The 230,686-nt window shown below is 51.0% G+C and carries 201 protein-coding genes, 6 tRNA genes and 1 riboswitch (2 of these 208 running past the window's edge); of the genes, 29 read left to right on the top strand and 178 right to left on the bottom strand.

What is annotated here, in order from left to right:
* Window positions 1-954 carry the end of a 2-hydroxyacyl-CoA dehydratase gene (locus CGC65_RS05390; protein ID WP_002567948.1) on the top strand. It extends 3,378 nt beyond the left edge of the window, so only the last 954 of its 4,332 coding nucleotides appear in the window; the start codon falls outside the window, past its left edge; it ends in the stop codon at window positions 952-954.
* 158 nt (window positions 955-1,112) lie between these two features.
* Here the strand turns inward: CGC65_RS05390 and ade are convergent, their stop codons facing one another.
* The 3 genes from ade to CGC65_RS05375 are packed head-to-tail and all read right to left on the bottom strand — an operon-like array spanning window position 1,113 to window position 5,521.
* A complete protein-coding gene (ade, locus tag CGC65_RS05385; RefSeq protein ID WP_002567949.1) occupies window positions 1,113-2,891 on the bottom strand; it encodes an adenine deaminase in 1,779 nt (592 codons plus the stop codon).
* A gap of 45 nt (window positions 2,892-2,936) precedes the next feature.
* Window positions 2,937-4,268, bottom strand: a complete 1,332-nt coding sequence (locus tag CGC65_RS05380; RefSeq protein WP_002567950.1) for an NCS2 family permease — start codon at window positions 4,266-4,268, stop codon at window positions 2,937-2,939.
* A 14-nt stretch (window positions 4,269-4,282) separates the two neighbouring features.
* Entirely contained in the window at window positions 4,283-5,521 is a 1,239-nt protein-coding gene (locus tag CGC65_RS05375) for a Zn-dependent hydrolase (RefSeq protein ID WP_002567951.1), read from the bottom strand.
* Between the two features lie 250 nt (window positions 5,522-5,771).
* Between CGC65_RS05375 and CGC65_RS05370 the strand changes: the two genes are divergently transcribed.
* Window positions 5,772-7,115 (top strand): glycoside hydrolase family 3 protein, encoded by a 1,344-nt coding sequence (locus CGC65_RS05370; protein ID WP_002567952.1) that lies wholly within the window; start codon window positions 5,772-5,774, stop codon window positions 7,113-7,115.
* Window positions 7,116-7,255: 140 nt separating this feature from the next.
* On the opposite strand, the gene CGC65_RS05365 is transcribed toward CGC65_RS05370, so the two are convergent.
* The 14 genes from CGC65_RS05365 to CGC65_RS05300 all read right to left on the bottom strand — a co-directional run bounded on the left by CGC65_RS05365 (window position 7,256) and on the right by CGC65_RS05300 (window position 23,218).
* The gene (locus tag CGC65_RS05365) at window positions 7,256-7,897 is read right to left on the bottom strand and encodes an RpiB/LacA/LacB family sugar-phosphate isomerase (protein WP_002567953.1); all 642 of its coding nucleotides are present in this window, start codon (window positions 7,895-7,897) and stop codon (window positions 7,256-7,258) included.
* A gap of 93 nt (window positions 7,898-7,990) precedes the next feature.
* Window positions 7,991-9,892, bottom strand: coding sequence for a sigma 54-interacting transcriptional regulator (locus CGC65_RS05360; protein ID WP_002567954.1), 1,902 nt, complete (start codon window positions 9,890-9,892; stop codon window positions 7,991-7,993).
* A 143-nt stretch (window positions 9,893-10,035) separates the two neighbouring features.
* Window positions 10,036-10,995 (bottom strand): D-2-hydroxyacid dehydrogenase, encoded by a 960-nt coding sequence (locus CGC65_RS05355; RefSeq protein WP_002567955.1) that lies wholly within the window; start codon window positions 10,993-10,995, stop codon window positions 10,036-10,038.
* 94 nt (window positions 10,996-11,089) lie between these two features.
* Window positions 11,090-11,992 (bottom strand): sugar phosphate isomerase/epimerase family protein, encoded by a 903-nt coding sequence (locus CGC65_RS05350; RefSeq protein ID WP_002567956.1) that lies wholly within the window; start codon window positions 11,990-11,992, stop codon window positions 11,090-11,092.
* A 93-nt stretch (window positions 11,993-12,085) separates the two neighbouring features.
* Window positions 12,086-12,997 (bottom strand): sugar phosphate isomerase/epimerase family protein, encoded by a 912-nt coding sequence (locus CGC65_RS05345; protein WP_002567957.1) that lies wholly within the window; start codon window positions 12,995-12,997, stop codon window positions 12,086-12,088.
* 77 nt (window positions 12,998-13,074) lie between these two features.
* Window positions 13,075-14,025, bottom strand: a complete 951-nt coding sequence (locus tag CGC65_RS05340; protein WP_002567958.1) for a transketolase family protein — start codon at window positions 14,023-14,025, stop codon at window positions 13,075-13,077.
* The gene (locus CGC65_RS05335; RefSeq protein WP_002567959.1) at window positions 14,025-14,852 is read right to left on the bottom strand and encodes a transketolase; all 828 of its coding nucleotides are present in this window, start codon (window positions 14,850-14,852) and stop codon (window positions 14,025-14,027) included. Before CGC65_RS05335 ends, CGC65_RS05340 begins: the two co-directional genes overlap by 1 nt.
* A gap of 2 nt (window positions 14,853-14,854) precedes the next feature.
* On the bottom strand, window positions 14,855-15,514 hold the full coding sequence (locus CGC65_RS05330; RefSeq protein WP_002567960.1) for an aspartate/glutamate racemase family protein: 660 nt from the start codon (window positions 15,512-15,514) through the stop codon (window positions 14,855-14,857).
* 48 nt (window positions 15,515-15,562) lie between these two features.
* Window positions 15,563-16,399, bottom strand: coding sequence for a sugar phosphate isomerase/epimerase family protein (locus CGC65_RS05325; RefSeq protein ID WP_002567961.1), 837 nt, complete (start codon window positions 16,397-16,399; stop codon window positions 15,563-15,565).
* 332 nt (window positions 16,400-16,731) lie between these two features.
* Window positions 16,732-17,724 (bottom strand): Bug family tripartite tricarboxylate transporter substrate binding protein, encoded by a 993-nt coding sequence (locus CGC65_RS05320; protein ID WP_002567962.1) that lies wholly within the window; start codon window positions 17,722-17,724, stop codon window positions 16,732-16,734.
* Between the two features lie 117 nt (window positions 17,725-17,841).
* The gene (locus tag CGC65_RS05315) at window positions 17,842-19,347 is read right to left on the bottom strand and encodes a tripartite tricarboxylate transporter permease (RefSeq protein ID WP_002567963.1); all 1,506 of its coding nucleotides are present in this window, start codon (window positions 19,345-19,347) and stop codon (window positions 17,842-17,844) included.
* Window positions 19,348-19,362: 15 nt separating this feature from the next.
* A complete protein-coding gene (locus CGC65_RS05310) occupies window positions 19,363-19,812 on the bottom strand; it encodes a tripartite tricarboxylate transporter TctB family protein (RefSeq protein ID WP_002567964.1) in 450 nt (149 codons plus the stop codon).
* An 18-nt stretch (window positions 19,813-19,830) separates the two neighbouring features.
* Complete coding sequence (locus tag CGC65_RS05305) at window positions 19,831-20,835, bottom strand: PdxA family dehydrogenase (RefSeq protein WP_002567965.1); 1,005 nt, start codon at window positions 20,833-20,835, stop codon at window positions 19,831-19,833.
* Between the two features lie 310 nt (window positions 20,836-21,145).
* A complete protein-coding gene (locus CGC65_RS05300; RefSeq protein WP_002567966.1) occupies window positions 21,146-23,218 on the bottom strand; it encodes a sigma 54-interacting transcriptional regulator in 2,073 nt (690 codons plus the stop codon).
* Window positions 23,219-23,534: 316 nt separating this feature from the next.
* On the opposite strand from CGC65_RS05300, the gene CGC65_RS05295 reads away from it, so the two are divergent.
* Both CGC65_RS05295 and CGC65_RS05290 read left to right on the top strand, forming a co-directional pair.
* Window positions 23,535-24,557, top strand: a complete 1,023-nt coding sequence (locus CGC65_RS05295; RefSeq protein WP_002567967.1) for a 2-keto-3-deoxygluconate permease — start codon at window positions 23,535-23,537, stop codon at window positions 24,555-24,557.
* A gap of 41 nt (window positions 24,558-24,598) precedes the next feature.
* Entirely contained in the window at window positions 24,599-25,774 is a 1,176-nt protein-coding gene (locus CGC65_RS05290) for an amidohydrolase family protein (RefSeq protein WP_002567968.1), read from the top strand.
* A 291-nt stretch (window positions 25,775-26,065) separates the two neighbouring features.
* On the opposite strand, the gene CGC65_RS31525 is transcribed toward CGC65_RS05290, so the two are convergent.
* From CGC65_RS31525 to glyA, 5 genes are all read right to left on the bottom strand, one after another.
* Window positions 26,066-26,305 carry a hypothetical protein gene (locus CGC65_RS31525; RefSeq protein WP_002567969.1) on the bottom strand — a complete coding sequence of 80 codons (240 nt, stop codon included), beginning with the start codon at window positions 26,303-26,305 and terminating at the stop codon, window positions 26,066-26,068.
* A complete protein-coding gene (locus tag CGC65_RS32030; protein WP_002567970.1) occupies window positions 26,290-26,418 on the bottom strand; it encodes a hypothetical protein in 129 nt (42 codons plus the stop codon). The genes CGC65_RS31525 and CGC65_RS32030 overlap by 16 nt, the downstream gene beginning before the upstream one ends.
* 313 nt (window positions 26,419-26,731) lie before the next feature.
* Window positions 26,732-27,877: a glycerate kinase family protein gene (locus CGC65_RS05280; protein ID WP_002567971.1), complete on the bottom strand. Its 1,146-nt coding sequence runs from the start codon at window positions 27,875-27,877 to the stop codon at window positions 26,732-26,734.
* Between the two features lie 161 nt (window positions 27,878-28,038).
* Window positions 28,039-29,199 carry a CdaR family transcriptional regulator gene (locus CGC65_RS05275; RefSeq protein ID WP_002567972.1) on the bottom strand — a complete coding sequence of 387 codons (1,161 nt, stop codon included), beginning with the start codon at window positions 29,197-29,199 and terminating at the stop codon, window positions 28,039-28,041.
* Window positions 29,200-29,361: 162 nt separating this feature from the next.
* A complete protein-coding gene (gene glyA / locus CGC65_RS05270) occupies window positions 29,362-30,609 on the bottom strand; it encodes a serine hydroxymethyltransferase (protein ID WP_002567973.1) in 1,248 nt (415 codons plus the stop codon).
* A gap of 269 nt (window positions 30,610-30,878) precedes the next feature.
* Between glyA and CGC65_RS05265 the strand changes: the two genes are divergently transcribed.
* Window positions 30,879-31,250, top strand: a complete 372-nt coding sequence (locus tag CGC65_RS05265) for a hypothetical protein (RefSeq protein ID WP_002567974.1) — start codon at window positions 30,879-30,881, stop codon at window positions 31,248-31,250.
* A gap of 108 nt (window positions 31,251-31,358) precedes the next feature.
* Here CGC65_RS05265 and recJ read toward each other — a convergent pair whose 3' ends face one another.
* Window positions 31,359-33,089 carry a single-stranded-DNA-specific exonuclease RecJ gene (gene recJ, locus CGC65_RS05260; RefSeq protein WP_002567975.1) on the bottom strand — a complete coding sequence of 577 codons (1,731 nt, stop codon included), beginning with the start codon at window positions 33,087-33,089 and terminating at the stop codon, window positions 31,359-31,361.
* 35 nt (window positions 33,090-33,124) lie between these two features.
* Window positions 33,125-34,483, bottom strand: a complete 1,359-nt coding sequence (gene brnQ / locus CGC65_RS05255; protein WP_002567976.1) for a branched-chain amino acid transport system II carrier protein — start codon at window positions 34,481-34,483, stop codon at window positions 33,125-33,127.
* Between the two features lie 294 nt (window positions 34,484-34,777).
* Between brnQ and CGC65_RS05250 the strand changes: the two genes are divergently transcribed.
* Window positions 34,778-34,851 (top strand) — tRNA-Arg (locus CGC65_RS05250).
* A gap of 254 nt (window positions 34,852-35,105) precedes the next feature.
* Complete coding sequence (locus CGC65_RS05245) at window positions 35,106-35,687, top strand: DUF4489 domain-containing protein (protein WP_002567977.1); 582 nt, start codon at window positions 35,106-35,108, stop codon at window positions 35,685-35,687.
* 115 nt (window positions 35,688-35,802) lie between these two features.
* On the opposite strand, the gene CGC65_RS05240 is transcribed toward CGC65_RS05245, so the two are convergent.
* The 13 genes from CGC65_RS05240 to CGC65_RS05180 all read right to left on the bottom strand — a co-directional run bounded on the left by CGC65_RS05240 (window position 35,803) and on the right by CGC65_RS05180 (window position 48,590).
* A complete protein-coding gene (locus CGC65_RS05240) occupies window positions 35,803-36,114 on the bottom strand; it encodes a hypothetical protein (protein ID WP_002567978.1) in 312 nt (103 codons plus the stop codon).
* Between the two features lie 154 nt (window positions 36,115-36,268).
* Complete coding sequence (locus CGC65_RS05235; protein WP_002567979.1) at window positions 36,269-37,549, bottom strand: dicarboxylate/amino acid:cation symporter; 1,281 nt, start codon at window positions 37,547-37,549, stop codon at window positions 36,269-36,271.
* The gene (gene rfbD / locus CGC65_RS05230; protein ID WP_002567980.1) at window positions 37,539-38,432 is read right to left on the bottom strand and encodes a dTDP-4-dehydrorhamnose reductase; all 894 of its coding nucleotides are present in this window, start codon (window positions 38,430-38,432) and stop codon (window positions 37,539-37,541) included. The genes CGC65_RS05235 and rfbD overlap by 11 nt, the downstream gene beginning before the upstream one ends.
* A gap of 255 nt (window positions 38,433-38,687) precedes the next feature.
* Window positions 38,688-39,608: an acetamidase/formamidase family protein gene (locus CGC65_RS05225; protein ID WP_002567981.1), complete on the bottom strand. Its 921-nt coding sequence runs from the start codon at window positions 39,606-39,608 to the stop codon at window positions 38,688-38,690.
* Window positions 39,598-40,209, bottom strand: coding sequence for a GTP pyrophosphokinase (locus CGC65_RS05220; protein WP_002567982.1), 612 nt, complete (start codon window positions 40,207-40,209; stop codon window positions 39,598-39,600). The genes CGC65_RS05225 and CGC65_RS05220 overlap by 11 nt, the downstream gene beginning before the upstream one ends.
* Window positions 40,210-40,319: 110 nt before the next feature.
* Complete coding sequence (locus CGC65_RS05215; protein WP_002567983.1) at window positions 40,320-41,063, bottom strand: gamma-glutamyl-gamma-aminobutyrate hydrolase family protein; 744 nt, start codon at window positions 41,061-41,063, stop codon at window positions 40,320-40,322.
* Window positions 41,064-41,076: 13 nt separating this feature from the next.
* Window positions 41,077-42,165 (bottom strand): M42 family metallopeptidase, encoded by a 1,089-nt coding sequence (locus tag CGC65_RS05210; RefSeq protein ID WP_002567984.1) that lies wholly within the window; start codon window positions 42,163-42,165, stop codon window positions 41,077-41,079.
* A 28-nt stretch (window positions 42,166-42,193) separates the two neighbouring features.
* Window positions 42,194-42,994: a M55 family metallopeptidase gene (locus CGC65_RS05205; RefSeq protein WP_002567985.1), complete on the bottom strand. Its 801-nt coding sequence runs from the start codon at window positions 42,992-42,994 to the stop codon at window positions 42,194-42,196.
* On the bottom strand, window positions 42,991-43,983 hold the full coding sequence (locus CGC65_RS05200) for an ABC transporter ATP-binding protein (RefSeq protein WP_002567986.1): 993 nt from the start codon (window positions 43,981-43,983) through the stop codon (window positions 42,991-42,993). The genes CGC65_RS05205 and CGC65_RS05200 overlap by 4 nt, the downstream gene beginning before the upstream one ends.
* Window positions 43,983-44,978 (bottom strand): ABC transporter ATP-binding protein, encoded by a 996-nt coding sequence (locus CGC65_RS05195; RefSeq protein WP_002567987.1) that lies wholly within the window; start codon window positions 44,976-44,978, stop codon window positions 43,983-43,985. Before CGC65_RS05195 ends, CGC65_RS05200 begins: the two co-directional genes overlap by 1 nt.
* Before the next feature lie 11 nt (window positions 44,979-44,989).
* Complete coding sequence (locus CGC65_RS05190; protein WP_002567988.1) at window positions 44,990-45,868, bottom strand: ABC transporter permease subunit; 879 nt, start codon at window positions 45,866-45,868, stop codon at window positions 44,990-44,992.
* Between the two features lie 16 nt (window positions 45,869-45,884).
* The gene (locus tag CGC65_RS05185) at window positions 45,885-46,805 is read right to left on the bottom strand and encodes an ABC transporter permease subunit (RefSeq protein ID WP_002567989.1); all 921 of its coding nucleotides are present in this window, start codon (window positions 46,803-46,805) and stop codon (window positions 45,885-45,887) included.
* A 99-nt stretch (window positions 46,806-46,904) separates the two neighbouring features.
* Window positions 46,905-48,590 carry a glutathione ABC transporter substrate-binding protein gene (locus CGC65_RS05180; protein ID WP_002567990.1) on the bottom strand — a complete coding sequence of 562 codons (1,686 nt, stop codon included), beginning with the start codon at window positions 48,588-48,590 and terminating at the stop codon, window positions 46,905-46,907.
* Window positions 48,591-48,825: 235 nt separating this feature from the next.
* Here CGC65_RS05180 and CGC65_RS05175 point away from each other — a divergent pair, with 235 nt between their 5' ends.
* Window positions 48,826-50,937 (top strand): sigma 54-interacting transcriptional regulator, encoded by a 2,112-nt coding sequence (locus CGC65_RS05175; protein WP_002567991.1) that lies wholly within the window; start codon window positions 48,826-48,828, stop codon window positions 50,935-50,937.
* On the opposite strand, the gene CGC65_RS05170 is transcribed toward CGC65_RS05175, so the two are convergent.
* The 24 genes from CGC65_RS05170 to CGC65_RS05055 form a co-directional block, all read right to left on the bottom strand.
* A complete protein-coding gene (locus CGC65_RS05170) occupies window positions 50,934-52,001 on the bottom strand; it encodes a P1 family peptidase (RefSeq protein WP_002567992.1) in 1,068 nt (355 codons plus the stop codon). The genes CGC65_RS05175 and CGC65_RS05170 overlap by 4 nt on opposite strands.
* Window positions 52,002-52,141: 140 nt before the next feature.
* A tRNA-Gln gene (locus CGC65_RS05165) sits at window positions 52,142-52,213 on the bottom strand.
* Between the two features lie 104 nt (window positions 52,214-52,317).
* Window positions 52,318-53,691, bottom strand: a complete 1,374-nt coding sequence (locus CGC65_RS05160) for an MATE family efflux transporter (RefSeq protein ID WP_002567993.1) — start codon at window positions 53,689-53,691, stop codon at window positions 52,318-52,320.
* Window positions 53,692-53,702: 11 nt separating this feature from the next.
* The gene (gene pduL, locus CGC65_RS05155) at window positions 53,703-54,341 is read right to left on the bottom strand and encodes a phosphate propanoyltransferase (protein WP_002567994.1); all 639 of its coding nucleotides are present in this window, start codon (window positions 54,339-54,341) and stop codon (window positions 53,703-53,705) included.
* Window positions 54,342-54,361: 20 nt separating this feature from the next.
* A complete protein-coding gene (locus CGC65_RS05150; RefSeq protein ID WP_002567995.1) occupies window positions 54,362-55,123 on the bottom strand; it encodes an MBL fold metallo-hydrolase in 762 nt (253 codons plus the stop codon).
* On the bottom strand, window positions 55,123-55,470 hold the full coding sequence (locus CGC65_RS05145) for an antibiotic biosynthesis monooxygenase (protein ID WP_002567996.1): 348 nt from the start codon (window positions 55,468-55,470) through the stop codon (window positions 55,123-55,125). Before CGC65_RS05145 ends, CGC65_RS05150 begins: the two co-directional genes overlap by 1 nt.
* 21 nt (window positions 55,471-55,491) lie before the next feature.
* Window positions 55,492-56,910: a dihydrolipoyl dehydrogenase gene (gene lpdA, locus CGC65_RS05140; protein WP_002567997.1), complete on the bottom strand. Its 1,419-nt coding sequence runs from the start codon at window positions 56,908-56,910 to the stop codon at window positions 55,492-55,494.
* A gap of 17 nt (window positions 56,911-56,927) precedes the next feature.
* Complete coding sequence (locus CGC65_RS05135; RefSeq protein ID WP_002567998.1) at window positions 56,928-57,935, bottom strand: dihydrofolate reductase family protein; 1,008 nt, start codon at window positions 57,933-57,935, stop codon at window positions 56,928-56,930.
* 10 nt (window positions 57,936-57,945) lie between these two features.
* The gene (locus tag CGC65_RS05130) at window positions 57,946-59,346 is read right to left on the bottom strand and encodes an amidohydrolase family protein (protein WP_002567999.1); all 1,401 of its coding nucleotides are present in this window, start codon (window positions 59,344-59,346) and stop codon (window positions 57,946-57,948) included.
* Window positions 59,347-59,400: 54 nt separating this feature from the next.
* Complete coding sequence (locus CGC65_RS05125; protein ID WP_002568000.1) at window positions 59,401-60,753, bottom strand: dihydrolipoamide acetyltransferase family protein; 1,353 nt, start codon at window positions 60,751-60,753, stop codon at window positions 59,401-59,403.
* A 35-nt stretch (window positions 60,754-60,788) separates the two neighbouring features.
* A complete protein-coding gene (locus CGC65_RS05120; protein ID WP_002568001.1) occupies window positions 60,789-61,766 on the bottom strand; it encodes an alpha-ketoacid dehydrogenase subunit beta in 978 nt (325 codons plus the stop codon).
* Window positions 61,766-62,749, bottom strand: coding sequence for a thiamine pyrophosphate-dependent dehydrogenase E1 component subunit alpha (locus CGC65_RS05115; RefSeq protein WP_002568002.1), 984 nt, complete (start codon window positions 62,747-62,749; stop codon window positions 61,766-61,768). The genes CGC65_RS05120 and CGC65_RS05115 overlap by 1 nt, the downstream gene beginning before the upstream one ends.
* A gap of 43 nt (window positions 62,750-62,792) precedes the next feature.
* Window positions 62,793-63,752 (bottom strand): methenyltetrahydromethanopterin cyclohydrolase, encoded by a 960-nt coding sequence (gene mch / locus CGC65_RS05110; protein WP_002568003.1) that lies wholly within the window; start codon window positions 63,750-63,752, stop codon window positions 62,793-62,795.
* Window positions 63,753-63,815: 63 nt separating this feature from the next.
* Complete coding sequence (locus CGC65_RS05105) at window positions 63,816-64,544, bottom strand: SDR family NAD(P)-dependent oxidoreductase (protein ID WP_002568004.1); 729 nt, start codon at window positions 64,542-64,544, stop codon at window positions 63,816-63,818.
* On the bottom strand, window positions 64,541-66,823 hold the full coding sequence (locus CGC65_RS05100; RefSeq protein ID WP_002568005.1) for a xanthine dehydrogenase family protein molybdopterin-binding subunit: 2,283 nt from the start codon (window positions 66,821-66,823) through the stop codon (window positions 64,541-64,543). The genes CGC65_RS05105 and CGC65_RS05100 overlap by 4 nt, the downstream gene beginning before the upstream one ends.
* Window positions 66,824-67,324, bottom strand: coding sequence for a (2Fe-2S)-binding protein (locus tag CGC65_RS05095; protein WP_002568006.1), 501 nt, complete (start codon window positions 67,322-67,324; stop codon window positions 66,824-66,826).
* Window positions 67,325-67,342: 18 nt separating this feature from the next.
* On the bottom strand, window positions 67,343-68,341 hold the full coding sequence (locus CGC65_RS05090) for a lipoate--protein ligase (protein WP_002568007.1): 999 nt from the start codon (window positions 68,339-68,341) through the stop codon (window positions 67,343-67,345).
* 99 nt (window positions 68,342-68,440) lie between these two features.
* Window positions 68,441-69,775 (bottom strand): uracil-xanthine permease family protein, encoded by a 1,335-nt coding sequence (locus tag CGC65_RS05085; protein WP_039897691.1) that lies wholly within the window; start codon window positions 69,773-69,775, stop codon window positions 68,441-68,443.
* A gap of 228 nt (window positions 69,776-70,003) precedes the next feature.
* Complete coding sequence (locus CGC65_RS05080; protein WP_002568009.1) at window positions 70,004-70,618, bottom strand: flavodoxin family protein; 615 nt, start codon at window positions 70,616-70,618, stop codon at window positions 70,004-70,006.
* Window positions 70,619-70,850: 232 nt separating this feature from the next.
* Window positions 70,851-71,861, bottom strand: coding sequence for a LacI family DNA-binding transcriptional regulator (locus CGC65_RS05075; protein WP_002568010.1), 1,011 nt, complete (start codon window positions 71,859-71,861; stop codon window positions 70,851-70,853).
* 128 nt (window positions 71,862-71,989) lie between these two features.
* Window positions 71,990-73,282, bottom strand: coding sequence for a phosphopyruvate hydratase (gene eno / locus CGC65_RS05070; protein ID WP_002568011.1), 1,293 nt, complete (start codon window positions 73,280-73,282; stop codon window positions 71,990-71,992).
* A gap of 14 nt (window positions 73,283-73,296) precedes the next feature.
* Window positions 73,297-74,691: a glycerate kinase type-2 family protein gene (locus CGC65_RS05065; protein ID WP_002568012.1), complete on the bottom strand. Its 1,395-nt coding sequence runs from the start codon at window positions 74,689-74,691 to the stop codon at window positions 73,297-73,299.
* A complete protein-coding gene (locus CGC65_RS05060; RefSeq protein WP_002568013.1) occupies window positions 74,678-76,072 on the bottom strand; it encodes a Na+/H+ antiporter NhaC family protein in 1,395 nt (464 codons plus the stop codon). Before CGC65_RS05060 ends, CGC65_RS05065 begins: the two co-directional genes overlap by 14 nt.
* A 56-nt stretch (window positions 76,073-76,128) precedes the next feature.
* Window positions 76,129-76,980 carry a MurR/RpiR family transcriptional regulator gene (locus CGC65_RS05055; RefSeq protein WP_002568014.1) on the bottom strand — a complete coding sequence of 284 codons (852 nt, stop codon included), beginning with the start codon at window positions 76,978-76,980 and terminating at the stop codon, window positions 76,129-76,131.
* Window positions 76,981-77,380: 400 nt separating this feature from the next.
* Here CGC65_RS05055 and CGC65_RS05050 point away from each other — a divergent pair, with 400 nt between their 5' ends.
* On the top strand, window positions 77,381-78,562 hold the full coding sequence (locus tag CGC65_RS05050) for an ISL3 family transposase (protein WP_002578389.1): 1,182 nt from the start codon (window positions 77,381-77,383) through the stop codon (window positions 78,560-78,562).
* A 175-nt stretch (window positions 78,563-78,737) separates the two neighbouring features.
* Here the strand turns inward: CGC65_RS05050 and CGC65_RS05040 are convergent.
* From CGC65_RS05040 to CGC65_RS05005, 8 genes are all read right to left on the bottom strand, one after another.
* Window positions 78,738-78,811, bottom strand: a tRNA-His gene (locus CGC65_RS05040).
* 36 nt (window positions 78,812-78,847) lie between these two features.
* A tRNA-Arg gene (locus tag CGC65_RS05035) sits at window positions 78,848-78,921 on the bottom strand.
* Between the two features lie 250 nt (window positions 78,922-79,171).
* The gene (locus CGC65_RS05030; protein ID WP_002568015.1) at window positions 79,172-80,107 is read right to left on the bottom strand and encodes a S66 peptidase family protein; all 936 of its coding nucleotides are present in this window, start codon (window positions 80,105-80,107) and stop codon (window positions 79,172-79,174) included.
* A gap of 177 nt (window positions 80,108-80,284) precedes the next feature.
* Window positions 80,285-81,967, bottom strand: a complete 1,683-nt coding sequence (locus CGC65_RS05025) for a peptide ABC transporter substrate-binding protein (protein ID WP_002568016.1) — start codon at window positions 81,965-81,967, stop codon at window positions 80,285-80,287.
* A 197-nt stretch (window positions 81,968-82,164) separates the two neighbouring features.
* On the bottom strand, window positions 82,165-83,151 hold the full coding sequence (locus CGC65_RS05020; protein ID WP_002568017.1) for an ABC transporter ATP-binding protein: 987 nt from the start codon (window positions 83,149-83,151) through the stop codon (window positions 82,165-82,167).
* Window positions 83,151-84,149, bottom strand: coding sequence for an ABC transporter ATP-binding protein (locus tag CGC65_RS05015; RefSeq protein WP_002568018.1), 999 nt, complete (start codon window positions 84,147-84,149; stop codon window positions 83,151-83,153). Before CGC65_RS05015 ends, CGC65_RS05020 begins: the two co-directional genes overlap by 1 nt.
* Window positions 84,150-84,159: 10 nt before the next feature.
* Window positions 84,160-85,104, bottom strand: a complete 945-nt coding sequence (locus CGC65_RS05010; protein ID WP_002568019.1) for an ABC transporter permease — start codon at window positions 85,102-85,104, stop codon at window positions 84,160-84,162.
* Window positions 85,105-85,113: 9 nt separating this feature from the next.
* Complete coding sequence (locus CGC65_RS05005; protein WP_002568020.1) at window positions 85,114-86,040, bottom strand: ABC transporter permease; 927 nt, start codon at window positions 86,038-86,040, stop codon at window positions 85,114-85,116.
* A 283-nt stretch (window positions 86,041-86,323) separates the two neighbouring features.
* On the opposite strand from CGC65_RS05005, the gene alr reads away from it, so the two are divergent.
* The 3 genes from alr to CGC65_RS04990 are packed head-to-tail and all read left to right on the top strand — an operon-like array spanning window position 86,324 to window position 89,510.
* Window positions 86,324-87,499 carry an alanine racemase gene (alr, locus tag CGC65_RS05000; RefSeq protein ID WP_002568021.1) on the top strand — a complete coding sequence of 392 codons (1,176 nt, stop codon included), beginning with the start codon at window positions 86,324-86,326 and terminating at the stop codon, window positions 87,497-87,499.
* Window positions 87,496-88,686: a M20 metallopeptidase family protein gene (locus tag CGC65_RS04995; protein ID WP_002568022.1), complete on the top strand. Its 1,191-nt coding sequence runs from the start codon at window positions 87,496-87,498 to the stop codon at window positions 88,684-88,686. Before alr ends, CGC65_RS04995 begins: the two co-directional genes overlap by 4 nt.
* A gap of 29 nt (window positions 88,687-88,715) precedes the next feature.
* Window positions 88,716-89,510, top strand: a complete 795-nt coding sequence (locus CGC65_RS04990; protein WP_002568023.1) for a M55 family metallopeptidase — start codon at window positions 88,716-88,718, stop codon at window positions 89,508-89,510.
* Between the two features lie 80 nt (window positions 89,511-89,590).
* On the opposite strand, the gene pdxA is transcribed toward CGC65_RS04990, so the two are convergent.
* The 5 genes from pdxA to CGC65_RS04965 are packed head-to-tail and all read right to left on the bottom strand — an operon-like array spanning window position 89,591 to window position 95,251.
* Window positions 89,591-90,607: a 4-hydroxythreonine-4-phosphate dehydrogenase PdxA gene (gene pdxA, locus CGC65_RS04985; protein ID WP_002568024.1), complete on the bottom strand. Its 1,017-nt coding sequence runs from the start codon at window positions 90,605-90,607 to the stop codon at window positions 89,591-89,593.
* Window positions 90,608-90,626: 19 nt separating this feature from the next.
* Window positions 90,627-91,580, bottom strand: coding sequence for a 2-keto-3-deoxygluconate permease (locus CGC65_RS04980; protein WP_002568025.1), 954 nt, complete (start codon window positions 91,578-91,580; stop codon window positions 90,627-90,629).
* 2 nt (window positions 91,581-91,582) lie between these two features.
* Complete coding sequence (locus tag CGC65_RS04975) at window positions 91,583-92,725, bottom strand: glycerate kinase family protein (RefSeq protein ID WP_002568026.1); 1,143 nt, start codon at window positions 92,723-92,725, stop codon at window positions 91,583-91,585.
* A 15-nt stretch (window positions 92,726-92,740) separates the two neighbouring features.
* On the bottom strand, window positions 92,741-94,018 hold the full coding sequence (gene larA, locus CGC65_RS04970; RefSeq protein WP_002568027.1) for a nickel-dependent lactate racemase: 1,278 nt from the start codon (window positions 94,016-94,018) through the stop codon (window positions 92,741-92,743).
* A 3-nt stretch (window positions 94,019-94,021) separates the two neighbouring features.
* Window positions 94,022-95,251, bottom strand: coding sequence for a four-carbon acid sugar kinase family protein (locus CGC65_RS04965; RefSeq protein WP_002568028.1), 1,230 nt, complete (start codon window positions 95,249-95,251; stop codon window positions 94,022-94,024).
* 164 nt (window positions 95,252-95,415) lie between these two features.
* Between CGC65_RS04965 and CGC65_RS04960 the strand changes: the two genes are divergently transcribed.
* Entirely contained in the window at window positions 95,416-97,278 is a 1,863-nt protein-coding gene (locus CGC65_RS04960) for a sigma-54-dependent transcriptional regulator (RefSeq protein WP_002568029.1), read from the top strand.
* A 79-nt stretch (window positions 97,279-97,357) separates the two neighbouring features.
* Window positions 97,358-97,942 (top strand): sugar O-acetyltransferase, encoded by a 585-nt coding sequence (locus CGC65_RS32375; protein WP_002568030.1) that lies wholly within the window; start codon window positions 97,358-97,360, stop codon window positions 97,940-97,942.
* 130 nt (window positions 97,943-98,072) lie between these two features.
* On the opposite strand, the gene CGC65_RS04950 is transcribed toward CGC65_RS32375, so the two are convergent.
* The 14 genes from CGC65_RS04950 to CGC65_RS04880 all read right to left on the bottom strand — a co-directional run bounded on the left by CGC65_RS04950 (window position 98,073) and on the right by CGC65_RS04880 (window position 110,047).
* Entirely contained in the window at window positions 98,073-99,293 is a 1,221-nt protein-coding gene (locus tag CGC65_RS04950) for a M24 family metallopeptidase (RefSeq protein WP_002568031.1), read from the bottom strand.
* A 15-nt stretch (window positions 99,294-99,308) separates the two neighbouring features.
* Window positions 99,309-100,916: a PTS system mannose/fructose/sorbose family transporter subunit IID gene (locus tag CGC65_RS04945; protein ID WP_002568032.1), complete on the bottom strand. Its 1,608-nt coding sequence runs from the start codon at window positions 100,914-100,916 to the stop codon at window positions 99,309-99,311.
* Between the two features lie 37 nt (window positions 100,917-100,953).
* Window positions 100,954-101,430: a PTS sugar transporter subunit IIB gene (locus tag CGC65_RS04940; protein ID WP_002568033.1), complete on the bottom strand. Its 477-nt coding sequence runs from the start codon at window positions 101,428-101,430 to the stop codon at window positions 100,954-100,956.
* 80 nt (window positions 101,431-101,510) lie between these two features.
* On the bottom strand, window positions 101,511-101,915 hold the full coding sequence (locus CGC65_RS04935) for a PTS sugar transporter subunit IIA (RefSeq protein ID WP_002568034.1): 405 nt from the start codon (window positions 101,913-101,915) through the stop codon (window positions 101,511-101,513).
* Between the two features lies 1 nt (window position 101,916).
* Complete coding sequence (locus CGC65_RS04930; protein WP_002568035.1) at window positions 101,917-103,806, bottom strand: BglG family transcription antiterminator; 1,890 nt, start codon at window positions 103,804-103,806, stop codon at window positions 101,917-101,919.
* Window positions 103,807-104,337: 531 nt separating this feature from the next.
* Window positions 104,338-104,408, bottom strand: a tRNA-Gly gene (locus CGC65_RS04920).
* A gap of 32 nt (window positions 104,409-104,440) precedes the next feature.
* Window positions 104,441-104,515, bottom strand: a tRNA-Pro gene (locus tag CGC65_RS04915).
* Window positions 104,516-104,604: 89 nt separating this feature from the next.
* Window positions 104,605-105,105: a metallophosphoesterase family protein gene (locus tag CGC65_RS04910; protein ID WP_002568036.1), complete on the bottom strand. Its 501-nt coding sequence runs from the start codon at window positions 105,103-105,105 to the stop codon at window positions 104,605-104,607.
* Between the two features lie 19 nt (window positions 105,106-105,124).
* The gene (gene rdgB, locus CGC65_RS04905) at window positions 105,125-105,724 is read right to left on the bottom strand and encodes an RdgB/HAM1 family non-canonical purine NTP pyrophosphatase (RefSeq protein WP_002568037.1); all 600 of its coding nucleotides are present in this window, start codon (window positions 105,722-105,724) and stop codon (window positions 105,125-105,127) included.
* A gap of 41 nt (window positions 105,725-105,765) precedes the next feature.
* Complete coding sequence (locus tag CGC65_RS04900; RefSeq protein ID WP_002568038.1) at window positions 105,766-107,505, bottom strand: lectin like domain-containing protein; 1,740 nt, start codon at window positions 107,503-107,505, stop codon at window positions 105,766-105,768.
* Between the two features lie 10 nt (window positions 107,506-107,515).
* Window positions 107,516-108,679 (bottom strand): THUMP domain-containing class I SAM-dependent RNA methyltransferase, encoded by a 1,164-nt coding sequence (locus CGC65_RS04895; RefSeq protein ID WP_002568039.1) that lies wholly within the window; start codon window positions 108,677-108,679, stop codon window positions 107,516-107,518.
* 30 nt (window positions 108,680-108,709) lie between these two features.
* Window positions 108,710-109,267: a phosphodiesterase gene (yfcE, locus tag CGC65_RS04890; protein ID WP_002568040.1), complete on the bottom strand. Its 558-nt coding sequence runs from the start codon at window positions 109,265-109,267 to the stop codon at window positions 108,710-108,712.
* A 35-nt stretch (window positions 109,268-109,302) separates the two neighbouring features.
* Entirely contained in the window at window positions 109,303-109,635 is a 333-nt protein-coding gene (locus CGC65_RS04885) for a rhodanese-like domain-containing protein (protein WP_002568041.1), read from the bottom strand.
* 178 nt (window positions 109,636-109,813) lie between these two features.
* A complete protein-coding gene (locus CGC65_RS04880; protein ID WP_002568042.1) occupies window positions 109,814-110,047 on the bottom strand; it encodes a hypothetical protein in 234 nt (77 codons plus the stop codon).
* A gap of 441 nt (window positions 110,048-110,488) precedes the next feature.
* Between CGC65_RS04880 and CGC65_RS04875 the strand changes: the two genes are divergently transcribed.
* Complete coding sequence (locus CGC65_RS04875) at window positions 110,489-110,692, top strand: cold-shock protein (RefSeq protein WP_002568043.1); 204 nt, start codon at window positions 110,489-110,491, stop codon at window positions 110,690-110,692.
* Window positions 110,693-110,854: 162 nt separating this feature from the next.
* On the opposite strand, the gene CGC65_RS04870 is transcribed toward CGC65_RS04875, so the two are convergent.
* The 4 genes from CGC65_RS04870 to CGC65_RS04855 form a co-directional block, all read right to left on the bottom strand.
* The gene (locus CGC65_RS04870; protein WP_002568044.1) at window positions 110,855-111,577 is read right to left on the bottom strand and encodes an NlpC/P60 family protein; all 723 of its coding nucleotides are present in this window, start codon (window positions 111,575-111,577) and stop codon (window positions 110,855-110,857) included.
* 239 nt (window positions 111,578-111,816) lie between these two features.
* Window positions 111,817-112,557, bottom strand: coding sequence for a C40 family peptidase (locus tag CGC65_RS04865; protein WP_002568045.1), 741 nt, complete (start codon window positions 112,555-112,557; stop codon window positions 111,817-111,819).
* Between the two features lie 215 nt (window positions 112,558-112,772).
* Window positions 112,773-113,276 (bottom strand): HAAS signaling domain-containing protein, encoded by a 504-nt coding sequence (locus tag CGC65_RS04860; RefSeq protein ID WP_002568046.1) that lies wholly within the window; start codon window positions 113,274-113,276, stop codon window positions 112,773-112,775.
* Entirely contained in the window at window positions 113,276-115,216 is a 1,941-nt protein-coding gene (locus CGC65_RS04855) for a fructose-bisphosphatase class III (RefSeq protein WP_002568047.1), read from the bottom strand. Before CGC65_RS04855 ends, CGC65_RS04860 begins: the two co-directional genes overlap by 1 nt.
* Before the next feature lie 123 nt (window positions 115,217-115,339).
* Between CGC65_RS04855 and CGC65_RS04850 the strand changes: the two genes are divergently transcribed.
* Entirely contained in the window at window positions 115,340-116,149 is an 810-nt protein-coding gene (locus CGC65_RS04850; RefSeq protein ID WP_002568048.1) for an MBL fold metallo-hydrolase, read from the top strand.
* A 200-nt stretch (window positions 116,150-116,349) separates the two neighbouring features.
* Window positions 116,350-117,270: a helix-turn-helix domain-containing protein gene (locus CGC65_RS04845; RefSeq protein ID WP_002568049.1), complete on the top strand. Its 921-nt coding sequence runs from the start codon at window positions 116,350-116,352 to the stop codon at window positions 117,268-117,270.
* On the opposite strand, the gene CGC65_RS04840 is transcribed toward CGC65_RS04845, so the two are convergent.
* The 9 genes from CGC65_RS04840 to CGC65_RS04800 all read right to left on the bottom strand — a co-directional run bounded on the left by CGC65_RS04840 (window position 117,267) and on the right by CGC65_RS04800 (window position 127,063).
* Complete coding sequence (locus tag CGC65_RS04840) at window positions 117,267-117,893, bottom strand: ECF transporter S component (protein WP_002568050.1); 627 nt, start codon at window positions 117,891-117,893, stop codon at window positions 117,267-117,269. The genes CGC65_RS04845 and CGC65_RS04840 overlap by 4 nt on opposite strands.
* A gap of 232 nt (window positions 117,894-118,125) precedes the next feature.
* Window positions 118,126-118,244, bottom strand: a riboswitch (FMN riboswitch).
* Window positions 118,245-118,341: 97 nt separating this feature from the next.
* Window positions 118,342-118,932: a nitroreductase family protein gene (locus CGC65_RS04835; protein ID WP_002568051.1), complete on the bottom strand. Its 591-nt coding sequence runs from the start codon at window positions 118,930-118,932 to the stop codon at window positions 118,342-118,344.
* A gap of 130 nt (window positions 118,933-119,062) precedes the next feature.
* Complete coding sequence (locus CGC65_RS04830) at window positions 119,063-120,247, bottom strand: iron-containing alcohol dehydrogenase (protein WP_002568052.1); 1,185 nt, start codon at window positions 120,245-120,247, stop codon at window positions 119,063-119,065.
* A gap of 40 nt (window positions 120,248-120,287) precedes the next feature.
* A complete protein-coding gene (locus tag CGC65_RS30870) occupies window positions 120,288-120,449 on the bottom strand; it encodes a hypothetical protein (RefSeq protein WP_007036567.1) in 162 nt (53 codons plus the stop codon).
* A gap of 260 nt (window positions 120,450-120,709) precedes the next feature.
* Window positions 120,710-121,552 (bottom strand): HAD family hydrolase, encoded by an 843-nt coding sequence (locus CGC65_RS04820; RefSeq protein WP_002568053.1) that lies wholly within the window; start codon window positions 121,550-121,552, stop codon window positions 120,710-120,712.
* A 33-nt stretch (window positions 121,553-121,585) separates the two neighbouring features.
* Window positions 121,586-122,923 carry an ABC transporter substrate-binding protein gene (locus tag CGC65_RS04815; protein ID WP_002568054.1) on the bottom strand — a complete coding sequence of 446 codons (1,338 nt, stop codon included), beginning with the start codon at window positions 122,921-122,923 and terminating at the stop codon, window positions 121,586-121,588.
* A 16-nt stretch (window positions 122,924-122,939) separates the two neighbouring features.
* Window positions 122,940-124,094, bottom strand: coding sequence for an ABC transporter ATP-binding protein (locus tag CGC65_RS04810; RefSeq protein ID WP_002568055.1), 1,155 nt, complete (start codon window positions 124,092-124,094; stop codon window positions 122,940-122,942).
* A gap of 18 nt (window positions 124,095-124,112) precedes the next feature.
* Window positions 124,113-125,978, bottom strand: coding sequence for an ABC transporter permease (locus CGC65_RS04805; RefSeq protein WP_002568056.1), 1,866 nt, complete (start codon window positions 125,976-125,978; stop codon window positions 124,113-124,115).
* 74 nt (window positions 125,979-126,052) lie between these two features.
* Entirely contained in the window at window positions 126,053-127,063 is a 1,011-nt protein-coding gene (locus tag CGC65_RS04800; RefSeq protein WP_002568057.1) for a LacI family DNA-binding transcriptional regulator, read from the bottom strand.
* Window positions 127,064-127,383: 320 nt separating this feature from the next.
* Here CGC65_RS04800 and CGC65_RS04795 point away from each other — a divergent pair, with 320 nt between their 5' ends.
* A complete protein-coding gene (locus CGC65_RS04795; RefSeq protein ID WP_002568058.1) occupies window positions 127,384-128,715 on the top strand; it encodes a M23 family metallopeptidase in 1,332 nt (443 codons plus the stop codon).
* A gap of 41 nt (window positions 128,716-128,756) precedes the next feature.
* On the opposite strand, the gene CGC65_RS04790 is transcribed toward CGC65_RS04795, so the two are convergent.
* The 6 genes from CGC65_RS04790 to deoC all read right to left on the bottom strand — a co-directional run bounded on the left by CGC65_RS04790 (window position 128,757) and on the right by deoC (window position 136,082).
* Complete coding sequence (locus CGC65_RS04790; protein WP_002568059.1) at window positions 128,757-129,578, bottom strand: response regulator transcription factor; 822 nt, start codon at window positions 129,576-129,578, stop codon at window positions 128,757-128,759.
* A gap of 48 nt (window positions 129,579-129,626) precedes the next feature.
* Entirely contained in the window at window positions 129,627-131,324 is a 1,698-nt protein-coding gene (locus tag CGC65_RS04785; RefSeq protein WP_002568060.1) for a sensor histidine kinase, read from the bottom strand.
* 74 nt (window positions 131,325-131,398) lie between these two features.
* Window positions 131,399-133,051, bottom strand: coding sequence for an ABC transporter permease (locus CGC65_RS04780; protein WP_002568061.1), 1,653 nt, complete (start codon window positions 133,049-133,051; stop codon window positions 131,399-131,401).
* Window positions 133,041-134,162 (bottom strand): ABC transporter ATP-binding protein, encoded by a 1,122-nt coding sequence (locus CGC65_RS04775; protein ID WP_002568062.1) that lies wholly within the window; start codon window positions 134,160-134,162, stop codon window positions 133,041-133,043. Before CGC65_RS04775 ends, CGC65_RS04780 begins: the two co-directional genes overlap by 11 nt.
* 91 nt (window positions 134,163-134,253) lie before the next feature.
* A complete protein-coding gene (locus CGC65_RS04770) occupies window positions 134,254-135,369 on the bottom strand; it encodes an ABC transporter substrate-binding protein (RefSeq protein WP_002568063.1) in 1,116 nt (371 codons plus the stop codon).
* Between the two features lie 47 nt (window positions 135,370-135,416).
* Window positions 135,417-136,082 carry a deoxyribose-phosphate aldolase gene (gene deoC, locus CGC65_RS04765; RefSeq protein WP_002568064.1) on the bottom strand — a complete coding sequence of 222 codons (666 nt, stop codon included), beginning with the start codon at window positions 136,080-136,082 and terminating at the stop codon, window positions 135,417-135,419.
* Window positions 136,083-136,359: 277 nt separating this feature from the next.
* Here deoC and CGC65_RS04760 point away from each other — a divergent pair, with 277 nt between their 5' ends.
* On the top strand, window positions 136,360-136,629 hold the full coding sequence (locus CGC65_RS04760; RefSeq protein ID WP_039897072.1) for a hypothetical protein: 270 nt from the start codon (window positions 136,360-136,362) through the stop codon (window positions 136,627-136,629).
* A gap of 104 nt (window positions 136,630-136,733) precedes the next feature.
* Here CGC65_RS04760 and CGC65_RS04755 read toward each other — a convergent pair whose 3' ends face one another.
* The 17 genes from CGC65_RS04755 to CGC65_RS04675 form a co-directional block, all read right to left on the bottom strand.
* Entirely contained in the window at window positions 136,734-138,008 is a 1,275-nt protein-coding gene (locus CGC65_RS04755; protein WP_002568066.1) for an ester cyclase, read from the bottom strand.
* Between the two features lie 24 nt (window positions 138,009-138,032).
* Window positions 138,033-139,316 (bottom strand): TRAP transporter large permease, encoded by a 1,284-nt coding sequence (locus CGC65_RS04750; RefSeq protein WP_002568067.1) that lies wholly within the window; start codon window positions 139,314-139,316, stop codon window positions 138,033-138,035.
* Window positions 139,316-139,852: a TRAP transporter small permease gene (locus CGC65_RS04745; RefSeq protein WP_002568068.1), complete on the bottom strand. Its 537-nt coding sequence runs from the start codon at window positions 139,850-139,852 to the stop codon at window positions 139,316-139,318. The genes CGC65_RS04750 and CGC65_RS04745 overlap by 1 nt, the downstream gene beginning before the upstream one ends.
* 26 nt (window positions 139,853-139,878) lie before the next feature.
* The gene (locus CGC65_RS04740; RefSeq protein WP_002568069.1) at window positions 139,879-140,955 is read right to left on the bottom strand and encodes a TRAP transporter substrate-binding protein; all 1,077 of its coding nucleotides are present in this window, start codon (window positions 140,953-140,955) and stop codon (window positions 139,879-139,881) included.
* Between the two features lie 192 nt (window positions 140,956-141,147).
* A complete protein-coding gene (locus CGC65_RS04735) occupies window positions 141,148-142,170 on the bottom strand; it encodes a LacI family DNA-binding transcriptional regulator (protein ID WP_002568070.1) in 1,023 nt (340 codons plus the stop codon).
* A 208-nt stretch (window positions 142,171-142,378) separates the two neighbouring features.
* On the bottom strand, window positions 142,379-143,158 hold the full coding sequence (locus CGC65_RS04730) for a sugar phosphate isomerase/epimerase family protein (RefSeq protein ID WP_002568071.1): 780 nt from the start codon (window positions 143,156-143,158) through the stop codon (window positions 142,379-142,381).
* Complete coding sequence (locus CGC65_RS04725) at window positions 143,127-144,305, bottom strand: ABC transporter ATP-binding protein (protein ID WP_002568072.1); 1,179 nt, start codon at window positions 144,303-144,305, stop codon at window positions 143,127-143,129. The genes CGC65_RS04730 and CGC65_RS04725 overlap by 32 nt, the downstream gene beginning before the upstream one ends.
* Window positions 144,306-144,343: 38 nt before the next feature.
* Complete coding sequence (locus tag CGC65_RS04720; protein ID WP_002568073.1) at window positions 144,344-145,168, bottom strand: carbohydrate ABC transporter permease; 825 nt, start codon at window positions 145,166-145,168, stop codon at window positions 144,344-144,346.
* The gene (locus tag CGC65_RS04715) at window positions 145,158-146,048 is read right to left on the bottom strand and encodes a carbohydrate ABC transporter permease (protein ID WP_002568074.1); all 891 of its coding nucleotides are present in this window, start codon (window positions 146,046-146,048) and stop codon (window positions 145,158-145,160) included. Before CGC65_RS04715 ends, CGC65_RS04720 begins: the two co-directional genes overlap by 11 nt.
* A gap of 89 nt (window positions 146,049-146,137) precedes the next feature.
* Window positions 146,138-147,607 (bottom strand): ABC transporter substrate-binding protein, encoded by a 1,470-nt coding sequence (locus CGC65_RS04710; protein WP_002568075.1) that lies wholly within the window; start codon window positions 147,605-147,607, stop codon window positions 146,138-146,140.
* Window positions 147,608-147,829: 222 nt separating this feature from the next.
* A complete protein-coding gene (locus CGC65_RS04705) occupies window positions 147,830-149,314 on the bottom strand; it encodes a UxaA family hydrolase (protein WP_002568076.1) in 1,485 nt (494 codons plus the stop codon).
* Window positions 149,315-149,361: 47 nt separating this feature from the next.
* Window positions 149,362-150,702 (bottom strand): tagaturonate reductase, encoded by a 1,341-nt coding sequence (locus CGC65_RS04700; protein WP_002568077.1) that lies wholly within the window; start codon window positions 150,700-150,702, stop codon window positions 149,362-149,364.
* Between the two features lie 80 nt (window positions 150,703-150,782).
* On the bottom strand, window positions 150,783-152,066 hold the full coding sequence (locus CGC65_RS04695) for a nickel pincer cofactor-dependent isomerase, group 22 (protein WP_002568078.1): 1,284 nt from the start codon (window positions 152,064-152,066) through the stop codon (window positions 150,783-150,785).
* A gap of 25 nt (window positions 152,067-152,091) precedes the next feature.
* Entirely contained in the window at window positions 152,092-153,378 is a 1,287-nt protein-coding gene (locus tag CGC65_RS04690; protein ID WP_002568079.1) for a TRAP transporter large permease, read from the bottom strand.
* Window positions 153,371-153,883 (bottom strand): TRAP transporter small permease, encoded by a 513-nt coding sequence (locus CGC65_RS04685; protein WP_002568080.1) that lies wholly within the window; start codon window positions 153,881-153,883, stop codon window positions 153,371-153,373. The genes CGC65_RS04690 and CGC65_RS04685 overlap by 8 nt, the downstream gene beginning before the upstream one ends.
* Window positions 153,884-153,912: 29 nt before the next feature.
* Window positions 153,913-155,031 (bottom strand): C4-dicarboxylate TRAP transporter substrate-binding protein, encoded by a 1,119-nt coding sequence (locus tag CGC65_RS04680; RefSeq protein WP_002568081.1) that lies wholly within the window; start codon window positions 155,029-155,031, stop codon window positions 153,913-153,915.
* 51 nt (window positions 155,032-155,082) lie between these two features.
* Window positions 155,083-156,111 (bottom strand): zinc-binding dehydrogenase, encoded by a 1,029-nt coding sequence (locus CGC65_RS04675; RefSeq protein ID WP_002568082.1) that lies wholly within the window; start codon window positions 156,109-156,111, stop codon window positions 155,083-155,085.
* A gap of 235 nt (window positions 156,112-156,346) precedes the next feature.
* Here CGC65_RS04675 and CGC65_RS04670 point away from each other — a divergent pair, with 235 nt between their 5' ends.
* Window positions 156,347-157,030 (top strand): GntR family transcriptional regulator, encoded by a 684-nt coding sequence (locus tag CGC65_RS04670; RefSeq protein ID WP_002568083.1) that lies wholly within the window; start codon window positions 156,347-156,349, stop codon window positions 157,028-157,030.
* A gap of 837 nt (window positions 157,031-157,867) precedes the next feature.
* On the opposite strand, the gene CGC65_RS04660 is transcribed toward CGC65_RS04670, so the two are convergent.
* The 30 genes from CGC65_RS04660 to CGC65_RS04520 form a co-directional block, all read right to left on the bottom strand.
* Window positions 157,868-159,130 carry a DUF1015 domain-containing protein gene (locus CGC65_RS04660; protein ID WP_002568084.1) on the bottom strand — a complete coding sequence of 421 codons (1,263 nt, stop codon included), beginning with the start codon at window positions 159,128-159,130 and terminating at the stop codon, window positions 157,868-157,870.
* A 51-nt stretch (window positions 159,131-159,181) separates the two neighbouring features.
* The gene (locus tag CGC65_RS04655) at window positions 159,182-160,345 is read right to left on the bottom strand and encodes a phosphoglycerate dehydrogenase (protein ID WP_002568085.1); all 1,164 of its coding nucleotides are present in this window, start codon (window positions 160,343-160,345) and stop codon (window positions 159,182-159,184) included.
* 36 nt (window positions 160,346-160,381) lie between these two features.
* On the bottom strand, window positions 160,382-161,467 hold the full coding sequence (gene serC, locus CGC65_RS04650) for a 3-phosphoserine/phosphohydroxythreonine transaminase (RefSeq protein ID WP_002568086.1): 1,086 nt from the start codon (window positions 161,465-161,467) through the stop codon (window positions 160,382-160,384).
* Between the two features lie 239 nt (window positions 161,468-161,706).
* Window positions 161,707-163,389 carry a biosynthetic-type acetolactate synthase large subunit gene (gene ilvB / locus CGC65_RS04645; protein WP_002568087.1) on the bottom strand — a complete coding sequence of 561 codons (1,683 nt, stop codon included), beginning with the start codon at window positions 163,387-163,389 and terminating at the stop codon, window positions 161,707-161,709.
* A gap of 45 nt (window positions 163,390-163,434) precedes the next feature.
* Complete coding sequence (ilvD, locus tag CGC65_RS04640; protein ID WP_002568088.1) at window positions 163,435-165,099, bottom strand: dihydroxy-acid dehydratase; 1,665 nt, start codon at window positions 165,097-165,099, stop codon at window positions 163,435-163,437.
* Between the two features lie 56 nt (window positions 165,100-165,155).
* Window positions 165,156-166,241 carry a 3-isopropylmalate dehydrogenase gene (gene leuB / locus CGC65_RS04635; RefSeq protein ID WP_002568089.1) on the bottom strand — a complete coding sequence of 362 codons (1,086 nt, stop codon included), beginning with the start codon at window positions 166,239-166,241 and terminating at the stop codon, window positions 165,156-165,158.
* 269 nt (window positions 166,242-166,510) lie between these two features.
* Window positions 166,511-167,143: a GNAT family N-acetyltransferase gene (locus CGC65_RS04630; protein WP_002568090.1), complete on the bottom strand. Its 633-nt coding sequence runs from the start codon at window positions 167,141-167,143 to the stop codon at window positions 166,511-166,513.
* Window positions 167,144-167,150: 7 nt separating this feature from the next.
* Window positions 167,151-169,250, bottom strand: a complete 2,100-nt coding sequence (locus CGC65_RS04625; protein ID WP_002568091.1) for a M28 family peptidase — start codon at window positions 169,248-169,250, stop codon at window positions 167,151-167,153.
* A 78-nt stretch (window positions 169,251-169,328) separates the two neighbouring features.
* Window positions 169,329-170,300 carry an N-acetylmuramoyl-L-alanine amidase family protein gene (locus CGC65_RS04620; RefSeq protein WP_002568092.1) on the bottom strand — a complete coding sequence of 324 codons (972 nt, stop codon included), beginning with the start codon at window positions 170,298-170,300 and terminating at the stop codon, window positions 169,329-169,331.
* A 108-nt stretch (window positions 170,301-170,408) separates the two neighbouring features.
* A complete protein-coding gene (locus tag CGC65_RS04615) occupies window positions 170,409-171,740 on the bottom strand; it encodes an HD domain-containing phosphohydrolase (RefSeq protein ID WP_002568093.1) in 1,332 nt (443 codons plus the stop codon).
* Window positions 171,741-171,862: 122 nt separating this feature from the next.
* Window positions 171,863-172,606: an ABC transporter permease gene (locus CGC65_RS04610; RefSeq protein WP_002568094.1), complete on the bottom strand. Its 744-nt coding sequence runs from the start codon at window positions 172,604-172,606 to the stop codon at window positions 171,863-171,865.
* Window positions 172,603-173,388: an ABC transporter ATP-binding protein gene (locus tag CGC65_RS04605; protein ID WP_002568095.1), complete on the bottom strand. Its 786-nt coding sequence runs from the start codon at window positions 173,386-173,388 to the stop codon at window positions 172,603-172,605. Before CGC65_RS04605 ends, CGC65_RS04610 begins: the two co-directional genes overlap by 4 nt.
* 49 nt (window positions 173,389-173,437) lie before the next feature.
* Window positions 173,438-174,211, bottom strand: a complete 774-nt coding sequence (locus CGC65_RS04600; protein WP_002568096.1) for a MerR family transcriptional regulator — start codon at window positions 174,209-174,211, stop codon at window positions 173,438-173,440.
* Between the two features lie 161 nt (window positions 174,212-174,372).
* On the bottom strand, window positions 174,373-174,612 hold the full coding sequence (locus tag CGC65_RS04595; RefSeq protein WP_002568097.1) for a hypothetical protein: 240 nt from the start codon (window positions 174,610-174,612) through the stop codon (window positions 174,373-174,375).
* A 115-nt stretch (window positions 174,613-174,727) separates the two neighbouring features.
* Complete coding sequence (locus CGC65_RS04590) at window positions 174,728-175,642, bottom strand: AraC family transcriptional regulator (RefSeq protein WP_002568098.1); 915 nt, start codon at window positions 175,640-175,642, stop codon at window positions 174,728-174,730.
* A 22-nt stretch (window positions 175,643-175,664) separates the two neighbouring features.
* Complete coding sequence (locus tag CGC65_RS04585) at window positions 175,665-177,068, bottom strand: GntR family transcriptional regulator (protein ID WP_002568099.1); 1,404 nt, start codon at window positions 177,066-177,068, stop codon at window positions 175,665-175,667.
* 4 nt (window positions 177,069-177,072) lie between these two features.
* Window positions 177,073-180,411 carry a response regulator gene (locus tag CGC65_RS04580; RefSeq protein ID WP_002568100.1) on the bottom strand — a complete coding sequence of 1,113 codons (3,339 nt, stop codon included), beginning with the start codon at window positions 180,409-180,411 and terminating at the stop codon, window positions 177,073-177,075.
* Entirely contained in the window at window positions 180,411-181,685 is a 1,275-nt protein-coding gene (locus CGC65_RS04575) for an ABC transporter substrate-binding protein (protein ID WP_002568101.1), read from the bottom strand. Before CGC65_RS04575 ends, CGC65_RS04580 begins: the two co-directional genes overlap by 1 nt.
* A gap of 218 nt (window positions 181,686-181,903) precedes the next feature.
* Entirely contained in the window at window positions 181,904-182,626 is a 723-nt protein-coding gene (locus CGC65_RS04570) for a DUF5131 family protein (RefSeq protein WP_002568102.1), read from the bottom strand.
* An 80-nt stretch (window positions 182,627-182,706) separates the two neighbouring features.
* The gene (locus CGC65_RS04565; protein ID WP_002568103.1) at window positions 182,707-183,171 is read right to left on the bottom strand and encodes a VOC family protein; all 465 of its coding nucleotides are present in this window, start codon (window positions 183,169-183,171) and stop codon (window positions 182,707-182,709) included.
* A gap of 283 nt (window positions 183,172-183,454) precedes the next feature.
* Entirely contained in the window at window positions 183,455-185,005 is a 1,551-nt protein-coding gene (gene rny / locus CGC65_RS04560; RefSeq protein ID WP_002568104.1) for a ribonuclease Y, read from the bottom strand.
* Window positions 185,006-185,139: 134 nt separating this feature from the next.
* On the bottom strand, window positions 185,140-185,757 hold the full coding sequence (locus tag CGC65_RS04555) for a regulatory protein RecX (RefSeq protein ID WP_002568105.1): 618 nt from the start codon (window positions 185,755-185,757) through the stop codon (window positions 185,140-185,142).
* The gene (gene recA, locus CGC65_RS04550; protein WP_002568106.1) at window positions 185,754-186,890 is read right to left on the bottom strand and encodes a recombinase RecA; all 1,137 of its coding nucleotides are present in this window, start codon (window positions 186,888-186,890) and stop codon (window positions 185,754-185,756) included. The genes CGC65_RS04555 and recA overlap by 4 nt, the downstream gene beginning before the upstream one ends.
* 116 nt (window positions 186,891-187,006) lie before the next feature.
* A complete protein-coding gene (locus tag CGC65_RS30865; RefSeq protein ID WP_007036590.1) occupies window positions 187,007-187,144 on the bottom strand; it encodes a hypothetical protein in 138 nt (45 codons plus the stop codon).
* Between the two features lie 219 nt (window positions 187,145-187,363).
* Entirely contained in the window at window positions 187,364-188,413 is a 1,050-nt protein-coding gene (locus CGC65_RS04545) for an acyltransferase family protein (RefSeq protein WP_002568107.1), read from the bottom strand.
* Between the two features lie 136 nt (window positions 188,414-188,549).
* Window positions 188,550-189,719 carry a ribose-phosphate pyrophosphokinase gene (locus CGC65_RS04540; protein ID WP_002568108.1) on the bottom strand — a complete coding sequence of 390 codons (1,170 nt, stop codon included), beginning with the start codon at window positions 189,717-189,719 and terminating at the stop codon, window positions 188,550-188,552.
* A gap of 120 nt (window positions 189,720-189,839) precedes the next feature.
* The gene (locus tag CGC65_RS04535; protein ID WP_002568109.1) at window positions 189,840-190,820 is read right to left on the bottom strand and encodes an ATP-binding protein; all 981 of its coding nucleotides are present in this window, start codon (window positions 190,818-190,820) and stop codon (window positions 189,840-189,842) included.
* Window positions 190,821-190,841: 21 nt separating this feature from the next.
* Entirely contained in the window at window positions 190,842-192,068 is a 1,227-nt protein-coding gene (locus CGC65_RS04530; protein WP_002568110.1) for a DnaD domain protein, read from the bottom strand.
* A gap of 262 nt (window positions 192,069-192,330) precedes the next feature.
* Complete coding sequence (gene murC / locus CGC65_RS04525) at window positions 192,331-193,716, bottom strand: UDP-N-acetylmuramate--L-alanine ligase (RefSeq protein WP_002568111.1); 1,386 nt, start codon at window positions 193,714-193,716, stop codon at window positions 192,331-192,333.
* A 282-nt stretch (window positions 193,717-193,998) separates the two neighbouring features.
* On the bottom strand, window positions 193,999-194,496 hold the full coding sequence (locus CGC65_RS04520; RefSeq protein ID WP_002568112.1) for a QueT transporter family protein: 498 nt from the start codon (window positions 194,494-194,496) through the stop codon (window positions 193,999-194,001).
* Window positions 194,497-194,945: 449 nt separating this feature from the next.
* On the opposite strand from CGC65_RS04520, the gene CGC65_RS04515 reads away from it, so the two are divergent.
* Window positions 194,946-196,943, top strand: a complete 1,998-nt coding sequence (locus CGC65_RS04515; protein WP_007036597.1) for a cache domain-containing sensor histidine kinase — start codon at window positions 194,946-194,948, stop codon at window positions 196,941-196,943.
* A gap of 20 nt (window positions 196,944-196,963) precedes the next feature.
* Window positions 196,964-198,589: a response regulator transcription factor gene (locus CGC65_RS04510; RefSeq protein ID WP_002578390.1), complete on the top strand. Its 1,626-nt coding sequence runs from the start codon at window positions 196,964-196,966 to the stop codon at window positions 198,587-198,589.
* A 30-nt stretch (window positions 198,590-198,619) separates the two neighbouring features.
* Here CGC65_RS04510 and CGC65_RS04505 read toward each other — a convergent pair whose 3' ends face one another.
* From CGC65_RS04505 to CGC65_RS04465, 9 genes are all read right to left on the bottom strand, one after another.
* Window positions 198,620-199,393, bottom strand: coding sequence for a hypothetical protein (locus tag CGC65_RS04505; RefSeq protein ID WP_002568115.1), 774 nt, complete (start codon window positions 199,391-199,393; stop codon window positions 198,620-198,622).
* Between the two features lie 37 nt (window positions 199,394-199,430).
* The gene (locus tag CGC65_RS04500) at window positions 199,431-200,201 is read right to left on the bottom strand and encodes a hypothetical protein (RefSeq protein ID WP_002568116.1); all 771 of its coding nucleotides are present in this window, start codon (window positions 200,199-200,201) and stop codon (window positions 199,431-199,433) included.
* Between the two features lie 13 nt (window positions 200,202-200,214).
* Window positions 200,215-200,964 carry a cupin domain-containing protein gene (locus CGC65_RS04495; protein ID WP_007036598.1) on the bottom strand — a complete coding sequence of 250 codons (750 nt, stop codon included), beginning with the start codon at window positions 200,962-200,964 and terminating at the stop codon, window positions 200,215-200,217.
* Between the two features lie 18 nt (window positions 200,965-200,982).
* On the bottom strand, window positions 200,983-201,126 hold the full coding sequence (locus tag CGC65_RS30860) for a hypothetical protein (RefSeq protein ID WP_154656940.1): 144 nt from the start codon (window positions 201,124-201,126) through the stop codon (window positions 200,983-200,985).
* 159 nt (window positions 201,127-201,285) lie between these two features.
* Window positions 201,286-202,650: an ABC transporter substrate-binding protein gene (locus CGC65_RS04485; RefSeq protein ID WP_002568118.1), complete on the bottom strand. Its 1,365-nt coding sequence runs from the start codon at window positions 202,648-202,650 to the stop codon at window positions 201,286-201,288.
* Window positions 202,651-202,727: 77 nt separating this feature from the next.
* Complete coding sequence (locus tag CGC65_RS04480) at window positions 202,728-203,558, bottom strand: carbohydrate ABC transporter permease (RefSeq protein WP_002568119.1); 831 nt, start codon at window positions 203,556-203,558, stop codon at window positions 202,728-202,730.
* Window positions 203,558-204,454: a carbohydrate ABC transporter permease gene (locus tag CGC65_RS04475; RefSeq protein ID WP_002568120.1), complete on the bottom strand. Its 897-nt coding sequence runs from the start codon at window positions 204,452-204,454 to the stop codon at window positions 203,558-203,560. Before CGC65_RS04475 ends, CGC65_RS04480 begins: the two co-directional genes overlap by 1 nt.
* A gap of 154 nt (window positions 204,455-204,608) precedes the next feature.
* Window positions 204,609-205,424 carry a sugar phosphate isomerase/epimerase family protein gene (locus tag CGC65_RS04470; protein ID WP_002568121.1) on the bottom strand — a complete coding sequence of 272 codons (816 nt, stop codon included), beginning with the start codon at window positions 205,422-205,424 and terminating at the stop codon, window positions 204,609-204,611.
* A complete protein-coding gene (locus CGC65_RS04465; protein WP_002568122.1) occupies window positions 205,421-206,785 on the bottom strand; it encodes an MATE family efflux transporter in 1,365 nt (454 codons plus the stop codon). Before CGC65_RS04465 ends, CGC65_RS04470 begins: the two co-directional genes overlap by 4 nt.
* A gap of 181 nt (window positions 206,786-206,966) precedes the next feature.
* Here CGC65_RS04465 and CGC65_RS04460 point away from each other — a divergent pair, with 181 nt between their 5' ends.
* The 6 genes from CGC65_RS04460 (at window position 206,967) to CGC65_RS04435 (ending at window position 215,978) form a co-directional block, all read left to right on the top strand.
* On the top strand, window positions 206,967-208,898 hold the full coding sequence (locus tag CGC65_RS04460; protein ID WP_002568123.1) for a sensor histidine kinase: 1,932 nt from the start codon (window positions 206,967-206,969) through the stop codon (window positions 208,896-208,898).
* A gap of 17 nt (window positions 208,899-208,915) precedes the next feature.
* Window positions 208,916-210,484 (top strand): response regulator transcription factor, encoded by a 1,569-nt coding sequence (locus CGC65_RS04455; RefSeq protein WP_002568124.1) that lies wholly within the window; start codon window positions 208,916-208,918, stop codon window positions 210,482-210,484.
* A gap of 79 nt (window positions 210,485-210,563) precedes the next feature.
* Window positions 210,564-211,964 carry an ABC transporter substrate-binding protein gene (locus CGC65_RS04450; RefSeq protein WP_002568125.1) on the top strand — a complete coding sequence of 467 codons (1,401 nt, stop codon included), beginning with the start codon at window positions 210,564-210,566 and terminating at the stop codon, window positions 211,962-211,964.
* A gap of 10 nt (window positions 211,965-211,974) precedes the next feature.
* A complete protein-coding gene (locus tag CGC65_RS04445) occupies window positions 211,975-212,874 on the top strand; it encodes a carbohydrate ABC transporter permease (RefSeq protein ID WP_002568126.1) in 900 nt (299 codons plus the stop codon).
* Window positions 212,864-213,694: a carbohydrate ABC transporter permease gene (locus tag CGC65_RS04440; protein ID WP_002568127.1), complete on the top strand. Its 831-nt coding sequence runs from the start codon at window positions 212,864-212,866 to the stop codon at window positions 213,692-213,694. The genes CGC65_RS04445 and CGC65_RS04440 overlap by 11 nt, the downstream gene beginning before the upstream one ends.
* Before the next feature lie 13 nt (window positions 213,695-213,707).
* Window positions 213,708-215,978, top strand: a complete 2,271-nt coding sequence (locus CGC65_RS04435) for a glycoside hydrolase family 2 protein (RefSeq protein WP_002568128.1) — start codon at window positions 213,708-213,710, stop codon at window positions 215,976-215,978.
* A gap of 123 nt (window positions 215,979-216,101) precedes the next feature.
* Here the strand turns inward: CGC65_RS04435 and CGC65_RS04430 are convergent, their stop codons facing one another.
* From CGC65_RS04430 to CGC65_RS04360, 15 genes are all read right to left on the bottom strand, one after another.
* A complete protein-coding gene (locus CGC65_RS04430; protein ID WP_002568129.1) occupies window positions 216,102-216,494 on the bottom strand; it encodes a NifB/NifX family molybdenum-iron cluster-binding protein in 393 nt (130 codons plus the stop codon).
* A complete protein-coding gene (locus CGC65_RS04425) occupies window positions 216,472-216,867 on the bottom strand; it encodes a DUF134 domain-containing protein (RefSeq protein ID WP_002568130.1) in 396 nt (131 codons plus the stop codon). The genes CGC65_RS04430 and CGC65_RS04425 overlap by 23 nt, the downstream gene beginning before the upstream one ends.
* 207 nt (window positions 216,868-217,074) lie before the next feature.
* Window positions 217,075-217,503, bottom strand: coding sequence for a type II toxin-antitoxin system PemK/MazF family toxin (locus CGC65_RS04420; RefSeq protein WP_002568131.1), 429 nt, complete (start codon window positions 217,501-217,503; stop codon window positions 217,075-217,077).
* Between the two features lie 106 nt (window positions 217,504-217,609).
* Window positions 217,610-219,568, bottom strand: a complete 1,959-nt coding sequence (locus tag CGC65_RS04415) for a complex I subunit 5 family protein (RefSeq protein ID WP_002568132.1) — start codon at window positions 219,566-219,568, stop codon at window positions 217,610-217,612.
* Between the two features lie 30 nt (window positions 219,569-219,598).
* Entirely contained in the window at window positions 219,599-221,071 is a 1,473-nt protein-coding gene (locus CGC65_RS04410) for a complex I subunit 5 family protein (protein WP_002570186.1), read from the bottom strand.
* Window positions 221,072-221,085: 14 nt separating this feature from the next.
* Complete coding sequence (locus CGC65_RS04405; protein WP_002568134.1) at window positions 221,086-222,573, bottom strand: complex I subunit 5 family protein; 1,488 nt, start codon at window positions 222,571-222,573, stop codon at window positions 221,086-221,088.
* Window positions 222,574-222,616: 43 nt separating this feature from the next.
* Window positions 222,617-224,149 (bottom strand): complex I subunit 5 family protein, encoded by a 1,533-nt coding sequence (locus CGC65_RS04400; protein ID WP_002568135.1) that lies wholly within the window; start codon window positions 224,147-224,149, stop codon window positions 222,617-222,619.
* Complete coding sequence (locus CGC65_RS04395; RefSeq protein ID WP_002568136.1) at window positions 224,136-224,516, bottom strand: sodium:proton antiporter; 381 nt, start codon at window positions 224,514-224,516, stop codon at window positions 224,136-224,138. Before CGC65_RS04395 ends, CGC65_RS04400 begins: the two co-directional genes overlap by 14 nt.
* Window positions 224,517-224,518: 2 nt before the next feature.
* On the bottom strand, window positions 224,519-225,577 hold the full coding sequence (mbhE, locus tag CGC65_RS04390) for a hydrogen gas-evolving membrane-bound hydrogenase subunit E (protein ID WP_002568137.1): 1,059 nt from the start codon (window positions 225,575-225,577) through the stop codon (window positions 224,519-224,521).
* The gene (locus tag CGC65_RS04385) at window positions 225,570-225,821 is read right to left on the bottom strand and encodes a hydrogenase subunit MbhD domain-containing protein (protein ID WP_002568138.1); all 252 of its coding nucleotides are present in this window, start codon (window positions 225,819-225,821) and stop codon (window positions 225,570-225,572) included. Before CGC65_RS04385 ends, mbhE begins: the two co-directional genes overlap by 8 nt.
* A complete protein-coding gene (locus tag CGC65_RS04380) occupies window positions 225,808-226,128 on the bottom strand; it encodes a cation:proton antiporter (protein WP_002568139.1) in 321 nt (106 codons plus the stop codon). The genes CGC65_RS04385 and CGC65_RS04380 overlap by 14 nt, the downstream gene beginning before the upstream one ends.
* A complete protein-coding gene (locus CGC65_RS04375) occupies window positions 226,128-226,511 on the bottom strand; it encodes an MrpF/PhaF family protein (RefSeq protein ID WP_002568140.1) in 384 nt (127 codons plus the stop codon). Before CGC65_RS04375 ends, CGC65_RS04380 begins: the two co-directional genes overlap by 1 nt.
* An 11-nt stretch (window positions 226,512-226,522) precedes the next feature.
* Complete coding sequence (locus tag CGC65_RS04370) at window positions 226,523-227,023, bottom strand: Na+/H+ antiporter subunit E (protein WP_002568141.1); 501 nt, start codon at window positions 227,021-227,023, stop codon at window positions 226,523-226,525.
* Window positions 227,024-227,076: 53 nt separating this feature from the next.
* A complete protein-coding gene (locus CGC65_RS04365) occupies window positions 227,077-228,318 on the bottom strand; it encodes a metal-dependent hydrolase family protein (RefSeq protein WP_002568142.1) in 1,242 nt (413 codons plus the stop codon).
* Between the two features lie 50 nt (window positions 228,319-228,368).
* Complete coding sequence (locus tag CGC65_RS04360) at window positions 228,369-229,817, bottom strand: APC family permease (protein WP_002568143.1); 1,449 nt, start codon at window positions 229,815-229,817, stop codon at window positions 228,369-228,371.
* Between the two features lie 220 nt (window positions 229,818-230,037).
* On the opposite strand from CGC65_RS04360, the gene CGC65_RS04355 reads away from it, so the two are divergent.
* A protein-coding gene (locus CGC65_RS04355) for a LytR/AlgR family response regulator transcription factor (RefSeq protein ID WP_002568144.1) crosses the window boundary here: on the top strand, window positions 230,038-230,686 show its 5' portion. It continues 62 nt past the right edge of the window; only the first 649 of its 711 coding nucleotides appear in the window; its start codon is at window positions 230,038-230,040; its stop codon lies beyond the right edge, outside the window.

Raw genomic sequence — 230,686 nt, 5'->3', positions numbered from 1 at the left:
GTCAACGCCAACGGCATGGAGACAAATCCCGGCTTCACCTTCACCGTGCCTCTGCTGACAAAAGCCATGCAGGCCATTGTGTACGGGGATATCTTCATGCGGGTTCTCTATGCCACCCGGCCCTATGAGGCAGAACCAGGCAGTGCCAATGCCCTTCACATGAAATGGAAGGCCCGCTGCATTGCCTCCCTGTCCAAGAAAAACGCGGCCATGATAGAATTCGGACGCAATATAAAGGGGATTATCCGGGATTTTGACGCTCTCCCAAGGCTGGATGTAAAGAAGCCAAAGGTGGGCATTGTAGGGGAAATCCTGGTGAAATTCTCACCTCTGGCCAACAACCACATTGTGGAGCTGCTGGAATCCGAGGGTGCCGAGGCAGTGATGCCGGATTTGATGGATTTCCTGCTGTATTCCTTCTACAACAGCAACTTTAAGGCCGAGCACCTGGGCTCCAAAAAATCCACCGCCAGACTGTGCAACGCAGGCATTGCCTTGTTGGAGTATTTCCGCAGGACAGCCAGGAAGGAACTGACGGCCAGTATGCATTTTACGCCCCCATCAGCCATCAACGAGCTGGCCCAGATGGCCAAAGGCTTCGTATCCCTGGGCAACCAGACCGGCGAGGGATGGTTCCTGACCGGCGAAATGCTGGAGCTGATTCACAGCGGCGTAAACAACATCATCTGTACCCAGCCCTTCGGATGCCTGCCCAACCACATCGTCGGCAAAGGCGTCATCAAGGAACTGCGCCGGAATTACCCCCTGTCCAATATCATCGCCGTGGACTACGACCCTGGCGCCAGCGAAGTGAACCAGTTAAACAGAATCAAGCTCATGCTGGCCACAGCCCAGAAGAACCTGAAAACAGAGAGTTCCCGGGAGGACCGCGGAAACGGAAGGCGCCCCGTGGCTGCCTACAGCCCCTGCCTGGGAACCATGTCGCATACATAAAACGGTGTACGGAAACTACAAGCTGTATCCCGCCATTTACGGAATAATGTATATAATCAAACTATAACAAAACCCCTCCGTCCAATAAGGTTATCAACTGATTGATACTTATTGGCGGAGGGGTTTTGTTTATTGCTTTTTAATATATATCCTGCGTCTTACTCCGGAAACAGAGGCACAATCCGTTTTGCGGTCACCTGCACCAGCCCCATATCTGACATCTTGGCATCAGGTATAACCGGAAGGGCAAGGGTTACAATGCGGAGCAAAGGATTTTCCATATTGGTAAGGCCCAGGGCCCTGTTGGCATCCTTCATCACAGCGCTGTCCTCTGCCAGCTCCTCTGCGGGCTTAAGGGACATAAGGCCTGCCAGCGGCAAAGCCAATGTGTGAAGAATCTTTCCCTCCTTCACGGCGCACATACCGCCGCCTGTGCGCGCCAGCTCCTCTGCCGCCATAAGGGCTTCCTCCGGGTTGTCGTACACAATGGTAAGATTGTGACTGTCATGGGATACCGTGGATGCCAGGGCGCCTGTCTTTGTGCCAAAGCCCCTGACCAGACCCAGGGCTATGTTGTCATTGCCCTCATAGCGGTTGACCACTGCCACAAATTTCAGGTCCTGGTCCCCGCTTATATCTATTCTGCCGTCCTTTACCCAAACCTCCTCGCACACGATATCCGTGGTGGAGAGATTCATGTCATAGTATTTCATCAGATTGACCTTTACTTTTCCCTGGGATACAGGCGGATGGATGGTAAAGTCCTCCGCGGCCAGCTTCCTTACGTGGACTGAGTTGGCTGACTCCAGAGGATAGGATTTGTCCTCAATTTCTGCCAGCAGCCTGCCCTCCTGTGCCACCAGCTTACCTGCGTAGAACACATGGCTGGGCGTCAGCTCCCTCAAATCATCTACCAGAAGCATATCGGCCGCATATCCCGGCGCCACAGCGCCCAGGTTCTGCAATCCCGCCTCCCTGGCGGAATTCAGGGTGGCGCTCTTGATGGCTGCCACCGGCTCCATGCCGTATCTTATGGCTGCCCTGACCACATCATTGATGTGGCCGTTGTGAAGGATATCATCGGCCTCTCTGTCATCGGTGCAGAGACAGAAGTTGTCAAAGAAACGGAAATCCTTAACTCCGCTCCATATGGCCTCCACATTCTTGGTGATGGAGCTGTCCCTGGCATCCACCCGCATGCCGCTTCTCATCTTCTCCAGGGCTTCCTCCGCCGTCCTGGATTCGTGGCAGGTGTTAGGACCGCCGCACAGATAGGCGGACAGCATCCTTCCCTCCACAAAGGGGGCGTGGCCCTGGAGGTACAAGCCGTGCTCCTCGGCTGTTCTGATAATATCCATCATGCGGTCGCCGCCATGAATCACATCCAGATAATCCATGACTTCCGCCAGCCCCACCACCCGCTCCAGCTTAGCCAGCTCCTCTATCTGGGCCGGCCCAAACTCGGCGCCTGCATGCTCCAGTCCGGGCACAGCCGGCACGCAGCTGGGTATGTCAATCAGCTGGCGCATGGGAAGGCCCTCCGAAGCCTCATGCATATACCGCACTCCCTCAATGCCCCATACATTTCCAATCTCATGGGGATCTGTGATGACCGTGGTGGTTCCCTTGGGAATCACTGCCTTTGCAAAATTCCTGGGTGTCATCATGGAACTCTCAATATGCTCATGGGCGTCTATCAGACCCGGAATCAGGTATTTTCCCTGTCCGTCCACCACTTCTTTCGCAAACTGTTCCTCCCGGCCCGGCTCCTTATACTCCACATGGCTAATGAAGCCGTCATATACATAAACACTGGCCGGGTAAATTTCCCCGGTAATCACATTGACCAGCTGTACATTCTTTATGGCCAAATCACTTTTTATCTCTCCCAGAGCTGCCCTGAGAAGTGCTCTTTTATCTCTTGGCTGTATCTTCATCTCTATCTTTCCCTTCTTTCAACTATCATTTTGTCTGCAATTCTACTATTTAAACACAAAATACATGACCAGCGGAACAGCCAGCACGTACATGACCGGATGCAGCTCCTTAAACTTACCCGTGGCAGTCTTGATGATGATATATGCCAGAATGCCTGCCGCGATTCCCGCCGCAATGCTTCCGCAGAAAATAACAAACATAATCATGACAAAGGGGCCGAAGGCTTCCGTGAAATCGCTGAAATCAATGTTCCTGATGCCTGATACCATCAAAAATCCCACAAAGATAAGGGCAGGGCCAGTGGCTGCGTCCGGTATCATCAGAATCAGGGGCGAAAAGAACACCATGACAGCAAAGAGAACGGCTACCACAATACTGGTCAGGCCGGTTCTGCCGCCCGCCTCCACGCCTGATGTGGATTCCACAAAGGTGGTGATGGTGGTATTGCCGGTACAGGCTCCCACACAGGTGCCGATGGCATCTACCAGGAAGGGTTTCTGGATTCCCGGCATGTTTCCGTCCTCATCCAGCATGCCTGCCTTGCCGGCCACTCCCAGCACAGTTCCCAGCGTGGAGAAAAAGTCCCCGCAAAAGGCAATGAATACGTATATGATGGCCTGGAAGGACAACAGTCCTTTGAAATCAAAGCAGAATACAATATTTCCCCAGGATGAAACATCCGGTATCTTGGCAAAGGTATCCGGCAGGGTGGTCACACCCAAAGGAATTCCCATCACAGTGACAGCAACAATTCCGATGAGGATGGCCCCGTTTACCCTGTATGCCGTCAGAACGGCAATGATAACCAGACCCAGCAGGGCGATAAATACAGCCGGTTCCTTGAAATTCCCCATTCCGATTCCATTTGTAAAGGTTCCGATGCCCGAATTCTTAAAGCCCAGGTAGGCAATGTAGAAACCGATTGCCGACCCAATGGCCACCTTTATGTTTTTGGGTATGGCCTTGACAATCAAATCCCTTACCCCGAATATGGTCAGAACCACAAAAATCAGGCCGGAAATCAGGGTTATGGCCATGATGGCGCCAAAGGACAGGGTATTGGACTGGAGCAGGGCGCCGAACATGAAATTCGTTCCCATACCCGTTGCCAGCGCAAAGGGCAGGTTGGCGTAAAAGCCCATAAGCAGGGTAATAAGCGCGCTGATGACAGCACATGTAACCGCAATTGCCTCCTTGGTGATAACCAGCCCGTTTATATCTGTAAAGGATACCGCATCCCCGAAACCAATGATGGCGCCGGGCTGCACCACCAGCACATAGGCCATGGTCATGAACGTGGTAATACCTGCCAGGACCTCTATCTTGACACTGGTTCCCCTTTCTTTTAACTTAAAAAATTCTTCTAATTTTTCCATAGCAATCTCCTTTGTCAGTCAATCTTATCTGAAACGCCTGCCGTCTCAAGCAGAAGCCCCAGCAGCACCCCGGCCCCGCGGACGCAGTCCTCCCTGGAAGTAAACTCCTCCTTCCTGTGGGACACTCCTCCCTCTGACGGCACGAAAATCATGGCAGTGGGGCACACATCCTTAAAATTCATACAGTCATGGCCTGCCCCGCTCATCAGTTCCATAAAAGAATACCCCTCTGACCGGCAGATATTCTTTATGGCTTCCCGGAGAGGTTCATGACAGCGGCATGGTGGAAGCGCCTGGTCAGGCCTTAGGCTCACCTCCACGCCGTGGAGTGAGGACAGCTCTGCCCCGTACCGCTCCATCTCCTCCGCGATTTCCCTCAGGTCCTCCTGGCGGATAGAACGCAGATCCAGTGAAAACACCACACGCTCACAGATTACATTCCGCGCTCCTGGGTATGCTGTAATGGAGCCCACAGTGGCCACACATGACTCCCGTGCCCCTGCCAGCTCCGTTACCCTGTCAATCCACCGGCACATGGCTGGAACCGGATCCTTTCTGGCCTTCATGGGCGTGGCGCCTGCGTGTCCGCTTTCTCCCCGTATCTCCACCGTATACCGCACCAGCCCGGCTATGCCGCTTACAACGCCGATGGACGCCCCATGGTCCTCCAGCACCTTTCCCTGCTCGATGTGAAGCTCCAGATACGTCCCCACGTCCTCCATCTTACAGGAAGCCAGCTGGCCGGGCCTGCACCCGTAATCAGCCATGGCCTGTTCCAGGGAGATTCCATCCTTATCCACGGACGTAAGTCCCTCAGGGTCCAGTATGCCGCAGATAGATTTACTGCCCACCATCCCATATCCAAAGCGGCTTCCCTCCTCGTCCTTAAAGGCTGCCAGGCGTATGGTCCGCTCTGTGACGGTTCCCTGCTCCCGGATCCTTCGCACTGCCTCCAGGGCCGAGAGGATTCCAAGGGTCCCGTCAAACTGCCCGCCGCCCGGCACGGTGTCGTAATGGGATCCGCACATGACACATGGCTTTTCAGGCCGGCTGCCGCAGAGCTCCCCGATCAGATTGCCGGCCGCGTCCTCCCTTACGGCAAGTCCGGCGTCTCTCATCCTGGCTTCCAGCCAGTCCTGTGCCTGCCGGTCCTGGGGCGTAAAGGCCAGACGGGTAATGCCGCCGTCCGGGCTGCGCCCAATCCTTCCCAACTCCTGGATATCCGACCACAACCTGTCCTGGTTAATATCCATACTCACACCTCCTCTGCTGCGCAGTATGGGCCGTACCGGAATCTGTTTAAAAATTCAGTTTCTAGTATTCCACGATTTCGCCATACAATGCTATAATATCACTATTACTCATATTGTTATCTTTGTCAATACAGTTTTTCAGGATTCCCGGGCAGGCGCTCTGTCATAAACCGTATGGAGGAGCTGTCAGCGCATCAGGACGCGGAAGGCTGACACGCTGAGGCTGACACACATTTAAAGGAGGACGAACTTGACAACCAGAGGACATTCCAGAAAGAAAAGAAAACAAACAGGCATCAAATGGCTCTATATAACGGCGGCAGGACTGGTATGTGCCGTAATCCTTGCCGCCATCCTATTTAAAATCAGGGCCGGCAGCATGGATTCCCGGCGTCCGGCCGGGACAGACGCCTCACAGGAGACTGGGGCTGCCGGAGACAGGGCAGGTGACGGGACAGGTGATCCCCCAAATTCTGAGAACCAGCCGGATCCTTTAAGTCTATCGGATAAAACCAATGCAGACAACACAGATAACGCAGACATACGGGCCGTCATCAGACAGATGTCCCTGGAGCAGAAGGCGGCCCAGCTCTTTATCATTACCCCGGAAGCCCTTACCGGCTTTAAGACCGTAACCCAGGCAGGGGATGCCACATACAAGGCATTGCAGGAATACCCGGTGGGCGGGCTTATCTATTTTCCCCAAAACCTGCAAAACCCAGGCCAGCTTAAAACCATGACAGCCAAAACCCAGGAATTTGCGTCCGGCCTGAACCAGCCTCCACTGTTCCTCTCCATTGACGAGGAAGGCGGTAAAGTGGCCCGTATCGCAAACCACCAGGGCTTTGATCTGCCCAAGGTGGATACCATGGCTGAAATAGGAAAGACCGGGGATACTTCCAGGGCATACGAGGCAGGTTCTGTTATCGGAGGATATTTGGAAGAATTTGGAATTAATTTGGACTTTGCGCCGGATGCAGACGTACTGACCAACCCGGACAATACCGTTGTGCTGGACCGCTCCTTTGGTTCGGATCCGGTTCTGGTAACACAGATGGTAAAGGCCTACATGAAGGGGCTGGAAGAACACCATGTCTATGGGACTCCCAAACACTTTCCGGGCCACGGGGCCACAGAGGGGGACAGCCATAAGGGATTTGCTTATACCTATAAGACATGGGACGAACTGGAGCAGGCAGAGTTGGTTCCCTTTGCCGGCCTGATTCAGGACAACACGCCCTTCATTATGGCAGGCCATATCTCTCTGCCTCAGGTTACAGGAGACGACACCCCATCCTCCCTGTCCTCCCAAGTGCTCACAGATTACCTGCGGGAGACTATGGGGTATAATGGAATCATCATCACCGACGCCCTTAACATGGGAGCCATACAGGACAATTATCCCCCGGACCGGGCCGCTGTTATGGCCCTGCAGGCAGGCGCTGACCTGTTGCTCATGCCCGCTGACTTTAAGGAAGCTTATAACGGGGTACTGGATGCAGTAAAAACAGGAGAATTGACAGAGGAGCGCATCGACCAGTCTCTGACCCGCATTCTGGGCCTAAAACTGACCCTTCCCCGTCACAAACGCTGAGAGTCACACCTGAACATTTCCTCCCATCTATACAAGGGGACAGGTATAAATAGAACAAGTATAATAGAACAAGCCGCCCTGCCTTCGCAAAGCGGCTTGTCCTGCCTTCTTCTACAGATCGTTCTCTTCCAAAACGTTCCTTATCCAATCAGTTCCCTGATATAAGCGGCCAGCTTCTCATCTTTACATTTTCCAAAGAACAGTTCCCCGAACTTTTCTCCTGAAAACGCGCCTTTCACCAGTTCCTGGTCCAGTCCCTTAAAGATTTCCACCAGATCCTCCCTGAAGGAAGCCTTTCTCACATCATCCAGAATCCGCTTGTTTCTCTGCTCCGGAACAGCCCTCTCCCTGGGATATCCCTGGCCGGAAGGCTCGCAGAACAGCTTCTCAAATATATATTCCAGGTTCAGATCGCCGCCCCAGCCAAATCCCTTGGCAAATGGAATGGCAATGGCGTTCCCGTCGTTAATCTGGGCAAATGTATAGGCATCCAGCGCATCCTCCACATGGCCGCAAATCACGCCCGGGAATGAGTTGCAGGCCAGCATGGCTCCCTCGCCCGTGCCGCAGCCTGTAATCACATAATCCGCCGCCTTTGCGTTCAGCAGGGCTGCTGCCAGAATTCCCACCTGTACATAGGTAAGCTGCGCCTCATCCTCTGCTGTGTACATGCCGTAGTTGTCCACCTCAAAGCCGTACTGGTCAGCCACTTTCTTTAAAGAATTGTAGATCATGCCATTCTTGGCGCCCTGGCTGTTCTCATTAATCAGTGCTATCCTCATGTCTCCACCTCTCAACTTTATTCTTTTGGTTTTTCCTGATATTGTAAGCATATCTCCCAAAAGATTTTCTGTCAATAGATATATAACCAGGCATCATTGCTTCTTCTGTTCCCGCGCCATTTTCTCCATGCGCCACAGGGTCGTCCTGCTGACCCCCAGCTCCTTCGCTATATCCTGTTTTTTCTTCCTGGGCTTCAAATTGGCATACACAATCCCGGTTTCCGGCTGGTCCGTTTCCTTGTCCGGTGTCTGAGTGCCGGGCAGAGGGCCTTCCTTTTTCCTGAATATCTTCAGCATCTGGATTTCCCTGAGCCCGATTTCCGTGGTGTCGCTCAGCACAATCAGGCGCTCGCAGATATTGCGCAGCTCCCTGACATTGCCGGGCCAGCCGTAATGGGTCATCAAATCCACTGCCTCCTTTGACAGTCTGGGGATGGGCTTTCCCATCTCACAGGCAAAGCGGGTCAGGTAGAAATCCACCATTTCCCGGATATCGTCTCCCCTTTCCCTGAGCGGCGGTATAGTGATGTCCAACAGATTAAGACGGTAATACAGGTCGGCGCGGAACTGCCCTTCCTGGATTTTTTCTTCAATATTAATATTGGTAGCAGAAATAACGCGCACATCCACCGGCTGTACCCGGTTGCTGCCGATGCGGCGGATTTCCCGCTCCTGAAGCACCCTCAGAAGCTTTGCCTGGAGCGATATGGGAATCTCCCCGATTTCATCCAGGAAAATGGTCCCCTTATGGGCCAGTTCAAACAGGCCCGTCTTGCCGTTTTTAGACGCCCCGGAAAATGCTCCCGGCTCATATCCAAAAAGCTCGCTCTCCAGAAGGTTTTCCGGCAGGGCCGCACAGTTTAACGCCACAAAGGGCTCTGCGCTGCGCCTGCTCTCCCGGTGGATGCTGTGGGCAAAAAGCTCTTTTCCGGTTCCTGTCTCTCCCACAATCAGCACATTGGAATCCACCCGGCTGTAACGCTTTGCCATGAGAATATTCTCCCGGATGGCAGGGCTGCTTCCAATGATGTCGTCAAAGGAATACTTTGCCGTAAGACCCTGCTTCGCAAGGCTCTGCCGGATTTTAGTCTCTGCCTCTATAATCTGCTCGGTGTAGCGGGCAACAATGATGGCGCCCTTTCCCATCTTGTCCACCAGCACGGGCCTGTATTCCGTATACAGTTTCCTGTCCTTCCACTGGATAACCTCCTCCCGTTCCCGTCCGGTCTCCACCACATCCTTCCATTTAAGGGCAGGACAGACCTCCTCCACGGGACGGCCCGTGTAGTCAGCCTGGGAGGAGAGCTGAAAGGTACGGTACGCCTGGTTATTCAATGCCTGAATCAGCCCGCTGCCGCTGACGGCAATCAGGGCATCGGAACTGGTGTTGAGGATGGTGCTGGTCATCTTGGACCTGGCCCGCTCCATATTGATGGTCCTGGCCGCATCCATGGCCTGCTTCAGGGCCTGCTCTATGGCGATATCCTTTGTGTGGATGTGGACCCGGTTCAATGCCTCTTTATCGCACAGTCCGCACATGGTACCGGCTCCCACAAACACATCGGCGCCATTGGCCCTGGCACTGTGGATGGCTTCCAGGGTGGAGGCCTCGTCATGGACCGTATAATACGCAATCTCCGCCTGGCACAGCTTTTCCAGCTCGGACACAGCGCTCTCATCCATATACCGCACACAGAGGGCTATCTTCTTGGGATGGAACTCCTGTCTGGCGCAAATCAGGGCTTTCAGTATATCAAAGCTGGAGAGCTGTATCTCCACCACATGCTTTTCCGGAAACAGATACCTGAGGCGGTCATAAGTCATGCCCCTGGCCACTAATATGTCGGCGTCCCCGTACCGCGACAGGGATTCCGGTGTGCCGAATACGTGAAGCAGCTCCACCCTCACATCGTCCTGAGGCTCCAGACGGCTCACCGCCGCCTCGAACCTGCTTTTCATATTCATATATGGAATAAACATCCGCACTGTTACCATGAATTCACGCCCTCTTTCCCTCTGTGTCTGCCCCATTTGCGCCAATACGGAAATACGCCGGGAGGAATCAAAGCATTCTCATGCCCTCTTCTGCCGCCCGGCGTCTGTCATGGGCCTGCGCTGCAGGCTGTCTGATTTTCCTACTATTTATTTACCACATTCTGTGGTGCTCCGTCTACAAAATGTTTCAGATTATCCACTGCAATGTCCATAAGTCTCTGTCTGGATTCCCTGGGAGCCCAGGCAATATGGGGGGTAATAATCATATTCTTGGCGCCCAGAAGAGGATTGTCCTCGCGGATAGGCTCTGTGGATACCACGTCCACTGCTGCCCCGCTGACTTTTCCACTGTCCAGCGCTTCCCTTAAGTCTTTTTCCACAATCAGGGGACCTCTGGAGGTATTGATGATTTTTACTCCATCCTTCATCTTTGCAATGGAATCCCTGTTGATGATTCCCTCTGTGGATGGGAACAGCGGGCAGTGCAGGCTGATGACATCGGCCTGAGCCAGAAGCTGGTCCAGGGAAGCATATTTGCAGTTATCTGTCTCCAAAGCCTTGTTGGGATACTCGTCATACGCCAATACCTTCATGCCCAGAGCCTCCGCAATTTTGGCCGTACCCTGTCCAATCCTTCCAAAGCCGATGACGCCGAATGTCTTTCCGGCCAGCTCCACCAGGGGATGCTTCCAGAAGCACCAGTCAGCATTGTGGGTCCACTCCCCTGCCTTTACACAGTCAGAATGCTCCCCGATGTGGTGGCACAGCTCCAGCAAAAGGGCAATTGCATACTGGGCCACTGCGTCCGTACCATAGGTTGGGATGTTGGACACGATCACGCCTGCCGCCTTGGCTGCCGCTGTATCAATCACATTGTAGCCAGTGGCCAGCACTCCGATGAACTTTAAATTCGGGCACTGTCCGATGGTCTGCGCACTGATCGGGGTTTTATTGGTATAAACCGCCTCTGCGTCCCCAATCCGCTCTGCAATCTTGTCAGCAGGAGTCCTGTCATATACGGTTAACTCCCCTAATCTTTCAAGTCCCTCCCAGCTTAAATCACCTGGATTTTCTGTATATCCGTCTAACACTACGATTTTCATGACTTATTCCTCCTTTTTCCAATTATTCAATTCTATCCTATCTCATGCGCCACTGTCAAGCACACCTCCGGCACAATGATACTGCAGACGCTGTTTAATCCTCTACCAGCGCCCAGGCCCTGTTGATGACTCTCTTGGTGTTGGCCAGTATGATATCTCCGTCCTCGTCTGCCCACGGCTTTACCTCCAGGGACAATACATAGGGATTTTCCTTATTAAAGAAGCCCTCTTCCTTCAGGACAGTGAAGAAATCCACAAGCTGCTCTGTGTCGTTGGCGCTGTCAGGGAACCCGAACCTTGGGTGCTGGTCGCCGTACGCCTCAAAACCTTCCTTCACCACCGCATTACCGATGTGCAGGTGGGTGATATAGGGACGCAGCGTCTGAATCACGAACCTGGAAGTCTCATAGGTGGTGGGGAAATGGGAAAGGTCCACCAGCAGGCCGAAATTGTTGTGGGTGGTGCGCATATCCGCAGCAAACCTGGCCGCATAAGGAGCCGGCCCGATGAGGGCTGCCTTATCCATGTCAAAGTCAAACACTTCCAGCTCCACCATCATTCCCTTGGTTGCAGCATAGCTGCACACAGCCCTGGTGGTCTTAAGCAGCTGGGCATATGCCTGGTCCTTTGTCTCCGGTTCCCATTTTCCTGCCAGGAAGGCAATTCCCTTTGCACCCATGTACCGGGCCTCATCAATGGAATCCATCAGGACAGCCTCGGCCTTCTTCCTGCCTTCCTCGTCCAGATCATTGGGGTTAAGCTTTGGTCCCAGCAGGCGGGGCTGTGCGCCGTAGCACACCTTCATGTGGCTCTGGGCCAGCATATCCCTTACCTTGTCCTTTGTCTCCTGGTCCTCGATATGGGTTATCTCCAGGGCATTAAAGTATTCGTCGCAGCAGATGGTCTTAACGGAATCCAGTATGGGATAATTCACCGGAGGATGGGTCATCCACTGTATGGTTCCTACCTGAAAATATTTCTGAATTGGGTCTTTCATAATTAAATACCTCCTTATTTCTGTTTGCAAATCTTGTTTGATTCAATTGCATTTGCTCAATATGTATTTATATATATCAAATGCAGGTACTTGTCACACCAGCTCCCATGCCAGGTTCAACGTACGTTTTGCATTTGCTATAATCACTTCGGGGGATTCATCCTTCCAGGGCTTCACCTCAAAGCTTACAATAGGCCGTTTCTTCTCACCCAGAAATCCGATTTCCATAAGCGTCCTCAGATAATGGGCCAGCTCCTCCACATCATTTTCACTGTCCGGGAATCCGAATCTGGGATGGTTGTCCCCGTATGCCTCACAGTCCGGGCTTTTAATTACCGTGTTTCCCATATGGGCATGAATGATGTAATCCTTCACCGGCAAGATGCTTTCTTCGATGGTCTCATGAAGCATGGGGATATGGCTCAAATCCACCAGCAGGCCGAAATTCCCATAGTCCCTCCGGATTTCCCCTGCATAGCGGGCAGCCAGGGCTGCCGGACCGATGAGAGCCCTCTTGTCAATATCATAGTCAAAGACCTCGCAGCAGATGGGCATATTTCCCTTCTCCCCTGCATACCCGCACAGCTGCCTGGTAGATTTAAGAAGCTGTTCAAAGGCCTGTTCCTTTCGTCCCTCGTCATACCGGCCGCACAGGAAGGAAAAACCTGCGCAGCCCATCTCATAGGCTTCATCAATTCCTTCCTTCAGTGTGTCCACTGCCATGGCCCTTCTGGTTTCATCCAGGTCATTGATGTTGAGTCCCGCAGACAAGGTCCTGGACTGGCCGCCGTAAGCAGACACCATATGGGCCGCGCGGATCATCTCCGCCGCCTTTTTCCGGACCTGCCCGTCCTTCATTCTGGCCACCTCCACGGCTTCAAAATAATCATCCCCGCAGATCCGCTCCAGGCATTCCAGGATAGGTCCCTCGCCTCCTCCCAGCTGCGGGTAGGATACGTGGAGAATGATTCCCACCTTCATAAACCTTCTCATGGATTGTTCCATAGGCGCGCCTTCCCTCCTGACTTTTTATACTGGTTTTTAACTTTTTTGTACTGGTTTTCTGCACTGATTTTCCTGTATTACTTTTTCTGTACCTGCTTGCGCTTCATCACTTTTTCACATTTTTCTGCGATGGATTCCGGGCCATAGCCGTATTTCACCAAAAGCTGTTCATAATCCCCGGATTCTGCAAAGTCAGTGGCCCCGATGCGGGTCATGGGTACCGGCATATGCTCTGCCAGGACTTCCGCCACAGCGCTTCCCAGTCCGCCGCAGACAGAGTGTTCCTCCACGGTCACGATGGCGCCCGTCTCCCTGGCGCATTCTATAATCAGTTCCTCATCAATAGGTTTGATGGTATGCATATCCACCACTCTTGCCCGGATTCCCTTTGCTTCCAGAAGCTCTGCCGCTGCCAGGGCCTTGTGAAGCACGGTTCCCGTGGTGATAATGGTCACATCCCCGCCTTCCCTGACCGTAATGCCCCTGCCGATCTCAAATTTCATATCCTCAGGATAAAACACAGGAGCTGCCGCGCGGCTGAGCCTTAAATAGACAGGGCCCTGATGTTCTGCAATGGCAAATACCGCTTTTTTTGTCTCCACTGCGTCCGCCACTGTAATCACCGTCATATTGGGGATGGCTCTCACAAATGCCAGGTCGGTAATGGCCTGGTGGCTGGCTCCGTCATAGGAGTCCGAAAGCCCGCAGTAGGTTCCGCAGAGCTTCACGTTCAGCTTGTCATAGGCAATCAGGCTCTGTATAGGATCTGCCCCTCTGGTGGTCAGGAACACCGCGAATGTATTTACATAAGGAATCAGTCCCTCCCTGGCAAATCCGGCTGACATGGATACCATATCCAGCTCGCTGATGCCCACATTAAAGTAACGTTCCGGAAATGCCTTTCCAAAAATTCCGCTCTTTGTGGAGGAAGCCACATCCGCCTCCAGGCCCACGATCTTCTCATTCTGTTCTCCTAATTCCTTAAGCGCTGCGCCGTAGGCGTCACGGATTGCTATGTTTTCTCCCATTATCTGGCACCTCCTAATTCTGCTTTCGCTTGTGCGTATTCATTATCATTGATGGCCTTGCCGTGCCAGGTGTTCTTTCCTTCCATAAAGGAAACCCCCTTGCCCTTCACGGTGGCGGCAAGAATCAGGGAAGGACAGCCTTTGGTCTTCTTAGCCTCCTCCACGGCCCGGCAGAAATCCTCCACATCATGGCCGTCGCATGGTATCACATTCCACCCAAAAGCCTTCCATTTTGCCCCGATGTCTCCCATGGGCATGATTTCCTCCAGGGTGCCGTCCAGCTGTACTCCGTTGTTGTCCAGAATGCCGATGAGATGGTCAGCCCCGAATTTGGAGGCGGACATGGCAGCCTCCCAGATACAGCCCTCCTCAATCTCACCGTCGCCCATGACCACATAGGTATAGGAATCCAGTCCCTTAATTCTGTCTGCCATGGCCATGCCCAGGCCGGCGGAAAGTCCCAGCCCCAAAGGACCTGTGGACAGCTCCACACCCGGAGTTTTATGTACGCAGGGATGGCCCTGAAGCATGCTGTCCATCTGGCGCAGGGTCTTTAACTCCTCCTTGGGGAAAAAGCCTTTCTCCGCCAGCACCAGGTACAGCATGGGGGCCGCGTGGCCTTTTGACAGAATCAGGTGGTCCCTTCCCTCCATCTCCGGATCTTCAGGATTCACATTCATGATTTCAAAATAAAGGGACGTCAGTATCTCCGTGCATGACAGGGATCCGCCGGGATGGCCGGTCTGGATGCTGTAAAGCAGGTCAATCAGGTCGTTCCGGAATTTGCTGCATTGTCTCTGTAACTCCTCTTTTCTCTCATTCGTCATCTCTATATCTCCTCCAATTTTTTCTTGATTTCTTCCATACACAGCCTGGGACTGGTAAGGACAGGGCAGCCTGTAATGGAAGCTGTCTCGTCCTCCAGATGGGCCATGGACGCCTGGGCAAGGACAATGCAGTCATAGCCCTTCATTTTCCCGGCCTTTTCCCTGAGAATCATGTCGTGCTTCTTCATGTCCATGGCTTTCATGGCAAAGAATGCATCCATGCACACGCAGGTGGATATGTCTGCTTCCCTTCCCGCCTTATCCGCCTCAGCCTTAATCTTTGAGACAGTGGGCCCCACCGTGCTCTCTGCCGTGGCCATGACCATGATGCGCTTTCCGTAGAGAACGCTCCTTCTGGCCATGGCATCGTCGATGGCAATGACGGGAACCTGGATAAAAGGCCGGATCAGTTCCACCGCCGGGGTCAGGGTGGAGCAGGTGGTGACAATGATATCTGCTCCTGTCAGCTCCTGGGCCTTCATATCGCAGAACAGACGGTTTCGGTTCTGTATGGTAAACTCCCCAATCTCGTTGGGATTATTGGCCAGAAAATCGTCCCACAGGTTATGTATCTTCACTTCATATCCCAGATAGTTTCTCAGGCTGTCATCAAAGCCCGATGCCACGCTCTTTACCGTATGAATCAACGCAATGCTTTTCATTGTTTCCTCCCGTTTTCTTCCATGTGTGTTATTCACCTGTTTTCTGCATCAGACAGTCCGTCCGTAAACCCGGTCCGCGATGGGCCGCAAATGCCGGATGGCGCCCGCTGCCGCCTCCTCCATGGAAGGAATCTGGAAGATTTCGGTACAGAAATTGCCGTCATATCCGCATTCTTTAAAGGTGGTGAGAATCTTCTCAAAGTCCAGACCGCAGTGGCCCGGATACCGTCTGTTGTTATCTGCCAGGTGTACGTGGATATTGTAGGAGCTGTACCTGCGGATGGCCTCATAGATGTTCTTCTCCTCCAGATTCAGATGGAAAATATCCATCATCAGCCGGAAATTGGGGCGGTCCACACGGTCCACCATGGCAGCCCCCTCTGCCAGGGTATTGATGAAATTCGTCTGCATAATAGTCACTGTCTCCAGGGCAATGTTCACGTTCCTGGGTGCCCCGTAGTCAGCCAGCTCCCGGAAGGCCTCCACTGCCAGGTTTTCGGTTTCTTCTCTGGAAAGTTCTCCGCAGTACTGGCCTCTCACACGTCCGATGTTGATATTGGCTCCCAGAAAGCCTGCAAAATCAATGATTTCCCTGCTCCTGCGGATAGCCTCCTTCCGGATCTCCTCCCTGGGGTTTGTATAGCTTAATCCCAGCTGCCCGAAGATTTCCCCTGTACATACCAGTATAACAGACAATCCGTTCTTTTCAGCTGTTTCTTTCACTTCATTCCAGTCCAGTTTTTCCGGATTCAGGGTCATCAGCTCCACCCCGTCGTATCCCAGCCTTCCCAGGTCCCCGAAGCTTTTCTCCAGGCTTCCCTGGTATGCTGTCACTGAATCAGCGATTGCCACATCTGGTGTGGCCACCTGATAACATAGTTTCATCTCCAAACCTCCTTCAGTGCTTTGCCTTATTAATAAGCAAAAATCGTGCCAATTTCAAAACACGTTGAAACCGTTAAAATCCGTTCCATTTGTCCCAAATATTTGAAACATTCCTTACTGATTTGCCGCATTTGTTTCTTAATGTTTCAATTCGTTTTTTATGTTTCAAATTTTTCCGGCATCAGTGTTTCATTTTGTTGCGTTCCCTGTTTTCCCTGCCTGTTTCAGGGTGCAAAAAGGGAGAGGATGCGGCTCCGGTTCCCATATGTCCCGTTCCGGTCCTCTCCCGTGTTGATTGGTTTTCTAATGCTTCAGCCGTGTTTCAGCCGTGTTTACTGGATTCCGTTGGCAGCCATGAAGTCCTTTTCATAGGCTGTCACATATTCCGTTGCGCCGGCAGCATCCATATAGTTGCCAATCAGTTTGTTCTTTTCCAAATAATCATTCTTCCATGTATCGGTCTCAGCAACCTTGCCCAACTGTTCACTCCAGTAAGCGGCCGCCGCATCGCTCATGGCTGCAGGGGCTGCCACGCCGCGCCATACAGGGACTTCCACATTTTCATAGTCTCCAATTTCGCTCAGTGTGGGGGCGTCTGCCAGGTTGCCGGTGTAGCGTTCCGTGGACAGGGCCAGCACAGGAATCAGGGAACCGGCTGTCACATACTCAGAAGCAGCCGCAGGCTTGGAGATAACAAATTCCACATGGCCTCCCAGGGCTGCGGTGATGGCGTCACCGGTGGAGTCATAGGTGATATAGGACATCACGTCCTTGCTGATTCCGATTTCCTCCAGCATTGCATCATAGGTGGCGATATCATCTCCCTTGGAGCCGCCGATGACGATCTTTGTACCATTTTTGGCAGCCTCGATTGCCTCCTTGAAATCAGCATACTTGGTCTGCTCCCCCTTGAAAATAAGCTGTTTGTCAACTGCCATAATGGCCAGGATACGGAAATTGGACGAGCGGTTCTTTGTATTCTGGACCATGGGCATTAAATCGCCGCTGTTAAAGGTGAGAAGGGTATAGTCAGCCTTGCTCCCCTTGGTGGTAGCCACCTCGTTTCTGCCGATCTCACCGCTTCCGTCCGTCTTATTGGTAACAATGATAGGCTGTCCGTTGACCAGGTTTTCCTTGGTCATGATATCGGATATCATTCTTGTGTAGATGTCGCTGCCGCCGCCGGGACTGGATGTAACGGTCCAGTTAATGGTTTCCTTTGGTGTGAATGTGCCGTCGCTGCTGACGGCCTTGCTTGTACATCCGGTTACTGCTGATACCATCATAAGTGCTGCCATTGCCATTACAATACTTCTTTTCTTCATTATTAAATACCTCCTCAAACCATGTTCTTAAATATATGAACAAACCTGCAAGTTACCTTTGTTATGCTACTTTGGGAATATTACGTTTGTTGTACCAGCTGCCGAATCATTACAGCCCTATTTGGATGCCCTTGCCTTTTTAAGGACGGCCTTTACCACAGGTGTGCAGATAAATGCCAGGAAAATCAGCATCAGCACGCAGGTAATGGGTCTTGTAAAGAAAATGCCCAGGCTTCCCCCCGATATGATAAATGCCTTTCGCATATTGGACTCCAGCAGCTTAGCCAGCACAAAGGACAAAAGCATGGGAGCCGTGGGATAGTCGTTCTTGACCAGCAGATATCCCAGTATGCCTGACAGAAACATAATCAGCACGCCATACATGGAATAGCTGGAGCTGTAGGATCCCACCACGCACACAATGGTGATAATGGGAATCATGTACTTTACAGGCACGGACAATATCTGAATCAGGAACGGAATGACGCCGATTGCCACAACCAGCGCAAATATGTTGGAGAGGAACAGGGATGCAATCAGTCCCCATGTAAATTCCGGTTCATTGGTAAACAGAAGCGGTCCCGGATTGAGCCCCCACATCATCAGGCCTCCTAAAAGCACTGCGCCAGTGCCGCTTCCCGGTATGCCCAGGGCCAGAAGCGGCGCAAATGCACCTGCCGCGGCCGCATTGTTTGCAGCTTCGCTGGCCGCAATGCCCTCTATGGCGCCGGTTCCCAGTTCTTCCTCGTTCTTGAATTTCTTCTGGGCCGCGTATCCCATGAAAGCGCCGGTGGTTGCCCCTGCTCCCGGAAGCACGCCCACAAAGGTTCCCATGACGCCGGAGCGCAGGGCAGGCGGAAGCAGACGCTTGAAATCATGCTTTGTCAGGATACTTCCGCGGATGGTAAGCTTCATGTGGGGCTCTGATTTCACCTCATTGCTGCGCTCCATCACCAGTTTAATAACCTGTGAAAATCCCACTGTGCCGATAATGAAAGGCGTAAAGGGAATGCCTCCCAGCAGGTACATACTGCCAAAATCATATCTGGGAGAGCCTGAGAGAGTGTCCATGCCAATGCTTGCCAGCAGAATACCCAGCATGGTTATCACCACGCCCTTGATGGGATTCTCACCCACCAGCCAGCTGATGGACGTCATGGCGATAAGAAGCAGAGCCGTCATCTCGGACGGGCCGAACTTAAGACCGATATCCGCCAGGGCAGGTCCTGTAAAGGTCAGGATGATGATACCGATGGTTCCTCCGATAAAGGAGGCCATATTGGCTGTAAACAGCGCCTGTCCGGGACGCTTCTTTTTGGATGCCATTGGGTAGCCGTCCATGGCCGTGCAGATGGCCGGTGAGTCTCCCGGAATATTTAACAGGATTGCGCTGAAGGCGCCGCCGTACATATTGGAGTAATACAAAGCTCCCAGCATAATGATGGCAGTGGTGGGATTAAACTTGTAGGTCAGCGGAAGCAGCAGGGCCACACCGGCCAGACTTCCGATACCGGGCATTGCCCCCACCACAAGGCCCAGAACCGCTCCCAAAAGGGCGGCTCCCACATTGCTGAAGGTGAACAGCGTGGAGAAGCCATGCATTAACAGTTGTATATTTTCCATTTTGTTTACCCCCTTCTACAAGAATGCTTCAAAAAGCCCCATTGGAAAATGGACCCCCAGCCACATACGGAACACACCGATGGAAATGGCCATACAGACAGCAAGGACAATGAGAGTTTCCTTCCATCCGGTCTTCTCAAACACTTTCAGCCACAGTATCACAAACAAATAGCAGCTGGGCAGCAGACCTATAATAAAGGAACCCGCTATGATTCCAGCTCCCCCTGCTATGACCATCATCTCATCCCGCTCATACCTGGCAGCCTTCTCTTCCTTCAGGGACTGAAAGAAAGAAGCAATACTTGCCAGGAACATGACGATAGCCATGATGGCCGGGAAGAAACCAGGCTGAGGACCGTCCACATCCTCCCAGAACCCCAGCTGTGTAAAACCAACCACTGCAAATACCACTGCAAATACTGCTAACACCAAGGGTACAATCTGCTTTGTACCTATTTTTTTCATGTAAACCCCTCCCTTTTATCAGCAGCCTTTCAGATGGGCCGCCATCTTGGCAGCCATCTTGACCGCATTCTCAAATGCCGAAGTCTTAACAATTCCCTTTCCGGCAATATCGTAAGCCGTGCCATGGGCGCATGTGACGATTGGCGCCGGAAGTCCTCCCGCAATGGTGATGCCCTGGTCAAATCCCTTCAGCTTAAGGGCGATCTGGCCCTGGTCGTGATACATGGTCACCACTCCGTCAAAATCCCCGTTAAAGGCCTTGATGAACAGAATGTCGGATGGGAACGGTCCGTTGGCGTCAATCCCCATCTCCCTTGCCTTTTCAATGGCCGGCGCGATTACATCAATCTCTTCCCTGCCGCACTTTCCGCCCTCGCCGCAGTGAGGATTCAGGGCTGCCAGGGCAAGCCTGGGCTTCTCAATACCGGAATTCTTAAGGGAAACATTGGCCAGTCTTATGGCTCTCATGATGGTATCCACGGTCAGGCTGTCGCTGACCTTGCTAATGGGAATATGGCTGGTTGTCCTTGTGGTCCACAGATCTCCCAGCACATTGATTTCCCCAAACGGCTCCGTGTGTCCAAAGAGATGGGCCATGTAATGGTGCTCGCTCTCAAAAGGACACCCGGCCTGAATCATTGCCTGCTTATTTAACGGGGCAAAGCAGAATCCGTCAATCCTGCCGGCCTGGTAAAGCTCAATGGCTGTTTTCAGCATGTTCAGGCAGGCGCGTCCGCTTTCAATGCTGATGTTGGCAAACGGAACCTGCTCAGGGTCCACATCCCTTTGATCCAGGACAGGCATTCCCTTGGTCCAGTCTGCTTCCTCCACCTTGTCAATGACCTGCACCGGGATTTCCAGACCGCATATCCTGGCACCTCTCTCAAACACCCTGACGTCCCCTATTACCACGGGACGGCAGTATTCATCGTAAAATCTGGAAGCTGCCAGCTTGACAATAATTTCCGGCCCCACGCCGGCTGCATCTCCTAATAAGATTCCTAAAATCGGTTTACCGCTCATAAAAAAATCATCCTTCCTTCTATTTTGGTTTTTATTTCTGCTCTTGACTTATGCCTGTATTAAAAGCAAAAAGCATGCCAAACTTTTCAGGAAGAACGATTTTTTCTGTTTTGCCTCCGGGAACCCTTTATTTACGTTATGCATTTTGCATATATCACCATCATTTATCCCCCAATGTATTCATACTTTTCACGGCATAAATGTTTCATCATCCTTATTACGTTTTATTTTTGTTTCATAATGTATTTTTGTTTCATAATGTTTCCCCGTTTCAGCGCAACCCCTGTGCCCGGTGTTTCTTGTCAGCCGTCTAACCCTCAATGCCGTATTTTTTCATTTTTCTCCACAGAGTACTCTTATCAATTCCCAGATATGCGGCTGTCCTGCCCCTGTGATAACCGCACAGCTCCAGGGCGTCCTTCACGGCCTGCCTCTGGGCTTCCTCCAGACGGGGCCCGCGGCCCGCGGCCTCCGCCGGTACATGACTGCCGGACGCCGGAAAATCCGCGCTGCCGGAACCGCTGTCTGCATGCCGGCTTTCTGCATACCGACTTTCTGCATACCGACTTTCTGCATACCGGCTTTCTGCATGCCGGCTCTCTGCATACTGGCTGTCTGCATACTGGCTGTCTGCCCCCTCCCCGTGCTCCCATTCTCCCGGAAGGGCCTGGAGTACGTCCTCTGCCCCTGCCCTTGTTTTCTCGCAGAGAATACAGATACGCTCACAGAAATTGCGCATTTCCCTCACATTCCCCGGCCAGTTGTAACGCATCAGAAGTTCCCTGCCCTCCTGGGTTATTGCCTCCAGCCTGCTCCCTGTGCGCTCATGTTCAAACCGCACCATCCGGTCCGCCAGATAAAGGATGTCCTGCTTCCGTTTTCTGAGGGGCGGAAGATTGAGTTCAAGCACATCCAGACGATACAGCAGATCCTCCCTGAAATTCCCCCGGGATACCTCCTTCTTTAAATCCCTGTTGGTGGCGCAGATAACGCGGACATCAATGGGAATCACGGTGTCATTGCCCAGCCGGATGATTTCCCTTTCCTGTATGACCCTCAGGAGGCGGCTCTGCAGCTTTGGTGATATATCGCCTATCTCATCCAAAAAAATGGTCCCCTTGTGGGCAATCTCAAAAAATCCCATTTTCCCGCCCCTGGACGCTCCGGTAAAGGCCCCTTCCACATAGCCAAAGAGCTCGCTCTCCAGCAGGTTCTCCGGCAATGCCGCGCAGTTAATCGCCACGAAAGGCCCCTTCCTTCTGCGGCTGGAGTTGTGAATGCTCTGGGCAAACAGCTCCTTTCCCGTTCCCGTCTCCCCATGAATCAGTATATTGGAATCCGAATAGCTGAATTTCACGGCCTGGCTGATAACCGCCTCCATGCAGCTGTCCCTGTAAAGTATGTGGGAAAAGTCGTACCTGGCCGTAAAGCCGTCCGAATGCATACGCTTGCGCAGTTTGCCCTCCTCTGCCTGTATCTGTTCCGTTCCCTGGAAGGTGAGCACGCAGCCGAACTCCTCCGAGTCACCGGCCACAGGCACACAATTGACCAGCACCTGTTTTCCTCCGAACCTGCACACCTCCGACAGGATCTTTTGTTTGTCCCTGATCACACTGTCAAAATCAATATCCGGAAAGAAGTCCTTTATATGCTCTCCTGCCAGCGAAGTCTTTCTGTCCTTCATATACGTATGGCAGCATGTATTGGCCAGGGTTATGATTCCCTTCCTGTTGACGGAAATAATCCCCTGGAAGGAGTAGTTCATGATATTTGCTATCTCATCCCTTTTCTGCCTCTCATACCGGGTGAGATGGGCCACCGCTATGGCCTCTGAAATGGCATGGTTTACCGCCTCGATTCCTGAATGAATCATGGCAGCCGGCATACCCAGACGCTCCGCGATCTGGACCGTGGAATATCCCCCCACAATGGCCTGGTTCCCGTCCTTCATAGCCTGGTGCACCGCCATCTCCAGCTTGGTCTCATCGTCCTCCGCATAGCAGCCCAGCCCCAGGTTCGGATACAGGTGGCACATCTGCTCCGCCCCATACACCATATTGAAGGCGCCCACCACGGCAATCCTTTCAATATTCCCCTTCTGCATACATTCATTGACTGCCTTCATCACATCGTATCCCGTGGATTTAAGCTCTGCACACGGAATGTTTTTGCGCTTTAAGGTATGGGCCGTAAAGCCCCTGGCTATAACCACGTCCGCCTCCACCTGTTCCAGTCTGTTATTGTAGAAATCCTGGACAACCTCATACTGAATGGCTTCCGATTCAGGCCGTTCCCGGAACACCTGCTCAATGACAGGAAGAATGTCCGGATATGGTGCAAAAAATACAATTTTAATCACACTCTTCCACCTCCCATTGTCCATATTATCCTATGTATTGTATTTTTGCAATCATTAAATTGCATTTTATTGCTAAATAGCAATCTTTATGCAATTTTATATATTCCAACTTTTTATTTGTTTTTCCTTTTTTTATTGTGCAAATAGCACATATTTTCTCATGCAACTTTAGCTGTTTTAAATAAAATTTGAATCTGTTTCACCCTCAAATAGTTTTTTGGCACGACAATTGCTTTTTTAATCAGTCAGCAGCATTGCAATGGCATGTAAAATCAACCAGCGGCTGACGCATCTCACATGGCCGGTGAGCATGGAAGCCCACGTAAAGGAGAAGAGATTTATGAGGATATTAGCGACAATGAAGCGTTTTCCGGCAGGAGTGATGGTGATTCCCCTGCTCCTTGGATGTGCAATGAATACCTTTTTCCCCAACGCCCTCACCATCGGAGGTTTTACCTCAGGCCTGTTCAAGAACGGGGTCCCCACCCTGATTGGCCTGTTTCTGTTCTGCAGCGGCGCCACCATTGATGTAAAGATGGCCGGCAGCACGGTATGGAAAGGCGTTGTCCTCACCGCCCTTAAGTTCTTTATCGGTTTCGGCCTGGGGCTTCTGCTCAATGCACTGTTCGGCGAAGCAGGGTTCCTGGGACTGGCGCCCCTGGCTGTCATCGGAGCCGTAACCAATTCCAACGGCGTCATCTATGCCACCCTGGCAGGCGAATTTGGTGATGAAACAGATGTGGGAGCCACCTCTATCCTTGCCCTCAATGACGGGCCCTTTTTTACCATGATTGCATTGGGCGCCTCCGGCATGGGCAACTTCCCCATAACAGATATCATTGCCAGCATCATCCCCATGGTTATCGGGTTCATCATCGGCAATCTGGACCATGAGTGGAGAAAAATTCTGGCCACCGGCATGATTCTTCTCCCGCCCTTTAACGGCTTTGCCCTGGGTGCCGGCATGAACTTCAACAATATCCTGAGAGCGGGTATTTCCGGTATTGTGCTGGGCCTTCTTACCGTGCTGGCCACCGGACTTCTTACCTTTTTCCTCTACAGCGCCCTCCGCAGAAAGGCGGATCCCATGGGCGCTGCCATCGGAACCACGGCCGGGGTGGCCACCACCACGCCCACTGCCGTAGCCATGGCCGATCCTTCCTTCCAGCCTCAGGTGGAAACAGCCACTGCCCAGACAGCTGCCGCCGTGGTAATCACAGCCGTGCTTTGCCCGCTGCTGGTATCCTGGCTGTCCAAGGTATCCCGCAAATGGAATGAAGCTCACGGCATAGCGGCAGACATTCCTGTCCCTGAACAGGAGGGCTGCGAAACCCAGCCAGCGGCAACTGCTGATTTAGACTAAGCCGGACAAATGATATTGACAGACGGAGGAAACAGACAGACATGAAGCGAACCATATTAAATGCAGGAATGATTTTGTGCGGGGAACAGCTTACTCCTTTGGAGAACGGCTCCCTTATCATCGAAGACGGGATAATCCGGGAAATCCTGCCCCGGAAAGCCAGGGAGGCCTTGTACTTGGAAGATGCAAAAGAAATCAGCCTTCCGCACATGACCCTGATGCCGGGCATGATAGAGTGCCACAACCACCTGTGCATTGATGCAGCCCTTCCGGAACATCTGGAGCTGCTGGCCTGGAGCAACGAATGCCAGCTGACCCTGCTGGCATTAAAGGGACTTAAGGAAGACCTGATGAGCGGTGTAACCACAGCCCGGTGCATGGGGGATAAATTCTATATAGACGTGACCCTGAAGAAACTGATTGAGGACAAAAAAGTGGACGGCCCCCGTCTCCTGGCCGCAGGCATCGGCATGAAGGGAAGCCACGGAGCAGGCCACATCGGAATGCCCCACTGCGGAGCCGGAGAAATCCGCCATACCTGCCGCGAGAACCTGAAAAAAGGCGCAGACCTGCTGAAACTCTTCATAACCCCTGGTGTTCCGGATCCCGCCAGCACCTTTGTGCCCAGCTTCCTCAGCCTGGAAGAAATCTCCGCTGCGGTCAGCGAAGGCGCTCGCCTGGGCATCCCCACTGCTGCCCACTGTATTGGCGGCCAGGGCCTGAAAGACTGCATTGACGGCGGGGTGGATGTGATTGAGCACATGTATATGGCTTCGGAACAGGACGTGGAGCGTCTGGCCGCTTCCCGCTGTGTGGTGGATCTGACCTCCGGCATTTTCTTAGACCCCAGCCGGGAGGAATTCCTCTCGCCCGCCAATGCCCTGAAGGTTAGGCTGAACCGCAGCCGGGTCCGCGAAAATGTGGCCCGCATCATCAAGGCCCGTCTCCCCTTTGTCCTGGGAACAGATGCTTATCACGGCTTTCTGTACCGGGAGGTGGGATATGCCGTGGAGCTGGGAGCCGACCCCGTAACCGCCATCCAGGGCGTCACCTCCCGCGCGGCCAGGGTCTGCCGCCTGGAAGACAGAATCGGAAAGCTGGAAAACGGTATGGAAGCAGATATCATTGCCGTGGAGGGAAACCCGCTGGAGGATGTGTCCCGTCTTTCACAGGTAGGACTGGTGATGAAGGGCGGAGTGGTGTATAGACAGCCTTAGAGACGGCCCGGATATACAGAATGTATTGACTGCAGTTTTAGATGTACAGTATTGAATGTGCAGTACTGAATGTACAATATTGAATGCACCGTATTGGATACACAATTTCAAAAGCGCAGTTTCAAGTGATACTTTGCTGTCACAAAAACTGCGCTTTCCGTCATAATACACTTCACTATAAGACGGGATGAAAAAGGGCCGCCGCCCGGATATACGGCTCAGGGAGTCCCCTTATAGCGCTTCAGATACTCTCCGGCCGTGTCCCGGCTCAGAGAGAACATCCGCACCAGTTTATCCAATATCTGTCCTTCTGTTTTCCCTTCCTTCCGCCTTAGCATCCTGAAGCTGATACATCCGTTCTTCCCATTCCTGCATATATCTCACTCCAATCTCTTCACTGGCTTTAACCTGGCTGACCCGCCGGTGCAGTTCCTTAATCCTCGGACTGCTGCTTCCGGCCGCCTCTGTTTCAGAGGTGTGTTCTATGTAATGAAGCAGCTCTATCAGCTCCCCGCTTACTCCCTCCGGCACAGTTCCATGGTCCCGCGGTCCTCCATAACACATGCAAATAAAAAACGGTCCAGCAGGGTCAGCTCTGCCAGCGGCTTCATGACAGGCCCGCCAGGGTCATTCATTTTCTTCATCCAATTCTCCTTTTATTATACAAAAGCTTTGCCTCCGTTGCAAGAATATACACGAATCACCTATCCTGAATCACATATCCATAGAACCACCGCCTGACATTTTAAAAACATTCAACCACACAACCCAGGGATACAGGGGAGAAACTCCCTTACGAATATCTCGGACAGAACGCCCGCAAGATTTATATATACATTAATAATATAAAAAAGCTGCCCGAAATGAATCCATATGATAATGAATCCATCCCGGACAGCAGCACAAAGCCATGCCTGCTTCAGCCAATTTCACGCCATTTCCACTTTTCTTCCCGGCCTATTTCCGGCCCAGGCTCATTCCGGCCTTCAGCATCCTGAATGTACGGTCCGCGGCACTGATATACAGCTCTTCAGCCCGCTTAAGGGCCTCCTCGATATCCATGGCGCCATTTATCGTGGTTATAATACTGTCAATGCCGTAATCAAATATCGTCTCAGCCTTGTCGCCCATACCTCCCACAATCGCTGCCACCGGGATGCCTCTCTCCCTGCAGCGCTTTCCGATTCCGCTGGGCACCTTTCCAAAAGCAGACTGCCAGTCCATTCTTCCCTCTCCGGTAATTACCAGGTCCACCCCCTCCAGGAGGCTGTCAAAATGAACCAAATCCAGCACCGTGTCAATACCTGATTTAAGATTGGCCTTCAGGAACACGCAGAATGCCGCCCCTAATCCACCGGCAGCTCCTGCTCCGGGAATCTTATCCACATCCACGCCCAGCTTTTCCTTCAACAAGGCCGCATAACGAATCATTCCGCCCTCTAACACGTCCAGAATTTCCGGTGTGCCGCCCTTCTGCTTTCCAAATGTATAGGTCGCTCCATCCGGTCCTGTAAGGGGATTGGTCACATCGCACATGACAGTGAACCGGGACTGTGACACCGCAGGGTGAATCCGGCTCACGTCAATATCAGCCACCCTGGTTAAATCCCGGCCTCTGCCCTCCAGCTCATTTCCCTGGTCATCCAGGAATCTTACACCCAGAGCACGCATGGCCCCCATACCTCCGTCATTGGTAGCGCTGCCTCCAATGGCTATTGAAATCTTCCGGTATCCCCGGTCCAGGGCATCCTTTATCAATTCTCCTGTGCCATAGGTGGTGGTGTTCAGAGGATTGCGCCTGTCCGCCGGCACCATGGGAAGCCCGGAAGCAGCTGCCATCTCAATGATGGCGGAGTCCCCTTCAAATTCCCCGTAAAAAGACTGTGCCTCCTCCATCAGAGGTCCATGGACCGTCAGTCTGCGGTATGTGCCGTTCAGCGCCGAAATCACCGCGTCAATGGTTCCCTCCCCGCCGTCAGCCACAGGCACGCCAGCTGTCTCACAGCCAGGAAATGTCTGCTCCGCAGCCGCCTCCAGAAGCTGTGTGATGCGCTCTGACGACAGGGTCCCCTTAAATGAATCTGATGCAAATAAAAATTTCATGGTTCCGCCTCCCAAATGTGATTGAATTTCTTAAGTCTATTGTACTGTTTCCAGGCCCCTGCGTCAATGTTCCACAAAACACATATTCCGCATATTATTTATTCCTCAGCACAACAAACTTCACGGCCGGACGCGGCCCGTTCTGCTGCCCGCACATCCGCCTAATCCTGCATCATTTCCTTCACATCCCGGAAAAACACCATAGCCATGTAAAACACTGCCGACTGGCTCAGTACACGCACGTCATATCCCGTCAGCTCCTCCAGCTTCCTGAGCTTATAGGTCAATGTATTTTTATGGATGTGCATGGCATCCGAGGCAGCCTTCAGAGAACCTTCCGCACTGAAATATGCCTCCAGCAATCCCATCCACTGACAAAGCTCCTCATAACCGCAGTTCTTAAAGACCTTGCGCAGGTACTCCGCCTTCACGCTTTCAGCCACATCCTCCGTAAACAGCTCCAGGGTAACGCTGTCATACGTCATGACGTCCCGTTTAGACATGCTGGCAGAGCGCCATGCCTTGTTGGCCTGTCCATATGCCACATGGATGTCCCTGGCCCTGCCGCCGATTCCCATGACCAGCCCTATGCCGAATTTCTTTTTCACGCAGGAGCGGATGCGTCCGGCCAGCTGTTCCATATGGCGGTCGGACGCACCCTGAACCAGAAAAATCTGCCGGCCGGCATTACGAAACACCAGACATCCCGCTCCTGCTAAAGAAGCAGCTTCCCCTTCTGCCTGTTCCAGCAGTTTCTGGCCCGAAGCAGTGGATGCATATTCCTGGAAGTTCCTGACGCCGGACACCATGACCCTTCTGGGAACCGAAATGTCGATTCCCAGCGCAAAGCCTCTCTCCTCCAGTATTCTGGGCTGAAGGAGTCCGCTTCCAAGGACCCAGTCCTCCAGAAACCGATTCAGCACCCGCTGTCCCATACGGCGTTCATCCTGTTCCGCATTTTCGCGAATCAGTATTTCCACCATCTTCTTCACAATCTGGCCATAGCCAGCCACATCTTCATACCGTCCCGTAATACCGATTACGCCGGCAATACTTCCAGCCTGGTACACAGGCAGGTTCAGCCCCGGGCGTGAGGTAAGCGTCGCTTCCTCATCCCTCACATACAGCTCATCCAGATGCTCCCTGATGATTTTCCTGGCCCCCTCATGCAGCGTACCGATACGCTCCGGGTCCGTACTGGCTATGACATAGCCTTCCGGGTCCATCATATTGATATGCTGGCCCACAATGGCCCCCACTTCCTCCACAATGGCCTGGGCTCCCTGCCGCGAAAGCCTCAGCGCCTGACCTGTCAGTTCCATCCATTCCACCTGCCTCTATTCAGCGTGCGCCTCTATCCTGCCTGCGCCGCAGCCGGCTATATGCCAAAAGGGGGCTAAGGCGCCGGGGACACCCCCAGAGCCGCAGCTCCCCCATATTCATTCCTGTTCCCTCTTGCTTCTGTTTATTACATTTTCCCGGATTTACTGATAAATGGGGTATCTCTCACAGAGCTTTGTCACCTCGCTCCTGATATAATCCGCTTTATTCTCAAAATCCGTGGCAGCCAGCCAAATGCACCGGGCAATCTTGGGCATGTCCTCTTCCTTAAGGCCCCTGGTGGTAATGGCCGGTGTCCCGATGCGCACGCCTGAAGTGACAAAGGGGCTTCTGGGGTCATTGGGAACCGTGTTCTTGTTCAGGGTGATATAAACCTCATCACAGCGGTTCTGCAGTTCCTTGCCCGACACCTCCATGCCGCGCAGGTCAACCAGCATCAGATGGTTGTCCGTGCCGTCCGTAAGGAGCTTGAATCCCTCATCTTTAAGGGCCTGGGCAAGAGCCTTTGCATTGGCTGCCACCTGGTGCTGGTATGCCTTGAATTCAGGCTTTAATGCCTCTGCGAAGCACACTGCCTTTCCCGCAATCACATGCTCCAGCGGACCGCCCTGGGTTCCCGGGAAAATGGCCTTGTTGAAATTAAATTTCTCAGCCGCCTCCTTATTTGCCAGAATCATACCGCCCCTTGGGCCTCTCAATGTCTTGTGGGTGGTGGTGGTCACCACATCTGCATAAGGAATGGGACTGGGGTGTTCGCCCGCTGCCACCAGGCCGGCGATATGGGCCATATCAACCATGAGATAAGCGCCAACTTCGTCAGCGATTTCACGAAACCGCTTGAAATCAATGGTCCGGGCATAGGCGCTGGCCCCTGCTATGATAAGCTTTGGCCTGGCTTCCTTTGCAATCCGCTCCAGCTCATCGTAGTCGATGAACCCCTGGTCATTGACTCCATAAGGTACGATATTAAAGTAAAGACCGGAAAAATTCACAGGACTTCCGTGGGTCAGGTGGCCGCCATGGTCCAGGTTCATGCCCATGACCGTGTCCCCTGCTTTCAGCATGGCAACAAACACCGCCATATTGGCCTGGGCTCCTGAATGAGGCTGCACATTGGCATAATCACAGCCAAACAGCTTCTTAGCCCGCTCAATGGCAAGTGTTTCCACCACATCCACGCACTGGCATCCTCCGTAATAACGTTTTCCCGAATATCCTTCCGCATACTTATTGGTGAGAACTGTCCCCATAGCCATCATGACAGGCTCAGACACGATATTCTCTGATGCGATTAGTTCCAGGTTGCGTCTCTGGCGCGCGCATTCCGCCTGAATGGCCTCGCCCACTTCCTTGTCATATCCGGTAATAAAATCCATTACTTCATTAACCATTATCTTACCTCTTCCTTTCGCAATGACAGCCTTTTTCTGCTGATTATAACCTATATAATAGTAAATTGCAAGACATATGGCAGAGCTGCTTTCTCTTTATCTGTTAATTTTTTATCACTGTTTTTCTTAAGAATTTCATAATAATTGTAGTACTTTCTTTAAACTTTAGACACAATTCGGACACAATTATAGGATATTATCAAACTCGTTCCATAAAAATTTGTGTTTAGAAAGTCTCACTGGGAGGCTTTCAGAGGAGGAAAACTATTATGAAGAAGACAATCGCAAAATCCATGACAGCTATTATGGCAGCAGCTATGATCGCAGGAAGCCTGACCGCTTGCGGCGGCAGCGACAACAAGACCGAGTCCACTACTGCCGTAGAGACCACAGTAGAGGCTTCTGAGTCTGTTGAGGAGACCACTGCTGAGGCTGCTGACGCTGAGGAGACCACCGAGGCTGCTGATGCTGAGGAGTCCACCGAGGCTGCTGACACTGAGGAGTCCACTGAGGCTGCTGACGCTGAGGAATCTACCGAGGCTGCTGACGCTGAGGAGTCTACCGAGGCTTCCAAGGAAGAGGCTGCCAGCGAGGCTAATGCTGAGGTTGCAGAGGAGACAACTGAGGCTGCTCAGAACTAATCTTCTTTGCCAAAAAGGGTGCTGTCCGCTGCGGCAGCACCCTCTTTTTATTCCGGAGCAATGAAGCTTCTGTAAAAACTTTCTAACGAAACTTCCGACTTCCGATTTCTAATGAAACTTCCAATTCTTTACCACAATCTGCAGATTCCTGTTTCCGTTATACTCATTTATACCCGGATAGTAGATAATATCCATAACACGGCAATCACCCTTTTCCTCCATGAACAAATCCCCATCCGTAAAAATCACGCCGTCCATGGCTGTTCCCCTGTCATTTACAAGGCTTATGCGCACCACATTCCGATTACGCCCCATGACTCTGGCGCTGCGTACAAACAGTCCCTTCTGGGCAAACTGGGGCTTTTCATTTCCCTGTCCATATGGTTCCAGCAGCTCCAATTCCTCTATGAACGGCTCTGTTATGTATTCAAAGGGCATGGCCACATCGATCCACACCTTGGGTATGAAATCTTCTTCGGTCAGCCGCTCCCGTGCATTTTCATTGAGACGGCGCCGGAATTCGTCCACATCCTTTTCCTCCAGAGAAAATCCGGCCGCCATGGGATGGCCCCCAAACTTCAGCAGAAGGTCCTGCACCTCCACCAGGGACTGGAACATATGATATGCCTCTATGGAACGTCCCGACCCCTTGACGCAGCCCTCAGCCCGTGTAAGCACATAGGAGGGCTTATTGTACCGCTCCCTGAGCCGTCCTGCCACAATGCCGGCCAGGGATTCGTGGCAGTCCGGCAGAAACACCACCAGCACCTTATCCTCCCGGTACAGCTCATCCACCATGGCTGCCGCCTGTTCAATCCCCTCCTGGGTCATGTCCTTGCGCTGGTCATTGAGAGCCTTTAATTCCTCTGCCATCCTGTCCGCCTCACCCTCATCCTCACACAGAAGGAGCCCAAGGGCTATTTTGGCTGTCTGGAGCCGTCCGCTGGCATTGAGGCAAGGCCCAATAACAAAGCCGATATGATAGGCTGTGATGGTTCCGGCCTGAAGATTATTTTTCTCTATCAGTTTCCGAAGTCCCAGATTAGACGTATGTCCCAGTCTGGAAAGCCCTTCCTTTACAAGGATGCGGTTCTCTCCCTGAAGCTTCATCACATCCCCCACCGTTGCAATGGCTGCGATTTCCAGCAGGCTGAGCCATTCCTCCCGTGGAACCCTATGGACCTCATAGAGCACCTGCACCAGCTTATAGGCCACCATGCCTCCGCATATATCGGGAAACGGATACAGGCTGTCCCTGCGCTTGGGATTGACCACAGCGTCCGCAGGCGGCAGTATCTCCCTGCCCTCCGGCGTCTCCCCGGCCTCAGTCAGTATGTCGTGATGGTCCGTCACGACCACGGTCATGCCCAGCTCCTTCGCCCTTGCTATCTGGCTGATAGCGGCAATACCATTGTCGCAGGTAAGGATGGTGTCAATGCCGTCCTCTGCCGCTGCCTCTATAATCAACTCATTGATGCCATATCCGTCCTTAATACGGTCCGGAATCTCATAATCCACCTCAGCGCCAATCCTCTTTAACGCACGGTAGAGCAGATACGTGGAGCACACACCGTCTATATCGTAGTCCCCCACAATCCGTATACGCCTGCCTTCAGCCGCCTTCTCTCCCAGTATCTCCACTGCCCGGTCCATGTCCGGCAGCAGGTGGGGATCGTGAAGCTGCTCCACAGAGCCGTAGAGATACCGTCCTATATCCTCCATATCCTCCAGACCGCGGTTGCGTATGATTCTGGCCGTAACCGGGCTGATATGGTATTGTTCCGCAATTCTATCAAAATCTGCCTTCTTGGCGTATAACATCCATCTTGCTTCTGTCATTCTTTTGTCCTGTCCTTGTCTTGTCCTGTCCTTGTCTATTCTTCCTGGTCCCCCATGACCGAGGAGTAAATGATACCGGCCGCCATCCCCGCAAATGCCGGAACAATCCACCCCAATCCCGCCCCGTATCCAGGCAGGAACGTAGTTGCCTGTGTGAGGAAGGGAATCACGAATTTACTCTGTTCCAGAGCATATACCACACTGACCGCGCCTGTAAACAGGATAGCAGCGGGATACATGGCCGGCCACCTCTTTGTCAGCGGCCCTAAAAACGCCAGTACAATCAGCACAATGGCGATTGGATAAATGGCGTTCAGAACCGGCACTGACACGGCCAGTATCTTATTAAGGCCTGCGCTGGATATAATCAGGCTGATCAGGGCAAACAAAAACACCCAGACTCTGTAGCCGATTACAGGTATGATAGAATTGAAATACTGGCTGCAGCAGCTGAGAAGCCCAACACATGTATTAAAGCAGGCAATCAGGAAAATAAGCCCCAGTATCATCATACCGGCATTTCCAAATAGGTTTCCCGCAACGTAGGTGAGTATCCTTGCCCCATTGTCCATGCCGCGGGCCGCAGCTCCCGCAGGCGCACCGATGTGGGCCAGGGCCGCATAAATAAGGGCCAGCAAAATGCCTGCTATAATTCCCGCCTTGATGGTTTCCCTGACGATCGCACCCTCCTGCTCCACTCCCTTGGCCCGAATATTGATAGCAATGATAATTCCAAAATTCAGGGCCGCAATGGTATCCATGGTCTGATATCCTTCCAGGAAACCTGCCACAGCCGGGCCTGACTTATAGACAGACCCCGGATCTCCGTAATGCCCCATGGGCCACACCAGGCATCCAATAAAAATAACGCTGATAAGCACCAGCAAGGTGGGACACAGTATCTTTCCCAGTCTGTCCGTCAGCTTCTCCGGCCTGAATGCCACTGCCATGGCAGCCGTAAAAAACACCACCGAATACCCGAACTGCGCCATGGTCTGGACCGTAAAGCCAGTCCCACTAACTGTACTGTTCAGGGAAACGCCCATCTGCTCAAGAACCGGGAACACCGTCATCTCAAAGGAAGTGCTGGAGGTCCTGGGAATGGCCAGGCACGGGCCTATGGAGAGATAGATAAGAAGGGTAAACAGAAATGCAAAGGCAGGGTGCACCCTGCCTGCCAGCTTGCTGATGCCGCCTGAGAGGGCAACCGCAGCTACTCCCAGAACCGGAAGTCCCACCGCGCTGAGCAGAAAACCTGACATAGCCTTCCAGGTCATCACCCCTGCCTGAGCGCCAAGAAAAGGCGGGAAAATCAAGTTTCCCGCACCAAAAAACATGGAAAATAAAGTGAATCCAACAAGCAGAAGATTCTGCTTCGACAATTTCTGCTTCATATTTTTATCCCCGCTTAATACAAAATAAGAGATAAGAATCAAACTTTCCCCGCTCTTTCTTACCTCTGCTCGTAACATAATACCACAAATTACGACATCTTTCAAGAAGGTTACATATTTGTTGCAGCTATGCGGTCAGCACTGCGCGGTCAGCCATTCCAACTGTTTTCTTTCAATTGCCTTCTCTCTCCTTCCAATTAATTTTAATTATTTTTTTAAAAACCATTGACATTTCCATCCAGACAAGCTATAATAGCTCTTGCGCTGTTAGAGATACAAATCAGACAGCAGCATGCGTCAGTAGCTCAGCTGGATAGAGCATACGGCTACGGACCGTAGTGTCGGGAGTTCGAATCTTCTCTGGCGCATGTAGAAAACCTCGCAGGTGTAAGCCTTGCGGGGTTTTTTGTTATTCATAGAATTCCGTCAAAAGGTCATTTATGTACAATCTGCGGACTGCTTTCTTCTATTAAATTAATAGACAGGCTTGTTCAGATGTAGTATGACAGCCTAAACGAAAAAACAACTTGTCACATTCAATAAGAATCAAGAATACTATGTATTAAGGTGACTGTAGCAAAAGCTGAGCCTGAATAATTATAACGGAGGTTATTTGATCAATATGTATAAAGGTAATTTCGAAAATAATTTTAATTTTGAAAATAAGGATAATAACGATACGTTCGAACATAGAAATAATCTGGAAAATATAGAATGCCAGGAACCGCCCAGATACTGCTGCGAAGAAAAAAAGTGTGTGTTAAGGCCAAACCGCACTTTTATGAAATGCAGCGTACCTGTTACAACCAACATTCCTATGACCACAGCTTCAGGTACCACATTCAACCTGGCAAATTTAAACATTGATACGAGTAAATTCCACAAACCATGCATCAAATTCGAATTTACAAGTAATATCTTAACCGCAGCCGGGTCTCTTACCTTTAATTTCCAGATTAATAAACAGTGTAAATATCAGCCAACCTCTTTCCCAATTGGCCCCGTATGGACCTTTTCCAGGCTGGCTTCGTCTGTCGGAGAAAATGATACGTTTAACTTCTCGGTATGTGACTGCGATATCTGCGATGATGAGTGCTGCAACTTCAGCGTAGTGGTAACCATTGAAAGCCTTGAAACCCAGGGCGGCATCACAGTCAACAACGCTACCTTGTCGGCAATTGTTGTAGATAATCCTTTCTGCTGATTTTTTACAGTCAATGTGGGCCAAGCATAAAACGACGGTCTGTTTTTGGAACGTTTCAATTACATACCGTCGTTCTATCCAGCCCATCTTTTGCAGTCACTGGTCCAACTCCCCATTACTGATTGTCCTCCATCACCTCTCTCACTTTTTCCAGCATCACCGGCGTCAGCTTAAGAATCCGCTGCTTTTTAGACACCTTCCCCACGGCCTCCTCAAAGCTCATGCCATTACCAGCCGTCATCGCATCCTTCACCAGGATATAGTAAAGCATAACCGCCTTTTTATCTTCCTTTGGAAGCTTTTCCTTAAGCTGCTGCTCCACAGCCGCCTTCTGGGCTGTGCCTCCCGGAAAAATACGGTGCAGATATTCCCGCTCCTCCTGCTCCCGCTCCTCCTTGCTCTTAATCTCAAATCCGAATATATTCATATTCCCCTCCTGCTCCGGCACCAATAGCTAAATATAGTACAAGTATAAAATCCAGAGGGAAGTACGTCAAGAAGTTTCTCAGTGTTATCTGTCACCTATTATCCGTTACTTGTCATCCGCTGCCTGTCATCCGCTGCCTGTCATCCGCTGTCCGTCATCCACCCCGTCCCGCTTCCATATCATCAAACACGGCCTTATCCACTGCGCCGTCCTGAAATGCCACCACAGTGGTGCACACTGCGTCCCCGGTGATATTGACAGCCGTCCTGCTCATATCCAATATACGGTCAATTCCCATAATCAGGGCTATGGCCTCCACAGGCAGGCCCACTGAGGCAAATACCATGGAAAGGGTAATCAGCCCCACCCCCGGCACACCGGCTGTTCCCACGGAAGCCAGGGTGGCAGTCAGTATCACGGTCAGATAATCTGCTACGGACAGGTGGATTCCAAATGCCTGGGACGCGAACACCACCGCCACGCCCTGCATAATGGCTGTGCCGTCCATGTTGATCGTGGCCCCCAGGGGTATGGTAAAGGAAGAAATGCGCCGGGACACCCCCATCTTCCTGTGCAGGGTATCAATGGACATGGGAATGGTGGCATTGGAGGTTGCGGTGGAAAATGCAAAGCCCATCACAGGCAGGAATTTTTTCAGGAACCTGACAGGGCTCAGCCCTGTAAAACCCTTAAGTATGGCCATGTAGACCACCAGCCCCTGTATGGCCAGCGCGGTCATAACTCCAGCCATATACTTAAGAAGGGGCAGGAACGCGTCAAAACCAATGCCGGAAAATGTTCTGGCTGTCAGGCAGAACACGCCGTAAGGAGCCAGCTTCATGACCATAACCGTCATCTGCATCATCACATCATTAAACTGGCTGAATAAATTACCCACGGTCTGAACCGCTTCCCCCAGGCCGGCCAGAATGATTCCCACAATCAGCGCAAAGAGAATGATGGACAGCATATCCCCGTCTGCCAGCGCCCTCACCGGATTCACCGGAATGATGGCCAGAAGCGTGTCTGCCAGTCCCTCCTTCTCACCGATTTCAACCTGGGCTGTCTCTAAGGAAGAAAGGTCCAGTCCTGCCCCCGGGTTAATGACATGGGCAGTCAGTATGGCTGCGGTGATGGCCAGTGCAGTGGTTGCCAGATAAAAGCCCAGCGTCTTTATGCCTATTTTCCCAAGTTTTTTTGTATCCCCCATGGACATACTGCCGCACACCAGGGAACAGAATACCAAAGGTACCACTAACATCTGCATCAGCCGCAGAAATCCATTTCCAATCAGATAAAATAAACCGTCTATCAGCAGTTTATCCCGGATATCTCCCTCAGGAACAGCATAATGAAGAAGGATGCCCGCAGCGGCCCCCAGCGCAAGCCCGATAAAGATAGCGGTGGTAAGCCCCGGCCGTTTCCTATTTTCCATAGCCGATACCGTCCTTTCCCTCAGCCCGCCTGCGGCTTCCTGCCCGCCGCTCCTTCATGTATTCCTCCAGCATCACCTTCCAATGGGGCAGGAGACGCATATTAGATATGCGCAGCATCATATTGTCCAGCACGCTGTAGGAAGGCCTCATGGAGCTTAAGGTGTCCTCAGAGGCGTTCACAGGTTCCACCGGGACCTGATAGCCCGCCAGCCTGACAGCCTCCTTTGCCAGCTCATACCGGCTGCAGCAGCCCTGTCCCGTTACATGGTACAATCCGTCCTCACCGTGCTCCATCAGCTCTATGATCTTGGCGGCCAGTCCGTCAGCCCCTGTGGGAGATGCCATCTGGTCCGAGGCAGCCCTGATGGTCTTGCCCTGGCCCGCCATCTCCAGAATACGCTCCAGGTAAGGGCTGCCGTCCCCGAATATCCAGGAACTGCGCACAATAATATGGCGGTTGCAGAACTCCCTTACAAAATTTTCTCCTGCCATCTTGGACTTGCCGTACACAGTCCTAGGTGAGACCGGGTCAAATTCCGTGTAAGGAACCAGGCTCCTGCCGTCAAACACATCGTCTGTTGACATCTGGACCAGCCTGGACTTACCCATTCTGGCGGCAACGCTCAGATTCCTGGCCCCCAGGGCATTTACCCGGTATGCCTCCTCCGGACAGTCCTCGCAGGCAGCCGCATCAGTCAGCCCGGCGCAGTTTACAATATAATGGGGCCGGTTGATATGGGCATATTCCATCACAGCCTCCGAATCCGTGATATCCACCGAATCCGCATCCGTCAAAAGCAGCTCCACCGGCCTGGACGCCAGAATATCTGTCATCTTCCTGCCAACCCGTCCTCCAGCCCCGCATATCCATATTTTCAGCATCCTGCTCCATCCTTCCATATATAAATGAATTGCTCTTCTCTTTCCATAAATACATCAGGTAGTATCTGCAATTGCACGTTCTTCATACACCTCCAAAACAGAAGGCAGGAATGAAACACAGAAATGAAACACAGAAAGGGAATCCTGCACAGGAGAATTTTCCTTACAAACAAAAAAGCCCGGACAGTAAACGCCCGGACCTCTTCGCAGCCCAAATCAAAAAACCATATAAAAGGCCGGTATGGGCGGCCAATATCAAAATAACTTCTTAAGCACTGTCTTTTTCATCTCCATACGTACCGTGCGTTTTGGATCCACCACCTGGCAGAACTGGAGATTGCCCATGGCGGAGAGAAGCATACCGGCATCCTCCAGGCTCATGCCCAGTTCCCTCATGAGAATATCCGTCATGGCCTTAACCGCCGTATATACGGCAGTCTCCACGTTCTCATGGGACGCAATGGTATAGCAGGCTTCGCCGTCCTCCAGCATGGGGTTATCTATGGAAATGCCCTTTAAAACCTCCAGGGTCACGGTTACCTCTGCCGGAATCTCCAGCCCGGTCACCATGATTTCCCCATCCCCCATGCAGGCGTGGACATCTCCCATGGCCAGAAGAGCTCCCTCATGGAACACCGGCAGGTACAGGGTGGCGCCGGCCTTTATTTTGGTGTTGTCCATGTTTCCTCCATGGCTCCCCGGCTCCCCGCAGGGAATCTCCCCTTTCTCTGGAGCCACGCCAATCACTCCAATCATGGGAGCACATGGTATGCCGATGTCCTGGTTAAACCAGGCCACGCCGTCCCTGACGGGAATCCGCTTCACCGTTCCCCGGGATACGCAGTCCCCCAGGACCCCGTTGTCAGGTATGGCGGCCATGGTGCCCCAGGATGCCACCCGGATATCTTCAATCTTTACCTTCAGCACATCCCCGGGCATGGCGCCTTCCACATAGACCGGCCCGGTGGCAGGATTGATGCAGTCCCAGTTCAGGCTGTCCAGGACGTCTCCCTCCTCTGTGAACTGATTGTCAAAGCAATCCTTTGTGACAAAGGTGAGTGTCTCATAGCTGCCCGCCCTGCATACCGGAACAGCTGAGGAGGACATGGCGAATATGGTTTTTCCCTCAACCCGCTTCCCCTCTGTCCTTCTTGTCTCTGCCTGCTTAACCTCCATCTGACCCTCTCCTCTCATTATGTGTCTCAAATTCCCCTTCAATCTCCTCCAGTATCCTGGCATAGCGGCAGAAATCCTGTTCCAGCCGCTCCCGGTTTCTGGGTTGTTTCTTATAGCATACCCGGTGTTCCATGCTGGCCCAGAAATCCATGGCCATGGTCCGAAGCTGCACCTCCACCGGAAAATATTCCATGGTGTCCAGAAAATACACCGGTATACCCAGCACAATGTGATAGCTCCTGTATCCGTTGGGCTTGGCATTGCGGATATAATCCTTTTCCTTGATTATCACCAGGTCCGACTGTTTTTTCAGCGCCGCTGTCAGATTATAGATATCCTCCACAAAGTAACAAATAATCCGCAGCCCCGCTATGTCCTGCAGATGGTTCCTTGCATTGGTCACTCCCGCCGTAAATCCCAGCCGGACCAGTTTTGATTCCATGCTCTTCTTTTCCTTTATTCGGCCCTGGATATTATGGATGGGACCGGCGTCAGACCTGTCCCCGTAAAGACTATGGTTGAGGATTTCCAGCCGGGTACTAAGTACCCGGCTGGCATCCTCGTAGGGCTTTATCAATTCATAATACTGCTCATTTGTCATCACACGGACCCCCGCATTCTGTCTCAGTCAGACTGCCGCTTTGGGCAGCTTCCACTTCTATCCAGCATACCGATAAATTGTGAGCATTCTGTGATGGTTTTCTATAGAAATTATAAACTCCCTGCTTTTCTCTCCAAGGCCCTGCCGCACAGATCCGAAAACAGATGATTCATGGCCGGGGCTGACTCCAGAAGACTTTCGGGATGCCACTGTACGCCTACAATCATCCCCTCCTGGTCCTCGATGGCCTCTATGATCCCGTCATTTGCATATGCCGAGGCCCTGAGCCCCTTTCCCAGCTCCTTCACCGACTGGTGGTGCATGGAATTGGTCATGCAGACGCCGCTGCCTAAAAGTTTTGACAGCCTGGTTCCCTCCTCCACCCGTATCTGGTGGGTAAGGTAATCCCGCCTTCCAAGCTGCAGGTGCCTGATGCAGTCAGGCCCCTTAAGGGAAAGGTCCTGATACAGGGAACCACCCATGAGCACGTTGAGCAGCTGGTTTCCTTTGCAGATGCCCAGCATGGGCTTTTTGTGCTCCAGGGCATAACGGCCCGCCCTCATCAGGGCTTCGTCAATTTCAGGCTTGTATACCTGGATAGCGGGATGCGGGTCCTCCCCATAGTAGGAAGGAGTCATATCCTCCCCGCCGGGGAACAGGATTCCGTCGCAGATTCCCATGATTTCCTCTGTCTGCTCCATAACGGCAGATGCCGGTAAAATCACAGGGATACCCCCGTTTTTCATGACCGCATCCACATAATAGCTGTTCTGATATGCCCTTTCCATGCTGTCAAACATGCCTGGCTGGGTCATATATGTATTTCCCATAATGCCGATAACCGGACGTTCCATTTTCTCCACCTCCCTACAGTATATCCTGGCGCAGGATATGGCGGATGCGTTCTCCATCCAGCCCCTTGATTACCTGGGCTGCCAGCTCCGTAGCCGCCTCCAGGTCATCCTTTGCACAGAAATTATAATGGGAATGCACGTATCTGGAAGGCACGCCCAGCACAAGGACCGGAACCGCCTTTCCAATAAGGCTGATCCTGCCCGCATTGGTGCTGCCTCCCCGCCTTACCGCCTCCTGGTAGCGGATACCGAATTTGCCGGCCAGCTCCATGGCGTATTCCATGAACACCGGATTGGATATATAGCTCTTGTCCATGCGGCGGATCTGAACGCCGTTTTTCATTCTTCCCTGGGCCTGGGTGGCGGAAAAGAAGAAGTCATCCGAAGGGGAACCCTCAAACAGGATAGCCAGGTCCGGCTTCACCACCTGGGTGGTTACGGTGGCCCCTCTCATTCCCACTTCCTCCTGGGCCGCAAAAGCGCCCACCACATCCACGGCCAGCTCATTCCTGCTGTCATATACCTTATCCATGGTATCCACGATGCAGGCGCAGCCGGCCCTGTTGTCAAATGCCTTGCCGAAGCAGAGCCCGTGTTCCTCATCATAGGAAAAGGACACCTCCGGGACCATGGGATCTCCAATGGATACGCCAAAGTCCTCCTCCACTTCCCTGCGGTTTGTGGCGCCGATGTCCACATACAGTTTTTCAATGCAAAGCTCCAGGGAAGCCCTCTCCTTATCATTCATGAAATGCACGGGCTTTGACATGATGATGCCCCTGATTTTCCTGCCGGCCCTTGTTTTTATGATGACCGTGTGGGCGGGTAGGTTGGTCAGGTGAAAGCCCCCCAGCATAAGGATTCCCAGGCAGCCGTTGTCATGGATGCACTGCACCATAAAACCGCACTCGTCCAGATGGGCGTCCAGCTGCACCACCGGTTTATCCCCGGCCCTGCCCGGCATACGCACATACAGGTTGTTCATGGCGTCATTTTCCACCTGGTACTTACCGCAGTAACCCGCCACGGTGCGCACCACCTCTTCCTCAAACCCGCTGGGGCCAAATGCATCTGATATCTTTCCAAACATCTCTATATCCATTGCTGTTATCTCCTTATTCAAACGCGCTCTAATATATCACAAAGCAATGGGCCGTCACCACATCCATCCATCTGGCTGTCTCCAGCCTGTTGGTAAATGTGTCCACTGCCCTCATTCCCGGGTAAAAGGACATCTGGTATGCCTTCTTCCAGTCTTTATAGGTCACTTCATATGTAAATGTCTCCGGAAGCTCCACACTGCACCGGGAGAGATTCCCGGCCAGCGCCTTCTTCACTCCCTGGCGGATGGATTCCTCCACCTGCCCCGGCGCCTTGCAGTAAGTGGATGCCCCCAGACCGGTCTTTGTCACGGCCGTGGTAATATCCGGCACCATTTCCCTGGCCAGGCCGCAGATGGTGCTGTCCCCGGACAGGAACAGCACCGGAACCTTGTGTGAAGCAGCTGTGTAGCTGTTCAGCATGAATTCACTCATACAGCTGCCATTTAAACGGATATACAGACTGTTGCCCGTGGAGGTGTGGCTGATGGCAAATCCGGGATTTCCTGCCGGGGCATGGTATCCTATGTACATGACCCCGTCAAAGGAATCATCCAGACCGGACATCATGTTATAAGGGTGACCGCTTTTGCCCCGAATCAGGGTCACGTAGTCCGGCATGCAGAGAGGGTCAATGTTCGTTGCGTCCCCGTGGCCGTCCTTTACCACTATCTCGTCGGCTCCCGCCTCATGGGCAGCCTCACAGGCAGCCACTACTTCCTTTGTCATCTGCTTTGCAAATTCACCGTATGCAGCTTCATTCTTATGAGTCTCATACGCCAGGGCCACCCCTGCGCACCCTTCTATATCTGCACTGATAAAGAGTTTCATCCCTTGTTCTCCTTGATTTTGTCATCATAGAGATGGCAGTATACATAATGGTCGTCGGATACCTGGTAGCGCTCCGGCGCCTTTTTCTTACAGATGTCCATGCACCGGGGGCATCTGGTGTGGAACTTGCAGCCGCTTGGCGGATTTAATGCCGACGGGATGCTTCCCTCCAGTATGATGCGGTCCTTCTTTGCCGTTGGATCCGGTACCGGTACGGCTGACAGAAGGGCCTGGGTGTAAGGATGAAGGGGATTGCTGTACAGCTTGCGCTTGTCCCCCACCTCCACAAAGTTACCCAGATACATGACGCCCACCCGGTCGCTGATATGCTCCACCACGCTCAGGTCATGGGCCACGAATATATAGGTCAGGTTAAACTCCTTCTGAAGCTGGTGCAGCAGGTTTAACACCTGGGCCTGGATGGACACGTCCAGGGCCGACACGGGCTCGTCCGCTATGATCAGCTCCGGCTCAACTGCCAGGGCCCTGGCGATTCCGATACGCTGGCGCTGGCCGCCGGAAAATTCATGGGGATAACGGTTGGCATGGTAATCATCCAGTCCAACCTTTCTCAGAAGCTCCATGACGCGGTCTTCCAGTTCCTTCTTGCTCTTTGTCAGGCCGTGTATGATTAACGGCTCCGCGATGATGTCAAATATAGACATCCTGGGATTCAGGGACGCATATGGGTCCTGGAATACCATCTGGACCTTTTTGCGCACGGAGCGCATCTGCTTTCTGCCATAGGAGGAGATATCTTCACCGGACAGGACGATCTTACCTGCCGTGGGAGTCTCCAGCTTGCAGATTCCCCTTCCCAATGTGGACTTGCCGCAGCCGGATTCGCCTACGATGCCGAACACCTCGCCCTTTCGCACCTCGAAGGAAACGCCGTCCACCGCCTTGACGAATTCACGCCCTTTGCCAAAATCCCCCTTCACAGGATAATACACTTTCATACCTTCAACATTCAGCAGGATATCTGCCATCACGCGTCACCGCCTTTCTTTTCACAGAGCCAGCAGCGGCTCATATGGCCTTCTCCCACGTCGTAGAAGCCGGGTTCTTCCTCCCTGCACTTATCAAAGGCGCAGGAACATCTGGGAGCGAATTTACATCCCTGGGGCATGTACTTTGGATTGGGGACATTGCCCGGTATGGATTCCAGCTCCTCGGCGCACTCTCCCAGCTTGGGAATAGATGCCAGAAGACCCTTGGTATACGGATGGGACGGACTGGCAAAAATGGACCTTACGTCGCCCTTCTCCACCACACGGCCGCTGTACATGACCACCACGTCGTCGCAAACCTCTGCCACCACACCAAGGTCATGGGTGATAAACAGAATGGAGGTTCCTGTTTTCTGCTTCAGATTCTCCATCAAATCCAGAATCTGGGCCTGGATGGTAACGTCCAACGCCGTGGTAGGCTCATCCGCTATGAGGATTTTCGGCTTGCACACCAGCGCCATGGCTATCATGACTCTCTGGCGCTGGCCGCCGGAGAGCTGGAAGGGATATTCCTTCATCATGCGCTCCACCCTGGGAACGCCTGTCAGCTTCAGCATCTCCACTGCCTTGTCCCAGGCTTCCTGCTTGCTTATGTTATTGTGCATCAGGATACATTCCGTTATCTGGTCCCCAATCTTCATGACAGGGTTCAGGCTGGTCATTGGTTCCTGGAAAATCATGGAAATCTTTTCCCCGCGCATCTTCCTGCGCTCCTCATCATCCAGCTTTGTCAAATCGCGGCCTTCAAACAGGATTTCCCCTTCCGCCACCTTTCCTGTGGTTCCCATCAGAAGTCCCATGACGGACAGGGCGGTCACGCTCTTGCCGCTGCCTGATTCTCCCACGATTCCAAGGGTTGTGCCCTCTCTCAGTTCAATATCCACGCCATCTACTGATTTAATCACACCGCTGTCCGTGTAGAAGTAGGTGTGCAGATTCTTAATCTCTAAAATATTATTATTCGTATTCTCCATAAGTCCCACTCCTAATCAGTCAGTTTTGGATCCAGCGCGTCTCTCAGGCCGTCGCCCAGCAGATTGAAGCAGAGCACGGTAAAGAAGATTGCAAGACCCGGAAACAGGGTGATATGCCAGCTTGTCAGCATGTAGTTACGTCCATTGCTCAGAAGCAGTCCCCACTCAGGTGTGGGAGGCTGGGCGCCCATGCCTAAGAAGCTAAGGCTGGAAGCAGTGATGATGGAGGTTCCGATGGACATGGTGTACTGTACGATGATATTGGGAATGGCGCTGGGCAGGATATGCTTGAACAGGATGCGCATGTCGCCGGCTCCGATGTTGCGGGCGGCCTGTACAAACACGCTGTTCTTTGTCTCCAGTGTATTGCCTCTCACCAGACGGGCAAACTTGGGGATATTGAATACCGCAACCGCGATTACCACGTTATACAGTCCGCTTCCCAGGATGGCCACAATGGCAATAGCCAGGATAAGTCCCGGGAAGGCCAGCAGCACGTCGCAGATACGCATGATGATGGAATCAACGATGCCGCCGTAGTATCCGGCCAAAAGTCCCATAATGGTTCCCACAAGCATTCCCACGGTCACTGCAAACAGACCCACGCTGAGGGAAATCCTGGTTCCGCAGATTACCCTGGAAAACAAATCCCTGCCGAACTCATCGGTGCCGAAAAGATGGGCGGCCGTAGGCGGCTGCATAATGGCAGAGTAATCATATTCATTGATGCCGTAAGGGGCAATCTTATAGCTGATAAATGCCAGCACCACAAGAAACACCAGAAATACCATGGCAACCATGGCTGTTTTCTGTTTTTTAAACTTTCTTACAAACTCTGAAAACGGGGTATTGATGTCCGTCTTTTCAGTTAACACTTTATTCTTAGCCATCTTTTGTCGCCCCCTTTTAGCTCAATTGGATTTCCGGATTCAGCACTGCGTACAGTACGTCCACAACCAGGTTAATCAGTACGAAATGCAGGGAAAATATAAGAATCAGCGACTGGATTGCGGGATAATCCCTGTAGTTTACGGATTCAATCAGAAGGGAACCAAGTCCCGGAAACGCGAACACAGTTTCCGTCACAACGGAACCGCCCAGAAGAAAACCGAACTGAAGTCCCACAACCGTCACCACGGATATCATACAGTTACGGAACACATGCTTCCAGATAACCGTCTTTTCCCGCAGGCCTTTGGCCCTGGCCGTACGCACGTAATCCTCCTTCAGCACCTCGATGACAGAGGAACGGGTAAAGCGGGCAATAATGGCCGCAATGCTGACTCCCAGCGTGATGGACGGCAGAATCAGGTTCTTGAAGGAGCCGGCCCCGGTGGTGGGCAGCAGCCTGTACTTGACCGCAAAAACCATGATAAGCATGAACCCAATCCAGAAGGAGGGCATGGATATACCTGAGACAGCCACGGTCATTCCTGTATAGTCCTGCCACTTGCTTCTGTTCCTTCCTGACCATACGCCGATAAGGACGCCTGCAATCACGCTCCAGGTCAGGCTTAAAAGGGTGAGCTGCACCGTATTCATGTAGCGGCCCTGGACCTCAGTCAGCACCGGGCGCTTGGTTCTCAGCGATGTGCCCAAATCCCCCTTTACAAGTCCTGTCACGTAGCTGATATACTGCTGGGGAAGGGGCTTGTTAAGGCCCAGCTGCTCCCTTACCAGTTCCACGTCCTCTTTGGTTGCCTGCGGTCCTGCCACCTGCCTGGCCGGATCTCCGGGAATCAGGCGCACAAAGAAGAATACAAACGTAACTACGATAATCAGGGTTGGTATAACTCCAACAACTCTTTTACATATGTATCTCAGCATATAAACTCTCACCTCTCATATCATTATTGGGTATACACCCTGTATTTTATCTTAAAAAGGTCTGGCAGAGAATCCCCCTCCGCCAGACCCTTAAGCCTTTTATTTCGTCATCTTACCATTTCTGATATTAAGGCAGTTATCTGGGAACATCTTTACATTTACCATCTTATTGGAAGTTGCCCAGGAGTTGAAGTCAGTTGCCAGACATACCAGAGGACTCTCTTCCCAAATCAGGTCCTGAGCCTTGGCATATGCTTCTGCTCTCTTATCACGGTCAGCTGTGTTCAGGCCGTCCTTCAGATATCCGTCTAATTCCTCGTTCTCGAAATAGCAGATATTGTAGCTCATAGGAGGCTCAGACTCTTTTGCCAGCAGAGGACGGATTCCCCAGTCCGCGTCGCCGGTAGAGGATGACCAGCCGATGATGTACATATCAACTTCTGCCTCTGCGCCGGGAGCGTCCGTATCCTGGACCTTCTCGTTTACAATTGCGCTCTCCAGGCTGATAAGCTCAACATCAATACCCACCTCGGCAAGCTGCTGCTTTAAGAACTCGCCCTGCTTCATGTTGGCGGAAGTGTTGGCAAATATCAGGGTTGTCTTAAAGCCGTCCGGATAGCCTGCCTCTGCAAGCAGTGATTTTGCCTTCTCGATGTCGTATGGATAAGGATCATTTCCCTTGTAGTACTGAAGCTTGGGAGCAATGACAGAGGTTCCCGGCTCAGAGTTGCCATTCTTGACAACTGCCACATATGCCTCTTTATTGATAGCATAGTTGATAGCCTGACGGACTTTCTTGTCATTGAATGGTTTCTTCTGGTTGTTCATCATCAGGTAACGGACTACCAGGCCCTGGTCCTGTCCCACGATCACGTTGGGATCGGATTTAAGTCCTGCCAGGTTTTCATCCGGTACAGGCCAGATAAGCTGGGCATCGCCGGACTGAATCATGGCAACCCTGGTGGCGGACTCAGGTACAGGCTTTAAGGTGATGCTCTTGAAGCCGGCGTCCTTGTCAGCCAGAGCCGTGCCGCCGCAGATGTCAGCGTCATAGCCCCACCAGTCCTTGTTCAGCTCAACCGTAAGGTGGTCTCCCTGAATCCACTCTTTAAATGTATACTGTCCTGTGCCAATGGGGGCCTCTGCGCATGCCGTGGAGCCCTGCTCGATTACCTTGGGGCTCATGACCACGCAGGCCGGATGGGCCAGTGTCTCAATGAACGCGCCAAAGGGTGAGGACAGTTTTACTACGATTGTATAATCATCCTGAACCGTAGTGGTATCCAGTATATTACATAACAATGTGGTTCTCTTAAGTCCTAAGGACTTGTCCGCCCAACGGTCAAAGTTGGCTTTGGCCGCCTCTGCGTTCCATGGGGTTCCGTCAGAGAATGTGATTCCCTCTCTCAGCTTGATGGTGAACTCCGTGGCGCTGTCATTGGCCGTATACTCCGTTGCCAGCATGGGAATGATTTTCATTTCGTCGTCAAACCCAAACAATCCGTCCATGATAAGACGCTGAACGCCTCCTGAGAGGGTGTCGCTGGTATCTAACGGATCCAGTGTGGTAAAGTCCACATTGACTGCTCCTATAATATCTGTTTCCTGTGAAACAGACTCTCCCTCCGCAACAGCTGCCGCTGCTGTCGTTTCTTCTGTAGCTGCCGCCCCGCCTGCAGCTGCCGTGGTCGTATCAGTGGTGCCTGATGATGAACCGCATGCCGTCAATCCCAGCATGGCAGCAGCCAGTGCCAGGGCGCACAGCTTCTTTCCGCTTTTCTTCATAGAATATCCTCCTTTTTATGATGATACAAAAAAAGCCTGGAAACCTACAGCTCTCACGCTCATTTCGTAAGCATCCTTGCTTACAATAATTTTACACGTTTCTGTGCTGCCTTGTCAAATAAATCATTCTTTTTTCCGTAAAGCATTCGTTACAATTTAAAATTTAAAGTCATTAGGTTGTTGTATCCTAATTTTTTTGTTATAATTAACCCAATAAGACACAGGAGGATAAAACATGGACAGAAGCCAGCCAAAATACCATGTGCTCATCGTCAGCATCAATTCCAGCATACGCCTTGAATTCCAGAGCTATCTCCACAAGATATTGGGAGCCCATATTGCCTTTGATACAATTGGGCTGGACCAGGTCCAGCGGCCGGAGCAAATCAAGGGATACCAGTGCATCCTTTTTTCCAGCCCCCTGGTCCAGTCAGAATTTCCCATATCCATCCCAAAGGAGGTCATGCAGATTATCTGTACCAGGACCTTCAACCATGCCTGTCTGGACCAAATCATCCGCATACCGCCCGGTGAGCGTGTCTACATAGTAAACGATACCTATGACTCCATTGTCACCATCATGGACCAGCTCAAGGAGGCAGGGGTGGTGCAGTACCGGTTTGAACCCTTTTATCCCGGATGCATCCAGGCCGACGAGTCCATCCACTATGCCATCACCGTGGGCGAGCCCCAGCTGGTTCCCAGCCATATCACCAATGTCATTGATATCGGCAACCGCATCATTGACATCTCCACTGTCAATGAGCTGTGCGAGTACTTTCATCTTCCCGCCAGCCTGTCCAACCAGATTACCAAATCCTATGTGAACAGCATCATGCAGATTGCCAAGCTGACCAGCGCCTATTACCAGGACTACATCTATTCCAGGCAGCTTCTCCAGACCGTTATCAGCAATCTTCCCATAGGCCTGTGCCTTCTGTCGGTCCGCGGGGAAATCAATATGGTCAACCGCAGATTCTCCATGGACCTGGAGCTGCCTGAGACAGGCACCACGGGCCGGAACCTGTCACAGTTTCTGCCCCAGCCCTGCAAAGGCATGGATTTCTGTCACAGTGCGGATTACAAGGTGATGAACCGCAGCGGAAAGCATCTCCTGCTCAGCTCCCTTGAACTGCTGCTGCCCAACCATGAGCCCCTTTACCTGCTCAACAGCACGCCGTGTCCTGTGCTGGCTGACGGGACCGGGGATTACCCGCCTCTCCCTGACCCTGTATTCTCCGACTCCAGATATGCGGACAGCATGTTCACCAGTTTTACCACTGCCTCGGAGCCCATGAAGAATATCCTGGAATATGCCAGAAGGCTCTCCCTCTATGACTTCCCTGTGCTGATTCAGGGAGAGAGCGGCACCCAGAAAAAACTCCTGGCCAGAGCCATACATAAGACATCCTCCAGGAGGCAGCATCCCTTTGTCTGCCTGAATATGCCCATGGGGCTTAATGCGGCCGCAAGGATAAACGGGGTCTCCGGCCCAAATGAAGTTTCCGGCCCGGACAGCGCTCCCGGCCCAGGCGTGCTATCCGATCCGGGCGGGACCTCCTGTCTGTCAGGCGCAGCTCTGACTGTCTCGGATCCTCTCTCCCAGATGTTAGGACTGTTCAAAGAGGCCAACCACGGAACCCTGCTCATTGACAGCGCCGAGTACCTGTCTCCTGAGATTCAGGGACTCCTGATTCACATTCTTCAGGACAACCGGACCGGAAATGTCTTTGGAACCCGCTTCTCCCCCTTTGACGTGCGCATCATCGCCACAGCCGGTCAGGACCTGTACGGGATGGTAAAGCAGGGCACCTTCCGGGAAGAGCTGTTCTTCCTTCTGAATGCGGCCTCCATCGACACCCTGCCTCTCAGGAAACGCAGGGAGGACATTCCCCTGCTCATGGACCAGTTCTTCCGTGAACTGTTCCACAATAAAAGCCTTATGGCCCGCGACCTTTTGTCCCCCAGTCTCTTTGACTTCATGATGGACTACGATTATCCCGGCAATGTCCAGGAGCTATACAACCTGACCCGTTATTTCTTCTCCCACTACGCCGCCCATCCCCTGATACTGGCACAGCTTCCCTCCTATATCAGGAACCAGATGCGAAAGTCCGACCAGGACCACAGTCCGGTCCGCCTCAGGGTGCTGGCTGCCATAGCTGCCTCCCCCCGCATCGGCCGGGGAGCCATAAAAAATGCCCTGGCAGAGGCCGGCGTGGAATTAAGCGACGGCCGCCTGCGGGGGCTGCTGAAAGAATTATCCGAAGAAGGACTTATCCGCATCAACCGCACCAGGGGAGGCTGCGAGATAACAGAACAGGGGCTGATGTCCCTTCGCCATTAATGTTTAAGAATCTGCGGAAGGAACTCCGACAGGCTGTAATACACCTCCCCTGCCAGTCCCCCGGTACGTCCGGCTGCTGTCATGGAATTCAGGATGGCTTCATTGACAGCTTCCGCGGCTGCCTTGAAGGCCACGTTAATCAGATCCTCCCTGATGCAGGTGCTTGTCATGATTTCCGGACTGTCCTTTCCCTGCAGGCGGCCTGCGGTGGTGAACCCAATCATGACCTCACCGCTGCCGTGTCCGGTGTAGGCGCCTGTCCTGGCAATGCCCACACCGGCCCTGCGGATGATGCGCTTTAGCTGACGGTCACTGACAGGCAGATCCGTGGCGATAATGGTCATGATGGACCCCTGGTCCTGTTCTGCGGTGGCCATCTTCCTGCGCCTTTCCTTTTCCTCCAGAATCCGTTGGCCGGCCCGGATGCCGTCTATGACCAGGTCCTCTGTCGCCCCGAAATTGGACTGCACCAGAACCCCCAGCGTGTAATTTACCCCGCCGATTCTCATAACTCTGGAGGCGGATCCGATTCCTCCCTTCAGGCCGTAGCACACAGTTCCCGTGCCTGCGCCCACATCACCCTCCTCAAAATCCTCACCAGCACCGGAAAATGCCTCCATCACATCCTCCATGGACACAGCCCTGTGCTGGATACGGTTAATTCTGCAGTCATTGCACTCACCCACAACCGGGCTTACGGATGTGACCTCCACCTGGTCCTTTTCGCACTGCCTGATGGTATACTCCACCAGGGCGTCGGCTGCCAGCCCCACGTTCAGGGTATTGGTCAGGGCAATGGGCGTCTCCAGGGTTCCCAGCTCCTCCACCTGGACCAGGCCGCAGGTCTTGCCGAATCCATTGTGCACATATCCCGCAGCGATGAACTTGCGTTCAAATACATTTCCCGGTCCCGGCACAATGACCGTGACGCCGGTTTTGTTGTCCCCATTTCTCACTGTCTTATGGCCTACCAGCACGCCAGGCACGTCTGTAATCTTATTTTTAGGTCCGGTTTTCATGACGCCCGGCACAATGCCAAAATCCCTGATTCTTTTTCTCTCCATCTTCTTTCCTCCTCCCACAGCCTCCGGCCTCCATGTGGATTATAGTATTGAATTATAGTATTATGTGCAATACATTATTTATAGAAGAAAAGCCCGCAGAAACGCCTTGTAACTTGCGTCTCTGCGGACTTTCCCATGTACTGGGCCGGCGGGATTCGAACCCTCGAGTGCAGGAGTCAAAGTCCTGTGCCTTACCGCTTGGCGACGGCCCAACAAGCCATATAGTAATCCGGCATGCCAAATTATAATACCATAGAATTTACCGGTTTGCAAGTTTTTGAAACCCACTTTTACAGAATTCCTGTGTTCCGGACCCTTACACCTGCCCCGCCATCTGCCTGCGGATATGTTTCCACCATACCCATGCCAGCAATGCCGCCATTGTCTCCGAAATGGGAAAGGACCACCACAGCGCATCCAGCCCAAACATTGCTGCCAGTATGCAGGCGGCCGGCAGCAGTACAATCAGCTGCCGGAAAAAGGAGATAACCAGGCTTTCCATCCCTCTTCCCAGCGCCTGGAATACGGCGCTGTAAATAACGGAAACAGAGGCGGACAGGTAGCCGAAGCTAATCACCCTCAGCGCCGTCACCCCAATGGACATCATGTGCTCAGAGGCATTAAACATTGCCATTATCTCCACCGCAAAAACCTGGGACAGTACAAAGCCTGCCGCCATGATGGCTGTGGCATATCCCAGGCTGTAATGGATGGCCTTTCGTATGCGCCCAGGTCTTCCCGCCCCCAGATTATATCCGATAATAGGTATCATGCCGTTATTGAGGCCGAATACGGGCATGAAGATAAAACTCTGGATTTTAAAATAGACTCCCATCACTGCCGCGGCTGTGGCCGTGTAGGAAATCAGTATCTGGTTCAGTCCAAAGGTCATGACAGACGCGATGGACTGCATTACAATGGCCGGGATTCCCACCCTGTATATCTGCTTTATGATTCCCATATCCGGCCTGAACCCCCGGAAAACAAACTGCACCTCATGGTTGACCCGCTTGTTAAAATAGACGTTCATCCCCATGCCGGCCAGCTGCCCTGTCACAGTGGCTATGGCTGCCCCGCTGATACCCATTCTGGGAAATCCCAATAATCCGAAAATCAGAATAGGGTCGAGAATTATATTAATAACAGCTCCCGCCCCCTGTGTAATCATGGTATAAATTGTTTTTCCGGTTCCCTGCAATATCCGTTCCAGCACAACCTGCTCCAGCACGCCCACTGAAAAAATCAGGCAAATGGACAGGTACTGTACTCCCAGCTCTATGATTTCTTCTGAATCTGTCTGTAATTTGAAAAACGTCCTGGTGAAAAACAACCCAAACACCAGGAAGAACAGATAGGTAACCAGCATAATGAAAATCCCGTTTACAGCTGTCTTGTTGACGCCTTCCCGGTTTTGTTCCCCCAGATACCGGGACAGCAGGGAATTCACACCCACACCTGTCCCCACTGCCACTCCAATCAGAAGATTCTGCACCGAATATGCCAGCGAAACCGCGGTCAGCGCCTGTTCGCTGATTCTGGCAACGAACAGGCTGTCCACTATATTGTACATGGCCTGGATAATCATGGATATCATAATCGGCAGCGCCATGGTCACCAGCAGACGGTTGACCGGCATGACCCCCATCTTATTCTCCCCGTCTGTCCGGGTCTGTTTTTCTATTTGCCTCATGTTCTCCTCGTTTAAGCGATTGATGAATCCGCCAAATCAGAATCTGTCAAACCGGAATCCGCCAATCCATTTCCCCTCAGTTTTACTATGGTTCCATAGACCGTGCCCGACATGGCCACCGCGTTTGCCTCATCCGTGTCAATATGGGCAGCCGTGGAATAGTGTTCGCTGACCCGGACCACCATGTCCTTAAAAATCAACGACCGGTCATTGATATTTACCTCAAAAGCAACTGTTTCACGGTCAGTCACCCCCAGTCTTTCGGCATCCTCCGGCGTGGTGTGTATGTGGCGTTTTGCCGCAATAACCCCTTCCTTCAGAATAACCGTTCCCCTGGGGCCTTCCAGTACACAGCTGCCGCTTCCCTCCACATCGCCGGATTCCCGTATGGGCGCGCTGACCCCTATGGTCCTGGCATCTGTCAGTGAAATTTCCACCTGGGTGCGCTCTCTCACAGGTCCCAGCACAGACATGGAGAACTTACCCTTAGGTCCAATCACGCTCACCCGTTCCTCGCATGCAAATTGTCCTGGCTGGCTTAACATTTTCTTCACTGTCAGTTCATAGCCTTCCCCAAAAAGTATCTCTAAATGCTCTTTTGATAAATGAATGTGTCTTGCTGATATTTCAATCAATATATTCTGCCCCACAATTATATCCTCCTGACATACTAAATGCTCACTTTTTGAAGCGGATCCGTAAGCGCCTTCATGGGTGGCAGTATTGTTTCATATTGTCTCATGTCTTCTGACATCATATTCCGGAAATGAATCTGGTCATCCTCCGCAAACGGAAGGTGACAAAAAATAATCTCTTTTGTCCGTATGGACTGTGTAAACACCCTGCGCCCCCTGGGAAGATGCAGAAAAAGCGGATTGGCAATCACAGCGTCAAATTCCATTGCTCCTGCCATTTGTTTAAAAAACACGCTGTCATAATCCGAGTCTCCCAGGATCAATACCTTTTTTCCGTCAGCCTCCAGCACATAGCAAAGGTGGCTGACCGTCTCATACTCCCTGCCCGCATGCCTTGAGGGAAAGGCTGTCAGGCTTCCCGTCTCCCACAGACGTATGCTCCGGCACTGGCCCATCGGCAGCTCAATGGCCTCTGTGCTGCATACGCCTGCCTTAAGTTTTGAGGATACGCCATTCGGTGTATCCTCCGGCATCACCAGCATCTCAGGTGCTGCCTCCTGCAAATACCGGTTTACCAGGTCCAAATCAAAATGATCCTCATGAAAATGGGTAAAAGCCACCCATCTGATTCCGTCAAAGGGAGGAATCCTTTTCATGATCTGCTCCCGTATACAGGGAGGCACAGGACTGAACATCCCGTTCTCCTGGCTGTGCAGACCGTCCAGCAGCAGCTTTCGCCCCCCGGACTCCAATAACAAGCCCGCATTGGCCACCAGGGTGATATGGATCGTTCCCATCAGGCGAGACTGCGCATCTGGTACCTTCGGTCTGTTTCATGACCCACCCTCACAAACGTCATGTTTTCAGCCCCAAACGCCCTGGTTATCTCATCCTTTTTCCCGGAAAGCCATTCCTGGTCAAGATTCCGGTAGGATGCATGGTCCTTCCAGAAATAAAGAGACGTCACACGGCCGGGATTGGTTTCGCTCACCCAAATCTGCCACCCGCAAAAGCCATCCAGCCCAGCCAGCTCTTTTGCCATGATTTCATATTCTAATTCCACATAACGTTTTACCTGTTCCGGCCTGATTTGGAATACCAGTTCCTCGATAAAAAGGCCAGGTTCGTTTACTCTCAGTTCCATGTGCGCGCCTCCTTTTCCTGATTACCTGTTTTTTACCGGCGGCATGTGAATGGCTTTTCCCAGGAGATTGGATACCGCCTCGTCAAAGGCCTCTGAGAGCGTGGGGTGCCCGTGCATGACACCGGCTGCCTCCTCCACCGTAAACATTCCGTTCATTGCAATAGCTGCCTCCGCAATCAAATCGCTTGCATTGGGGCCGATGATATGTACCCCTAACAGCCTGGATTTGTCTTTTGCGGCAATCACCTTCACCATACCCTCGGCGTCCCCCATGGTAAGGGCCTTGCCGTTGCCGGAGAACTGGTATTTGCTGGTAATATATTCGATTCCCTGCTCCTTTGCCTGTTCTTCCGATAACCCGATGCTGGACACATCCGGAAAGGTAAAAATGGAATTGGGAATCAGGCTGTAATCCACCTCTGTATTCTCTCCTGCCATGCGCTCAACAGCTGTCTTGCCCTCCTCCGATGCCACATGGGCCAGCATGACGCGTCCTGTCACGTCTCCGATTGCGTAGATTCCCGGCACATTGGTCTCATAATTTTCGTCTACCTTTATTCCTTTGCGGTCATACCGCACTCCCGCGCCATCCAGGTTCAGGCCATCCGCGTCCATTTCACGTCCGGTTGACACAAGAACCTGCCCGCAGGAAAGAACCTGCTTTTTGCCGCCTGCATCCACCTGCACAGACAGATTGTTTCCTTTTTTCTCAATCTTCTCAACCTTAGATCCTGTCATGATTGAAATACCGCGCTTTTCCAGCAGACTCTTTAATCTGGCTGTGATTTCCACGTCCACATTCGGAATAATGTGGGGCATAAACTCCACCACGGTTACCTTTGCGCCAAAGGACTGGTAAATGCCGGCAAATTCAATGCCAATCACTCCTCCGCCGATGATCACGATTTCCTCCGGCACCGTCTTCATATCCAGAGCCTCTTTGCTGGTAATAACGCCCTCCAGGTCCATCCCCTCAATGGGAAGCCTGGATGATTTGGAACCGGATGCAATGAGAATCCGCTTTGTCTCCAGCCGCTTTACAGTGCCGTCCTTGCCGGTCACTTCCACCAGACCGGCTTTTATGATTTTAGCGCAGCCCTTCTCAATGGCCACCTTATTGGACTTCAGCAGATATTCCACTCCTCCGGTCAGCGTCTTTACAATCTTGTTCTTGCGGGCCTGCACCTGCTCCATATCCAGCCTGTATCCGTCAATCTCAATTCCAAATTCCCTGCTGTGGTCCATATAGCCCATTACCTGGGCATTTTTATAAAGCGCTTTTGTGGGAATGCACCCATAATTCAGACAGGTCCCGCCGCATGCGTCCTTTTCTGCAATCACTACCTTCATTCCCAGCTGCGCAGCCCTGATTGCGGCCACATATCCGCCCGGTCCTGCGCCGATTACCACCAAATCCGTACCTGCCATAGTTCCTCCCATCTGACACTCACTCCGTATCAGTACTTATATCCCGACAAATCCGTCTCATTTGTAACACCGTAACGAATTTTCTGACGGGTAAATATGAAATTGCTTTCATGGATTCCCAGTGTCAGAAAATCTGCGTGGGGATGATCCATGTGCCCGAATTCCGATGCATAGCCCGGCGATTTTTGGCCGCCCGCAAATACCATGGAATAATTGATAAAGTATTCATCCAGCATTCCCTGCTGCAGCAAATGGGTGCAGTAGGACGGCGCCTCGATACAGAGCTTTTCCAGCCCCCATTTCTTAAGGGCATACATGAGCACCTTTGTATCGGGGTTCTCTCCCTGGCCCGTCACTATAACCGGGAACGCGTTAAAATCTGTGTAAAGCTCACCCAAATCCGCATGATCCACATCCTCAATTGTCTTAAAGGGCCCAATTACAGGATGCTTCAGCGGGGAATTGGCCATTATGTATTCGGCGCCCCTGGGGGACGTGGCTATCACCAGTTTATACTCTTCCTTTGGGTCTACATCGAAAATATAATGGTCAAAGGGAATATCCGTACCGTCTAACGATACAATCACGCCGCAGGGCTGGTACTTCTTCCCAAGCACTTCCCTGCGCTGCCTGGTCAGACGTTCCTCATATACATGGCAGGTGATGCCCGGTTCACTGAGCAGGGTGCGGGCGCCTATGATGATTCCGTCCGCATAGGCCCGCAGTACATTCAGCACCCAGAAATCTCCCAGGGAGCCGTCCGGGTCCAGAAAGTTATTTTTTGCTATGAGCGGTCCGGAGGGATTATCCCCATAGGCCATTTTGCCGTCCGAAGAAAGCACGATGGAGGAAAATGTATAGGGCCTGTCTGAAGGTGCTTTTGGAAAATAAATATCCGTGTAGTACTGAGCCACATCCGGCATCACCGCTGTCTCGGCAGATTCTTTCCTTATCTGTTCCAAAATCTCATTACTTTTTTTGACAATTTGAATCTTTAAATTCTGTTTTGGTATTTCAAAGAACACTAATTCGTTCATTCATTTCCTCCTATAGCCCCAGGTTTCCAATCTTCCTGCCCCACTGCGTGTTGCCCAGCCCCACTTCGTTTATCAGCTTTTCAGCCGCCTTCTGGGTGGCATATAATACTTTTTCTTCATCAATCATGGTCATGCGCTTGTGCTCCATTACAAACACGCCGTCCACCATGACAGACTCAATATTTGCCTGACTGGAAGAATATACAATTGCGCTGACCGGGTCATGTACCGGTATGGAACGGCCGTGGAAGGGGTCGTAGATTACCAGGTCCGCCTTCATTCCCGCCGCGATTGCCCCCAGATCCCCCTCCCGCATAACTGCCTTTGCGCCTCCCAGGGTTGCCAGTTCCAGAACCCTGGAGGCCGGCATGGCGGCCGCGTCTCTTAAATGTACCTTTTGGAGCAGGGCGGTTGTCTTTAACACCTCCATCATATCCTGGGTATCGTTGCTGGCTGAGCCGTCGCAGGCAAGGCTGACTGTCAGCCCTTCCTTTACCATCCTCTCAACCGGAGCCACGCCGGAGGCAAGAATCATGTTGGACACCGGATTGTGGCTGACCTTCACATCATACTGTTTGAAGATGTCAAAGTCCTCCTCTTCCATGCAGACACAGTGCACCGCGATAAAATCAGGTCCGATAAATCCCAGGCGTTCCAGATGGGGTATGGTCCTTCCTCCCCTTACTTCCCTGCAGTACTTATCGTCATCCTCTGATTCCAGCACATGCATGGTAAGGGGAATATGCATCTCATCGGCCATTTTGCGCATCTCCCGGTAGCCGTCATCCGTGTTGTCCCAGATGATGCCCGGCGCCAGGGCAACGCTCATTCTGCTGTGCCCTTCATACTTTTTGTACAGACGCCTCACATCGTCAAACATATCCTGTTCCGTATCGTGATGGGCCACCTTAAATTCCGGCGGGAAATTTGCGGTATTGGTGAAGCCCCGGCCGTATATGCCGCGTATTCCGATATCCTCCATGGCCTGGGTCACATAATCGCTGAGACCCGGGCTGGTATGGCAGTACATATAGTCCAATAGGGTGGTGGTGCCTGACTGAATGGCTTCCATACATCCTGTCAGGGCAGCGTAGTAACACATTTCCCCGTCAAACCGGTGCAGGGCCGTACGCACGGAGCTGTCCAGCCAGTCAAACAAAAGTTTATCCCTGCCCAGGCCCTTTAACATGGTCTGGAACAAATGGGAGTGGGTGCTTATCATGCCCGGAAATACGAACTTTCCCTTTGCGTCAACCACCCTGGAGGCTTCGTAGCAGGATGCCAGTTCCCCGCCTCCAACCGCTGTAATCTTGTCTTTATCAATCACAATGCATCCATTGCTGATTATGTTTCTGTCATGATCCATTGTTATGATATATGCATTTTTAATCATAACGTCTGCTTTTTTCATATGGCTTTCCTCCTGTTGGCGCGCAGATAGCGGGAATGAATATTTAAGGACTTTTTAAACCCATTTAAAATCCTGCAGGCTGGCTGTCACTTCTTTCAGGAATCTTGCCGCCGGCGCTCCGTTGACAATGCGGTGGTCATGGGTAAGGCTGAAGTTCATGACGGATGCGGGATAGAAGCCTCCGTCCTTTACCATCAGCTTCTCGATAATGGCTCCAACGCCTAAAATTGCTGATTCCGGAACATTTAATACAGGGGTAAAATAGGTGATTCCAAACATGCCCAGGTTGGTGATGGTAATGGTCGCGCCGCCCAGCTGGTCGGATGTAAGCTTATTGTCCTTAGCCCGCTGGGTAAGGTCTGATAATTCCAGGCAGATTGTGCGCAAATCCTTCATATTTGCATCGCGGATCACAGGCACAATCAGACCGCCCGGGATATCCACCGCAACGCCGATGTGAATACGGCTGCTGATTTTAATATGGGTCTCGTCTGCCATGGTGCTTCTCAGAGCCTTGTGGTTCTCCAATGCCATGGCCACTGCCTTTATCAGCATGGCGGTATAGCTCAGCTTCACTCCTGCATTGGTATATTTTCCCTTTAACTGTTTGTATACCCTGACCAGTTCCGTTATTTCCGCCTCTGTGGCTATGGTGGCCTGGGCGGTTGTCAGCAGACTGTTCTGCATGGCTTTTGCGATCGCGGTCTCCATGGTGCTCATCTTGACAATGACATCCTCGCCTTCACAGGGCCGTGTATCAAAGACTGCCTTAGGCGCTGCGGCCGGGGCAGATGCGGTTGACGGACCGGATGCCGGGGCGGATGCAGATGCCAGGCCGGATGCTGATGCCGGACCGGACGCTGATGACGGGACGGACGCCGATGACGGAGCAGCTGATACAGAGGCGGCGCTTGCCGGGTCCTTCCTGGGAATTCCATGTTTCTTCAAATCTGAAATTGTGATTGCGCCTAACAGGCCGGTTCCCTGGATGTGGGAATATTCAAGCCCCTGCTCCTCTGCTACCTTTTTGGCCCGCGGCGTGATTTTAATATCGGCCGGGGCGGCCTTTTCCGGGACAGGGGATGCTGCAGCCGCCTGCTCTGCGCTGTCCGCAAAAGCGCCCCCTTCACTCTGGCCTCCCCCGCACTCCGCCGATATATCCTCGTCCGCCGTGTCCGCCAGAACCGCTATGGCCTCCCCGCAGGCAGCCTCCTCCCCTTCGGGAAGCAGGATTTTGCGGAGAATCCCGTCTTTGGGTGCTTCGCACGTATTGGTGATTTTATCTGTTGTTATTTCTGCCAGGGCGCTGCCTTTTGTGACAGAAGCCCCTTCTTCCACCAGCCAGGAGCCCAGGACTCCTGTCTCCATTGACAATCCGAATTTGGGCATAATTACTTTTGTAACCATATGTATTTCCTCTCAATCTCCACTTGTGGCTATATTTAATATTCCATCAATTCCCGGCAGGTTTTTACCAGATCATCCAGCTGCGGCAGTACGTAATCCTCCAGCACCGGCGCGTACGGTACCGGGGAATCCAGGGAGGTAACCCGTTTAATGGGCGCGCATAAATACTCAAACACATCCTCGCTTATCATGGCGGAAAGTTCGGCTCCCCAGCCCCCGCATTTGGGACCTTCCTGCGCCAGAATGATGCGGCCTGTTTTTGCCACGGATTTCTGGATCGTGTCCTTGTCATAAGGATAAATGGTTCTCGGGTCAATGATTTCCACGCTGACCCCTTCCTTTGCCATGATGTCCGCCGCCTTATGGGCTTTGTCAAGCATGATTTGGGTTGCTACGATTGTGATGTCGCTTCCCTCTCTCTCCACCTCAGCCTCGTACAGAGGAATCTCATACATCTCTTGAGGCACCTCTCCCTTTACATTATAAAGGGTCTTATGCTCTAAAAAGAGAACCGGGTTATCACTTTTAATTGCGGAGATCAGCATTCCCTTTGCCTCATAAGGGGTGGTGGGGCATACGACCACAAGTCCGGGGGTGTTCATGAACCAGGATTCCACACATGCGGAGTGATGGTAAGCACACCGGATTCCTCCGCCCTGTACGGCACGCACCGTTATACCGCAGTGTGCCTTTCCCTGATACATGAAGTTTAACTTTGCGGCGTTGTTTGTCAGCTGGTCAAAGCAAACCCCTAAAAAGTCCGCAAACATGATTTCCGGTACTGGCTTTAACCCGCACACAGCGGCCCCGCAGGATAAACCCAGAATTGCGGACTCCGATAATGCCGTATCCTTGATGCGGTTCGGCCATTTCTCCCAGATTCCCTTTGTGATTCCGAAATCTCCGCCCATCTTTGCCACATCTTCGCCTAATATAAATACTCTTTCATCTGCTCCCATCATCTGATGCAGCGCTTCATTGATTGCCATTCCATAAGAAAGTTTTCTGCCCATTATCTTAATTCCACCTCTCTATCAGCATATGTATATGTTGTTGCAGTCTCAATTCCCGGATACTCACTCTCCAGAGAGAATTTAAGCATCTCCTGCACATGTTTTTCTTCTTCCTCTTCAACCGCCTGGAGCACAGCCGGCTCAACCTGCTCCCTCTCAAGGAGGATTGCCTTGGTAAGCTTCAGGGGATCCCTGTCATTGACCCAGTAAGATACCTCGTCCTCCGGGCGGTAAGCGGCGGGATCGCCTGCGAAATGTCCCTGCCAGCGGTATGTCATAAATTCCAGTACAGTGGGGCCCTCGCCCTTTCTGGCGCGGTCCGCGGCCTTTTCCACTGCCTCGATGACTGCCTCGATGTCATTTCCGTCCAGGCGGAAGCTGGGTACTTCGTATCCCTCGCCCCATGTTTTTAACTCCTTCTGGGGATGGGCTTCCTCGTAGCGCGTGGATATGGCGTATCCGTTATTTACCAGACAGTAGATAATGGGAAGCTTCCAGGTGGCCGCCATATTCATGCTCTCATGGCAGGTTCCCTCTCCCAGTGTTCCGTCTCCGAGGAATACTGCCGTTACGTCATCCGTCCCATTGTACACAGAGGCAAATGCAGTTCCCAGACAGGTCACCATGGTGGAGCCCTGGATTCCGTTAAATCCCATGTTCCTGCACTCCAGGTCATTGACATGCATGGAGCCGCCCCGTCCGTGGTTGATTCCTGTCTCCTTTGCAAATATCTCAGCCATCACTAATTTAGGGTCTGTTCCGCACAGAGCAATGGCTCCGTGTCCCCTGTGATCCGGGAACTTATAATCTGTCTTTTTCAGGGCGTCCACCACACCTGCCTGACACGCTTCCTGGCCAATGGACAGATGTACGAATCCGGGAATCGTTCCGTTTGCAGCATACTCCTCAATTACCTCCTCAAATCTGCGGATCATTACCATGTCCCGGTATACCTTCAGAAGCCGTTCTTTACTTAGTGCCATTTTATTTCCTCCTAATCCTCTTCTTCGCCATTGCGTATTTAAATTAATATAAAAATGACTTTTCCAATACCTTGTAATTTATTTCTCCCCCGCAGAATGCCTTTCCCGTATTAATATTGTGAATCTGCACCCTTCCCAGGGAATGCACATCGTGATCAACATAGAAGAAGTCTCTTCCCGCTTTCTCAAACACATCCTCAAATAATTGCCCGTAGCAGGGAGACGAAGTCTTGCCCACCAGCCCCGGAATCACCTTCTCAATGGCCTCGTCTGATGCATCCACCCAGATTTCCACGCTGCTGCCGTAGATAAGGGCGTCATTGATACGGCCCATTGACTTCATTTCATCCTTAACAATGGGGGCTATGGGGGCAGTTCCCCGGATCATCACAATCTGTCCCGCGTCAAATCCCTTCTCAAACATCTTGTGGCAGGTCTGTTCCAGCATCCTGCCCGACACCTGGATGGAGGCAACCACGCAGGTACTGTCGGAAATAAGGATATACGTATCCTCCGGCTTAACGTTACAGGCCTTTGCCACCTCCATGGCCATCTGGTCCGTGGGATACTTCACATCCTGCAGGCACAGCACTGCCTCGTTATTTTCTTCCCTGTAATCCGTCATCTCAAAGTACCAGTCTGAGTCCACATGGGCGATGGACCTGGCAGGGCCGGAACCAATGGTTGCGAATTCCCCGTCACCCAGTTTCCATCCTGCTATCTGGGATGCCATGCAGGCAATAAGAGGCTTGTTGACCAGCACTTCCACCGAAGCAAAGGTATAATCCTCATTGAGCCTGAATTCCCCAAGGGTAACCGTGCTCATATCTCCCATGGAGGCCCTTGTGAACAGAACCCCTGCCTTCCAGCTTCCCTCACAGTTAATTCCCATGTCAATGAGGGTTGCCCCGCAGTCCATTTTGATCACCTTACACCCAAGGGCGTCCGCGTCCTCTATAATCTCCCGTACTACTTTCATTGCTTTTGCGTTAATATTCAGCATGTATGATCCTCCGTGTTTTATTTCATCCTGCTTATAGTTCAACCTGCTTATAACTCAACCTGCTTATGATTTCTTTCCAAACACATCAATGGCCGCTCCCATAATCGGGGCCGCTGCGTCCGATGCCAGAAATGTCACCACTTCCGCCACATCCTCCACCTGGAGCATGGAATCCAAATCAATAGTCACTGCCTGATCGCTGTCCATCCGTTCCCTTGTATGCTCCGTATTGGTCATTCCCAGGTATATGGCATTCACATTGATTCCGTATTGCTTGACTTCCTCGGACAGCGTATGGGTGAAGCTTACGATTCCGCCTTTTGATGCTGCGTACGCGCCAAATCCGGGAAAGAAGTGTTTGGCGGCCGAGGAACTGATGTTGATGATTTTTCCGTACCGGTTCCGTATCATGGCCGGCAGGACTGCCTTTGTGCAGAAAAAGGTTCCGTTGAGATTAATGGAAATCTGGCTCAGCCATTCCTCGTTTGATGTCTCAACCACGGGAACCGACTTGTGATAGGCCGCATTATTGACAAGCACATCCACACTTCCCGCTTCCTGTTCAATTTCCCTGAAGCACTGCTCCACCTGTTCGGGCACCGCGATGTCGCAGACTTTCACAAGGGCCCGGCCGCCCTCTTTCCTGATTTCCTCTGCAACCGCCTGCAGCTTGCCTCCGGTCCTTCCTATCAGGACTGCGACAGCGCCCTCTTTGGCAAATGCCTTTGCAAAACCCGCGCCCAGCCCCTGGCCCGCGCCTGTGATTGCCGCTACTTTATCTTCAAATCTCATAAGGTGATTCCATCCCTTCTTTCAACTGTCTCATGTTCCCGGGCCAGGAGTTCAAGCACTGTATCCGGTTTTAACGGCAGACGGTGCACCTCACATCCGATTGCATTGGCCACAGCATTTGCAATTGCCCCGGCTGAGGGTACCACCGAACACTCCCCGATGCTCTTTGCCCCATATGGCCCGGTGGGTTCTGTCTCCTCCACCAGTCCCACCTTGATAGGCGGCATCTCACCGGCATTCATAATATGGTACTGCTTAAAGGTAGTGTTTTTTACCTTTCCCCCGCTGTCAATTATGATTCCCTCTGAGAGTGCGTATCCAAGTCCCATCTGCACCGCGCCTTCGATCTGGCCTTCCACAGACATGGGATTGAGCGCCTTCCCCACATCGTGCACCGCCGTATATTCCAGGACCTTTACCCCGCCGGTCCGGGTATCCACCGATACCTTTACAAAATGTGCGCCGTAAGACATGGCCAGGGCATAGGAGGCAAATGTGTCCGCACAGCATATATCCCTCTGGTTCACTTTCCTTGCGTGCGTGATGACTTCCTCCAGGGAGGCCTTCTTTTCAGGATTGTTCCTCACACAAACCCCGTTGTCCTTCAGTTCCAGATTCTGCTGTTCCTCTTCCAGCAGCTGGGCCGCCTCTTTCAGCAATTCCTGCCTGATTTTCCCTGCCGCCTTCACAGCGGCATTGCAGCTCACATACGTACCTCTGCTGGAATAATTTCCCAAATCATACATGGTGGCATCTGTATCCGCCTGTATACACTCTATCCGGTCCATGCTGATTCCCAGCTCCTGGGCCACTGCCTGGGCCTGGGTTGTCACGGAACCATTGCCCATGTCGCTGACCCCGGTGAACATGACAACCGAACCATCTTCATTCATTTTAAGTATCACGCCGGTTGTGTCCGGACACACGCCGTACACTCCGTTTCCGTGGGTGGCCGCTGCCATTCCCACTCCAATCCGGTACCTGCCCTTTGCCGCCCCGGATTCTTCCTGTTCCTTCACCGCCTCCTCCCAGCCGAACAGCTCCATCCCCTTTTTCACACAGTCAATGGGTCTTGCATTTCCATGCCTCTGCCCGTTCCTCTGGTCAAACCCATCCGGTTCAACCAGGTTTTTTAACTGCATGTCAATGATGCTTATATGTAAGTCTCTGGCAATCTTATTCATCTGGCACTGCTGGGCAAAGAACTCCTGTGGAGATCCAAAGCCCCTCATGGCACCTGCAATGGGAGTGTTGGTATAAACCGGAGTGGCCCTGAACCGGATATTAGGCGTCTTGTGGTTTTTAAAAAACTTACCGCTCATGGCCCACACAATGCTCATGGTCCCGCCCGCATATGCCCCGGCATTGATTATGACCTGCATATCCTGGGATATAATGGTCCCGTCTTTTTTAACACCGGTCTTAATCTTTATTTCCATTCCGTGTCTGGTCCTGGACGACACAATATCCTCCCGCCTGTTGTAAACCAGCTTTACCGGGCGCCCTGTTTTCATGGCCAGCAGGGCTGTCACAGGCTCTGTTATTGTATCTATTTTTCCTCCGAACCCGCCGCCCATGCCGGGATTTACCACGCGCACCCTGCTCATGGGAAGTCCGAAAATCCTGCTGAGGTTCTTCCTGTATCCGAACACATCCTGGCTGGGCGTATAGACCGTCAGCTTGCCGCTGCTGTCATAAACCGCAATGGATGCATGTGTCTCAATGGCGCTGTGGTGGATGGCAGGCGTGGAATAGGTATCTTCATATATATAATCCGCTGCCTTAAAGCCCGCTTCCACATCGCCGGCCCCCATATCCACCGGAAAAATAATATTACTTTCACCGTGAATGGGATACGCGCCTTCCTTCAGGGCCTCTCCGGGGTCAGTATAAAAGGGAAGTTCCTCATATTCCACCTGGATTAACTTCACTGCCTGCTCGGCAATCTTTACCGTATCCGCCGCCACGGCCGCCACCTTATCTCCCACATACCGAACCGTATCATCAAATACCCGTTCCGTTTTGTGACCGTCAATCTCTTCCCCGCAGCTGTTATACTTTGTGTCCGGGGCGTTTAAATAGCACACCACTCCGCGGACGCCCTCCAGTGCCTCTGCCCTGCTTGTATCAATCTTCTTTATCCTGGCATGGGGCACAGGGCTGAACAATATTTTAGCGTGGAGCATTCCGGGGAACTCCAGGTCAGCCGTATATTTAAACTGCCCGGTTACCTTCATGGCCGCGTCGCGGACCGGTATGCTCTGTCCTATGATTCCCATTCAGCGCTCCTCCTTCTTTCCCCCGGCCTTTGCCTCCATCATCCGCCTTGCGGCCAGTCTGATTGCCTCCACAATCTTAACGTATCCCGTGCATCTGCACAGGTTATTGGAGATGCCGTTGTTCCTGATTTCCTCCTCTGTCGGATTCTCAATCCGATCCAGAAGAGCCTTGGCTGACATCACCATTCCCGGGGTGCAGTATCCGCATTGTACTGCCCCGGCGTCGATAAACGCCTGCTGAATAGGGTGCAGATCCGTGCCGTTTGAAAGGCCTTCTATGGTCTCAATCTTCTTTCCTTCCAGGTTCCGCGCAAGCACCAGACAGGAATTCACCGCTTCTCCGTCAATGATAACTTTGCAGGCCCCGCAGTCTCCGGTGCTGCATCCGCACTTTGCGCCTGTCAATCCCAAAACCTCCCGCAGCACGAATAGCAGGGTCCAGTTTTTTTCTATGCTGACTTGTGTTTTCTTTCCGTTTATATCCAGACTTACCTGTTCCATTGTCTCACTCCCATGTGTTTATATTCTGTCATCTCCCATAATGCAGCCGACCACTTCTTCCTTTGTTATGGTTCCGAAATATGGTCTTATATCTAATTCTTCAAAAACGCGGCTGACGGCGTCCCTCTCATAAACCACCCCGTTCAGCAGCTGTTCTATATCTTTCATCTCCATACATCCCAGAAAGTCACCCTCAAACCGGATTTGTTCAATCCGCGAATTCTTTAAAGATGCCTTAACCGTTATGCTGCCTCCTCCAAACCGTTTTCCGTGTGTCAGGTCTGCCGGCGGGTTCTTTCCATACGTCCAGAGGAAGGATTCATATTTGTCACGGGCCAGGCACATAATCTCCCTGCGCTCGTTCAGGGATATTTCATATTCCTTTCCCCCTGATTCCCCAAAAAGGGCCTGCAGCAGTCTTTCCCTGAATTCCAGAACATCCATGTCATAGGAAAGATGTTCCGCTATGGTGGTTACCCTTGAACGCACCGACTTAATACCCTTTGATACCAGCTTATCCTGTTTTACCCGCAATGCCCTGCTCAGTATTTCTAAATCTGAACTGAATAACAGTGTTCCGTGAAACAGTACCCGGTTCTTATAGATTCTTACCGCGCTTCCTGATATCTTGGCGTTTCCCAGAACCAGGTCATTGCGCCCGTTAATCCCAGCCTGGATTCCCATTCCCCGAAGCGCTTCTACAACCGGTTTTAAAAAAGCAGAGTAGTCTGTGTTTGTAAAATCCCCATGCTCCATGATAAAGCTGAAACACAAGTTTCCCAAGTCATGGTAGACAGCGCCGCCCCCGCTGGTTCTTCTCACCACATCAATTTTGTTGGCCTTGACGAACTCTTCACATATTTCTTCATGGGTATTCTGAAAAGCGCCTACCACAATGGTGGGACGGTTCCTCCACAGCATGAGTACGGGCTCTCTGATGTCCTCTTTCTTTAAAAAATATTCCTCAAAAGCCAGATTTTCCGAACCGATAATACTGTTCGTCTCCACGTATATCATAGTAAAGGCCCTCTCATTTCCAGCTGTTTTCCTAAAAATATCCACATGGTGCAAGGCGCTCCATGTGGATATCCTCTTAAAATAATAAGTATGCTCTTTTTACTGCACGGCCGGTATTTCCCCTTCAATCTTTACGTCGGTCACTTCATCCTCTGCTGCCTTTGGAAGAATCATGTTTAATACAAGGGCAACCAGGGCCGTACCGGGAATACCGGTAAAAATGGTTGTAACGGTTGACGGCAGAAATGCCAGGTTAGCCACTCCGAAATTGCCGCCGATGCCAATGGCCAGCGCAATGGCCAGGATGGTTGTGTTTCTCTCCGTAAAATCGCCCATGCTGATAACCCGGAGCCCGGACGCCGATATCTGACCACACATTACAAGGACAGCTCCTGCCATAACACAGTTGGGAATCAGTGCAAGCAGCTGGGCCAGCTTTGGAAATACCGCAAAAGCAAGGAAAATGATTCCTCCCAAACCGGTGACAAAGCGGCTTCCCACGCCGGTCATTGCAACAATACCCACATTCGCGCTTCCCGTAATAACCGGAGCACCGTTAAAGGCAGATGCAAACATTCCCGTGATACCGCCGCCTCGGATGGTCCTGGATAATTCCTCCGAGGTGGGAAGCCGGTTGGATACCGCCGTCACAAGCCCCGTGGTGTCCCCCACCATTTCCATCAGGGTGCCGATGTGAACCGCGCAGATTGTCAGGATTGCTCCCACATTGAAGTTGACTCCCCATGCAAAGGGTTTAACCATGGAAAACCAGGAAGCCTCTCCGATGCTTGAAAAATCCACCATGCCAAGGGCCGCGGCAACAACGTATCCTATTACCATGCCGATTAATATACAACATTGTTTGATAAGGCCTTTTCCAAAAAAGTTCAGAAGAACAATCACCACAACGACCATTACAGCAATCGCCAATTCAGTCATCGCGGTTTCACTTTCCACATTAAAGTTTCCGAATGCCGTTGCGCCGATACAGTTACCCACGGTCAGCACCACTGCCCCTGTGACGGTAGGGCTGAAATACTTATGTAAGTACCTGATTGCAATGGGACCCAGAATAAACAATACACCGCTTCCAACCAGGGCCGCCCCAAAAGCTCCGCCGATTCCGATATTGGGGTTATTGGCCGCCACCACCATTGGTGTAATCAGCGTAAAGCTGCCTCCTGATACAATGGGGAGTCTGGCTCCAATATGCTTTCCGATTCCAAAGGACTGGATAATGGTAGCTATACCGGTGATAAATAACGCACACTGAATTAATAAAGCAGTTTCTTTGACACTGAGCCCAAATCCCATCGCAAGCAGCATACCTACCGCAATCTGTCCTGTAAATGCCGATAGTACATGCTGGAATGCCAATGGAAACGCTACTGCCAATCGGGGTTTGTCTTCGATACCATAACTCATCATTCTCATAACTAACTCCTGTTTCTGATACTCCCGCCATTTCTGCCTAATGTATGAAGTTCTCCTTTTATTTTTTATATTCAAAACTTTTACCTGACGAATCGGCGCCATGTTTTGTCAGGAATTGGCAGGGCTTCCACAAAATACCTGTCTGTTTATTTGAAAAAGACAAACACAAGGGCAAATAAACATTATGCGGTATCCTTATGGAAACCGGTAGTTTGAATCCGTTCCGGCTTAGTTATCCAAATTGAGTCGTTTTGTCAAATCAGCCATCTTTGCACCCAGTGCCCTGGCTCTCTTTAATCCTTCCGGGTCGTCCATTTCCCCTGACCCATCCCCCGGATTCCAGAGACTGGCTCCTGCGTAAGTTCCCGCTCCCCCGTTGCAGACAACCATACCCTGTGTATGGTAAAATCCAAGGATTGCGTTCAGTGCCCCTTCCTGTCCTCCGTTTCTTGTTCCTCCTACTGCAATCGCAGCGCCCACCTTCCGGTTAAAAAATGTGGGATCCTTTTTTATAATATTCCAGGTAGGGCGGAACCGGTTGAAAAAGGCCGCCAGCTGTGCCGTAATATTCATCTCATAGACCGGTGATGCTATTATCATCCCGTCAGCCTGATATACCTTTTCATAGAGAGGGGTCATATCGTCCTCATATACTGTACACCGGACCGCGTCCTCTCTCAGACACTTATTGCAGTGAATGCAGAAGTTCAGCTTCCTTGCACGCAGTTCAATGAGCTCCACTTCCACGTCCCCTGTTTCCAGTGCGCCGTCCAGCGCTTCCCGCAATGCGGCATAGGATGATTTCCTTCTTGGGCTTCCACATATTCCGATAATTTTTACCATGCCGTGTACTCCTTCCGGGGCAGAACATCATTTTATTTTATACTCTATTTTTACATGTATCTTTTTTAACGCGCAAAATTCTCTTGTGCAATATACACAATTTTATTATGTGTTTTTGTTTATTATTATGCGTTTTTCTTAATTATATCAAAAAAAAACGGATTGTCAACGAATCCAAACCAGTTTCCGGATGAAACTGGTTACATCAGACTTTCTATGCCGTGGGCGGAATCTATAGCTTGTCTCTATACTCTTTTACATTATTTCTGGTGGTTTCCCTCAGCTTTAATTCCACCGGAAACAACACGCTTTTACTCTCTGTATTGCCCCTCAGTTTTTCCAGCAGCAGTCTGGCTGCACTTTCCCCAAGCTGGTAATTGGGTGCAACCACGGTTGACAGCGAGGGGAGCACAAAACTGGCCACCGGATTGTCGTCGAATCCCATTATCTCCATATCCTCCGGCACACGTATGCCGTGAAGCACCAGATATCTCATTGCCGCAATTGCCATCATATCGTTAAAGGCAAAAATAGCGGTGGGCCTCTCCTCCAGCCGCATCAAATGCCCGCACGCGTCATATGCATCCTGCAAATCTGCATAATGGGCTTTCACCATGCACAGACGGCAGTCCTTTTTTTCCATGAAAAAGTCATATACCGCCTTACGGCGCCTCTCCGTCACCAAATAAGTGTCAGAAGTGCTGATTACCCCGAATACGCGGTTGCCTTCCCGGTACAGATATTCTAACGCCATCTGGACCCCTTTGTAATCATCACTGTAAACGTATGTCACATCCTTGGGTGATTCCGACTGCTCCATATTTTCAATCAATACATAGGGCACCTGAATCTTGGCCATGCGCAGCTCCTCGCTGTTAATAAAACCGGAGCCGGATATAATCATTCCGTCAACACTTCTCTGGTCCACCCTGCGCCAGAAATCCTCTATGCTGTCTGTTGAAAATACAAGGACCTTATAATCCGCTTCCCTCAATACAGCCTGGCTTCCTTCCACCAGCTGGTTGAAAAATTCATTGCAAAGGGTCGGGATTACACATAAGATGGTCTTTGTATAACCGGTTGACAGGCTTTTGGCGGAGGGGTTGGGTATGTAGTCCACCCGCTTCATGACCCCTATGATATGATTGCGTGTTTCCTCCGACACCTTCTCCGGCTGATTAATGCATCTGGAAACCGTTGCAACCGAAACCCCCGCCAGGTACGCAATTTGTCTGATATTCAAAATATAACCTCCTTTTTATGCATTATCTATACAGTATTATACTATATAAAGGAGTAAAACAGATAAAAAAACGGAGAAACCTGTTTTACAGGATTCCCCGTTTTTTATCTGTGAAAGTATCCGATATATCATCCCAGCCGTTCAAATCCCGGAACCTTAAGTACATCCGCCATTGTCTTTCCCGGCTTCAACTGTTCCTCTACCCTGAGTCCGGTATTGGTGAATATAGTGCGTTCCCCGCTTCTTGGCGCCCCTGTTTTCATGATTGGCAGGCCTAACGCAATTGCCAATTCAGCGTTTGGGTCGTCAATGACTCCTCCCGCCCTTCCGGACGCCACAACCAGCAAATCATGTTGTTTCATGAAACGGACCGTTTCAATTGCCTCTGTCAGTGTACCAATCTGGTTGGGCTTTAATATCATTCCCTGTATCGCGTCCATGTCGATTGCTTTCTTGGCCCTGTCAATGCTGGAGCATATAAAATCATCTCCGATCAATACAGCCTGTATCTCTTTCCTGGCTTTTTTGAATCCCTCAAAGTCCTCTTCCTGCAGAGCATCCTCAATAAACCCGATTGGATATTTATGCGCGATCCTGGAAAGCAGTGAGATCATTTCGTCCCTGTCTATATACGTTCCCTTATACAGATATGCGTCCCTTGCCTCATCATAGATTTCACTGGCAGCGCAATCCATGGAGAATATAATTTTATCTTCATACCCCAATGATGAGGCTGCTTCCATAAGCATATCAAACAATACAAACGGGTCATCCGATGGGGCGCCATATCCGCTGTAATTACCCATCACGGGCGGTTTTCCATTGTTGTATTTCTTAATGATATCTCCCATCTTCTGGAATATCTCCACCCCAATTCTGGACCCCTCATAGAATGTACTTACATTTTTAGGAATCACAATAAACTCCTGAAATGCAAGGGTATAATTCCCATATGTACCGCCGTTAATCATATTATATGCCGGCGCAAATACCCTCTCCGGCTCTTCCTCTGCCAGGTACCTCCATAATGGCTTTCCCACGCTGGCCGCCGCTGCTCTGGCGGCCGCACAGGAAACAGAATAGATTGCATTTCCTCCCAGATTCGTCTTATATCTGGTCCCGTCCAGCTCTATCATCCTATGGTCAACTGCCTGCTGGTCTGTCACATCCATACCAACCAAAGCCGGACCAATGATTTCCTCGATATTTTTTACTGCTTTAAAAACGCTGAGGCCGCCAAATAACTCTTTATCGTTATCCCTTAATACATACGATTCATTCTTCCCAACAGACGTGCCAGTGGATGCTCCCGCCCTTCCCATCTTACCATTTTCCGTATATATTTCAGTCTCTACCACAGGCCTTCCCTTAGAGTCCAGTACCTGTCTTGCCTTTACTTCCTTTATTCTGTTTCCATTCATCCTATTTTCCTCCCTTATTCCGCTTCCGGTACATACATCACGTTAAAATCGCACAGATTGGTCCCTGTATTTCCTGTAAGTATGGAATCCTGGGTACACTCCAGCGCCCCGCCGCAATCGTGGGTTCTGAATACGTCAAAAATATTAATACCCTTTTCAGAAAGCATCCGCAATGTCTGTGAATCCGTCAGTGCTCCCGCATACCTGGTTGTCCCATCTGTGCCCTCTGTATCCACCGATGCAAGGGCTGCGCCCGCAGTGTATCTGGCACCATGGGCAAATCCCAATGCAAGCTCATGGGAAGGACCTCCCGTTCCCCTGCTTCCGTCCTCCACTTTCGTCGTGGTCTCCCCTGAACAGAATACAAAGCAGGGCGCCTTAATCGGTCTGTGATTAGCCTGTATCTCCCTTGCCATGGAGGCAAAGAAGTATCCTGCCTCCCGGCTTTCACCTTCGATAAAGGTGGAAAATACCATGGAGCTGATTCCCATTTCCCTGGCAGCTTCCACTGCAGCTTCACATGAATCCGGTACATTGTTAAGGCAGAAGTGCGTCACACCCTCTCCAAATGCTTTTGGGGTCTCATGCTCCGGATTATCTTCATACAGATATTTTAAAATAGACTCTGGCAGCTTGTCCTCCAGCTGATAATTCCTGATACAGTCCCGCGCATCCTGTATCGTAGTCTTATCCGGAGCCACCGGTGTGCCGAAAAACTGGAACGGTGCCTTGAAATCTACAGTAGGCTTTACCCCCACACCGTCTCCCACAATTATATTTACAATCTCAGCGCCATTTTTAAGTACCTGCTCCGCAAGGCGCCCGCCGTTGGTTCTGGAAATATGGCGTCTGACCGCATTGATTTCCTCAATCTTCGCGCCGGAGCGCAGCAGCATATCCTGGGCCTGTATCTCCTCCTGCAATGTGATGCCCTCTTTGGGGCATGTCAGTAAAGCGGAACTGCCTCCGCTGATGACAGAGATGAACAGGTCACCCGGCTTTCCCTTATCAATCATTTGTATTATATCTTCAGCGGCCCGGTACCCCTCTTCATTTGGAAGGGGGTGTCCTCCCACATAGACCCTGGTATTGATATAGGTATCGTTATCCTCTGCTATCTTCACGGATATAACACCTTCTGTCAGCTTCTCCTTCAATACATCACATACGGCCATGGCCATGGCATTACACGCTTTTCCCGCGCCAAAAAGATAGATATTGCCCAGTTTATCCATATCCCAGCGCTTTGTACCAATGGTCAGACAATTACCGTCCACAGACATAAGTTCCTTAATCAGATGGTATGCGTCCACCTTTGCCCACATGCGCTCCAGCAGTTCTGTAATCTTTTTCCTGGATTCCCTGTCTCCATGATTTAAAAGACTCTCTGTATTCTTAATTTTCCCCATTTTGCTGTCCTCCCCTTTTATTAAATAGCAGATAATTGACGATTAACAGAACCGGCATGACATATGCCTGGAAACAGTAGGGCGCATATTGGAAACAGGATACCCCCAAAAGATCCAGAGCAATGACAGCGTTCATGTTCCATGGAATCAACGGCCCTAAAGGGGTTACAGAGCAGGCCAGATTTCTGGTTAAATCTAAATCGCTTACATTCATTTTCTTGTAGAGCGGTTTCATGAGGTTTCCCGCAAAAAGATAGGCAAAAGAACCGGAACACCCCACTGCATCTCCTAAGAAACCTGTAATAATGGTTGTTATGAGAAGCTGGAAACCCGTCTTTACTTTATTAACAATCGGCGCCACCACAGCATCCAGAACACCGGCCTGGGTCAATATACCGATAAGGCCGAATGTGATGAGATACAGGGACGCACTGGAAAACAGGCTGGTGACTCCGCCTCTTGACAGCAATGTATCCACAAGTTCCATCCCGGTATCGCTCTTTACACCTGACCAGAAGCATGTCAGCACATAAGCCAATGATTTTCCCTGGTAAATGACAGCTACGCCAATACCGGTGGCAGCACTTATCAGGATTGAGATGATCGCCGACTTCTTAAGCAGGAGCAGTATGATTACGATAAGCGCCGGCAGGAAGGCAATCAATCCCACATTATAGTTATCACCTAATGTTTTGATTATCATTAGCGTGGTCTCATTTTGGACCTCTCCGCCTGCGTATACAAATCCTAAAATGGTATATAATACAGCGCTTATGATGAAGGCCGGAAACTGTATTTTTGCCAGATGCCTGACATGGTCCATCAATTTTACCCCTGTGACCGCGGATGCCAAATTAGGGCTGTCCGACATCGGAGAAAAGCCATCTCCCAGGAACGCGGCACTGACCACTGCTCCGGCTGTCATGGCCGGGGGAACTCCTAGCCCCAGTCCCACGGCAGACATCGCAATACCAATGGTACCTAATGTCCCCCAAGAAGTACCGCACGCCATTGCGTACAACGCTCCGACAATAAACGTAACCAGAAGAAAAATTTTGGGTGTTATCATCCGAAGTCCCACATCTACAATCGCAGACACTGTTCCTGCGGCAATCCATGCGCCAATCATACCTCCCACAGACAACAGGATAAATACAGATGTAATGATCTTCCCGCAGTAAGACACTGCCGCCTTTTCAAGTTCCTCGTATGTAAATCCCAGGGACATGCAGGCCGGAATGACAAACAGCCACGATAAAAAGAAGGTGGCGGCCATAGATACCCCCCATTTCATATAAGGGACAATAACCACAACACAAACAGCGGCCATGATCAGTAACGCAAACAAAAAGCTTGGTTTCTTTCGTTCATTTGAACTCATAGATTATCTCCTTTCTTTTTGCTTTCAATCAACAGCGCGCTTTGTGATTAAAAGTATTAAAAGCCAATGAAATAATTTTGGCTTAATATCTCTTCAATTTTTGAAACTACCTCTATTCCCTCATCCTTATTTTTTGCAGCTATGCTTGAAATAATATAGTCAATGAGAAAATGGACTGCCACGTAGGAATCCTTAAAGGAGGGGCCTACGGCGGAACACGGAATGATAATATCTCCATATGGTTTGACAGGTCTTATATCCTTGCCTGTAATGATTATAACTTTAGCTCCCCTTCTTCTCATGAAATGGGCTATATTTACCGTTTCCTTATAAAATCTCGGAAAGGAGAATACAGTGCACACATCCCCCTCTTCCACATCTGTTATTTCCTCAGGATATGTGCTGGCAATCCCCTGAATCAGCCGGACCTTCTTCTTTATCTGAGACAGCACCACAGCCAGGTAAAAAGCAGGAGAAAAGCATGTCCTAAGTCCCAACACATAATTATGATTTGCACTGCTAATCCAGTCTACCGCCAAATCCAGCTTTTCTGTGTCCTGAAGCCTTAATGTGGCCTCGATATTATTCACGGCAATGTCCCTGCACCGAAGAAGCAAATCATTGGGAGTCCCTCCCTGTTCAGATAACTCGCCAAACCTGGAAGGAAGGCTTACCTTTACTTTTATCAAATCCTGTATGTTTTTCTTCAGATCCGTATAGTCCTTATACCCCATCGTCCTGGAGAAACGGATTAAGGACGTGGTGCTGAGTCCGATTCTATGTGCTATTTCATTTAATGTTTCAAATGGTACAAGAGCATAATTCTCCAGCAGAAAATCAGCAATTATTTTCTGTGATTTAGTAAGATTTTCATATCTTTTGTTGATTTCATCAATAATATTTTTCATCTCTCATCTCCTGATTTTGAGTATATCATAGTACATTTTTTCTTCAATACCGCACATATTTTCTGGTTAGTTTATCTAATTTCCCTCATATTTTTTAACTCCAAAACAGCTCCCCCTCGTATTTTTCAACAATTTATCAATTCATTTTAAAAACCGTACACAGCTGACAAAGAAATTTGACATAAAAATGTATATTTATATACATTTTTAAAAAATAAAATATCCCGGCATCATACCGGGATATCAAACACAAAAAAAATCGGTTCTATACTGAATGTTGGGGTGTGCTGAAAAGCACACTTCCAACATTCTTTTCGTTGTAATAAAATACATCTATAAGAAGCCTCCTAAACGCATTATCCCGACCAAAGTTTAATGTTACGGAGGTGACCCCTTATAGATGTACCCTAATTATACCAAGGCCTTCCTTAACTTGGAAGGTGTTTTTATTAAAAAAGTGGTTCAGGCAGACTCTTTCATTAAAATTTTCATCCAGTCCCAACCGGTAGAACAGACTTGTCCCTGCTGTGGGGCTAAAACTAAACGGATTCATGATTACCGTTTACAAGAAGTCCAGGACATTCCCTTACTGGGAAAACAAGTAATCCTGCTCCTTCGCAAACGCCGCTACCTCTGCCCATACTGCCGCAAACGGTTCACGGAACCCTATTCGTTCCTCCCCAGCTACCACCGCAGGACCCGCAGACTGGCATTTTACATTGTCTCCCTGCTCCGGCAGACCTTTTCCTTAAAACAGATTGCAGAGCTTACCGGTGTTTCCGTCCAGACGGTCTGCCGCCTTCTGGACACGATTTGCTATCCTCCGCCTGACCAGCTTCCACAAGCGCTTTCCATTGACGAATTCAAAGGCAATGCTTCTACCGGTAAATATCAGTGCATTCTGGTTGATCCGAAAAAGCGCCGGATCCTTGACATTCTCCCGGATCGGACACAGAGCCATCTGGCTGATTATTGGCGGAACATTCCCAGGAAAGAACGCCTGAAGGTAAAGTTCTTCGTCTGCGATATGTGGCGCCCCTACACCGAACTTGCACAGACCTTCTTTCCAAACGCTACAATCATCGTGGATAAATATCATTTCATCCGGCAGATGACATGGGCGATTGAAAATGTACGCAAACGGCTGCAGCGATCCATGCCGGTTTCTCTGCGTAAGTATTATAAAGGCAGCCGGAAACTCATTCTGACCCGCTATAAAAAGCTGAAAGATGAGAACAAACAGGCCTGTGATTTAATGCTTCACTATAGCGAGGATCTGCGTCTGGCACACCGCATGAAAGAGTGGTTTTATGATATCTGCCAGATGGAAGCGTATCGTCAGCAGCAGAGGGAATTTGATGACTGGATTGCGAATGCACAGAGCTGTGGGATCAAGGAATTTGAGGCCTGTGCTAAGACCTACAGGGCCTGGCGAAAAGAAATTCTGAATGCCTTTAAATACGGGTTGACAAATGGTCCCACAGAAGGATTTAACAACAAGATAAAGGTGTTAAAACGGAGCAGCTACGGAATCCGGAATTTCAAACGGTTCCGAACCCGGATACTTCACTGTACATCATAGGATAAAAAGGTCGGTAATGCGGAGGCTTATTTGGCATGCCCAAAATCAGTAAAACCTGGAACTAAACATAAAAAGGGCCCTTTTCATAGAATTGGGGCGGGATTTTAACAAATCCCACCCCAACTATTGACAAAGAGCCAAAAAATCCCCTCTCCGTACCCGGAAAGGGGAAAAGGGTGAGTAGAGGGATTCGAACCCTCGGCCTCCAGAGCCACAATCTGGCGCGATAACCAACTTCGCCATACCCACCATATTAAGTTATGAAACATCAGAGCTTACGCTCAATGAGCCTGAAGGGATTCGAACCCCCGACCCACGGCTTAGAAGGCCGTTGCTCTATCCAACTGAGCTACAGACTCACAACTTCTGACAGCCTTGATGTGACTCTGCACTTTCATGCCGACTGCTGTCAACGAGCTATAGTTTATCATATGTCTCTGGAGATTGCAAGCACTTTTTTTAAATTTCTTGTCCTTTTTTGCACTTTTTTTGCAGCCTTTTCCAAATTCCTTATTCCGGAGCCTGAAAAAGGCTGCGCCAAGGCTGTGACAAAGCCATCGTCTGCCGCAGAATCTGCCGTTGAATGTACCGTTGAATCTTCCGTTGAATCTACCGCAGCTGCCGGTAAAACCGGAGCCGTTTATTGTCCCCGTCCATACGGCACATGGTGCCAAAGGGCAGGGTACCCATGGGCTTGTCGTGGCCTGACCTGATATGATACATCACAGGCAAATCAAAGGTTCCAAAGCGGTCATGAAGGAATTCCTCTATCTGATAGGTGCCGTCATACCGGTCATTGGTACAGTCCGTAAAATCTCCCAGGAGAATTCCCGCAGCGTGTTCAAACATCCCCGCATACTCCATCTGGGTAATATACATGTCAAGGGAGGCAATGCCTTCCTCCACATCCTCCAGAAACAGAATCTTATCCCTGGTGTCCAGCTGATAGAAGGTACCGCAGGCCCTGGCCAGCACAGATATATTTCCGCCCGCCAGAATGCCCTCTGCCTCCCCTCCCCGGATGGTCTTAAAGCCCTCCTCACCGGGCGGGTTACGAAACTCCAGCTCCTCCTCCATATTGAGGGCCGCAAACAGACCGGACCTGGTGTAGGCGTCAAAGTCCTTCAGCATGTTGGAGCACACCATGGGACCATGGAAGGTAACCAGATTCCCAAACATCTGGAATGCTGAGTGAAGGTTTGTTATGTCGCTGTATCCAACAAAAATCTTGGGATTTTGCTTCACCAGGTCAAAATCCAGGTATTTCATGATTTGGGAGCTGCCATATCCTCCCCGCACACAGAAAACCGCCTTCACCTGCGGATCCGCAAACATGCGGTTTATGTCCTCTCCCCGGGCCCCGGCATCCCCTGCCAGATAATTGTGGAAATTATACATGTTCTCAAGACATGTGCCCAGCTTTACCCGGTACCCCATGCCCTCCAGCAGCTTTACGCAGCCGTCCCTCTCCTCTTCCTTTACAGGAAACGCTGGAGACACCAGCCCCACTGTGTCCCCTTCCCTAAGTCTCTCCGGAAATACCATCTGTCTCAATCCGTCCTTTCATCCTTAATCCGGAATATACCGGAAAACTGTTTTCCGGCGCGCTCCGGCCAAAAAGCTGCCCACTCCTGATTCCCAGGCGTGGGCACCTCTTACTCTGCTTACTTACTTTGCTTACTCGCTTTGCTTACTCACTATGGCCTGGCTCTCTCACCATGCCTACTGCTTATCAGCATATTTAAATATCGTATGTCCAATATAAGTCTTGATAACGCCCTCGCATCCCGGCTTCACCAGAAGCTGTGCATTGCGGTAGTACAGAGGCAGTATGGGCATCTCCTCCATCAGAAGCTTCTCGCCTGCCTCAAACAGCTCCATGCGCTTCTTGTTGTCCGTAAGGCTCCTGGCCTCTTTCATCATGCTGTCGTATTCCTTGGCCTGGTCGTTGAGCCAGCGGCACTGGGTTTCATTTCTCTGGAGAAGGAAGCAGTCCAGATTGGTGCTGGGGTCAGGATAATCGCCGGTCCAGCCGTCATAGCAGATATCAAAATTGCCGGCTGTCTGCTCATCCCAGTATACCTTTGGCTCAAAGGTAACAATCTCCACATTCACTCCCAGATTTTCCTTCCACATAGCCTGCATGGCCTGGGCCACGTCTTTTTTCTCCTGGTCGTTCTGGGTAATCAGAGTCAGAGTAGGGTATCCCTCTCCGCCCGGGTATCCTGCTTCTTCCATAAGCGCCTTTGCAGCCTCCACATCCTCTGTGAACAGGTTGCCCACCGTGGTGCGGTAATCTTCGCTGGAGCCCTCATAGGGAATGCCGTGAGGCACAAAAGCATAGGATGATTCCGGCCTGGAGGCAACGATGGACTGGTTGATGACGTCCCTGTTAAGAGACATTGCCAGCGCCTTCCTCACCCGCGCGTCCGACAAGTAGTCTTTCTCGCAGTTAAAGTCATAATAGCAGGTACCTATCAGATCATAGGACTTAAGCTCGTCGCTTCCGCCGTACTGTGACTGTGCCTGGGTCTGGATGATGGTATTGTCCACTACATCCACCTCTCCTGCATTGTAAGCGGACAGCGCTGCCTCTGCGGATTCGATAAACACAATATTCACGCCGTCCAGCTTCACTGTATCTGCGTCAATGTATTCCGGATTCTTCTCCAGCACATAGCTGGCCTGGGGATTGATTTCCTTCAGCCGGAATGCTCCGTTGCTTACATAGGTGTCCGCTGACTTGGTCCAGGCCTCCGGCCCTTCCACCGCATCCTTCTTCACCGGGAAATAAGCGGTGACAGCTGTAAGGTCGATAAAGTAGGCGGTGGGGTTCTCCAAAGTGACCTTCAGTGTCTTGTCGTCCTCAGCCTTGACGCCCACATCCTCGGCAGATGCCTTTCCCTCATTATATGCCTCGCCGTTCTTCAGATAGAACAGATACCAGGCGCCGGGAGAGGCCGTATCCTGGGCCAGGGTACGCTTCCAGGCGTACTCAAAGTCACCGGCCGTCAGAGGGGAGCCGTCTGACCATTTAAGGCCGTCCCTCAGGGTAAAGGTGTATTCCAGTCCGTCCCCGCTCACCTCGTACTTTTCAGCACATCCATTGATCAGGCCGCCGTCCGGGCCAATCTGCATCAGGCCGGTAAACAGATTCTGAAGAACAATGGATGATGTGGCATAATTGTTCATGGTGGGGTCCAGTGTCTCAGGCTCCTTCTGCATGGCGTAGGTCATGACCTTTCCGCCCTCGCTGCCGGCTCCGTCTTCCTTCCCGGCCGAAGCCTGGGTGGTCTGCCCCGAAGCACCGTTCTCAGCCGGTTTCTCAGAACTCTGTCCGCCGCACCCTGCCAGCATGGCAGCAGCCATGACAAGACTCAGTAATACTTTTACATTCTTTCTCATTTCACTCCTCCTTCTTATGAGCACCCAGCAGGCGTTTTCCGGCCCCTAAGCGCGATATATGCCACCGGCGCCCAGTCAACTGAATACCTGACCGCCGGAACCGTCACATGATTCTGTACCCGTGATTCTGTACCTGTGATTCTGTACCCGTGATTCTGGCCCTGTGATTCTGCTCTTGTGAATCCGGCCCCATCCGGCTAATCAAAAAGATGGCAGGCCACCTTATGCTTGTCATTGACCGCCTTTAACTCCGGCTTAACCTGGCCGCAGATATCCTTTGCGTAGCGGCACCTGCTTCGGAAGGGACAGCCGGGAGCCGGATTAATGGGCGAGGGAACATCTCCTTCCAGGATGATTCTCTGGTTTTCCTTAGCCAGCTTTGGGTCCGCCACAGGCACTGCGGAAATCAGGGACTGGGTATAGGGGTGGAGCATGTTGTCATACAGCTCATCCACCTGGGCGTACTCAATGAGATTGCCCAGGTACATGACCCCCACCTCTGACGAGATATGGCGCACCATGGACAAATCATGGGAAATGAACAGATAGGTAAAATGAAACTTATCCTGCAGCTCCTCCAGTATATTGATAACCTGGGCCTGGATGGATACATCCAGGGCCGATATGGGCTCATCGCAGACAATAAATTCCGGCTCCGCGGCCAAAGCCCTGGCTATGCCGATTCTCTGCCTCTGTCCGCCTGAAAACTCATGGGGATACCGGTTGATATGGTCCGGTTTCAGGCCGACCATCTCGATCAGCTCCCTGACACGGTCATTCTTATCCTTCCCCGTGTGCAGCTTCATGGCCCATATGGGCTCGGCTATAATGTCGCCTATGTTCTTCCTTGGGTCCAGGGAGGTATAAGGGTCCTGGAATATCATCTGCATTTTCTTCCTGTAGGGAACCATCTGGCTGTCGCTCAGTCCGGTGATGTCCGTTCCCTGATACAGAATCCGTCCCGCAGTTGCCTGGTACAGCTTAAGGATGGTGCGGCCCACCGTGGTTTTGCCGCAGCCTGATTCCCCCACCAATCCCATGGTGCGGCCTTTCTCAATGGAGAAAGTTACGCCGTCCACTGCCTTTAACACCTTTGGCTTGGAAAAAAGGCCGCTTTTCAGCATAAAATGCATCTTCAAATCATTTACTTCAATACAGTTATTGGTATCAGTACATTGAGCCATCACAGCTTCACCTCCCCCATCCGGGCTTTCACCGATTCATTGTGAAGCCAGCAGGCGCTGACATGTCCGTTTCCCAGGTCGCAAAAGGGCGGCTGATGGACGGCGCAGAGCTTCATGGCCCGGGAACACCGGGCCGCAAAGGGACATCCCTTTGGAGGATTCAAAAGGTCGGGCGGCGTGCCGAAGATTGGCACCAGCTTTTCCTTTGTCCTCTTTGGTATGGAGGCCAGAAGTCCTGCCGTGTAGGGATGGCCGGTCCGGTAGAAGATATCCTCGATCTTCCCCTCCTCCATGATTAATCCCCCATACATGACAATAACCCTGGTGCACAGGCTGGATATAACCCCCAGGTCATGTGTAATCAATATGACGGAGGTGTTAAACTCATTCTTCATATGGGCCATCAGTTCCAGAATCTGGGCCTGTATGGTCACATCCAGTGCAGTGGTAGGCTCGTCTGCTATTAGAAGCTCCGGCTTACAGCACATGGCTATGGCTATCATAACCCTCTGGCGCATACCGCCTGAGAGCTCATGGGGATACTGCTTCAGCCTGCGCTCCGGGCTGGGAAGGCCCACTGCCTCCAGCATAACCAGGGCCTTTTTCTCTGCTTCCTTCCTGGAAAGCTTCTGGTGGCGCATCAGGGGACCGCGAATCTGTTCCCCTACTGTAAACAGGGGATTCAGACTGGTCATGGGATCCTGGAATATCATGCCAATCCGGTTGCCCTGTATCTTCCTCATTTCCCTGGGAGACTTTTTAAGCAAGTCCTCACCGTCAAAGAGCAGGGCGTTCGCCTGCCGGGAAGCATTGTCCTCCAGCAGCCCCATAATTGACAGCATGGTCACACTTTTTCCGCAGCCGGATTCCCCCACGATTCCCAGGCTCTCTCCCTTCCCCACATGGAAGGTGATGCCCCTTACGGACTGCACGCTGCCTGCGTCTGTGGCAAAACTGGTGCGCAGGTTCTCTACCTCTAATATTGTATCTTCCATCATGTTCATCCACCTACTTCTTAAGTCTTGGGTCCAGAGCATCCCGCAGCCCGTCACCGATAAAGTTCAGGGCAAATATGGTGATGCTGATTGCCAGCGCCGGAAACAGCATCTGGTAAGGATATGAAAACAGATATTCTATGGCGTCATTGGCCAGGGTTCCCCAGCTGGCCTTGGGCACCTGGATACCGATGCCTAAAAAGCTTAAAAACGCCTCCTGGAATATGGCTGAAGGAATCAGAAACGTAACCGTCACGATGATGGAACCCATGCTGTTGGGTATCAGATGGTGTATCAGAATCTGCCATTTGCTCAGCCCGCAGACCTTGGCTGCCAGGGCAAAATCCTGTTCCCTCAGGGTCAGTATCTGGGCACGGACCATTCTGGCCGTGGTAATCCAGTAAGTGAGACACATGGCAATCAGAATACTCTGTATGGTGTTACCCAGAAACATCATAATCAAAATCATATAAATCAGGCTGGGAATACCGGTCAGGATATCCACCACACGCATCATGATAATATCCGTGGTTCCTCCCACATAGCCTGATATGCCCCCGTAGAGCACGCCTATGACCATGTTGATGGCCGCTGCCGCAAATCCGATGGACAGGCTGATACGGGCCCCGTACATGGTCCTGACAAAAATATCACGTCCCATCTTGTCTGTCCCGAACAAGTGGGCGCTGTTGGGCCACTGAAGGGCATTTCCAAAGTCTGTCTGGTCATATGTATAAGGGGAAAACATAGGTACAAATATGGCTGCCAATGTCATAAGCACCACAATGGCAATGCCCAGCATAGCCAGCTTATCCTTCTTAAGCCGTATCCAGCAGTTCCTCCAGTAGGAGATGCTGGGGCGGTTAATGGATTCCATCTCCCGGTCTGTGTCGGAAAGTCCCGCCAGGAGTTCCTCGGGAATCACATCCGACATGGTAAATTCAACTCTCTCTTCCATCCTCTTCACCTACTCCGTTATCTTTACTCTTGGGTCAATCACTGCGTACATGATGTCAACAATCAGATTACAGCCAATAATCATCACGCCTAAGAACACGGTAAGTCCCAGTGTAACAGAATAGTCCCTGTCCGTGATGGCGGATATGAAATAGCGTCCCAGTCCCGGGATGCTGAACAGCTTTTCAATGATGAACGTACCGGTGAGCAGCGTGGCCACCAGCGGGCCCACATAGGTTACCACCGGAAGAATGGAGTTCTTAAGGGCATACTTGCTGATGACCTCCCATTCCGGCACGCCCTTGGAGCGCTCTGTCCTTATGTAATCCTGGCGCATGGTCTCCAGCATGCTGGAACGCATGAGACGGGTGATATAGGCCACCTGGGAAAATGCCATACAGAACACCGGCAGCACATAGTGCTTCCACGAAGTCAGGCCATAAGAGGGAAATATCTTCCACTTCTCACAGAATACGTACATCATCAGCACACAGAGCACAAAGCTGGGCACTGACACGCCGATGGTGGCCAGCACCATGGAGGCGCCGTCCGCCAGCTTTCCCCGCTTCACGGCTGCCACGATTCCCAGGGGGATTCCCGCCGCAAGGGCCACCGCAATTCCCAGCGCCCCCACCTTTGCCGATACCGGAAAGCCGTTGGCTATAAGTTCATTGACCGTGGTATCCTGTTTTTTAAAGGAAGTCCCCATATCCCCATGAAGGAGATTGCCGAGATATCTGACATACTGGGCCGGAAGCGGGTCATTGAGACCATATTTTTCGGAAATCTGCTCCAGGATTTTTTCCGGCACGTTCCTCTGCTCAGACGGACTGAAAGGACCTCCCGGAATGACATGCATCAGAAAGAATGTAATGGTAATAAGAATAAATAGAGATAACACGCCTGCTACCAACCGCTTGATTATGTACTTTGCCATTGCCATACCACCTTTATCTTAGATAAGCTGAAATCGGGCTGAACCGCCCTGTGTATAAAAAAAAGGCGACTTAAAGAACAGTAAGTTCACTGCACCTTCGCCCGACGTACTTAATTAAAAATTATACCTACTGGCCGGTTAAAAGTCAATAAAAAGGACACAGTTTCACATTGCATTTTCTGGCAGAAATACCTATAATTAAATTTGCGGCTGCCGGCCTGCGGGACCGGATGAGATTTTACCCCTGTTTTCAGCCGCAAGATGGAAAGAAGGTATGAATCACATGGAAATCCCTGTTCTGAATGAGATAATGAGAGATACGGTGGTGGAGGTGGATCTGGACCGCATCGCCTTTAATGTGAGGCAGATTAAGGCTATGGCCGGTCCGGGCACCCAGGTGGCGGCAGTGGTGAAGGCGGACGGCTACGGCCACGGCGCCCTGGGCATTGCGCCTGCCATCATGGAAAACGGAGCCAGCCTGCTGGCAGTGGCCACCCTGTCCGAGGCAGTGGAGTTAAAACAGGCCTATCCAGGCTATCCCGTGTTAATCATGGGACTGACACCGGACCGTCTGCTGCCCTATGTGCTGGAATACGGCATCATCCAGACCATTGATACCCTGGCCCAGGCCAGGCTCCTTAACCGCCTGGCTTCCGAAAAAAAGCAGCAGGCTGTCATACATATCAAATACGACACCGGTTTTCACCGCATCGGATTCCCGGACTGTCCGGAAAGCCTGGATGAAATACGGCAAATCTGCTCCATGCCCTGGCTGAAACCGGAGGGCATCTACTCCCATCTGGCCCTGAAGGACGACCAGTCCAACCAGGTCCAGTTCCGGTGTTTCATGGATGCTGTCAATGAACTGGAGAGCGAAGGCTGCCATTTCCGCTATAAACATATTGCGGACAGCATTGCCGCTGTTGATTTTCCGGAATACAGGCTGGACATGATACGGGCCGGAGCCATTGTATACGGGTTAAAGGGCTTTCACAAGGGACAGCTTGACATCCGCCAGGCCCTGACCTTTAAAACCCGTATCAGCCACATCACTCCTGTTCTGAAAGGCCAGGGGGTAAGCTACGATTACCTGTGGACCGCGCCGCAGGACACCAGGGTGGCTGCCCTGCCCTTTGGCTACGCGGACGGCTATCCCCGGAACCTGCGTGGCAAGGCCATGGTCACCCTCAGGGGAAAACAGGTCCCGGTGATCGGAGTCATATGCATGGACCAGTGCATGATTGACCTGACCGATGTGCCGGAGGCACAGATAGGGGACCAGGTCATCATATACGGGGACGGCAGCGGAAACACGCTGGACATCGACGCGGTCAGCCGTCTGGCAGGCACCAATAAAAACGAAATCGTGGCCCGGCTCACCAGACGGCCCCCCAGGATCTATGTGAGGGGAAATGATTCCGGGACCGGATACAGCTCTGCAGAAAGGATGACACCATGAATATAAAACAACGGACAGAAGAATTATATCCCCAGCTGGTACGGATCCGCAGGGAACTGCACCAGCATCCCGAACCGGGTTTTAAGGAGCACTGGACCAGCGCCTATATCTGCGGCCTTCTGGATGAGTGGGGCATTTCCTACGAATTCCCTGTGGCGGGCACGGGAATCGTGGCCATGATCCAGGGAGAGAAGCCCGGCTCCGGCAATACGGTGGCGCTTCGGGCCGACATGGACGCCCTGCCTCTGACAGAGGATATTGCCCGTCCCTTCTGCTCCCTGCATCCCGGCCATATGCATGCCTGCGGCCATGACGCCCATGTGGCCATTGCCCTTGGCACGGCCCGCATATTGATGGAATCCCGGAGTGAATGGTCCGGGTGTGTGAAGTTCTTTTTCCAGCCCGCGGAGGAGACCACGGGAGGCGCCCTTCCCATGGTGGAGGCAGGCTGCATGGAATCCCCCCATGTGGACTACGTAACCGGCCTCCATGTAATGCCTACCCACGAAACAGGAGAAATTGAAATCCGCTACGGGGATTTAAATGCCTCCTCCGATGAGATTCACATAAAGGTCCACGGAAAGAGCTGCCACGGCGCCTATCCTGATACGGGAGTGGATGCCATTGTCATGGCTGCTGCTGTCATAAACAGCCTGCAGACCCTGGTAAGCCGCTGCATCTCACCCCTGGACAGCGCAGTCCTCACCCTGGGGACCATACACGGCGGAACCGCGGGCAACATCGTGGCAGCCGAGACAGAGATGACCGGCACCCTGCGCACCACGGACCCTGCCGTGAGAGAGAAAATCATTGACGCCATGACCCGTCAGGTAAGCTGTACCTGCCAGGCCATGGGAGGCAGCGGGGAGGTTGTCATTGTCCCGGGATATGCCGCCCTCATAAACTCAGACGAAATCGTGGATGTGCTGGTGGAGACAGCCGAAGAGGTCCTTGGAAGCCAACACATCCATCCAAAGAAATTCCCCAGTCTGGGGGTGGAAGACTTTTCATTTTTCCTGGAAAAGGCAAAGGGAGTTTTCTATCATCTGGGATGCGCCAACAGGGAAAAAGGCATTACAGCCCCCCTTCACAGCCAGGACTTCGATATCGACGAAGAATGTCTTAAGCTGGGAGTGCAGCTGCAGGCCCAACTGGCCCTGAAACTTTTAAAACGTGATATTGCTTAGAAAAACCAGAATACAGGAGGAATAAAATTATGAAGGTTTATATCAGTGTGGACTTTGAGGGGGTGGCTGGCTCCACTTCCTGGAGCTCCACCAACTTAGGTGATTTGGAACACGGACCCATGGCCAGGGAAATGACCCTGGAGGCAGCCGCGGCATGCAGGGGAGCCCTGGCAGCCGGAGCAACAGAAATCTACATAAAGGATGCCCATGAATCCGGCAGAAACATGGATATCTCCCTTCTTCCAAAGGAAGCAAAAATCATATTGGGCTGGAAATACTCCCCTGATTCCATGGTCTGCGGTCTGGACCAGAGCTTTGACGCCCTCATGTTCGTGGGATACCACTCTCCTGCCGGTACCAACGGCAGCCCCCTGGCCCACACCATGAACCGCAAGACCAATTACATTAAATTCAACGGCAAACTGGCTTCGGAATTCCTCATGCACGCCTATGTGGGTGCATCCCTGGGCGTTCCCTCGGTATTCATCAGCGGCGACAAAAATCTTTGCAGCCATGTCCATGAATACGATCCCGGCATCACGGCGGTGGCAGTGAAGGAAGGCATGGGCGCAGCCACCGTCAACCTGGCGCCGGAGATGGCCCAGGAGCTTATTGAGGAAGGCGCGAAGAATGCCCTTCTCACAAAGGATACCTGCCATCTGGAGGTGCCTGAAACCATTGTCATGGAAATCAACTTCAAAGACCATTTCCAGGCCCTGAGGGCTTCCTATTATCCCGGAATGGTGATGACCGATGATTTTACGGTTTCCTATACCGCCCGTTCCATCAATGAATTGATGACAGCCAGGATGTTTGTGCTGTAAGCGGTAAAGGACTGTTCATAGTAATAAGGACACCAGATAGCTTACATTATCTGGTGTCCTGTATTTTTATACACGTATTTTTATACACTCTTCTGCTTCCGGTTCCTGGCAAACATGACTGCGTACTCCAGGGAATTCTTCAGGCTCAGCTCGCTGGCTGTTCCGGTTCCCGCCTGGTCAAAGGCCGTTCCATGGTCCACAGACACACGGATAATGGGAAGCCCCAGGGTGATGTTGACGCCGGCCACCGCGTCCCAGGCCTGCTTTTCCTGGTCATAGACAAAGCCCACCACCTTAAGGGGGATGTGTCCCTGGTCATGATACATGGCCACCACGATGTCATACCAGCCGCCCCTGGCTTTGGAGAACACGGTATCCGGGGGCACAGGGCCCTCTGCCTGGATTCCCTCTGCCCTGGCAGCCTCAATGGCTGGGATGATCTCCTGGATTTCCTCCTGCCCGAACAGACCGTGCTCACCGCTGTGGGGATTCAGCCCCGCAACTGCAATCCTGGGGTTCTCAATTCCCATCTCCCTGCACGCCTTATCCCCAATGCGGATTACATCCAGCACCCGCTGCTTCTTAACCCGGTCGCAGGCCTCCCGCAGGGACACATGGGTGGACACATGGACCACCCGCATGTTCTCATGGGCCAGCATCATGGTATAGTTTTTGGTTCCGGTCAAATCAGCATAAATCTCCGTGTGGCCGGAATAGTGATGGCCTGCCAGGTTCACGGCCTCCTTATTAAAGGCATTGGTGACCGTGGCATCCACCTGTCCGTCCATGGCAAGTTCAATTACCTTCTCCACATACCGGAACGCAGCGTCCCCGCACATGGCGGACACCTGCCCCCGCACCAGCTCATCCATGGAAACCAGACCCATGTCCAGCACGTCTATGGTCCCGTGGGTAAAGACAGCATCCCTCACATCCTTTACGGCCCGGACCTTCATCTCCTCATGGCCCGCGATTTTCAGCGCGGCTTCCAGGACACAGGCATCTCCCACAACAATGGGCCTGCATGCTTCATATATGGATTGGTCGGCCAGTGCCTTCACGGTAATCTCAGGTCCTATACTGGCCGGATCACCCATGGTAATACCTATTATTTTTCTATCTTCCACGCTTACGCACCTCTACTTTATGCAGATAAGAAACAAATATGGGACAAAGGATAGCTGTCACAATGATGGCAGCGGTAATCTGTGCAGTGGCTGCTTCCGCTACCGCTAAAAGGGTGGCGTCCACAGCTGCAACCGATGCCGGTGTGGCGGCAGCATTGCCGGCTGTGGTTCCAATGGCTCCGCCCACTTCCGGATACTCCATGCGCAGCAGCTTATAAATCAGATAGCCGCCCAAACCGGTAATCAGGGTACAGGCAACGCCCAGAAGGATTCCGGGGCCTCCTGCTTTTAACAGGTTCATGATGTTCAGTCCCGCTCCCAGAGGAAATGCAAAGAAAGGAATCAGCATAGTGGCTCCGGGCTCACAGAACTTGCGGATATCTTCGTCCAGGTTGCCCAGTATGCATCCCACGATAACAGGGACAATACAGCCTATCAGAATAGACATGGGAATCTTGGCAACACCGGCCGCTCCCAGGGCAACCATGGTAAAGAAGGGGCCGTCATTGATGGAAAGAATGGATACCGCGCCTACGTCGGTCGCATCGCCGTACTCTCCGGCCAGGGCAGCGTACAGTCCGCCGTTGGAGTTGGCCAGAGCGCCTACAATGGCCAGGGTGGAAAGTCCCAAAAATCCCTTTTCCCCAAAAAGAGTACCGCAAATCAGTCCGATTATAATGCCGATTCCAACCTTTACCGCCGTGATGACCACGCCTTTATATATCGTAACGCCGGCCTTCTTAAAATTTATGGTAGTGGCGTTGCAGAAAATAAAAACAGCCAGGATGGGCATGGCCCCTGATTTCCACAGATATGTGGTGAAGGTTCCGTCAAACGCGCTCCACAAAACATTTCCAAAAAAGGTGTTGACAATTGCTCCCAGAAGCAGCGGCACTACCATCAAACCTCCCGGAATCTTCTTAACTGCCTGTAAAATCTTCATACTTAATGTTCCCCCTGTCCGGCTTTTATAAGCCTGATAATATTATCTACCGTATAAGCCAGGTTCTCCTGGCTGCGGTGCCTGCTGACGGAAAAATCCTGAGGAAGCCTGTTAATGGGGAACACCGCTGTCACACCCATATCGTAGGCCTTTCCAATCTCGTCGTCATCTGCTCCGCCTACCACCGCAATCACGGATTTGGCCTGTTTTTTAGCCCTCTCTGCAATTCCAATCACTACCTTGCCCCGCAGGCTCTGGGAATCCAGCTTACCCTCGCCTGTAAGAATGTAGTCCGCGTCGCCTATGATTTCATCAAACCGCACCGTATCCAGCACGGTCTGAATCCCCATCTGAAGTCTGGATCCAAAGAACGCAATCATGCCTGCGCCCATGGCTCCGGCCGCCCCTGTTCCCGGCACCTGGCTAATATCGGTTCCCGTTGCCTGGGCAATGACCCTGCTCAGATTCCTGATTCCCTCATCCAGCTGAAGGACCATGACCTCATCCGCTCCCTTTTGGGGTCCGAAGATAAAGGACGCTCCTACAGGTCCGTACATGGGATTGTCGATATCGCACATGGTGACGATCTCCACCTGCTCCAGAAGGCTGTCCCTTCCGGACAGGTCGATTCTGTCAATATCGGCAGTTGTTCCGCCGGTGGGAATAAACTGCCTGCCGTCCCTGTCATAAAACCTAATGCCAACCGCGGCCGCAGCGCCGCAGCCTCCGTCATTGGTGGATGAGCCCCCCAGGCCCACAATGATTTTCTTCACGCCTTTACGGGCTGCGGCCAGAATCAGCTGTCCCACCCCATAGGTGGTGGTAAGCCTTGGATCCTTCCTGTCCTCCACCAGGGGAAGCCCGGCGCAGGAAGCCATCTCGATAACAGCTGTCTGTCCTGCGTCTATCAGTCCGAAATAAGATTCCATGTCCTCAAAATAGGGATTCTTAACCGTGACATACTCCTTAACACCGCCCACTGCCGTGATAAAGGCATCCACGGATCCCTCGCCCCCGTCTGCCACCGGTATGGAGACGGTCAGGCTGTCAGGAAAGTGTTTTTTTATCTTCTCATCCATCACTGCGCAAATCTGGCTGGAGCTTAAGGTCCCCTTGAATGAATCAGGTATTAAAATAAACTTCAAATCCGTATCCCCCTCTTATCCTCTTACGATAACAGACACGCCGTCCGGTATTACCGTTACCTTGTAATCTTCCTTATTCACCATTGCCTTTGCCTTGTTAAGGGCCTCCTCCATGGTGTGGGCCGGAATCATGTGAAGCTCCTCCACCAGTTTATCATCGCAGGAAGATACAAACACAATCCTGGCTTTTAACATGACCCTGGCAAAAATCTGCGACTGCCACTGGTCTATGATGGTTTCCTCCGGTTTCCGGTCCATGAAGGTCTTCATCATACGGTTTAAATCCTTTTCATCCCGGAAGGTCTCATGGAAATATTTGCCGCCGTGGCCGTCCGCTGCCTTGGAAAGCATAATGATAACGCCGCCCTCCTTCACCGTCACCTCTGCTGCCGTCATGCCCTTTACGGACTGGTAAATGTTCTGGTCCAGAGGATAGCCCCCGTTTGTGGATATTACGATATCTGCGGGAACAGCATCCACCTGACACTTGGAAGCCAGGAAATCCCTGCCCGCACGATGGGCCAGATCACAGTCCCCTGCCACTGCAAAGATGGGGTCATGGGCGGAATCAATCACCACATTGACGATAAAGTCCAGACCCGCCACCCTGGCTGCGTACAGCATGTCATTGTGGATGGGGTTGCCCTCGATGATACCGGTCCTTGAATGCAGATCGTCAATAAAAGCTGAGTTGTGGTTATACATAACCGTCTCACGGCTGGCCACGCCCGGAAGCACGCTTTTTCTGCCGCCTGAGAAACCGGCAAAGAAATGAGGCTCAATAAACCCTTCCGCAACCAGCAGGTCCGCTTCCACTGCCAGCCTGTTAATGTACATATTTCCGCCTGAAGGCAGCTTGCCCAGATAAACCATGTTGTCCGTGTCATCACAGTCATGGACTATAATGGTTTCATGTTCCGTAATCTCAGGGCCGAACTTTGACTCCAGTTCCTCCCTGGTCGTCTCCCTGTGAAGTCCTGTGGAAATAAGAATGGTAATATCAGCATCCGGATTGCCCCTGCGGATTTCCTTCAGAATGAGAGGCATGATAATGTGGCTGGGCACAGGTCTTGTGTGGTCAGACGAAATCACCACAATCTTTTTCTTGTCAATGGCCATATCACATAGCCTGGGAGTCCCGATGGGATGCTCCAGCGCCTCCTGCACCAGCTGGGTTCCCTCCATGGGTGCCTTGTAATCATGGAGTTCTGATACAAGCACACCGGCCAGGTGCTCCTCTTCAATTTCCGCTTTCAGTGTTTCCTTTCCATAAGGCAGTAAAAATTCTCTCATGGGTTATATTCCTCCTCTTTCTTTTATTTTCCTCATGGCAAACGCCGCAGCATCCTCTGTGCCGAAAGCTCCTGCCTTTGTTACCAGTTTAAGTCCCTCACAGGCCCCGCCCTTAACCCTTACCAGCGGGACGCCCACCAGGATTTCAGCCAGTATCTCGGAACCGTCCGCCCCGATGTTCATGAGCATACCCAGGGCCGTATCCCCGCCGGTGAGATATACCCCCGATACCTCAACCGAGTCCAGCACCTCTTTGGCCATCCTGCCTATGAGTGAGCGCACATAATCCCCCACCTCAGTCAAATCCATCCCGCTTTTCTCTCCCACTTCCTGGGAAAGCTCAATCAGTTCCCGGTCATAAGCCGTATCTGTAAGAAGGATGGTATCTCTCCCGCTCTTTAAATATTCCACAGCCATGTCGCGGTATTCCTCAGGCCGGGCTGTTCCCGTCATGAGCTGGGCCACAGGTACCTTGACCATGGCGTATCCGGCCCTTTCACAGTAATGCATCTGTTCATTGGCCACCGAACTGATGCTGGCCACCACGCCAAAGGACGGAAGGGTGGGCTTTTCCAGTTCCATCATGTTGTCTGCCATTCCCGCCGTCCCCACATACAGGGCCCGCCGCCCGTCCTGCCTGACTGCCGCAATGATCCGTTTCAGGTCATCATCCGACTCAGCGTCGCATACAAAGATCCGGCCCCCGTCAAGGGAAAAGGACTGGCTTCTTACGTCCGGCAGGTATTTTAACAGCACCGGTTCCTCATAAACCTGCCCCAGCAGCTTTACCAGGTTATCTTCCATTACCGGATTCTTGGGGTCCTTGGATAATTCTGTCTTACAGATTTCCACACCGTTTAAACACTGCACCCCGTCCATAGTGGTCCTGCCCAAGGCGGGAAGGGCCGGGGCAAACACCACAAGCTCCGGGCAAAAAGCATCATCCACTGCCTTTATTTCCTGGGCAATATTTCCTCTCATAGTGGAATCCACTTTCTTTATTATGTAGCGGAACTGTCCGAAATCCACCTGTTCTAATGAATGACGCACGATTTCATAGGCATGGCCGGGCAAGGCATTCCTGCTCTCCGTATCAATCACAATTGATTTTTGTGAATCCACCGGTTTTCCCGCAAATAGGACTTCCGTCGGATATCCTCTCCTCTTTAACTGCACTCCCGTATCATTTGCCCCTGTAAAATCATCCGCAATAATCAGATATCTCTCTTCCATTGGCTCCCAACTTTCCTTTATCGTTCACTTTTGAAACATATTAGTTTCCTCTATCAGCTCCATAGTTTATTGTAATATAGGGGGGCTTTTCAATTCAAGGAAAATGTTGTATAATATGTTTAAAATTGCAACATTCGGAAGCTGTATTTTCCAGAGGAGGCAGAATGGGTGAAAAAGTCAGGATACTTGGAATTGCTCCCTATAAGGGATTGGTAACATTAATGAAACGGTACGCAGGCCAAAGGGATGATATCCAGCTGACAGCCATGCTGGGCAATGTGGAAACAGGACTTTCCCTGGCAAAGGAACATTACAGGAACTATGATATCATCATCTCAAGGGCCAATACCGCCAGCCGCATTGCGAAAGGCGTGCCCATCCCTGTGATTGACATTGGAATTGATTATTATGACGTTCTTCTCTGCCTGAAAACAGCGGAGAATACAAAAACAAAATTTGCGGTCCTGGGATTCCGTTCCCTGACCACCATTGCAAAAAGCATATGCAATGTTCTTAAAATACCTACAGATATATTTTCCATCAACACCACGTCCGAAGCCAGCTCCCTTCTGGACAAACTAAAGGAGCAGGGTTACAAGACCGTCATTTGCGATACGGTGCCCTACAACTATGCCAAGCTGATCGGCATAACCCCTATCCTTCTCACCTCCAGCATGGAAAGCCTGAAAGCCGCTGTTGACCAGGCAGTCTATACCTGGCAGACCCACAGGGATTTATACCACTCCCTGTCCCTTATGCACCAGCTCTTAGACAGCAGCGCCAACCGCTTCCTGGTGCTGTCCCGGACAGGCGAATGCATCTACACCACGCTGGAGGATGAGATCGCGGTCCCCATACAGGCAAAGCTCCAGAATGAACTGGAGCAATGCTGCACCGGACGGAAGCGTTCCTTCTTTATTACAGTAAACAACCAGATGTACTCCATCACCTCCCATCTGGTGGATGAGACCCTGAGCCCCTACATCATCTTCCATATCATGCGCTCTGAGATTCCCCTGGCCTACTCAAAATACGGGGTGACCATCATGGACAAGCAGGCTGCGGAGAACAGCTTTATGGACAGCTTTTACAGCAATACGGAGCTGGCCAGAGAAATCCTTACCAATACCGAGGATGCGGCTCCGTCTCCGTCCCCTCTGAGCCTTATGATAACAGGGGAAATCGGCACAGGAAAGGACCGGGTGGCTCATATCTACTATGCAAAGAGCCCCTTGTGTGACAACCCGCTCTACGTCATCAACTGCTCTCTTATCAGCGATAAAAGCTGGGACTTCATCACCAAACATTACAACTCGCCCTTTACGGACAACGGAAATACCATCTACATTTCCAACCTGGACTCATTGCAAAAGCCCAAGCAGAAGCAGCTGCTCTCCATCATACTGGACACCAACATGCATGTGCGCAACCATCTGATATTTTCCTGCACCCAGACCGCGGGAAGCGCCACCCCCCACGTGGTCTTTGAATACACCAATGCCCTGGGGTGCATTCTGGTGCCTATCAAACCACTGAGGGAACAAAAGGAAGACATCATCTCATCTGCCGGTCTCTATATCAATACCCTGAACCAGGAACTGGGGCGGCAGGTGGTGGGGGTTGACGATGAAGCGGCCGCGCTCTTGGAGCAATACGAGTACCCTTACAACAGAACCCAGTTCAAGCGGATATTAAAGGAGGCCGTCATACGGACAGACGGCCCCTACATCTGCGCAAAAACCATACAGGAAGTAATCCAGAGGGAAAATGTTCTGTTTTCCGGATTTCCGTTCCCGGTCCATGCATGCTCCGGCTCCACCAAAGAGGACGCGGATGCCGTTCCGGGAAACTCCAGGCTGGCGGTTTCCCATCCCTCCCCATTCTGCCTGGATACCAGCCAGTCTCTGGATGAGATGAACCGGGATATCGTGCACTATGTCCTGAATGCCTGCAAAGGCAACCAGACCGCAGCAGCAAAAAAGCTGGGTATCAGCAGGACTACCTTGTGGCGGTATCTGAACCGGTAAAACTGCACCATTACAGAGCTTCCTTTTTATTTTATCTCTGTTATAATAAAACCAGATGAAAAGACAGGAGTAAGGAGCCATGACGGAAAGAGAAAAAATGCTGGCAGGACAGCTCTATGACTGCGGCGATGCAGAATTATTAACACAGTGGCACAGAGCAAAGGATTTGGTAAGGGATTATAACAGCACGGATTCCGCGGATACACTGAAAAAGAATCAGATCTTAAATGAGCTGTTAGGCGGAAGGGGGGAAGCCCTTTGGATCACCGCGCCGTTCTTTGCGGACTACGGCAACAATATTTATTTTGGAAACAACTGTGAAGTCAATATGAACTGCACATTTTTAGATGATAATGTGATACGTATCGGGAACAATGCGCTCATTGCCCCTAATGTGCAGATATATACGGCCTTTCATCCCACAAATGCAATGGACCGGTTTGGAGTACCGCAGCAGGACGGTTCCTTTGCGTTCTGCAGGACACAGACAGCTCCTGTTGTGATTGGGGACAATGTTTGGATTGGCGGAGGCGCCATTATTATGCCGGGTGTCACCATTGGCGACAACGTGGTGATCGGGGCAGGGAGTGTGGTTACAAAAGATATTCCCAGCAATACCGTTGCATACGGAAATCCCTGCCGGGTCAGAAGGGAAAACAGATAACCTTCTGCATGAAACAAATTCCGGGGGCATTAAACCAACAGGACGCCGGACAGTAAGATTGTCCGGCGCCCTGTATTTTATATTCTGTATTTTATATTCTGCATTTTATGTCATATTTCCATGCCACCTGTCAGTGGTTTGCCCCCACTTCAATCACAGGCTCTCCCGGACCGGTTATCCATTCCGCGCCGTCCTCTGTCACCAGCACCTCATCCTCCATCCGAAAGGACAGATAAATGGACTCCACTCCCTTTTCCAGGTCATAGGGATACACTCCGTTTTCCACGGCAAACACCATGCCTGGCTTCAGTTTTTCATTGGCTTCATCGTGTATAGTGGGATACTCCACCACGTTGAGGCCGATGCAGTGTCCGCTGGAGTGAAGCAGAAATTTCCCAAATCTGGAATCCCGGATGTATCCCTCGCAGATGCGGTTGATCTCAGCAATGGAAACCCCCGGCTTCATGGCCTCCTTTGCCGCCGCCACACAGCCGCTGGCCGTCGTTGCCATTTCCCGTTCCTCCCGTGGCACGGTTCCCAGATAGAACACCCGGGTAAGGTCGGACGCATACCCGTCAATGTGGCCGCTGATATCCACCAGAACATACTCACCTTTCTGAACCACACGGTCTGTGGCATATGTATTGAATGTGCAGTACTTGTCAATACCGCTGGTAACGGTCAGATACGATATTTTATCCACTCCGCCCCGGGCCATGCGCATGGCAATGCCCTTGGATATGTCCTTCTCCGTTGTCTCTCCCGCCACAATAGTCTTTCCTGTTTCCAATATTGCTTGTTCCGTTATCCGGCACACATGGCGGATTCGTTCAATTTCCCATGGCGTTTTCACCATCCTGGCTCTCTGTATAGCCAGGGATCCATCCGTGAAACGGATGTCCGGCTGGGAATCCATGATTTTCTTCAGCAGCTCCATGGACCAGAAGTACTGCATGCCGTCTCCTGCCTCCAGGCCAATGGTCCCTGTATCCGGCTGGATTTCCTTTATGATTCTGTCAATGATGCTGATCGGCTCCTCCCCCTCCAGAGGCCCCAGGTTTCTGCTGGCAGTTCCCCAGCAGTAGATGCGGCTGGTCCAGCTGGTATACTGTACCGTGGTCTTCTCCAGTATTCTCAGTATAATAGCCGGATCCCCCTTCCTGGGCACCAGCACATATACCGGCCTGAAAAGGCTGGATGTATACCAGGAGCGGTAGCCGGTGGAATAATATATATTTTCAGGAGTGGAGAGCATAAGCATGTCTATGTCCTGCTTTTCCATCTCAGCCTGAAGCTTTTCATTGTGGAGCCGGAATTCTTCCGGCGAAAAAGATTTGTATTCCTGTGTCATATTTCCTCCTAACGATTATGCAAAGATTCCTAAAAGTCCGCCTGCCAGACCAACCACCGCAACCAGGATGATAATATTGACAGACGACCAGCCCTTCTTTACCAGTTTGTATGTGCCAAGGGTCAGCAGCAGCGGAAGCGCTCCCGGGAGAATCACGTCAAACAGCTGTTCCTGGATATTGAACATGACGCCTCCGCCCACAGGGACCATAAGTTTTAATCCCAGGGTCACATAATTGCCTACCAGTCCGCCAAGCACCAGGCACCCCATAATGGATGCGCCCAGTATGAGCTGGTTAATCAGACCGCTTTCCATAATGGTTACAATGGCATCGCTGCCCTTTTCATATCCCAGCTTGTAGGACTGCCAGTATATGGTCCACATAAACAGGGCTTCCACTATAATGTAGCCAATAACCCCCATGATGTTGCCTGTATTGGTAATGCCGATGAATAATGTAAGGAGCAGCGGCGTCACCACGCCTCCGTCAATGGTATCTCCGATGCCTGCCAGCGGTCCCATAAGACCGGATTTAATGGATGTGATGGTATCCCCTGTAATCTCCTCAGAGCCCTGGGCCCTCTTTTCCTCCAGAGCAGCGGTCAGGCCAATGATACAGGCCCCCCACTGAGGCTCCGTGTTAAAGAACTGCATATGGTTCTGCATCAGTTCCGCGCGTTTTCCTTGGTTATCCGGGTAGAGTTTATTGATGACAGGCACCATGGCGTGACAGAAACCGGTTCCCTGCATCCTCTCATAATTATAGTTAGCCTGATTGAACATAATCCACCGGAGCCAGGATTTGCGTATTGTCTTCTTGTCCAAAAGTACATACTTGTTCTCATTATTTCCCTCTGCCCCAAACAGGCTGCCGCCCATGGCGCTCAGCTTATGGCCTTTTAACTGCATATAAATCAGGGTGAATACAACAGCTGAAAATCCCAGAGATATCATATCCAGCCCAAAATACTGGACCAGAAGGAACCCGAAGAAAAAGAATACCACGGACTCACCCTTAAATATGGATTTTAAGGTCAGGGCAATACCTACTGCGGGAAGCATGCCGCCGATGGTGGTAAGGACGCCCACTATGTTTTCTCCCAAAAACTGGATGACAGACTTAAGATAATCTGTCCCAAAATATACCATCAGGAAACAGGGTATAAAGGACATCAGAAACAGCAGCAGCTGGGGCAGCACGATATTGGGTATCCAATAGTACCTGGTGTCCCCCTTTGCCGACATTTTTTCCGCTACCCGGACCCAGGCCGTATTGACCGTCATCTTCACCACCCATATGATGGTTCCCAGCAGTCCCACAGGAACTGCCAGAGCCATGGCTGTCTCCACAGGAAGATTGCCCGTAATGGCAATGGTGGTGCCCACCACGCCGGCCAGACAGATATCACCGGGAAGGGCTCCGCCGGCTCCGATGAATCCCAGATAAAGAATGTTAATCTGGGCTCCCACCATGGCGCCCTTTACAGGGTCTCCCAGGATAACGCCGGCCAGGAAGCCGGAAACAAGGGGCCTCATGACGGTCCACCAGTTTACACCCAGAACAAATGCACTATTTCCCCAAAAGTATAACAATGACAATAATGTGGCTGTTAAGATACTCATATGCTACCTCCTCCAAATCAAATTCTGGCCTGCTTCACTAAAACAGGCTTCTGATGTTAACGGCCTTATCATTCGGAACCAGCTGATAAAAGATTTCCACTCCCCCTTCCACAATCCGTTTAAAGCATTCAACCTCCTCACCGCTTGCCGACACATTCCTGTTAAAGGTCTTCCGGCCGTTCTTGGCCCCCATGCCGCCCAGAATCACCTTCTTTATTTCAATCCCCTCTTTGAGAAGTGATTCTATGATTTCCGGAACCTTCACAAGTATCAGAAAATTCTCTCCCTTCACCGGCTCCTCCTTCAGGAACTCCCGGGCTTCGGATACCGACTGTATCAGCACCTCCACCCCCATGGGAGCCGCTGCCTTGTAGATGCGCTCCATCAGCCGGTTCTGGGAAAGCTCGTCATCAATAATGAGTATCTTATTGATTGGATACTGCTTAATCCAGGCAGTCACTACCTGGCCATGAATCAGCCTGTCGTCAATTCTTGTCAAAACAATGTTTTTCATATGCTTTTGCTCCTTTCCTATCTGTGTCAGTCTGCGCTTATCAGTATCAGCCAGCGCTTGTCTGTATCAGCCCGTGCTTGTCAGCTCATCTGCAGCAGAACGTGGCTGTCTACAATCCCTTCCTTGGCCGTGTCCACCAATCCTGCGAAACTTCTGCTGTTTCCGTCCAGCAGACGGCGGTTGATGGCCTCTATCAGCAAAGGGAGGTTGGTACCCGTGATGTGTGTAAAGGAACATTCCTCCTCCAGCTGAATCATGGTGTTAAACGGCGTTCCGTACATCAGATCCGTAAGCACCAGGACTTCCTGGCCTGAATCATTGGAGCGCCGGATGGATTGCTCCACTCCGTTTCTCATCTCCTCCAGATTGCACCCCGGCTCCACACAGTAAGTCTCGATATCAGGCTGGTTGCCCAGGATGAGCCGCGATGTCCTTACCAGGCTTTCGGCCAGTGAACCGTGTGTGAAAACAATGATTTTATACATATTATCTCCCCTCCGTAATGATATTCTGTATGAATTCCGTCATGGCCCAATCCGGGCAATTGTCCATGAGATAGACCATTTTCGACGCAAAAAGCATAAAATCCCAATTGGACATATCCATAATCACTTTATCCAGCTTCTTTTGCAGCAAATCCGTCACAAACTGACAGCGGTTAATGCCCGCCTCATTATGGACATAGACAAACTCCACTTCCTTTAATGCAGTGACCTTTAAAAATCCTGTCACAGGAATCTCCATCGGCTTCCGGTTCCGCACTTCTACGGCACATCCGATATCGTACAGGTCATTCCTGGCTCTCATAAGTTCCCGCAAATACAAATCCTCCCTGTGGCGGCATGATTTCAGCAGATTGTTGATGGCCGAGCAGTCCTTCTCATCCAGCAGAGGCGAGATAAGCGCATAGGGTATCACATGTTCCCTGCTCCCCAGGGGCACCGTAGATAAAATCAAATCATATTGTTTTTGGGACATTTCCAGAAAATGATTGTAGTCACTGCTCACCACAGTCCATTGAGGATAATTCTGGGATAATTTATGCTTCAGGATATTGGTGATGCTGTTTGACATGTTGGAAACCAGTATCACATCCATTTTCTCCTCATCAGCCAGCAGCTCGCCCTGAATGTACAGCATCAGATAACAAATCTCATCAAAACTTATCTCCGGCAGCCTGAACTTTTCCGTCAGTATTCTGCATATAATCTGACATACATTGATGGTACCCTTATAATTTTCAAGCAGTATGTCTATGATTGGATTCCTGGCCGGGGTGCTGGATGCAGCCCGGTTCAGCATCAGCGTAATATGGGATATCACGTTCACATAAAATGTTGATTTTGTTCTCAGATTGATTCCTGTAATCACAGAAAACGCATCAATAAAATCTTCACCGAAGGCCACTGCCGTTTTCCTGGATTCTTCCTCCGGCAGTTCCTTCTGCATCAGGAAATTCCCAAGATGGGTGGCGGCCAGAACATTATAAATATGTGAAGTTTCGGATACAGACAGCGTATACCGGTAAGAACCGCTCAGACGGGAGGCCAGCTCAAACGCAATGGCATCCAGGGGATCCCTCTCCTGTTTCCGGTAATTGCTTTTTAAGACCGGCTCCATGAGAAACCCATTTCTCACCCTGTAAATCATCACTAGCAGGTTCACGGAAAATTCCATGTATTCCCGCTCGTCAAACCTGTAACCGGCAGACGTCTCAATGTGTTTTATGAGTCCTTCCACAAAATTCAGGTCTTCCTCCGTAAAGATGTCCAGAATCGTCATCAGCGTTTCCGACTCAAACATGCCTGTGGCGGCCGGATTGCCTCTGGTATTGGCATTTATATTATTGTCCAGAATATACAGCAGCAGTTCCGCCAGGGCCTTGCGCAGACAGCTCTCTGTTCCCTCTACCGATGTCCCCCCATGTCCCTGGATGATTCTCAATTCATGCTTTCCGGCAAAAGGCACAAGGGCTTTCAGATCCCCGGCTATGCTGCTCTTGCTTACATAATATTTGTAGGCAAGTCCGGACAGCGAGGTGGCCTCATCCGAATAGAGCAGAAGGTTCAGGGCGATATCCATTCTTCTGGACAATTGGTTCCAGGACCTGGATAATGCGCCGGAATCCATAAGTTCCATCATATAAGCTGAATTCATCAGCCTTTCCCGCTCCTCCTCATTGATTTCAAGCCTGATTCCGGTTCCGGGCCGGCTCTCAATGACTCCGTTATAGGACGCCAGAATCTCATTAACTCCGTGAATCATTCTGCGCAGCGTCTTGTCCGATACATCCATTCTCCCTGCGTAGAAGCCCACGGGCAGATACTCTTCATGTTCCAGCAAAAGTCTCAGAAATGCAATCTGTCTTGAATTCACGTCTTATCCTCTCCATACCTCCCAGGTGCCTTTTGATAGCTTGATTATAGCAAGTGCAGCTGAGGATTGTTAGTTTTACGGTTTCCTTAATTTGACCGGAACCATGTGGACAAAACTGTACATACATTTGAACATAATGACGTGCCTGTATCTCATGTTCCGGTGAATATCTGCCTATTGTACCACGACAGCCTTTGTAATATAAGGTGGGGGAAAATCAGCCCGGAACCGGGCGGGGCGGGCAGGATGGGCGGAATGGCTGAGATGGCCGGGCGGAATAGCCGGGATGGTGAGCGGGGATGGCCGGGATGGCCGGGCGGGTGAGCCGGGATGGCCGGGCGGGTGAGCCGGGATGGCCGGGCGGGTGAGCCGGGATGGCCGGGCGGGTGAGCCGGGATGGCCAGGCGGGCGGGATAACCCGGATGGTATCAGTTCAGTGGGAAATGGAACCGTGTATAATAGAATGTGCACAAGGTGGCGGCACGAAAAAAGGAAGCCCTGATACAAAAGGCTTCCCAGACAAAAAAATAGAGCAGGTGATGGGAATCGAACCCACGTATCTAGCTTGGAAGGCTAGTGTTCTACCATTGAACTACACCTGCATGAAATATGAAATCAATCTATTTAATTATAATCGGGGTGACAGGATTCGAACCTGCGACCTCCTGGTCCCAAACCAGGCGCTCTAGCCAAGCTGAGCCACACCCCGGCGCCGGCATAATATAACCTGTCATCCAATCCCGTCTCTCGACGCAAGGATTATTATATACTATGCCTTCCCAAATGTCAACAAAAATTCTACAGAAAATTCAGCGAAAAATGAGCCTCCCCCTCTTTGTCAATCTCCATGAGCATGAAAGAGGGCTTATGTCCGTCCTGGCGGGGATAGGACAGGCTTCCCGGATTCAGCACAATCAAATCCTTATCCCCTTCTTTTTTCTCCACCTCATAGAAGGGCCTGTGGGTATGCCCGAACATAACGATATCGAAACCTCTGGCTCTGGCCTCCTGCTTCAGGTACTCAGCTCCCACAGAGACATTATAGTAATGTCCGTGGGTCAGAAGGGTCTTATACCTTCCAATCATCAGTTCCTTCTCTTTATCCAGGCATGAGAAAAAGTCATTGTTTCCCAAAATTATCTCTAAATCGCAGTCTTCATTGACCCAGGTGGCAATGGCATGTTCACTTCCCTCTGCGTCTCCCAAATGAATCAGCATATCAAGCGGTCCGGTACGCCGGATTACCTCTTTTAGATTTTCATCCCTTCTGTGGGTGTCACTGACAATTAATATCCTCATCCTTCGTCCTCTCCATCTCTTACTTAAGCACACCTTCCAGGGCTTCCTTCATGGCCCTTAATGCCTTCCCCCTGTGGCTGATTTCATTCTTTTGGTCCATGGTGATTTCAGCGGATGTCTTGCCGAACTCAGGCAGATAGAGAATGGGATCATACCCGAAACCGCCCTCCCCAGCCGGCTCACCGGCGATAAGCCCCTCCATCACAGCCTCTGTGTGGAGTACCTGGCCGTCCGGCAGCATGGCCGCGATATTGCACACAAACCTGGCGCTGCGCTCCTGGCCCCCAGCCTCCTTAAGACGCTCTATGATACTCCGGTTCTTAACTGCATAGGGCGTATCTTCTCCCAGATACCGGGCAGAGTAGATACCGGGCTCCCCGCCGATATAATCCACCTCCAGGCCGGAGTCATCTGCCAGCACAATATCCCCGGTCAGATTCCACACAGCCCTTGCCTTAATCTCGGCATTCTCCCCAAAGGTGGAACCGTTCTCCACGATTTCCGGTTCGGCGCCCGCTTCCTTCATGGAAAGTATGGGAAGCCCCAAATCAGCCAATATAAGGCGTATCTCCCGCATCTTTCCCTCATTTCCCGTTGCAAATATGATTCTGTGTCCCATATCAAAAATCCTCTGCCTTCTGTTCCTTTTATAAACCGCTTTTATTTCTTTGTATATGCCTTCAGGCACAGGTTGCAGGACTGTGTTTCCTCCACATGTTCCCACACCTTTCCGTCATGGCTCAGATACCCTTCGCCGTCTGTTAAGTCCACCTGGGCAATGCCGTCCCCTGCGTCGTATTCAATGGCCACCGGATGTACGGTGCCAGGCGTTATTATTTTAACTATTATAGCAAACTTTTCGTTGTCCTCCAAGGGGATTTTTTTATCCAACGGAATCGTGTAATAACCGGCATTGTCCAGCCTGCCCTTTGCCAGCAACATCCGCCTATCCAGGGCACGCTCCATTTCCCCGCCCCCTGCATCGGGCAGATTCCGGGCCAAATAAAGCTCGTACTCCGTATTCTTGTCCGTTGCATAGAAACCCGCGGCTGCCAGATTCTCTCCCTTATCCGCCCTGTAGGCATTGGCAAACCAGGCCTCCTCCTGTCCGTATCCAATCTGACCCACCCATCCGCACAAATCACTCTGGTGAATGTAGTCATAATTGTCCACCGGCTCCACACCTGTGTATACAATATTATGAACACCGATATTGCTGTCAAAGTAGGATACATAAAAATATCCCTGGTCACCAAAATCCTCTCCCCAGCTGTTGGTACAGATAAATGCGCCGTCCCCTGCCAGGTCCAGATTAAAATTTTCCCTGGAGTAATTATCATCCCATCCCACGATGACAGAATCATGGTTGGGCTTTTCGTTTCCAATGTAACAATAGGAGTTGGTCTCTCTGTTATAGTACACAGACTGGCTCTGGTAATCCCTCATGGATGTATAAAGGGAACTCTGTACCCCGCCTCTCAGGTACACGGCCCGTTTAATGGCCTCGTAATCCTTGGAGGGAAGGACCTGAATCTCCTGTACATGTACGCTGGGCGCAAGGCCGTCCGGCGAAACTCCGTCCCCATATGGGTCCTGGGATTCCAGCACCGGTCCCTGCCAGGCCAGAAGATAGGCCATGGACATGGTATACTCCCCTCCCTCGTCCTGTCCCAGGAGGAAACTGTTGTGCATGGACATATGGTCTACCGCAAATGTCATGGACTTTCCCGGAAGCAGGGATGATTCCAGGGCTGTCAGGGACGCAAACGCCCAACAGGTTCCCAGGGACCCCTGGTTTCCAATCTGGGGCGCCCTGCCTGTCTTTCGGTAATCATAGGCAGAAGGAAGCTTTATATTGGCCGTATCCAGCCTGTTCCACTGGTACACACCGGTTGTGCTGCTTCCTGTGCTGCTTCCCTGGGCATTCTCTCCGTTCTCTGATGTGTCCCCTCCTGCTGCCGCAAAACCGCCTGCTCCGGAAGGATTTCCGGTTCCGCCCGGGTTCCGGCCGCTGCCGCTGTCCTGTGTCCCGCCGGGATTCTGTATGCCGCCGCTATCCTGTGTCCCGCCCGGGTTCTGTATGCCGCCGCTGTCCTGTGTCCCTCCCGGTTCCTGCATGCCGCCGCTGTCCCTAGTACCGCCCGGTTCCTGCATGCCGCCGCTGTCCTGTATCCCGCCCGGGTTCTGTATGCCGCCGCTGTCCTGTATCCCGCCCGGGTTCTGTATGCCGCCGGTATCCTGTGTCCCGTCCGGGTCCTGAATCCTGCCCGGAGATTGTGTCTCAGCAGGATTGTTGGCTTGGCCGCACCCGGCTGTTCCCAAAGACAATGAAACAGCCAGAAACAGGGCTGCTGCTTTTTTCCTTATTCCATTTCTAACTATATCTGATACAACAACCATAGCCGCCCTCTCAATTTGAACCGTTCTCCTGGCTGCGCCTGGGTGGCTTTGGCCCCATGAACTGATAAAAATAGGTTTTCAGCATGCCGTTGTATATCTTCCTGTTTTTGTCCGCCTTCCGCCCAATGTACTTCTGCGCATCTTCATAGGAAGTAATGAGGTACATGGACCAGGCATCCAGCGCTGCAAAGCGCTCTCCTATCTCCCGGTATAATGCGGGAAGATTCTCCTTTTCCTCGATTCTCTCCCCGTAGGGCGGATTGGATATGATAAAGCCGTATTTCTTGGGGTGGCTCAGTGCGCTGACCGGGCGCTGCTGAAAGTGAATCATATGGTCCACTCCGGCTGACTGGGCATTGGTTCTGGCGGCTTTCACAATGTCACCGTCCACGTCATACCCCTGGATATCCACCTGAACGTCCTCTTCCACCAGGTCCCCCGCCTCATCCATGGCTTCATACCAGCATTTGCGTTTGATCACGTTCCTCCACTCCTCTGCCAGAAAGGAACGGTTCATGCCCGGCGCCATATTGGCAGCCATCATGGCCGCCTCAATGGGAAATGTACCGCTTCCGCAGAAAGGATCCACCAGAATCCTGTCCCGGTTCCACGGCGTCAGGAGAATCAGGGCAGCTGCCAGGGTCTCTGTGATAGGCGCTTTGCTGGTCAATGTCCTATACCCGCGTTTGTGCAGGGATTCCCCGCTGGTGTCAATGCCCACCGTCACCATATCTTTATAGAGGAACACCCGCAGCGGATAGCTGGCTCCATTTTCAGGGAACCAGGTGACTCCATAGCGGTTTTTCAGCCGCTCCACCATGGCCTTCTTCATAATCGACTGGATATCCGACGGGCTGAACAGCTTGCTCTTGATGGAAGAAGCCTTTGCCACCCAGAACTTGCCGTCTTCGGGTATAAAGTCCTCCCAGGGTATATTCCTGGTGCCCTGAAACAATTCCTCAAAGGTCTCCGCCTTAAAGCTTCCCGCCTTGAGAAGCACCCGCTCTGCGGTGCGCAGAAACACATTGGCGCGGCAAATGGCCTCGTCATCTCCTATAAACGTGACGCGGCCGTCCTCCACCAGGGATATCTCATATCCCAGGTCCAGAATTTCTTTTTTAAGTACTGCCTCCAGCCCAAAATGGCAGGGGGCAATTAATTCAAATGTTTTCAATCGTTTTTCCTCTCAATCAGCCTCTCTTTTTTACAGCTTCAGTTCCTTGACCACTTCGCCCTCCAGGGTCCGTATGGAGAATACCCCATCCTCCAGCATGGCATAGGTGCTGGGGTTGCCTCCCTTAGGGATGGACACGGAGCCTGGGTTTAACACGGCAATATGCCTGCCCCCCTCCGCCTCGATGGTCTCGGCCTTCAGTATATGGGTGTGACCATGTACCAGGATATCTCCGTCCTGCAATGGCGGAAGGTGATCCTGGTTGTATACATGTCCGTGTGTGGCGTAAAAAGCCTTTCCCTCCAACACCATCAGACCATAGTCAGCCATTATGGGAAACTCCAGAACCATCTGGTCCACTTCCGTGTCGCAGTTTCCCCTGATTGCATAAATCTGGTCCTTAAGAGGATTCAGCATGGCGATCACCTCCTTGGGGGCATATTCCCTGGGCAGGTCATTGCGGGGGCCGTGATACAGGATGTCTCCCAGAATCACAAGCCGTCCGGCTCCCGATTCACTGTATATATCCAGCATCTTCCTGCAATAATATGCAGAACCGTGTATATCCGATGCAAACATTATTTTCATGGCTCTGTCTCCTCTAAAATAGAATAATCACGTTTCTATTCTAAAGCCGAAAGCGGCCTCCTGTCAATGTATTTCCCCCTGTAATTCAACATTCCGCCCGCCAGGTCCACGGCGTGATAGCCCATCCTCCACAGGTCCCGGCAGACCACCATGCTCTTGGCCCCCCTGTCACAGTAAAATACAATGGTACCGTCCTTGCGGATTTCCCCCATCAGGTTCTCAAGCTCATCATAGGGAATGTTCACGCTTCCCCATATCCTGTCCTGCTCAAACATCCAGGGCTCCCTCAGGTCCACCAGCTGCGCAATCTTTCCCTGTTCCATCCATTGGTCAAACTGTCTGTATGATATCATTGGAAATGTCGTCATTTCCCACTCACCTTCCCTTTCTGTCACGTTCTGTCCGGGCTAATGCCTGTCATTCGTGTCCTACTACCAATATATGCAGGCATTACTATGGGGTGAGGACAAGAAAAAGCCCACTCCGCGTCATGCGAAGCAGGCTCCTTCCATCATCTGTACTCAGTACGCCGCAGCTTTTTCGATATTAGTAGTTGTTGTTCTGGCTGCTGTTGCGGCTGCTGTTCTGAGAGCTGTTTCTGGAGCTGTTCTGAGAATTGTTCTGGCTGTTGTTCTGAGAACTGTTCTGGGAATTGTTCTGAGAATTGTTCTGAGAACTATTCCTAGAGCTGTTCTGAGAGCTGTTCTGGCTGTTATTCTGCTGGCTGCAGTTTCTTGAGCTGTTTTCCATGTCGTTGTTGAAGTTATTCTTATTAGACATCTTCAATACCTCCTAAAAACATTCTTTTTTAGTTACAGCCTTAGTATGGCAGAATTGCACACCTTTTATTCGATAAAATAAAAAAAGGTTGCTTTTTTCCATAAAATATATTATAAATAATATGAGGTAAAATGGTTTCCCTTAAACCATGACCTCATCCTTATTAATTATTTATACTCCCCTTGAGAAGTCCCCGGATAGCTCCCCTATCCGGGGACAACTCTTTGTAATTTCGTTGTATCTGCTTCCCTATTTTCACTCCCCTATTTTTTTCAATTCTCCCTTGACTTCAACCGTAAAACATGGTATGTTTAATGGGTATTTTTAATAAGATTTTGATTTCACATATTTTTGTAAGTCATTATTCCTATGATGATTTACAAAAATATGTGATTTTTATTTTTATCGAAAATATAATATTATATTATGGAGGTATCTTTCATGAACAAAGGTACAGTAAAATGGTTTAACTCACAGAAGGGCTACGGCTTCATCACAAACGAAGAGAACGGAATGGATATTTTCGTTCATTTTTCCGGAATTGCCTCCAATGGCTTCAAGTCTCTGGAAGAAGGCCAGGCCGTTACATTTGACATTACAAACAGCCCAAGAGGCTTACAGGCAGTAAATGTTTGCGCTGCATAATAGAGATTGACCTGACAGGGACCGTTTTCCAAAAGGAAGCGGTCTCTTTTTTATGCCTTGGTCGTTCCTATTTTCATATTACCGTTATCTTTTAGTTCTGCCAGACAGCACAAAGGCCCGCCGGAATACTCCGACAGGCCCTGCTTATATATATTGAAAATCCTATCCTAGCACATTTACTATCTTCACCGGATTCCTGTAATTCCAGTTGGACACGGTAATGCCTGTCCTCTCCGTTGAAGCATGTACGATCTGTCCGTTGCCAATATACATGGCTACGTGGTTAATACTTCTTCCGCTGCCGTAAAAAATCAAATCTCCCGGCTGCATCTGGTCAGCGCTAATGGCGATCCCCTGCTGGGCTTGTCCGCCGGAAGAACGGTTCATGGAAATTCCTGCTGAATTCTGCAGTACGTATCTGGTAAATCCGGAACAGTCCGTCCCTGTACGCGGGTCGCTGCCGCCGTACTTATATCTTCCGCCTACAAACTGCATGGCGTAATTCACCACCTGCTGGCGCTTATATGTATCTGAGGATTCAATGGCATCCTGCTGTACCTCTGCCATCTCACTTTCTCCTACCTGCTCCACGGTAGCATTACCGGATACAGGCAGAAATCCTTCGGATTCATTGACCCGGACCTTCATCCATCCGTTTCCCATATCCTCCAGGACTTCGTATGTATTCCCTGTTTTGGCTGTCATCAGTACTTCTTCACTGTCTTGGCTTTTGTTAATGTTGACGCTCTCCGCTGTAATGGTGGCAATGTATGTACCTGCTGTGAATCCAGGACCGATTGCAGCCAGGGAAGTAAATGGATTCATGACCATCAGCATCCCGCATACAGCTCCTGCCTTTAAAAGGCTGCCTAACATTTTTCTCATTGAAGAAACTCTCCCATCATGGTTTTATACTGAATGTAGCCGGAGTTTATTTATTACATAATTGTTACATTCATTACAAATGTATTATATCACAATTTTATCTCACGTCAACAATTTTAGACATATTTAATATTTCCTTCATTATTTTTAACATTTTATGTAGTAATTTTGAATTAAAAATGAATTTCCTCCCTGATACGGCTCCCCTCCCGGCCCAGATCACAAAAAAACCTGCTGTCTCAGGACAGCAGGCTTACAATCTTAACTGGTTTTCTGTAATTATATGGGGACGTCTTGATTCCCGTCTTTTCTGTGGATGCATGCACCACTTCCCCGTCTCCAATGTACAGGGCCACATGGTTGATGCCCCCGCCTCCGGCGTAAAACAACAGGTCGCCCGGCTGCATCTGCTCCTCAGTCACAGCCTTCCCGTATGAGGACTGTCCGGTGGACGAATGAGGAAGACTGATGGAAGCAGCCTTGCCCAGCACGTATCTGGTAAAGCCGGAGCAGTCCACTCCCTTATTGGGGTCCACACCGCCGTACTGGTAACGTCCGCCCACGAACTGAAGGGCATACTCCACTACCTGACGGCGCATCTTGGCATCCTCATCCACGGTTTCATGCGCTTTTTCCACAACCGTGGCATTACCGGAGGTCTTTATGTATCCTTCCCTTCCGCCGGTGCGTATCTTAACCCAGCCCTGTTCCGTTCTTCCCAACACCTCATAAGTCTGGCCCCTCATAACCTGGCCCTGTCTGGACGAACCTTCACTGGCACTTCTGTGTACGTCCACAGCAGGCGCCTCTATCTTCACTACATAGGAGGACCGGGTCTGGACCTCTGCCTGCTTTACAGCAGCCTGGCTGTCCATAGGGTTCACCGCCCACAGTCCTGCACACAGGCATATAAGCCCTGATGCCTTAATGATTCCTTTCCCTAATCCCCTTATGCTCACGCTGACTCTCCTAACTTCCATCTATTTTCCTGAAAATGTAAATATTACGCAAATATTACGTTTATTAAAAACAGTATATTATTTATTCACATTTTTGTCAAGAAAAAGGAGCTGTTTTTTAACAGCTCCTGCCATGTGCTTCTTTCATATGTTTCTTTCATATGCTTTTGCCATATGCCTTGGTCATATGCTTTTTCCATATACTTCTGCCCCATCAGCCCAATATCTGCTTCTGATTATCTCCTGGGTCCCCTGAACATCCACACGGCCAGCATTACCAGCAGCACCGGCCATATATAGGACAGAATCCAGCCAGCCAGTCCCATGATGCCGAAGAACACAGTCATCACCAGGAATATGACCAGGAATACCACCAGCCCGGCAATGAGCCTGACATACCACTTGCCAAAGTCCACATAATGGACCTCCGGTTTTTTCCCCCTGAACGGTTCCCGTTCTTCCTGGCTGCTTCCTGCCGGCCCTGAACGGTAGGATGCTTCTGATTCAAAGGAATCAAATCCATCCGGCCTGTCCTCGGTGTCAAGGGCAGCGTCCACTATGGTCCTGGCAATGATTCTCGGACCTCCCAGGCTCTCTATGACCTCATCCTCTGTCTGTCCCTTGGCAGCCTCCTCCATAATATAGGAGTCATAATACCGCAAATTCTCCTGTATGACGGAATAGGGTACCCGTCCTTCCAGCTCACTTTTTAGTCCCTGCAAAAATTCTGTCCTGCTCATTACTCAACCCTTTCCTTAATCGTTCCCTCTCTGTAAGCAGCTACCAGCTCCTTCAAATCGGCTATCTGTCCTTTTAATTCTTTTCCTTTATCCGTATCAGCCACCATCACCCTGCTCTTTACTTTCTCCACCACGGATACCTTTGGCGTGCTCTCCTTCTTAGGGTCAAAGGGCCTGTGCTCTGCCAGAGCCAGGTGATGTGAATTATAAATCAGGGTATATCCCGCAATGCCCGTGGTGCTCTGGTATGCCTTCGAGAGACCGCCGTCAATGATGAACAGCTTACCGCCCGCCTTCATGGGCTTCTCCCCATCCTTTAGCTTAACCGGCACATGGCCGTTGATAATGTGGGAGCCCTCCACGGGAAGCCCGAATTCCTCCAGCAGGCGGTTGCAGAATTCTTCCTTCAGGCTCAGCTGGTAGTAGGGGTTCATCACTTCCTTATATGTGGATTTATCCTCCACGAAATAATGTTCAAAGGTAGTCATCTTATCCTTGCCGAATACAGGGGATTTTGCCCCGCACCACAGATACCACATCATATCCATGGCCTGCTCCTTACCGGGCGTCCCCTCCGGCATGAAATAGGCATTCTGAACCTGCTGGTTAAAGAAGTCCATCAGCGCCTTCCCGCCATAGGATACCCCGTTCATGGTGATGGTATCGAAAGAACCGTCCTTTTTCATGGGAATACAGCCATGGTAAAGGAGGTTGGAATTATAACATTTATAAATGGCCCCATGGGAGTACAGGAATCTTATATGCTTATGCAGCAGTTCCCCATGCTTGAAGGAGGCCTGCAGGGTGCGCAGCAGCTCCTTCTCACCACGGCTCAGCTCCAGAGGATTCTTTGGGTCCACGGTCGGGAAATTCATGTCCAGCATGGGAAATGTTTTTCCTTCAATGACCACTGTACCCTTCTCAAAGTCCACGCCGGACAAAAGGACCCTGTTGTCCATCTCATACTCCGGATGGCGCTTAATCATGGCGCCCTCCACCTTAAACTGAATCACCGCAATGGCCTTGTGCATCTTGGCCGCCAGGCCGGGGTCCACTGCATCGTAAATGTTCTCGTCCAGAATTTTGGGCATGAACCGTGTGCAGGGGTCGTCCTGGTACACCTTGGCTGCAAACATGGAAAGGGGCCTTAGATTGATGCCGTAACCATCCTCCAGCACATCAAAGCTGTTGTAACTGATGGCAATACGCAGCACATTGCAGATGCAGGCCAGATTTCCTGTTGCTGCCCCCATCCATGAAATATCATGATTCCCCCACTGTATATCCACATCGTGGAAGCACATGAGCTCATTCATGATAATGTCCGCCCTTGGCCCCCTGTCGTAGATGTCGCCTATAATATGAAGGTTGTCAATGGTCAGGTTCTGAATCAGATGGCACAGGGCAATGATGAACTTGTCCGCCGTGTCATTCTCAATGATGGAGTGTATAATTTCGTTATAGTACAGTTTCTTGTTATCGTCGTTGTAGTCCACGTGAAGCAGCTCGTCAATGATGTAGGCAAATTCCTGCGGCATCTTCTTGCGGACTTTTGAGCGGGTGTACTTGGAGGACACCTCCTTGCAGCTTTGTACCAGACGGTAGATGGTGATTTTCTGCCAATCCTCGGTGTAGTGCCCCTGTTTCATCATACGGGCCAGGTTCCGCTCCGGATAATAAATCAGGTTTGCCAGCTGTACCTGCTCCTCCTCGGGAATCAGGTGGCCGAAGGTCTCCTTGATTTTCTCCCGGGTAATGCCGGACGAAGAACGCAGCAGGTGTATAAACGCCTCATATTCCCCGTGCAAGTCGCTGAAAAAATATTCGGTTCCCTTGGGAAGACTGCAAATCGCTGTCAGATTGACAATTTCACTGGTGGCTTCCTTTACTGTGGGGTATTCTTTTGCCAGGAGCTTAAGATATGCCAAATCCCTCATCATCATATTCCCCCAATCCCAATTGCATTTTATTTAAAGTTATAGTAACATATTCTTAATGAAATGAAAAGTTTTTCCAACTGAACAAAGGTTTAAGATTATCTAAATTTTTTCTAAGGAGAAGAGATGCCAATGGAGGAATTATACGTATTTGGAACAGGAAACGCCCAGGCCACCCGCTGTTATAATACCTGTTTTGCCATAAAGGACGGGGATGAATATTTCATGGTGGATGCAGGAGGAGGAAACGGCATCCTGCGCATCCTGGAGGATATGGATGTGGACCTGTGCCATATCCACAACATTTTCGTCACCCATGAGCACACGGACCACATCATGGGTATTGTGTGGATGGTGCGCATGGTGGCTGCTGCCATGAAAAAAGGAAAGTATGAAGGCGAGCTGCAGATTTACTGCCACCAGGGACTGGTGGATACCATCTCCACCATCTGCCGCCTGACGATCCAGGGCAAGTTCTATAAGATGATTGGAAGCCGCATTTTCCTGGTGCCGGTGGAGGACGGCGAGACAGTCCATATCTTGGACTATGACGTCACCTTCTTTGACATCCTGTCCACCAAGGCCAGGCAGTTCGGATTTACCACCACTCTGAAAAACGGCCGCCGGTTTACCTGCGCAGGGGATGAGCCGTACAACGCGGAGTGCCGCCCCTACGTGGAAGGCAGTGACTGGCTGCTTCACGAAGCCTTCTGCCTGTACCGCGACCGTGATATCTTCGAACCCTATGAAAAACACCACAGCACGGTAAAAGAGGCCTGCGAGCTGGCAAAGGAGCTCTCCATCCCCAACCTTGTGCTATGGCATACGGAGGACAAACACCTGTCGGAGCGCAAAGCCCTATATACGGCTGAGGGCAGGGAATACTATGACGGCAATCTGCTGGTGCCGGATGACGGGGAAATCATCCCGCTGTAAACGTGCGGTGTACGCCGCATTCGTGTACACAGGATTCGTGTACGGCGGATTTATCTACGGCGGATTACAGAGTTATGTTAAGAGATAGGAAATCACCACGGTTCTATATTGCCGTGGTGGTTTTTTACTTACATGGGCAAGAATAGTCGAGAAATCCTTTTTCCGGTTCTGTATAATGATAAACGTCGGAGGTGATACAGATGAAAGAACAGATAGAAGCAGTCCAAAGAATGCAGGATTATATAGAGAGCCACTGGCAGGAGTCCATTACTCTGGCTGATTTATCGAAGGCCTCCCATTTTTCTCCCTGGTATTCTGCCAGGCTGTTCAGGAAGCTGACCGGTCTTTCGCCGGCTGACTACATCCGGCGTTACAAACTGTCCCGGTCCGCCCTGCGGCTGCGGGACGAGGACTGCAAAGTCATTGATGTTGCTTTTGATTTGGGATTCGGAAGCGTGGACGGATACCAGAGGGCATTTCTCCGCGAATTCGGCTGTAATCCCCGTGAATACGCCGCTCATCCCGTTCCCCTGTATCTGATGACCCCCTACGGCGTAAAATACAGATTCACAGAAAAGGAGCCCATGAATATGGAACAAATTAAGAACGTATTTATTCAGGTCATTGAAAAACCAGCCCGCAAGGTCATCCTTAAGCGGGGCATCCAGGCGTATGATTACATGACCTACTGCAATGAAGCCGGCTGTGATGTGTGGGGACTTCTCACCAGCATCAAATCCATAAGCGGCGAACCGTTATGCCTCTGGCTCCCCGAACAATACCGCCCGGAGGGTACATCCCAATACGTTCAGGGCGTGGAAGTATCCTCAGACTACAGCGGTCCTGTGCCGGAGGGCTTTGATGTAATCCAGCTGCCGGCTGCCAGTTACCTCATGTTTCAGGGAGAGCCCTTCGAGGAAGAGGACTTCTGCCAGGCCATACAGATGGTTCAGACAGCCATGGAACGTTACGATCTGTCGGTCATCGGTCTGGCCCCTGACCCTGAAAATCCCAGAATTCAGCTGGAACCCATAGGGACCAGGGGATATATCGAAATGCTTCCGGTAAAACAGGCTGTATCCTCATCTCATTCACACCCGGCGCCGGCTGTTAATCCTTAAGAAGCCTTAACCGCCCGCCGTCCTGAATCCGAATGGATGATAACGCTGACCCTTTTATAGACCAGGGCGGTGAGCAGGCTTACAATGGCGCCTTTCAGTATATTAAAGGGGCCTACAGCCAGGATTACGAATGTCCACACATTGCTGATAGCCGGGTTGATGGCCGCGCCTGCAGCAATGATGGTGTCCAGGGGCATGAAATGGGAATAGAACGGAAGCATAACAACCGCATTGAGTATCACAGCCACAATTGTCATGATTACAGTTCCCGCAGCCATTCCCATGACAGCCCCCTTTTTCGTCTTTTTAAGCCTGTAAATAATACCGGCCGGCAGCACAAGGGAGCATCCAAAGCAAAAATTGGCAAACTCCCCCACAAATCCCGTGCTGGTAGGCTTTAGTATCAGCTTCACCAGTATTTTCACCAGTTCCATGACAACGCCTGCCACAGGCCCCAGGGCAAAGGTACCCACAAGCACCGGCACCTCACTGATATCCATGCCGTAAAATGACGGCGCGATAAATGGAAGCGGCACCTCAAAAATCATAAGCACTGCCGCCAGGGCGCCGAACATGGCCATGACGGTTACATTCCTTACACTGAGTAAGTGATTCTGTTTCATTTCCCTATCCTCCTTGTTATGAGCACTTAGTGACCGTATTTTGGTCACTTACGTGCGATACATGACCCTTCACTTGGTGAGGTCTCCCACGAACCTAGTGAAGGGGCCCGTTATGAGCACTTGGTGTCCGTTTTCCGGTCACTTACGTGCGTATATGTGTCCTTCGGAATGCGTGCACTATAAAAGCCCCGGATACGCAAATAATCCGGGGCCTGTTCATCTACCACTTACACACCTTCTTCTCTCATCCAGACTATACTGTCGGTTCTGGAATCACACCAGATCAGCCGCCGTAGCGGGTCGCGGACTATTACCGCCGGTAGGGAATCACACCCTGCCCCGAAGAACTTTATTTAATTATAGCTGAATCATAGCACATATGAGGGTGGTTGGCAATAGGCTGCGCCATAATTTCCCCATTTCCCCATTTCAAACCCAACGTTCTGACTCAGCGCTTCCAGACTACCACGTCCTCCAGCTTTTTGCGCGGACGTGGCGGCGGCGATTCCTCCGGATACCCAAAGGCCACGGCTGCCACCAGCTCATCCCCGCAGTCCATCCATGCGCACAGCTCCTCATAGGCAAAGAATATGTCGCAGATCCACAGACTGCCGATTCCCATATCCGTTGCTTCCAAAAGCATATTCTCAATTGCCGCGCTGACAGACTGGATATTACAGAGCTCATAAATCCTGTCCTCGTCGTTGAGGGGAGAAAACATCCCCTTCCCCAGGGGATTCAGGACAAATATGACCACAGGCGCCTGTTCCATGATTTGGACCGTGTACTCCGCGCCTCCCAGGTGCCTGCTGCTGTCCGGCAGCATAGCTTTTCCTGCCTTCTCCCGCTGGATTCCGGCCTGAAACGCCCTCAGCATGTTTTCTTTTGCCTGTCCCTGAATGACCATAAATTTCCATGGCTGCCTGTTCTTTGCTGACGGTGCCTTTATCCCGCTTTCCACAATTTTACAGATAACCTCATGGGGTATTTCCTTGTCTGAGAACCTGCGTATACTTCTGCGCCTGTCTATTGCATCCATTTTCTGTCTCCTTCGTATTTTCCGGGCAGGCTAAACTCCTATGGCCATTATTCTTCTATGGCCATTATCCATCTGCGGCTGGTATCTCCATACCCGCGATTCTCCTGAATCCGCGATTCTCCTGTACCCGCTACTCTCCCAAAGCCATCCTGTAAATTTCCATCATCTCTTCCTTGCCCAGTTCCCGGATGCCCGGCAGGGTACGCTTTCCCATGTTGGTGCACTTGACAGCCATTTCTTCCAGGCGTTCTTCCTCCACACCCAGTTCTTTTAAGGAAGAGGGCATACCCAGGCTCTTATAGAAATCTTCTGTGGCCCGGATTCCTGCCAGGGCCGTGTTCATAGGGCAGTCAAAATCCATGTCTATGTTCCACACCTGGACCGCATAACGTGCGAAGCGGTTCACATCACTGGGGCACACAAACCTGGCCCAGGATGGCCACAGGGCTGCCAGACCTGCTCCGTGGGCAATGGATGGGTACATGCCGGAAAGCTCATGCTCCAGCTGGTGGACCTGCATGAAGAACTCCCTTCCAGCCCCTGTCAACCCGTTGTGGGAAAGGCTTCCTCCCCACATAAGAGCGGCTCTGGCTTCATAGTTATCCGGATCTTTATCGGCAATCCTTCCTGCCTCCACCGTGGATTTTAACAATGCCTCGGCTATGCGGTCCGTCAGTTCCGTATCCCTGGTCTTGCTGAAATACCGCTCCAGGGTATGCATCATGATATCCACTGTTCCGCAGGCTGTCTGGTATTTGCTTACCGTGCAGGTCAGCTCCGGGTTGCAGATGGAAAACAGCGGGCGGTGGGTCACGCTGTTAAAGCCCCGCTTAAATCCATTTTCCTCATTTGTAATGACACAGGACGCGCTCATTTCACTGCCCGAGGCAGAAAGCGTAAGAATGACGCCCACCGGCAATGCCCTGGCAGGCACAGCCTCCTGGCGGAAATAGGTCCATACATCCACATCCGGGTTCCCTGCGCCGTCTGCTATACACTTGGATGAGTCAATCACGCTGCCTCCTCCAACAGCCAGCACCAGATCCACGCCCTCCTTCAGGCACAGTTCGATGCCCTCCTTGGCCTTAGACAGAGTGGGATTGGCCTGTACGCCCCCCAGCGTCACATACTGTATTCCCTCTGTCTCAAGAGAGCCTGTAACTGCGTCCAGAAGTCCGGACTTCTTAGCGCTGGACCCGCCGAAATGCACCAGCACCTTCTTAAATCCGTATTCCTTGACAATCTTTCCTACCTGCTGATGGGTATTCTTTCCAAATATCATCCTGGTTGGTGTAAAAAACTCAAAATTTTCCATTATGTAATCCTCCTTCATGCCGCTTTCACCGCTGTCTCCATTATACATAAATCAGGGCGCTTTTTCCACTTAAATCTGCTGCCTGTTCAGCCCTGCGCCAGTTTGTCCTTATACCCGCTTTCCCATTTCCCCACTCTCCTCCCCGCCTGAAATACCAGACTCCTGCCAGAGCCCCATGAAAGGAAGGGAATGCCTGTTTCACCCCACCCGCCCCCCATTAAAACCAGGCACACCCCATACAATCCAACAGGAAATTAATACGCCGCGCATTCCCCGGATCGCAAAAAAAGGCCGCAGACGAAGCATCGCTGCGGCCTGAAAATCCATTCTTCACTGCAAGGCAAAGCCTGCCGGGGAAATGCTCTGATTCCATCAGCCTGGTACTTGTGATGCCATGTTGCTGATGGAGAGCCGGAGATGTACCATGCTGCTGATGGAGAGCCGGAGATGTAAATACCGGCATCAGGACAGATTATCGCGAAATGTTCTCACCATCTGTTCCTGCCAGGCCCCTCCGTATTCCCCCATGACCAGCCTTTTTAGCGCCTCGGCCGGGAACCGGCGCCAGGACATCTCCTCATGCTTTACCAGGATGGGATAGTAATATACCCCGTTGTCCGCCGCTGCTTCACAGTCCCCAGGCGCATCCCCCACCATGAGCACATGGTCCGGGCAATACCCCTTTTTCAGAAGAGCATTGATACAGGCGGACTTTGACCCGGAGTCCTGGGACAGGACCACGTCCACATATTCCATCAGGCCCTGTCTCTGCCATTCTTCCTCCACCGCTTTTTTGTTGGCAGAGGATACCACTGCCACGTCCGCTGTCTCATGGGCCGCCTTAAGGGCCTCACGCACACCGTCAAAGGCGCATTTGGCTTCTTCCGGCATGGCCCCGATTTTCCGGTTTACTTCCTCAGACCATTCCAGTGCCTGTCGGAATATCTCCTTTCCGGTCCGTTCCCACTGGGCCTTTACTGCCTGGTTTGACAACTCCGGCGCTTCCCCTGTCCATCGGACAAAGGCATCCACATCCGGCACTGCTTTATATGTCCGGTCAATTTCTGCCAGAATCATGGCCAGGCCCTTAAAGCGGTTGATTCCCCTGGTCATGGTGTAAAGATTGATCTCATCCCAGCGCCTGCGTATCTTCTGCTCCCATTGTGAAAGCCCCCAGACCGGAATCAGACAGGGCCCGAAACAGGTTATATGTTTTGAGTCCATGGTATCCATGGCACAGCCGTCTGAATCGACGCAGATCAGATATTCCTTTTGCTTCCTGTATCCCTCTAATATGTCCGGCATCCGAAGCTCTCCTCTCCTTTACGCCACTGCATATTACCGGAACTGGTACCAGTAATCCTGTACATCCTGCAGATTTTTATAGACGAAGTCATAATTAATCATCCAAAGCTTCATATCCTCCAAGGGGATATTGCCTTCTGCCGGGGTTGTCTCCGGGCGTACCGGCCATCCTCCGATGGTGTTGAATGGTTTGATACCATTTCCGTTTCCATCTTCGCCGCCTAACAGATAGCGAATCAGCAGCTTGGCTCCGTTTGGATGAGGCGCCTCGTTTACCACTGCCACAAAGTTCATGAAGGCCACGCCGGAAACAGGCTCCATCTTAAGGGGCTCAGATTCGATATTCCACCCCTTGTCAGCCCGCTCCCGGTACTTGGAGGACGGTGTGTAGCCAATGAGCTTTGACTCCTTGCCCTCTCCCACAGACTGGATGACCTCGTTGTTTGAGTCAAAGATGACCGGATCATTTTCCAGCACCCGCTTCATCCAGGCATGGGCTGCCGTGGGCTCGTCGTCCGCCAGTACAATATCCTCGCCGTAGCACGCCTTATAGGCTTCCGCCATCTCGTCCGCATGCTCCACCATAGTGGTGAACAGGGCCATGTAGCTCACTGTGCCGATTGGGTTCTGGAGCACGAAGCTTCCCTTCCATTCCGGCTTTGTCACATCCCACCAGTTGGAGATGGGGGTTTCCGTATAGATGCCGGTATTGTAGAACCACCAGTCAGTCTCAAAGTACAAAGGCGTCATATCTTTTAAATATTCCTGGTTCACATTCTTGTAAATGGATTCAGGCTGGTAATTGTGCAGGATTCCCTTGTTAAAGAAATTAATCATGTAATCCCCTGTCTGTTCCTTGGAATGGATTACGTCAGCTGTGCGTATACCCGAGTTGTACTCTGTGCTCAGTTTGGTGGACATGTCATTGGCATTGATGTCATATACCTCCAGGGTCATGCCGGGATAATCCTCCTCAAAGCTGGCCTTTACCTTAGCCATACGGCTGGAAATGGAATAAATGACTACCTTCCCGCCCTCCTCGTCCAGTGCCTTCTTATACAGTTCATCTGAGGATTCATCCTCATACAGTCCCGCGTCCACGGCCCACTGCTCCTCCGGGGCAGACGCTGCATTTCCTCCTGCTGCATTTTCCCCTGCCGCATTCTCCCCTGCCTTGTCTCCAGCCGCCTCCTTCTGCGTCTCTCCTGCTCCCGGCTGCTCCCCGGCCTTGCCCTCATCTGCTACCTTGGCAGCTGTTGTGTTCCCGGATGCAGCCTTTGTGTCCTCAATCTTTTCGCAGCCCGTAAGCGCAGATGCAGCCATCACGCCTGCCAAAGCCAGTGCCAATAAACGTTTTCCTCTTCTCCTCATGATTTCTTCTCCTTTATCATTTATTTGAATTTTGTTGGTCCTGCTGTGCGTCCATGACAGCCAGCTTTGCCAGCCTGCCGCTGTCCTTGCAAAACACGTTCATCTTATCCGGATTAATCCGCAGCCACACCTTTTGATCCGGACTGTACTGCTTAAGTCCGTTCTGCTTGGACAGGATTCGTTCCCCGCCCACCTCCAGGTAAATGGTTGTCTCTGAACCGGCCGGCATCACAGAGTATACTTCCGCCTCTATGCTCCCCTCTGCGGGTCCGTCCAGTATCTCCACCAACTCCGGTCTCACCCCGACCACTGCCTCAAAGCTTCCGTCACCCGGGGCTTCCCCGGTAAAGGACTTCCTGTCATAAGACGCGGTTCCCAAAACGGATTCCACGGTCATGGTATCTCCCGCCACCCTGGCCTTTCCCGGAAGGAAATTCACCTTTGGATTGCCGATAAAGTCAGCCACACGCAGGGAGGCAGGATTCTGGTACAGCTCCATGGGCGGCGCCACCTGCTCCAGCACACCCTCAAAGAAAATGGCTATTTTGGTAGACATGGTCAGGGCCTCCGTCTGGTCATGGGTCACATAGATAATGGTGGTGCCTAACTCCTGATGGAGCCGTTTAATTTCACTTCTCATCTCGATTCTCAGCTTGGCGTCCAGATTGGACAGCGGCTCGTCCAAAAGCAGCACCTCCGGCTCCGACACAATGGCCCTGGCTATGGCCACGCGCTGCTGCTGTCCGCCTGACAGTTCCGACGGATACCGGTCAATGAACGCCTCAATCCTCATGCGTTTTAAGGCATTTTCCACCTTCCTTCGTATCTCCTCCTTGGGCACCTTTGCCACTTCCAGGCCAAAGGCCACATTGTCAAATACCGTCATATGGGGCCAAAGGGCATACGACTGGAATACCAGGTTAAGATGGCGTTTTCCCGGTTCCTCATAAAACTTTTCAGGCGCATTGACAATCTCCCTGTTCCCCATATACATATACCCTTCCTGGGGCTTCTCCAGGCCTGCCACCACGCGCAGGGTGGTTGTCTTTCCGCAGCCGGACGGCCCCAGCAGTGTCATAAACTCCCCGTCCTCAATCACCAGGTTGATGTCCTTTAACACATGGTTCCTGCCATAATATTTATTGATTCCTCTTAATTCAATTCTGCTCATCTTTCATATCCTCCCGCATTAAAAGCCCTTGGTGATGTCCGCGTCCGTAAAGGTATTGGCAAACCAGTAGACGAAGAATACCAGCACAAACATAACGATGGTCACTGCACTGGACAGCTGAATCAGATTTTCCGCCGAATAGGCGTACGCCATATAGGGCAGCGTCTGCTGGCTGGGCGTCATGAGTATAACTATCAGGTCCAGTTCCTTCATGATGCTGATAAACACCAGCATGAATCCGCTTATCATACCGCCCTTTGACAGAGGGAACACAATCTTAAAGAACCTGCGCAGGAATCCCGCGTTTTCCACCTGGGCGGCTTCCTCTAACTCCGTACTGATCTGGAGCATATTGGATGTTCCTGCCCTGGAGGCAAAGGGCATGTTCTTCACCACAGCGATAAGCACCAGCAGGGCAAAGGAGCCGTACAGGGACGGTACCAGGGTGATGCGGTAGCCGAACATTTCTATTTTCTTAGCCGTTGCAAAGAGAGCCAGGTACATGGCGCCAAAGGCAATGGATGGAATCAGGTAAGGTATAAATACAAGCTGCTCCACCAGTTTTCCTGAGAACAGCTTGCGTCCCCTGGAATTGATATAGCCAATCAGCTGTCCGAACACGGTTGCAAACAGGGAGGTAAGCACCACCAGCTTGATGGTGTTGACCACATATTTCATGAACTGCGGATTCTTAAATATACCCGGCTCGCCCTGGTCAATGGTGGGCACGGAACCTCCGGTCCAGTAATGAAGGGTGAAATTGCTGAGGCTGTAGTTGCCCGGCTCCAGCATAAAGGACTGGTACAGCAGAATGACCACCGGAAACACAACGGCCACTGCGATGAAGGCAATGAGAATCCCCACGATAACCGGCCTCCATTTGCCCAGGCGTATGGGATTGCTCCTGCTGCCCTTTCCTCCTATGGTACTGAAGGATTTTCTGGAACCAATGGCCTTCTGGTTTAAGAACACGCTGAAGGAGGCAATGGCTATGAGAATCAGAGATATGGCAAACGCCACCCGGTTCTGCCCGTTCTGTATGGAGTTGTACATGGTGGTGGATACGGTGTAGTATCCGATTTTAAGCCCTAAAACCGACGGAACGCCGAAGGTGCCCATTGCCTTTGAAAAGGTCATGATAACCGCGGACAGAATAGCCGGCATCACCAGCGGGAATGTAATCTTTGTAAGTATCCTGGCCTTGCTGGCTCCCAGGATTTCCCCCATCTCTTCCAGCTCCGAGTTGATGGAGCTGAGGGCCGAGGACACCAGCAGGTAGGCATAGGCATAATAGTGGATGACTAACACCACGATAATGGCAAACGGCCCGTAGGCCAGCCAGTCCGGTGTCTGAATCCCCAAAAATCCCAGAAGGCCCTGGGCGCCGCCCACGCGTTCATTCTTGAATATGGTCAGCCATGCCATGGACTTGCACCAGGATGGTATCATATAGGGAATGATGAGGGCCAGGGAAAAGAATTTCTTATATGGCAGGTCGCTGCGGACCATGAGCCATGCCAGCAGTGAGCCCAGGGTAATTCCAAACGCAGCCGTGCACACGGATATCAATAAGGAATTCTTAAGGGGAGTCCACAGCATTTTCTGGGAAATGCTGCTGGTCAGAACCCGTTTCCAGTAATAGGGGGTAAACATCCCCTCCCTTCCCCCGTCCACCCTGGCCGCGTCTGCGCCTGCCAGGGTAAGCGTCTGTATAATCATCTGTCCCAGAGGAATCAGAATCAGATAAACCATGAATATCACGGAAATCACCACCATGATATTGTATGGATTCTTTACAATGCTTCCTGCCTGATTCATAAGACGGCGTTTCCTGGAAAATTCCCGGACGCCGCCTTTTGTTCCGGCCTTTGTATCTGTCTGCATACTGCCTGCTCCTTTCTGTTGCCTGCATACTCTCTTCTGTCAGCCCTTCATTTTATCCCTTGTTTATCCCTTGTCTATCCCTTGCAGGAACGGCGCTCCACCAGCCTCGGTTCCAGCTTCACAGAAGCCTTTCCCCCCACTGGCGCGCCCTCCTCCACCATTCCCAGCAGCAGCTCCACGGCGGTCTCCATCTGTTCCTCATGGGAAACTGCCACCGTTGTAAGCTCGATGTAGGGCAATTCCTCGGTTATGTTGTCAAACCCAATGAGTGAAAAATCCTCAGGTATGCGGATTCCATTTTCCCGGCATGCCTTGACAATCCCGTTGGCCGTGGCATCGCTGGCAGCCACGATTCCGTCCGGCATGGCCAGTCCGCTTTGAAGGAAATGCTTGAAGTGGTTATATCCCCTTTCAAAGCTGGTCCGAAAATCCAGATTGCACTCGTATACCTGGGCCGGAATCCGCTTTGCCCTGGCTGTCTCCAGAAAACTGGCGGCCCTGTAGCGGTGGGCCAGGCGTTCGGGCTTGAACCCCACAAACAGCAGGTTCCTGCACCCTTTGGATATGAGATACTCGGCGGCGATTCTGCCCGCCTGCTCCTCGTCGGCGCAGACATAGGGAATCCCGCACTGGCCCGTAAGCTCGTTAAGGGCTACCATGGGTACATTATGAATAAACTCAGCCATGCTCTCCGTGCTCCTGGGACCAATGGGAAATATCAGGATTCCCTCCACCTGGTGCTCTGCCAGAAGCTTCAGATAATCCCTCTCTGCCTTCAGCTCCCGGAAGCTGTTGCATAATAATACCTGATACCCTCTTTTGTGGGCAGCATCCGAGGCCTTCACCATGAGTTCGGAATAAAAAGGGCTCATGATATCCGGCATGATGATGCCTATGGTCTGAGTCCTGCGCTTCACAAGACTCCGGGCCAGGCCGTTGGGCGTGTAGGAGAGCCGTTCGCATACCCGTAATATCCGGCTGCGGTTTTCCTCGCTGATACCATCCATCCCGTTTAACGCCCTGGATACAGAGGCGATGGATACCCCTGCCTCCCTGGCAATATCTTTGATTGTCACTTGTTTCATAATAGGCCTTCTCCCCATTTCTCCGTTTTAAAGAATGGTTTTCGTAAACGTTTACGCTTAAAAATATTATACCATCAGCCAGGTTTTCCCGCCATTTCCAGAACCAACAAAATGCACAGGTACCCCTATGCATTTTGCATAATAATTTAGGCATTTTTTCGTAAATTTTACGGCCGTATACGTTTACGGCCAAAAGAAGGAAGTTTTTCTTTTGTACAAATTGCCCCTCCCCCTTCATTCATGCATAAAACAGCACGGACAGACATAAGATTACTCCAGGACCCATATTTCCCGAAAGGGTGTCAGGAGGCGGTTATATCATGAGATTCTTCCGAATGCTCCGGGAGCATTTACATATCAGTACAAAGACAGTGATTTACGGGGAAATGATGGTGCTGAGCCTGCTGTGTCTCAGCATCTTCCTGTTTAAAACAGACCCGGGCCAGGCAGTCATGAGCCAGGCCTCCAGGCTGGCCGGATACATGAATCCCCTGGAAAACATAGACGGAGCAGACCCGGACAAGACAGGGACAGATAAGAAAGAAGCTAAAAATAAGGATTATATCAAATGGGTGGACTTCGGCGTCACCTCGGAGGCCATGAACCAGGCATTCCGCCTTGACGTGGACACCTGCCAGGCTGATGTTCATCTGAACTGGGTGGATTTGCTGGCCTATCTGGGAACCCGTTACGGCGGGGATTTTTCCAAATATAAGCCGGAACACATGACCGCTGTGGCAGAAAAACTGAAAAATGGTGAAACCACCATAGAAGAACTGACAAAAGACATGAAATATTACTCTTATTACCGCCAGGCCTACGGAGCTGTATTAGATGGCATGGTAGGGCAGTTTGAGGCAGAGATACCGGCAGGCGAAGCCCCGGCCGCTTATCTGCCTTCCGGAGTGGCAGGAGGCGCCCCCGGAGACCCCGCCACGGTCTGGGTGACCAAATACGGGCTCAAGGCATTTTCTCCCATTGCCAAGGGCTTTCCCTACAGCGATTTTGACGACTTTGGCGTGGCCCGCAGCTATGGCTTCAAGCGCCAGCACCTGGGCCACGACATGATGGGCCAGGTGGGAACTCCGGTGGTTGCCGTGGAATCCGGCTATGTGGAAGCCCTGGGCTGGAACCAGTACGGCGGCTGGCGGCTGGGAATACGCAGCTTTGACCACAAGCGGTACTACTATTACGCTCATCTGCGCAAGAATTACCCCTACCAGTCAGGCCTGGAGGTGGGAAGCGTGGTGCAGGCCGGGGACGTCATAGGCTATCTGGGGCGCACCGGTTACAGCCGCACCGAGAACACCAACAACATCGACGACCCCCATCTCCACTTTGGCCTGGAACTCATATTTGATGAGTCCCAAAAGGACAGCAACAATGAAATCTGGGTCAGCTGTTATGAACTGGTAAAATTCCTGAATCTGAACCGCTGTGAGGCGGTAAAGGTGGAGGGCACAAAGGAGTGGAAACGGTTATACGGCATCAAGGACCCGCTGGTTCCGGTGCAGCCCGCCACACCGTCCCAGGCCGGACCTGCGGCAGAATCCCAGGCAGAGCCCCTGGCAAAATCCCAGGCCGGACCCCAGACAGAATCCCAGGCCGGACCCCAGACAGACCCCCAGGCCGGATCCCAGGCGGAATCATAGGTTCATTCCGCCAAAAGGCGCCTCCTCCTTTTCTTACCCTCTCACCCGCGGCTGTCCTTCTCGCCCACCACAGCCACACCTCCGTTCTTTAAGAACTCCGAGGGCGTCACATTGGTGTATTTCTTGAATACGCCGCAGAAATGTTTATACTCGCTGAATCCCAGCTCATCGGATATCTCATAGATCCGCATGGTGCCCTGGCTCAGCATATTCAGGGCCTTCTTAATCCTGTACTGGTTCAGCAGGTCCACAAAGGTGGTGTTAAGCCCGGCCTTCAGCTTCCTGCTGAGATAGCTGGTGCTGACCCCCAGGCTTTCCGCCACCTGGTTGATGCTCACCTTTTCCTTGTAATGCTGCTTCACGAACTCATAGGTTCTCTTTACGTAGGGATCCATGCTGTTCTTTGCGCTGTCAAATATCTTCCATTCATCATAGACTGTCAGTAGCCTGTCCTGGGATATCTTCTCGATTTTCTCATACTTGCTGGCGTAAGCTATCTGCTGACGGATTTTGTCCAGAGACTCCTTCAGCTCATCCTCGTCCACAGGCTTTAGCAGATAGTCCGTGACACCCATATGGATGGCCTGCCGGGCCAGCTCAAACTCCGAATAGCTGGTCAGCACCAGGCTGTAAAACTGCTGGTCCTTGATGGCTGTCTCTATCATCTTAAGCCCGTTCATCTTAGGCATTTTTATGTCGGTCAGCACAATATCCGGCTGCTCCCTCCGTATGGTCTCCAGCCCCTCTGCCCCATCCTTGGCCGTGCCCACAATAATACAGCCCATGTCCAGCCAGTTTAAGGCGAAGGTAAGACCCTTTCTGATGATCTCCTCATCCTCCACAATCACTACTTTTAATAACATGACAGAATCCCCCCATCCTTACACCGGGAGTGCGCCGTCCCCTGTGCCTTACTCTTCGCAGGGCACCCGGAGCGTCACCACTGTCCCCTTTTCCATTTCACTGTCAATTCCCACTCCATACCCGCTTCCATAGACCAGACGTATCCTCTTATGGACATTGTAGATGCCGATATGGTCTGTCTGGTTCTGTCCCTGGTCCAGATTGGCCTTCAGCTTCTCCAGAAGCTCTGTGCTGATTCCCACTCCGTCGTCCGATATAATGACGGAGAGAACCTCATTTTGTATCCTGGTGCTGATACGGATCTCCAGGCAGTCACGGTCCTCACCAAAACCGTATTTGATGGAATTCTCCACAATGGGCTGCAGGGCCATCCTCGGTATGGACGCATTCCTGCTGCCCTCCTCCAGGTCAATGCTGTATCTTAACCGGTCGCCATACCGGTAGAGCATAACCTGCAGATACCGGCTGATGAAATCCATCTCCTCCTTCACCGTCACCACATCCTTGCCGTTCTGGATGCTGTAGCGCAGCATTCTGGACAGGCTGACCAGCATCTTCTCCGCCTCCCCCGGCCCGAACTTTATCATATACCGGATAGATTCCAGGGTATTGAAGAGAAAATGCGGGTTAAACTGTGATTCCAGAATCTGGACCGTGGCCAGCATGTTCTCCTTTGCCAGTTCCTGATGCCTGGCCAGCAGATGGCGTATGCTGCCTATCATGGTGTTGAAGGAATGGCCGATGCGCTCAAACTCATCACCCGAGGTAATTTCCAGGGACACATCCAAATCCCCCTTCTCCACCTGATCCAGGGCGCCTATGAGATCGTAAATGATTTCCGTCTTTTTGTCCGCCACCTTGCCTGCGCTCCTGTAGATGGCCAGGGTCACTGCCAGGGCCAGAAATCCCACCAGCACCAGGGACATAAGGCACAGCTGGACAAAGGATGTACAGTCGTATATGACCTGTACGGATGCCTCCTCATCCAGCACGGACACGCTGTCCGTGTAATACCATCTGTTCTCCAGATGCACCATGCTGCCGCCGTCGCGGAATTCCTCCACCAGCTTGCCCCGGTCGTTCTGGAACCTGGACACCCCGTCGGTGAACAGCCGGTTGAACTTGTTAATCAGCAGTACGGGCTGTTCCATATTTCCCAGCCGTTCCTTAAACGCATCTGCTTTCAGCACAAAGCCGCTGTATCCCTGGAGCCTTCCGTCCTTTACCACGGTCTGGAACATGAGCCATGCAGGAAGGGCCCTTCCGTCTATCACCGTATTGTCATAGATAAAGATACAGTCATTTTTGCTGTCATTCTGGTCCGTTGTGTTCCAGGGCAGATAATTTCCTATGTACTGTATGACATTGGACTGGCTGTTGGTGGAAAAAACCAGATTCCTGTCCCGGTCAAACAGGTAATAGTCACCCCTGTAAACCTGACCGTTAAGGAACCGGTAAATCTCCGACACTGCCTCTGTCTTATAGGAAGGCAGTCCCTTAAACTGTTCCACGTCCAGCTCCCCTGCCATCCTTTTATTCTCGTCCACATAGCTGTCTATAACGCCCTCAAACTCCCCGGAAAAGTGCTCCAGCATGGTCCTGCTCTTCCGGATGATCTGCTGGGACCCCACCGCTGTAAACACCAGAAGCAGGACCACCAGCGATATAAAGCAAGGTGCAAGCGCATGGAAAATCAAACTTTTCCGGATTTCGTCCCTGAAACATGTTTGTTTTCGCTTCTTCATACGCCTGCACCTTTTACCATTTTTAATATTAATACACTGCACATTACTGCAGTTTTCAGTTTATCATACGGCAGTTACATTGTCACGTCCTTATTGCCCGACACCTTGAAGAAGATGAGCAGGGATACCACGGTGGTAACGGTGAGGATGGTTGCCAGGGCAGCGGCTGTTCCGTAGCTGGCCCGGATGACCTCATTGTATATGGCCACCGACATGGTCCTTGTGTTGGCCGTATAGAGCATGACGGAAGAACTCAGTTCATTAATCAGGGTAATCCAGCTTAATATGGCGCCGGACGCAACACCCGGAAGCATCATTTTCGCCGTCACCTTCACAAAGGACATGGATGGTGAATCGCCCAGGCTGATGGCGGCCTCCTCCATGCTAGGACTGATCTGGTAAAGAATGGCGGAGCTGGAACGCAGCGTATATGCCTGCCTCCGGATGACCAGGGATATGACCATAATGATGGCGGAACCGGCCAGCATCATAGGAGGATGGTTAAATGCAATCAGTAACGTAATACCAAGGACGGAACCCGGTACAATGTACGGGAACATGGCAATGGTGTCAATGGCGTTGGTCAGCCAGCTCTTGCGCCTCACTGCCAGGTACGCGATGAGCATGCCCAGGACCACGATAATCACAATAGCTGCCAGGCAGTAAAGATATGTATTCTTGATGGACTGGATGGCTGTGGAGAACACCTTGCGGTAGCTTTCCAGGGAAAATCCATCCACAAACACCTGCATCTTGGTGGCGCGGAAGGAGGTGTAAACAACCATGCACTGGGGTATGATGGAGGTGGCTGCCAGCAGATAGATAAACAGGTGAATGAAAAAGCCTTTGATTCCATGGACCTCCTTGGGCTGAATCGGCCTCATGGAGCTCATGGTAAAGGACTTGGTATTCACATACCATTTCTGCAGCAGGAACACAGTTGCGGTGACTACCACCATAATGGTCGCCATACATGCCGCAAAGTTGGCGGAACCGCCTGTCTCTCCCACGAACTCGGAGTATACCAGGGTGGGCATAACACGGTATCCCTCGCCAATCAGGGCCGGGGTGCCAAAGTCTGCCATACAGTTCATGAACACCAGCAGGGCTGCCGCTATCAGGGTAGGGGTGACCAGGGGCATGATTACGGTAAAGACCTTTTTCAGGCCTCCGCATCCCAGGCTTTCCGCCGCCTCAGACAGGGCCACATCTATCTTTTTGAGGGCTCCCGATACATACATGTAGATAAACGGATACAGCTTAAGGGCAAATACCAGCAGCATTCCTCCAAAGCCGTAAATAGACGGCATGTGGATTCCCAGGCCCTTTAAGAACTGGGTCACGGTTCCGCTTCTTCCCAGAAGCAGGATCCAGGAGTAGGCGCCGATAAAGTTGGGACTCATCATGGAGATGATGAACAGGATTTCCAGCAGGCCTTTTCCTTTTATCTTATAAAACGACATGAAATAGGCCAGAGGCACCCCCAGTATAATGGCTACCACGGTCACGCTGAAGGTCAGCTTAAACGAGTTGAGCAGTGCGCTTTTATAATACTTCTTTGAAAAGAACCTGGCATAGTTGTCAATGGTCCAGACTCCTGTCTCCGTGTCCTTGAAACCGCTTAAGAAAAGGCTGATGAGCGGATAGAGAAGGAACAGGGCAAACAGGGCAATGATGACCACTGTCACAATCGTCCAGAAGTCCCACCTGATTTTCTTATTCGTCATATCTCTTCACATCCTTTATCAGACTCTGTTCCATGTCCTGGGTGAACACGTTGATTTTATTAGGGTTCGGTCTAAGGCGTATCTTTTCTCCCACTGAGAATATGCGGTCCACATGGCCTAAATCCTGGGAGTACTCAATGCTTGGCTGGTCCTCCAGCACCATGCCGTCCCCGAAGCGCAGGAAATAGTTGGTGTATTTGCCCAGGAAGGTCCTGCTGATGATTTCGCATTCCATGCCTTCCGGATTCAGCGAGAATTCCTCAGGGCGGACCGATACCACGACCTTCTGGCCCTCTGTCACCGTGTCCACAAGGTTTGCCATCTCCACATGGTATCCGCCCTCAAACACAACGGACGGCACGCTCCCCTGCTTTCTTATGGTTCCGAAAAAGAGATTGGAATGGCCGATAAAGGTGGATACAAATGCATTGTAGGGCCTTGCATAGATGTCCTGGGGGCTTCCAATCTGCTGGATAATCCCCAGCTTCATGACCGCAATCCTGTCTGATATGGCAAGGGCTTCCTCCTGATCATGGGTTACGTAAACCGTGGTAATACCCACCTGCTTCTGCACATCACGGATGGCGCTGCGCATCTCAATACGCAGCTTGGCGTCCAGATTGGACAGCGGCTCATCCATGAGAAGCACCTGGGGATGGATGACAATGGCCCTGGCCAGGGCCACTCTCTGCTGCTGGCCGCCGGACAGGCGCTCCGGCAGGCGGTCCTGGTATTCGTCGATTTTTACCACCTTAAGAATTTCATCCACCCGCTCCTTCATGTGCTCCTTCGGCACCTTGCGGATTTTCAGGCCGTATTCCACGTTCTGGCGTACCGTCAGGTGGGGGAAGATGGCATAGCTCTGGAACACCATGCCGATGTTCCGTTTCTGGGCCGGAATATCGTTGATGACCTTGTCGTCAAATTTGATGGTTCCCCCCTCGATGCTGTTAAACCCGGCAATCATGCGCAGCAGAGTGGTCTTGCCGCACCCGGAGGGCCCCAGCAGGGTAAAGAATTCCCCATTTTTTATAAAGGCGGACAAGTCCGGTATGATGGTCGTATCCCCATATTTTTTTACTACATTGTCGATTCCAATTGAAACACTCATACGTTTCCCCTCAATTCCTCTAAAATGAAGGGGGCTGACATATTAAGCCACGCCCCCGATGTATGTACCTTCATCTGCTCTTTGGATTGGTTTACTCTGTAAACAGCTCCTTAAACTCATCCAGCCACTCAGACTTGTGTGCCGCGGTGTCTGTCTCATCGTCCTGGATAACCTTAATCTGGTCCATTGGAACCATGGCGTCTCCCGCCTCCACATCCTTGCGGATGGTTCTTCTGTACTGGGTATTGTTCATGAATTCCTGAACATCCTTGCTGGTGAGCCAGTCCACGAACTTCTGGGCATTTGATTCATTGGGGCAGCCCTTGATGATGTATACGCCGTCGCCGCGGAAGATAACGCCTTCACTCATATAAACGGTCTTGACAGGCGCGCCTGCGCCCACATACTGAGCGGAACCCTGCTCAAAGGTAAGACCTACGGTGTACTCTCCGTCCGCAACGCCCTTATACACTGCGGAGGAACCGCCTAACAGCTTGCCGTCCAGCTGTGCGCAGAACTGTTTTACATAGTCCCAGCCATTGTCAGGATTGCCGCCGCCCATTGCATAGAGCATGTTTACCAGATGCTCAAAGGAGGAGGAGGATGCAGCCGGGTCCGCAAAGGCAATCTTGCCCTTTAATTCAGGGTTCAGCAGGTCCTCATATCCTTCAATCTTGATATCGCCAATCAGGTCCGTGTTCACCATGATAACCGACGGAATGGTATCAAAACGTGTCAGGTTGCCCTCTGTGTTCTTGTATTCATCATAGAACGCGTCCTCGTTGGATGTGGTGTAATCCGCAAAATACTCGCTCTTGTTTTTTACGGTTCCGATGGTTCCTGACCAGAGAATATCTGCCTGGGGATTGTCGGCTTCTGTCTGGATTCTCTTTAACGCATCGCCGGTACCCATGGCCAGACACTCAGCGTCAATACCCGTGTCCTCCTCGAACATGGCCAGCATGGAATCAATCATGGACTCTGTAAGGGGGCTGTAGATTATGAGCTTCTCATCCTTGGAAGCACCTGCCTCTTCCTTCTTCTCACCGCCGTCCTCTTCCTTTCCTGTCTCTGCACCGGCCTCAGCCTTGGGCGCCTGGGTATCCGCGCCTTTCTCTGTGGCAGAGCCTGAACTGCCTGAACAGCCAGCCAGGCTGACAGCCACTGCCGCCGCGCATAATACCGGGATTAATCTTCTTTTTTTCATTACCTTTATCCTCCTTTAAACTTGGTTGAAATGGTTTATGTACTGAATCAATAGGTTCCTGCCTCCTGGCCGCCAAGAAGCTTAAGGGCTGAGCTGGTTCCAATCCGCTCACAGCCTTCCTCCAGGAACTGCTCCAGGTCCTCCCTGGTCTTAACGCCTCCGGCTGCCTTGATTTTCACGCCTTCACCAATGTAGCGCTTAAACAGCCTGACATCCTCAATCCTGGCTCCTGCTGTTCCGAATCCGGTGGAGGTCTTGATATAATCGGCCCCTCCGTCCGTGACGCATTTGCACAGCTCCCTTTTCTCATCCTCTGTGAGATAACATGTCTCGATGATTACCTTCACCACATGGTTTCCGGCTGCTTTTTTGACTGCCTCGATTTCACGTGTGATCTTTGGAAATTCGCCGTTTTTTACATCACCTAAGTTTACCACCATATCCACTTCCCCGGCTCCGTCAGCCAGAGCCTTCTGGGTTTCGTAAACCTTTGTCTCCGTGGTATTATATCCCAGCGGAAATCCGATGACCGTGCATACATTCAGCTTGTCCCCATAGGCTTTTGATACCCGTTTAACATAGCTTGGAGGGATACAGACCGAAGCCGTATGGTTTTCAATGGCTTCCTCACAGAGTGTCTGTATCTCGTCCCAAGCTGAGACTGCCTTTAACAGCGTATGGTCCACATGGACCAGAATCTCTTCCTTTGTCATACCCATCCCCCTGTCCTCTTTGTTTGTAATCCCATTATATCGTCTCATTGCCGCCTGAACCATCCGAAATCCTGGCAAATTATCCAATATTCTGAACTCATTTTATATTTTTCTATATATTGTAGATAATTCATGCTATGAACTATCCATTGGATATTATCTGATGGAATTTACACTGAAATGTGATAAGATATAGACAGAACCTGATTAAATTACAGCCAGGAAGCGTCTGAAAGACCCAGACAGCCCTCTCCCACTGGCAGAAATGGAGGCATCTATGTTCGGAAGAAAGAAAAAGGCAGAAGTGTTTATGGCCAACGACCTGGGATTATACACCACCGTACATCAGGCCCTGAAGGCCGGACAGATTCCCTGCGAAGTAAAGGTTGTCAATACAGGTACCCGGAACAGGCGGACCGGCGCACTCATCGGCAGGGTAGGTGAACGGCCTGAGCTGGAAATACAGTACTATATTTATACGCCCCTGGAATATGCAGACAGGGCCAAGTATGTGATTGATGAATACAGGAAAAATTTATCCCGGTAACCAAGGAATCCATAACGTATCAGGGGAAGGACGTGACTCGTACAAATCACGTCCTTCCCCTGTTTACTTCCATCCATATCTATAGCCGGCCGGCTTCCAGTCCGCTATGCCTTTAAGCCATCATCGTTCCCAGCCCCGTCCGTATTATCCTTCATGGCCATGCGCTTTTGCGCAAGCTTCCGCATCAGTGCGAATTCATCATAAATACTCCACTCTTCCCGGAACATACCGTCTTTTATAATATGCTGCGATATACCGGAAATGACCACGTGGGCTCCTGTGGCAGGCCCATAGATGCCAAAGCCCTCATGGGTGCCGATTATATTCCATCTGGTGGCGCACCGGTATTCGTCCCGCTTTTCATCATAGAGATAGTATACATCCTCCACCTGCATGGCCAGATTGGGGAAGGCCTGGAACAGATTCAGCTGGTCCTGCAGGAAATCGCCTCTGCCCACCAATTCCCTGTCTGAAGGTCCATGGTATCTGTAATCAGGGGCATAATTATCCTTAAACTGATTGAACATTCTTCTGTTATAAATCTCATGATAGCTTTTTCTGATAAAATACTCTATATCGCTGTACCGCCCGTTATTATCTCCGAATCTGTCCGGAGCAAACTCGCCGTTCAGCCGTTCAATCTCTCCCCATGTGCCAGTGTCTGCCTTGGCGCTACCTCCCTTATTGGCTGTGGCCTCCAATACTTTCATGGGGTCGTACCCCAATTGCCTGATTAGGCTGATTTCGTTATATACCACCCACTCCTCCACAACACGGTCGCCTTTTACATAGCAGTTAGCCACTCCCCATACCACTACCTTCCTGCCGGTAGGCGGACCATAGATGGTGTGTCCCGTATTGTGGCCAATCCAGGTCCACCTCATGGAAGTATGGAAGCCTCCGTTTCCATCAGATGCCCAGATAACATCGTCAATATAATCCTTGATATCCGGATATCCGGCCAGCTTCATCACAGAGTTTGCGATGACCTGATCCCGGCCGTATGTCACACCATCCGATGTATGTACCAGGGCATTATGCTTATAATGGTCATATATCTTCCCCATCCCCTTATCATCCCATATGTCATAGGTATGGCGGATGATAAAATCCGCAGGGTCGCGCCATTTTCCAAATCCAGGCATGGGCACTTCCTGCTCCCTTGCCTTGCCGTCCTTCCACATCACTGTAATATCATCCTTCAACGGCACTGACAGCTGTCCCAGGGTTTCCTGGTATACATTCCCCCTGTAGCGGATGTTCCTGTCGCAATCCTCTTTTTTACCGCCGGTACCGGACTCCTTTTGCGCCCCTGAAGGCTCCCTCAGGATATCTTCTGCTTGTGCAGCCTGATTCTTTGTGTTCTTTACCTCACTCATATATCGTTCTCTCCTATCTCTCTGTTATTTCATCAGGCCAGGCAGCCAGGTAGACATCTGCGGTATGAATATTACAAATATCAGTCCAATTCCCATGGTCAGTATCCATGGCCAGATTTCCTTTACTATCTCCTCAAATGGCGCTTTGGATATCTGGGCCGCCACAAACAGGTTGCCTCCCACAGGAGGAGTTATGATTCCCAGTGTGGAATTAAATATAAACATGACCCCAAAATGGATAGGATCAATCCCATACTGTGTTGCAATCCCCAGTAAAATGGAACTCAGTATGACATTAATGGCAATACCGTCCAAGAACGTTCCAAGGAACAATACCAATGCGTTTAATATTATAAGGGCCACAATCTTTGACGAAACGCTTCCCAATATTAATGCAGCCAATTTTGTGGGTATTTCCTCCAGCGTCAGTATTTTACCGAATCCAGAGGACACGCCCAGGATAAACAGTATTGTACACGTAGTAATCACAGTTTTATAAAACATCTGGGGCAGCATTCTGGCCTCAAGTCCGCTGTTCCTCTTTAACAGGCCGTAAATCAGGCCGTAAACCACCGATACCACAGCTGCCTCTGTAGGCGTAAAAATCCCGGAATAGATACCCCCTAAAATGATGACCGGCATAATCAGGCTGAATTTCGCCTCCCACATGGTCCTCAGTTTCCGGCGCAAAGGAATGGGGTCGTTTCCTGAACAGATATTATGCTTTTTGCCGTAAATATGGCAATATACCAGGAAACAGCAGCCAATGAATAATCCCGGCAGAATCTCTGCCGTAAACAGCTTGGAGATAGACACATTGTTCAGGCTCCCGAATACAACCAGTCCCATGCTGGGAGGAATCATCTGGCCGCAGCAGCCTGCCGTGGCAATGAGTGCCGCCGCCGCTCCCTGGCTCAGCCCCTGCTTTCGCAGCTCCGGCAGGGCAATCAGGCCAATGGCAGCTATGGTGGCATAGGCGGAACCGGAGATTGCGCCAAAGGCCATGCAGGCCAGAACCGTTACCATCATGATTCCGCCCTTCAGCCTGCCCACCCATACATTAGCGGCTTTAAACAAACCTTCTGAGATTCCTGCCTCTGACATAATCTGTCCGGCCAGCACAAAAAAGGGAACCGCTGTCAGTGTAAAGGAATCAACACTGTTGGCCATGGCGCGCACAAAATAGGACAGGGATATGATATCGCTTGTAAAAACAGAGCCCAATACCCCAATGCCTATGGCAAAGCCAATGGGTACTCCCAAGAAAGCCAGTCCCAGGAACAGAACAAACAAAACAGCAACTGACATCACGCTCCCCCCTTTTCTTCCTCAATTTTGTCCGCCTCAATTCCCCCCTGGCGGATCTGTCCCGCAATCTTTACCGTACACTGGACCAGCCTTAGACACACCAGTAGAAATCCCAGGGGCATAACAAGATAAAGGAGCCACATTGGTATGGGCAGGGACACGGCGGTCTGCCCTCCCTGGCGGATGATACTCAACAATTTATATCCTTCAATCATACAGATAACGGAAAAACCAAAACATAAGATATTACATAAAATATCCAGATACAGTCTCAGGCCCGGCCTGAGTAAGGAACGCACAAATGTTATCCTTATATGTTCCCCTGTCTTTACCGCATACCCTATGGAGATGAACACCATCCATACAAACATGTACCTGGTCATCTCTTCTGTCCATGGAAACGGAGTTGAAAACAGGTACCGCCCCACTATCTGAAGTGTTGTAAAAACAACCATAAGGGCCAGGAACACAGCGCCTATAAAAACTTCCAGCTTGTCGTCCACCCATTGAATCACTTTTTTCACGCTCTTTTTCACATCCTTCCGTCCTTATAAAGCAGTCATCAGTTCCTGAATGTCTCCAGTATCTCTTTGCCGCACATTTCTTCCACTTTAGGCTCGGTCGCCGCCACCATAGCTTCCTTGATTTCCGCCCTGGCCTCATCGGTCAGCTCCGTATAGAGAATCTTGCCTTGTTCCTGAAGCTCTTTAATCTTCTGTACGGAATCCTCCTCCTCCTTCATGGCAATCTTCCACTCCTCCTCTGCTGCCCCGGCGATTGCCTTATCATATGCAGCTCTCTGTTCTTCAGAAAAAGAATTATATTTGGCGGAAGAGATCAGTATTACATTGATGGAATAACTGTGATTGGTATCGGTTGCGTACTTCAGTACATCTATAAGCCCCTGCTGGATGATAGGCATTTTTGATGAAACCAGACCGTCTACCGTGCCTTGCTGAAGACCTGTATACAGCTCATTCCATGCCATAGGTGTAGGGATACATCCCAGTGCTTCCAGCTCCGCAATGTTAATGGGATTCTCCGGCGCCCTGCTTTTAATTCCCTGGAAATCCGCCAGAGTGTTCACTTCTCTTACATTATTCCAGAATATCCTTCCTGAGCTTCCAAAGAAAGCAGCCACTTTGACGCCCATATTTTTATCGTCAGCAGCCTTTTTCAGCAAATCCCCCTGCTCTCCGTCCAGCTTCGCCTTGGCATCCTTTAAATCATCGAACAGGTAGTCCGCGTTAAATACATAAAACTCCTTAATATTCGGCGCAAACTGTAGCTCTGCCACAGAAGTCATATCAATCTCTCCCAGGGTAACGGCCTCGATACTGTCGCGGTCGGATCCCACTACCTGCGCATTAGGAAATATTTTGACCTCAATTCCCACGTCCTCCCCTTCAATAATTTCCTTAAACTTCAGAAAACCCTGATGGGTGGCCTCTTTTTCATTTGCCTGATGGGCAATTCTGATTTCCAGCTTGGATGATTCAGCGCCGGACGGCGAGGGAGCGTCTTCCCCGCTTCCCTGCTCTTGCTTTGCAGCAGCTGGTTTCTCTGTACCGCAGCCCGTTAACGCGAGAGCTAATCCTACCAGACTGATTGTTATAACCTTTTTCATTGTTTTTTTCATTTTAAACCCCTTTCTCCATCAACACATTTACGATTATTTGCTTCACTGATTCCCCAATTACCGGTTTGACCTTCCCTTATCCCTCCCTTCCCATCAGGTTTAATCAGAATATATCTGCGGAAAATGAATACGTAGTCATTTTCCTGTAAAATAAATGATTGACATTTAATGTCTGTCAATCATCCATTTGTTCTAATGACGGACAGTATTCCTCACAATCAGCTGCATAGGAACCGCTACCGTCTCTGGGGGCATCTCCGGATTCTCCATATTCTCTATCAGGACCCGGACAGCCTCTTTGCACAGAATGTCATTCTGCTGCTGCAGTACAGTGAGGGAATACGACCTTAAAGATGCTGCAAACGTATCATCTAATCCCATAATAGAATAATCTTCACCCGGCACATACTTATACTTTAACCGTCCGCAGTCCATGACTCCCAGAGCCATCAGGTCATTGGCGCAGAAGATTGCCTCCACAGGCAGTCCCGAGGCAAATATACGGTCGCCTGCCCGATAGCCGGACTCATACGAATAATCGCCTGCCTGTATCATACACTGGGTTATACCGCATTGTTTAAGGCCGCCCAGAAAACCTTCCTGGCGCTCATCGTGATTCAGATAACAGCTTTCCTCCGCGGAAACATATGCAAATTCCCGCATCCCTAATCCATGCAAAAATCTCGCCGCCCTCTCCCCGGCCCCGTAATTGTCGGAATATACCATATTAATATCCGTATTAGGACTGTATACATTGAGAAGGACAAGAGGTATTCCCTTCTTTTTCCACTCCCCGGATATCTTGTGGGTCAGGGCCGATGAGGTGATGATGATACCGTCCACACAGTACTCCAAAAGCCTTCTGAGTATCTGATTGATGTCACTGTCCGGAGCCGTGTTGAACACCATTACCCTCAGCCCATATTCCTGGAGAAGATTGGTAAGGATATTAAGCAGGCCATAGTAGTACACGTTATATGTGTCAGACAACACAACTCCGATTATCCCGGTCCGGTTGGAGTTAAGACCTCTGGCCAGTGCATTGGGACTATATCCAAGCTCTTCAGCAGCCTTCAGCACCTTTTCCCTGGTCTTATGGCTTATCCTGTCATTCCACTTTTCATTAAAGACCCTGGATACAGAAGACTGGGATACCCCGGCCCTCTTTGCCACATCAAACGAAGAAATGCTTTTTATCATTCTTTTATCTATCATATAACCACCTATACCGTGATTGATTACGTCGTCATATTTTATGACTACGCAATCATTTATATCTTATATATACACTCCCCGTTTAATAATGTCAATATTAAATTTTATTTTTTACATTTTTTTGTCTACATTTCACATATCAAACCGCCAAAAATTAGCGGTTTTTTTGTTTTTCTTTTTCCCAGGCTTCTAACTTCTCCATCCAGACTCATATTTTTAATAAACGCTCCACATCCGCTTCGATTCCCAGGCAGTCATCCGCTGTCTCCATGCCGTACTCCACTACCAGGTCAGCCTGAGGGGTATATTCCCCGGCCCATGCCATGAAGCTGTCAAAATCCAGGGTTCCGTCCCCAATCCGTCTGTGGCTGTCGTGAACTCCGTCATTATTGTGAAGATGATATGCCAGAATCTGCCCTTTCAGGCGTTCCATAACGCTGCGCAGGTCCCAGCCATTGGCATGGGCATGGCCGATGTCTATGAGTACCGGGTATCCTTCCGCCCGGCACAGGGAGACAAAGCCGCTCTCATCTAACAGCATATTGTTCCGGTCCATGACCCCCGCATTCTCCACGGCCACCGGTATTCCCAGGGGACGAAACAGTTCCTCCACCCTGCGGTAATTGGCGCAGGAATCCCGCAGCATCCTCTCCTCATCCCTGACAGCACAGTTGTTGTGATGAAAAACCATATAGCGGCTGTTAAGCCTCTCTGAGTAGCGGAGGGTCTGGCCCACCAGTTCCATGGTGTACTCATACTCCTGGGTTCCCTGGGGCGCCGAGTGCTCCGCCTTGTAATAGGGGCCGTGAAAGCTGATGGGAACATGTTTTAACATGTCCATGCTCTCCTCAAGGAGAGAGGCGAATGCCTGCCGGTGGAACATGGGAAATACTTCCACTCCCACCTGTCCCTTCCATTTTTCCACATAGGACAGAATCCGCTTAAACTCCTCCGCCTTATACATATTGGTACTGATGAGCAAAGCCATGGCCGTTCTCTCCCTTCTTACTGGCACCTTTTTGGAGTATATACGGCTCCCTGGCAGCCCTTAGCTGCTCCGGATAGCCCAGGGACACCTGGGTAGCCCTGTCAAAGAGATGGATTCTGTCAAAATCCGGCTGGATGTATACGCTCTCTCCCGGAGCAGGGACATCCCCCTCGCTTACAGCAATAATTTCCATATTGTCCACCTGCACATATACGCCGTACCGGTTGCCGTAATCCTCCACGTACTTGACGGTTCCCTCCAGGGTATTTTCCTGGCGCCTGCGGTGCAAAATCATGTGCTCCGGGCGTATTCCCAGGAACAGACGGCCGGATTCGTTGCGGGAGGCCAATCCTGACCACATGTCCGGCAGCCAGACCACCTGTCTGCCGATCACCAGCGTTCCCCTGGTATAGGATGCCTCCACAATATTCATGGAGGGGGATCCGATGAATTTTGCAGTAAATACATTGGCGGGGCGGTTGTATACATTGGCAGGGGTGTCCAGCATCTGCATTTTCCCCTCATGCATCAGAGCAATGCGCTGTCCCACGGTCATGGCCTCAATCTGGTCATGGGTCACATAAATAAGGGTCTGATGGTACATCTCATGGATTTTCACCAGCTCCTTCCTGGCCCGCAGCCTCAGCTGGGCATCCAGGTTGGAAAGCGGTTCGTCTAAAAGGAAATAATCCGAGCGCTTCACCACTGCCCTGGCCAGCGCCACCCTCTGGCGCTGGCCGCCGGAAAGATCCTTTGGCCTGCGCTCCTCCAACCCTTTCAGGTCCAGCATATCCAGAACCTCCGAAAGCCTGGTCTTTATCTCCGCGGGATCCATTTTGTGGGCCTTTAGGCCGTAAACGATATTGCTTTGCACCGTCATATGAGGAAACAGGGCATAGTTTTGAAATACCATGGACACATTCCTCTCCCCGCAGGGAACATCGTTTACCAGACGGCCGTCCATATAGAGATTTCCCCCGCTGAGCCTCTCCAGGCCCGCAATCATCCGCAGGGTGGTGGATTTGCCGCAGCCGGAAGGTCCCAGCAGAATCAGGCGCTCTCCTTCCCTGATTTCCATGTTTAAATCCTTTACGATTACATTTTTGTCATAAGCTTTCACTACATGGTCAAATACTATGTTTTTCATTGATTTCTCCTTATTTGATTCCCTTGGCCGCCAACTCCCTAACCCTTGATTCCCGACATGGCAAAGGTATTGATGATATAGCGCTGGAACAGGATATACAATGCCAGCGGAATCACCATGGTCATGACAGAAACAGCCATTGCTATGGTAAACTCCGTTCCCCCCTCCGCGCTTATGTACATCTGCAGGGCCAGGGACAGGGTATAATTCTCCTTGCTTTTCAGTATAAGAACAGGCCACACATACTCGTTCCAGGAATTGATGAAAAAGATGATTCCCGTGGAAATGATGGAGGGCCGTACTAACGGGATGATGATATCCCTCATGATCTTCAGATTCTTCACATTCTCCATCCTGGCCGCCTCGATAAGAGCCCTGGGGATTCCCCGCATGGACTGGCGCAGGAGAAAGATTCCCAGCACATCGGCCAGCTGGGGCAGGGCCACGCCCCATATCTTGTCGCTGAGGCCGATTTTGGAAATCATCAGATAGTTGGGAATCATGGTAACGGTAAACGGTATGAACATGGTGGCCAGCATGATAAAGTACAGGATTCCCTTGCCCCTAAAATCAAAATACACAAAGGAATAGGCTGCAAACAGGCCGGTAACGGTCTTAAAAACAGTTACAGTGGCAGCAATTAAAAATGTATTCATGGTAATTTTTAAGAAGGGGAGCTTGCTGAATACATGGATGTAATTCTGCACCGTGGGCCTGGCCGGAATAATCTGAAACACCGTATTAAAGGCATCCTGCATGGTCTTAAAGGAATTTGACACCGCAAATACAATGGGCATCAGGATAAGGAACACGGCACACAGAAGAAGCAGGTGCCATCCCGGCTGCATTTCTTTAATTTTCATAGTATACCCCCTTTTCCACAAACCGGAATTCCAGAAGCAGCAGTACAATAAACAGCACCATGGTAATCACTGAAACAGCTGATGATGTGCCTGTGCGGTACAGGGTAAAGGCCTCATGGTAGGACATGTATATCAGGTTGGAGCTGGCGTAGTTGGGACCGCCCTGGGTTACCACCTTGATGGGTGTAAACACATACTGAAGCCCCTGTACAATGGTGGTGATAAACACGTAGATTCCAGTGGCCGAGCTCATGGGAACCACCATGTCGCGGAAGATTTTCCACAGGGGAATATTGTCCAGTCTGGCCGCCTCAACGACCTCCTGGGATACCCCGGACACACCTGCCAGTATGATGATAAAATTATAGCCGAACACCTTCCAGGAGGTGATTATGCTCAGTACAGCAATGACCCACCCCTCGGCCTTGGACCAGAAGGGAAGGGCCAGGCCAAAGTACTTTAACACAAGGGCCACAGGGCCGGAAATGGGGTTCAGAATCCAGATATAAAGAATGGATCCCACCACCAGGGATATGACGCTGGGCAGGAAAAACACAGCTTTATAAAAGCCCTGTCCCCTCTTAATCACCGCTGACAGGATGAAGGAAAGGATGTAGGGCAGCACAAAATTCAGAACCAGCAGTACAAGGATATACACCGCCGTATTTCCCGCAATCTTCCAGGAATTCGGGTCCCTGAAAATGGCTGCATAGTTAGCCAGCCCCACAAACTTTTTCACCGGTTTTACCATATTCCACTCAAAAAAACTGAGATAGATCGTATAAAACAGGGGATAAAACATGAATACCGCAAACACAGCCAGCGATGGCACAAGAAACAGATATCCCAGCAGTGTCTGCTTTTTTTCTTCCTGATTCAATCTGATTTTACCTCCATAAAGGGGCAGGTATCCCCATGTCCCCGGGGATACCCGCTCCAATTTATTGTAAGCAGCTGTATTTCAGCCGGTTACTGTACTGCCAGCAGCTGGTTGATGGCATCCTGTGCTGCCTTCATGCCCTGTTCTGCCGTCACCTGCCCGCCCAGAATCTGGTCCCTCATGTCTAAGAGCATCTGCTCTGCCTGCAGGCCGGCGTCTCCCGGAAACGCTGTCCACGGAACCACTCCGTCCATCTGCTGGATGGCTGCGTTCATCATCTTGTTCTCTGCCAGGAATGTCTTAAGCCCGTTCTCAGCCCCGGCCACATCCTTTCTGGGAGGCACATAACCGGTTCCCTCTGTCCAGGCTGCCATGGACTCCACGCTGTAGAGAAACTTCTCAAATTCCCATGCCGCCTCAATCTGGTCATCGCCCTGAGCCGTAATAGCCAGGAAGCATCCTCCTGCCGGAACCATGCGCTCCTTGTCTTTCCACAGGGGGGATTTTACGGTTGCCACGTCAAACTGCGCGCCCTTCTGCACGGAAGCCCTTCTGGCAATGGTGGTGTATAACATGGCGCAGTTGCCGTCAATAAAGCTCTGGCACCCTTCCTCCCAGGAGATATGTAAAGCGGTCTGGTCCTTCACCATATCAGCTATCAGCTGCATGGCTTCAATTCCATCCTCCGTGGCAAAGGAGGCCTCTTTTTTGCCCTCAGCGTTGGTGGTCAGCATCTTAGCGCCGCTGCTTTCAATCAGTCCCTGCTGTGCCCAGAAATCCGCGGGCTCCTGCATATAAAAACCGTACTTTCCTGTCTTTTCCTTGATGGTCTTTGCAAACTCGCTGACCTCCTGCCAGGTAGCCGGGCCGTCCTCCGCAAGTCCTGCCTCCCTTAAGATGTCCTTGTTGATGTAGAGAACCGGATTACTCAGGGAATAGGGGATGCCCACCTGGGAACCCTGGCTGTTTACAGCCAGCTCAAGGACATTGGGAAGAAATTTGTCCTGAAGGAAACCCGCATCCTCCTTGTCAAACCTGTCTATGGCTTCCTGAGGGGACACATAGGAAAAGTTATTGGAAAAATAATCCAGAAATGCCCAGCCAATCTGCACCAACGCCGGAGAATTGCCTGCTGCCGCCTCTGCCTGGAGGTTCTGCATCAGTCCCTTATACATGTCCGGGTTGTATTTTGCCACTACCTGGATGTGGTCGTTGCTTTCGTTAAACTGCTTAACCAGCTCGTCTACTACCAATCCTCCCTGTGTTTCCGCATTACAGTGCCAGTATTCGATTACTATTTTTTCTCCGGAGGAGCTGTTTCCCCCGGTCCCGGACCCTGTACCGGTATCTGTACTGGTATCTGTATTAGTGTCTGTGCCGGCCTCTGCCCCGCTTCCGGTCTGGTTTACCGCTGCTGTGCCGGTCTGCGCATTGGCTGCACCCGCGTTATCCCGGGCTTTGCTGCCTGACGCTGCACCGCAGCCGGATAAAACTGCCATTGAAGCTGACACTGAAACTGCCATGGCCAATGCCATCAAAGATTTTACACTTCTTCTCATTACTCCATTTCCTCCTAATCATTCCGTTGTATGTTTTATCTTAAAGATTGAATGTAAATTCCGGAAGATAAAATCTGTAAAATCTTTGCAAGGAATTGGAAAAGTACAAAAATAAAGCACGGACCTAATCTTTTGTCCGTGCTTTCATCCATACATATACTGTATCAATTTATCCGCCCGCCGTAGGGGCATGCCTTAAATTCCTGAATCCGGGCCATCCATCTACAATGTGACTCCCTGCTTAAAGATAGCCAAATCATGAAAACCGGCTTCCTCTGACTTAACCTTTTCCCCGGAAGCCACCCTGAGAACATATTGGAACAATTCCATGGCCACCTGGTCCTTCGTTTTTGTCTCCACCATTTCGCCGGCATTAAAATCGATCCATCCTGCCTTGTATCCGGCCAGCTTTGAATTGGAGGAAATCTTCATGGTGGGAACCAGAGTCGCAAAGGGCGTGCCCCTTCCCGTTGTAAAAAGGACAATCTGGGCGCCGGATACTGCCAGGGCCGTGGCCGCTACCAGGTCATTGCCCGGAGCGGACAGCAGGTTAAGGCCCTTCTCCCTGACGCGTTCGCCGTACTCCAGCACACCGCACACTGGTGAGGAACCGGACTTCTGGGTGCAGCCAAGAGACTTATCCTCCAGGGTGGAGATACCCCCCTTTTTATTGCCCGGGGATGGATTTTCATAGATAGTCTGGTTGTGGCTGGTGAAATATTCCTTGAAGCCATTGATGAGCTTCACAGTCCTGGCAAATGTCTCCTCATCCCGGCACCGGTTCATCAGAATGGTTTCAGCGCCAAACATCTCCGGCACCTCGGTGAGAATCGTGGTCCCGCCCTTGGATATAAGTATATCGGAAAATGCACCCACCGCCGGATTGGCCGTGATTCCCGACAGCCCGTCGGAGCCGCCGCACTTCATGCCGATGATCAGCTGAGACGCGTCACATTCCACCCTGACATCCCCGGAAGCCTTCTCATACAGCTGTCCCAGAAGCTCCATGGCAGCTTCCATCTCATCCTCACAGTCCTGGCATTGCAGGAATTTCACCCGTTCCGGGTCATACTCACCGATATAGTCCATCAGAACCGGTATATTGCAGTTTTCACAGCCCAGTCCCAGAACCAGCACACCGCCCGCGTTGGGATGATGGATGATGTCGGCCAGCACCTTCCTGGTATTCTCCTGATCCTCCCCCATCTGGGAGCATCCGTAGGGATGGGCAAACGCCACGATATCCTCCACGTTTCCCAGCATAAAACGGCGCTTTGCCTCCTGCTCCATTGCCCTGGCCACTGAATTCACGCAGCCTACGGTGGGAAGAATCCACAGTTCATTGCGCACTCCGCATCCTCCGTCCCCCCGCTTATATCCCATAAAGCTGGATGGGGATGACTTGGGAAGTTCCTTTATCTGAGGCTCGTATTGATACTCCAGCACATCGCCCAGGGCAGTGCGTACATTATGGATATGCACCCAGTCCCCGGGATTAATCTGCCGGGAGGCATATCCGATGCGGCAGCCGTATTTGACCACGGGCGCGCCCTCCGGTATTTGGCAGACTGCAAACTTATGTCCCTGGGGAATATCCTCATTTAAAACCACTGTATATGGGTCTGACGCAACTGTACTTCCTTTGGACAGCGGCTTTAACGCCACCGCCACCGTATCTTCCCTGTTGATTTTTATAAACTCCTGCATATAACTCTTCCTCCGGGCCGCACATATCATTTATGCCTGACAGGCATCTACTCCGATTCACTCAGAACCGCGTCGTACGCCTTGTCCATACCTTCTGTCTCAATCAATTCATACCACTTCTTTACATCAGCGAGAAGGGGGCTTAAATCCTGTCCCCAGTAATCTTCCCTCTTTAAAATATCCTCCACCGGAGCTGTTTTCATGAAATCCATGATTTCCTGGCTGTCATTGGCATCATCGGTGCGGTAAAATGCCATGAGAGCTGCCAGAGAAAAAGTAAGCCCCTGGGGACAGGAACCAAACATATCCCTGTATTCCAGTATGGTGGGAAGCACCCTTGCCCGGAATTTGGACACAGAGTTAAGCGCAATAGAGAGGAGCATATGCCTGATAAAGGGGTTGGAGAACCGTTCCAGCACTGCCTCTCCGAATTTCCGGTTATCTTCTGTATCGCCAATGGCCGGTATAATTTCCCTGAAGATGCATTTGCGCAAGAGGGCGGACACCTTTTCATCCTTCAGGCACTCTCCCACCGTCTTAAGTCCGTATAAATGGGCTCCCAGCACCATGGAGGTATGGGCTCCGTTCAGGATACGCACCTTCCTCTTTTTATACGGGTCCACATTGTCGGTCCAGACCACATGAAAACCTGCCTTTTGTAACGGAAGCTCATCCTCATGGCTTCCCTGGATGACCCACAGGTGGAATATCTCAGCCGTATCCATCATATTGTCCTGTTCGCCAATCCTCCGGCAGAGCTCCTCATGCTCATCCCTGGGAAATCCGGTGACAATGCGGTCCACCAGTGTGGAACAGAAATCATTTTCCCGTACAAGCCATGTCTCAAATTCCTCTCCCAGCTCCCACTGTTTTGCGTAACGGAGACAGCATTTTTCCAGCTCCTCGCCGTTGTGGTCAATCAGCTCACAGGAGAGAATAATGAAACCTTTAAGCCCCAGCCGGTACCGCTTATATAAAAGCTGGGTCAGCTTGCCGGGAAATGACCTGGCCGGCGCATCTGTAAATTGGTTGGAATCCACATACTCGATTCCCGCTTCCGTGGTATTGGACACAATAAAGCGGAAATCCGGGTTCTCGGCCAGCTTCATGTAGGCTTCAAAATCATCATAGGGATTCACGCACCTGGATATGATGTCAATATGGGTGTGCTCATCCACCACCTGCCCGTTATCAATGCCTCTGAGGAACAGGTTGTACTCACATCCCTGCTGCTCCAGTACGCTGCACATCCCTTTTTCAATCGGCTGGACTATGACCACAGAGCCGTCAAACAGCCCTTTGTCCTGCATCTTCTGGAAAAAATAGTCTGCAAAGCCTCTGAGGAATCCGCCTTCGCCAAATTGGATTACTGTTTCTTTTCTTGCCATGATACACCTCCATCTTTATGTTTACAAGGAATGGATACCCCGTTGTCTGCAGCGGGGTATCCAACTCATATTGTTAACTATTACCACAGGTTGCCGTCCTCATCAAAAGGAAGATACTCAGGTTCGCTTTCAATCGTGATGCCGGGATGATTCCTGACTTCATCATAATAAGCCTCTGACAGCATGATATGTTCCAGGTGCAGGCTGTTGGGAATCCGGACGATTCTCGGATTCTTTTTATCAATTTCATTGCAGGTGCGGACGCATACCTGTATGGCTTCCTTATCACTTTCCATGACAATGGGGATTCGGACCCCGCCAAGGACAGTACAGGTTATTGCGTTTGGATACATGGAAGCCAGGTCCAGCTGGTTAAACACCCGTTTTGTAGTTGCGCTGGAATATCCAAGACCGATTCCGTTTCCATGGGTTTCGGGGCTCAAATCCAGTACACACACCCTTTGGGCATTGATACCGCCAGATGCATAGGGTGTACAGAACGTACCCGTAATATTCGGGTCCATGCCATCACCGCTGAAATTCTTGCCAATCTGGTCCACAACCAGTACGTCACAGGAATCCACCAGTATTCTGGGCATGTAGGTAAATGCCTCTTTGAGAAGGGGCGGCTCTTTCTCCACTATGTCCTCTGCCTGGACCGCCGCTATCTTACAGGTCTCATCAAAGGCATTTTCTATCACTGCCACTGCAAACAGTACAGGTGCATTCTCTATGATTGCTTTTCCAAACATCGGCACATACTTTGCCATGTTTTTAAAGCCCGCCTCATGGCACACCTCAGCCCCATGCTGTTTTCCAAGTCCAATGGCCATCATTTTCATGATACCGCTTTCATATGGTCCCCTGAAGGCTGTATGGGGTTTTATCCTGCAGCTGACAATGATGCCGTCCGCTTCCGCGGCATATTTGTCAATGAACACATCCATGCCTTCCTCATTGACGCCTATCTTTTTTACTTCCATGGATGAGAGAATCGGGCATCCCAGATAAGACTCAGTGATGCCGTAACTCTCCAGGACATCTTTTTGTCCCTCTGCCGTAGCTCCCCCATGGCTTCCCATGGCGGGAACCACAAAGGGCTCTGCTCCCCTGGATTTAACATAGTCCGCAATTGTCTTTGTGACCAGGGCCACGTTTGCAATTCCCCTGGATCCTGCCGTAATGGCAATCCTCATACCCGGCCTGACTTTCGCTGCAAAACTCTCCTCGGACAGGTATCCCCGTATAATTCCCGGTATATCCTCCGGCTCAATCCTGGGCCGTGGAAACGTCTGTCTTACTTTAAACATTTTAGGCAAATCCTGGCTGCTCACCAGGTCCGCTACAAATTGGCGTTCTCTCATTTTCCGCAACACTCCTTATCCGGCATTAATAAAATACATTTACAAGGAACGTAGTCAACTGTGGAATATATGTCAGCACAATAATATCAATTGCAAACAGGATATAAAATGGAACTGCTTCCTTTATGAAATCCTTTGTAGGACACTTGGTAATACCGCAGCTTACAAACATCAGTGTTCCCATGGGAGGTGTAAATGCTCCTATTGTACAGTTAAAAATATAGACCATGGCAAAATGGATATCATCAATTCCATAAGCCATTGCAACCGGATGCAGAAGAGGTGCCAGCACGATCATGGATGCGTTTCCTTCGATAAACATACCAACGATCAAAAGGAAGATATTGACCATAATCAGGAATACATACTTATTATGGATATTGCTTATCATCCACTGTGAAAACTGCTGCGGTATCTGCTCCTTTGTGAGAATCCATGAAAAACAGGTGGCGGCAGCTACAATAAGCATGATAGACGCCGTTGTCGTTACTGTTTCCTTGCACCCCTGCATCACGTTTTTAAGTGTCAGTTCTTTATACAGAAGTCCCAGCAGCACCGCATATACGATTGCCACAGTTCCCGCCTCGGAAGCAGTAAAAACGCCAATCCTTACCCCGCCGATAATAATGATCGGCAAAAGCAATGGAAGAAATGCAGGCCTGACAGCTGCTATTTTTTCAGAAACAGGAATCTTAGTGGTCCTGCTTGGCAGGTATCCTCTCTTTTTGGACAAAAAGTGTGTAAATATCATCAATGTCACACAGAGAACAATTCCGGGCCCGATTCCCGCTATGAACAGTTTGCCGATTGATATGTTATTGATACAGCCATAGATAATCAGCCCTACTCCCGGAGGAATCAGCGGAACCACCATGCCGGATGCGGCTGTGATGACGGTTGAAAATGACTTTGAATATCCCTTTGACTCCATGGTTGGAACCAGCATCTTACACTGCATGGCCGCGTCTGCCAGGCTGGATCCGGACAAGCCTCCCATGAGAGTGGAGAGCAGGATGTTGACCTGCGCCAGTCCTCCGGGCATCCTGGCTGTCAGCACTTCACAGCAGTTCATAATGCGCTTGGTGACGCCCGTATAATTCATAAATATGCCTGCACATACAAAAAAGGGGATTGCCAGGAGAGAGAGTCCCTCTGCGCCGCTTATGGTCTTCTGGGCAAATATGGAGAGATTCATTCCGGGCGTTCCTATAAAGTAAACGGCTGACGCTGATAAAACCGCAATATACACCGGTACCTTCAGGAAAAGGAGTACCAGCAAGAGAATTGCGCATATGATAACCAGATTATTCATCTTCGTCCTCCTCTACCAATTTTTCTACTTCATCCTCGTAACCAAACACATTGACAAGAAAATAGTTAAATATCTGAAGCATACAGGAAACCGGTACAATCATATAAATCCAGGTAAACGGTAAGTTGAGCACCGCTGTTGTCCTTCCTGTACGCATGAAAAGCTGAAGATAACCAATGCTTGTATAGCACAGGAATCCCAGTACCGCTGTCACCACCAGCCCGATAAAAATACTCACGATTTTGCGGACCGGTTTTGGAAATATCTCATATAAGATTTCTATTGCCGAATGGTTTCCTGTACGGTAAGCCGCACCTCCTGCTGCAAATACGACCCATACAATGAACGCAGCCTGTATTTCCTCTATCCATCCGAATGGTTTTCCAACCACATAGCGGGCGATAACGCCCGCAAATGTGCATCCTACAAGAATAACCAGTGCAATAGAAGCAATCACTATATCCAGATTAATCAGAATCTTAAAAAGCTTGCTGTCTTTTTTCATTCCATGCTCCTATCTGTAGTCAGAACTGTTTATTTTGCTGCTTCCTTTACTGTGTCGTACAGTCCGTCACTCCAGCCAAGGGTTTCGCCTGCGATATCATAGAATGGCTGTCCTGCCTCAATCCATTTTGCCTTCTGCTCGTCTGTCAGGGTAGTGATGGTCACGCCTGCATCCAGCAGTTTCTGCCTTGCATCTTCCTCTGCTGCTTCCTGTAATTCATTATTGTACAGTCCTGCCTCGTCTGCTGCCTCTGTAAGGATCTTCTGCTGGTCAGCTGTCAGGCTCTGGAAAAACGTATCTCCGCAAATCCACATGGATGTGGCCAGTATATGCTCATCCTCTACCAGATACTTGGCAACCTCCTGGAAGCTTCTGTTGGCAAGAGGAGTGATTGGGTTTTCCACAGCGTCAATGGTCTTTGCCTGCAGTGCCTGGTAAACATCGCCCATATCCATACCCACAGAGGATGCTCCCAGGGAATTAAAACTGCTGATGGAAAGATCGTTGGATGAAACTCTCAGCTTCAGGCCTGCCAGGTCTTCCGGAAGCGTCACCGGTTTTACGGAAAGAATATTTCTGGCTCCATATACCCAGTTGGATGACAGAACGCGGATGGAAGCCTTCTGTGCCAGCTCATCGCACAGTCCCCTGTACCAGTCGCTGTCAATGGCTGACCACTCCTCATCCCAGGTATCAAACATGAACGGCGCATAGAAAATTCCAAAGTCCGGTACTCCGTAATCCGCAAGAAACGCACCATCTGCCACTGTAATCATGGGCTCGCCCAGAATCATCTGGTCAATCAGTTCTGTCTTCTTGCCCAATGCAGAGTTTGGGAAAAGTTCCATCTTGATGGTTCCGTTACTCTTAGACTCAACCAGTTCCTTCCATTTCTCAACAGCCTTTGCTGCCGGCTCAGAAGTGGCGTTCTCATAGCCAACCTGAATCGTAACCACATCGCCTGCTGCCGGCTCTGTATCTGCATCTGCCTGTGCTGCCGTTGTATCGGTTGCTGAATCGGCTGCCGCCGCACTCTCTGTGGTGCCTGCCGCTGTAGTGGACCCAGTACTTCCGCCTCCACATGCTGTCAAGCTGGCTGCTGCCAATACTCCTGCCATTGTAAGTGCTGCTAATCTGTTAAATCTCATAATCTTACCCTCCATATATTAATATTTTTTGTTACCTTTACCTTTTGTGTCTTATCTGTCTGTAAAGTCCAGGATTACCTTCAGCATATTTCCCGGGTTGTTAGCAAAATCATTGAATGCTTTGGCCCCATCCTCAAATTTATATATATTGGTAATAATTCCCTTTACCGGTACCTTTCCTTCCTTGACCAGGTCAATCAGCTCCACAAAATCTTTCTTAAGAGCATTCCTTGAACCAAATACATTAAGTTCTTTTTTCTGGAGCAGTGTAAAATTGAAATCCAGGTTTTTCTTTCCTACTCCGATGACAACCACCTTTCCCCCAAAACAGGCCGCGTCAATGCAGTTCTGGAATGTGGATGGAAGTCCTACCGCCTCAATGGCAATATCAAACCCGTTCCCGTCTGTAATCTCCTTCACCGCTTTGTCAAAGCCCTCCGGGGAATCATTAAGGATGATGCCATCCACGCCGAACTCCCTGGCCATGTCCAGTTTTCCCATGGACACATCGGATATGTAAACCACTGCCCCCTTTGCCTTGGCTGCCACCGCAGCCAGAACGCCGATGGTACCGGCTCCTATGACCAGAACCTTGTCTCCCGGCTTTACCTCTGCCCTGCTGACACCATGATAGCTGATGCAGAAAGGCTCTATGGCTGCAAGAAGCATGGGATCCAATCCCTTTCCGTCATACACACGCTCCTCAGGCATGGTTATATACTCCTGAAACGCCCCGTCTCTCTGGCATCCCATGGTCTGGTTATCCATACATGCATTCACGATTCCATGCTCGCAGGAATAACAGTGTCCGCAGTTAAAATATGGATTGCAAGTTACAATCATTCCCGGGCGAAGGCCCTGTCCATTGTCCTCATCCACCTCCACAATTTCCGCAGAAAACTCATGGCCTGGTATCCTTGGATAATCGAAGTATGCGAAAGTCCCCTTGTAGGAACCCAGATCGCTTCCACAGATTCCCCCATACAGGAGTTTCAGCAGAACCTCACCTTTTTGCCTAACCGGTTTGTCGATATCCCTGAACTCTACCTGACCGGGTGCATTAATATACATTGCTTTCATTAATCTTCCTCCCAGCTGAGATATATTCTTTGTTGTATACATCATAGTATATATTAATGAATACATCATGTCAACTGATTTTCTGACCGTGTTTTATATTTTGTATATAATGACCGATTTTATTCCATATTTTTATGCAATATAACTATTGTTCAACCATTTTATTTCACCCCCTTATTGAACCGGCGCGATATCTATGATAAAATACTTTCATATATATTAAAAGAGGGGGGGTATGTTCATCATGGTTAAAACCAATCTGAAAACCTTGGCATACAACACAATCAAGCAAAAAATCGTCACCTGTGAATATGCGCCGGGGACATTTTTAAATGAGGAAATACTGACTGATGAATTAAAGATAAGCAGAACACCCATCCGTGATGCCTTAAGCAGGCTGGAGCAGGAGGGCCTTATTGAGATAAAACCAAAAAAAGGAATCACCGTAACCGCCCTGTCCATTAAGGATGTGAACATGATTTTTGAGATACGGAAATTATATGAGCCTTATATTCTGAAAAATTACGGTTCATTTCTGGACGAGGACAAGCTGAACGAATTCTATCACATTTTTTCCCATAAGGACGCAAACAGCGAGTGCTTCCAGAACAACAATTACTTTTATGACTTAGACTCCTCCTTCCACCAAATGATTATGGACGCCTGCCCTAACATTTACCTGCGCCAGAATTACGCACTGATACAGACCCAGAGCGAGCGTTTCCGCTTCATGACAGGCAATATCTCCAACAACCGTTTGGAGGATACCTTCAGAGAACACATCGACATCATTATCCCCTGCCTGCAAAAGGACTGGGATACTGCGGTAGAAAAGCTACTGTATCATCTGGATGAGTCTAAGAGGTCTACTTTCAAGCTGGTATTTGACAGTATTGACAGTAATAATATTGGGTTCTGATTGGGTTTGGATGTAAATGAGGCGGAGGGGCATCCATCCGTGAGCGGGATGGGGGCGGGGGAGGCGGATGCTGGCTGCGGAGCGGGTATCACTAAGGCCGCGGAAATCGGCTTTAAACAAGATTCAGGCGACCCAACTCGCGCTTTAGATACTGCCAGGAATCCAGGTACTGAGCTCAGACAAGGGTACGCCTGAATCTTAAAGCCGCTTCCCACAGCCTTAGTGATACCAACGCTCCTGTAGATGCATCCGCCTCCCCCGCCCCCATCCCACTCACCCGCAACGTATCGTCCCGCCTGCATCATTTATATCAAAATCAGGTAAAAAAAGAAAAATGGCATGCCAGGGATATTGGCATACCAAACAATATACAGGACAATATAAAAGGCCGCATTATCTTGATTTCATCCTGATATGCGGCCCTCTGGCTGAGTATTATCTGTGTAAATGTTAATCTAAGTACAAACAGGCAGCCTCTTTCCGATTCCCCAGTATCATCAGCCAGAGATCCTTTTTCTATACCTATGCGGGGAAGAGACAGCGGACGCTCTGGAAATGTAGTGGGTGAGAGGCGGGAACGCAGGGCGGGAGGCGGTTTTGGAGCAGTTCGGAGAGACTTAGGCCCAAGGGGCGGGAAAAGCCGGGGTTGCGCAGGGCGCTCCACGCCCGGAGCAAAGCAAAGATGGAGCCGAACTCATCAGGAGTTCGGCGTAATTTTTGCGGTCCCCGGGTTTTCCCGCCCCTTGGGCCTTAGTCTCTCCCACTGCGGAAACCGCCGCCTCCCGGGCTGCGTTCCCGCCTCTCACGGACGCAGCCCCCAAAGCGCGTCCGCGTATCCTACCCCAACCTATGTATAAACAGCCCGCTCCGCAGCTTCGGCTCAAACCAGGTTGACTTAGGAGGCATGAGAAGCCCTGCATCGGCCACTGCTAACAGCTCCTCTATGGAAGTGGGATACATGGAGAACGCAGCTTCCATATCCTCGGATACCCTGCGCTCCAGCTCCTTTAATCCCCTGATGCCGCCGATGAAATCAATGCGTTTATCCGTCCTGGGATCACCTACCCCCAGAACCGGACCCAAAAGCTGGTCCTGAAGAATGGACACATCCAGTCCCTTCACCGGATCGCTGCTCTGAAACTCCGGCTTCACCCTGAGACAGTACCATCTGCCGCCGAGAAACATGCCGAATGTTCCCTTTTCCCTGGGCCAGAAGGCGTCTGCCCCCGGTTCCCCGCAGCCAGGATCCCCCCATGCAGCCACATCAAACCGCTCAGCCACAGCAGCCAGAAAATCCTCCTGTCCCAATCCGTTCAAATCCTTTACCACCCGGTTATAGGGCAGTATCTTAAGCTCCTCGTCCGGGAACAGTACGGCCAGGAAATAATTGAAGGGTTCCTTCCCCGTATAATCCGGGTTCTCTTCCCTTCTCTTAAGCCCCACCTTCACAGCGGAGGCAGCCCTGTGGTGGCCGTCTGCAATATAAGTGCCCGGTATGGCTGCAAAAGCAGCCTCCACGGCCTCCACCATGCTTCTGGCGCCAATCATCCACACCCTGTGGCGGATTGCGTCCTCCGACACAAAATCATACAGAGGCGCCTCCTCCTTTACCTGGGCCACCAGGGCCTTAAGCTCCTGATTCTGTCTGTAGGCCAGGAAAATAGGGCCCGTATGGGCGTTGGTGGCATCCACATGGCGGATACGGTCCAGCTCCTTATCCTCCCTGGTATTCTCATGTTTCTTCACCACGCCGTTCACATAGTCGTCAATGGAACAGCAGGCCACAATACCGGTCTGGCTCCTTCCCTCCATGGTGAGTTCATAGAGGTAATAATTCTCCTCAGGGTCAGTCACATAGACCCCTTCCTCAATCTGACAATCAAGCAGCTCCCTGGCCTTGTCATAGACACGGCTGTCATAGGTATCCACATCATCCCCAAACTGAGTCTCAGCCCGGTCAATGTTCAGGAAGGAAAGGGGATTGCCCTTAACGGCCTGGCAGGCTTCCTTTCTGTTATACACATCATAGGGCAGGGCCGCCACCCGGGCCGCCTTGTCCGCCGCGGGCCTGATACACATAAATGGTTTTACTACTGCCATAGTTTCTCTCCTGTTTATCTAAGGTTACAGTCCGTCCACGGAAACGGGCAGTTACTTAACCACCCGCACCCTCAGCACACCTTTGATGGCCCTGAGCTTCTGAATAGTGGAATCCTCTGCCTTGTGCTCCAAATCCAGCAGCGTGTAGGCATACTTATCCCGGCTCTTATTGGTCATGTCGGAAATGTTCATGCCCTGTTCGGCCAATATAGCTGTAATCTGTCCAATCATGTTGGGAATGTTCATATGAAGCACGGCCACACGGCTCTCTGCCTGGCACATGCCCATGTCGCAGGACGGAAAATTAACGGAGTTTTTAATATTTCCATTCTCCAGGTAATCTGTCAGCTCCTTCACAGCCATCACCGCGCAGTTGTCCTCGGACTCCTTTGTGGAAGCGCCCAGATGGGGAAGCAGGATGACCCTCTCCATGTTTGCAACCTTTGGATTGGGGAAATCGCTGACATAGTAGCGCACCTTTCCTGCATCCAGCGCTTCCGCCATATCATCGTCATTGACCAGGGTGTCCCTGGAGAAGTTGAGGATTACCACCCCATCCTTCATGATAGCCAGTTTTTCTTTGTTGATCATTCCCCTGGTGGAATCCATAAGAGGCACATGGATGGTGATATAATCACATTCCTGGAAAATGATGTCCGCGTTGGTGATATGCTTTACATTCCTGGACAGTCTCCAGGCCGCGTTGATGGAAATATACGGGTCGTATCCGTATACCTCCATTCCCAGATGGGTGGCTGCGTTGGCAACCTCCGCCCCGATGGCGCCCAGGCCGATAACTCCCAGCTTCTTGCCCTTAATCTCGCAGCCAGCAAATGCCTTCTTGCTCTTCTCTGTATCCTTGGTGATGTTGTCATCCTCCGCATTGGCCTTGCACCACTCGATACCGCCCACGATATCGCGGGATGCCATGAGCATGCCTGCGATCACCAGCTCCTTTACGCCGTTGGCATTGGCTCCCGGTGTATTAAATACAACGATGCCCTTCTGGGCGCAGGAGTCCAGAGGAATATTGTTGACACCTGCTCCCGCACGGCCCACTGCCAGCAGGTTCTCAGGAAGTTCCATATCATGCATGGAAGCACTGCGCACCAGGACGGCGTCAGCATCAGCTGCCTTGTCTGTCATCTCATATCCGGCCGGAAACAGCTCCGTGCCGCACTTTGCAATGGGGTTCAAGCAATGAATTTTTTTCATAATAATCCAACTCTCCTCTTATATGTCCAAAGACTTTTATTTCCTGTGCTTCTTCTCGAAGTCAGCCATAAATTCCACCAGTTTCCCAACACCCTCCGCAGGCATTGCATTGTAAATGCTGGCGCGCATGCCGCCCACGGTTCTGTGTCCTTTCAGATTCTCAAAGCCCGCTGCCTTTGACTCCTTCACAAACAGGGCGTCCAGTTCCTCGTCCCCTGTCACGAAGGGCACGTTCATCAGTGAGCGGTCCTTCTTAACCACAGTACCCTTAAATAACTGGCTTTCATCCAGGAAATTATAGAGGATCTCAGCCTTCTTTTCGTTGTATTCCTTCATGGCTTCCAGGCCGCCTCTGGCCTTCAGCCACTTAAATACCTTTCCGCACATGTATATGCCGTATGTAGGCGGGGTATTGTACAGTGACTCTGCGTCTGCATGGGTCTTATAACGGAGCATGGTAGGTGTTCCGGGCAGCACATCCTCTGTCACCAGGTCCTCCCTCACAATGACAATGACGGTTCCCGCCGGTCCCACGTTCTTCTGGGCGCCTGCAAAGATCAGGCCGTACTTTGTCACATCCACTGGCTCGGACAGAAAGCATGAGGACTGGTCAGCTACCAGAAGCTTTCCCTTTGTGTTGGGAAGGGTCCAGTACTTGGTGCCGTAAATGGTGTTGTTCTCACAGATATACACATAATCCGCGTCCTCGGAAACAGGCAGGTCGGAGCAATCCGGAATATAGCTGAAGGTCTTGTCAGCGCTGGACGCAATGGCATTGGCCTTTCCGTAAATGGCGCCTTCCTGATATGCCTTCTTAGCCCACTGTCCGGTAAGGATGTAATCTGCCGCCTTGTTCTTCATCAGGTTCATGGGCACCATGGCAAACTGCTGGGATGCGCCCCCCTGAAGAAACAGCACCTTATAATTATCCGGAATATGTAAAAGATCCCGCAGGTCTGATTCAGCTTCCTTGATGATGGTGTCATAAGCCTTAGATCGATGACTCATCTCCATCACTGACATTCCTGTTCCCCTGTAATCCAGCATCTCTGCCGCGGCTTCTTTCAGGACGTCCTCCGGCAAAACGGCCGGTCCGGCTGAAAAATTGTAAACTCTGCTCATCTTGTTCTCCTCCTTTAAATGGTTGTACTTGCTGCACATATCCTCTTTAATATATATACACAGAGGACTCCTCCATATGCGGAACCCGGCACAATACAATGCCATACCGCATACAGAGAAGTCGCCTGACTGTATACTCCATCGTATATCTGTCCCACCTGTCCCGGCTTGCATTCTGTCGCTTTATCGTGCTAATCTGATAACGCAGCCAAGATATTAAAGACTACTATACACTGTTTTTAATTAATTTTCAAGTCTGTATCGTCAAAAGCATCTGCAATAGGCGCTCCCGGTGATACCATGGGGAATACCTTGTCATCGCAGCTGATCTGACAGTCAATGACCACAGGAATATTTAAGGAAATGGCTTCCCGGAGCACCGGCTCCAGCTCCTCCTTCTGCGTCACACGGTAAGCCCTGGCCCCCATGGCCTCTGCTATCTTCACAAAATCCACGGAATCATTCAGTATGGTCTGGGAATAGCGCTTGCCGTAGAACAGGGTCTGCCACTGGCGTACCATGCCCAGCACATGGTTATTCACGATAACCTCCACCACAGGGATATTATACCGGGTTGCCGTGGCAATCTCGTTCATGTTCATGCGGAAACAGCCATCGCCTGCAATATTGATAACCGTCTTATCCCTGCATCCCATCTTTGCGCCTATAGCGGCACCCAGGCCGTAACCCATGGTTCCCAGTCCTCCCGAAGTGAGAAGGGTGCGGGGCTGGCGGTACTGGTAGTACTGGGCCGCCCACATCTGGTGCTGTCCCACCTCAGTGACTATGACAGCGTCCCCGCCCGTCACCTCGTTGATGGTCTGGACGATGAAAGGACCTGTCAGCAGGTTCTTGTCATAGCGCAGGGGGTACATATCCTTCATGCGCTCTATGTGGGCTATCCACTCGTCGTGGTTCACCGGGTCCAGCCTGGCATTCAGCTTGCGCAGGATGACCTTCACATCCCCGATGATGCTGGCGTCCACCTTAATATTCTTGTTAATCTCTGCCGGGTCGATGTCCAGCTGGAGAATCTTTGCATTCTTTGCAAACTTGGACGCATTGCCGGTCACGCGGTCGCTGAACCTGGCGCCCACCACAATCAGCAGGTCGGCCTCGGTTATGCCGAAGTTGGAGGTTTTGGTGCCGTGCATGCCCACCATACCCGTGTACAGCTCGTCAGCCCCGTCAAACGCGCCCTTTCCCATAAGACTGTCCGCTACCGGCGCCTGAATCTTATGGGCAAATGCCCTCAGCTCGTCGGACGCATTGGCCAGCACAGCGCCGCCGCCCACAAAGATAAACGGCTTTGACGCTTTGCGGATCATCTCCACAGCCCGGTCCATGTCCTGCTCTGTAATGGTATCGCTCTGGCGAACGATTTCCTCCGGAACCTGCTTCTCATATTCGCAGGGCGCAGCCGTCACGTCCTTGGTGATATCCACCAGCACAGGGCCGGGGCGGCCTGTCTGGGCAATGGTAAATGCCCTTCGGATAACCGTTGCCAGACGGTTTACATCCTTAACAATGAAATTATATTTTGTAATGGGCATGGTAACGCCCGTAATGTCGATTTCCTGGAAACTGTCCTTGCCCAGCAGACTGTTGGTCACGTTGCAGGTAATGGCCACCACCGGCACGGAATCCATATAAGCAGTGGCAATGCCTGTTACCAGATTGGTGGCGCCCGGACCGGATGTGGCCAGGCACACGCCCACCCTGCCGGTGGCTCTTGCATAGCCGTCAGCCGCATGGGAAGCTCCCTGCTCATGGGATGTCAGGATATGGGTAATCTCATCCTGGTGCTGGTACAATGCATCATATATATTCAGGATAGCGCCGCCCGGATAACCAAATACGGTGTCCACGCCCTGTTCCTTCAAACACTCAACTACAATCTCTGCCCCCGTCAATTTGCTCATATACTGCACTCCTTTTCTTCATGTTATTTCATGATGCCCCGATAATCATTTTACCTGCAGCACAGCTCCCCTGTCAGCGGAAGTAACCAGGGACGCGTATCTGGCCAGATATCCTGTGGTAACCTGCGGTGTGCGGGGCTGCCACTTGGCCTTCCTGGCTTCCATCTCCTGGTCGGATACCAGCACGTTCAGCTCATGGTTGTCAATATCAATGGAAATAATATCCCCCTCTTCCACCAGGGCAATGGGGCCTCCCACTGCTGCCTCAGGTGAGGCGTGGCCGATGGAAGCGCCTCTGGAGGCGCCGGAGAAACGTCCGTCTGTAATCAGGGCCACCGTGGAGCCCAGTCCCATACCGGCAATGGCAGAGGTAGGGTTGAGCATCTCCCTCATGCCCGGACCTCCCTTAGGTCCTTCATAGCGGATAACCACCACGTCTCCGGCTACAATCCTGCCGTTCTTGATGGCATCAATGGCATCCTCCTCGCAGTCAAATACCCTGGCCGGTCCCTCATGCTTTAACATCTCAGGCGCAACAGCGGAGCGCTTCACCACTGCGGAATCCGGTGCCAGATTGCCCTTTAATATGGCAATGCCGCCGGTCTGGCTGTAGGGATTCTCCACCGGACGGATAACCTCCGGGTTCCTGTTGACGCAGTCCTTTATATTCTCTCCCACGGTCCTGCCCGTGACAGTCATGCAGTCCAGGTTCAGAAGCCCCTTCTTGCTGATTTCCTTCATAACCGCATAGATTCCCCCTGCCTCGTTCAAATCCTCTATGTAGGTAGGTCCTGCCGGCGCCAGATGGCACAGGTTGGGGGTTCTTGCGCTGATTTCGTTGGCAATATCCACATTCAGCTCCACGCCCGCCTCATGGGCAATGGCAGGAAGGTGAAGCATGCTGTTGGTGGAGCATCCCAGCGCCATATCCATGGTCAGGGCGTTCATAAATGCTTCTTTTGTCATGATATCCCTTGGGCGGATGTTCTTCTCGTACATCTCCATCACCTTCATGCCGGCATGTTTCGCCAGCTTGATGCGCTCGGAATAAACAGCCGGGATGGTGCCGTTTCCCTTAAGTCCCATACCCAGGACCTCGGTCAGGCAGTTCATGCTGTTAGCCGTATACATGCCGGAACAGGAACCGCAGGTAGGACATGCCTTATTCTCAAACTCCTTCACATCCTCCTCAGACATGTTGCCTGCCGCGTAAGCGCCCACCGCCTCAAACATGCTGGAAAGGCTGGTTTTATGCCCCTTCACATGGCCGGCCAGCATAGGACCGCCGCTGACAAACACGGTGGGCACATTAATCCTGGCTGCTGCCATCAGAAGTCCCGGAACATTCTTATCACAGTTAGGCACCATTACCAACGCGTCAAACTGATGGGCCAGCGCCATACACTCCGTGGAATCCGCAATCAAATCCCGGGTCACCAGGGAATACTTCATGCCGATATGCCCCATGGCAATACCATCGCAGACAGCAATAGCCGGGAACACCACCGGAGTACCGCCGGCCATGGCAACGCCCAGCTTCACGGCATCCACAATCTTATCCAGGTTCATATGGCCCGGAACTATCTCATTATAGGAACTTACAATACCCACCAGAGGCTTTCTCATCTCTTCCTCTGTCATACCAAGAGCATTAAACAGGGACCTGTGGGGTGCCTGCTGCATACCTGTCTTAACCGCATCACTTTTCATGTTGTATCCCCTTTCATCTAATCCGGATCATCCAGTCATAACCGTCCGTCTGTCAATCATCCAATCCGTTCCGCAATCAAATCACCCATTTTACAGGTGCCCACCCTGGTACATCCCTCGGACATAATATCCCCGGTTCGGTACCCTTCTGTGAGCACAGCCTGTACCGCCTTTTCAACAGCGTCCGCCTCCCGGTCCATATCAAAGGAATAGCGCAGCAGCATGGCCGCCGAGAGGATGGTGGCAATGGGGTTAGCCATATCCTTTCCCGCAATATCAGGCGCAGAGCCGTGGCTGGGCTCATAGAGGCCGAATTTGCTCTCATTCATGCTGGCAGATGACAGCATTCCGATAGAGCCCGTAATCATGCTGGCTTCATCCGAAAGGATGTCCCCAAACATATTCTCTGTGAGAATCACATCAAACTGGCCTGGATTCATGACCAGCTGCATGGCGCAGTTGTCCACCAGCATGTGGGACAGCTCCACCTCCGGGTAATCAGCGGCCACTTCCTCCACCACCTTCCTCCACAATCTGGAGGAATCCAGGACATTGGCCTTGTCCACGCTGGTTACCTTCTTCCTGCGCTTCATGGCAATATCAAAGGCCTTGACGGCAATCCTTCTGATTTCCTTTTCATTATATGTAAGTGTGTCCACGGCTGTCATGACGCCGTCCACTTCCCTTGTGTACCTGTCCCCAAAATAAAGGCCGCCTGTAAGCTCCCTCATGATAACCATGTCAAATCCGTTCCCGATAATCTCCTTTTTCAGAGGGCAGGCCTCAGCCAGTTCCTTATAAAGATAAGCCGGCCTGATATTAGCGAACAGCCCCAGCCCCTTGCGGATAGCCAGAAGCCCTGCCTCGGGCCTGAGGTTAGGAGCCACGTCATACCACCGTGAGTTCCCCACGTCTCCGCCCACAGCCCCCAGAAGCACTGCATCGCTCTTTCTGGCCGTCTCCAGGGCTTCCTCTGTCAGGGGCACACCGTACGCATCAATGGAGCATCCCCCCATCAGAATCTCTGTATAATCAAAGGAATGGCCGAACACCTTTCCCACCTGGTCCAGCACCTTCCTGGCTTCCCTCACAATCTCCGGTCCAATCCCATCGCCTGGAATCACAGTCACATTATAATTCATAGTGCATATCTCCCCTGTCTTCTATTCTTTATGGTTATATCTATCCATAATAATATAATTTCTTTCAATCATATATCATTTGAAAAGGTATTTCAACCTTTCCGACAGAATTTCGCTATAGTGAAATATACAAGTTTGGAATTATTATCATGACTGGAAGTTATGGAAGTTCCCGCAACAGCCTGCCTCTTATTTCCTTTCCCCGCCTCTTATTTCCTTTCCCCGCCTCTTATTTCCTTTCCCTGTCTTCTATTTCCTCTCCCCGGCTCCTATGCTTCCCTGACCAGGCAATATTGTCTCAGCGCAAAATGCTTTTCCATCACGCCAAATACCTTAAATCCAAAATGCTCATAAAGAGGCACATTATCCGGATTATGGGTTTCCAGGGATATCATAAGCTTGTGCTGGTCGGCATAACGGATAACCTCGCCTAACAGCAGGGCTGCCAGGCCGTGGTGCTGCATATCCGGTCTTACAGCCAGATAGATAATGTGTATCCGTTCCGTCCGGTGCAGCTGTGCCGTCCATCTGGAGTTGAGGTAATCCTTGCCCAGCATGAACTTCCACAGGGTCTTAAGGCTGGGGTCCTCCTTAATCAGGAACTCATCAGTTCTGAGAGACGCCCATGCCTCCGCCAGATAATAGGTCAGCGGATTATAGGGCTCGGTTTCATCGGAAACAACCAGCAGGGAATTCATCTCAGGGCTGTCTGAATAAATCTCGCAGGTCTCATAGAATTCTGTCAGGTCGCAGGCAAACAGCTCCGGCAGAAGCCGTTTCCTAATCTCCTCATCCGGGATCAGTTTGCAGTATAACGGGTCGTGCTCAAAACATCCGGTCAGAAGTTTCTCCAATCTGGGCAGGTCCTCCTCCTTAACCCGGTATAATTGTCGGCTTTCCATCTCTCATTTACTCCTCCTGTATCTTACTCTCACTTGTATATAAATCATGTTTTAATTCAGAAGCCCGATACCCGGCCTGCCGGATTGCCTTCAGGAGCTTGCCGGCAGATGATATCATGTACCGGATGTCATCACCATAGCAGCCAAGCTGGTTCTCCCGGGCCCTGACAAGGATATCATATTCCTCCCGGGTATCCGGATTTTCTTCCCCGGCCCTGGCCTTCAGCCTCTCAACCAGGCGAAACAGGTTCTGATGGTGGACAATTCTCCCCGCCCCCCATTTAAGCCGGCCGGGCGGCTGCTTCAGAACGTATTCCGTAAAGTAGGTATAAACCTCCTCCTCAAACAAAAATGCATAGCGGTTGTTGTCTATTGTATAGACCGCCTCCAGAGCTCCGGGCAGGTTGCGGTTTTCAAGACAGGCAATGGCCCTGTCCATGGCCCTTACATTTTCCTGGACCGCCTGCTGGGGAAAGAGCACATCATCGTGCCAGCTCAGCCGGACAAAATAGTCCTGCTCCTTTTTAAAGATACGCAGGAGTTCCCGGTTCAGGGACCTGCATCCGGCTGCCAGCAGAAAGGCCTTTTCTTCCTCGCCGCGGTCCAGGAGCCGGCCGTATGCCCTGTTTATCTCCCTTATTTTACTGTAAAGGGCTTCTCCCGCCTGGATTCCCTGTTTCAAAACCAAATGCAGCCCGGGCAGATCCGCGTCTGCCCCGCGGCACACACTGCCGTCAATGCTGGCCGCTGCGCCTTCAAACAGCCTCGCAAAATTCATGGGCACTGCCGCTGTCCTGTCAAAAGCCAGCACAAGGCCGGCGTACATCTCATGGTGGAAGCGGTATACCGGTTCCTGGTAAAAATTTTCATTATCATACTGGGAATGGTAATGTGTCTCCATGAATTCCCCTGCGCTGAAATCATTGACCATGGACGGAATCCCTCCCACAGCCATGGAAAAATCATCCGACCAGGTCTGTATGGGACTCAGCACTTCCACTCCCTCCGGATATGGCTGGTCCGCAAAAAAACCGGCTGGCAGACCGGTTATAAATTCCTCCAGAAAATCCGCATATTCATACACGCACCTCACAGCATCCTTCCTGCCATGGGCGTGGGCAGGCAGCTCGAAGTTCAGATCCGCGATAACCTTTCCCGCCCAGTCAGGCCTGGCCGTAAATACCTGCTCATAGGCGCCTGCAGACCAGTCGTATTTGGAATTCACCACTCCCCACTCCTCCGCAGCCATGGCGCAGAACACAAGGGTCTTTCTGGGCTTATACCCTGACCGCAGCACGGCTCTGGCTATGCCAAGCATCATGGCCACCGCGGCATTGTCATCCTGAAATCCGCTGAAATACGAATCATAATGAGCTGACAGCAGAATCATTCCTTCCTCTGTCCCTGGTATGCTTCCTATGATATTATAAGTCTCCTGATCCTTAAGCACCGTGGACGAGGCGTCCAGGCGCACCTGCACCTGTTTATCCTCCCCCATGGACGCCTTCAGCACTAAAGCGTCAGCGCGGGACATGGAAAAGGCCGGGGCATAATCCGGGCCCGCTATGTCCTGGGCGTTAAGCGCTTCGTCGTTTATCTCCCCGTACCCCTGCTCCTGGACAGCAATCAGGGCAGCAGCCCCCTTCAGCCAGGCCTGGTATACAGGAAAATTAATCCACCACTCATCCCTCTGGTTGATGTCAATAAGAACCAGCTTTCCGGTCACATCCACCTGTCCGTAATCTGCCGCTGTTCCCTTTCCCAGATATACCAGGCTGAATTCCCGGAATCCTCCGGTATGAAAATCAGTCTGGTAAGCCCCCAATTGAAACCGGTGCTCCCTTCCCCGGCTGTCTGTAAAAACCATGACTGCCTTCTCAAACTCCCAGCTGTCCACGCATATCCTGTCCTTATGCACGTCCGAAAGCCCCAGGGACTCCATTTCCCGGACCAGCATTTCGCCTGTCTCAAACTCTGCCCTTGATCCCGCAGTTCTGTATCCCAGCACCGGATTGGTACGGTATTTCTCCATCCGTTTAGCCAGGCTGTATGAATATCCGGTGTCTGTTTCCATGCAGATTCTCTTTCTCCACTCTTCCCCATTCATGACACATCACCTCAAAAATAGCTGTAGGAGTAAAATTCCCATACTCCTACAGCATCCTGTATTCCGTGTTCAGTTGTGTTACTGGTTAATCTTTGCCCCGTCATCCCCTACCCAGTAGGAATCCGGCGTCAGACAGTTGGTCAGCATCTCGCCGTTGTCAGCGCAGTAATACTCCCTGCCTTCCCACTGTATCCATCCGGTGGCCATATAGCCCTGTGCGTCAAAGAAATACCACTTATCTCCTATCTGCTGCCAGCTGTTGGCCGGATAGCTGCCGTCCGCGTTGCGGTACCACCATTTACCGTTTTCCGGAGTCTGCACCCATTCGCCGTTTCCTCCCGTGGGATTCTCCCTGAACTGGGCCGCCTTTTCCTCCGGTATGTACGTGCTGGGAGATTCCGCCCAGTCTCCTTTTTCCTTGCTGTCAAATTTGCTTACAGGCCTTACCCTGACCGTGTATGCCGTATTGCCCTTCTGCATGCGCTCGCGGCAGTTGCATGTATTGGTGCTGACTGTCATGACAGCGCCCACTGCCTTGTCGTCCCTGTACACGCGCACCTCATAGCTGCCCGCTGCCGGTATGGCGTCCCAGGTGGCTATGCCGTCCTCTGTGAGGACCACATTTGTCAGAGCATGAAGGGAGGTGTTCAGGGCCTGGAGCTCCACATCCATCAGCAGGGTGGTGCTGGAATCCTCCCGCTTGGAATTTTTAAACTCAGCTCCGCCTTTTATGGTCACCTTATCCTTGGGAAGGGACTGGAAATAGTAATCGTCGTTGGCTGTCAGGGTAATCTGGATTCTGGGTACGGTGTCCTCCCGCCATTCCACATCGTCATTCAGGATCTCATAGCCGTCCACAGAGTACTTGTTGCTGCTGGTCTCAATCTCTATGAGCTCATCTCCGAAATCCGTATCCGGCTTTATCTCTGCTTTTATGGTCAGACTTATGGACTTAATGGGTTTACGGCTTGCGCCGTATGCAGGAAACACCATCAGGGCAGCCAGTACACCTGCCGCAGCCATCATTAATTTCCGCTTCATGTGCAGCATATCATGATTCCTCCTTTTTACGTTCCTCATATAACCCTACTTTATCCAGTTTTGCCAGCTGTGTCAATATACATTTCCTTACGATTCCATGGCTTAACATTATCCGGCTCAGGATTCCCTGGCAGCCGCCTGTGAATTCCTGTCCTCCATTCTGCGCTCCAGGACCTGGTACTGCCGCTGCATCTCATGGTATTTATCCAGGATGGGCTGGGAGCGCTGCCTCACAGCCCCCATGATGGTATCATAATTCTCCACGAACATGGATACAATCACTGAATCTACAAGCCCCTTTTCCGCCATGTCCTCCAGAATGAACACTGTTTTTTCCTTCGAAAATGCATCCTTATAGCTTCTGGTTCCTGTCAGGGCGCTTATGATATCAGCCACCGCCACAATTCTCTGGGGCATATCCAGAGATTCGGCGTTTAACCCCCTGGGATAACCGGAACCATCCAGCTTCTCATGATGGCGCAGGGCGATATCCCTCACCCTGGCTGACACATTTGTTCCCAGAATGTGCTCGGTCAAATCCACATGAGTCCTCATGACCCGCATGGCCTGAGGGCTTAATTTCCCGGGAAATTCCAGTATCTCCACAGGTATTCCTATCTTTCCCAGATCATGAAGCATGGCTGCGCAGATCACGTCCCTGATATCATTGCCGCTGTCCAGCATACGGACTGCCAGTTCCTCGCTTATAACAGTGGTTGTAATGGTATGGGTTACGGTATGAGAGCTTCTGAAGTCAATGACATAGGTCAGCATGCGCAGAAGCGCCTTTTGCTCATCCTCGGTAAACGGAACCTCTTCCATGGTCCTGTCAAATTGCCCGGACACATCCTCCGGCAGACAGTATTCCTGGCCCTGGACAGCCAGGCGGTCCAGAACTTCCGGTCCCAGGCGCCTGAAAAGTCCTGATACTCTGGGGCTGTAGGCCAGCCCTTCCTGCCTTCTCAAAAACTCCGTGAATCTCTGGTATCCGCCTGTATAACCGGATGATCCGAAATAGATGTCTGCCCGGTCCGCCAGATTGAGGATCTGGGCCGCCTCCCTGACTCTCTCCGGCACATCCTTCTGTTTTCTCAGCCGGTTCCAGGGCATATGGTGATACAGGACAACGGAATCCCAATATTCAAACGGCGTAAAATAGTGAAAGAACAGATATCCGTAAATGGAATGATTCCACACTTCCTTCGTCTCGAATTCCACCATCCTGTCAATTTCCTCGGTCTTATATGCGCCAATGTCATGGAGTGCAGCCAGAATCAGCAGGTTTCTCATCTCCGACGGTGTATAGGTGCCATCCTCCTTTAGCATCTGGAACACCAGATAGGAGACCCGGGCACCGTGTCCAATCAGCCTTGGGTCAACCAGATTAAAAGCTCTTCTTGCGATATTAATTAAATCCTTATTGCCCACAGGCAGGGAATATTCCGGCATAACCGCTCCTTTTCTCTCACTCCGACTTATACTCTGCCTCCTATTTTCACACAAAGCCCACTATAAATCAAGCTCAATCTGATACCCCGAAAAGGCGGCCCCTTCCTGAAAGGGGCCCTTTTTTACTCCCACTTAAAATAACGCAGCGCAATCCCGCCGCAGACCAAAAAGCAGACTGCCATGTACAGACATGATTTCCATATACCCTCAGCCGGCAGCCCCAGGGAAACCGCCTTAAGAAGTTTGATTCCCTGGGTCAGGGGCATCATATCCGCAATCCTCTGCAGGCCGGAGGGCATGGTCTCATACGGAAGGGTGGCACCCGAAAGAACCAGCATGGGAAAATACAGTATGCTGGCCCACATCCCGGCTGTCCTGACATCCGGGGCAATGCCTCCTATCATCATGCCTATGCTGAATATGACCAGCATCACAAACAGGAATACAGCCAGGTACGCTGCTGCTGAGCCTGGAAAACGCGCCCCGAAAAACAGGACCGCCGCAGCATAGACCAGAACCAGGGATGCCAGGGAATAGACGGTATATACCGCTGTCTGGACCGCCAGAAGGAGGGCCGGACTGGCCGGCGTTACCTGGTACCGCTTAAGTATCTTCTTCTGCCTGTATTCCGAAATCACCAGAGGAAGTCCCATAACACCGCCCGCACAGACCGCTATGGCAGAAACTGCCCCAAAGGACTGTTCCAGAAATGTATAGCCTGCCCCCGGATAAGCGGGCCGGCTGCCGAAAATAATTCCCAGCAGGGATATGGCCACCAGAGGCATGCAGATGGCAAAGATAATCATATCCATGCCCCTGATAGATAACTTAAGTTCTGTTTTCAGTATGGTATAAAACCGTTTCATCTGTTTTCTTCCTCCTGTGTCCACCACAAATACGCATCCTCCAGTTTACTGTAAGGGCTGTTATCCACCGCCTCCTTTACGGTTCCTTCAAAGACAAACATTCCATCCCTCAGGATACCGATTTGATCGCAGAGCATTTCCACCTCATCCATGAAATGGGATACAAGACATATAGAAAGGCCCTTATCCTTCATTTCCAAAAGGCATTTCCAGACCTCCCTGCGGGATTTTGTATCCAGCCCTGTTGTCAGTTCATCTAAAAACACCACCTTGGGACCTGGTATGAGCGCCAGTATAATAAAAAGCCTCTGCTTCTGCCCGCCCGACAGCTGGCTTAACATGGAATCCGCCTTATCCTCCAGCTTAAACTGCCGCAGCAAATCCCTGTAATCCGCTGTTTTCTCATACAGGCAGGCAGTCTCCTCACAGAGCTCCCGCACCTTAATGCGGTCCGGATAACTTGCCTCCTGAAACTGCACCCCCACCCGCTCAAACAGATGTCTGCGCTCTGTCACCGGGTCCATTCCCAGTATCCGCACTTCTCCCGAATCAGCCCTTCTGGTCCCCAGTATACATTCCACGGCCGTGCTCTTTCCCGCGCCGTTGGCTCCCAGCAGTCCATATATCTGGCCCGGCCGGATCGTAAGGTTCAGGTTATCAATCACCTTTTTTCCGGAATAGGACTTGCTCAGCCCTGTGACTGTCACCGCCTTTTCCCGGAGTGCAGCTTGTGCGTTCACTGCTGTTTCCCTGCCTTTCCTCTGTTCTTCCCGATTTGTCATCTTCCTGCCTCCTAGTTCACTGTGTATCGGTATATGCTATAACTGTCTTTCACAGCTGTTCCCGGCGGTTCATCTCCATCAGCTTCCCAATCTGTGACTCCACATACCCAGCATTCTCTTTTGCCTCTGCCAGGGAAGTGAGAAGCTTATCACAGGCAGTGATAATATCGTCGTCCTCTCCGGGTGTATCAATAATTTTCCGGATATCGGCGGACGGATTTCTGGATAAGGCGTTTAGCATCCGCAGAATGGACGAAAGGGAATAGTTGGCGCACCGGAGGGAGCGTATGATGGTCAGCCGCTGTATATCCTCCCCTGTATAGACCCGGTAGCCGTTGGCCATCCGCCTGACGGAAAACAGGCCGTTTAGTTCCCAATTCCTGAGCGTGTCAATGGTGACACCCAGGATACCGGCTGCTTCCTTTCTTGTATACATGGTCTGTTCCCTGTCTTTTCCGGAACACGGTTCCTTGATGCCTGCAAGCATCCTCCTGCATATCCTGACAGCCTCCTCTGCATGTTTTATTTCCTGATCCACCTGGTCACTGTAACGTTTTGTCAGCTTCAATGCCGTCTCAAAATCCCCTGACGCAGAAGTTTTAACGATAGTGACTGCCTGCTTTCTCAGTCCATTTTGCAGAACCTCCACCCGCAGGGCCGCCCTTGCCAGCTTAAACTGCTCCACATGAAGCTCCGTAAAAATCCTGTAGCCGCTCTGCGTCCTCTCTGCTTTCGGAATCAGGCCGTACCTTTCATACAGACGTACGGTGTTCACATGAATGCCGAACATCCTTGCCAGATCCACTGTCCTGTATGTATTCATAAAGATGCACCTCCTATTCTTTTATACCACAGGTTTCATCCCTGATGTTATAGTGTAGGGTTTCCCTCTGATACCCGCTCCTATGCGGTATTCTGAGAACAAATAAAAAACCAGCCTGTTCCGGCTGGTTTTTTATCATTTTCCCTTCCTGGCTCAGCGCTTTAAATCTCGCTGATATAATAATACACAATGCTAATATAATCCTCCGGCTTCTGGAAATCCAGTTTCAGGGCCAGGCTCCCCTGATTCTCCCTGAATTGGTCCCATAACACCTTCTGGGCAGCGTATGACTTGTTGAGATCCCGCCGTTTTCCATCCGGAAAAATGGCATTGACCGCACCGCTGCACTGGTTCACAATCTGCAGAAATCCATTCATGTTCAATATATTTAGTTTTATCACAATCCAACACCTCCCGGAATATGCAGCCCCTTTCATGACCGTGGGAGGAAGGCGCCATCCCTTCTTCCTACTATCATTATAGTGTATCATATTTCCTGAAGATATCGAATTTCTGTCATCTTGTGTCACTATTCTGCCATTTCTGACGATACTCTTTCGGACTGCATCCCATACTGCTTCGGAATACCCTGCCGAAGTAGCTGCTGCTTCCCAGGCCGCATATATGGCATATGCTGGTGATGGGTTCGTTTCCCTCAGACAGCATCCAGCATGCCCGCTGTAAACGGAAGCTGGTCACGTACTCTACCGGAGTCATGTTCAGGCAGTCCCGAAACACCCGGAAGCACTCGCGCTCACTGATGAAGGCAGATGCCGCAATCTCCTTCACCGACAGCTTATCCCCGCAGTGCTTGTGGATGAACGCCAGCATTATCTTAATCTTCTGGTTTGACCGGCTGTTGTATTTGGGGCTTTTCTCCATGGTCTCTGTCATGGCAAGAAGGCCGCACCATATCTCAGACAGGACCGACCTCAAACGGATTTCGTAGCCGCAGTCGTCCTCTGATATCCGGAAGGACTGCCGGAGGGTCTCTAAAACAGGTACATGGGACGGCTGGTCCGGGTACAGCCCGATTATCTCTACATGGGATGCCGTCATAAGGGGCGAAACGTATTTCCGGTCAATGATGCTGCCGCTCTGTCCGCTGATCAGCAGCGGGTTAAAGATATGAAGGAGTGAGACGACTGACCCCTCCCCGTCCTTTGCCCTGGACATATGAAGCACATTTGAATTCACAAAGCCCCCTGAACCAGCCGTAAAAACAGCCTTTCCATGAGGCGTGTCATATTCCAGGCTGCCCTGCTCCATGTAAAACAGCTCCGCCTCTTTGTGCCAATGCCAGGGAGACTGTTTTCCCGCATACTTGTCCAACTCCACATAAGAGGCAATATAAGGGAATTCCGCCGAGATTCCCGGCAGTTCCTCTTCATAGCTCCCCGGTTTAAGCTCTACCTTACGGATTATCTTCATATTACCCTCCTGTTCCGGGACCTTATTGCCGGGTGTCTGCACTCTCCAGAAATATCCTGACCTCCTGATATTCCCGTCCCATAAACTCCTTTACACTGCCGGAAAATGCCTCCGCATTTCCCTCGTCCAGATACCGGCCGGCCTGAGCCACCATATCATTATATTCCATATGAAACTCCCTTTCCCTCAGGCGCAGCAACGCAATGGGATACCCCCATACAATCAGTTCCCTCAGCTTATTGTAACACTCCTTTACCAGATTCAGCCTGCAGTTCTCCGCAATAAATGTCAGCACCACCTCAAAGATCTTATAACTATTCCTATTCTTCCCGAGCTGCCGGACATCGTACTGCAGCTTTTCCACTGCATCCGCCGGTGCATTCTCCAGCGTATATTGGACCACCGGCTTAATGGTCAGCGTCATCAGCTGCAGGCTGTCAAGATACAGTTTCATGCCTTCCCTGATTTCCGGATTTGCCAGATCCGCCTTTTCCGCTTCAGCCAGGACCAGGGTTCCCTTACCCTGGAGGGACCTGGTTATCCCCATGCTGTCAAGTATGGACAGGCTGCGCCTCACGGTATTAAACGATACCTCGTAACGCTGTGCCATACAGGGAAGTGATGGCAGGTAGGTTCCGCGGGGGTAATCCCCTCTCTCTATCTCCCTGAGAATGCGGGACACAAGTGTATATCTCATCTGGGGACGTTTACGGTAAATGTTCCAGTAAAACGGAACCTGCTCCATATCCCCTAAATCGAACTCATCCTGTGCCTGTGCTATAAAAGACAGCAAATCCGCTGTGATACGGCCGTACAACGTCTCAAAGGTCTGCCCCAGCAGTGAAATGACCTCCTCCCTGGACAGTCCCTCCAGCTCCTGATCCGTCAATACCGCCTGGTCTTTTCTGACCATCAGATAAGCAAACCTTATATAACGCACAGTCTCCCAGTAAAGATTCAGGAACAGCCGGTTGTCCGGCGCCTTGAACACCAGTATATATAACGCTGCCGGCATGGATACAGATTCCACGGACAGGTGCTTCATATTATCTAAAAAGCGTTTCCAATCCTCATCGCTCCACCTCATAAGGCATTCCCGCCACAGCGGCTCAAACAGCAGCTTTCCGGACAGAACCCAATCTGCTATCCCGGCTTTCCTGGATACGAAATATCTGGCTGCACTTTCCCGGAACCCGGCGGGTCCGGCCTTATAAACCACCACGGGCGCTGTTCTCGGATCTACCCTTACATATCCTCCTTTTTCCAACAAAGCCAGGCCGGCTCTTACAGTTGCCTGCGCCAAATGAAACATCTGACAAATTTTGTTAATGGACGGAAGGCTCTCTCCATATTTATAATATCCATATAGTATCCTGGCCTCAAAATATTCGTACACCAGCCTGTTTAAACCGCTGTCAGCTCTCATTCTTTTACCTCAAATATTTATATAGCATCTGTTCCAGCACACTGGCGTCAATGGGTTTTGCAAAATGCGCTGTCATCCCGGCGTGAAGGGCATTCTGCACATCCTCCGCAAATGCATTGGCAGTCATGGCTATAATGGGTACGGAGGCCGCATCCTCCCTCTCCAGGGCGCGTATGGCCCTTGTGGACTCATACCCATCCATCTTAGGCATCTGCACATCCATCAGGATCATGTTATAGTAGTGCTCCGGCACCTGCTTAAACCGTTCCAGGGCTTCCTCCCCGTCACAGGCTTCCTCCACCTCCACCCCCATCTCTTCTATCAGGGTTCCCGCAATCTCACGGTTCATCTCATTGTCCTCCACCAGAAGAACCCGTTTGCCTGTAAAGTCTGATTTGCCCGTAAAACCGCTCCATTGCACCGGTTCCTTTTCTCCGCTCAGCCCGCTGAGCAGATAGCAGATTTTGGACCGGTAAAAGGGCTTTGCCAGAAATGCAGATACACCGGCTTCCCTGGCCTCTGCCTCAATCTCCGACCAGTCATATGCGGTCAGCACGATAACGGGAATTTCTCTTCCCACCTCCTGCCGGATACGCCGCGCCACTTCCACTCCGTCCATATCCGGCATCTTCCAGTCCACAATGACCAGGCGGAAGGGATCGTCTGAATCCTTCAGATCCAGTACCCGTCTTACCGCCTCAGCGCCTTTTGTGACAAACTGGGGCCGCAGTCCCATATCCTCTAAAAGCTCCGACGCATTTTCACAAGTCTGCTCATCGTCATCCACAATCAGGCAGTGTATGCCTACCCATTCCTCAGGCACCGCCTCAGGCGCTGCATCCTGGAACTGCAATGGAAGAGCCACCGTAAACACAGAGCCTTCCCGGGGCCTGCTTTCTACTCTGATATCACCGTTCATCAAATCTATCAAATTCTTTGTGATAGCCATTCCCAGCCCGGTGCCGGTTACCCGGCTGTTTGTGGAGTCCTGGGCCCGCTCAAAGGGCTGGAACAGTTTGCTCATAAATTCACTGCTCATGCCGATCCCGGTATCAGCGCACCGGAACACATAACGCCCATATCCTCTGCCGGCGCCTTGCTCCTGCCTTACCTCCACATGAACGCTCCCCCCTTCCGGGGTGTATTTGGCCGCATTGCTCAGGATATTAATATATATCTGGCGGATACGCAGGGAATCTCCCACCACTTCCTCATTTTTCAGCCCCTTCAGATGTACGTCCATCTCAAGGTGTTTGGCCTCTGCCTGCGGACGCACCAGCTCCGCGGATTCCGTCACCAGTTCTGCCAGGTTAAAGGGTTCCTCCCGTATGGATAGTTTCCCGCTTTCAATCTTCGACATGTCCAGCACATCGTTAATCAGGCTTAAGAGATGCTTGCTGGACAGGCTGATTTTCTTCAGGCATTCCATCACCCGTTCCCTGTCATCCAGGCGGGTGCTAGCAATAGCCGTCATGCCCACGATTGCATTCATAGGAGTGCGGATATCATGGCTCATATTGGACAGGAACTGGCTTTTAGCCTCACTGGCCGCCCTGGCGTTGTCCAGGGCGCTCTGAAGAGCGCTGCGTTTCTGTTCCTCCTCATAGCGCTGCTCATCAATACGGCGTGAAATCAGGATTGCCAGTTTATCCCCGGAATAGGGATTGTCCACATGAATGATCTGCATAGAAACCCAGTGATACCTGCCGTCTCCAAGCATCTGTCTCACATCCAGAAACACCTCATTTTTCTCCTGTCCCAGAGTCTTATTCAGATTCTCTGCCGAGAAGCGGCGGCAAAATTCCTCCAGGTGCTCCGGATGAATGGATGCGGCCACATACTCATAGAGCTGGCTGTAGGATTCCTGGTTCCCAAGCTCCAGCATCAGGCCCGGTTTTACATAGATAAAGTTCAGCGAATCCCTGGTCAGATTCAGACTGATAATCACCGGATAGGCATTGGATATAGCTCCCACCAGGGTAAGGCGTTCCTGAAGCTTCTCCCGCTCCGCTGCCTCCTCTGCCAGCTTTTCGTCCGTGATATCATGAAAAGCGGAAATCAGTACCGGATTTCCGTTTTCATCCAGGGTCCTCTCCACGATTCCGGCTGCCCAGAAAAATCCATTATCCAATGTAATCACACGCACTTCAAAGATGTTCTTTCTGCCGCTGTCCGCTGTGTCCTTAAACAACTGTACCAGATTTTCATAGTCCTCCGGGTGTATCACATCCCGAAGGCTTTTTCCCTTCATTGCTTCATTGGACGCGCCCTCCTGACAGCGGAACAGTCTCATCCCCTCCTGGTTCATAAGCCGGAAGTCATATGGAGCTTCCACGGACATCAGGGCGATTCCTTCCGGCACCGCATTGTACAGACGGCTTATGTAAACGGCCTGATTCTTTAATTTCCGGTTGGTCCTGTTGGCATAGCGCAGATAAAATACAAGAAGCAGTGCAATCCCCAGTAAGATACAGCCTATCAGGGTAAAGGAACGCATGAGTATCTCATTGGTCTGGGCATTTACCACGCTCTGGGGAATTATGGAAATCAAATACCAGTCAGATTGGAGCTTTAAAGGCGTATAACAGAATACGGTGGCCTCTCCCTGGTAGTTAAAGGTGGCCCATCCGGTATAGGAACTTTGGAGAGACCTGGCAAACTGGTCCAGGCTCTCACGGCTGTTTTGGGTCTCCGGAAGCATATCAAACAGATTCTGCACTGTTTTATTGCTGTTGGGGTGGGGAGAACGAATCAGCACATCCCCCTTCTGGTTGACCACATAGGAGAAGCCGGCATTGTTATAAAAGGACAGGGTGAAGCTGTCTACAATACAATCCACCTCATACTCCTTTACCAGGTATCCCCGCACCCCGTCTTTCAGTGTGACTCCCATAAACAGGTCAAATACATTGACACCCGTTACGCTGCTGATATGAGGGTCAATGATGCCGTTGCCCCGGTCCGTATCCAGCAGCACAGCTTCCGCCTTTTCGTCAATTACTGAGCCTGAGGGAATACATACTCCGTCCTGCAGATACAGACTGATCCCGTTTTCTATCTGTGCATAATTATCCATAAGGAGTTCCAGTTCCTCCCGCTGCCCCGAAGCAATTTCCCTCAGGTTCAGCGTGACGGTACCCATGGACTGGTAATCGTCCATCAGCTGGACCTTCAGGGTATTACAGCCCTGCTGGGTGCTCTCTATAATGGTCTGGACAGACTGCTTCCACAGCTCCTCCTTCACCTCATGGATGAATAAGAAAGTCAGAATGCTGAGCACAGCGCCCACCAAAACAGCCGCCATGGCAATCTTCTTCTTTATGCTGGTACTGTTCTTATCCATTACCATCCTCCCCTTCTCCCAGCGGCCTCCTGGTCCATCCATTTCATGGTATCTTCCAGTTCTTCCCCTTTCATCAGACGTTCTGATGCCCTGGCTGTCAGTTCCCATATAGGAAATTCCAGAAGCGCATCCGTCCCTATGACAGTCCTTCCGGACTGGTAACAGGAGACAATGGGCTGTATCTCTTTTACAGACGATGGAATCCCCTCCCTTAAGGGGCTAAAGGAAGACTGCTGGTCCGCAAACTTCTGTATGTTTTCAGACCGCGTAAAAAATTCCACAAAGGCCAGGGCTTCATCTATATGTTCACTGGCCCTATTGACGCTCAGCCTGGTATCCGCATTGATCACTACCAGTCCGCCGTCCTCCAGCACAGGATAAGGCGCCACCACAAAATCAAAATCAGGGTCCATCCCTTCCACCCGGCCTGCTGCCCATGCCCCGGTCAGCATGAAAGGTGATTCCCCCTTTACAAATTCCTCCAAATCATCCGAGGTTTTCCGAGTCTCCAGTGCTTTCCCTGCATCCACATAGCCATTGTCAATAAACTCCTTAACCAGAGAAAAACCGGGGGTCATGCAGAAACTCAGCTCTTCTTTCCCTTCATTCAGGTGTCTGAACATCTCATCTTCCCGGTTTTCCTGATACGCCGAATAAAAACTCCGGCCAATTGCCAGGGTCTTAAGGGATATATCATTATTGGCAATAACAGGGGTAATGCCCTGCTCCTTAAAATAACTGCATACCTGCCTCCACTCCTGAAGGTTCTCCGGCAGCTTCTGCTTATGTTCCTTCAGCAGCTTCTTATTACAGTAAAGTCCAAAACCTGACACAGTGGTTGGAACCCAGTAAATCTTTCCATGCTCATCCATCTGCCGGAGCATACGGTCACTGTAGTCCTGAATGGTTTTAAGGCCGGATAAATCCATAAGCTGTCCTCTGGACTGCATTTCCAGCAGAACATCGTGGTTCACCATGAATACATCGTCACCCTTTCCCGCGTCAAAACGCTTTCCCAGGGCTTCATAGTATTCATTTCCCTTAAGGCTTTCATAGGATACCCGGATGCCAGGATTCTCCTTCATGAAATCCGACAGGATTTCCTCTATAACCGTCACGTTTTCCGGCTCATATTTATTTCCGAAAAAAGTGATTGTGGTAACATTCTCATTGGGAATCTCGAAATTAACAACCTTATTCCCAGTGCCGCAGCCCCCCAGCATAAGGGCGCTTGCCAAAAACACTGCGTACAGCCCCACCATCCTTCTACCCATACCATATCCTCTCTTTGAATCCGTCAAACCGGCAAATGACCTCTGTCCTACTCTGTCCACATATATTTTAGCATGATACACAGTACGGTACAATCTTTTTTTCTCCGTGGCAGAACGCAAAACAGAGGATAACGCACAATATCCTGCGTTACCCCCTGCCCTCCTTATGATACAAATGCAGTTTAACGAACATGCCCTGGTTTATGGGGCTGTTTCTGTCAAAACAGCCTTTTTCCATCTGAAATATCTATTCCAAGCTCTTTCGCCAGGCCGGTCTGCTTAAACGGATTAATTTTCTCCACCGCGCCATTGCATCTGAAAAATGAGCCTGTATTTTTAAACCAAAATGTTTTGTTTGCTTTTACACATTGTTCACGGATGTCCAGTACCCAGTCATAGTCACACACCCGGGCGTCGCGTCCTGTTTCACCGCCAACTGTAACATGGTCCACTCCATGAAGATATGGCGTCAGATCGATGGCCTCCAAAAGCGGGGCGCAGGCAATAAAACGCCGTTTTATGGGATAGGATAAGAATAGAGGAAGTCTGTAATCGGCCATTTTCTGGTTTTCAACAGTACAGCCAATATTCACATTATCATAGCCGGTTCCCCAATCCGGCGGAAGCGATACAAGGAAACGGTCAATACGCTTTGTCAGAATCAAAAAATCAATATCTGTCCTCTCCCTGATCATGGCCCAAACTTCTTTACGCCATTCATCTGCCTCAGGAAGGAAAAAGTCAGTTGCAAAGCAGGTTGCGAGAATTTTGTTTCCTTTAATGTTGTACTGTCCCTTTGCATTCCTCCTGACAGGCCAATCAAATTTGTCTGTCTTCTCTATGATGTTTTGACCGTACCGTTTTGCATAAGGCCCATAAAAATAACAATATGTACATCCGTCACTGGCTTTATAACAGCCTGTCCATGGTTCCCAGTTCATAGAACCTCCTTCCGTGAATGTCTTTTTGGACCAGGGGCCGCATACGCTTAATGGCATGATACACTCCCCCAGGGATTGATTCAGCTCTGCAGCAGTTTTTCCAAATCAGATACAGAGACATCCATTCGTCTGGAAGTCTCCTCCATGGACATCCCGGAATGGATAAACCGCCTCACAACCATTTTCATGTTCTCTCCAACTTCAATGATGTGGCCGTCCAAATCATAAAAACGCACTGTGCGCTGTCCCCATCCGGCTTCTTTTACGCCATCACCTATGTATTGAATGTCATTGCGCTGTCCTAATCTATCTATAAAGCCGTCAAAATCATCCTCCTCAAAATACAGCTCCATATTGTGTGCCTTTTCCAATATACTTTCTTTAGGGACACCTGTCAGCCAGTCAAATTCCTGCTGTAAAGACAGTCCGCCAAATGAGACGTTTATACCATAATCTTGAAATACCTCCAGATCAAATAGATCCTGATAAAATTTTTTTGAAAGATTCACATCCTTCACAGCAATACATACACCTTCATATTTCATTCAAAGTTTCCTCCGTTTTAGGATAATGGCTGAAAATGCTCACGGTTGTCATGGCTGCCGCCATCAAGAACATTCCGCCTAATGATAACACAGTTAATATGACAACTGTGTGTCATATTCATGGCTGCCCGCCAGTCTATTGCTGTCTTTTACCAGTTTCATTCCCGTTTCACCAGAAGCGTATCCCGGGCCTGAACGCCCGAATAAAAAAATGCCCTAAAACCGCATGAATGAATACTACATTCTTACGGTTTTTAGGGCATTTATCTACACTTCTTAATGATTACTTCGCGTAATCCGTAACTCTTGACTCACGAATTACATTTACCTTAATCTGTCCCGGATATTCCAGTTCGTCCTCAATCCGTTTGGAAACATCTCTTGCCAGCAATATCATATCGTCATCGCTGATCTGTTCCGGAACTACCATGATACGAACCTCGCGGCCTGCCTGAATGGCAAAAGACTTGTCCACTCCCTTAAAGGAATTGGTTATATCTTCTAATTGTTTCAATCTGTTTGTATATGTCTCCAGAGTCTCACGCCTTGCACCAGGTCTTGCAGCAGATATGGTATCGGCTGCCTGTACAATGCAGGAAATGAGGCTGGTAGGTTCAACATCGCCATGATGGGATTCCACCGCATTCAGCACAGTGGCAGATTCCTTATACTTCTTACACAGGTCTGCACCTAGCTGGACATGGGTACCTTCCATGTCATGGTCAACGGATTTACCAATGTCATGTAATAAACCGGCACGTTTGGCTAAACGTACATCCACTCCAAGTTCTGACGCCAAAAGTCCTGACAGCTGGGCCACCTCGATAGAATGCTTTAATGCATTCTGGCCATAGCTGGTCCTGAACTTCATTTTACCAAGTAACTTAACTAATTCCGGATGAATTCCGTGGATGCCAACTTCAAGACAGGCTGCCTCGCCCTCTTCCCTCATGTTGTTCTCCACTTCCTTCTGTGCCTTCTCTACCATCTCCTCGATTCTGGCCGGATGAATACGTCCGTCCACAATCAAACGCTCCAATGCTATTCTAGCAACTTCTCTACGTATTGGATCAAATCCAGACAATACTACTGCTTCCGGGGTATCGTCGATAATCAGTTCCACACCGGTAAGAGTCTCAAGGGTACGAATATTACGTCCCTCTCGTCCGATGATGCGGCCTTTCATCTCGTCGTTAGGAAGCTGTACAACAGAAACCGTTGTCTCAGCCACATGGTCTGCAGCGCACCGCTGAATAGCAGTCACCACTAAATCCCTGGCCTTTTTGTCAGCTTCTTCCTTTGCCTTGTTTTCAAGTTCCTTAATTAATTTAGCTGTGTCATGTTTTACATCTTCTTCAACAGATTTTAAAAGATATTCTTTTGCCTGTTCGGAGGTTAGACCGGATATCCGCTCCAGTTCCTGTATCCCCTGCTCATACTGGGCTTCCACTTCTGCAGTACGTTTACTGAGAATGTTTTCCCTTCTGACCAGGTCCGCCTCCTTCTTTTCAAGGGCATCTGCCTTTTTTTCAACGTTTTCTTCCTTACTTAATACACGTTTTTCATAACGTTGAAGTTCCGCTCTTCTTTCCTTGGTTTCCTTCTCTAACTCATTTTTCGTCTTTAAAGATTCTTCCTTGGCTTCCAGGAGAGCTTCTCGCTTCTTTGTCTCTGCGGTTTTTAATGCTTCATCTATTATTTCCCTTGATTTTTCTTCTGCACTTCCTACCTTGCTGTCATACTGCTTCCTCTCGTAATTGCGTGCAGCAAACCAAGTAATAATAGCCACAACTATCATAACGATAATCATTATGGGGACCATTATCTGTGACACAGGAGCACCTCCTTATTTAATTTTCATTGTACGAACTACAACATATTAATTTTATACTTTTTTCAGAATTATGTCAAGTATCTTCCCCTTATTTTCCCGCAGAGACAGACAATATAGACAAATTACAACAGGGCCTAATCCTGGTTTTCAGCGGTTTTAATCTCTCTCAATACCCTGTTTATCACTTCAAAGGAGTATCCTTTCCTCCCTAAAAAGGCCGCCAGACGGCCTTTTTCCTGGTAGGAGGCTTCCTGTTTTCCTTTAAGCCGCCTGGTCAGAGCCTGCCTGGCTGATTCCTCCTCGTCCACAGGCGACTGGTCCAGCGCTTCCTCTATATAAGACGAATCCACGCCCTTTTGCTGCATCTCATATACCATCTGGCGTCGGCTCTTTTTCCCTGCATAGGAGCGCACATAGCTCTGTGCATAAGCGTTATCATCCAGAAAACGGTATTCCTTCAGAAAATTTACAGCATACTCCACTGCCTCTCTGGGATATCCTGCCTTCCCAAGTTTTTCCTTCATCCACTTCTCTGTTTTTCCTGAATCCTTTAATAAATGAAGGGCATACTCCTTGGACCTTGGCCGCAGTACATCCCTGAGGATTTCCTCATACACCTCATCTTCCAGCTCCCTGCCTTCCTCTATCCTGTACCGTTCCACCTCACCCCTGTATAAAACAAAGGCAAAGCCTTCCTCCAGGAAGACTTTGCTCTTTCTCTTATCTACAGGGATGACAGCTGTGACCATCATACCAGTTCAGGGGCATCCGCATCAGTTTCCCCTGTTTTAGTTTCCGCCTGTTTAGCGGCTGTCTTAAAGGCCTCGGCTGCCTCCATGGCTTCCTCTGCTCCGGGCAGTTCATACTTTGCCCTTACCTTGGCCTCCACCTCGGCGCAGACAGCCGGGTTATCAGACAGGTACTGCTTGGAATTCTCACGTCCCTGGCCAATCTTGGAACCGTTATAGGCAAACCAGGCGCCGCTCTTCTCAATGATGTTCTCCTTAACAGCCAGGTCCAGGATATCGCCTTCCTTGGAAATACCCCTGCCAAACATGATATCGAATTCAGCTTCCTTAAAAGGAGGCGCAATCTTATTCTTCACTACCTTTACCCTGACACGGTTTCCTGTGACCTCTCCGCCCTGCTTTAAGGTCTCTATCCTGCGGACATCCAGGCGCACGGATGCATAGAACTTCAGAGCACGTCCGCCTGTGGTAGTCTCCGGATTGCCAAACATGACACCCACCTTCTCACGCAGCTGGTTGATGAAGATGACAATACAGTTGGACTTGCTGATAACAGCGGTCAGCTTCCTCAGAGCCTGTGACATAAGCCTGGCCTGAAGACCCACATGGGAATCTCCCATCTCGCCGTCAATCTCAGCCTTGGGAACCAGAGCGGCCACGGAGTCCACAATCACGATGTCCACGGCACCGGAACGCACCATGGTCTCGGTAATCTCCAGTGCCTGCTCGCCGTTATCCGGCTGGGAGATATACAGGTTATCAATATCCACTCCTATGTTCCTGGCATATACAGGATCCAGGGCATGCTCTGCGTCAATGAAGCCTGCAATGCCCCCGCGCTTCTGCACCTCTGCCACCATGTGCAGGGCGACCGTGGTCTTACCGGAAGACTCAGGTCCATATACCTCTACAATCCTGCCCTTGGGAACTCCGCCCAATCCCAGGGCTATATCCAGGCTGATGGAGCCGGTGGGCACTGTCTCAATATTCATATTTGCTCTTGAATCCCCCAGCTTCATGACGGATCCTTTTCCGTATGCCTTCTCAATCTGGGTCAGGGCAGCGTCTAATGCCTTTAACTTCTCGTCTTTATTCATATCGCGGTTGATTACATTACTCTTCTCTTCTCTGGCCATAGTATCCTCCAATGCCTTCCATGCGAACAAATGTTCTCTAATAGTTACAATAATAGTATAGTTCCCCTAAAATGTCAACCTCTATTTTCCCGCCACGCCCCCTTTTTACGCTGGTTTCATATGACGGCCATAACGCTATCCTGCGCCGCTGCCGGATGGTTTCCACAGTACCTCCCTGCTTCTTTCATATTGCTTTCATACATCTGCCATACTGCTGCCATACTGCTTCCATACCGCTGCCATACTGCTTCCATACTGTTTTCCTGTCTGTCATACAATGTGAATTCCGGGCGAAACGCCCCTTACAGGTGCCTGTGCACGCACCCCAACGCCTGCGCACAAAAACGCAGTGCCAAAGCCATCACGGCAAGAAATGCCGTGGAAGTAGTATCAGAATATCATAGAATCATGCTGATTGCAAGGATTTCCTCCGGACACGCTGCCCGGCCGGGACTTCCCCGCCGGGCGCCGGCTTACCTTCCTCCTGACAGCATATAATAAACATTGGGTACGAACCGTCTCATAGCGCCGCCAATCAGGGCGCTGACCGCCGTCATGAGGACGGGCATCAGGATGAATGCAGCCAGGGCAATGACCGCGCTTCCCGGAAAAGCAGCCGCGGCTGCCTTGTTGATAAACCTTACCCAGGCAAAATGAATGGCATACAGGAAGAAATTATGCTTCATCCACTCCCTGGCATCAGGAAGGTCCGCTGCCTTTACAGCCAGGACAGCTCCGCAGACTCCCCACAGCCTCCAACATACGGTGTAAAGCGGACGCTCCCACAACAGTCCTCCGAAACGGCCCAGGTACAGAAGAAGTCCCATGGCAGTCAAAAGAATGGCTCCTGCCGTCATATTCTTCCGGACCCCAGTTCTTTCCTCTATTCCCCTTCCCCAGGTATCCCTGTGAAGGCTCGCCCAGGCAGCTGCGCAGAAATAAAACAGGGCATCCAGATTAAGAAGGGGCATGGCCCAGTTCTTCCAAAGGCCAAAGGCCATGATTCCCAGGGCGGCGGCGCCCGTTAAATTCCCCCGCATCACAGTGTAAACCAGGGGTGCCAGCGCCACCAGAAGAATCAGCTGGAACAGATACCAGAACACCGGGTTATAGGAATAGCACACAAGGGCGTCAAAAAGCTGGGTCCCGTTAAAGGGTATGGGCGTCTTTCCCACCACTCCGGACAGGCCCGGCAGGCGGGTGGCCGCCACATACCCAATATAGTAAAGAAAATTCCACAAAAGATAGGGCAGTACCAGGCTTCTTATCCTGGAACGCCACTTTGGAATGAGCTTTTCCCAGCAAAAACCGCGAAAAAACAGATAGGAGGACACCATGAAAAATCCCGGCACCGCTATCTGTCCCAGTCTCTCTCCCAGTATGCGCTCTATCCCTGCAACCTTAAGGGCAGCCTCCGGGGTCCCCATAAACAGCTCCCCATTAAAAGAGTGCACCCACACCACAAGCAGGCTGAACAGGAATGTAAGCCAGTAAATCTTGTCGCGGAACTGTTTTTCTTCCATATAGCATCTTCCCCCTGTCCCATCACAAATGTCAGAAATCCAAAAAGGCCGCCCCATGACCTGCCTTAAGCGCCGCAACATGCCCCGGCAGGCAGATCTAGGAAAACGGCCTTTTATTCTTTACATTGCGTTCCTGTTAACTGCGGTACTGAGCCAGCAACCGGTTGATCCGCTTGGTAGGCGTCAGCAAATCGCTCAGGGATGCATCATGATTAAGGTTGTCGATAATGAGGGCAATATATTTGCTCATATCCACATTAATATAGTAAGGTCTCTCAAGAAGATCCGGAGTCTGATATACCAGGTTCGTGGTCAGTATCCGGTCAATGATTCCCTTATCATAATACTCGTCAAACTTTGTAAGTCCCCCTGTAAACAGACCAAACGTAGCGCACACAAAAACCTTCCTGGCTTTCCTGCGCTTCAGCTCCTTAGCCACATCCATGACACTCTCACCAGAGGAAATCATGTCGTCGATGATGAGCACATCCTTCCCCTCCACGCTGGCTCCCAGGAACTCATGGGCCACGATGGGGTTGCGGCCGCCCACGATTTTCGTGTAATCGCGGCGCTTATAGAACATACCCATGTCCAGCCCCAGCATGTTGGCAAAATACACGGCTCTTCCCGTGCCGCCCTCATCCGGACTGATGACCATCATATGGCTGCTGTCAATCTGCAGGTCTGTCTCATTCTTTAAAAGATATTTTAAGAACTGGTAGATGGGCTGAACTGTCTCAAAGCCCCGTAAAGGAATGGCGTTCTGGACCCTGGGGTCGTGGGCATCAAAGGTAATGATATTCTCCACTCCCATATTCACCAGTTCCTTGAGCGCCAGGGCGCAGTCCAGGGATTCCCTCCCGGAACGCCTGTGCTGGCGGCTCTCATATAAAAACGGCATAATCACATTAATCCTGTGGGCCTTGCCTGCTGCCGCTGCAATCACACGCTTCAAATCCTGAAAATGGTCGTCCGGTGACATATGGTTGGTCATACCGAACAGGGAATAGGTCAGACTGTAGTTGCATATATCTACCATGATATATAAGTCGTCGCCCCTTATGGACTCTGTCACAAGTCCCTTGCCCTCTCCCGTGCCAAACCTGGGGGTTACGGCATTGATAATGTAGGAATCTCTCTGATATCCGGAAAATGCGATGGTAGACTTGTGCTCGCTTTCCCTCTCCCGTCTCCAGTCCACCAGATAGGCATTCACCTTATCGCCCAACTCCGTACAGCTCTTTAACGGAATCAGTCCCAACGGACCCACGGGAATGGTTTCAATGATTTTCTCCTCATATAACATGGTTAACATCCTCCTGTTTTTTGCCGGAGGCCTTCTTACCCGGACCGGCATATACTTTTATACCATCATTCTCCATGGTTCGTCAAGGCCCTTGTACCCCAGAAATGCCCTAATTATACGTTACTTTTTTAACAGTCTGATATCTCCTCCATATAATGGGATAATCCTGTATCCGCTCATAATCCTGGATGTAACACGGTCTGTATAGGAATCCCTGAGCCGGGCCAGGGTCAGGTTGGTGGATATGATGGTGGAACGGCTCATGTTCATCCGCTCATTGATGCAGTAAAACAGCTGGGAGGAAGTAAAGCTGTTGTTTAACTCCGTTCCCAGATCATCAATGATGAGAAGATCACAGTCCAGGATAAACCGGTACATGTCCTTCATGTCCTCCGCATTATCATAATCAAACTTATTCCTGGAAAATACATCAAAGAGATCGCTGGCTGTCAGATAGATGACAGAATGGAAATCATCCATCAGCTCCCTTGCAATACAGTTGGTGAGAAATGTCTTTCCCACACCAGTGCTTCCTGTAAACAGGAGATTATCATGTTTCTTATCAAAGTCCCGGACAAACTCCCTGCATCCCGCCACTACCCGGCGCATGTAGGCCGCATTGGTAATACCCAGCTGGGAAAGTATCTCCGTATCATCGTAGTACTCATAACTCAGGGCATTAAAATTCTCCCGCTCCAGAACATCCTCCAGATTGGACTGGGCATGGAGCAGCTTCATCTGGGCCTGAAGGAAACAATGGCACTTACGGCCGTCTATCAGTCCCGTATCCCTACAGTCCGGACAGCGGTAATGAAGCTCCAGGTAATCGTCAGGATAGCCCGCAGCCCTGATAATAAGCGACTTCTGCTCCCGCAGATCCTTAAGGTCTTCCTTCAGCCTGTCCAGGACACTCTTATCCCCTTCCAGCAGCTTTTTGGCGCACGCCACGGAACGCTCTGCGATTTCCGCTTCCAGCTGCCTTACTACCGGCAGCCTGGCATAAATCTCTTGGCGCCGCTCCTCCAGTTTGTGGTGGTTTTCGATCTGCTGCCTTCCATACTCCCTCATGATTGCGTCATACTGGGAATTGCTCAGTGCCATGGTTCACTCTCCTTATGTGTATTAGGGCTGCTGCCCCACCCACTCCTTTACCTGCTTTAAGACCAGCGCATCATAGTCAGTATCCCTCTGCTTGAAATTATGAAACTGGTTGGATGAATTCTTCCTGGCTCCTGAGCCCTGCCTGGCTGACGAGACGCCGGAGTCATACTTCTGCAGCCTCTTCTCCCTGGATTCACCGCTCTCCTCCCTGGCAGCCGTGCGCTTTGCGTCCAGGTCCTTTATATCAGCCAGGCCCCGGACGCCGGCCTTCTGCCAGTCTGACAAAATCTTGTCCGCATACTGGAAGCTGGGGTTGTGGATGGCCGTAATAGTCCTGCTGCACGCTTCCAATACCACTTCCCTGGAAAATCCATAGTCCCTGAACCATTTGTCCATCAGCTTCTGCTCCGGTGCAGCCGGCTTCCTGTTATTGATACCAAATGCCTTCATAACCGCAAAGGAATCACGGTTGTAGGAAGCGCTGTAATCCTTGGCCTCCAGCGCTGTCCTTATTCCCTTCTCATGCCAGCTCATGGCCACGGTCTCCATGTAACGCACCGATATGTGGCCGTTCTGCACACAGTATTCCACCAGATACTCCAAGAGCTCGCTGCTCATGGATAAGCCCTCATACAGATAGGCAAACACCTGGCAGTCTCTGGGAGTAAATACTTTATTCATGTACTTCTGGGCAATATAGAGAAGCTGGGAAAACTCCTCGTCCTGAGCCAGACGGTTTACCTGCTCCGTGGAATACACCGGAATACAGCCGTCCTCCTGGCCCGTGGTTTCTGTGCGCTCCCGGACAACGGCCGGCTCCTGAACAACGGCCGGTTCCCGCATGCCTGTCATGCCCCGTACCTCTGCACGCCCTGCGGTCCCGGTTTCCCGCTGAAACGGCTCAACCCGCAAATCAGGAACCGCTGCCTGTCCCCCATCCTGCCCACGGGTAAAGGTATGGCCTCCTGACTCCGGGCGGACCGGTTCACCCTGAACCGGCTGTCCCTGTTCAGAGGCAGTCAGCACTCCCGCCTTCTTCCAATAGGAGAGGGCTCTGCGAACATCTGACTCCGTATGGTTTAAGGCATCCGCAATCAACTCTATGGTGATATCCTCCCCCTGATGACGGAGCACATAGAGGTACACCTTCACATATTCACCGTTGGCAGCAGCCATATATGTATCAATGAATTCATTGGCCACAGCCGTGACCGGAACACTCCATCTATCCTTCATATTTCCACCCATCCCTACCACTCCTTGCTTCATTCTATCATAACACATCCACTGCCAAAAGAAAATAGGCGCGGTTTTGCACACTCTTTGCTGTGGATAATGTGGATAATGTGGAAAAATGGTGGACATAACTGTCCCCGTTCTTCATAAAACTCCATTTTTACCGTATAAATCCAAGATTTTTTAAATCGTGCGACATTTTTTTATGTTAATCAAAAAATCCACATAGTTTCTTTACATAAAATGTTGAAAACTATGTGGATAATGTGGATAACTATTGTCCTAACAGCTTTTCTCCTACTTTTACAATGTCTCCGGCCCCCATAGTTATCAACAAATCGCCGTTCATACAATTTTCCAAAATAAATGTTTCAATCTCGTCAAAGGACGGAATATAATGGGCCTTCGTGCCCAGCTTCTCAATCCGGTCCGCCACATCCCGGGAGCTGACCCCCAGGGTATCTGTCTCCCGGGCTGCATAAATATCAGCCAGAACCACTTCATCCGCAGCGGACAGAGCTTCCGCAAACTGGTCCAGAAACGCCCTGGTTCTGGTATAAGTATGGGGCTGGAACACACACCACAGCTTCCTGTGGGGATAATTCCTGGCCGCCGCCAGGGTTGCCTTTATCTCCTGTGGGTGATGGGCATAGTCGTCAATGACCGTAACACCTGCCACCTCTCCCTTTTTCTCAAACCGTCTGTCCGTGCCAGTAAATCTTCCCAGCCCCGACATAATGGCGTCAAATCCGACCCCCAGCTCCAGTGCGATGGCAATGGCTGCCAGGGAATTATATACATTGTGCTCTCCCGTGACGCCAAGGGTGATGCGGGTCACTGTCTCTCCCTGGACTACCAGGTCATAGGATGGCCTGGCAAACCCGTCATATGTTATGTTACGGGCCGTGTAGGTACTGGAAAGATCCTTTCCGAAGGTAACCACCCTGCACCTAAGTCCCCTGGTGATTTCCTCCACCTTCTCGATTCCGCTGTTCACCACCAAAAGTCCTTTTGCGGGAAGCTTCTCGGCAAACAAACGGAAGGAATGGCGTATGTCCTCAATATCCTTAAAGAAGTCCAGATGGTCCTCCTCAACATTCAGTATAACCTCCATGGTGGGATAAAAGGACAGGAAACTGTTGGTATATTCACAGGCTTCTGTCACAAACAAATCAGGACCGCCCACACGGATGTTGCCTCCTATGTCCTTTAAAATACCTCCCACGGAGATGGTGGGATCCAGATCGCCTGCCAGGAGAATATCCGTGAGCATGGACGTGGTTGTGGTCTTGCCATGGGTTCCTGAAATAGCTATGGCTTCTTTGTAATTGCGCATCAGCTCCCCTAAAAGCTCTGCCCTGGAAAGCATGGGAAGCCCTTGATCCCTGGCCGCTCTGAACTCCGGGTTATCTTCATGGATGGCTGCCGTGTACACCACTACGCTGATTCCCGGCTCCCTCTCAATATTGGCCGCCCTCTGTCCGTAATATACCCTTGCTCCCTTCGTTTCAAGATGCTCTGTAAGGGCTGTCTCATGGGAATCAGAGCCGGATATGGAAAATCCCTCATCCAAAAGGATTTCCGCCAGGCCGCTCATGCTGATGCCTCCGATCCCGATAAAGTGTACATGTTCTGGTTTATTAAAATCTATCTGATACATAATCAATAATCCTTCCCTGTGCCTGTCATACATTTTCCTGCACAAAAATATCTCTTCCTTATTATATCAAAAAAAACCTGAAAAGCTATATGAAAAATGGAGAAATACCGGCTCCCCGGCACTCCTCCTTGACAGACCTGATATAGGATATGCGCTTTGACCGCGGCTTGAGCCTGCTCACCCTCTATCCAAAGCGTTTTTGCACATTAAAAAGGAGAGGCGCCATGTTCCGCTCCTCTCCTGATTGATTCCTATGTTTATCTCCTTATCTCCTGACAGCGATTATGCTGCCTGCTGCCTGAAAACCAGGTTCTTATACCGCTCAAGTGTAATCAGCAGCGCATTGCCCAGCACGCCGATTGCCAGAATCTCTCCGATACCCACTGTCACCATTGCCAAAAGAATCATATCCTCAGAACCATAGGCATATCTTAACACCCATGGAATGATAATGGTGTTAGCCATAATTGGAGGAATGCACACGCACCATTTATGCTTTCTCAGATACCATGAACCGGCTGCGCCAATTAACGTGGCCAGGCTTCCGAATACCACGTCCAGCGGCATGGCCCCGCAGAGCAGGTTGGAAAGCAGGCATCCTGCGAATAGTCCGGGCACAGCTGCCGGCGTAAAGAACGGCAGTATACAAAGGGCCTCCGCGATTCTGAACTGGACCGGGCCGAAGCTGATTGGAGCAAATACCATGGTAAGCGCCACATAGATGGCTGCAATCATGGCCCCCTGGGCCAGTCCGTACAGTTTCCTGTTGTTTTGTCTCATATTCTGTTGTCTCCTTTAGTTTTGTTTTAGGTGTGGAAGGTCTCGAACACACCGGTCGTTTGTTGTGAAATCCCTGGAAGTGCCGGGTTTTCACGGCCTTATTGCTGTTAATGGGATTGCAGGTGACAGGTGTCTGCGCTGTTTTTACAATCCCGCCAACTGATAAAGTATAACATCAGGCGCCATGATTTTCAAGACTTATTTAAGAGTAACCTGCTTTGTGTTTTATCTTGTATTTCACTATGGTTTTTCACAGGAGAAGCACACAGCCGAATGATTATGTGCTTTATTCTATAAATTCTTCATATTACTAAATCCTCCATCCTTTCCACACCCACAATTTTGACAAAAAGGGGGATGATTTTGACCATTTGGAAAAGTCTCCACACAACCTCTGCTTTTTTTACTATAATTAAGGGAAGAAAAATCCATCCGGAGAGGATATCCATATGAAAAAGACGTTTCAGAGCATTGGTTATAAGCTGCTGTCCACCCTGGTCATCGCCACCACGTTTCCCATGCTGGTTTACTGCTTTTTCTTTTCGTACGATATGAGGAAATCTGCAGAGAACAGCTATATCGAACAGACTCAGCACACATGGCAGATTGTTTCCAGCAACATAGAACATTCCCTGTCTACCAGCATCGACGTTGCAAATAAAGGAATCTATCTGAACGGTACATTGCAGGATCTTCTGTTTTCCAGGGACGGCAATGCCTTTTCCTATGCAGAGTCCGCCAATTCCTCCCTGCTGTTCTCCTATATGACCAACATCTATTCCATGACCCCGGAAGCGACCCAGATTCAGTTTTCCACCTATAAGGCGGGCAAAAGCTTCCTGCTGACTACAAAAAACCTGCAAAAATACCTGAGGAACAACAGCCTTGAAAAGAACAGTCCATCACCGGTTCCCGCTTTTCAGGCTTATATCATGCCACCCCACCGCCAAACCAGTTATGGTCACCAGTTAAATCACATATCCCTGTCCCAGGAGGAGGAATACGCAGACACTCCCGGAACAGGTGAGCTGGTATTCACGGTCTGTCTGCCCATATACCATCTTCCAAGTCCTATGACTCCTATTGGCCAGCTGCGGATTGACATATCCATGGAATTTTTCCAAAAAGTGTGCAACTTTTTATATGACCAGTCCGAACAGTTTTTTATTGTTGACTCGGATTACCATGTTATCTTTGCCTCGGATCCATCCGCTATCGGAACCATGACATCTGAACCATGGATACAGAGCCTGATCGGACAGGCTGCAGATGATGACGACCTGTTTGTCAGCAAAACATCCGGTGATGCCCTGAGAATCTGCCAGAAACTCCCAGGTGATTCTTACCATTGGTATATGTTAAAATCCATACCAAAGCACACTATCTATCAAAGTTCCAACAATCAGCTGGCAACCCTGCTTTTAACATTCAGTATCTGTCTGTTAATTACCATACTGATTAACGGTTATTCCATCCTGCACTACACAAATCCACTCAAAAAGGCCACCACCTTCTTGAATCACATAAACACCCACACCCAGAATCTGAATTCCAGATTGTCTGAATATGTAACATATAAGTCAGAAGATGAGATAGGTATTCTTTTCCGTTCCCTGGAAGAAATGATGGATACAATCAATAACTTTGTCATACGGCAGTATGAACTGGAAATCATCAACCGCACCACTGAGCTTAAGATGCTGGAGGCCCAGATAAACCCGCATTTCATATACAACACCCTTCAGTGCCTGGCCACCAAGTCCCTGGAGCATCACGACCAGGAACAGTATGACTACATTTCCTCCTTCGGACAGCTGATGCAGTACTCCATGGACACCAAGCATACCCTTGTGACCATAAATGAAGAGCTGTCCCATATTGACCGCTATATAAAACTCCAGAAAATGCGGTTTACCAACCATCTGTCTGTATTTTTTGAAGTAGAGGAAACAGTAAGGAAAATCATTGTGCCAAAAATGATTCTGCAGCCATTGATTGAGAATTCCTTCAAACATGGCAACTTATTCAAGCGAGAGAAAGGAACCATCCTGGTTCAGGCCCATCTGAAGGAGGACCGACTGCTCCATGTATATATCGTGGACAATGGATGTACGCCTTCCCCTGAGAAGCTGGCCAAAATCAATAAATTACTGATAAAGCTCAAGCAGGAGTACACCCACAAGCTGCTTACCCCCAACCGCCTGTCCTCAATTGACGGTTCCCGCGAAAAGCCTGCCTGTCAGGATGCCGACCTCAGTATTAAGAATGCCGCGGAAAACCTGTATGCAACCAACAATATCGGACTGACCAATGTGCTGCTGCGCCTGCTGTTGAACTTCGGGCAGGAGTGCTCCATGGAATTATACGCCAATGAACTGGGCGGCACCACTGTTCATCTTATCATTTCACACAAGACATTATGGAACCAAAAACCAACTGATACATGACATACAAATGAGGGTATAACATGAAAGTATTGATTTCTGATGACGAACACCATGTAATTCAGGCCATACGCCTCCTGGTCCCCTGGGAAGAATTTGGCATTGACCAAATTTATACTGCCTCAAACGGCATGGAGGCGTTAGATATCATAACCCGGGAGGTTCCCGAAATCGTGATTACCGATATCGTGATGGAAGATAAAAACGGCATTGATATCATGGATTTCATTGCAACACGTCATCCTTCCATCAAGGTTATTGCCGTATCCGGCCACAATGACTTTGAATATGTGCGCACCATGCTGACAAAAGGCTGTATGGATTATCTTTTAAAACCATTGGAATCAGCCACCTTAATATCCACTGTGGGCAAGGCCGTCCAAAGCTGGAAGGACGAGCACGAAACCAATCTGAGGCACCGCCATCTGCAGGAAAAGGTGCACTCCCTTTCAGCCTTTTATTCAGGTGTTCTCCTTTATAAAATGTTGGATTCAAGATGCGTGGAAACAGCCTACGAGGAACTATTGCAGGCCGATGCGTCCTTTTCATCGGTCGACACATGTAAAATCATATATTACGATACCAGCTACTTTCCAATGCAAAATGCAGGATTTGCCTGTCTTCTTAAGGATTTTGAATCGCAGGTACGCCGCAGCCTTGGGGGACAGCACGGTTTTATCCTATCCAATCCGGATCACCCTGGAGAAATCATGTTCTTTCTGCTGGGAGCCGGAGACATGACCGCCACATCCATTATAAAGGCTGCCCAGTCCTTTTTTATGAACACAGCCTACCCCTTCCATCTGGGTATCAGCCGGGAACATCCCTTTCCCGGCAGATTCTCTGATTCCTATACCCAGGCTAAAAATGCGTTCTTTTGTTTTTATGGGGACATTGCGTCTTCCTCCACGGCAATGGCCGCCCTGCCCTCCATGGAAAAACTCCGCTTTTGTCCGGAAACAGAACAACTGCATCAGCTGGAGGACCAAATTTTTTCCTCCCTTCTCATCGGAGACAGGAGGGAGATTGAAGGCAGTGCCGCGGACTGGCTGGCACAGATTCTTCCCGAAAGGGAAATTCCCCTCTATCTGATTCACTATGTGCTTGAAACATTCCATGGGCTGCTAAAGCAGTGGGCTTCTAAAATCAGGAAGAAGAACCCAGCCTTTACTTATATGCCGGCGGAAAATCCTCTGGTATATGAGGAACTTATGGGGGAGAATTATCTGTTTTCCAGGGAAGCCCTGAGGCAGGCCATGTTTACCTCCCTGTACTGTATTTGCGATGAACTAAAGGAAAGCCGTTCCACCAGTGATATCATGCTCCAGATTGCCCAATACATGGAACTCAATTACACAAAACCTTTTATCCAGTCCGAATATGCCAAGCTATTTTATATCAACAAAGACTATATGAGCCGTAAATTCACCAGCACCTTCCATGTCAATATGCTTACGTACCTGAACCAGATACGGATACGCCACGCCAGGGAGCTTCTAAGTGACTTTTCCCTTAAGATTCAGGATATTGCCTATGCCGTAGGATTTAAGGATGAGAAATATTTCGCAAAGCAGTTTAAGAAGCTGACCAATACAACCCCCGGCGATTACAGGGCTGCATTGAGGAAAGAAAAAAGGCAGGGATACTGATACCGCTTCATATCCCTGCCTTTACATATATTAATTTTCCGGTTTCGCGAACTTCTTTTCGTCTGTAAAATGCTCGAACCATACATAGTAGACTTCCTTGCCAGGCTCTGACACCAAATCATGGTCAGCGCCAGCCGGAATAAAACTCCAGTCGCCGGCCTTATGGTTTACATTTTCCATGTTGTTCTGATCTTTATAACCAACGCTCATGGTAAAATCAGAATTGCCAACACAGTAATTCCACTGGTGTACGGCAGGATGTCCCTTCTCTACAGTTCCCTCTCCGTCTGCCCTGGTGGTTCCCATCAAAACGCGGCCAAACCATTTGGGACACAGCACCATTCTGGCTTCTGTATTGGGTCCCTTGCAGTCCTGAACATATGGCACGCATTGGCTGTGCAGCCTGAAATACGGAAGTCCAATGTGCCAGGCGTGAAATCCTTCCCAATCCCACTGGTTGAACTCAATCACATTAATGACAAACTCCATCTCCTCTTCTGCCCTGATTTCATATGTATCCTTATCAAAATCAGGTACATAAAAAGCCAGCTCCGTAATGGCGTGCTCCCCCTCCTTGTCTTTCAGCACCCCCTTGCCCTGGCCAAACAAAATAACCACACCCTTGTCCTTATAAAGTTCCGGAGAAATCTTACAGCCAGCTTTCAGAAAGCACTTGTAGCTTCTGATTCCGCCGTCATAAACCCCCGGAAGAAGCTCAGTCCTTGAAAAACCATTGTCATCAAAATGTTTTTCCACCTGGTCCGCCTTTACAACATAGTAATTTTTCCCATATTCATTTTTCATGACAAGAAACCCTCCTTAATAATCTTTTATGTAAATTCTAATATTTGCCGTCAAATTCTTCCCCTTTTGCGAGAGCTATACAGAAATCCTTTTCCCTGGTATAGTGTTCGTACCATACATAGTAGACTTCCTTCCCCGGCTCTGCCACCAAAGCATGGTCCGGTCCAGCCGGGATAAAGCTCCAGTCTCCTGTCCTGTGATTTACGGCAGGGCAGTCATCCACTGTAAGGCTGAAATCAGAATTGCCCACGCAGTAATTCCACTGATGCACCTTGGAGTGTCCTTTTTCCGTGGTCCCCTCTCCCTCAGCCCTGACAACCCCCACCATGATTCGGCCCAGCATCTTAGGGCTTAAGATATGCCAGGAGGTGGTATGGGGTCCCTTGCAGTCCTGATCATATTTCACCGCGTCGCTGACCTGCAGGAAAAAAGGCAGACGGACATGGCTTGCTTCAAACAGTTCCTTGTCCCATTGGTTCATCTCCACTATGCTTAAGATAAATTCCATGTCCTGGATGGCATGAATGGTGTATGGCTCCTTGTCAAAGTCAGGTGCGTAGAATGATAATTCTGAAATGTTATGCATATCATTTTTAGAATAGATGTAGCCTGTACCTTTGCCGAACATAAGAAGAACTGTGTCCTCTTTACAGAGATCCGGAGAGACCTCACAGCCCGCCTTCAGAAAACATTTATAATTTCGGATTCCCCCTTCATAGGTGCCTGCCAGAAGTTCGCTCATGGCAAATCCGCTGTCATTGTAAGCCTGCGGGATATCCCCGGCTTTTACCAGATAATACTTTTCCATCTTCTTACCCTCCTTAGAAGTTTTCCAGAAGAGGCTTCACTATGAAATCCTTTTCCTTGGTAAAATGTTCAAACCATACATAGTAAACCTCCTTGCCCGGTTCCGCCATCAGAGAATGGTCCAGACCGGCCGGTACATAGCTCCATTCACCAGACCTGTGCGGTCTGGTTTCCCCGTCTACGGTAAGCTCAAAGTCAGAATCTCCAACACAGTAATTCCACTGTTCCACAGCGGGATGTCCCTTCTCAGCAGTTCCCTCACCAACAGCGCGCACTGCCCCCACCATGATTCGGCCCAGCTGCTGACCGGTCAGCACGAACCATGACGTTGTATGAGGACCTTTACAGTCCTGATCGTATTTAATGCACTTACTCACTGTACGGAAAAAGGGGAGACGGACGTGGGAGGCATTGTAAACCTTCCAGTCCCATTGATTCATATCCACAACGCACATCATAAACTCCATATCCCCGGTTGCATGGACAGCGTAAGGAGTCCTATTAAATTCCGGCACATAAAAACACAGTTCTTCAATGGAATACGCCCCTTTCTGGTCCGTTATATATCCTGTTCCTTTTCCGAAAAAAAACAGTACCAGCTTGTCCTCATACATTTCAGGCTCAACCTGACAGCCTGCCTTCAGAAAACACTTGTAATTCCTGATTCCGCCTTCATAAGTACCCGGAAGCGCTTCTTTTTTCGCAAAGCCACTGTCATCATATTCAGATACCAAATCCTCTTTTTGCGCAATATAAATTGCCATTATCTTATCCTCCTTGTATCATCTGTCCGATTTTCTATCTTTATATGTAGGTTCCAAAGTATTGAGCACCGATGCCCTGGTTGAACCCAGGATGCAGATACCTGCCGTAAGAAGATAGCATGCACCTGTATATCCGAATATGCCCGCAACTTCCAGTATCATCCACTGCCTCATGCTGTCCGGCATCACAAAGCAGTCCCTGTAAACCGCGGAGAGACCGGCTGACAGGAAACGGAAAAAGTATCAGGCTCTCCATGGGGTAACCATCCTGTAATAAGATTTTTCCACAGGAGAGCCCTCTTTCAAATACAATTGATTCCTTTACTTATTTGCTGCGTAGTTTGTCCATATTTCCTGGTATTGTTTGAAGAACTGAGGGCGGTCAATCTGCTTGCCCACATACAGGGACCATACCTCGCCAATACTGTCTTTTACCTCGTCCGGACACCATGGGGTCATGGTTTCATGGGTAAGTCCATCCTGCATCAGTGTAAACACATCCTGCCCCAGGCAGGCCAGGTTTTCAGATACCGGGACAGTTGAAAGCCCTGGTATGTTGCCCATGACATCCTGATGCCAGTATGCAGTGTAATCACTCTTTACCAGGTAATCCAAAAACTTCTTAGCCTCATCCAGCTGCGGGCTGTCCTTGTACACGGCCGCACAGATAGAGGCTGTCTGAAGTTTGTTTTTGGAAGCATCATCTGTAATCGGTACCCTTCCCTGTACCACATGATCTGCCAGGTCAGGATTCACATCCATGATATTTGGGATTTCCCAAGAACCCTCATCGTCAATCATGGCTGCTTCCTCCAGGAAAAAGGCGTTCCTTCCGGTCCATTTATCTGTAGCAATGGCATCGTCGTTTCCATACTGGAGAACCAGGTCATAGTAATCCAGCATGGCATTCAGTTCCGGGTCCTCTGCCAAATTCATATCCTTACCGGATTTCAGTTCTTCAAAGTATCCTAACGGATCCTCTTTGGCAGTAATCCAGGTGGAGCCCAGATGGTTTGTCAGGGACAGGGATGTCTCCGCATAGTGATGGATAAAGGGCTGGATTCCTGCCGCCTTCAGGTCCTTACACAATTTTTCCAATTCAGATATGGTTTCCGGGGGCTTCTCCCATCCCACCTGGTTTAAGTATTTCATGTTGTAGAGAATACCCCAGCCCTCCATTACCATGGGCATCACCTGAATTGTCTTTCCATCAACAGAACACATAGCCACCTGTTCGGCAGACAGGTCCTTTGCTGATTCCAGATCACTTAGATCCGCAAGATACTCATGCCAGTTTCCAATCTGTTCTCCGAAACCACATCCAAAAATATCTGGCATGGTCCCTGCCGACAGATATCCCTTCAGCAAGTCCCAATATGTGGATGAACTGGGAAATTCATATTCAATAGTGCCAATCTGCGGATTATCCTTCTTGTAGTCCTCAATGACAGAGTCAAAATTATCAGTCCACTGTCCCAGTGCCAGCATAATGCTAAGGTTTACAGAGCCCGGTTCCTTCTCAGATGTCCCGCTTTCCCCTGCAGCGGCCGTATCCCCTGCGGCTTTTGTTTCCTCCGCTTTTGTCTCTGATGCTTTGGTGTCGGTTGAAGAACTTCCGGAACCACATCCTGCAAGTGCAGAGGCCGCCAGTGCCGCTGCCAGTACTAATGCCAAACATTTCTTCATAGTCATTTCCTCCTTTGTAATGTAGTGTTGATAAATATGGTGCTTATTTTGTAACAGCTTTTGCTGGTACGTTTCCTCTAACCCTTTACTGCTCCTGCGGACGCTCCCTCCAGCACCTGCTTCTGCGCAATAACAAAGAATATAAATAAGGGCAGGATTGCCAGTGTCAGTGCGGCCAGAGCCACATCCCATGCAAAGAACGCCTCATTAAACAACGCCTGCATGGAAATCTGTATGGTCCGCAGTGTTTTTTTTGACAGCATAAGCTGTGTCATCAGGTAGTCATTCCAGAACCAAAGCGTATTAATGGTTGCAAAAGTAAAGACGGAAGCCTTAATCAACGGAAATACAATGGTCCAGTACATCCTGAGAGGCGAGCACCCATCTATCAGCGCAGACTCCTCAATCTCTATGGGTACACTCTTCACTGCCCCGGATGTGATAAATGTACTGATTGGCACGGTCAGAGCCCAGAAGCATACGCTCAGCCCAAAGAGACTGTTGGTCAGATGCATCTTACTGGTAATTTTCGCAAAGGGAATCATCAGTGCCTGAAAGGGAATGGACATAAATGCAATCAGCATAAAAAATACCAATCTGGTTCCCCTGTTCTGATGCCTGGTAATCCAATAACCGCACATACTGGAAAATACTACTCCGCCGAAATTGGATAGCACGGAAATGATGACGGTATTTTTTAGTGAATTAGCAAAATTGAGCCTTCTCCATGCCTCAGAATAATTCCTCGTAGTAAACTCATGAGGCAGGGAAAATATATGTTTCGCAATCTCAGCATACGGTTTAAATGAGTTGGAGATAATGATATAAAATGGTACCAGCACAATTGCCAGGCAGATCATCAGACCGCCAACCGTAATATATTTCAGAAACGTCTTTTTTGCTTTCATTACAGTTCCACCTCCTTGCTGGATGTGATAGCCACCTGAATCAGGCTGACGCCGGCAATCACAAGTACCAACAGCAATGCCTTGGCGCTGCCATAACCCATCAGGTTAGACGAAAATGCGGTCTGGTACACATTCATGGTAACTGCCTCTGACAGCCGGAACGGGTTTCCATTTGTCAGTGAAATGTTCAGGTCGTACACTTTCAGCGAATTCACCATACTGAGAAACAGACACTGAGTGACAGAGGGCATTAAAAGCGGCAGGATAATATAGCGGAGTACATGACTGGATTTTGCACCGTCGATGGTGGCTGCCTCCACGTAATCAGAGGAAATGGAAGTAAGTCCCGCCACATAAATAATCATCATATAACCGGCCATGCTCCAGGTCATGACAATTACCATCGCCCAGAAGGAAGAGGCTTCCGTCTGGAACCAGCTCTGGGAGAACCAGCCAATTCCAGTGGCCTCTCCTATTACCGGAAACAGTTCCGTGATAATAAATCTCCACAGGAATCCCAGAACCACGCCTCCCACGATGCGCGGTATATAAAAGCCTGCCCTCATTACATTTCTGAAGGGAATGGCTTTCGACAGTCCATAGGCCCATATAAATCCCAGAACATTGGAAAATATCAGGACGCAGAATGCAAATTTAATGGTAAACCACATAGCATGCCAATATTTAGGATCATTGGTAAGAACATCAATATAATTCTTCAGTCCCACAAACTGATAGTTGGCATGAATACCGTCCCAATTTGTAAAGGAATACCATATTTCATAGAAAAAAGGAATCAGACCAATCACCACGAACAGCAGTACCGCAGGTCCCATAAAAACGACATAATTTATAATTCTTCTTATTGTTTTCTCTTTCTTGGCCGTCAAATGCACAATGCTCCCCCTCCCAGTTCTCGTTTTGTATATGTAATTTTTACAACTTTGTAGTATAATTTTACCTTATTATATACATATTGCACACCAACATTTTTGACATCCGAGTGGTCATTTTTGACTTTCTGGCTTTGAAACCGAAAACCATAATTTCCTATTTTAGTTGTCCCAGCATCACCCTCAGATTCTCCAGACTCTTCCTGGCGGAAATTTCTTCGGAAGGAAGGCAGTTGGTCTCCAGTGCCAGAGTGCCCTCATATCCAATATCCTTTAACGCCTGAAGTGTCTCCAAAAAAAGGTAATGGCCATGTCCCGGATACCATCTGTCATTATCCGCAATATGGACATGGCCTACATATCCTTTTGCCCCCAGAATGGACTGTCTTATGTCTGCTTCCTCAATATTCATATGTACGGTATCCAGATGAAGAAGAATTCGTTTATAATCATGGTTTCTCAGATACTCCACTCCATCAGCTATCCGGATCAGATGCTCCCGTTCATAGCGGTTTGTCAGCTCAAAGCCCAGCTGCACGTCATATGACTCTGCCAGTTGATCCAACTGGTACAGGCTTTCCTCAAGATTCCAAAAGAATTCCTCCCGGCAGGTACAATCCTGCATTCTCCCTGTAATCAGGCCGATTATAACCAGCCCATGATCCGGCTGTGCCGTAATCATATGCTGGCGCAGATGCTGTATAGCTGCCTGGCGGACGGATGAATCACTGTCCACCAGATTATAATGCCGCCTTCCATAAATGGCTCCCGTGCCAATGGACGTCAGCCGCATACCGTAAGCCTTTAAAAGTTCCCACAGCTGGTCCCTTAATATACATGCAGAATCCTCAATATGCATTTCCACCCCATTGTAACCGCATGCCGCCATCCGGGGAATGATTTCCCGGTACGGCCCATGATAGACCAAAAAGGTCCCTTTTCCATCCGCTGTTCCTGTAGTAGCAATCCTCATGAGATTCCTCCTCCTCTGCTGTTTTCCATGCACTTCCTGAATTGAACCGGATAGACAAATCCTATTAAAATCAAGGAAACCGCCCATGCAGCAAAGCTGGTAAAATAAATGCCGGAGCTTCCAATGAGCATTGGCAGAAAACTTGCAGCCAGAATTCTCATAACCAGCTGCAAAACAGCTGCCAATAAAGGAATCCTTACATTTCCCAGGGCCTGAACCGTCTGCCTCAGAGCATACATGGGATACATGAGCAGTAAACCGGCACTGTACACCTTCAGGTTTCCCATTGCATATACAACAGCCTCATCTGTAACATAAAAGGACAGAATGTATCTTCCAAAAAGCAGCAGGACAATAGCTATTACCACTGCTGTGACTTCAGATAATCCGCATACCTGTTTGACCACGGTACGTATCCGCTCAAACTGCCTTGCCCCCACATTCTGGCTGACAAAGGAAGCGCTTGCAGAGGCAAGAGCAATGGCTCCCGTCTCCACCACACTGAATATCTTTCCGGCAGCGCTTATACCTGCTGCAAATACGGTTCCATACTGGTTGATATGGGACTGTACAAAGGTCCCTCCCACCGCGATGACAATGCTCTGGGCCATCATGGGAATACATATGCCTATATACTCTTTCAGCAGCAGGCCATCCGGCCTGAGATATTTCCTTCTGATATGGAACACCGGATAACGGCTTATCTTCACCAGGCAGATCAACGCTGCCAGAACCTGGGATGCCGTGGTGGCAATAGCAGCCCCTCTTACTCCCATTCCAAACCCTGCAACCAGGATAACATCCATGACAACGTTGACCAACGCAGAAACCGTAATTGCTAAAAACGAGGTATAGCTGTCCCCCAGAGCCCTTAACAGGGATGACAGTGTATTATATACCAGCAAAAATACGGTTCCTATATAAAGTATCCTCAGATAGGACAATGCATCGTCAAATACTTCCGGCGGCGTATTCTGGATACGCAGCAGGGTCCCGGCAGACCCCAGCAGCCCAGGTACCATAACCAGTCCCAATAGAAAGGAGGCAAAATAAACATTACCAATCGCTTTCTTCAGATTCGTTTCATTTTTTGCGCCAAACCTGACCGCTGTCAGAAGGCAGGAAGCCTGTCCAAAATTAGTCAGTACACTGACCTGGAACCACACAGGCCATGAACAGACTCCCAGCACAGCCAGTCCCCTGTTCCCACTGAAAATCCCCAGAACCATGGCATCTGTCAGCGAAAAAAGCTGTTGGATGACAGCCGCAGCCACCAGCGGCAGCGCAAAACGGATGATTACTTTAAGCGAATCCCCTCTTGTCATGTCTGTTATATGGCCTTGTTGTTTTTCTGTTTTCATAGCAGTCCCCGGCAATCTATTATTTTCTTCAAATTCATTGTATCACTGCCAAATATCAGAAAACACGGATGATTTTGACTTGATGGTGGAGGATTTTTACCAGTACGGAAAAATGAATTAACCTTGAACTGCACTCCTATGGCATGCTATTATTTAAACAGCACACACAAGAGGTAAAACCATGAAACCAATATTCAAAAGCAGCCTGATCAAAGACGTTGTTATCAGCTATGTCTGTATGATTGTCTTCCCCGTCATGATTATCTTAGGCATGGTGTTTTTGTTGGCGGGAAGATACATCTACCGCGCCGCTACGGAGTCCGTGACCGTGACCCAGCAGGCAGTGCTGGAATTATACAAAGAAGAGACCCGCGGCTCAGCCCTGGCCCTGTCTCGGGTGGTCAATATGAACGGGGGCACCACCATACAGGATGCGTCAGGTTATGATACACAAAGACAGGAACAGGCCATGGAGCAGCTATATACCATGTATCAGATGCTGGCCGCACCTGAGTATAAAATTCTGGACATCCATATTTACCGCAAAGACGGCACTGCCATCATCCCCAAGGGTGAGATGCGCTACAGCGTGGAGGAACTCCGCCAAAAGGAATGGTATCAGACGGCTCTCAGACAGCCCGGTCTGGTCCACACCTCCCTGGTGGAAGAGGACTATTTTTACCGCATCCGTTCTTCCCAGGAAATTCTGGAGATATCCGCCTATGCTCCCAGAGAGGATACGGAAGCTGAGTGCATTGTCCTGTACCGGGTTTCGAAGATACCGGATGCCATTAAAAACTATAACAAAAACGGAAGGATGGGAACCATCTGTCTCATCAACAGCCAGGGAAGCATTGTGGCTGACCCCGGCCAGAAGACCCGGCTTCCGTCTGCTGTCACCGAAAAAATCCGTCAAACCGCAGCAGACCTGGCTGCCTCAGGCCAGCCGGCAGCCGGCAATCCTCCTGCTTCAACTAACCATTTTGCCGCCAGCACCCAGCAGCAGATTTCATACCGCGGCATACGCTATATGATTCTGCCGCTGCCCGAACCCGGATATTATCTGGTCAGCGCGGTCAATGAGACTTCCCTGTTCGGGCAGTTTACCCTGTTCTCACTTATCAGTATGGCGGTCATCCTGTGCGTGGTGCTGATGTTCATTTTCTATTTCAAATGGTACATGAACCGGCTGCTGATTCCGCTGGGCCATCTGACAGAGGGCATGAGGCAGGTAGAGCACCGCAACCTGGACACCCAGGTGGAAATGTGCAGGCAGCAGGACATCGCCCGGATGATTTCCACCTTCAACAACATGGTGGAGCAGATTAAGGAGCTGATTCATGACAAGGAGCAGGTGGAAAAGGAAAAATATCAGGAGGAACTCCATACCCTCCAGTCCCAGATGAATCCCCATTTTCTCATGAACACGCTGAATACCTTAAAATTTATGGCTATCTCCGCCCACTATACCGGCATGCAGGATATGGTGGTGGCTCTGGAGAATATCCTTGCGGCGGTGTTAAACCGGGACGGGGGCTTCTATACAGTCAGGGATGAACAGTCTGTGTTGGAGAGCTATATCTATATCATGCAGTTCCGCTACATGGACAGCTTTGAGGTGGACATAAATTTAAGTCCCGGGATTCTGGACTGCAAAGTTCCCAAGCTGATTCTGCAGCCCATTGTTGAGAACTGCATCACCCATGGTTTTGACAACCTGGGGGACCGCCTGGGAAGGATAACCATCAAAGGAACCATTCAGGAAGGAAGCCTGGTCTTTGAGATTACAGACAACGGCAAAGGTATGGATCAGGACACCATCCAGCAAATTCTTGGAAATCCGCTGGCTCCGGGACATCCCGAATACATGGCAAAACCGGAAAGCATGGACACTCCGGGCTCTTTGAAAAGCCCCGAATCACTCCCCTGCGCAGAGGCTGCCAGCCGCCCGGAACCCACACACCGCCGTACCATCGGCGTGAGCAACACGGACAGGCGCCTGAAGCTTAATTTCGGCCCCCTGTACGGTGTCTCTATTGACTCAAAACCAGGAGTCTATACCAGGGTCACGCTGACCCTGCCTGTCATAACAAATACAACAGAGGACGAATAAAGCAAAGGATGAGGGCCATGTACACAGTATTGATAGCTGATGATGAAGCAATTGTAAGGATGATGCTGAGTTCCATGATTGACTGGGATGAGATGGAGCTCAAACTGGCTGGCTGCGTATCTAACGGCCGTGAGGCCCTGGCCTATCTGGAGCAGCATCCGGTGGATATCCTGATTACGGATATCCAGATGCCGGTGATAGACGGCCTGGAGCTGATACGCCGGGTAAAGGAATTCCATACCCAGCCGGAAATCCTGGTTCTCAGCGCATACAATGATTTCCCCTATGTTCGCCAGGCCTTTAAACTGGGAATCTATGATTACTGCCTGAAACGGGAAATCCATGAGGAAATGCTGAAACGGCATCTGACCAACATGAAGCAGCTTCTGTCGCAAAAGGGCAGGACTCAGACTTCAGGCGCCGAACATGTGAAAGACAGGAAACAGCTGCTGGCCCAGCTGCTGTGCGGGGAGCTTGAACCGGAGGCAGCAGGGCTTCCTGAGCGGTATTATATGGTCTATTTCTCAATCCAGAGGTATCAGGAAATCAGGAGAAATTTTGGAAACGATTTTGACAAAAACTTTCATGTCTCCCTGCTTAACCTGGCCGGCCAGATTTCACAGGTTGCAAACCACGGCGTTATCGTGCCGGACCATGTGACCAATCTGGTTATGGTCTATGAGACAGGCCCCCAGGACAACCAGGACCAGGCCCTGGAAGGCCTCTTGCGTGTCTGCCGGCGTCTGCTCAATGCCTGGAAGAACTACATGAACGTGGATGCATCCGCAGCAGTGAGCAGCCTGGCCCTTGGGCCTTCTGCCTTTGAGGAGAAGTTAGCAGAAGCCACCATGAACCTGACCATGAAATACGTCATGAAATCCCAGAACCTGTTTTCTTCCCTTGACTATTCCCGCTTTTCTCCCCTGGAGGCAATGGCCCGGGAGAATGAATTCCGTGAAATCATCCAGGCCCTAAAATCCAATAACACAGTGAGCTTCGAGTCTGCCCGCTCCCTTCTTTTGGCGCGCATACAGGAATCCCCTGTCCGGCAGGCAGGCCTTCTGGCCCTCTATCTGGCCTATCATATTGCTGCCTCCCTGGTCCACCAGCTGGAGGATACGGACTATGTATACAGCACCAGTCTTCTGGAAGAAATATCCGGCCTAAGGACCAGCCAGGAAGTGTGTATATGGACCGTAAATTTTCTCAGCGACATGAAACGCTACGTACAGTTCCACTATCAGTTCGATTTCCCGGACGAGATATCCCGGGCCATTAATTATATCGACAGCCACTACTATAAACCCGATCTGACGCTCTATGAAGTGGCATCGGAAGCAGGCTTCAGCGAAAAATATTTCAGCACGCTTTTCAGCCGCAAAATGGGTATGTCCTTTTCCAGCTATATGAAACATCTGCGCATACACCACGCCAAGACCATGCTAAAAGAAACCAGCATGAAGCTTAAGGAAATAAGCGAGGCAGTGGGCTACAACAGCGTGGAATACTTCGTGCGGGTATTTTCCGCCCAGGAGGGGGTGAGTCCATCCTCCTACCGGAAACAGAGCCGTACCATTGTACAGTGAATCGAACCTTTTTTCATTGTTTTCATCCATCAGAATTGTTACACTGAATCTGACAAAAGCAATCACAAAGGAGGAAGCTATGAGAAAGAAAAGATTTTTGTTAGGCGCAGTGGCTCTTACGGCTGCCCTGGCAGCCACGGGCTGCAGCAGCACCCCCAACGGTTCCCAGGCAGCGGACAGCGCAAAGAATCAGGCAGACACGGGTAAGGATTCCGGCAGCAGGGACTCCGGCAGTGAGGACACCAGCAAAGCCGCCGGGGCAGACAGGAACATCTCCTGTACCCTGACCCTGGCCACCTGGGACGTGGCGGCTGCCAAAACCTTTGAGGAACTGGACATGGAAGGACGGTTCCAGGAACTCTATCCAAATGTGGAAATCGACATCGAAGAGTTCAATGCGGAACCGGAGTATTTTAATTCCATGAAAATCCGCTCCTCTGCATCTGAGCTTCCTGACCTTATGTTCCATAAATCCGACAGCATGAACCAGTACTCCGAGTACCTGGCAGACCTGACGGATACAGAAGCCAATAAAAATAACCAGATTGCCTCTGAGTATGCGGTGGACGGCAAGGTCCTGGGCATACCGGACCGCAAGGCAAGTGATTATGTGTATTACTGGACAGACATGTTTGATGAGGCAGGAGTTGAGGTTCCTGAAACCTGGGATGAGTTCGTGGAGGCCAGCGAAAAGCTCCAGGAACATTTCGGTCCCCAGGACCCTGACTTCGGCGCAATCTGCATGGGCGCAAAGGATGCATGGCCCACTTATCCCCTGATGGAGTATGGTCCTGCCGCACAGAGCGGAAACGGTTATTACTGGGATGCCATGACAACCGAGGACGCGCCCTTTGCAGAGGGTACGGATATCCACACGGTTTACGGCAAGATTTACGACCTGTTCCAGAAGGGCGTGCTGGGAAAAGATCCTCTGGGTATCACATACGACCAGAGCCGCGCTCTCTTTGCAAAGAAAAAAGGGGCCATGACCCTAAACAGCCCCATGTTCCTCACCGCATATAAGGCTGACGGCTACGACACTGCCGGTATGTCCACCTTCTACCTGCCATTTCGTGACAGCAGCCAGGATGAATTCAACCTTGTGACCCAGGGCGACTGCTTCTTAACGGTCACCAACAATTCTGAAAACCCCGAGGTAGCCAAAGCATTCTTAGAATTCTACTTCAGCGAGGCCTGGTATCCGGATTATATTGCCTCCATCAGCAGCGACAGCACCATGACTCCCTATGCCAAGGAGCTGGATCCTGTGCTTCAGACTGCATCCGAACTTCAGCCCGAGGTTAAATTCGTGACCTATGGGGCCGGCGGCAGCGACTTTATCAACATGGTATCCGAGACCAAGTTTGACTGCAAACAGCTGGGCGTGGAGATGCTGACAGACGGCTTTGATTATGCAAAGCGCTGTGAAGAGCTGAACCAGACCTGGGCGGAAGCAAGAACCAAACTGGGCCTTAAATAGGAGGACAGGCATGAACAGGCTCAACCGAAAAAGACTTACCTTTTTAAGCCTGTCCCTGGCAGTTCCGGTCATTCTGTTATGTGTATTTGTGGTTTATCCATTCTGGGAGCTCATCCATATGAGCTTCCTGGAATGGGACGGAGTTTCCTCGGTACGGTCCCTTGCAGGGTTTGACAATTACACACAGCTCTTTTTCAAATCCCCGGAATTCTGGCAGGCTTTCCGCAACAATTTAACGTATCTTCTCATACATGGAATCATGATGCCTGTGGAGCTGGTTCTGGCAGTTATGCTCTCCAGCAGGTTTAAAGGGTCCGGTTTTGTCAAGGCCATCATTTTTCTCCCTTTTATCATCAACGGCGTGGGTATCTCCTACTCCTTTTCCTACTTTTTCTCACCTGTGGAAGGCGGATTCAACTATATCCTGACCAGGCTGGGTATGGAAGGCCTGATTCATAACTGGCTGTCCGACCCCAAAATCGTGAATTATGTGCTGGCCTCCGTGTCCATCTGGCGGTATATGGGCTTTCACATTGTCCTGTTCATGGCCGGCCTTTCCTCGGTGCCAAAGGATATGATGGAGGCTGCCGTGGTAGACGGCGCCAATGCATGGCAGCGCCTGAGATACATCCAGCTTCCGGCCATCCGTACCGTCATTGACTTCATGCTCTTTGATGTTATCAACGGCAGCCTGCAGATGTTTGATATTCCTTACATCATGACCGCTGGCGGGCCAAACGGGGCGTCCAACACATTTTCCATCTACACCATTGACACGGCCTTTAAATACAATAACTTCGGAATGGCATCCTCCATGGCTGTCATCATGATATTCATGATTGTATGTGTACAGATTGCCCAGCGCTTCATAACCAACCGTCTGAGAAGGAGGGATCAGCATGGCGCGTAAAAAAATATCCCTGGCAGGGAAATATGCTGTTTCTCTCATCCTGGTTCTCATGGTATTCCTGCCCCTTCTGGTGACCATCATAAGCTCCCTGAAGATTCCGGGAAGCCTGGATGCCCAGTCCCCGCTGTGGATTTCAGCCAGGGACATGACCCTTAACAACTACCTGAGCGTATTCAAGGAGCGGTACCTTGTCAGGGCCTTTACCAACACCATCAAGATTGTTGCCGTCAGCATTTTCTTCAATGTCCTGGTGGGCTCAATCACTGCCTATTGCCTGGAACGCTTTGAGTTCCGCTTTAAGAAAATCATCTATATCCTGTTTTACCTGGCCATGATGGTCCCCACCAATATCGTGGAGATTGCCAGATTCCAGGTTATCCGGGGCATGGGGCTCTACAATACATTAGGCGCCCCCATCGTCATATACATTGCAGCCAACCTGATGCAGCTCTATATTTACCGGCAGTTTATAAGCGGCATATCAGTTTCACTAGACGAAAGCGCCATGCTGGACGGCTGCGGTTATTTCAGGATATTCGCCCAGATTATCTTTCCGCTGCTGACACCGGCCACGGCCACCCTTGTCATTATCAAGACCGTGTCCATTGTAAACGACATGTACATTCCCTATCTGTACATGCCCAAAAACCAGAACAAGACCCTGACCACCTTCCTGATGCGCTATGCGGGCGCACAGCAGAATTCCTGGCCTCTGCTTGCCGCCGGAATCATCGTGGTGGCCCTTCCCACCGTGCTTCTGTATGTCTTTTTCCAGAAGTACATCATAGAAGGAATCACGGCAGGCGCCGTTAAAGAATAAAAGGAGATGAATTATGGACAAACCTGTTTTATGGAACCTGAACTGGAAATTTTACGACTATTTTGAGGAAAACCTCCTGACAGAGGATTCTGACCGCTGCTCAGATGTGAACCTGCCACATACAGTAAAGGAGCTCCCCTTAAGCTACTTCAGCCACCAGGAGACAGCCATGATAAGCACCTATGTGAAACTGCTCTCCGTCACCTCCCGGATGCTGGAGAACAGAATCATACTTGTATTTGACGGCGTCATGACCTATTTTGAGCTCTTTGTCAATGGCCAGAGGGCAGGTGAGCACAAGGGCGGCTACTCAAAAAGCATGTTTGACATTACCGGTCTATGCAAGGAAGGCCCAAACCGGATAGTACTGCGGGTGGACAGCCATGAGCGGGAGGACATCCCACCCTTTGGATACGCCATTGATTATATGACCTACGGCGGCATTTACAGGGATGTCTGGCTTTACTGCTGCAGCCAGGTCTTTGTGGAACGCGCCTTAATCCGCTATGACCTGGAGAACAAAAATGCCATCCTGAAGCCTGAACTGTTCCTGGATAACAGCGGCCCTGAATGCTCCCTGACAGCGGATATCTGCCTGAAGGACAAAGAGGGCGCCATTGTGGCTTCCTACAAAAGATGCATCCAGGCCGCCCCGGGCAAAAGCAGCATTATCTTAGAGCCACAATGCGTCCCGTCCCCCATTCTGTGGGATCCGGACAACCCTTACCTCTACACGGTGGATATAACCCTTGAATCGGGCGGACGCGTGCTGGACAGGCACCATGTGAGAACGGGTTTCCGCACAGTAGCCTGCACACCGGAGGGCCTCTTCATTAACAACAGGAAAATCAAGATAATGGGCCTGAACCGCCACCAGTCCTTCCCCTATGTGGGCTATGCCATGGGCAGGCGGGCACAGGAAAAGGATGCGGACATCCTGAAGAATTACCTCAATGCCAACACGGTCCGCACTTCCCACTATATGCAGTCCGAGTATTTCCTGGACCGCTGCGATGAGATTGGGCTTCTGGTGTTCTCAGAGATACCGGGCTGGGGCCACATAGGCGGGGAAGAATTTAAAAAGGTGATGATGCAGGACGTGGAGTCCATGATTCTGACCCAGTACAACCACCCGGGTATCTTCATCTGGAGCATACATATCAATGAGTCCCTGGATGACGACCAACTGTATACCAGGGCCAACGCCCTGGCCCATAAGCTGGATTCCTCACGGCCCACCACAGGCGTGCGCTACATCACCAACAGCCATCTTTTGGAGGACGTGTACTCCTTAAATGATTTTACCTACTCAGACTGCAATCCGGACGGCACAAAGCTGTTCAAGGGCCGCCGGGAGGCCACGGGCCTGGAATACCCTGTGCCCTTTATGATTACCGAATTCTCCGGGACGGCATTTCCCACCAAGCTCTGGGACAGCGCGGATAAACGTACCACCCACGCCAGGGCCTATGCCAGGGTATACAGTCACTCCAACCTGTCAAAGGACCTTCTGGGAATCATCGGCTGGTGCGCCTTTGACTACAATACACATGCGGATTACGGTTCAGGCGATAAGATCTGTTACCACGGCGTCATGGACATGTTCCGTATTCCAAAATACGCTGCCTATGTGCTGCGCAGCCAGAAAAACCCGGAACAGGAGATCGTGATGGAGCCCACCACGGAATTTTCCAGGGGTGATAATAAGGGCAACCGGCTGGTGTCCCCGTTTATGGTCCTTACCAACTGTGATTACATCGAAGTGGAAATGTATGGTAAGCCCCCGGTCCGCTATTACCCGGATAACCGGTATATAGGCCTGGAACATCCGCCCATTGAAATCGAGGAGGAAATCGGCGTGTGGCAGGATTTGTGGCAGGACGGATCCATCACCGGGTATTACAAAGGCAAGGCTGTCATCCAGAAGAAATTCCTTCGCGACTCCAGCCTCCACGATATGGAGGTCACTGCTGACGACACCAGGCTTTATGGGGATTATACAGATGCCACCCGGGTGGTATGCAGGGTTACGGACCGTGTTTCCACTACCCTGGTGTATTTCCCCGGCATCATCCAGGTGGAAACCAATGGCCCAATCCAGGTAATCGGCCCCTCAGCCATTCCTGTAAGGGGCGGCTGCGCTGCTTTCTGGGTTAAGACAAATCCCCAGAGCTTCTCAGGAAATGCTGAAACAGCAGAAGTTCACATCCGGCTGACAGACACGCCGGTAGAGAAGAAATGTGTGAAAATAGATGTGGTAAAATCTGATATGGAGGTGGGTTAAGATATCATGACCGTTTAAGATATCTTAGCAGTTAAGATATGTCAGGCCCGCATGAACACTGTTTTATATACCGTGTTCATGCGGGCCTGGTTTTTTCTGGTTTTCTGTTGCTTTTTCTTATTATTAATTATGTCCCCCGCAGCTGTGGCCGTGTCCATGGCAGTTATGCTCGCCGCCCTCATGGTGATGGCTGCACATGGTATTCGGATCATAATCCAGGCTGCCGTTTAACAGGGCCTCCACTGCCTGGTCCGCATCCCCGGACGCACCCGGATACAGTTCAATTCCTGCCTGGGACAGGGCTGTCCTGGCGCCGCCGCCGATTCCTCCGCATATCAGCACCTTTACTCCCAAATTTTTCAAAAATACAGCCAGAGCCTCATGGCCGCTTCCACCGGTTCCAACTACCTGAGAGGACAGGATTTTCTTATCCTCTGTGTCATATACCTTGAACTCCTCTGTATGGCCAAAATGCTGGAATACCTGTCCGTTTTCATATGTTACAGCAATCTTCATTACAATCTCCTCCTGGTTTGTTATTACAGCGGCGTCTGCGGCACCCGCGTTTTTCGCAGTTCTTCCCGCAGCAGTTTCCTCCGTCCGGACACAGCTGGTAGTTGCCTCCCCGGATTTCCAGCCTTTTTCCATTGACCAGACAGTCCGCCAGCTTTTTCCTGGCTGAATTATACACTGCCTGGACCGTGGTCCTGGCCACCCCCATCTGGTCTGCGCACTGTTCCTGGGTGCAGTCCAGCCAGTCAATAAGCCGTATGGTCTCATATTCCTCCAATGTCAGCTCCACCGCACTATCCATCTCCTGGTTCAAAGGACCAAAGGTGTCTATGGCTGGCACGGAACAGATTCTTCTGGCTTTGTACGGTCGCGCCATATGCCTTCTCCTTCTCCGCTGTCTCACTTTGTTTTTGACTTATGTCAATAATTATAGGGCAGTTTATGACATATGTCAATATCTTTTTTGCCTTTCGGTCCCATCTGACCGTCCAAACTAACAGGGCCGTCCCCTGCCTCATAACAATGTATGCAGAAAACGGCCCTGTCATTATTATTTCTTTGTGCCTCAACCGATATCTCCGTCTTATGAATAAGACGGCAGAAAGACCTGTCCCATATTGCCTGTCAGATGCCCCAGCCCCAAGCTGGTAACCATGGCCTGTTCAATTCCCGCCATCTGACCGGAATCCAGATGTCCTATGTATTCCTTCAAACGGTTCCGGTCTATGGTGCGAATCTGTTCTGCCAGTACGGTGGAATCCTGCTTTAAACCGCCGCGCATCCTGCGGATACAGACATGGGTGGGAATGGCTGCCTTGGTGGATCGGCTGGTGATGGCTGCCACGATTACGGTTGGGCTGTATTTGTTCCCCACATCATTCTGGATGACCAGTACCGGCCGGATTCCCCCCTGCTCAGACCCCACTACCGGCGACAGGTCCGCATAATATAAATCCCCTCTCAGAATGGTCTGGTGTGCGTCCTGGTTCATATTTTTGTTCTCTCTATACATATCATTACCTCGCTGATTCGTAAATGGTGTTTTCTAATGAAGAGTATCACCATCCCTGAGGTAATTAATCATATGAGGGACAACCTTTTTTCACACACAAGGTTTCTCATAAAAACAGCACATATGCTGTCATCAGTATAAGCCCTGCACCCAGCATCATGAACCCGTATCCCATGCTGGAATAAATCATGTGCAGAAGCCTTACATCCTGAGCCTGCCTGAAAAACCGGCTGGACTCCCCCGGTGCCACCACCTGGTTCTTTTCCGGCCTTTTCATAAACAGGGGAAGAGGGCCTTCGCAGATCCCGTTGACGCATCTGGCCAGCACGGCTCCCAAAAAGGGCAGCACGGCAAGTACCAGGGGGCGGTAAACCCGGTCCTCCAGGTTCAGCCATGCCGGCCATCTGTCCACATAGACCCTGGTCCCGTCCTCCCCTGTCTCCATAAGGTATCTGCGAATGAACAGCACATACACCAGAATTCCTATCGTTATGCTGATACAGGCTCCCCTGAGATTGGCCTCTGAAAAATACTCCACCTGGTGCGGGACCTGTGCCCCCCTTAAAAACGGACGGCTGATATCTGTCATACGGTCCATAATCTGGTGGGGGGCCATCCCCATAAGAGGGAGGAGACAAGCAGAGCCGCCCAGGGCAAAGCAGGCAGCCGTGCCGGCGTACCGCTTTTCCCTGTCATCCCTCTCCCGGCCCATTGGGGCCTTTTCCAGAAAAATGGCCGCAAACAGCTTTGCCATGTAGGCAACCGTAAGCCCTCCCGCCAGGAGGAAGGCCCACTCCAGCACCTGAAAGGGCAGGGCATCGGCGCCCTGGGCGCCCAGCACTTCTATATACTCCACTATACTCTCATGAAGCAGCGTCTTACTCACATACCCGTTCCACAGCGGGATACCGCATATGCCATATGCACCCATGGCAAAGACCAGCATCAAAAACGGCTTGTTCCTGCCATATCCCCGAATCTCATTCAGATCCAGCTTATGCAGATTCATATAGATACATCCAGCCGCCATGAACAGCACCAGCTTAATCATGGAGTGGTTCACCATATGCAGCACGGTTCCGCTCACAGCCAGCCCGTTTTCCTCTCCCAGCAGACACTGCATGGCGCATCCCGTAAGGATGAAGCCAATCTGGGACATGGAGGAACACGCCAGGGTACGTTTTAGGTCAATGGAGAACACGGCCAGTATTGCTCCCAGCACCATGGTCACGGCTCCCGGCACCAAAAGCACCATTCCCCAGGCCATGTCATGCCGGAACATGGTCACGGTAACTGCCAGGATTCCGAACACGCCCGTCTTGGTCAGGATGCCTGACAGCAGGGCGCTGGCAGGCGCCGGCGCCACAGGGTGGGCATTGGGAAGCCATACGTGCAGCGGATACATCCCTGCCTTTGCCCCGAATCCGGCAAGCAGCAGCGCTCCTGCCAGATACAGGGGCCATGTTCCCCCTGTGGCCTTCCTGAACTGTTCCAGACTGTCCATGGATAGATTTCCTGTTCCCGCTGCAATCATAAAGATACCGAACAGCGCGCACAGCCCCCCTATAACTGCAATGGCCAGGTAGGTCCTGGCTGCCCTTCCCGCTGCCTCTGTCTCCTCCTGTATGACCATCACAAAGGAGGTAAGTCCCATTATCTCAAAGAACAGGAACAGGGAGAACAGGCTGTCGGACAGAAATACGCCCATGGTTGCCCCGCAGGTTAACAGGGAAAAGAAACAGTATCTTCCGCGATTGCCGTGTCGGGCAAAATATTCCATGGAAAACAGGGTGGTCATCATCCACATAAAGGCTGCAATGGTACTGTAGAGCCACCTGAATCCGTCCGCCCTCAGCCATATGCCCATCTCACAAAATCCGGCCCAGGAAAAAGCTGCCGGACTGTTAACGGGATAAAGGCAGAGCATGCCTGTAAATTCCATGACCATGGCGGCCGACGCAAAAACATCCCGGTTCCTCTCCCCTTTTTTTCCTGCCAAAAGACTGATAAAGGCTGCCAGAAAAGGCCAGGCCACAGCCCCCAACAGCCATATATTTCCTTCCATTTCCGCTACCCCCTTCATCTTTTATCCTTCCTACATACCTCCTGCCGCAATCCGGTTAAACACCTGAATCAGAGGGCCGGACCACAGGCCCAGGACCATGCTCATGGCAGTAATGGCAATCAGAGGAAGCTTCATATTCCAGTTTGGGTCACAATGAGTATTCCAATGGGAATCCTCCCTCCCCTCTGCCGGGAACCAGGCAGCCCCTATGATGAGTACCATATAAAACAAAGTAAAAAAGGCGGATATAATCAGGCATGCCACCCCCAGCATTCCCAGACCCCCTGCCTCTGCGGCAGCCGACCCAAGCATAAACTTGCTCACAAAGCCCGCAAAGAGCGGGACCCCCACCAGCCCCAGCCCGGCCAGGGTAAAACAGGTCATGGTAACCGGCATGGCCCTTCCCACTCCCCGCAGTTCATACACATATTCCCGTCCCCCTTTATACAGGATGGCTCCCGCGCAGAAGAACAGGGTAATCTTCATCAGGGCGTGGCATACCATATGGGTCAGGCCTGCTGCCAGCCCCGCGGGAGTCATAAGCATGACGCCCATAAGGATATAGGACAGCTGGCTTACAGTAGAATAGGCCAACCTGCGTTTCAGATGCTGTGTGCAAAGGGCCCTGAGGGAGCCATAAAGGATGGTGATGCAGCAGACGCACAGAACCGCTGCCTGCACCTTTGTCCCTATAAGGAATCCGGCCCCGAAGCACCAGTACACCACCCGCATCAGCGCAAACACGCCCCCCTTCACCACTGCCACTGCGTGCAGAAGGGCTGATACGGGAGTGGGGGCCACCGACGCAGCGGGAAGCCAGCTGTGAAACGGGACCACTGCTGCCTTTACCCCAAACCCGAAGAAGGCCAGAATAAATGCGCCGTACAGATGACGCCGTTCCACATGGGACAGACCCTGGGGTATCACACCGCCCCAGGTAAAATCCAGGGTGGTTCCATATTCATGAAGGCTGATAATGCTGACAAATACCATGGCAGCCCCCGCCATGGAAAGAAGCAGATATTTCTTGCCCGCATAGATGGCCCTGGTATCCATGGCATGCATGACCAGCGGCAGGGTAGCCAGGGTCATAAGCTCATAGAAAAAGTACAGGGTAATCAGGCTGTGTGACAGCGCCACTCCCGCCACCACCCCATATGTAATGGAAAAATATCCGAAAAACTTGTTTTCCTTCCCCTCATGCTTCATATATTCAAAGGAATACAGTGCGGTAAGGGGCCAAAGCACTGCAATGAGACAGGCAAATACCCCGGACAGACCGTCCAGTCCCAGCGATATATTCATTCTGCTGCCAAAACGGTACAGCACCAGCGGCTGTCCGGGACGGTTTAACACCAGGGCCCCAATCACTGCCGAGGCAGCCAGAATTCCTCCCATTACCAATATCTCCCGTTTTCTGCGCTCCTTTGGACGCAGTCCAAGCACAGCCGCGCCAGTCACCATAGGAAGAAGCACAGGCACCAGCAGATAATATGGATTCACACCCATCACCCCTTTCACACCATATCAGAGGCAATGCCCCTCAGTAATTCAAAAACAGGATTTCCCAGAGCCCCCAGCACCAGCAGGGAGATGCCTAACACGGCCAGAGGCACCCCCATAAATGCAGATACAGACAATCTTCCATCTTCTGATTGATCCGTTTTCCGCCAATCCTTTCCCGGAAAAAATCCCTCCACAATAACAGGAAACAGATACCCCGCCGTCAGAAGGGCGCTGACCATAAGCACCACAGGCCCCAGCCATGCAAACACGCCGGCATCTGCCCTCATGGCACCCACGGCCAGATGCCATTTTGCCAGAAAACCGCCTGCCGGGGGAATCCCCACCAGTGACAGGGATGCCAGGGCAAAGCATACCATCACAGCCGGCATCCGCTTTCCCATCCCCCTTAACTCCTTTACCCTGGTGCAGCCCGTTTTACATATCACAGCCCCCGCGCAGAGGAACAGGGCGTTCTTTGCCAGGGCATGGAACACCACCTGGAGCAGGGAGCCGTAAAGCCCTTCCATGGACAGCAGGAATACGCCCAACAGCACATAGGACACCTGGCTGAAGGAGGAACAGGCCAGACGCCTTTTCAGCTTCTTTTCCTTATAGGCCAGCATGGAACCGGTAAATATGGTCACCACAGCCATGGACAACAGGGCGTACTGCACCCATGTCCCCCGAAGGAACGCGGGACCGGCCATATTGTACACCACACGGATGACAGCCACCACCCCTGCCTTGGTAATCAGGCCTGATAACACAGCGCTGGCAGGGGCAGGCGCAACCGGATGCGCGATAGGCAGCCACGGATGAAGGGGCATAAGACCTGCCTTACAGGAAAATCCGGCCGCCATACAGAAAACAGCCAGAAGAAGAATCTGCGGCCTGCCCTGGACCATTCCCGCTGCCTCCGTCAGAACCCCGCCCGCCTTAAAATCCGTTCCGCAGGCATACTGGCGGAAGAAGAAATATCCTCCCAGAGCAATGGATGCGCCCAGCATGGAATAGGCCAGATATACCATTCCGGCACGAAGCGCTTCCCTCATCCTGGAATGGAATACCAGGGGAACGCTGAAAAATGTCATCATTTCAAAAAACAGGTACAGGGTAACAAAATTTCCTGCCCAGGCAACTCCTGTCAGGGCTCCCAGGGACATAATAAGGCATCCGAAAAACCGGGCATCTTCCTTCTCATGTTCCATATATTCAAAGGCAAAGAAAACCACCAGCACCCATATAAGGGATGCCAGACCGGAAAACAGGGCTCCGGTTCCATCCATCCGAAGGCACAGCTCCATGCCCGGTCCGATGCTCCACAGAGGCAGCTCCATCCCCATGCAGTTCAGGATGACCAGCCAGGAACACACAGCCTCTGCCAGGGACAGAACCGCCGCGGCTGTGTGAATTTTGTTTTTTCCCGGATTCCATATCCACAGGGCCCCGCCGGAAACCACTGGAAACAGCACCGGCGCCATCATCCACATTTCTCTCATGTCCTATGTCCTCTCCTTCTCATATACTCCCCTGCTGCCGGGGTCACCCGAAGTTGGCAAGCCCTGTCTCTATCATCCGGACCACAGGGCCGTAGCAAGTCCCAATCAGCACATTCCCAGCCATAAAACAGGCCATGGCTGCCGCGAAAGAAACATCCTTTACAGGCTCTCCCGCCTCAGGCACAGCCGCGTCCTCCAGACCTGCCGCCTCATAGTCCGCCTTCTCCGGCCCTCTTTCTGAAAACACGATGATGATGAGCGGTATGTAATACATGGCATTGAGGACCGTGCTGACAGCCAGGGCCCCCAGCACCAGAACCGTCCGGTCCAGATCATGAAACGAGGCCATAGCAAAGGAAATCTTGGAAACAAACCCGGAAAAAAAGGGGATCCCTATCATGGCCATACTTCCTACCACCAACCCGGCTCCGGCTGCCGGATTCCGCCTTGCGCTTCCCCTAAGGGCCGCTATCTCCTTCTGATGGCCGCAGCAGTCCATGAGGCCGCCTGCGGCTGTAAACAGCATGGGCTTTGTCACCGCGTGGACAATCATGTGCAGGACTGCGGCTGCCAGCCCTGCACTGGTTCCCATGCCGATTCCCATGAAGATATATCCAATCTGGGCAATGGATGAATAGGCAATGACCCGCTTGACCATATGCTGCTGCAGCGCCTTGGCCGAACCAATGACCATGGCCAGGATTCCGAACACGAAAAGCAGGTCATTGATCCGCAGCCGGATAATCAGATCCATTCCCAGAATCCGCATATAGACTTTGAGAAGCAGGATAATGTATCCCTTCAGAACCAGACCCGACAAAACAGAGCTGGAAGCAGCCGTGGCATTGGCATGGGCTCCCGGCAGCCAGGAGCTGAAGGGATACAGGGCGCTTTTTACTGCCAGCCCGGAAGTCATCATCACCAGAGCCATCTTAAGGGGAAATAAATCCTTTCCTGAGGATGCCAGCTCCCTGACAGCCCCTGCCATGGGTTCCATAAGGAGATGGCCTGTCTGGCAGTATAAAAGGGCAATGGAGATAAGGATGAGCCCGCTTCCCACCAGGCTCATGATGAGATACCGTATGGCTGCCGCCACGGTCTCGCCGCTTTCCTTTGCGCACACAATGGCACAGGCTGAAATGGTATTGATTTCTATGAATACATAAGCGGTAAAAAGGTCATTGGTGTAGATAAGGGCCAGAAGAGAACTGAACAGAAGGTTCATCATCACATAATACAGGCCCGCCCGCTCCCCGGGTATGTCGTGTTCCAGGGACCGTTTATTGGCAGCCACCGTGAGAAACATCACAAGGGAAAAGACCAGGCTCATAAGAGCTTCCAGGGCGCCGGCCCTGACCTCATTCCCCCATGGCGCCGGGAAATGTCCCATCATGAAGCGAAAACAGGTACCGTCCGACGTATATCCCAGAAGCAGGCCTGACATAACTGCCACTGCCCCCACCAAAACCAGGTGTAGAACCCTGGCCCGGTTCCTGCCTCCCAGAAGGGGCGTCACGATTCCCCCTGCCATCATAATGAATATACTGAAAAATGGAATGTTCTCAACCAGCCTCACCGTCTGTCTCCTCCTGTCCTTCATACAGCATGCCGTCCAAATCCAGTGTCTTGTAATAGTGGTGGAATCTCTGAATCAGTGAAAAGAGAAAGGCTGACACGCTGACAGACACCACGATTCCCGTCAGTACCAGACCGCTGGGAAGGGGATTGATGAATCCTTCCACAGATGTCCTTCCATCTGCTATGGGCGCCCTTCCACCGGCTATGTACCCCTTGGCCGCCAGGAACAGATACACGGACATATCCATAATGTTCAGCCCGATGGCCTTTTTAATCAGATTTTTCTGGAGCAGCAGCATGGTAAACCCAATGGAAAACAGAATCATGGCCGCTGTCTCGTAGTAATTGGTCACAAGCGCCTGCATTATCACACCTCCCCTTCCCGGAACAGGGAATAAAAGCAATACATGGTCCCGGCCACCACCAGCCCCACACAGATATCCAGAGGCAGTATCAGGCCTGCGCTGAAGATGTTTCCCGGCCTTCCCAAAGGAATACCCGACTCCAGGTGGTTTGCCCCCATAAAAAAGGAATAGCCTTTTGAAAGGGCGTATACCATCAGCGCACTGCTGCTCATCACAGTAAAGGTTTTAAAGCTGAAAAAACGGTGAATCCGCCGGTGCCCAAATGCATTGGCATATAGTATCAGGCCGGCCCCCATCACCGTTCCTCCTGAGAACCCGCCTCCGGGGGACAGATGGCCGTTGAGCACCACATAGACGCCAAACATAAGAATAAAGGGAACCAGCAGCCTGGCCACCTGTTCCAGTATGATATCCCTTTCCTCATCCTCTTCATGCTCCGTTCCCCCACTCCGGTCTTCCTTCCCGCTGTACCCGCTTTCGGTTTTGAGACGCAAGAGGGCAATGACACTGACGGCCGCCAGGAATAAAACCACGGACTCGCCAAAGGTATCAAAGGCCCGGTAATCCAGTATGATTCCGGCAACCGTATTCACGGCCCCGGTCTCGGACAGCCCGTTTTCCAGATAACGGCCCACCACCTCATTATTGGCCGGATTGTCCGCGGAGCCGAAGGCAGGCAGATGGGTTACCATCATGAGAAGCACTGCCATGCCCGCCAGACAGACGATCTGCGCCACAGCCCGGTAGACACGGCCGAACACACGCAGGGCATGCTCCTCCGTAAATTCCGCAAACCGCCTGCCCATAGTCCGTTTTGTATTTCTCTTTACAGCCTGCCCCGAAGCGTGCACGGTGTCTGCCGCTCCATGCACGGTGTCTGCTGCTCCATGCCCGCCATTCTCCCCGTCATGCCCGCCATTCTCCCCGCCATGCCCGCCATTCTCCCCGCCATGCCCGCCGGCCCCGCCTTCATGCACACCGGCCTCATCGTCCCAGTCCGGACCGTTTTCCACCCAGTCCACGAATGCGCGCAGACCGCGCTTACCGCTGTCCTCACTCACTGTCTTCCCCCCTTAACCCATCGACCTTATACAGTGTAATAAAAAGCAGGATTCCCGTGACCCCTGCGCCCACGGCCGCCTCTGTGATAGCCAGGTCCGGGGACTGCAGAATCACCCATATGATGCTCATGATAAGGCTGTTGGCCATAAACAGGATGGCTGCCACCAACAGGTTCCTGCACAGGAATACACTTAAGGAACAGGCCATCAGAAACAGCAGGAGAATGATCTCAACCGCCTTCATATTCAGACACCCCGCATTCCTCTTTAAGGTTTGGATTGCTCCTGGCCTCTGCCCTGGCCACCATGTGGGAGGCCGCCGGGTTGCCAATCCAGATAAACAGAAGAATCAATCCGATTTTGGCCGACTCCATATTCCACCCGTTGGAGATTATAAGGCCGGCCAGTATAAGCATGCTCCCCAGGGTATCGCATTTGGCAGCCACATGAATCCGGTTCAGCGCATATTCAAACCGGAATATGCCAAAGGTCGCCACACAGAGCACAAACACTCCCAGCACGATGAAAATTCCTCCTGTCACCAGACCCATTACAGCACCGCCTCCTTTTTTGTATTTTCCTTTCCTGCCCCACCGCTCTCTCCCCTTTCCTTTTCACAGCCCATATGCCGGCCCAGAAGCCCTGTCAGAACCACAAAGGACAGGAAGCTGATAAGGGCATATATAAGACAGATATCCACCAGATAATCCTCATGGAACACCTTTATGAGCAGGGCAATCATGAGAACAGTCTTGGTTCCTATCATATTGATGGCAATGAGCCGGTCGGAAAAGCGCGGTCCCAGTACGGCCCGCAGCAGGCAGAATATCATATTGATGCTGAGTATGATAACCGACAGAATCAGGATACCTGTAAACAGCCCCTCTGCCGCCCCCATCTCTGCCCCTATCTTTGCCCCTATCTCTGCCCCCATGTCCCTTCCTCCTATCTTACTTCCTCGATCCGCGCCAGCTGCCTTGCCACATGCCAGTCCTTAAGCCCCTCTGCCATCTCAGCTGTCAGCGCGTGGACCCACAGCACATCATCCTTCACATCCACCGTGATGGTGCCCGGCGTCAGGGTAATGGCATTGGCCAGGGCCGCCCTGGCTCCGGCGCTCTTTAAATCCGTCTTAACCGGCACCAGACAGGGCGTGATTTCCATGTGGGGGGACAGCACTATGCGGATAATGGCCACATTGGCCTTCACCACCTCCCAGGCCACCATGGCCAGGAATACAAGAATATGACCCAGGCGCTTCAGGAGAAGCAGGTCTCCGGACAAACGGTAACCCAGGGCCAGATACCCAAAGCCGTATACCAGCCCTGCCACCGGGACTCCCACCGCCAGAATTTCAGCCGTGACCCTGCCGTTTAACAGAATCCACAGAAGATACAGCAATACATACATGTTCTTTCCATCCCCCTTGGCTTTCCAAACCGGCAAAGGGCTGCCGCCTGTTATAGCAGCAGCCCTTTCCTCTCATCCGGGAGTACCGGTCAGCGTTTTACAAAATATCCTTCTTTCATGATTACGTCCATGTTCTCAACAGCGATTGCACGGATATTCTCTAACGGGTTGCCGTTAATTACTAACAGGTCGGCGCTCTTTCCCTCTGCCAGGGATCCGGTCACATTGTCCACCTTCAGCATCTCGGCGCCTGCCTTGGTAGCCGCCACAATGGTATCCATCTCGCTGATGCCTGCTTTTTCCACAAAGGAATACATCTCTCCGATGGCTGTTGTTCCGTATGGTGTAAGGCTGGAGCAGAAGGAGTCCGAACCAATGGTAAGTCCGATGCCTTTTGCCTTTGCTTTTCTTAAGTTAGCGTACACGCGGTTCAGCTCCTTCTCCGCTACGGTATCGCCAGGATACTGGTCATGCACCTCCGGGATGTATGGCGGAGCGTATGTCTTGAACCATTCGTTTAAGAACTGGATGGTGGGACAGAAATAAATGCCTTTCTCTGCCATGATATCCAGACACTCGTCATTTAAGGTCTGGCCGTGGATAATGAGATGTACCCCTGCCCTGGCAGAATCCAGGGCGCCGCCGTAGCCCTCTGCATGGGACCATACCGGGATGCCTACCATCCTGCACTCATCCACAACAGCCTGAATCTCCTCCAGCGTATAGTGCTGGTCCAGCTTCTGGTCCCAGCGCCAGATGCCGCCGCCTGTGGACCAGATTTTAATTGCATCCGGATTCTGGCGGAGTCTTCTTCTAACTGCCTTGCGCAGATCCCATGGTCCGTCCACACGCTCAGCCCATGGATGGGATTCGTCGTTATAGTAGCTGGGAAGCTTGTGGGAATCCCCGTGTCCGCAGGTACGGCAGAATCCAAGTCCGGTTGCCACTACCCTGGGGCCCTTCATGACGCCGGCTTCCACCATGTTGCGGATTTGGATGCCGGAACGGGAAATCTCGCCAACCGTGGTAAGGCCGTTCTCCAGACACTCATGGGCCTGCTGTACCGCCACCACTGTCTTCTGTACCACATCCTCCAGTACCCAGTCGCTGTCATCGTCTGTCAGGTTTCCTGAAAAATGCAGATGGGAGTCAATAAGACCAGGCATAATAGTCTTTCCGGTAATATCCACAACCTCGTAGTCAGGTCCGATTTCCTTGTCCGCACCGGCGTACGCAATCTTGTCATCCTCTGTCAGCACCAGACTGTTCACCACTGGCTCCGCGCCGGTACCGTCAATCAGTAAACCGCCTTTAAAAGCTACCTTCTTCATTGAAAAATCCTCCTTTATTTGATATATGTTGATGTATGATTTTATTGCCGTTATTTTGCAGCGGCTGCCGCCTTATTATTTGCCTTTGCCCTGGTAACAGCGCTAAGGCCCAGCCCGATGACCAGCCATGCAACCACGATGGCCCACTCTACAGGCTTAAGGGCTGCGGGGCTGAAGGGAACCACCATAAGCCCGATGATGATGGTACCTGCCAGACAAGCCATGCAGATGCCTGCTTTTCCGCCGGGAACCTTGTAAGGCCTTGGAAGGTCAGGCTCCGTATAGCGCATCTTAAGGCAGGCAAAGCTTACCATGGTGCAGGAGAAGATGAATGCCAGCGCCGACACATTGGTCAGGGATACCAGCATGTTTTTACCCAGGAAAGGACCCATAATGGTCAGGACTGCCAGCACTGTGTTGGCCATCTTCGGCGCCCCGCTTTTTTCATCCAGAACCGCAAAGCTGTCCGGGAGCTGTCCTTTACGTCCCATGGCCAGCATGATGCGGCTGGTAGCTCCGTAGAAGGAATTCATGGGGCCCATGGGGCCTAATGTAGCGATTATCAGCATTGCCACATACAGAAACATGTTGATGTTCTTAAGACAGGCCAATGCCGGAACCGTGCTCTTTATAAAATCAGTCCACGGTATGATGGTGCCGAAGGAATAAATACAAATCATATAGAAACCGCCAGCCGCCAGGAGCGCCATGCTGATAACCTTGCCGAACTTGTTCCAGTCCAGGCCTTCCGCTGCTTCCTCGGCCTGCTGCGGTATGGTATCAAACCCTGCGTAGAAGAACGGAGTCATTACCAGCACCGAGATAATGCCTGCAAACATGTTGTTTGCGCTGGTCACCGTGGACGGTCCCTCCACCTGTGTAAAGGAGGGAAGGATGTTGGACGGCCCGCCTTTCACGAAGGAGATTGCCATTGCCAGGAGCATGCCCGCCAATAGGGCCTTTGTCAGAAATGCCTGCAGCTTAGCGGCCGCGCTGGCGCCCCGGAAGTTAAGGAGAATCACATAGACTGCAAATCCCAGCGCTATGACAGTGGGGAACAGATACACATCCGCCCCCATGATGGTATAGAGCTTAACCGCCCTGAGAACCGGGAACAGGCCCCCGAACATATCGGATACTAATGTGGAGATGGCGATGGCCTCCCATGGGCAGAGGATACCGTTGCCCAGCGCCAGGAACCATCCTGTTATGTATGAGACATTGCGCCCGTAGGTCCTGTCCACATATTCAATGATTCCGCCGGAGATAGGGATGGCCGCTGTCAGCTCCCCGAACACGGCACCTATGGGAAGCAGGAACACGGCTCCTATGGCAAATGCAATCATGGCCGCTATGGGTCCGCCTCCAATCACCATCCAGTCACCTACCAGCAGCACCCAGCCAGTACCGATGATGGCCCCGAATCCAATGGTAAAAAAATTCCATATGGACAGGGTCTTTTTCATTCCGCCTGCATCATTTCCACTTGGTCCAGACATAAGATCTGTTTCCCCCTTTTTCTTGTTTTTTATATTGTTTCTCAACTCATATCCTCATTTTACACAAGGAAAAAATTAACGCAATACTTTGTGCACAAACGATAATTTCAGTGTAATAATTGGTCAGAAATGTATTTTTTGTCCAAAAAACCTATTTACAATACCACTGAAAGAATTGTATAATCGTTATGCGTTTAACTAATTTCAGGGGAGAATGGTCATGTTCAGAATTGTACTTTGCGATGACAGTCCCGCGGACCTGATGGTGCTGTGCGGACATCTGGAACAATTAAAAGAAAAACGGCCTGTGGATATCATATCCTACACAGACGGCCTGGACCTGCTTAAGGATTATAAACAAAAAGGGTTCTGCGACATCCTGGTGTTAGACATGCGCATGGAAACCATGGGCGGCATCGAGGTGGCAAAGCACATCCGCCAGCTGGACGACGAGGTTCCCATCCTCATTGTGACAGCCACTGTGGATTACGCGGTGGAGGGCTACAAGGTGGGCGCCTTCCGCTATATCGTAAAGCCAGTGGAGAGCGGCGACTTTCTGTCCGCCGTGGAGGAGCTGCTTGACAGGCAGCAGAAAAAACAGGCATCCATCTTTTCCTTTCCCAGCATAAGCGGCACCACCAAACTGATGACCGACCATATCTATTATCTGGAATCGGATTTAAGGACCATCCGTGTGGTTGCAAAGGAAGGCACATTTACATTTACAGGCACCATCAGTTCCCTGGAAGAGCAGCTCCGCCCGGACGGCTTCATCCGGATTCACAAGAGCTTCCTGGTCAACGTAAGCCATATTTATAATATATTCAAGGATTCCGTAACCATGGACAACAAAGAGGTGCTTCCCATGA

Source organism: Enterocloster bolteae (assembly GCF_002234575.2).
Taxonomy (GTDB): domain Bacteria; phylum Bacillota; class Clostridia; order Lachnospirales; family Lachnospiraceae; genus Enterocloster; species Enterocloster bolteae.
The sequence above is the reverse complement of the archived record's forward strand: the minus strand, read 5'-3'. Positions and strand labels throughout refer to the sequence as shown.

What these genes read in the sequence shown, in the direction of transcription:
- CGC65_RS04625 (WP_002568091.1), bottom strand. Translation starts at nt 169,250, where the DNA reads ATGAATGGGGAAGAGTGGAGAAAGAGAATCTGCATGGAAACAGACACC.
- murC (WP_002568111.1), bottom strand. Translation starts at nt 193,716, where the DNA reads ATGTATCAGATAGATTTTAATAAACCAGAACATGTACACTTTATCGGG.
- CGC65_RS05280 (WP_002567971.1), bottom strand. Translation starts at nt 27,877, where the DNA reads ATGAAATTTTTATTTGCATCAGATTCATTTAAGGGGACCCTGTCGTCA.
- CGC65_RS04790 (WP_002568059.1), bottom strand. Translation starts at nt 129,578, where the DNA reads ATGTTATTAAAAGTAGTGATTGTGGAGGATGAGGAGATCATCAGAAAG.
- CGC65_RS05360 (WP_002567954.1), bottom strand. Translation starts at nt 9,892, where the DNA reads ATGGTAACAGTGCGGATGTTTATTCCATATATGAATATGAAAAGCAGG.
- CGC65_RS04675 (WP_002568082.1), bottom strand. Translation starts at nt 156,111, where the DNA reads ATGAAAGCAATGTATATTAATGCACCCGGTCAGGTAGAGTTCAGGGAT.
- CGC65_RS04540 (WP_002568108.1), bottom strand. Translation starts at nt 189,719, where the DNA reads ATGTTATATGAGGAGAAAATCATTGAAACCATTCCCGTGGGTCCGTTG.
- CGC65_RS04820 (WP_002568053.1), bottom strand. Translation starts at nt 121,552, where the DNA reads ATGCCGGACATATTAGAGGGATACAGGAAGCAAAAGGAATATCTGATC.
- CGC65_RS05365 (WP_002567953.1), bottom strand. Translation starts at nt 7,897, where the DNA reads ATGAGGATAGCACTGATTAATGAGAACAGCCAGGGCGCCAAGAATGGC.
- CGC65_RS04630 (WP_002568090.1), bottom strand. Translation starts at nt 167,143, where the DNA reads ATGGAAAGCCGACAATTATACCGGGTTAAGGAGGAGGACCTGCCCAGA.
- CGC65_RS04805 (WP_002568056.1), bottom strand. Translation starts at nt 125,978, where the DNA reads ATGCAGACAGATACAAAGGCCGGAACAAAAGGCGGCGTCCGGGAATTT.
- CGC65_RS05345 (WP_002567957.1), bottom strand. Translation starts at nt 12,997, where the DNA reads ATGGAACAATCCATGAGAAGGTTTATGAAGGTGGGAATCATTCTCCAC.
- CGC65_RS05335 (WP_002567959.1), bottom strand. Translation starts at nt 14,852, where the DNA reads ATGACGAATGAGAGAAAAGAGGAGTTACAGAGACAATGCAGCAAATTC.
- CGC65_RS05185 (WP_002567989.1), bottom strand. Translation starts at nt 46,805, where the DNA reads ATGCTGAGATACATATGTAAAAGAGTTGTTGGAGTTATACCAACCCTG.
- CGC65_RS04695 (WP_002568078.1), bottom strand. Translation starts at nt 152,066, where the DNA reads ATGAGAGAACGCCAATTTGTAGCGGACCTGGTGAGCAGCCAGGATTTG.
- CGC65_RS04775 (WP_002568062.1), bottom strand. Translation starts at nt 134,162, where the DNA reads ATGAGTGTTTCAATTGGAATCGACAATGTAGTAAAAAAATATGGGGAT.
- CGC65_RS05300 (WP_002567966.1), bottom strand. Translation starts at nt 23,218, where the DNA reads ATGGACAATGGGAGGTGGAAGAGTGTGATTAAAATTGTATTTTTTGCA.
- CGC65_RS05100 (WP_002568005.1), bottom strand. Translation starts at nt 66,823, where the DNA reads ATGGGAATCATAGGACAGAGCATACCGGTCCGCGACGCGGCCATGAAG.
- CGC65_RS04415 (WP_002568132.1), bottom strand. Translation starts at nt 219,568, where the DNA reads ATGGAAGGAAATATATGGCTGTTGGGGGCTGTGGCCTGGCCTTTTCTG.
- recJ (WP_002567975.1), bottom strand. Translation starts at nt 33,089, where the DNA reads ATGACAGAAGCAAGATGGATGTTATACGCCAAGAAGGCAGATTTTGAT.
- CGC65_RS04910 (WP_002568036.1), bottom strand. Translation starts at nt 105,105, where the DNA reads ATGAGGATATTAATTGTCAGTGACACCCACAGAAGGGATGAAAATCTA.
- CGC65_RS04435 (WP_002568128.1), top strand. Translation starts at nt 213,708, where the DNA reads ATGGACAAACCTGTTTTATGGAACCTGAACTGGAAATTTTACGACTAT.
- CGC65_RS05245 (WP_002567977.1), top strand. Translation starts at nt 35,106, where the DNA reads ATGTATAAAGGTAATTTCGAAAATAATTTTAATTTTGAAAATAAGGAT.
- CGC65_RS05120 (WP_002568001.1), bottom strand. Translation starts at nt 61,766, where the DNA reads ATGGGCAGAAAACTTTCTTATGGAATGGCAATCAATGAAGCGCTGCAT.
- CGC65_RS04780 (WP_002568061.1), bottom strand. Translation starts at nt 133,051, where the DNA reads ATGACGAATAAGAAAATCAGGTGGGACTTCTGGACGATTGTGACAGTG.
- CGC65_RS04535 (WP_002568109.1), bottom strand. Translation starts at nt 190,820, where the DNA reads ATGGCACTGAGCAATTCCCAGTATGACGCAATCATGAGGGAGTATGGA.
- CGC65_RS04545 (WP_002568107.1), bottom strand. Translation starts at nt 188,413, where the DNA reads ATGGAAGAAAAACAGTTCCGCGACAAGATTTACTGGCTTACATTCCTG.
- CGC65_RS05060 (WP_002568013.1), bottom strand. Translation starts at nt 76,072, where the DNA reads ATGAGTTCAAATGAACGAAAGAAACCAAGCTTTTTGTTTGCGTTACTG.
- CGC65_RS04515 (WP_007036597.1), top strand. Translation starts at nt 194,946, where the DNA reads ATGAAAAAGACGTTTCAGAGCATTGGTTATAAGCTGCTGTCCACCCTG.
- CGC65_RS05180 (WP_002567990.1), bottom strand. Translation starts at nt 48,590, where the DNA reads ATGAAGAAAAGCGGAAAGAAGCTGTGCGCCCTGGCACTGGCTGCTGCC.
- CGC65_RS04760 (WP_039897072.1), top strand. Translation starts at nt 136,360, where the DNA reads ATGTTCGGAAGAAAGAAAAAGGCAGAAGTGTTTATGGCCAACGACCTG.
- CGC65_RS04840 (WP_002568050.1), bottom strand. Translation starts at nt 117,893, where the DNA reads ATGAAACAGAATCACTTACTCAGTGTAAGGAATGTAACCGTCATGGCC.
- CGC65_RS04855 (WP_002568047.1), bottom strand. Translation starts at nt 115,216, where the DNA reads ATGATGAGGGATTTGGCATATCTTAAGCTCCTGGCAAAAGAATACCCC.
- CGC65_RS04440 (WP_002568127.1), top strand. Translation starts at nt 212,864, where the DNA reads ATGGCGCGTAAAAAAATATCCCTGGCAGGGAAATATGCTGTTTCTCTC.
- larA (WP_002568027.1), bottom strand. Translation starts at nt 94,018, where the DNA reads ATGAGAGAATTTTTACTGCCTTATGGAAAGGAAACACTGAAAGCGGAA.
- CGC65_RS05055 (WP_002568014.1), bottom strand. Translation starts at nt 76,980, where the DNA reads ATGAAAAATATTATTGATGAAATCAACAAAAGATATGAAAATCTTACT.
- recA (WP_002568106.1), bottom strand. Translation starts at nt 186,890, where the DNA reads ATGGCCAGAGAAGAGAAGAGTAATGTAATCAACCGCGATATGAATAAA.
- CGC65_RS05325 (WP_002567961.1), bottom strand. Translation starts at nt 16,399, where the DNA reads ATGAAACTATGTTATCAGGTGGCCACACCAGATGTGGCAATCGCTGAT.
- CGC65_RS04380 (WP_002568139.1), bottom strand. Translation starts at nt 226,128, where the DNA reads ATGGGTCTGGTGACAGGAGGAATTTTCATCGTGCTGGGAGTGTTTGTG.
- CGC65_RS05240 (WP_002567978.1), bottom strand. Translation starts at nt 36,114, where the DNA reads ATGAATATATTCGGATTTGAGATTAAGAGCAAGGAGGAGCGGGAGCAG.
- CGC65_RS04360 (WP_002568143.1), bottom strand. Translation starts at nt 229,817, where the DNA reads ATGTCTGGACCAAGTGGAAATGATGCAGGCGGAATGAAAAAGACCCTG.
- CGC65_RS04375 (WP_002568140.1), bottom strand. Translation starts at nt 226,511, where the DNA reads ATGGGGGCAGAGATAGGGGCAAAGATAGGGGCAGAGATGGGGGCGGCA.
- CGC65_RS04455 (WP_002568124.1), top strand. Translation starts at nt 208,916, where the DNA reads ATGTACACAGTATTGATAGCTGATGATGAAGCAATTGTAAGGATGATG.
- CGC65_RS05125 (WP_002568000.1), bottom strand. Translation starts at nt 60,753, where the DNA reads ATGGTTACAAAAGTAATTATGCCCAAATTCGGATTGTCAATGGAGACA.
- CGC65_RS30865 (WP_007036590.1), bottom strand. Translation starts at nt 187,144, where the DNA reads ATGGAAGCAGTATGGCAGCGGTATGGAAGCAGTATGGCAGCAGTATGG.
- CGC65_RS05305 (WP_002567965.1), bottom strand. Translation starts at nt 20,835, where the DNA reads ATGAGCGGTAAACCGATTTTAGGAATCTTATTAGGAGATGCAGCCGGC.
- CGC65_RS04505 (WP_002568115.1), bottom strand. Translation starts at nt 199,393, where the DNA reads ATGAAAAATGAATATGGGAAAAATTACTATGTTGTAAAGGCGGACCAG.
- CGC65_RS04465 (WP_002568122.1), bottom strand. Translation starts at nt 206,785, where the DNA reads ATGAAAACAGAAAAACAACAAGGCCATATAACAGACATGACAAGAGGG.
- CGC65_RS04705 (WP_002568076.1), bottom strand. Translation starts at nt 149,314, where the DNA reads ATGCAGGAGTTTATAAAAATCAACAGGGAAGATACGGTGGCGGTGGCG.
- CGC65_RS04580 (WP_002568100.1), bottom strand. Translation starts at nt 180,411, where the DNA reads ATGGATAAGAACAGTACCAGCATAAAGAAGAAGATTGCCATGGCGGCT.
- CGC65_RS04660 (WP_002568084.1), bottom strand. Translation starts at nt 159,130, where the DNA reads ATGGCAGTAGTAAAACCATTTATGTGTATCAGGCCCGCGGCGGACAAG.
- CGC65_RS04690 (WP_002568079.1), bottom strand. Translation starts at nt 153,378, where the DNA reads ATGAATAATCTGGTTATCATATGCGCAATTCTCTTGCTGGTACTCCTT.
- CGC65_RS04485 (WP_002568118.1), bottom strand. Translation starts at nt 202,650, where the DNA reads ATGAAGAAATGTTTGGCATTAGTACTGGCAGCGGCACTGGCGGCCTCT.
- CGC65_RS05310 (WP_002567964.1), bottom strand. Translation starts at nt 19,812, where the DNA reads ATGAAAAAAATAGGTACAAAGCAGATTGTACCCTTGGTGTTAGCAGTA.
- CGC65_RS05175 (WP_002567991.1), top strand. Translation starts at nt 48,826, where the DNA reads ATGGACAGAAGCCAGCCAAAATACCATGTGCTCATCGTCAGCATCAAT.
- ilvB (WP_002568087.1), bottom strand. Translation starts at nt 163,389, where the DNA reads ATGAGCAAATTGACGGGGGCAGAGATTGTAGTTGAGTGTTTGAAGGAA.
- CGC65_RS05290 (WP_002567968.1), top strand. Translation starts at nt 24,599, where the DNA reads ATGAAGCGAACCATATTAAATGCAGGAATGATTTTGTGCGGGGAACAG.
- CGC65_RS04450 (WP_002568125.1), top strand. Translation starts at nt 210,564, where the DNA reads ATGAGAAAGAAAAGATTTTTGTTAGGCGCAGTGGCTCTTACGGCTGCC.
- CGC65_RS04875 (WP_002568043.1), top strand. Translation starts at nt 110,489, where the DNA reads ATGAACAAAGGTACAGTAAAATGGTTTAACTCACAGAAGGGCTACGGC.
- CGC65_RS04600 (WP_002568096.1), bottom strand. Translation starts at nt 174,211, where the DNA reads ATGAATACATACAGGACAGTGGATCTGGCAAGGATGTTCGGCATTCAT.
- CGC65_RS05350 (WP_002567956.1), bottom strand. Translation starts at nt 11,992, where the DNA reads ATGAAAGACCCAATTCAGAAATATTTTCAGGTAGGAACCATACAGTGG.
- CGC65_RS04365 (WP_002568142.1), bottom strand. Translation starts at nt 228,318, where the DNA reads ATGAAGAAGGTAGCTTTTAAAGGCGGTTTACTGATTGACGGTACCGGC.
- CGC65_RS05190 (WP_002567988.1), bottom strand. Translation starts at nt 45,868, where the DNA reads ATGGCTAAGAATAAAGTGTTAACTGAAAAGACGGACATCAATACCCCG.
- CGC65_RS04730 (WP_002568071.1), bottom strand. Translation starts at nt 143,158, where the DNA reads ATGGCTTTGCTCATCAGTACCAATATGTATAAGGCGGAGGAGTTTAAG.
- CGC65_RS04520 (WP_002568112.1), bottom strand. Translation starts at nt 194,496, where the DNA reads ATGAGACAAAACAACAGGAAACTGTACGGACTGGCCCAGGGGGCCATG.
- CGC65_RS32030 (WP_002567970.1), bottom strand. Translation starts at nt 26,418, where the DNA reads ATGAAGAAAATGAATGACCCTGGCGGGCCTGTCATGAAGCCGCTGGCA.
- CGC65_RS04470 (WP_002568121.1), bottom strand. Translation starts at nt 205,424, where the DNA reads ATGAGGATTGCTACTACAGGAACAGCGGATGGAAAAGGGACCTTTTTG.
- CGC65_RS05215 (WP_002567983.1), bottom strand. Translation starts at nt 41,063, where the DNA reads ATGGAACGTCCGGTTATCGGCATTATGGGAAATACATATATGACCCAG.
- yfcE (WP_002568040.1), bottom strand. Translation starts at nt 109,267, where the DNA reads ATGAAAATAATGTTTGCATCGGATATACACGGTTCTGCATATTATTGC.
- CGC65_RS04830 (WP_002568052.1), bottom strand. Translation starts at nt 120,247, where the DNA reads ATGGAAAATTTTGAGTTTTTTACACCAACCAGGATGATATTTGGAAAG.
- CGC65_RS05195 (WP_002567987.1), bottom strand. Translation starts at nt 44,978, where the DNA reads ATGGAGAATACGAATAATAATATTTTAGAGATTAAGAATCTGCACACC.
- CGC65_RS05020 (WP_002568017.1), bottom strand. Translation starts at nt 83,151, where the DNA reads ATGGCTCAATGTACTGATACCAATAACTGTATTGAAGTAAATGATTTG.
- CGC65_RS05005 (WP_002568020.1), bottom strand. Translation starts at nt 86,040, where the DNA reads ATGGCAAAGTACATAATCAAGCGGTTGGTAGCAGGCGTGTTATCTCTA.
- CGC65_RS05380 (WP_002567950.1), bottom strand. Translation starts at nt 4,268, where the DNA reads ATGGAAAAATTAGAAGAATTTTTTAAGTTAAAAGAAAGGGGAACCAGT.
- CGC65_RS05015 (WP_002568018.1), bottom strand. Translation starts at nt 84,149, where the DNA reads ATGATGGAAGATACAATATTAGAGGTAGAGAACCTGCGCACCAGTTTT.
- CGC65_RS04740 (WP_002568069.1), bottom strand. Translation starts at nt 140,955, where the DNA reads ATGAAAAAAACAATGAAAAAGGTTATAACAATCAGTCTGGTAGGATTA.
- CGC65_RS04620 (WP_002568092.1), bottom strand. Translation starts at nt 170,300, where the DNA reads ATGCTGCACATGAAGCGGAAATTAATGATGGCTGCGGCAGGTGTACTG.
- CGC65_RS04710 (WP_002568075.1), bottom strand. Translation starts at nt 147,607, where the DNA reads ATGAGAAGAAGTGTAAAATCTTTGATGGCATTGGCCATGGCAGTTTCA.
- CGC65_RS04495 (WP_007036598.1), bottom strand. Translation starts at nt 200,964, where the DNA reads ATGGCAATTTATATTGCGCAAAAAGAGGATTTGGTATCTGAATATGAT.
- CGC65_RS04795 (WP_002568058.1), top strand. Translation starts at nt 127,384, where the DNA reads ATGAGATTCTTCCGAATGCTCCGGGAGCATTTACATATCAGTACAAAG.
- CGC65_RS05150 (WP_002567995.1), bottom strand. Translation starts at nt 55,123, where the DNA reads ATGGGAACGATCCATATCACCCTGGTGGCCAATGCGGGCTTGTTATTG.
- CGC65_RS05080 (WP_002568009.1), bottom strand. Translation starts at nt 70,618, where the DNA reads ATGGTAAAAATTATCGGAATATGTGGAAGCCCAAGAAGGAAATCATCC.
- CGC65_RS04785 (WP_002568060.1), bottom strand. Translation starts at nt 131,324, where the DNA reads ATGAAGAAGCGAAAACAAACATGTTTCAGGGACGAAATCCGGAAAAGT.
- CGC65_RS05030 (WP_002568015.1), bottom strand. Translation starts at nt 80,107, where the DNA reads ATGGTATTTCCGGAGAGACTTAGGGAAGGGGACACAGTGGGGCTGGTG.
- CGC65_RS04460 (WP_002568123.1), top strand. Translation starts at nt 206,967, where the DNA reads ATGAAACCAATATTCAAAAGCAGCCTGATCAAAGACGTTGTTATCAGC.
- CGC65_RS05320 (WP_002567962.1), bottom strand. Translation starts at nt 17,724, where the DNA reads ATGAAGAAAAGAAGTATTGTAATGGCAATGGCAGCACTTATGATGGTA.
- CGC65_RS05115 (WP_002568002.1), bottom strand. Translation starts at nt 62,749, where the DNA reads ATGGCACTAAGTAAAGAACGGCTTCTGAAGGTATACCGGGACATGGTA.
- CGC65_RS04565 (WP_002568103.1), bottom strand. Translation starts at nt 183,171, where the DNA reads ATGAAATATGAAGGTGTATGTATTGCTGTGAAGGATGTGAATCTTTCA.
- CGC65_RS04720 (WP_002568073.1), bottom strand. Translation starts at nt 145,168, where the DNA reads ATGAAAATTAAAGAAATGCAGCCGGGATGGCACCTGCTTCTTCTGTGT.
- CGC65_RS04575 (WP_002568101.1), bottom strand. Translation starts at nt 181,685, where the DNA reads ATGGGTAGAAGGATGGTGGGGCTGTACGCAGTGTTTTTGGCAAGCGCC.
- CGC65_RS04965 (WP_002568028.1), bottom strand. Translation starts at nt 95,251, where the DNA reads ATGGAAGAGAGATATCTGATTATTGCGGATGATTTTACAGGGGCAAAT.
- CGC65_RS04800 (WP_002568057.1), bottom strand. Translation starts at nt 127,063, where the DNA reads ATGAAACAAGTGACAATCAAAGATATTGCCAGGGAGGCAGGGGTATCC.
- CGC65_RS04420 (WP_002568131.1), bottom strand. Translation starts at nt 217,503, where the DNA reads ATGTATAGAGAGAACAAAAATATGAACCAGGACGCACACCAGACCATT.
- CGC65_RS05050 (WP_002578389.1), top strand. Translation starts at nt 77,381, where the DNA reads ATGTACCCTAATTATACCAAGGCCTTCCTTAACTTGGAAGGTGTTTTT.
- CGC65_RS05205 (WP_002567985.1), bottom strand. Translation starts at nt 42,994, where the DNA reads ATGAAACTCTTTATCAGTGCAGATATAGAAGGGTGCGCAGGGGTGGCC.
- CGC65_RS05220 (WP_002567982.1), bottom strand. Translation starts at nt 40,209, where the DNA reads ATGACAAATGAGCAGTATTATGAATTGATAAAGCCCTACGAGGATGCC.
- ilvD (WP_002568088.1), bottom strand. Translation starts at nt 165,099, where the DNA reads ATGAAAAGTGATGCGGTTAAGACAGGTATGCAGCAGGCACCCCACAGG.
- CGC65_RS30860 (WP_154656940.1), bottom strand. Translation starts at nt 201,126, where the DNA reads ATGATACTGGAAGTTGCGGGCATATTCGGATATACAGGTGCATGCTAT.
- CGC65_RS04670 (WP_002568083.1), top strand. Translation starts at nt 156,347, where the DNA reads ATGTTCATCATGGTTAAAACCAATCTGAAAACCTTGGCATACAACACA.
- CGC65_RS05135 (WP_002567998.1), bottom strand. Translation starts at nt 57,935, where the DNA reads ATGAACGAATTAGTGTTCTTTGAAATACCAAAACAGAATTTAAAGATT.
- CGC65_RS05295 (WP_002567967.1), top strand. Translation starts at nt 23,535, where the DNA reads ATGAGGATATTAGCGACAATGAAGCGTTTTCCGGCAGGAGTGATGGTG.
- CGC65_RS04555 (WP_002568105.1), bottom strand. Translation starts at nt 185,757, where the DNA reads ATGATGGTCACAGCTGTCATCCCTGTAGATAAGAGAAAGAGCAAAGTC.
- CGC65_RS05235 (WP_002567979.1), bottom strand. Translation starts at nt 37,549, where the DNA reads ATGGAAAATAGGAAACGGCCGGGGCTTACCACCGCTATCTTTATCGGG.
- CGC65_RS05315 (WP_002567963.1), bottom strand. Translation starts at nt 19,347, where the DNA reads ATGGAAAATATACAACTGTTAATGCATGGCTTCTCCACGCTGTTCACC.
- CGC65_RS04445 (WP_002568126.1), top strand. Translation starts at nt 211,975, where the DNA reads ATGAACAGGCTCAACCGAAAAAGACTTACCTTTTTAAGCCTGTCCCTG.
- CGC65_RS04865 (WP_002568045.1), bottom strand. Translation starts at nt 112,557, where the DNA reads ATGGAAGTTAGGAGAGTCAGCGTGAGCATAAGGGGATTAGGGAAAGGA.
- CGC65_RS04750 (WP_002568067.1), bottom strand. Translation starts at nt 139,316, where the DNA reads ATGTCAGTTGCTGTTTTGTTTGTTCTGTTCCTGGGACTGGCTTTCTTG.
- CGC65_RS04700 (WP_002568077.1), bottom strand. Translation starts at nt 150,702, where the DNA reads ATGGCAAGAAAAGAAACAGTAATCCAATTTGGCGAAGGCGGATTCCTC.
- CGC65_RS04990 (WP_002568023.1), top strand. Translation starts at nt 88,716, where the DNA reads ATGAAGGTTTATATCAGTGTGGACTTTGAGGGGGTGGCTGGCTCCACT.
- CGC65_RS05170 (WP_002567992.1), bottom strand. Translation starts at nt 52,001, where the DNA reads ATGGAGAGAAAAAGAATCAGGGATTTTGGCATTGTGCCGGGCGTCATG.
- CGC65_RS04530 (WP_002568110.1), bottom strand. Translation starts at nt 192,068, where the DNA reads ATGGGTGGAAATATGAAGGATAGATGGAGTGTTCCGGTCACGGCTGTG.
- CGC65_RS04585 (WP_002568099.1), bottom strand. Translation starts at nt 177,068, where the DNA reads ATGAGAGCTGACAGCGGTTTAAACAGGCTGGTGTACGAATATTTTGAG.
- serC (WP_002568086.1), bottom strand. Translation starts at nt 161,467, where the DNA reads ATGAGCAGAGTTTACAATTTTTCAGCCGGACCGGCCGTTTTGCCGGAG.
- CGC65_RS04680 (WP_002568081.1), bottom strand. Translation starts at nt 155,031, where the DNA reads ATGAGATTTAACAGATTAGCAGCACTTACAATGGCAGGAGTATTGGCA.
- ade (WP_002567949.1), bottom strand. Translation starts at nt 2,891, where the DNA reads ATGAAGATACAGCCAAGAGATAAAAGAGCACTTCTCAGGGCAGCTCTG.
- CGC65_RS05225 (WP_002567981.1), bottom strand. Translation starts at nt 39,608, where the DNA reads ATGGAGGTTAAGCAGGCAGAGACAAGAAGGACAGAGGGGAAGCGGGTT.
- CGC65_RS04430 (WP_002568129.1), bottom strand. Translation starts at nt 216,494, where the DNA reads ATGAAGATTGCTGTAACATATGAAAACGGACAGGTATTCCAGCATTTT.
- pdxA (WP_002568024.1), bottom strand. Translation starts at nt 90,607, where the DNA reads ATGGGTGATCCGGCCAGTATAGGACCTGAGATTACCGTGAAGGCACTG.
- CGC65_RS04570 (WP_002568102.1), bottom strand. Translation starts at nt 182,626, where the DNA reads ATGAACTGGGAACCATGGACAGGCTGTTATAAAGCCAGTGACGGATGT.
- CGC65_RS04725 (WP_002568072.1), bottom strand. Translation starts at nt 144,305, where the DNA reads ATGAAAAACATAGTATTTGACCATGTAGTGAAAGCTTATGACAAAAAT.
- CGC65_RS04880 (WP_002568042.1), bottom strand. Translation starts at nt 110,047, where the DNA reads ATGTCTAATAAGAATAACTTCAACAACGACATGGAAAACAGCTCAAGA.
- CGC65_RS04960 (WP_002568029.1), top strand. Translation starts at nt 95,416, where the DNA reads ATGGGTGAAAAAGTCAGGATACTTGGAATTGCTCCCTATAAGGGATTG.
- CGC65_RS04395 (WP_002568136.1), bottom strand. Translation starts at nt 224,516, where the DNA reads ATGCAGGCGCTTGTGACCAATTACTACGAGACAGCGGCCATGATTCTG.
- CGC65_RS05160 (WP_002567993.1), bottom strand. Translation starts at nt 53,691, where the DNA reads ATGAGGCAAATAGAAAAACAGACCCGGACAGACGGGGAGAATAAGATG.
- CGC65_RS04935 (WP_002568034.1), bottom strand. Translation starts at nt 101,915, where the DNA reads ATGTATAAAATCATTGTTTTCACACACGGTTCACTGGCCGAAAGCCTG.
- CGC65_RS04590 (WP_002568098.1), bottom strand. Translation starts at nt 175,642, where the DNA reads ATGAAGATAATCCGTAAGGTAGAGCTTAAACCGGGGAGCTATGAAGAG.
- CGC65_RS05065 (WP_002568012.1), bottom strand. Translation starts at nt 74,691, where the DNA reads ATGGGGAAAATTAAGAATACAGAGAGTCTTTTAAATCATGGAGACAGG.
- CGC65_RS05265 (WP_002567974.1), top strand. Translation starts at nt 30,879, where the DNA reads ATGAAGAAGACAATCGCAAAATCCATGACAGCTATTATGGCAGCAGCT.
- CGC65_RS04480 (WP_002568119.1), bottom strand. Translation starts at nt 203,558, where the DNA reads ATGAAAGCAAAAAAGACGTTTCTGAAATATATTACGGTTGGCGGTCTG.
- CGC65_RS04940 (WP_002568033.1), bottom strand. Translation starts at nt 101,430, where the DNA reads ATGAAAAACATTGTTTTGACAAGAATTGACGACAGGCTGATTCATGGC.
- alr (WP_002568021.1), top strand. Translation starts at nt 86,324, where the DNA reads ATGGAAATCCCTGTTCTGAATGAGATAATGAGAGATACGGTGGTGGAG.
- CGC65_RS05085 (WP_039897691.1), bottom strand. Translation starts at nt 69,775, where the DNA reads ATGAGAATGATGAGTTATGGTATCGAAGACAAACCCCGATTGGCAGTA.
- CGC65_RS04980 (WP_002568025.1), bottom strand. Translation starts at nt 91,580, where the DNA reads ATGAAGATTTTACAGGCAGTTAAGAAGATTCCGGGAGGTTTGATGGTA.
- CGC65_RS04850 (WP_002568048.1), top strand. Translation starts at nt 115,340, where the DNA reads ATGCCAATGGAGGAATTATACGTATTTGGAACAGGAAACGCCCAGGCC.
- CGC65_RS05210 (WP_002567984.1), bottom strand. Translation starts at nt 42,165, where the DNA reads ATGGATATAGAGATGTTTGGAAAGATATCAGATGCATTTGGCCCCAGC.
- CGC65_RS04500 (WP_002568116.1), bottom strand. Translation starts at nt 200,201, where the DNA reads ATGGAAAAGTATTATCTGGTAAAAGCCGGGGATATCCCGCAGGCTTAC.
- CGC65_RS05355 (WP_002567955.1), bottom strand. Translation starts at nt 10,995, where the DNA reads ATGAAAATCGTAGTGTTAGACGGATATACAGAAAATCCAGGTGATTTA.
- CGC65_RS04610 (WP_002568094.1), bottom strand. Translation starts at nt 172,606, where the DNA reads ATGAAACGGTTTTATACCATACTGAAAACAGAACTTAAGTTATCTATC.
- CGC65_RS04510 (WP_002578390.1), top strand. Translation starts at nt 196,964, where the DNA reads ATGAAAGTATTGATTTCTGATGACGAACACCATGTAATTCAGGCCATA.
- CGC65_RS04860 (WP_002568046.1), bottom strand. Translation starts at nt 113,276, where the DNA reads ATGAGCAGGACAGAATTTTTGCAGGGACTAAAAAGTGAGCTGGAAGGA.
- CGC65_RS04770 (WP_002568063.1), bottom strand. Translation starts at nt 135,369, where the DNA reads ATGAAAAAAAGAAGATTAATCCCGGTATTATGCGCGGCGGCAGTGGCT.
- CGC65_RS05200 (WP_002567986.1), bottom strand. Translation starts at nt 43,983, where the DNA reads ATGGCAGATATCCTGCTGAATGTTGAAGGTATGAAAGTGTATTATCCT.
- brnQ (WP_002567976.1), bottom strand. Translation starts at nt 34,483, where the DNA reads ATGAAGCAGAAATTGTCGAAGCAGAATCTTCTGCTTGTTGGATTCACT.
- CGC65_RS05095 (WP_002568006.1), bottom strand. Translation starts at nt 67,324, where the DNA reads ATGGAACAGGTAAGTCTGGATATAAACGGAAAGAAAACACAAGTCAGC.
- eno (WP_002568011.1), bottom strand. Translation starts at nt 73,282, where the DNA reads ATGAATGGAAACAGAATAAAGGAAGTAAAGGCAAGACAGGTACTGGAC.
- CGC65_RS05130 (WP_002567999.1), bottom strand. Translation starts at nt 59,346, where the DNA reads ATGAAAAAAGCAGACGTTATGATTAAAAATGCATATATCATAACAATG.
- deoC (WP_002568064.1), bottom strand. Translation starts at nt 136,082, where the DNA reads ATGACAAAGGAAGAGATTCTGGTCCATGTGGACCATACGCTGTTAAAG.
- CGC65_RS04385 (WP_002568138.1), bottom strand. Translation starts at nt 225,821, where the DNA reads ATGAAGGCGGTTGAGATCATTCTCCTGCTGTTTCTGATGGCCTGTTCC.
- CGC65_RS04425 (WP_002568130.1), bottom strand. Translation starts at nt 216,867, where the DNA reads ATGGCGCGACCGTACAAAGCCAGAAGAATCTGTTCCGTGCCAGCCATA.
- CGC65_RS05145 (WP_002567996.1), bottom strand. Translation starts at nt 55,470, where the DNA reads ATGGAACTGAGAGTAAACGAACCTGGCCTTTTTATCGAGGAACTGGTA.
- CGC65_RS04900 (WP_002568038.1), bottom strand. Translation starts at nt 107,505, where the DNA reads ATGGTTGTTGTATCAGATATAGTTAGAAATGGAATAAGGAAAAAAGCA.
- CGC65_RS04735 (WP_002568070.1), bottom strand. Translation starts at nt 142,170, where the DNA reads ATGATAGATAAAAGAATGATAAAAAGCATTTCTTCGTTTGATGTGGCA.
- glyA (WP_002567973.1), bottom strand. Translation starts at nt 30,609, where the DNA reads ATGGTTAATGAAGTAATGGATTTTATTACCGGATATGACAAGGAAGTG.
- CGC65_RS32375 (WP_002568030.1), top strand. Translation starts at nt 97,358, where the DNA reads ATGACGGAAAGAGAAAAAATGCTGGCAGGACAGCTCTATGACTGCGGC.
- CGC65_RS04405 (WP_002568134.1), bottom strand. Translation starts at nt 222,573, where the DNA reads ATGAGAGAAATGTGGATGATGGCGCCGGTGCTGTTTCCAGTGGTTTCC.
- CGC65_RS04885 (WP_002568041.1), bottom strand. Translation starts at nt 109,635, where the DNA reads ATGACGACATTTCCAATGATATCATACAGACAGTTTGACCAATGGATG.
- CGC65_RS05340 (WP_002567958.1), bottom strand. Translation starts at nt 14,025, where the DNA reads ATGGGAGAAAACATAGCAATCCGTGACGCCTACGGCGCAGCGCTTAAG.
- lpdA (WP_002567997.1), bottom strand. Translation starts at nt 56,910, where the DNA reads ATGGGAGGAACTATGGCAGGTACGGATTTGGTGGTAATCGGCGCAGGA.
- CGC65_RS04685 (WP_002568080.1), bottom strand. Translation starts at nt 153,883, where the DNA reads ATGAAAAAAGACAGCAAGCTTTTTAAGATTCTGATTAATCTGGATATA.
- CGC65_RS04950 (WP_002568031.1), bottom strand. Translation starts at nt 99,293, where the DNA reads ATGACACAGGAATACAAATCTTTTTCGCCGGAAGAATTCCGGCTCCAC.
- CGC65_RS04815 (WP_002568054.1), bottom strand. Translation starts at nt 122,923, where the DNA reads ATGAGGAGAAGAGGAAAACGTTTATTGGCACTGGCTTTGGCAGGCGTG.
- mch (WP_002568003.1), bottom strand. Translation starts at nt 63,752, where the DNA reads ATGCTGAATATTAACGCAAAAGCAATGAAAGTAGTACGGGAGATTATA.
- CGC65_RS05090 (WP_002568007.1), bottom strand. Translation starts at nt 68,341, where the DNA reads ATGATATACGTGGAGACGAACAGTATTATCGGTTCGGAAAATCTGGCT.
- CGC65_RS05375 (WP_002567951.1), bottom strand. Translation starts at nt 5,521, where the DNA reads ATGGATATTAACCAGGACAGGTTGTGGTCGGATATCCAGGAGTTGGGA.
- rfbD (WP_002567980.1), bottom strand. Translation starts at nt 38,432, where the DNA reads ATGCTGAAAATATGGATATGCGGGGCTGGAGGACGGGTTGGCAGGAAG.
- CGC65_RS04605 (WP_002568095.1), bottom strand. Translation starts at nt 173,388, where the DNA reads ATGACAAATCGGGAAGAACAGAGGAAAGGCAGGGAAACAGCAGTGAAC.
- CGC65_RS04995 (WP_002568022.1), top strand. Translation starts at nt 87,496, where the DNA reads ATGAATATAAAACAACGGACAGAAGAATTATATCCCCAGCTGGTACGG.
- CGC65_RS05025 (WP_002568016.1), bottom strand. Translation starts at nt 81,967, where the DNA reads ATGAGAAAGAATGTAAAAGTATTACTGAGTCTTGTCATGGCTGCTGCC.
- CGC65_RS04845 (WP_002568049.1), top strand. Translation starts at nt 116,350, where the DNA reads ATGAAAGAACAGATAGAAGCAGTCCAAAGAATGCAGGATTATATAGAG.
- CGC65_RS05330 (WP_002567960.1), bottom strand. Translation starts at nt 15,514, where the DNA reads ATGAAAAGCATTGCGTTGATTCATACGGTAAAGAGCGTGGCATCGGGC.
- leuB (WP_002568089.1), bottom strand. Translation starts at nt 166,241, where the DNA reads ATGAATTATAATGTGACTGTGATTCCAGGCGATGGGATTGGACCGGAG.
- CGC65_RS04810 (WP_002568055.1), bottom strand. Translation starts at nt 124,094, where the DNA reads ATGAGCAGAATTGAATTAAGAGGAATCAATAAATATTATGGCAGGAAC.
- CGC65_RS04945 (WP_002568032.1), bottom strand. Translation starts at nt 100,916, where the DNA reads ATGAGTATCTTAACAGCCACATTATTGTCATTGTTATACTTTTGGGGA.
- CGC65_RS04755 (WP_002568066.1), bottom strand. Translation starts at nt 138,008, where the DNA reads ATGAGTGAGGTAAAGAACACAAAGAATCAGGCTGCACAAGCAGAAGAT.
- rdgB (WP_002568037.1), bottom strand. Translation starts at nt 105,724, where the DNA reads ATGGGACACAGAATCATATTTGCAACGGGAAATGAGGGAAAGATGCGG.
- CGC65_RS04835 (WP_002568051.1), bottom strand. Translation starts at nt 118,932, where the DNA reads ATGGATGCAATAGACAGGCGCAGAAGTATACGCAGGTTCTCAGACAAG.
- CGC65_RS05105 (WP_002568004.1), bottom strand. Translation starts at nt 64,544, where the DNA reads ATGAGATTTGAAGATAAAGTAGCGGCAATCACAGGCGCGGGCCAGGGG.
- CGC65_RS04655 (WP_002568085.1), bottom strand. Translation starts at nt 160,345, where the DNA reads ATGAAAAAAATTCATTGCTTGAACCCCATTGCAAAGTGCGGCACGGAG.
- CGC65_RS05275 (WP_002567972.1), bottom strand. Translation starts at nt 29,199, where the DNA reads ATGGAACTGACAGGTCAGGCGCTGAGGCTTTCGCGGCAGGGAGCCCAG.
- CGC65_RS05010 (WP_002568019.1), bottom strand. Translation starts at nt 85,104, where the DNA reads ATGGAAGAGAGAGTTGAATTTACCATGTCGGATGTGATTCCCGAGGAA.
- CGC65_RS04615 (WP_002568093.1), bottom strand. Translation starts at nt 171,740, where the DNA reads ATGCCGGAATATTCCCTGCCTGTGGGCAATAAGGATTTAATTAATATC.
- CGC65_RS04870 (WP_002568044.1), bottom strand. Translation starts at nt 111,577, where the DNA reads ATGAGAAAAATGTTAGGCAGCCTTTTAAAGGCAGGAGCTGTATGCGGG.